We start from the raw sequence: 163,230 nt of genomic DNA, 5'->3' as shown, positions 1-163,230 counted from the left end.
CCAGCAGCCGCACCAGCTCGCCCCGCCGCGGGGCCGGCGTCATGCGCCACTTCACGAACGCCGCATGGGCTTGCCCGATCGCACGCCCCGCTTCCACGCCCGACACCTGAGCCACCTTCGCGATCGCCTCGCCCGTCACCGGGCTCGTCACAACAAGATCGCCACCCGAAAGGCAGCCGCAATCAACGCCAAGCTCAGAAAGAAGTTCGGCCGTCTCTTTTGCTATGGACATCAAATCACCTTCAAAAATCGAACCACGCCCGACGACCCGCAGCCGTCATACCCCGCCCGTAGCGCCGGGATTTTGCCTATGACTTAACGTTTCCGGAACGCTTGCGCCACCCCGCTCGAAAACGCCCACCACAACTTGCCAGCCGCGCCGGCCGCTGTTTAGGCTGCACCCGCAACAGGGGAAGCACCGCATGAAAACTGTCTTTTCGCCGCTGCACGCCGGGCACGCCGGTACGCTCGAACTTGTTGCGGGGGAGCTGGCGCCCGGTTTCGAGAAGCCATCGCGGGCGCAGTTCATCAAGGCGCGCGTGGAAAGCGAAAAGCTTGGCCCTGTCATCTCCCCGCAGGACCACGACCTGTCAGCGGCCAAAAAGGTGCACGCCTGCGATTATATCGATTTCCTGCCGACGGTCTGGCCGCAGTGGGAAGCGGCGGGCCACACCGGCCCGGCGGCGCTGCCCTATGTGTGGCCGACACGCGGCCTGCGTGCGGATGTCAGGCCGCGCGCCATAGAAGCGCTGCTCGGCTTCTACTCGTTCGATGGCGGCGCACCCTTCGTGAAGGGAACATGGAAGGCGATCAAATCCTCCTGCGATGTGGCGTTGACGGCGGCCGGGCTTGTAAGCGCAGGCGAACGCGCCGCCTTCGCGCTCTGCCGCCCTCCGGGCCACCATGCGGGCTCCGCCTTCATGGGCGGCTACTGCTACATCAACAACGCGGCCGTCGCCGCCCAGTGGTTCCGCGACAACGGCGCAGCGCGCGTCAGCATACTCGACATCGACTACCATCATGGCAACGGAACGCAGGAAATCTTCTATTCCCGCGCGGACGTGCAGGTGTTGAATCTGCATGCCGACCCGATGAGCGAATATCCCTTTTTCCTCGGCCACGCCGACGAGCAAGGCGACGGAACCGGGGAAGGCTTCAATCACAATTATCCGATGCCAGCCGGAACGGCCTGGGATGAATGGAGCGCCGCGCTCGACGACGCCTGCGCCAGGGTCGCCGCGTATGGGCCGGATGTTGTCGTCGTCTCTCTTGGGGTCGATACGTTTGAAAAAGACCCAATCAGTCGGTTCAGGTTGAAAAGCAGCGATTATCCGCTCATCGGCGAACGTATCGCCAGGCTTGGTCCGCCTGTGCTTTTCGTCATGGAAGGCGGCTATGCGGTGGAGGAAATCGGCATCAACGCCGTCGGCGTCCTGACCGGTTTCGAGGATCGCTGAGCCGGGTCCGAGTCGCGCACGGACTCCAAATCCGATTTTTGTCAATTCCCGTTTGATGTCGGATTCGAGTGGGGGTAGATTAAACCCGAATCAGTCGATCCTGCGGGGGCGGGCAATCCAGGTGTAAAGCTTCAGCAGCAAGCTCGAAGCCCAGCGCGATGACCGCACTCCCTCACGGTTTCGTCCGGTCGGGCGTTGTCGGCGCCCCGTGTGTTCCCGGCATCCTGCGTTTCCAAAATCTGGCGCGTTCCAGCGTGAATCGATACGTACCCCGCCATGGACATGATGTCTGCGGCGGCCAATGGACTCTGGCCTCAAGACCGCTATGAAGAATTCCGAATTGCGCTCGACAAACGGCATATCGGCTAACCCGCTTACCTCACGCGGCGATATGACCGGCTTTCTCATGAACATGACCGCCAATGTCGGCGCCGACAGCTACATGCTGGTCGCCATCGTGCATGGCGAGGCGCGCAATCAGGCCCGCATCGTCGCCTCCAACTGGCAGTTCGACGCCATAGAACTGATCGGCCGACAGCTCATAGCGACGCTCGCGCAGGGTCCATGGGCCACCTCGCCGGGTATGCGCCCCGCGGCCCTGACCGTGAGCAGCGCGCCCGACACCAACGCGCTCGTCAATGGCGAGGAAGCGCGGCTGCTCCATGTCCTCGGCCATGGCGAAGTCTATTCGCTGGCGCTCAATGTGGGCCGCCAGCGTCTGTTCATTCTTCTCTCTTCCGAGCAGGCGGGAAGCATCGACCTTTCCATGCTGGGCCGCGCCCAGATCGAATGCTGCTACGCGCTCTCGCGCGTTCCCCACCTCATCGCTGACAGCGTCACGAAGGACCCGCTTTCCGACCGCGAGCGCGAATGCCTGTTCTGGGTTTCGGAGGGCAAGACCACCGATGAGGTCGCCGTCATCCTCGGCGTGTCATCCAACACGGTGAACAGCTACATCACCCACGCCATTCAGAAATTCTCGGCCAGCAACAGGGCCATGGCCATCGCAACGGCAATCAGGAGCGGCATCATTTGACCCGGCCAGCCTTGACGGACGTGGATACAGATCAACTGCCGCTCGCCTCCGGGCAGATCTGGCCGCAGAGCGGAAGCCATGGGCTCACCCTGGCGGATGCCGTTCGCCGCTGCCGCTGGATGGCGCTCGACATCAATGCGGAGGCTTTTGCGCTGCTTCTCGCCCCTCCGGCGCAGGAACGCGCCCGTCTCGTGCCATGGCTCGATTCCGACTACCCTGGCGTGGGCTTCTCGAAAGGGATTGCGGACGATACGGAACACGTCGTGCGCCACGTCCGCTCCTCCACCGAACCTCTCTGGTGGTGCAGGGCCAGCGAATGCGCAGCGGACACCGCGCTCGCCTCGCTGTCATGGGCCACCCAGATCTCGCCTCTCGTGGAGGAAACCGCTGGCATCGCGTTCCCGGTTCATGCCGAACGCAACCAGTGCGGGCTGGTGGTTTTCGCAGGCGACCGGATCAATCTTCCGCAGGACATGCTCTACGATATCCACGGACGCTGCTTTTCGCTGTTCGCGGCGGTATCGCGCATCCGTTCCGGCAATCTGGGCCTGAAGCGCGCGATGACCCGGCGCGAACTCGAGTGCCTGAAGCTCACCGCAAACGGCTACACGAGCGAGGACATCGCACGCCTGCTCAAGTTGTCGGTGCATACCACCAACCAATATCTCACCCAGTCCGCTCAGAAACTGAACGCGGTGAGCCGCACGCAAGCCGTGGCCAAGGCGCTTCGCCTCGGCCTTATAGACTAGAACGGTCGGCGCCGATCGTTTCGGCGGGCCGTATCCGTGACCGCTCGATCGCCTCGCAAAGCAGGGCCGTGTTCAGCTGCGGGTCTTCGACCGGCGTCTCGAAAGTGACGTAATTCACCACCAGCGACGCCCGATGCTCTTCGAGCGTAAGCTGAAAGTAGACAGCGACTCCGGCAGGCCTCAATTCGAGGTCAAGCACGATGCGCGGACTGCCGCCCCAGTCGACATGGGCTTCGCCGCCATGGCCAAGCCTGAGGGTGCCGGGCAGGAAATAGAGTTCCGCCGCCGAATCCACGAGATCGGCAAGGCAGGCGAAATGCTCCAGCCGGATGAAGGCGATATAGTCGGCCACGTCGACCAGCCGCAACTCCCCCACCACCTGCTCGATGGCGCGCGCCACGATGCTCTCACGTGCTTCTGCGTGCGGCTGCCTTATCATGTCACCTGCCGGCGCTTGGCCTTGTTGGAGTAGACGATCCGCACCAGTTCGGCGACGGCTTGATAGAATTGCTGCGGGATCACGCTATCCACCGAAACTTGCTTGTACATGGAGCGGGCAAGCGCGACGTCCTCGAATACGGGAACGCCGTTCGCCTCGGCCAGTTCGCGGATCCTGAGCGCCACCAGATCCTGCCCCTTGGCGAGCACGATCGGAGCGGCGTCTTCCTCACGCACATATTTCAGCGCGATGGCGTAGTGGGTCGGGTTGGCGATGACCAGCGTGGCGCGTGGAACGGCCGCCATCATGCGCCGGCGCGCCCTGTCTCGCGCCACGGACCGGATACGCGACTTCACGATCGGATCGCCTTCCGACTGCTTGAGTTCGTCCTTCACTTCCTGCTTGGTCATGCGCAGGTCCTGCTTCCAGTGGAAGCGCTGCCAGATGAAGTCGGCCGCTGCGATCGCTCCCATCACGAAGACGATCACGACGAGAATGTCGATGGCGAAGCCGCGGATTACAGTTCCGAATTCGGCCGGGTTGGTGAGCATTCCGGCCAGCAGGCGGCTGATGCTGTCCGAAAGAGCTATCGCCAGCACCAGCATGGCGAAGCCGACCTTGGCGACCGATTTCAGGAATTCCACAAACCCCTGCACGCCGAACATGCGCTTCCAGCCCTGCACGAGGGAAATGCGCGACGCCTGCGGGCGGATACGCTCGGCGACGAAGCGCGGCATGTTCTGGGCAACGGAAGCGGTTATCCCGGCCGCCACCAGCAACACCAGCAAGGCGGCGATGGCGCGGCCGATCTCGACCATCACGCTGCGATAGAGCGCGATCATGTCCGTTTCGTTGGCCATCGGCCAGACGTCCGGCTTTTCGAGAAACATGGACAGGAAAAGCCCCAGCTCCACCGCCGCATCGCGTGCGTAGAAGAGAGCATAGGCAAGGATGGCGACGAAAGAGGCGAAGATCGCGGTTTCCTTCGAATGTGGCAACTTGCCCTTTTCGATGGTGTCGCGGATTTTCTTCTCGGTGGCTTCCTCTGTTTTCGAGTCCTTGTCGACGGTCTCGGACATGGCTCAGCCAGCTATGCCGCTTCGGAGGCTGCCTGCGCCCCGGGCAGTTCGAAGGCGCCGTCGCGCGAGAGGCGCACCGTAGCCGAGGCGACCGTCTTGCGCGCCTGCATGATGTCGGCAAGCGCAACCCCCTCCGAGCCCAAGGAAAGTTCGGACTCGATCATGCGCCGCGCACGCGCGCCGATGGCGGACAGCACCGCCTCGGTCAATTCTTCCGGCGCGCCGCGCAACGCCCGCGTGATCACATCGGTGGACAGCCCGTCGAACACCAGCACACGCGCCTTCTGCGGCAGGAGATGCATGTCATCGAAGGAGAATACCCGCGCCTTCACGCCGGCCAGGTCAGGCGTGCCGATGGATTCCAGATCCTGGATAACCTCGTCGAGCCGGGCCTTGTCCATCTCGTTGAGGACGCTCGCCAGACGCGCCTGGCCCGATGAGGTGTCCTTCGAGGACGAACCGTCGAGCAGGCGTGTGCGTATCTGGTTTTCCATGATGCGCACCGCGGCCTGCGGCGCGCTGGCCATGGTCACCATACGCTTCATGACCTCCGCCCGCAGCGACTTGTCCAGCGTCAGCAGAACCTGCGCGGCAAGCTGTGAGGAGAGTTTCGAAAGCACAAGCGCTCCGGTCTGCGGATGTTCGCCGGCAAGGAAGGCGCCGATGCGTGTGGCGTCGAGCTTTTCCACCTGCGGCCACACCGGCAGAGGTCCGGGATCCGGCTTCTTCTGCCTGCCTTCCATGATCGCGCTCACCTCTTCCGGCGACAGCGTTTCATTGAGCAGCGTGTCCATCTTGTCCGCGGAATCCAGCAGGCCGGCACCTTCGGTGAACTCGGCCTCGAACTCGGCCACGATCTTTTCCAGGTCGGCCTGCGGAATGGTTCGCAGCATGCGCGCGGCATCGATCAGCGACTTGAGTTCTTCCTGCTTGAAGAATTTCAGCAGGCGTCCCGCCGCCGGCTTGCCCATGGCCACAAGGATCGCGGCCGCCTTTTGCGGCCGGGTCAGCGTCAGCAATGTCGTCATGCGGCTCTCCCCTATCCCCGTAGCGCGCACCCTACCCGATGTCAGGTGCTCTTTGCGGTGATGATCTCGGTCAGGCGAACGGCGAAGCGCGAGGAGTCGGTTTCCAGCACCGTGAGTTCGCCGCGGGCGATGCGCCGGCCATTGACCACCACGTCGATCGGCTCGCCGATCCGGCGGTCAAGGGCCACCGTCGAGCCTTTCTGCAGGGTCATCAGCTCGGACACCGCCATTTCGGTGGCGCCCAGCACGATCTGCACATCGACAGGAATGTCCATGATGACACTGCTGGACGAAGCCGTTGCCGAGCCGTCATCCGGCGGACCCTTTTCCTCCTGCTGGAGCACGCCCCGCAATTCTTCGATGGCCCGGTCGAGCTGCTGGTCCTGATCTTCGCTCAGGGCTTCCGCATTGGCATGGTTCATACTGCTACTCTCCTGTCGCCCGCGCCAGATCAACCCGGCACGAGCCCATCCATGAAATCCTGCGCTTCATCGTGGGGTTGCCTGACGCGCACCGTATAGTGATTGCCCAGCTTGCCCAGCTCGCACACGAACAATGTGCGGTCCCGCACGCCAAGCCGCGCCTGGCTTTGCGCCATGTCGCCCAGTTCGATCACGTCGCCGGCGCGCAGGCCGGCAAGCTGGCCGAGCGACATCTTCGCCAGCGGCACCGTCGCCGTCAGCGAAATCGTCGAACGCTTGACCTCTTCCGAAAAATGCGATTGCCAGCGGGACGTATCCTCCGCGTCTGCGTCCACACTGTTGCGCGCAAGGATCACGCGCTGGGGAATTGTTATCGCGACGGTTCCGCGATCGGCCGCGGTCGACAACGCAAAGACGATGCGAACCGCAGGACCGTCGCGCAACACATGCCGCTTCGCCTCCAGCCCGGCCATGGCCCGCGGCACGGGAAATCTGAGATCGAGCGAACGCCTGCCTGTGCCATTGAGCACATCGGCGAGCTCCTGGAACACCAGAGTAGCCACATCGATTTCAACTGGAGAGAAGTCGCGCTCGATGGTGGAGACCGGCTGATCCGGATCGCCGCCGAACAGCGTGCAGACCATGACGGAGACGGCGGCCGCGTCCATGACGAGCGTCATGGCGTCCGACGAGATGGTCGAGGCCACGATGGCCATGGCGAAGCTGTCGCCGGAACGGGCGCGCGCTTCCGCCACCCGCGCAATTTCCACGGCCTGAAGGTCGACACGCACCGGCGCGCCGATCTCTTCGGCCAGACGCTTCATAACCAGAGGCAGCGCCCGTTCCGCCATGGAGCGGCCCGCGCCGATCACCTGACCGGCGTCGCCGCTGTCGCCCAGCAGGCGCTCCAGGATCAGCGAACGCGTGCCCGCCGGGTTTGCCGGGCTGCTCATGATGCGCGCCCCTTCCCAGCCATCGTCATGCAGCCTTCTTCTCGGCAACGACAGCGTTCATGGTGCTCTGCTCGACAGCATCGATGGAGGGCCTGTCGTAAGAGGAAATGGTCTTGCGGCCGAACTCGATGGCCACCTGCGGCAGCGAACCGTTCATATAGGCCAGAAGCGTCTGCTTCACGATGACGTAGAGACGGCTCTGCTTGTCGCGCACTGTCTTGATCTTCGACGCCACCGGACCGACCACCGCATAGGACAGGAAAATGCCGAGAAAGGTGCCGACGAGCGCCGCGCCGATCAGCCCGCCGAGGATTTCCGGCGACTGGTCGAGTGCGCCCATCGCCTTCACGACGCCCAGCACGGCCGCCACGATGCCCAGCGCCGGCAGGCCGTCGCCCACGGCGACCATCGAATGATAGGCCTTGAGCTTGTCGGAACGGATGGTCTGGATCTCCTCATCCATCAGCGCCTCGATCTCATGGGGGCGGGCGTTGCCGATGATGATGATGCGGCAGTAATCGCAGATGAAACTGGCGAGGTCCTTGTTTCGAAGCACCGTCGGGAAAGCCTGGAAGATCGCCGATTCCTCCGGATTGTCGATATGCGCCTCCACCTCGCTGCGCGACTTGGAACGCAATTCGCGCATCAGGCTGTGGAGCACGCCCAGAGTCTCCAGATATTCGCGCTCCCTGGGAACGGCCTGCCTGATCGCCTCGACGATGGCGCTGCCGGTGTCCTTCACGGTCTTCATCGGATTGGCGACGAGGAAGGCGCCGAGCGCCGCGCCGCCGATGATGACCAGCTCCCACGGCTGCATGAGCACATGCGGGTGACCGCCCATGGCCATGAAGCCGCCGAGAACGCAGCCGAGCGTGATCACAAATCCGATCAGAATGCCCACGTTCCGTCCTTCCGCATCTTACATCAGGCAATTTGAATAGCGCGCGTGCCTTGTGTGAGGCTTGAATCGCACGAATGGCGCGCGCGATCCGATTCAGCTTCGCGCAAGGAACCGCGGCTATTATCGCCCTGCAGCTTCGGCCGGAGGCATGGCGTGTTGAACACTTTCGTCAGTTACAAGCTGATCGCCCGGGACATCCCCAGAGCGATCGACCGCATCGAGCGCCAGCCGGTGGTCGACCGCGAGACGAAATATTACCTCGACAATATCGGCAAGGTCGGCTCGATCGACGAGTTCGTAAAGAACGACCGGCTGTTCAAATACGCCATGAAGGCATTCGGCCTTCAGGACATGAGCTACGCCAAGGCCTTCATGGTCAAGGCGCTCAAGGAAGGCGTGACCGATCCCGACAGCTTCGCCAACAAGCTGACCGACAAGCGCTACGCGGAATTCGTCTCGACCTTCGACTTCGCCAGGCATGGCGATGCGGCGACGATCTACAACAAGGCCCAGCAGGCGACGACCGGCAACTACGCCATCCAGGCCGCCATCGACGAAATCGATCCGGAAATCGTCAAGGCCGAGACCGACTACTATATGAGCCGAATCGCCGGCGTGAAATCGATCGACGATCTCTTCGGCGATGCCCGCCTCTATAACTACGCCATGCGTGCCTATGCGCTCGATCCGGAAACAGAAAGCCCGGAGACGATCCGCAAGGTGCTGGAAGGCGGCGTATCCGACCCGAAAAGCCTCGCCAACACGATGGAGGACAAGCGCTATGCGGCCTTCGCCAGCGCCTTCGACTTCGCCGGGCTTGGCGAGAAAGCGACGACATGGACGCCCACCCATGAAAATGTGGTGGACAAATATCTGCGCCAGACGCTCGAGGAAGACGCCGGCAACAGCAATGAGGGCGTGCGGCTGGCGCTCTATTTCCAGCGCAAGGCCGCCGACATCACCGACTGGTATCAGGTTCTGGCCGACAAGGCGCTGGCCACCGTGGTGCGCACCGCTTTCGGCCTGCCGGAATCTTTCGCCACGGCCGACATCGACAAGCAGGTGAAACTCTTCGAATCGAAAATGAACATCGAGGACTTCGCCAATCCGGCCAGGCTGGAGAAATTCATCACCCGCTTCACCAGCATCTACGAGATCAGCAATCCGACCTCGCCGGCCATGAACGCCGCCAGCATCCTGTTCGCACAGCCGACGACGGCAGGCGTCTCGACGAACCTGCTGATGGCCATGCAGCAACTCAGGTCGAGATAAGGGGCAGCCGCCATGCAGGACAGCCTTTATGTCGCCCTCTCCTCGCAGGTCGCGCTGGAACGCCGGCTGAACACAATCGCCGACAACGTCGCCAACTCGTCGACTGTCGGCTTTCGCGCAACGGGCATAAAATTCGAAGATGTGGTTTCAGGAACCGGATCGCGCGCCGTCTCTTTCGCGTCGTCTGGCTCCACCTATCTGTCGCCCATGAATGGCGGCATGCTTGAAACCGGCAATCCGCTGGATTTCGCCATACAGGGCGACGCCTGGTTCGCGGTCGCCACGCCTGCCGGCACGGTCATGACCCGCGACGGCCGCTTCACGCTGGCCAATTCGGGCGCATTGGTCACGGTCGAGGGGCATCCGGTGCTGGACGCCGGCGGCGCGCCGATCCAGCTCGATCCGAACGACGGCCCGCCGGTCGCCGGCGCGGACGGAAGCCTCACTCAGGACGGACGGCTGGCCGGGGCGCTCGGCCTCTTCGCGTTCGATCCCGGCCTGGATTTTCAGCGCTTCGGCAATTCCGGTCTCCTCAACCGGGATCGACTGGAGCCGCTGGTCGATACGCAGGACGTTGGCGTGTCGCAGGGCTTTGTAGAGCAATCCAACGTCAATCCGATGCTGGAGATGATGCACCTTATCCAGGTGCAGCGCACCTTCGAGAACATGTCGGCCCTGATCCGCGATACCGGCTCTTCCGTCGACGAAGCGATCAAGACGCTGGGTTCGAAATAGCGGGCACGCGTTATGACGGATGAAACCACGCTCGTCAGGCTGTCCGAACAAAGCGCCTCTGCACCGGGCAAACTGACGCTGCTCGAACATGTCTGGCGGCGTTTCGAGGACCCTTCGGCGCTTCTCAAGCACGGCGGGCGGGTCAGCGAAGTATCTTCCACCCATTACAAGGTGAGCGGCCTCAGCGAACTGGCGCGGCTGGGCGATCTGGTCGAACAGCGCAGCCGGCGCGGCGCCGCCCATCCGGGCGGCACATTGGGCGAGGTCGTGCACATCACGCGCGACGGGATCGTCGTTGCTCCCTTCGAGCGCAATTGCGATGCTGGTATCGGCGACGCCGTATTCAGGCGCGGCCCGCTGGCGGTCACGCCGCATCCGTCGTGGCGTGGCCGCGCCATCGACGCGCTGGCCCGGCCGATGGACGCTGGCCCACCGCTGCTGCGCGGCGCGGAAGACGCCGGCAGCGCCGACAAGACGCCCGGGGCGATGGAACGCCAGCGCGTCGGCACCGGGTTCCAGACGGGCGTGCGCGTCATCGACATCTTCACGCCGCTGTGCCTTGGGCAGCGCCTTGGCGTCTTCGCCGGTTCAGGCGTCGGCAAATCGACTCTCCTGGCGATGCTGGCCGGCGCGGACGCCTTCGACACCGTGGTCGTCGCCCTGATCGGCGAACGTGGGCGCGAAGTGCGCGAGTTCCTCGAAGACACGCTGGGCGCAAGGAACATGGCCAAGACCGTGGCGGTCGTCGCCACCAGCGACGAAAGCGCCATGATGCGCCGCCGCGCGCCCGACACCGCGATGCGGGTGGCGGAATATTTTCGCGACCGCGGCGACCGTGTGCTTCTGGTTCTGGATTCCATCACCCGCTTCGCCCATGCGCTGCGTGAGGTCGCCACTGGCACGGGCGAGCCGCCGGTGGCGCGCGGCTATCCCGCCTCCGTTTTCACCGAACTGCCCAAGCTGCTGGAGCGCGCCGGTCCAGGCGCGGAAGGCTCCGGCTCCATCACCGCCATCATTTCCGTGCTGGTCGATGGCGACGACCACAATGATCCGGTGGCCGACTCCGTGCGTGGCATCCTCGACGGCCATGTGGTGCTCGACCGCGCGATCGCCGAACAGGGCCGGCTGCCCTCCGTCGATCCGCTCGCATCGATCTCGCGGCTTGCCGGACGCGCCTGGACGCCGGAACAGCGCACGCTGGTCACGCAACTGAAAGCGATGATCGCGCGCTTTGAGGACACGCGCGACATCCGCCTGCTGGGGGCGTACCAGCCCGGCGCAGATCCCGATCTCGATGTGGCGGTGATGCAGGTGCCGCTGATTTATGAAGCGCTCAGGCAGTCGCCAGCCGACCCCGCATCGATCGACGCCTTCTCCGATCTGGCCAGCCATCTGAGGGGCAGGAATGGCGACCATGCCCACTGAACGCCAGCGCACGGAAGCATTGCTCCAGAACCTGCTTGCCAGGGCGCATGCCGAGGAGGAGGCGGAAGCAGCCCGCACCTCGCTGCTTTCGGGGTTGTTCAGCAAGCCGCGAACTACGCAGCAAGCGCTCGCGCCGCCGCCGGAAAGCTGGCCCGTTCCGCCGGCCGCCCCGTTTCCGAAGATCGAGAAGCCGGACCGGCGCAGCGATTTGGTCGTCGCCGGCCTCGGCGTGGCGCTTGGGCTGATCTGCGCATTGTTCCCCTGGTACATTTTCTTCAACCAGGAGCAATTCGGGGTGCGCGCCATGAGGCTGGGGGGACAAGGGGTCAACTCGGGCCACGTGCTCGCCGACAGCCTGCCGCCCGCACGGACAAGCGAGCTTCCCGAGTTGCCGGGCGAACTCGACCTGTTCAGCACTGGCAACATCGCCAGCGACCCGACCCGCGATCCGCCGGGCTCCGACGAGCAGCCCTTTCCCGGCGCCGCCGTGGAATTCAGGCTGGTCCATGTCGCAAACGGCCGCGCGATGATCGAGGACGATGCCGGTCTGTGGATCGTGCAGAGCGGTTCCAGGCTGCCCGATTCCAGCCGCGTCGCCGCGATCGAGCAGCGAGCCGGGAAATGGGTGCTGGTGACCAGCAAGGAGCAGGTGTTCGAACTCTCCGACTGACGGCGGGCTGGAGCCGAGCGCAAGGCCCGCGCAAGACTGGCCGCCTACCATGGGTAAGGATACCGGAGAACCCCATGGAGCCCGTCAACCTCTTCGATCTCGCCACAAGGCAGTCGCAATGGCTGGGCGTGCGCCAGACAGCCATTGCCGGCAACGTCGCCAACGCCAACACGCCGGGCTATCTGGCGCATGACGTCGAGCCGTTCGAGAAGGTTCTGGAGCGCACGGCGGTTTCGCTCACCGCTACGCAGGAGGGCCATCTCGGCTTCAGCGCCAGCGAGGCCGGCTTCCGGACAAGGGCCCAGGAATTCGACGGCGCGCCCATGCCGTCCAAAAACACTGTCGTCATGGAAACCGAACTGATGAAGGCCGGCGAAGTTCGCCGCGCATTCGAACTGAACACGGCCATCGTCAAGGCTTTCCACGGCATGTTGCTCGCCGTTTCAAAGGGCTGACCGCAATGGATGCTTTGACCACCAGCCTCAAGATCGCCGCATCCGGCCTCGGCGCCCAGTCGGAACGGCTGCGCATCGTCTCGGAAAACCTCGCCAACGCCCAGTCGACCGGCAATTTTCCGGGCGCCGACCCCTATCAGCGCAAGACCGTGTCCTTCGTGTCGGAACTGGATCGCATCTCCGGCGGCTCGCTGGTCGAAGTCGGCGCGATCGACCGCGACCGCAGCGCCTTTCCGCTCGAATTCCAGCCCGGAAACATTGCCGCCGACGAGAACGGCTACGTCAAGCTGCCCAACGTCAACGTGCTGATCGAGATGGCGGACATGACCGAGGCCAACCGGTCCTACGAGGCGAACCTTCAGGTCATTCGTCAGGCGCGCGACCTGATCTCCATGACCATCGATCTGATGAGGACACCATGATGATCGGTCCCGTGGGCGCGCTGCGGCTCACCCCTTCTCTCGGCACGGAAACCGCCAACGCTTCCGCGCCGCAGCAGGCGTCGGCTGCCGGCACATCGTTCGCCGACGCGCTGGCGCAGGCCGCTTCGCGCACGGTTGGAAAGCTGGAAAGCGCCGAAACCCTGTCCATGGAAGCGCTCAAGGGCAATGCCGATACGCGGCAGGTGGTGGATGCGGTGATGAACGCCCAGCAGACGCTTCAGGCCGCCGTGGCCATTCGCGACAAGATCGTCAGCGCCTATCTCGAAGTCAGCCGGATGAGCATCTGAACATGAAAGCACTCGCTATCGCCGCCACCGGCATGAACGCCCAGCAGAACAATCTGGAAGTCATCGCCAACAATATCGCCAACATCAACACGACCGGCTACAAGCGCGCCCGCGCCGAGTTCACCGACCTGCTCTACCAGATGGAGCGGATGCCCGGCGTATCCAACCGCGCCAACGCCTCCATCGTGCCGGAGGGAGCGTCCATCGGCCTTGGCGTCAAGCTCGCCGCCGTGCGTAACGTGCAGATACAGGGCCCGCTGGCCAACACCGACAACGCCTACGACCTGGCGCTGGTCGGCAAGGGCTGGTTCCAGATCGAGGCTGCCGACGGCGGCACGCTCTACACACGCGCCGGCTCCTTCAACACCAATGCCGAGGGGCAGCTTGTCACGGTCAACGGAGCGGCCCTGGTCCCGGCGATCACCGTTCCCGAGGACGCGGTCGAGGTTTTCATCAGCAAAAGCGGCCAGGTCTCCGCCCGCATAGACGGCGAAATGGAGGTTCGCGATCTTGGCCAGCTCCAGATCGCCAATTTCGCCAACGAAGCCGGACTTGTGCCGCTCGGCGACAATCTCTTTCAGGAATCGGCGGCTTCCGGACAGGCCATTATGGGCTTTCCCGGCGACCCCGGCTTCGCGACCATAGAACAGGGTTATCTGGAAAGCTCGAACGTCGATCCGGTGAAGGAGATCACCGAACTGATTTCGGCCCAGCGCGCCTACGAGATGAATTCGAAGGTCATTCAGGCCGCCGACGAGATGGCTTCCACGGTGTCGAGAAACCTCAGGTAGCGTGATGACCGTCGCCTCCCTCATCACAGGAATTCGCAGCGCCGTGCTGGCAATCGCCACGGTGGCGGGCATCTGTGCGCCCGCTCTCGCGCAGGAAGTGGTGCTGATTCCCAATCGCGTCATCTATCCGGGTGAAACCATCACTTCCGGCGCTCTGAGGCAGGTGACCCTGGTTCCCGGAAAGGTCAAGCCGGACGCGGTTGCAACTACGCTGCCCGAGCTGAACGGCAAGGTGGCGCGGCGCACGCTCCTGCCTGGCCGCTATATTCCCGCCGCCGCCGTACGCAGCGCCTGGCTGATCGAGCAGGGCGCATCCGTGCAGGTCTATTTCATTACCGGCGGGCTGACGATCTCGGCCACAGCGGTGACGTTGCAGCCGGGGTCTCCCGGTGACGTGGTCAGGGTGCGCAACGTCGACAGCGGCAAGGTGCTGACCGGAACGGTGATGGACGACGGCAGCGTCAGGGTCGGCACATGAAGCGCGCGCTCGCCCTTGCCCTCGCAGCCATGATGTCGTTGCAGCCGGTGCTGGCCGATGGCCTCGCCGACAAGCAGAAGCGCGCCATCGCGGCCGAAAAGGGCGGCTTCGTCGAGACCGACTACGATCCGGCCGCCACCGCGCGCATGTTCGAGGTCGCACCCGCGCCCAGCAACCTGCCCCCCGGCCAGATCGCCGCCCGCATCAAGGATGTGGCGCAGTTGCAGAGCGCCCGGGACAACCAGCTCGTCGGTTACGGTCTCGTCATCGGCCTTGCCGGCTCCGGCGACAGTCTGCGAAATTCTCCGTTCACCGAGCAGTCGATCCGCGCCATGCTGGAAAATCTCGGCATCGCGACCGAAGGCGGCAGCGCGCGGGCCCGTAATGTGGCCGCCGTCATCGTCACCGCCAACATGCCGCCCTTCGTGCAATCGGGCGCGCGCATCGACGTGACCGTCTCCTCCATGGGCGACGCCACCTCGCTGGCGGGCGGCACGCTGATCATGACTCCCCTGAAAGCGGCGGACGGCGAGATCTATGCAGTCGGTCAGGGGCCGGTGATCGTGTCCGGCTTCAATGCGCAGGGGCAGGCCGAACAGGTGACGCAAGGCGTCCCGACCTCAGGCCGCGTGCCCAACGGAGCCATTATCGAACGGTCGGTCGCCGCGGAATTCGGCGATCAGACAGAACTGACGCTGCAATTGCGCAATCCCGATTTCTCGACGGCGGTGCGCATCGCCGACGCCATCAACGCCTATACGCGCCAGCGTTTCGGGCAGCGCGTGGCGGGCGAGCGCGATGCCCGCACCATCTCGATCCGCAAGCCGAAGAACATATCGGCGGCCCGCTTCTACGCCGAGATCGAGAATCTCGTCATCCAGTCCGACACGCCGGCCCGCGTGGTGATCGATGAGCGCACCGGCACCATCGTCATCGGCAATCAGGTCCGCATTTCGCGCGTCGCCATCAGCCATGGCACGCTGACCGTGCGCATCACCGAAGCGCCGCGCGTCGTGCAGCCGGAGCCCTTTTCCAAGGGCGTGACGGCGGTCGAACCCGATACGGCCATCGGCATCTTCCATCCGGATGCGCGCATAGCGGTTCTGGACGGGCCGGACCTGCAAACGCTGGTTTCGGGCCTCAACCGGCTGGGTGTGAAGCCCGATGGCGTCATCGCCATCCTGCAGGGCATCAAGACCGCCGGCGCCCTGCAAGCCGACCTCGTGGTGCAATGACCATGTCGATCCTCCACAACTCCCACAAACTCCTCGTCGCGGCGGTTTTTGCTGCAAGCGCATTGGGCTCCGTCCATGCCGACGAGATCCGTCAGGTTTTGCCCGGTGCGCCGGAACCAGTCGCGGCGCAGGAACTGACCCGTGAATCCACGCCTGTCTTCGATCCCGAGGCCAGTGAAGTCCAGCGCTTCTGCTCCAACATCGCAGACGCCGCCCGCGACCGCCGTTACGCCTTGCAGGCGCAAGAGCTGAAGCAGTTGCAGGGTGAAGTCGACAAGCGGATCGAGGCGCTGGAAGAGAAGCGCAACGAATACGAAACCTGGCTCAAGCGCCGAGAGCTGTTTCTGGCCCGCGCCGAAGAAAGCGTCGTCTCGATCTATGCCGGCATGAAGCCGGACGCCGCCGCCGAGCGGCTGGCCATGGTCGAGACCGAACTCGCCGCCGCGATCCTCATGCGGCTCGACACCCGCAAGGCCAGCACCATCCTCAATGAAATGAACCAGAAGGCCGCCGCCATCCTGACCAGCGTCATGGCGAGCGCGGCCCGCAGGACGGACCCCTCATGATGCGCACATTCGCACTCGTTCTGGCATGTGCGGCGCTGGCCGGCTGCGCAACGGACCTGCGTGAGGTCAACAAGGAACCGGCTCTCTCGCCGGTCGGCTCCGGCATCGAGGGCGGCAGCGTTTCGGTCTACCAGTATCCGGAAACGCCGGCGAAGCCGGTCAAGCGCTTCTCGCTGTGGGACGACCGCCAGAGCCGGCTGTTCACCGACCCACGGGCGCTGCGTGCCGGAGACATCCTCACCGTCAACATCAAGATCAACGATCGCGCCCGGTTCAAGAACCAGAACGACCGCAGCCGCACCGCAAGCCGCACGCTCGGCTTCGACGCCAATATCGGCTGGGACGGCTCCTCGACAGGCGGCTCGGGCGATGGCAGCCTGAAGTCCAAGACCGAGACCAATGCCGACGGCGCGACGGAACGCTCGGAAACCATCGCGCTCAACGTCGCGGCGGTTGTGACCGAGGTGCTGCCCAACGGCAACCTGATGATCAAGGGTTCGCAGGAAGTGCGCGTCAACGCCGAGCTGCGCGTGCTTCATATCGCCGGCATCGTGCGCCCATCCGATATCGGCGCAAAAAACACCATTTCTTATGAACGCATTGCCGAAGCCCGCATCTCCTATGGCGGACGCGGGCGCATCTCCGAGATCCAGCAGCCGGCCTACGGCCAGCAGATTCTGGATCAGGTCCTGCCGTTCTAGGGGCGGCGAACCATGGCGATGGCGGATACAGCAACACAACCGACGCAAAAAAGGCCGTCGATCATACTCCAGATGGCGATGCTGGCCGGCCTCACCGTGGTCGCGCTCGCCATTGGCTGGGGCGCCGGCGTCTATCTGAAAGGCCAACAGGCCGCAGCACCCAAACCGGCGACGGCAGCCGCCGCGGAGCCGGTCGTGGCAAGCCGCGGCCCCAGGCTGGTCACGCAGGATTTGCCGCCGATCACCACCAATATGGCGGCGCCCACTGAAACCTGGGTGAGGATGGACCTCTCCCTGCTCCTTGAGGCGCCTCTGGCGGCGGAACTTTCAAGCGCCATCCATCAGGACCTGCTGGCTTTCATGCGCACGGTCAAGATGCATCAGGTGGAGGGTCCCAGCGGCTTCCAGCATCTGAAGGCGGACCTGCGCGAAAGGGCGTCGATGCGCAGCAGCGGCAAGGTCAGCGACGTTCTGATCAGGACGCTGGTGTACGAATGAGAGTCGCGGCGAGCGCAGGCGTCATCCTGTTGGCACTGACCGGGGCTGCTGCCGCGCAGCAGATCGACCTCGGCGGCATCGGCCAGATGAGCGGCTCGACGGTCGGGGCCATCATCCAGCTCTTCGGCGTGATCACGGTGCTGTCCGTAGCGCCGGGACTGCTCATCATGGTGACCAGCTTCACCCGCTTCATCATCGCCTTTTCGATCCTGCGCGCCGGCATCGGGCTGCAATCGACGCCTGCCAATCTGATCCTCATCTCGCTGTCGCTGTTCATGACCTTCTATGTCATGGCCCCGACCTTCGACCGCGCCTGGAATGACGGCGTGCAGCCGCTCATGGACAACCGTATCGAGCAGGCCGAAGCCGTGCAGAAGATCGCCGACCCGTTCCGCACCTTCATGCTGGACAATGTCCGCGAGAAGGATTTCGACCTGTTTGCCGATCTGGCCCGCGAACGCGGCCAGACCGTCTCGCGTGAAGAGGTCGACCTGCGCATTCTGGTGCCGGCCTTCATGATTTCAGAGATCCGTCGCGGCTTCGAGATCGGATTCCTGATCGTGCTGCCATTCCTCGTCATCGACCTGATCGTGGCCACAATCACGATGGCCATGGGCATGATGATGCTGCCGCCGACCGTCGTGTCCCTGCCGTTCAAGATCATGTTCTTCGTGCTGATCGACGGCTGGAACCTGCTGGTGGGGTCGCTGGTTCGATCCTTCGCCTGAAACGGGAACAGGCCCGCTTACCATTGGTTAACCATGTTGCTTATGCTTTTGGAAGCAACTGTCCGCCATAGTCCCGGAAATGGCGGTTGATCGCGCTTAGCAGATCATTGGCATGATGCCGTACCGTCATACCGGTCGAGCCGGTATGTCAGTTTTTCCCGAGTAAAAATCAGGGTACGTGTATCCATGGCCAGCATCATGACCAATTCATCCGCTTTGACCGCGCTTCAGAGCCTGAATTCCACCAACAAGGCGCTTGAAACCACCCAGAGCCGCATCTCCACCGGTTATCGCGTCGCCACCGCCTCCGACAACGCCGCCTACTGGTCGATCGCCACCACCATGCGTTCGGACAACAAGGCCAATTCGGTCGTGCAGGATTCGCTTGGCCTCGGCGCCGGCAAGGTGGACACCGCCTACACAGCCATGAACAAGGCCATCGAGGTGGTCGACAAGATCAAGGAAAAGGTCCTGCTGGCCAAGACGGCCGGCACCGAGGACCGCGCCAAGATCCAGGCCGAGATCGAGACCTACCAGGCGCAGCTCACGGACAATATCGGCGGCGCCAACTATGCCGGCTCCAACCTGCTGAGGACGGATTCGACCGGCACGGCGACCGGGATCAGCGTCATCTCCTCCTACAATCGTGATGCCGACGGCGTGGTGACCACGGGCACCATCGACGTGACCTTCGAAACCACGCGCCTGATCGACAGCGGCGCCGTCTCCGGCTCCACCGACCCGGATGACGACGTCGCCGCCACCGGCGTCCTCGACAAGGCTGGCGGGGCGTCCGACAAGAGCATCCTCAACCTGAGCGTCTCCAACCTGACCGGCGTCACGGGCTTCGACGCCGATGACGAGACCACCATCTCGGCCGCCTTCGACAACATGCTGACCGACATCGAAGCCGCGCTCAGCTCGATGGCGACCGGCGCGGCCGAGCTCGGCGCCGCCAAGGCCCGCATCGACATGCAGTCCTCGTTCGTGTCGAGCCTTTCGGACTCGATCGACAAGGGCGTGGGCCAGCTTGTCGACGCCGACATGAACAAGGAATCGACCCGCCTTCAGGCCCTTCAGGTCCAGCAGCAGCTCGGCATCCAGGCGCTTTCGATCGCCAACGGCAACTCGCAGCAGATCCTGTCGCTGTTCCGCTAAAAACCGCCCGGCTTCGGCCGGAGCTGAAAAATTGGAAGGCCGTGCTTCGCATGAAGCGCGGCCTTTCTGTTTTTTCGACCGCCCCACCTCACTCTTTAATCGTCTGTTAACCACGAATTCGTAATTATGGTTAACCGAAGGTTTCGCATGTGGCGGACCGAACGCTAGTTGACCGAGGGGTGGCACCAGTGTCGAGCATCATGACGAATGCATCCGCAATGACGGCTTTGCAAAGCCTGAGCGCGACCAACAAGGCTCTCGAACAGACGCAGGCCAGAATTTCGACCGGCTATCGCGTGGCGGAAGCCAGCGACAATGCGGCGTATTGGTCGATCGCCACCACCATGCGCTCCGACAATCAGGCGAACTCGGTGGTTCAGGACGCGCTCGGCCTCGGGGCCGGCAAGGTCGACACCGCCTACACTGCCATGAACTCGGCTCACGATGTGGTCGACAAGATCAAGCAGAAGGTGCTGCTCGCCAAGGCCAGCGGCACGGAAGAGCGCGCCAAGATCCAGTCCGAAATAAGCACCTATGTCGCCCAGCTTCGCGACAGCATCGGCGGCGCTTCCTATGCCGGCTCGAACCTTCTTCAGACCACCGGCGCCGACGGCAAGGTTTCAATCATCTCCGCCTATAACCGCGATTCGAGCGGCGCGGTCTCCACCACCACCATCGACATCAAGTTCACCAATATCAGGCTGATCGATTCCGCTGTGACCCCGCCGGCGGCGGGAACCGGCATCCTCGACACGGTAACCGGAAACGTTTCGGGCGTCTCGATCCTCAATATCGACCTGAACGATCTTTCGGGCGTGACCGGCGCCGATGATGCGGCCAGGTTCGACAATCTCCTGACCGATATCGAGGCGGCGCTGGGCAAGATGACGAACGCCGCAGCGGAACTCGGAGCGGCCAAGGCGCGCATCGATATGCAGAAGGATTTCGTCTCCAAGCTGATGGATTCCATCGACAAGGGCGTGGGCCAGCTTGTCGACGCAGACATGAACAAGGAATCGACCCGCCTTCAGGCTCTCCAGGTCCAGCAGCAGCTTGGCATCCAGTCGCTTTCGATCGCCAACACCAACTCCCAGAACATCCTGTCGCTGTTCAAGGGCTGATCGGGACCGTTTTTTCCTCCCCTATCCTGAACGGGCTGCCTCACGGCGGCCCGATTTCATTTTCGCACAAGCTTCGGCGGCTAGCCTGTGAACGGGCGAAGATGCGGGAGCCGTATGGCAGTGCCGGAACAAATCCAGACCATCATCGAAAACCTCAAGGGCTTCGGCACAAGGCGGCTTGCCCTGATGGGCGGTATGGCCGCCCTGATCATGGCCACGATCGTCATCGGCTCGATCTATCTGAACCGGCCGGCATACGAGACGCTCTATATCGGACTGGAACGTTCCGACGCCAGCCAGATCGGCGTGGTGCTGGGCGATGCGGGGATGGAATTCGATGTCGGCGCGGACGGCACAAGCGTGTTCGTCGCCGCCGGCAACACCGCCCGCGCCCGCATGCTTCTGGCCGAGAAGGGCCTGCCCAACAGCGCCAATGCCGGTTACGAGCTTTTCGACAATGTCGGTTCGCTCGGCCTCACCTCCTTCATGCAGCAGATCACCCGAGTACGGGCTCTCGAAGGCGAGATTTCCCGAACCATACAATCGCTGGCCGGCGTCAAGGCCGCGCGCGTGCATATCGTAATGTCGGAGCGCGCGAACTTCCGCCGCGATGAACAGCAGCCGTCCGCTTCGGTGGTGATCCGATATGCCGGCGTGGACGGCGCCAGGACCGCACAGTCGATCCGCCACCTTGTCGCCGCCGCCGTTCCCGGTCTCGGCGCGGAAAAGGTCACGGTTCTCGATTCCGCCGGCAATCTGCTTGCGGCAGGAGACGACCCGTCCAACACCAGCGCCGCTCGCTCGCTCGGTGTGGAGCAGACGGTCGAAGCCCAGATCGGGGACAATATCAGGCGGGCCCTGACCCCCTATCTCGGTCCGGACAATTTCCGCGCCAGCGTCAAGGCGAATGTGAACACGGACACCAGACAGATCGAGGAGACGACCTTCGATCCCGCATCGCGCGTCGAGCGTTCGGTGCAAAGCGTGCGCAACAACGAGGCGAGCAGCCAGCGCCAGACCGCAACCCCCACCAGCGTCGAGCAGAATCTGCCGGAGACGCAATCCGTCGCGTCCGACGGTCCGCAGTCCAGCTCCCAGAACGATCGCCGCGAGGAGATCACCAACTACGAGATCAATTCCCGGCGCGTGGCCACCATTTCCAACGGCTATACGGTGGACAGGATGTCAGTGGCGGTGGTGGTCAACCAGCAGCGCCTGCTTTCCATTCTGGGTCAGGACGCAACCCCGCAGGAGATTGCGGATCGTGTCGCCGAAATCCGCAAGGTTGTGGCGTCCGCCACCGGTTTCGATGAAAAGCGCGGCGATGTCATCGATGTCTCCGCCGTGGAATTCATCGATGGGCTGGACGGCGTGGCCCTGCCCCAGCCCGGCGTCATGGACTCTTTCGGCAAATATGCCGGCACGCTCATCAACGCCGCCGCCTTCGTGACTGTCGCCTTCCTTGTCGCCTTCTTCGGTCTGCGCCCGATGGCTGCGGCCCTGACTGCCCAGTCCGCTCCGGCCCTTGCCGCCCCGGGCTTCGAGGACATGCAGCGCTCCCTGCCCACTCCGGAGCTGGCTGCGGAAACCGCCGAAACACCGGCCCTCACGGACGCCAGCCGCACGGCGACGGCGCAGGTTGACGACATAAGTCGCAGGTTGAAGCCGGCTCCACAGGAGCGGCTGGCGCGAATGGTCGACCTCAATGAGGAGCGCACTGCCCAGATTCTACGCAAATGGGCGGCCGCCGAAGCAGCTCCCGCCTCCGCCGAGGCAGCGTGATGTCAGCTGCGGCGCTTTGGGACCTGTTGCCGGATTTTGGCGCCGCCAATGACCACAGCCGGGCTCCGCCGGCTGCCCAACCGGCACAGGAGCAGCCGGCAGAGCCCGATGTCGACGCGCTGATCGCCGCCGCTGTCGCGCGGGCCGAAACTGCGCTTGAGGCGCGTCTTGCCGAAGCCCATCAGGCGCAGTTGGCGGCGGAGCGCGAAGCGGCGGCCTCGGATGCGCAGGCGCTCATGGAAAGTTTCGGTTCGAATATCGGCGCGCTGATATCGGGTCGTCTGGAGCAATTGCAGCAGCAGCTCTGCGAAACAATGGAGGCGGCCGCAGCCCGCACCATCGGCGGGGTTTTGAGCGACACCCTGCGTGAGCGCTCGCTGGCGGCGCTCGCCGACACGATCGCCTCGACACTCGACGAGCCCGACGCCATCCGCATGAAGGTGCAAGGCCCCGCGCATCTGTTTGAAGCGCTTTGCACCGCGCTCGGCGACCACGCCGGACAGCTCGACTTCGTCGAGACACCCGGCTTCGACCTCACCATTTCCGTCAACGAGACGGTGATCGAGACTCGCATGGGCGAATGGTCTGCCGCCTTGTCCGGAATCGTGTCATGAGCAGCGCCGAAACCACCGAGCCCAGACAGGAAATCATCATCGTCCGCCGCAGGTACGATGAGGATGAGGCGCATCACGGCGGCGTGTGGAAGATCGCTTTCGCCGACTTCATGACGGCGATGATGTGTTTCTTCCTCGTCATGTGGCTCATAAACGCCGCCAATGAGGAAACGCGCGCCGCCGTCGCCAGTTACTTCAACCCGATCAAGCTGATCGACCGCAACTCCAGCCGCAAGGGCCTTGAAGATCTGGGCGACGGACCCGCATCTTCCGGGCGGGCGGAAAACGATCCGTTTGAGGCCCTCGCCAAGACCGGAACGGATAGCGAAGGCAATGCCGGCTCCGTCAACGAGCAGAACGAACTCGAAAAAGCCGGCGCTCATACGCTCTCGCCGGACGAGCAGCTTTTCGCCGATCCCTACGCCGTGCTTGCCGAGATAGCAGCCAATTCCGGGCGATTGCAGAATGTCAGCGAAAAGGGGGACGGCGGAGCGCAAAATTCCGGGCCCTCGTCGGGCGCCTCCGGCGGCGAGTTCTATCGCGACCCGTTCGCTCCGGACTTCTGGTCGCAGGAGATGACCGACCCGCTGGCCGAAGCCAGCGCCGAGCGCGCGAAAGCCGGAGAAGAAACCGTCTCCGAAGCCTCGCCGCAGGAGAGGCAGAAGGAAACAGAGCCAAAGGCCGAGGCCGCCGCTCAAGACGGGCGGGTTGAAGTTGCTTCCGCAACCCAAGCTGCCGACACCGGCGAAAAGCAGCATGAGCCCCATCCACAGGAGGTGCGCCCCGAAGCCGCTCCATCTGAAGTCAAGGCCCGACAAACCGCTTCGGAAATCCGGCGGCAGATAGCGCAGGCGTTCGGCGCAGGCGACAAGATCGGCGAAGGCATATCGGTGGAAGCCACGGAACGCGGCGTGGTGCTCACCATCACCGACCAGCTCGATTTCGGCATGTTCGAGATCGGATCGGCGCTGCCGCGCCGGGAACTGGTTCTCGCCATGGAAGAGATCGGCAAGATCCTCGACGGGAACGCGGGCCTGCTTTCCATTCAGGGGCATACGGACGCCCGCCCGTTCCGCAGCGCCACCTATGACAACTGGCGTCTCTCCACCGCCCGCGCCCATGCCGCCTATTACATGCTGGTGCGCGGCGGCATAGAGGAGGCGCGCATCAGGGAAGTCTCCGGTTTCGCCGACCGTGAACCGCGCAACAAGGCCGATCCGATGGCTGCCGTGAACCGCCGCATCGCCATTCTTCTGGAAACGCAGCCATGAGGCGGCGACTGTCGTGCTTGTGGCTGCTCCTGGCGGGTTCGTGTCTGGCCCTTCCGGCTCTGGCCGCCCCATCGAACGAAGGCTTGCAGCCCTATCAGCTCGTACGTTCGCTGCAACTGGTGCAGGACCGCATCGCAGGCGGCGACCACGCCGCCCTGCCCATGCAGGGCAAGCTTCTCGAACTCACCGATGCGCGTCTGAGAAAAGCCGCCACCTCTGATTTCGAAGAACCGCGCAATTTCCGCGCGCTCCTCGTCTACGGCATGAGCGGCGGCAATCCCGCAACCTTGCGCAACGCCGTCCCGCAATTGCAGCTCGATGAGCATGACAAGGCGCTGGCTGCCGGCGTCATCGCCTATCTTGAGGGCGATCCCGGCGGAGCGCTGAAAGCGTTCGAGCGTGTCGAACTGGAAGCGCTTCCCGAAGACATCTTCACCTTCATTGCGCTGGTGAAGGGCTCGCTGCTGGCAAGGGAAGCACCGGATGCGGCGCTTTCGCTTCTCGATCGGGTCCGGCTTCTGGCTCCCGGCACGCTGGTGGAGGAGGCTGCGCTGCGCCGCTCCATCGCCATCACCGTCACAACCTCCGATGCAGACCGCTTCGCGCGCGCCTCCGCTCAATATGTCGCACGCTTCCTGCATTCGCCCTATGCGAGCCAGTTCGCGGATGCGTTCGTCACCGGGGCTGTCGCGCTTGACGGAGCAATCAGCCGCAACACGCTGGTCGATATCGTCTCGACGATGGACAAGGAGCGCGAGCGGGTGATCTGGCTGCGCATCGCCCGCGGTGCCGCCATAGACGGCTTGAGCGACCTTTCAGCATTCGCCGCCGTAAGGGCCAAACTGAACGCCGGAGGAAGCGGAAGCGCCGACGATCCCCGCACGCTCCTTTACTCGGGCCTTTCCAACATAGCCGGCGAGCCGGTGAAGGAACTTGCGGAAAAGCTGGAAAAAATCGATCGCACCAGATTGTCGCCGGGCGACCGCATGCTGCTTGACGCCGCCCGCACAGTCACCAGCAAGGTCGTCGCCCCGCCGGCTGGCATATTCGCGGCGACCCCGACGCAGGAACTAGAAACGCCCGCCGAAGCGATGCCGGTGGAAGTCGTCCGGGCTGTGTCCGTGGGAGACGAGGAGGGATTGCCTCTGGTCGAAGGCATCATGCCTGAACCGGAGGAGATCGAGGTCGCCCCCGCCCGCCAGGTCGCGGCCGAACCGTCTGAGCCCGAAAAGCCCGACCAGACTGACGAGGCTATCGCCAACATGCGCCGCTCAATCGACAGAATCGACCAATTGCTCGGAATCGCCCCGCTATGAGCATCAACAACATCTTGCAGGCATTGACCCGAACATTGCCCGTCTCCGCTGTGGAGCGGCAGGGGGCTCAGAAAGGCGCTGCTGATTTCGGCGACATTCTGGATGAAAACAAAGGCGACGTAGCGACGAATGACAGGATGCCTGCCGACGGCAAACGCGCCGGTCATATTCGCCCGGCCGAACAGCATGGCGGCATGATTGCGCAGATCAGGCTGGATGAAAGGGATATCGAGCGGGTGGAAAGCGAAACGCCATCGCAAGCGCCGGAAGTCGCCATGCCGCCGGCTGCGGAAGAAAGCCCGCCGCTGATGAACTTCCCACACGCCGGTCGGACTTTAACCGAAGAGCAGGAAGACGCCACCTTGCCAGACGGGCGCGACATCCAACCCAACCAGGCGGTTGCGCTCTTCCTGCCATCGACAAAACCTGCCGAACCCGCCCCTTCTGGCCCGGTGACGCCTGATCTCCCCGATACGGGCAGAGCCGAGCGGAGGGCGAATATCTATACCGGCACGGCGCAGCTCACAGATGTCGAGACGTCTTCGGACCCGGGGGCACGGGAAAAAACCGTTTCCCCGGGCGAAACCGCAGAGCGGCCCGTTTCGCAGCCGCGCGGACAGCAAGGCCGGGAAGAGCCGGCGCAGCGGGTTACGGTGGTCGCAACGCAGAGTTTCGCCGCCCCGGTCAACGCCAGCATCAACCCGACCATTGCCGGCGTCGCCGAAGCGCTGGCGGGTGACGAAGGACTGAAACAGGCTGTTGTGGCCACTTCTTCGTACGGCGCAGCCCAGCAACGAACCATGGGCGCGGCTCACAGTCTCAGGATCGAGCTGCATCCTGCGGAACTTGGCATGATCAGTGCGCGCCTCCTGCTCGCCGGCGATCAACTTTCGGTTGAAATAAAACCCGATACGCACGAAGGATGGCAACGCCTTTCCTCCGACAGCGAAACGATCGCCCGCGCCATGCGCGATCTGGGTTTCGAAATTTCCAGAGTCACTATCCTGCCGCCTTCCGGGACGGCGACGCCACCCCCGCGCGCAGATGCCGGGGGCTTCGCCAGCCGTGAAGGCTCCTCTTTCCAGTCAAGTGGATCAGGCCATGAAAGCGGCTCGCAGGGAGAACGACATGCGTCCGGCGACAATGCGCGGGAAAATAGGCAACCCGTTCGCTCATCGTCATCTGCTGCCGCGAACGGTGGTCGCGGCCTTTATATCTAGCCTGTTGGCCAGCGCCGCCGCCGCGTCCACGAACGCCTGCGAACGCGAAATTCTGCGGGCGGCGGAGCGCTACCAGATTCCCGCCGGCATCCTTTACGCGGTTGGGCTGACGGAGACAGGAAGGAAGGGCAGCCTCCAACCCAATGCCTTGAATATAGAAGGAAAAGCTGTCTTTCCGAAAGATCGCGCCGAGGCGCTGGCAGCCTTTCGCGATGCACGGCGGCAGGGTCGCAAGCTGATCGATCTCGGCTGCATGCAGGTGAACTATCACTATCACTCAGAGAACTTCCGCAGCGTGGAGGACATGCTCGATCCGCGCCGCAACGTCGACTATGCCGCGCGCTTTCTGGCGAGCCTCCACGTCCGTCATTCGACATGGTCGATGGCGGTGGCGCGCTACCATGCCGGCCCTGACAACGACCCACCCCAGAAAGCGTATGTATGCCGCGTCATCGCCAACATGGTGGCGGTCGGCTTCGGCAAATGGACGGACAAGGCCCGCGCTTTTTGCCGGCCGTGAGTTGCAGCCCTGCTGGCTGTTACGGCACGAAATCGAAGAAAAATGGTATAAAACCGTCGAAACACGATACAACCTCTGCGTTTATCCACTCCCCAAAATCATGGTCGCAAAAATTGAAGGTTGGTCAGGATTCCGCCTGACCGTTAACCATTTTTTTGGGGTTATCGAAATGATTCGGAGGCGGGCCGATGATCGTGGTCGTGGACGAACGCGAACTCGTAACTGCGGGTTTCAATTCACTTTTCGATCGTGAAGGGGTGGCCTGCACCGGCTTCGCCCCCAGCGAATTCGATGAGTGGGTGTCAAGCGCGGCCGAAGATGACTTGCGCTCGGTCAGCGCTTTCCTGATCGGTGATTGCCGCGACGGCAGCGTCTCGCCCCGGAACATAAGAGGCCGGACCGGGGCTCCGGTGATCGCGCTCAGCGAACAGAATTCGCTGGAAAACACGCTGAAGCTGTTTGAAAGCGGCGTCGATGACGTGGTGCGCAAACCCGTCCATATCCGCGAAATTCTCGCCCGCATCTCCGCAATCCGCCGCCGCGCCGAGACCGAACCCGACTACGCCGAAGTCGGCCGCATGCGCATCTTCATGGACGGCCGCGACCCGGAAATCGACGGCGTTGCGTTGCCGCTGCCGCGCCGCGAGCGCCGCATTCTGGAATTCCTTGCCGCCAATCGCGGCCGGCGTGTCACCAAGACCCAGGTCTTCAACGCGATCTACGGCATCTTCGACGACGAGGTCGAGGAGAACGTGGTGGAAAGCCACATATCCAAGCTGCGCAAGAAACTGCGCGAGCGGCTGGGCCACGATCCGATCGAGTCCAAGCGCTTCCTTGGCTACCGGCTCGTCCTGTGATGGGCTCGGGCAGCCACCCGCTGCCTGACAGCACCAGCTTCGCGCAAGACAGACGGCCTATCCTGTTTCCCACACAATGTGGATTTGAGGAGACGTCTCGATGAGCCTCTACGGAATGATGCGGACCGGAGTTTCCGGTATGGCCGCCCAGTCGAGCAGGCTCGCCACGACGGCGGACAACATCGCCAATTCCGACACCACCGGCTACAAGCGCTCCTCGACCGAATTCTCGTCCATGGTGATGCCGAACACCGGCCGCAACTACACGTCCGGTGGCGTGACGACGACCGTCTTCAATTCGATCAGCCAGCAGGGCATCCACAAATACACCACCTCCGCTCTGGATCTCGCCGTCGACGGCAACGGCTTCTTCGTCGTGCAGGGCGGCGACGGCAAAAACTATCTGACGCGGGCGGGCGCTTTCGTGCCCGACGGTCAGGGCCGGCTGGTCAATGCGGCAGGCTTCCAGCTGATGGCCTACCCCTACGGTTTTACGCCTGCGGCCGGTTCGGCCGACTTCAGCAGCCTCGTGCCGGTCGCCGTTCCGCAAGGCGAGATACCGGCGCAAGCCAGCACCCAGGGCGCTTTCCAGGGCAGCCTGCCGACCGGCTCGACCCCGGTGGCCCCGGCCAACCTGCCGTCAGCGAACGGTGCGACGGCGCAAAGCACGGTGAGTTCCTCGCTCGTCATCTATGACGGACAGGGCATCCAGCGGATACTGGACGTCCATTTCACCAATACCGGCGCGGGCACATGGGAAGTGGCCGTGTTCGATCGCGCGGACGCGGCCCCGGGCGGCGGGTTTCCATATTCCTCTCCCGCACTGGGAAGCGGGAACCTGACTTTCGACCCGGTGACGGGCGCGCTCGACCCCGCTGTCACATCTCTGTCGCTGTCCCTGCCCAGCGGGCAGGCTATCGATCTCGACTTTTCCCAACTGACTGAAACCGGGACACAGCCCGCCGTCGTGCAAAATGCGGACGGCTATGCCGGCAGCGCCATTGAAAAGGTGGAAATCAGCCGGGACGGTGTCGTCTCCGCTATCTACGGCAATGGAACGATAGAAAAGCTTTTCTCGATCCCGCTGGCTGAAGTCCCCAGCCCCGACCGTCTCACCGTTCTTCCGGGCAACGTATTTTCGGCCAGCAGCGATTCGGGGGATGTCACAATCGGCCTCGCCAACCAGAAAACGCGCGGCGCCATCGTTTCCGGCGCTCTGGAAAACTCGAACGTCGACATCGCCGAGGAACTGACCGAAATGATCGCCGCGCAGCGCAGCTACACAGCCAATTCCAAGGTCTTCCAGACAGGTTCGGAACTGATGGACGTCCTCGTCAACCTCAAGAGATAAGGCGGCGTCAGCCGTGAAAACCTAGCATGTCGCTGTCATCCGCACTCAGCATCGCTCAATCGGCGCTTCTTTCGACATCGCGCCAGACCAGCGTTGTCACGCGGAATGTTGCGGATGCGTCCAACCCCGATTATTCGCGCCGCATCGCCCAGGTCGTCAGCACCGCGCCCGGCGCGCGCATGGTCACCATACAGCGTGTCGTAGACCAGCAGCTGTTCCGGCAGAACCTTTCCGCACTGTCCACGTGGAGCGGTCAGGCCACTGTTGCAAGCGGGCTCGACCGGCTGCAACTGGCGGTGAATGGCGTTGACAATGCAGGGTCCGCCTCCACCGCCATCGGCAGGTTGCACAATGCGCTCCAGCTCTACGCAACAACGCCGTCCAACCCGAATGTCGGCGCGACAGTGGTCGATGCCGCCAGGCAGGCCGTGCGCTCCCTGAACAACGGTACGCAGGCGATCCAGTCTTTCCGCGCCGATATCGACAGTCAGGTCGCGACCGCCGCCTCCGATCTCAACCACCTGCTTGCGCAGTTCGAGGACGTCAACAAGGCCATCGTTTCGGGCACGCGAACCGGCGCCGACGTGTCCGACGCCCTCGACAAGCGCGACGCGCTTCTGAAGAAGATTTCCGAATATGTGCCGGTGACCGCCCACATGCGGTCAGACAACGACATGGTGATCACCACCACCGGCGGCATCACCATGTTCGAGACGGTAGCGCGACCGGTAAGCTTTTCCCCGTCGTCCGCCTATTCACCGGGTATGGCCGGCACGGCGCTCTTTATCGACAACGTCGCGTTCTCCGCCGGCGCCGGCGAGGCTTCCGGAAAGATCGCCGGACTGCTGCAACTGCGCGACAACTCCACAACCACCATGCAGGCGCAGCTCGATGAAATCGCCCGCGGTCTCATCGGCGCCTTCGCCGAAAGCGCACCACCACTGCCGGATGCTGCCGGCCTCTTCACATGGTCCGGGGCGCCGAACGTGCCCGCGACATTGGTCAGCGGGCTTGCCGGACAGATTTCCGTCAACGCTGCATTCGATCCCGATCAGGGCGGCGACGTCACCCTGCTGCGTGACGGCGGCGCAAACGGCGTCGATTATGTGGCCAATGCGGCGGGAACGGCATCGTTCGCCGACCGCCTGATTGCGCTCGGCGACAAGCTCGACCAGCCAATGTCGTTCAGCCCGGCAGCCGGCATCACGGCATCTTCCAGCGTCACCGCCTATTCCGCCAGTGCGATCGGCTGGCTGGAAAATGCGCGCCAGCAGGCGACGACGCAGGCCGACACCAGGGAAGCGCTGGCGGCGCGCACCGCCGAGGCCCTGTCCAATGCCACCGGCGTCAACATCGACATGGAAATGTCGCTGATGCTCGATCTGGAGCATACCTATCAGGCATCCGCCCGTCTGCTTGCAACGGTGGACGAAATGCTGAAAACCCTGCTGAACGCGGTCTAGCCATGAAAGCGGTTTCCGTTTCCTCCGCCGCTATTTCCAATGCGATGCGTTATTCGCAAACGCGCCTGCAGGTCGATCTGGTCAAAGCCCAGAAAGAGCTGGATTCCGGCAAGGTGGCCGACACCGGGCTCGCGCTGGGGGCCAGAAGCGCGCAGGCGGTGAACTTCCACCGCGATCTCGACCGGCTGAACGCCATCGTCGATTCCAACGCGCTGGTGGCCGCCCGCCTGAAATCCACGCAGGATTCGCTCAGCCAGATCGTGTCGGCGACGCAATCGCTGGTGAACGCGCTGACGGTCGCCGTCGCCGGCGACGCACCCGACAGCGTGACCGCGAAAAGCGGCAGCACCGCGCTGCAATCGCTGTCCACCATTCTCAACGCCAGCATGAACGGCGAATATCTGTTCGCCGGCGCGAATACCGATGTGCGCCCGCTCGACGACTACCTGTCGCCTTCCTCACCCGCCAAGGCCGCCTTCGACGCAGCCTTCCTTTCGCATTTCGGCTTCACCAAGGATGACCCGGCCGCAGCCGGCATCAGCGCGGCCGATATGGAAACCTTCATGGCCGTTGTCGTCGAGCCGCAATTTATGGGCTCCGGCTGGGAGGCCAACTGGTCGAGCGCAACCGATCAGACCATCGTCAGTCGCATCGCGCTCAACGAAACCACGCAAACCTCGGTCAGCGCCAATAATGAAGGGCTGCGCAAGGTGGCCATGGCGGCCACGCTGGCCTTCGAGGCGTTTTCCGGCAATCTCTCCGAAGAGGCCAGAACAGCGGTTGCACAGCGGGCGCAGGCTCTGGCCGGCGAGGCCGTCGCCGACCTCGGTCAGCTTCAGTCTCAGACCGGCATCATCCAGAACCGCGTTTCAGACGCCAGCACGCGCATCAACACGCAGATCGACCTGTTCGAGCGGCACATACTCGATCTGGAGGGTGTCGATCCCTATGAGGCGGCCAACCGGGTCAACGATCTGATGAGCCATATACAGACTTCCTTTGCGCTGACGGCGCGCATTCAGCAGCTCAGCCTGCTGAACTATCTGTGACCTGACGGGGCGGATTCGCGATGTATCAATTCTCCTACGCCGATATTCAGACAGACTCCGTCGCCGACGCCAGAGACCGCGAGCGTCAGTTGCTGAGCCGGTCCATCGACATGTTGACGGCGGCCTCCGCCGCCGGGCCGGATTCGCGCGACGCGGTGGAAGCGCTGCACTTCACCCTGCGCGTATGGACCGCCTTTCTGGACGACCTCGGTTCCAGCGACAATGTGCTGCCGAAGGAACTGCGCGCCAATCTGATCTCGATCGGGCTTTGGGTGCTGCGTGAGGCGGAAGACATCCGCCAGGGCCGCACCAGCGATTTTCAGGGCATCATCGAGATTTCACAGATCATCAGGGATGGCATCCAATGAAGGGCACGCTCAAGCTTTCCCTGAAGGCGAACGAGAAGATCTACATCAACGGCGCGGTGATCCGGCCCGACCGCAAGGTGACCATCGAACTGATGAACGACGTGCAGTTTCTCCTGGAAAATCATGTCCTCCAGCCGGAAGACGCAAGCACGCCGCTGCGCCAGCTCTATTTCATCCTGCAGGTGATGCTGATGAACCCGCAAGGGGCTCCCGATGCGCGCGACATGTTCCGCAAGTCGCTGCCGCTTATGCTGGCGAGTTTCAGGGATGGGCAGATTCTGGGCGGCCTCAAGCAGGTGGACCGCATGGTCGGCGAAGGCGACGTCTACGGAGCGCTGAAGGCGATCCGCGCCCTGTATCCGATCGAGCAGGCCTCGCTGCAAGACGGCAGCGAACCGGAATTTCGGGAATATGAACCGATCGCGGTGGGAGCGCGCTGATCATGAACGTCGACACCAGCATAGCCATTCCCGCCGGCGCCAATCAGGCGTCCTCCGCCAAATCCAAGGCGATGGTGGACTACAATTCCTTCCTGCGCTTGCTGATTGCGCAGATGAAAAACCAGGACCCCACCCAGCCGATGGATTCCACGCAATATGTGGCCCAGCTTGCGACCTTCTCGCAGGTCGAGCAGTCCATGCAGGCCAACACCAAGCTGGACCAGATACTCCAGGCCTCCAGCCTGGCGCAGGCGACCGGTCTCATCGGCCATCACATCAGCGCGCTCGACGGCAGCATCTCCGGCGTCGTGAAGGAGGTGCGCATATTCTCCGACGGCATGGTCGCTGTTCTGGAAAGCGGCGAGCAGGTGCTTGTCGGCCCCGGCGTCGCGATCACCGCGCCTTCCACAGGCGACGCCGGCCCGGAGAACGCTGGCCCGGAGACCGCCGGCTAGATCATGAACGAGGCCGATGCGCTCGACATCATGCAATATGCGGTGTGGACGGTGCTTGTCGCCTCCGCGCCGGTTGTGCTGGTCGCCATGTTCGTCGGCATCAGCATCGCGCTGGTGCAAGCCCTGACGCAGATTCAGGAAATCACCCTGACCTTCGTTCCCAAGATCGTCGCCATCATGCTGGTGGTGGCGCTGTCCGGCCCGTTCGTGGGCAGCCAGATTTCCGCCTTCGCCACCGTCATTTTCGAACGCGTCGAGCACGGCTTCTAGTCCAGAGCGCCATCCCGCACCGGTCCACGCGCGCCCACCCTTGACACGGCGGCGCGACACGCTCTTGTTAGGAACGGACTTCTCCGAAACGATTTGCGCCCGATATATTTGACCTCGGGCAACCCGGATTGTGAAAAGGCCCGCCTCATGGCGGAGCGAGACGCTTGATCGACGACGAAAACGACACGCAAAAAAGCTCGACCCTCGCCCCTTTCAGGCACGGAATATTCCGCGCGGTATGGACCGCCAGTCTCGCATCCAATTTCGGCGGCCTGATCCAGAGCGTCGGCGCCGCCTGGCTGATGACTTCCATCACAACCTCTTCAGACATGGTGGCGCTCGTTCAGGCCTCGACGGCGCTGCCCATCATGCTCTTCTCGCTGGTCTGCGGCGCTATCGCAGACAGTTTCGACCGGCGCAAGGTGATGCTGGTGGCGCAGAGCTTCATGCTCATCGTGTCCGTGCTGCTCACCATCTTCGCCTACAAGGGCCTCATCACGCCCTGGCTGCTGTTGTCCTTCACCTTCATGATCGGCTGCGGCACGGCGCTCAACAACCCTTCATGGCAGGCCTCGGTGGGCGACATGGTGCCGCGCGAGGATTTGCCGGCGGCGGTGGCGCTGAATTCGATGGGCTTCAACCTCACCCGCAGCGTCGGCCCCGCCATTGGCGGCATCATCGTGGCGGCGGCCGGCGCCGCCGCCGCTTTCGCCGTCAACGCCGCCAGCTACGTCGTGCTGCTCACCGTGCTCGCCCGCTGGAAACCCGACCTGCAGCCCTCCAGGCTGCCCCGCGAGACGCTGGGCGCGGCGATGGGCGCGGGCCTGCGCTACGTGGCCATGTCGCCGAACATCGGCAAAGTTCTTTTGCGGTCGTCCGTCTTCGGCTTCACCAGCGGCGCGATCGTGGCGCTGCTGCCGCTGGTGGCGCGCGATCTGGTCAAGGGCGGTCCGCTCACCTTCGGCATCCTGCTTGGCGCCTTCGGGGTCGGAGCCGTCGGCGGCGCGCTGATCAGCGGCCGGCTGCGCCAGATGCTGTCCAGCGAAGTAATGGTGCGCTACGCCTTCCTCGGCTTCTCGATCTGCGCGCTCACCGCCGCGCTCAGCTCCTATGCATGGCTCACCGCCATGGGCCTGCTCATCGGCGGGGCCTGCTGGGTCCTGGCGCTGTCGCACTTCAACGTCACGGTGCAGATGTCCACCCCGCGCTGGGTCGTGGGCCGCGCGCTCTCCATTTACCAGACCGCCACCTTCGGCGGCATTGCGCTGGGAAGCTGGATCTGGGGCGTGGTGGCCGAGACGCATGGCGTCGACACCGCGTTGATCACGGCGGCCATTTCGATGCTGGCCGGCGGAGCCATTGGTTTCGCCATACCTTTGCCCCAGCTCACCACCATAAACCTCGATCCGCTCAACCGCTGGACCGAACCGCTGCTGTCGCTGGACCTGAAGCCGCGCAGCGGCCCGATCGCCATCATGATCGAATATGTCATCGGGGAAAGGGAACTGCCGGAGTTCATCGAGCTGATGGCCGAGCGTGGCCGTATCCGCCGGCGCGACGGGGCGCGCAACTGGACGCTGGCGCGCGATCTCGAAAATCCCGACATCTGGATCGAGAGCTACCATACGCCGACATGGCTGGAATATGTGCGTCACAATACCCGCGCCACCTATGCCGACGCGGCCATTTCGGAACGCATCCGCGCGCTGCACAGCGGCGCTGAACGCCCGCGCGTGCGGCGCATGATCGAGCGCCAGACCAGCGCCCAGCAGGCCATCGTCACCCCGAAAGGTCCGATCGACCTGCACTGACGCCATCCGCCCCACCTTCGCGCAAGTTTGAGCGGCTAGTTTCGCGAAGAATTCACGCAGGGAACGGCAGCGGCGGACGATGGCGATCAGCGAAAGCATTTCGGCGGACGGCTCCTCCCGCAACGCGCGCGACGTCTTCTTCGCGCTGGGCATCGTCGTCATCCTGGCGGTTCTGTTCCTGCCGATCCCGGCCTTCCTCATCGACATAGGGCTGGCCTTTTCCATTGCGCTGTCGGTACTGATCCTCATGGTCGCGCTGTGGATTCAGCGCCCGCTGGATTTCTCGTCCTTCCCGACCATATTGCTGATCGCGACAATGCTGCGCCTGTCGCTCAACATCGCCACGACGCGCCTCATTCTCTCGCACGGCAACGAAGGCACGCACGCGGCGGGGCACGTCATCTCGGGCTTTTCCAAACTGGTCATGTCGAGCGATTTCGTCATCGGCCTGATCGTGTTCCTGATCCTGATCGTGGTGAACTTCATCGTGATCACCAAGGGCGCGACGCGTATCGCCGAGGTCGGCGCGCGATTCACCCTCGACGCCATTCCCGGCAAGCAGATGTCGATCGACGCCGATCTTTCCGCCGGCACCATCGACGACAAGGCCGCGCAACTGCGCCGCCGGGAACTGGAGGAGGAGTCCTCCTTCTTCGGCTCCATGGACGGCGCCTCGAAATTCGTGCGCGGCGACGCCATCGCCGGCCTCATCATCACCGCCATCAACATCGTCGGCGGCATCGCCATAGGCTATCTGCGCCATGGCATGGGCATGGGCGAAGCGGCCGATGTGTTCATCAAGCTTTCGGTCGGCGACGGTCTGGTCACCCAGATTCCGGCGCTGATCGTCTCGCTCGCCGCCGGCCTGCTGGTCTCCAAGGGCGGCACGCGCGGTTCGGCGGATCAGGCCGTGTTCGGCCAGCTTGGCGCTTATCCCCGCGCGCTCTACGTCGCGGCATCGCTGCTCGCCCTGCTGGGCCTGATGCCCGGCCTGCCGCTGTTCCCCTTCCTGGTGCTGGCCTGCGCCATGGCCGGTCTGGGCTACGTCATCCCGCAGCGACACAAGCGACGGGTGGCTGCCGAGGAAGCCACCCGGCAAAACGAAGCCGCGGTAAAAGCCGACGAAGAGAAGAATTCGGTCAAGTCCTCGCTGGCAACCGCCGAGATCGAGCTTCTGATCGGCAAGCAGCTTTCGACCCGTCTCCTGACTTCCCATCAGGAACTCGCCTTCCGCATGGGCAAGATGCGCAAGAAGTTCGCGCAGCAATATGGTTTCGTGGTGCCCGAAGTGCGCCTCACCGACGATTTCGCGATCCCGCCCAAGAGCTACCAGATCAAGATCCACGGCACCGTCATCGCCGAATACGAGATGCGCGTGGGTGAGATCATGGTGCTGCTGGGCAGCCGCGACCTGCCCGACATACCGGGCGAAGAGGTGAAGGAACCGGCCTTCGGCATGCGCGCCTATTCGGTGCTGGAAACTTTCGCCGAGGACCTCAAGCGCGAGCAGCTCAACTACGCCGACAACATGTCGGTTCTGCTCACCCACCTGTCCGAGGTCATTCGCAACAACCTGCCGCAGCTTCTCTCCTACAAGGACATGAAAGCCCTGCTGGAGCGGCAGGACCCGGAATACCGCAAGCTTGCGGACGAGATCTGCACCACCCACATTTCCTATCCTGGCCTGCAGGCCGTGCTGAAGCTGCTTCTGGCCGAGCGTGTATCGATCCGCAATCTGCATCTCATCATCGAGGCCATCGCCGAGATCGCCCCGCATGTGCGCCGCACCGAGCAGATTGTCGAGCATGTGCGCATCCGCATGGCGCAGCAGATTTGCGGCGACCTTTCCGAAGGTGGCGTTCTCAAGGTGCTGCGGCTCGGCAACCGCTGGGACCTCGCTTTCCACCAGAGCCTCAAGCGCGACGGGAAGGGCGAGATCCGCGAGTTCGACATCGATCCGCGCCAGCTCGAGGAATTCGGGCAGGATGCGACGGGCGCGATCCGCAATCATCTGGAAGCCGGCGAGCGGTTCGTTCTGGTGACCGCGCCGGACGCGCGCCCCTATGTGCGCATGATCATCGAACGCCTGTATCCGACCTTGCCGGTGCTAAGCCATGTCGAGATCGCGCGGGGCGTCGAGATCAGGGTGCTCGGAACCATATCGTGACGGCGCTGGCCGAAGGCGCCATTCTGGCGGCGTTCCTCGCCTTCTGCCGCATCGGCGCCTGCCTGATGATCATGCCGGGCCTGTCCAGCGTGCGCGTGCCGGTTCAGGTGCGCCTGTTCACCGCCGTAGCCGTCACCATGGCGCTGCTCACCTTTCTGTGGGACCGCATCTTTCCCTTCGTCGACGGCGCGCGCCCGGCCGTGATGGTTCCGATGATCGTCTCCGAACTGCTCGTCGGCGGGCTGATCGGCGCGCTGACGCGGCTCTACATGGAGGCGATGCGCTTCATCGGCACGGCGATCGCGATGCTGATGGGGTTCAACAGCATGGGTGGCACCGCGATCGAGGAGGCCGATCCGCAAGGGCCGCTGGCCGCCCTCGTCTCGCTGTCGGCGTTGCTGCTGCTATTCGTGTTCGACTTCCACCTGGAAGTTATCCGGGCGCTGGTCGCTTCTTATTCGATCGCCCCGGTGAATGTGTTCTTCAACCCGCAATCGGCGCTGGTCGACGTGGCCGATACGGTGTCGGAAAGCTTCTTTCTCGTGCTGCGGCTGGGCAGCCCCTTCATCGCCTACGCAATACTGGTCAACCTGACGATCGGCTTCGTGAACAAGCTGACCCCGCAGATACCGATCTATTTCATCTCCCTTCCCTTCATCGTCGCCGGCGGGCTGATCCTGTTCTACTTCGCCTTCTCGACCATGCTTTCCCTGTTCGCCGACGGCTTCCTCGCCACGACGCTGGCGAGGTGAGCCATGACGCCGCGTACCAAACGCCTGCAAAAACTGGTGAAGGTTCAGGATCAGCTCAGGGCGCTGCACGAAATGCGCCACGCCATGCATCTGGCCAACGCAGCCGCGGCAAGGCGCGACGCCGAGGAACTTGTCGCCGGCTTCGACGCGCCGGGTTCGCTGTCGGCGCTTTTTCCGGACGTCTATCATCGCAGGATTGCGGACGCCTTCGCCCGCGCCGATGCCGAGCTTGAAAAAGCCCGCGACGAGTCTTCCCGGCTGGCGACGGCCACGGCGCGCGCCAACATTGTGCAACGCGATTACAGGGACGCCCGTCAGGCGGACGAGCGGCGGTCTTCGGAACGCATGCTGCTCGACCTCATCGAACAGAAGAGCCAAAGCAGGTAACGAACGCCACGTCAGCCTGCGGCAAGCTTTCCGCGGCATGATCAGGGCCAGAGACAACGGTAGAAGGCTCCTGTCTTGGCGATCTCCCCACCCAGCGATATCGTGCTCGATGTGGCCCGTGCGGCCGACCCCGAGGACATCCGCAAGGCGCATGCCGATCTGATGAACAGAATCGGCGGCGGCGAAGCCTCGTTCGAGGTCGCAAGCCCCGCCCCCGCCCGCACAACGAAGCCGGCGGACGGCAGCGAAAGCTTCAAGCGCTTCGAGGCGATGGTGTTGCAGACGTTCATTCAGAACATGCTGCCCAGGGACGCCGAGGGGGTCTACGGAAAGGGTTTCGCCGGCGACATGTGGAAGACACAGATGGCCGAGCGCCTTGCCGACACGGTCGCCGAGCGCGGCGGCATCGGCATCGCCAGGGCGCTGGCGTCGGCGCACCATCTTTCCGGCGCAGGCGAACAACCGGTTGGCCTGGCCACCGCGAACCCGCAGAAGGCGGAGCTGAACGCCCAGCTCAGCATGTCCTCGTCGCTCGTCCACCAGCTTCAGATGCGCGTCATGCGCTCCCTCGGCGACGCCGGGCAGATCCAACCAGAGTCCCGCAGCAAGTAAGGCCGCGTCATGCAAGAATATTCCGAATTCACTCCCGGCCTGCCCGCCCGCCTCTCCTCTTCCGGACCCGCGGCCACTGCGCCCGCCGGGAACCTCGCCACCCTTATCGGCCGTATCGAGGAAGCGATCGAAGCCGAGACGGCCGCCATCCGCACCGATCCCGGCTTTGACATCAAGGCATCGAACGCCCGCAAGAGCCGCTATCTCTATGAGCTGAACCGGGTGATGAAATCCGGTCGCCCGGAAAGTCTGGCCGAGCATGGCGCAGGCTTGCAGCGCCTGCGCCAGAAGCTGGCGCGTAACGAGGCGGCCATCCTGGCGCATCTCAACGCCGTCACCGAGGTCGCCAATCTGTTGAAGGATGCGATCCAGAACGCTGAAGCGGACGGCACTTATTCGGCTGGCGGCTTCGGCTGGGCGCAGCCATGACAGCGGCGTCCCTTTCATCATGATCAAGTTCGTCGTCGCAGCTCTCTGGATCAGCGCCGCAACGGTTGGGGCGGTGTTCTATTCGTTCCAGAATTCCGGCAGGGCCGACGGCGCACAGGCGGCGCCCGCCATGTTCGGCGGGCTCGACTATGTGAAGACGGACCTCATCACCGTGCCCGTGGTGCGCAACGCCACGGTGGAAGGATATTTCATCGCGCGGCTGGTGTTCACGGCCGAACCGGCCAAGCTGAACAGGCTTTCGGCGCCGCCTTCGGCGCTGTTCGCCGACGAGGTCTATTCCTACCTGTATTCCAACCCGCATTTTGATTTTTCCAATCGCACGACCCTCAACCTCGATAGTTTTCGCGTCGGAATACGCGACAGCATCAATCAACGCGTCGGCGACAAGCTCATCCATGAAGTTCTGATCGAGCAGGTGGATTTCCTGACCAAGGACGACATCCGCGACCATGCCAAGCGGCGGCGCAAACCGTCTGCGAAAGAAGAACATGCGCCGGAAACGGATCCGGCGGGGAACTGAAAACAGGTTTCGCCTCACCGAAATCACGTTGACGTAAACGTCAAATACCTCCTATAAAAGCGCTAACCGGTGCGCTGGTCGCACTGCTTGGAGCCTGGCGCTGTCCGGGCGGACGCAACTGCGCAAGGGCGCAAAAAATTCAAGGGAAGAGAGCCATGGGCGTGCAGGACATAGCAAACAAGCTGAAAGCGCAGGTCGAGAGTTCCGGTTTCGACCGCTCGGTCAAGTTCGACACTGGCGACGACGGCGTGATCCTCATCGACGGCGCCAGCATCTCCACCACCGACGGCCCGGCCGACTGCACCATCAAGCTTTCGCTCGACGATCTGGAATCGCTGCTCGCCGGCGAGCTCAACCCGACCATGGCCTTCATGAGCGGCAAGCTGAAGATCGAAGGCGACATGTCGATCGCCATGCAGCTCAGCCAGCTGATCGGCTGACACGCGAAACGCCGGTCCACAAAAAGGAAAAGCCGCCCGATGAGGCGGCTTTTTTGTTCAGGCAGCGTGCACCCGTTCGTTGCGCTGCTTGCGGCCGGACGCGGTGATGATCCCGCATGCACCGTCCAGCGCACCGTTCTTCAGTTCGAGCGCCAGCAGGCGATGGCGCTCATAAGGCCCCGGCATGGCAAGCGCGCCGGTGCGCTCCGCCGAAAAGCCGAAGCGGCCATAGTAGGGCTCGTCGCCCACCAGCAGGATCGCGCCATGGCCAAGATGCTGCGCTTGCGCGATTGCATGGCGCATGAGCGCCGAGCCAATGCCGGCACTCTTCACCGAAGGCTCCACGGCCAGCGGCCCAAGCAGCAGCGCCGGCTGGCCATCGGGACCAAGCGTCACGTTCCACAGGCGCACGGTGCCCAGCAGCATGCCGTCGGCCGAGCGGGCGACCAGCGCCAGCCCTTCCGCCGGAAGGCGGGCGCGCCGCAGCTTCTCGGAAGACTTGCGCCTGCGCCCCGCGCCCATGGCACGGTCGAGCAAAGCCTCCCGCGCCGCCACGTCGGCCGGCAGTTCGTCTTCCACGGTGAATGCAGGCAGGTTCCGGGCGAAACCGGCGGTATCGAAATCAGGGGTGGCGATGGCAAGGTTGTTCATGTCCGCGATCCTTCACAGGCGGAGATTTTCCACGAGCGAACCCATACGCCGGTGAAGCGTTACCGGCGTATGGACGATCTGACGGGTTTATGGCCCGTCAGATCACATAGGATCGGAGAGGTTCGAAGCCGTTGAAGGCGACCGCCGAATAGGTGGTCGTGTAGGCTCCTGTGCCTTCGATCAGCACCTCGTCGCCGATGGTCAGCGACAGGGGCAGCGGATAGGGCTTCTTCTCGTACATGACGTCGGCCGAATCGCAGGTCGGGCCGGCCAGCACGCAAGGCTCCACCGCATCGCCGTCACGCGGCGTGACGATCGGGTAGCGGATGGCCTCGTCCATGGTTTCGGCAAGGCCGCCGAACTTGCCGATGTCGAGATAGACCCAGCGCAAATTGTCGTTGTCGGCCTTCTTCGAGATCAGCACCACCTCGGACTTGATCACGCCAGCATTGCCCACCATGCCGCGGCCCGGCTCGATGATGGTCTCCGGCAGGCGATTGCCGAAATGCCTCGACAGCGCCTCGAAGATCGCCTGTCCATAGGCTTGCGCCGCCGGAACGTCGCTCAGGTATCGGGTCGGGAAACCGCCGCCCATGTTGACGAGCTTCAGCACGATGCCTTCAGCGGCAAGCTTTCCGAACACATCGGCGGCGTCCGCCAGGGCCCGGTCCCAGGCCGACAGATCGGTCTGCTGCGAGCCGACATGGAACGACACGCCATGAGCGTCAAGGCCGAGCGCGGCGGCATGGCGCAGCACGTCGACGGCCATCGCCGGCGCGCAGCCGAACTTGCGCGACAGCGGCCACTCGGCGCCCTCCCCGTCGGTCAGCACCCGGCAGAACACCTTCGAGCCGGGCGCGGCGCGGGCCACCTTCTCCACTTCCTCCACGCAGTCGACCGCATAGAGGTCGATGCCGAGTTCATGGGCGCGGGCGATGTCGCGTTCCTTCTTGATCGTGTTGCCGAAGCTGATGCGGTCAGGCGTGGCGCCGGCATCCAGCGCCATCTCGATCTCGGCGACCGAAGCGGTGTCGAAGGACGAGCCCATCGTGGCCAGCAAACGCAGGATTTCCGGCGCCGGGTTGGCCTTTACGGCATAGAAGATGCGCGATTCGGGAAGCGCCTTTTCGAAGGCGCGGTAATTCTCTTCCACCACGTCGAGATCGACGATGAGGCAAGGCCCGTTCGGACGGCGGGTGGCGAGGAAATCGAGGATACGCTGGGTGGCCATCGGCTTGTCTCCATCGCGGCCTAAAGGCGCGCACAAAGGCTGCGTCAAGCGGGCGCGCAGCCTCGCATTGAACGCGGTGGACAAAGCGGGAAGGGAATCGCAGGGAGCCGGCCGGTGGAGACACCGGAACCCCGAAACGCCTTTCCGCGGCGGTGAACAGAAACCTTGCCGGGCTCCTGCTCGCTTTGTCTGCCTTGGCTTGGATGGGAAGTCCCAACCGCACTGCCGGCAATGAAGGTGTGCCTCTTCAGTAACCCCGATCTATGGACGATCGGCAGACACCAGAAAGGCCCGCACCGTCGTTGCTTCAAGACGTCCTCGATCAGGTGGTTGGCCACTTGATCGACCGGGCTCGTTACTTCCCGGGTACCGTCCCGACTGTCCTCGCCATTCGAGGGGCCGGGGGACGCCCACAGGCACGTGCGACTTTGGGCAAGCGCGATATAGGAACAGTGTCCGTCACAATCAACCAAATTCTTTGCCCGCCTTGAAAAATCGCAGGCATCGAACAATGCTGCCATCATCGTTTCACGATTGGAGACGATGACTGCCCGGGCTCCCCGGTGGAAGGAAGACCAGATGGACACGCTCACGCGCATGCGCGCATTCATAGATGTAGTGGAAGCCGAGGGCTTTTCGGCCGCCGCGCGCAAGATAGGGCGTTCAAAGGCGCTGCTTTCCAAATATGTGCGCGAACTGGAAGACGAACTGGGCGCGCTTCTGCTCAATCGCACCACGCGCCAGTTTTCTCTCACCGAGGCCGGCCACACCTATTACAAGCGCGCCACGGAGATCGTGCGAGAGATCGACAGCCTTGCTGATTCGGTGCGCGAATCATCGGGCGACGTGCGCGGGCGAATCAAGCTCTCCGCTCCGCGAACCTTCGCCGACGCTCCCATAGGTCAGTCGCTGATCGACTTCGCCAGGGAACATCCCGACATCGTGCTTGACATTAATCTCGACGATCGCTTCGTCGATCTGGTCGAGGAGGGATTCGATCTCGCCATCCGCATTTCGCGTCTGGAAAGCTCGTCGCTCATCGCCCGCAAGCTGGCGCCGTTCCGCGTGCGCATCTGCGGCACGCCGGAACTGATCGCAAAGTACGGCACGCCTTCCCGACCGCAGGATCTGGCGAACATACCCTGCATCATCGACACCAATGGTCGTTGGCTGTCCAACTGGCCGTTCAAGGGCGAAGGTGGCGACACCATCAGCGTCTCGGTTTCGGGACCGATCGAGGTGAACAGCCCGATAGCGGCTCGCGCCGCCGCGGTCTCGGGCCTCGGCTTCGCCGTCCTGCCGGACTTCATCGCCGCTCCCGATATCGCCGCCGGTCTGCTGGCGCCGGTGCTGGAGGACAGGACGCTGGATGGCGGCGGCATATTCGCGGTGTACCCGCACCGCCGCTACCTGCCGGCCAAGGTGCGGGTGTTTGTCGACTATCTCGCCAACTGGTTCAGGACACGTGAGGCGTCATGACAGTTCCGCCAACGTTTCGCGCCATTGTCCCATTTTCGCCCGCTTTGTGATAATCCTCGGGCGCACGGCAAGTCAGGGAATACGATCCTTCAAATGCCCTTCAAACACATAGTGCCGAAGGTCGAGGCCGCGCTGGCCGCCTTGCTCACCTGCACCGTTCCGGCGAGCGTGCATCCGCATGTCTTCGCGGAAGCGCGGCTTGACGTGGTGCTCGGCGCCGATCACAGGACGGTACAGGCGCTGCGTCACCTGTGGCGCTTCGATGATCTGTTCTCCTCGACCGTGCTGATGGAATTTGACGCCAACGCCGACCTTAAACTCGACGACGCCGAGTTGCAGGAGGTAGCCAACACCATCCACGCCTCACTGGCGGACTTCAACTATTTCCAGCTCGTCACCCTCGACGGCAAGGACGTGAAGATGAAGCCGCCGCCCGGCATCATGGCCAATTTCGAGAACAACCAGCTCATCATCCTGTTCGAATCCGAACCCGAGACCCCGATCACGCTGGCCGGAGACATCCTTCTCGGTGTTTATGACCCTACCTTCTACACAGCGATCGACTTCACCGATGACGCCAACATGGCGGTGGAAGGCCTGCCCGCCGCCTGCACGCGCACGGTGGTTCGCCCCGACCCCGACACGGCCTTGGCCGAAAACCAGCAGAGCCTGACCGAGGCCTTCTTCAATGACCCGGCAGGCACCGACATGAGCAAGATCTTCGCGACCAAGCTCGAACTCAAATGCCGTGCGTGAGGACCGTCCCTTGAACAAGACTTTCATACGCATGACCTTCGCCCTGCTGGCTGTCGCCTACGTGCTGTCGCACTTCACCGGCCATGCCCATGCCCAAAGCTCGCTCGGCATCGGCGCCAATGACGCGATCGTGCCGTCTACCGGCATGTTTTCCGGGCTGATGATCTGGATCAACCAGCACCAGCAGACTTTCTATCGCTCCCTGTCCACGGCCATGAAGGCCCTGCGCGACGACGGCGGGCAGGTATGGATGCTGGTCGGCCTCTCCTTCGCTTATGGCGTGTTCCACGCCGCCGGCCCCGGACATGGCAAGGCCGTCATCTCTTCCTACATGCTGGCCAATGAGGTGGCGTTGCGTCGCGGCGTCGTGCTGTCCTTCATCTCCGCCTTCCTGCAGGCGGCGACCGCCATCATCGTCATGCTGCTCGCCTATTTCGTACTGCGCGGCACCTCCGTGTCGATGACCAACGCCGCGCACTTCCTCGAAATCGCGAGCTACGTCTTCATCACCGGATTCGGCGCGTGGCTTCTGTGGAAGAAGGCGGGACCTTTGGTGAAGCGGATGATCGGGGCGGCGCCCGCCCACAGCCTTTCGGCGGCGAGCGCCCCGCACGCGCATCATGTTCACGGCGACGGGCACGAGCATCACCATCACGAAGGGCATTGCGACCACGGCCACCACAATCATGACCATGCGCATCATCACGATGAGGGTATGATGTGCTCCAGCTGCGGCCATTCGCATGCCGTCGACCCCAGCCTTCTTTCAACCGAGCGGTTCGACTGGCGCACGGCCTGGTCGGCCATGGCCGCCGTCGGCCTCAGACCATGCTCCGGCGCATTGATCGTTCTGTCCTTCGCCCTGCTGAACGGGCTGTGGGTGGCGGGCATCCTGTCGGTTCTGGCGATGGCGCTGGGCACCGCGATCACCGTCTCGACGCTGGCGGTGCTGGCGGTGACCGCCAAGAACTGGGCTGTTTTGCTGGCCGGTGGCGGCAGGCTCGGCAACCGCATTCACACAGCCATCGAGATCGGCGCCGCCGCCTTCATCTTTCTCGTCGGCGTGACGCTGCTTTCGGCGAGCCTCAGCATGTAGCTGGAGTATTTCCAGCAAAAGCGTGAAATGGTTTTTCGCCCGGAAATGCCTTTAAAACAATGAGATAGAGCGGTTCCGCCAATTCAAGGAAAACCAGAACCGCTCTAGTTCCTGTTGCGGAATCGGGACCGCAGCCAGAAGAACAGGAACGGCGTCACCAGCACCGCTCCAATGACCAGCGCTCCCAGAACCGGCGAGATTTCGCCAACGGCCAGCATGATGGTTGGAACGAAATAGAGAAACGTGCCGAAGACCCCTAGGATCAGGAAGGTGGCAAGCGCCGTCTGTCTGGTTTCGCGGTCCATCATCGTTCCTCGGCCGGGCTACGGCCGCACATGTCGGCCTTGTTCAATGTTGATGCGTCTGCTTTGCCACGTCGCGCCCGGAATGGCCATGGTGTTCGTCATGGTCGCCATCGCCGTCGGCGCAGCGGTCGAATTCCGTTTCGACGGTTGCATGCTGCACGCCATGCTCTGACGCCAGCCGCGTCTTGATGGCGCTGACCGCCGCATGGGCGTCTGCGCCCTTATCCAGGCGCGCATGAAGCGTGGCCATATGGTTCGAGCCGTCGAGCGACCACAGGTGAACGTGGTGGACATCATGCAGACCGGCGACATTCGCCTTGAGGTCCGCCCCGATCGCCTCGCGATCGAGCGTCTGTGGCGTACCTTCCAGGAGCAGATGCGCCGCCTCGCGCATCAGCCGCCACGCCGTCGAAAGGATAATGACCGCGACCAGCACCGACAGGATCGGATCGATCGGGTTCCAGCCGGTGGCGAGGATGACGAGCGCGGCCGCGATGGCCGCTACAGACCCCAGCAGATCGCCAACCACATGCAGGATCGCGCCGCGCATATTGAGGCTTTCGCGGTCGCCGCCGTGCAGGATCAGGAAGCCTGCAATATTCACTACAAGGCCAAGCGTGGCGATGACCAGCATCGGCGCGCCGAGAACCGGCGGCGGCTCCAGGAAGCGCTGCCACGCCTCGTAGACGATCCACAACGCGATGATGAAAATGGCGATGCCGTTGGTGTAGGCCACCAGCGTCTTGACCCGCCCGAAGCCGTAGGACATGCGGCTGGTGGCGGGCCGTTCGGCAAGGTGGAAGGCGTACCAAGCGAGGCTTAGCGCCAGCGTGTCGGTAAGCATGTGGCCGGCGTCGGCAAGCAGCGCCAGGGAGTTGGTGAAGATCCCGCCCAGCGCCTCGGCGATCATGAAGCCGCCTGTCAGGCAGGCGGCCAGCATGACCCGGCGCTTGTCGGTGGAGCCATGGCCATGTGCGCCATGATCGTGCGCAGCTTCGCCAGCCTTGTGCGAATGGGCCATGCTCGTCGCCTTTCAGGCTCAAATGGCGGCGCGGAATTCTTCCAGCCGCCTGATCTGATGTCCATCCGCATCGAAATTGGATGGTTCGAGCCAGGAAATATAGGCGCTTTTCAGCGCTGGCCACTCCTTGTCGAGGATCGCATACCACGCCGTATCGCGGTTTGCGCCCTTAACCACCATATGCTGACGGAAAATGCCCTCGAAACGGAAACCGAAACGTTCCGCCGCGCGTTTTGACGGCTCATTGGCGTTGTTGCATTTCCACTCGTAGCGCCGATAGCCGAGATCGTCGAAGATATAGGACGCGAACAGGAACTGCGCTTCGGTGGCAGCCGGCCTGCGTGAAACCAGCGGCCCCCAATAGATGTTGCCGATCTCGGCCACGCCATTGGCCGCATCGATGCGCATCAGCGTCTGGCGTCCGGCCACCTTGCCGCTGGCCTTGTCGATGACGGCGAAATACAGCGGATCGGGGCTTGCCTCGGCTTTCTCCAGCCATGGCTGGAAGGCGGCACGATCCTGCGGCGGCAATTCCGCCAGCCACGCAAAGCGCGATCCGGCGTCCGGCGGCGAAGACGCCTCGAACAGTTCATCGCCATGACGACCTGCATCCAGCGGCTCCAGCCGTACGCTGCGGCCTTCCAGAACCTTGCGCGCGGGACGGGGTCTCGGCTGCCAGTCGCTCAGGTCATCGGCCATTGGTTACTTCTCCTTCCGGTTTTCCCGCAAAGCTCACAGCAAAGCAGCCAGCCGGCAAGAACCAGCAACGCGTGAGAAGTGCGCCACGCAAGAGAATTTATCCCCGCCCCACGAACGGCATCTTCGTCGCCATCACCGTCATGAACAGCACATTGGCGTCGAGCGGCAGGCCGGCCATGTAGACGACGGCCTCCGCCACCCGTTCGACATCCATCACCGCCTCGACCGCGACGCCGCCATCCGCCTGCGGGATGCCGGCCGCCATGGGCGCGGCCATTTCCGTCATTGCGTTGCCGATATCGATCTGGCCGCAGGCGATGTCGAAGGGCCGCCCGTCCAGAGCCAGCGTTTTTGTCAGCCCGGTAATGGCGTGCTTGGTGGTGGTGTAGGGCACGGAGCCCGGCCGCGGCGCATGGGCCGAAATCGAACCATTGTTGATGATGCGACCGCCGATCGGGCTTTGCCGGCGCATGGCCCCGAAGGCCGCGCGAGCGCACAGGAAAGAGCCGGTGAGGTTGACGCCCACCACTTCGTTCCAGCTCTCGACCGGAATTTCGTCGATGGGAGCCGCCTTGCAGCCCATGCCGGCGTTGTTGAACAAAAGGTCGACGCGCCCGAATGTTTCGGCGGCGACACCGAAGAGATTTTCGACCTGCTCCGGCACGGCCACGTCGCAGGAGACTGCCAGACCTTTCGCCTCCGCGTCCGCCACTTCCAGCACGGCGGCCTCCAGCGGCTCCTTGCGGCGGCCGCAAAACACCGTGTTCCAGCCATTGCGCAGCAAAGCCTGCGCCACGCTCCTGCCGATGCCCGAGCCCGCCCCCGTGACAACTGCCGTTCCCCTGATCGCCATGCCTTTTCCTCCAGATTGGAAGAGAGATTGCAAATGCGGAAGGTCAAGACAAGCATACAAAAGGGGCGGTCATTCGCGACCGCCCCAATTTGCGTAAGGCGCCCGGGAGGAGGAAGGCGCCTCGCCTGTGTAAAATCCTGCGCCTATAAGGTTAACAAGGCCTTAACGGCTCCGGCCTCACCATGGCGACCCCGGAACCGATGCGGGCTGCGGCGCGCCGGACGAGGCGACCGTCGCCTCGACGTGATCGACAAGCTGGTCGGGAAGGCCGAGACGGCCAGCCAGCAGATCGAGATAGCCACGCTCCGCGCGCGTATCGGCATCGATGGCAAGGCGCGAGGCGGTGTAAAGCTCCACCTTCTGCGCCTCGGTTTTTGCAGCGGCCACCAGCGCGTCGAGATCGAGCGGCGACTCCAGTTCCGCCTTGAGGAAGTTTTCGGCTTCGGCGTCCAGTCCCGACAGGCTGAGCTTCTCGCCTATGCGACGCTTCTCCTCATCGTCGATCCTGCCATCGGCCCTGGCGGCGGCGATCATGGCGCGCACCAGGGTCAGCGCGAATTCCGCTTCGCCCTGCGGGGCCTGCGAGGGGTGAAATCCGGTGTCCTCCGGCGGGGGCAGGAGAACCTGCTCCTCGGTCGATGCAGGATCGGCCGGCTGCTTGCCGTTCTGGTAGTTCTGATAGGCCTTGTAGGCGAGCCCGCCGATGGCGGCCAGACCGCCCAGCTTGACCGCCGCGCCACTCACCTTGCGGCCGGGCTGGGTGCCTAGAAGCACGGCCGCGATCGCACCGGCCGCCAGCGGGTTGTCCTTCGCCATCTGCACGGCCTGTCCGGCCTTGTCGCGAACGGTCCCGGTCGTTCCGGGAATTTGCGAACCAAGCAGATCGTCGAGAAGCTTTTTCGGGTCGAACATCGGCACCTCCACCAGAGCAATTGCAGGCATTTTCCTGTCGCGAAGAGGTAGGGCAGCAACCTTGTCATTACAATGACGCCAATTGCCGGCCATGCAAAAAGCCAGACGGTCAGCTACCGATATGCCTCCTGCCCCGCTTCGCCGTCAGTTCGATCTGACGCTGGCGTTCGGCGTAGCGCACCCGGTCCTCGTCGGTGCGGCTGTCATGGCAATAGTCGCAGGAAATGCCGGCGACGAATTTCGAAGAAGCGCGCTCGGCCGGCGTCAGCGGGCGTCTGCAAGCGCGGCACAGTTCCGCTTCGCCCTCCTCCAGCCCGTGCGTGACGGAAACGCGCTCGTCGAAAACGAAACACTCCCCTTCCCACAGGCTTTCCCGGGCCGGCACTTCCTCCAGATATTTCAGAATGCCGCCCTTGAGGTGAAACACTTCGTCAAAGCCGAGCGACTTCACGAAGGCCGTGGCCTTTTCGCAGCGAATGCCGCCGGTGCAGAACATGGCGATCTTGCGATTCTCAAGGTCGCCCTTGTGTTCCTCCACCCATTCCGGAAATTCGCGGAATGTTGCGGTGCGTGGATCGACCGCCCCCTTGAACGTGCCGAGCGCCACTTCATAATCGTTACGCGTATCGATGACAATCGTGTCAGGATCGGAGATCAGTTCGTTCCATTCGTCCGGAGCGACATAGGCGCCGACGCTTTCCAGCGGGTCGACGCCGTCAACCCCCATGGTCACGATCTCGCGCTTGAGGCGCACCTTCATGCGATGGAACGGCATTTCGGCCGCCTGGCTGTATTTGACGTCGAGGCCGGCGAGTTCGGGCTGGGAATCCAGATAATCGACCAGTTCTGAAATCGCCGCCGCGGTTCCGGCGACGGTGCCGTTGACACCCTCCCGCGCCAGGAGCAGCGTGCCCTTGATGCCTCGTCCGCAGCAGAAAGCGGCCAGCGGCGCGCGCAATTCTTCGAACCGCTCCAGCCGGCAGAAACGGTAGAGAGCGGCGACGTGGAAAGACGCTGAGGCGGTGGTCTCGTTCATGATGCCGGGCGTAACGCTTCCCGGCCGTGGATTCAAGATGTCGCCATGCCACAGTCTTCGACACGGAAAAGCCATGTGTTTCCGGCGCTTGAAGATATCCACATGCAATCCCGACGACAGATTTATGCCCGCCCTGAAAAACGCGCCGAAACTTCCCTCACCACAAGGAGTTCCCCGGGAAGGGTCAAGAGGTCGAGCCGATGTTCAGCGATGCAGTCAAAAAAGAAGCCCATGCCGCCGCAACGCTGGCCGGAATCGAGCCCGCCGCCCTGCTCGCCGTCATGGAGGTGGAGAGCGGCGGACGACTCTTTGCCGTCGTGAACGGGCGCAACGAACCGCTCATCCGCTTCGAAGGCCATTACTTCGATCGCCGCCTGACGGGTGCGAAGCAGGCGCGCGCCCGCGAACTTGCACTTGCCTCTCCAATGGCAGGCGCGGTGGCCAATCCGTCCACACAGGCCGGACGCTGGGCGATGCTGGGCCGGGCGACGGAAATCGACGCCAGGGCAGCGTATGAATCGACCTCATGGGGCGTCGGTCAGGTCATGGGCGCGCACTGGTTGTGGCTCGGCTTCGCCAATGTTCAGGCCCTGGTGGCGGAAGCGCGTTCGGGCGCCGCCGGACAGATCGGGCTGATGGTGCGCTACATCGACAAGTCCGGCCTGATCAAACCGCTCAACGCCCGTGACTGGGGGGCCTTCGCGCATGGCTACAACGGGCCCGGCTACGCGAAAAACGCATATGACAGGAAACTGGCCGCCGCCTATGCACGCCACGCTTCCGGGTCGAGGCAGTCTGCCGGCGTCGATCCGCTGCTGCGGCAGGGCTCGAAAGGCGATGCGGTCGCCGACCTTCAGCGCCAGCTCGTCCGGCTGGGCCATTCCTTGCAGATCGACGGACTTTTCGGGCCGGCGACACGGGAGGCCGTGCGCCGTTTCCAGAAGGAAAACGGGCTTGTCGCGGACGGGATCGTCGGTGTCAGAACGCGCGCCGCGCTGGGCGGGACCATTTCAGAATCGCCGGCGCGCTGGTGGGATGTCCTCAAGGCCAGCCTCTCCCGTATTCTCGGCGTCGCCTGAAAGCGCCCTTCATAGACTTGCAATTCCGACCATGTTAAATCGGTTGAAAATTGCACTGCCGAAAGATCGCCAATGTCGAACAAGTCCGAAAAGCTGATGTCCCTGCTGGCCGGTCAGCCAGTGATTCCGGTTCTCCGAATTGCCGACGTCAAACAGGCGGCGCCGCTTGCACGAGCATTGGCGCGCGGCGGCCTGCCGGCGATCGAGATCACATTGCGGACGCCGGACGCTCTTGAAGCGATCAGACGCGTCGCCGGCGAGGTCGAGGAAGCCATCGTCGGTTCCGGCACCATTCTCGATCCCGCACAGTTCGATGCGGCGGCGCAGGCCGGCTCGCGTTTCATCGTCAGCCCCGGCCTTACCAAGGAGCTTCTGAAAGTCTCGTCCGACAGCGATGTCCCATTTCTGCCCGGGGCCATCACCCCGGGCGAGGTGATGGCCGCCAGACAGGCCGGTCTGTCTTTCCTCAAGTTCTTCCCCGCCGAGCAGGCCGGCGGCGCGGCCTTCCTCAAGGCTCTCGCCTCGCCCATCGCCGACGTGAAATTCTGCCCCACCGGCGGCGTCAGCGCCGCCAATGCCTCCGGGTACCTTGGCCTGCCCAATGTGATCTGCGTCGGCGGTTCGTGGGTCGCCCCGGACGATCTCGTCGAGAATGGTGAATGGGACCGGATCGAGGAACTGGCCCGAAAAGCAGCCGGACTGCGCAAACCGGCGTAAAAATGCATGCCGGGATAAAAAAGCGGCAATAAAAAAAGCGCCTGCCATGCAGGCGCTTTTTTTGGGCCGGTTTTCCCGCCGGACCTTATCCGGTTTCGGTCACGAGCCTCAGTTCACCTTGGATTCGAAGCGCGCGACGGAGAGGAAATTCACGGCCGTGCCGGTGAACTGATGAGCCTTGCCCAATTGGTTACGAGCCTGGAAGCCTGTCGTATAGACCTCGGTCGGTGCGGTGCGGACCAGATTGTAGGCGTAGCGCGGCGCGGTGGTCGCGTTCGAAGCCTTGACCACATAGTCACCGGAGTTCAACGCCCAGCGCGCCAGCTTCGGCTCTGCCGAAACGACCACGGCCCTGGGCTCGGATTTGGCGGCTTCGGCAGTCGGACGGGCCGCCTTGCGCGTCGTTTTCACGGATCCGCCAACAGCGCCCGCCGGATCTGACGGCTGCGCGATGGCTGCGGCGCGCGGAGACGCAGGAGCGGCATCGACGCCAGCCGGATCGGCGAAGGCCGAGCGCGGGGTGGGAATCGCCGCGATCTGATATTCCTCCTCGCCTGCTTCCTCGAGCAGGGCCTTGACCTCGTCGCCCGGACGGGCGCTCGGCATTACCGCCAGCGTACCGGCAGCCGAAGCGGCCTCCTCGGACGCCAGCGCCAGAAGCGCCGGCGCATTGTCAGATGCAGGCGCGTGCTGCGGGCGGAAGCTCGGCACCGGAACGCCTGCCGCCGAAGCGTCGTTCGACGCCATCTGGGGAGCCGGCTCGTCACTCGCCTGGGCGAAGGGCACGTTTTCAGGCGTCGGGCGGAGCGCCGCAGTTTGAACCGGGCTGACATCAGCCACGCCGAACGGAACCGTATCCGGCGTCTGCACACCCACATCCGTCTTCGGACGTGGCGCCGCGCCGGGCACGGGAATACTGCGGACCGGAAGCGCCGCGATGATCGTCTCCGGCGTCTCCGGCGGTTCGTCCGCAAGTTGCGGTAGTTGCGCGCGGTTTGCCTGATCCGGCGAAATGACGGCGATGCCCGGCGGATTGCCCTGTGTTCCCGCTGCCGGCTTCTTTGCAGCCGTGGCGACGGGCTTCTTCGGCGCCGGAGCGGCGGCGACCGCTACGCCGTTGTCCTCTTCCTCGTCGGCTCCGCCACCGAAGAGCGCTGCGAGCAGGCCACCGGACTTGCCGGCTCTGCCGGAGCCGGAGGTAGTGGGACCGGCAAGAGCGATCGCAGGCGCTCCTGCGGCGCTACGCGACTTGTAGGCAGCCAGCGCCTGATCGTAGCCGGGCAACGGCTTGCCGTCGCTGGGCACATGCAGCGTCTTGCCGTTCGGGAAAACGCTCGCAAGTTCCTGGCGACTGATGCCGGGCCAGTGACGCACATTGCCGACATCCATGTGGACGAAGGGCGAACCGGAGGTCGGATAGTAGCCAACCCCACCGCCCTGCATCTTGAGGCCGATGTCGCGCAGTTTCTTCAAGGGCACGCCCGGAACGAAAAAGTCCATCGCCTTGCCGAGCATGTGCTGGCTTTTCTGGGCGACACCCTTTGAGCGACCGCGCAGCATGGAGTTGGTCGCAGGCGAGCGGTAGGCGCTGACGACGTGGATATATTCGCGCGAGCCGGTCGCCCGGTATGCTTCCCACACCAGGTCGAGCAGGCGCGGGTCCATCTTGGTGGGCTCGTTGCGCCGCCAGTCCCGCAGGAAGACGTTCAGCTTCTTCAGCCCGGCCTGATCGTAGCGGCCGTTGCGCTTGAAGACGATTTCCGCCTTCTCCTTGGTGTGCAGATTATGGAGCTTGAGCGCTCTCACCTCCGCCTGTGCGGCGGGGGCGGAAATTGTATAGAGACCGAAAGCGCATACCGCCGCCGCCAGCCATCTGGTGATGCTGCCGCAGGGATGCCGACCGTTTCTGTGCCGTTCGCTTCTGTTCAAATCAAAAGGCCTTGCAGGCTGCCGTTTGTCCCCGGATTTGAGCAAACGGATATGGATTAACCACATCCGAATATCAATCCTAATGGTTAATCATCGCTTATTGAAGCCCAAATGCGGTGACAGCGTGGCAGCCTGAAGGCCAAAAAGGCACAAGGCGGGGCATGGTTAATGAGAGGTTTAATTAAATTTAACAGGACCTTATCGAAAATTTCATGAGCCGCCACAATTCGGGGAATCCGCGCCTGCGACGCCACGAACGGCGTCCGGATCGATCCCATATTCCCTGAGCTTTCGGTAAAGCGTCGAGCGGCCGATGCCCAGACGGCGCGCAACCTCGCTCATGCGCCCGTTATAGTGGTCGATGGCGAATCGAATCATTTCAAGTTCCACCGCGGCGAGCGCGCGCACCTCGTCACGCTCATCGAGCATGGACAGAAGGCCAGGCTGCGGTCGCGGCCGGGGGCGCTCTGTCGCTGCAGCCGGCGCGGACTGCGCCCGATCATGAGCTGCCGGGGCGCTCTCGTGGCTATCGAGGTGGATTTTGCCCTCCACCTGCGCCCTGATCTGCGGAAACTCCGCTTCGGACAGCATATCCCCTTCACACAGCACGGCGGCGCGGAAGACCGCGTTCTCAAGCTGACGGATGTTGCCGGGCCAGTCGTAAGCCTGAAGCAGGGCCAGCGCTCCTCCCGATATGCCGCGCGGCGACCGGTTCACCACCACATTCTGCATGAAGTGCCGGACGAGTAGCGGGATGTCTTCGCGCCGGTCCCGCAAGGGCGGCACGAATATCGGGAACACGTTGAGGCGATAGAAGAGATCCTCGCGAAAGCGGCCATCCCTGACCTGCTGGATCAGGTCGCGATGCGTGGCCGAGATCAGCCTGATATCGACCTTCACCGTCTGTCGGCCGCCGACCGGATCGACCTCGCCTTCCTGCACCGCCCGCAGGAGTTTCACCTGCGCATCAAGCGGCAGGTCGCCCACCTCATCGAGAAACAGCGTGCCGCCGTCGGCTTCCACGAACTTGCCGACATGCTTCTCGGTCGCGCCGGTGAAAGCGCCCTTTTCATGGCCGAACAGAATGGATTCGACCAGATTTTCGGGGATAGCCCCGCAATTGACCGTGACGAAAGGCTTTTTGCGTCGATCGCTCCCGCCCTGTATGGCCCGGGCGACCAGCTCCTTGCCGACGCCGGATTCGCCCTCGAGCAGGATCGGGATGCGCGAGGCGGCAGCCTTCTGGCCAAGCCGCACGACCCTTTCCATCGCCGGGCTGTGCGTCAGCAGATCCCTGAACGTCATCAGGCCCCTGCCGCGCCCGGGCGCGTTGCGCGTCCTTCCCTCTGCGGCCTCCACCTTCAGAGCCCCGGCGATCGCCGACTGAAGACGCTCCGGCGAAGCCGGCTTGACCACGAAGTCGAAGGCGCCGTGACGCATGGCCTGCACAACCGTGTCGATGCCACCCTGGGCCGTCTGCACGATGACCGGCACGCGAATGTCGCGCTCGCGCATCGCCTTGAGCACGCCGATGCCGTCAAGACCCGGCATTGCGAGGTCCAGGATGGCGACTGAAATGTCCCCGCGCCCGTCGAGCGCCCTGAGACCGGCTTCTCCGCCGTCGGTGACCACGGCCGTGTGGCCGAATTTCGAGACCGCCGCCTCCAGCAGCCTGCGCTGGACCGGATCGTCATCGACTATGAGCACGGAACCTGACATGAATGCCCGAACTGCCCGCTTGTTTCCCCTATGGATCAACATGGCACAGGGTTCTAAATAAGGTTTCAAAAAAGCCGGTGAACGAATTATTTCACATTTGACCGGCTTTTCGCCCCGCACCGAACAAACCAGACTCGAAAGGTTCCCCATGCCCAGCTTCCCGGACAGACAGTTCGCCACGTCATCCGCCGCGCATGCGAAGGCGGAACTTGGCGACCTGCCGGAGTGGAACCTGTCAGATCTTTACGCCGGGATCGACGCACCGGAGCTGAAGCGCGACCTGGAGAAGGCCGCGGGCGACGCCGTTTCCTTCGAGGCGCGGTGGAAGGGAAATCTGGCCGCCGAGGCCGCGCGCGGCAGCGAAGGCAGGCTCGGCGAGGCCATGCGCGAATACGAGGCGCTGGATGAGCTGGCCGGCCGCATCGGGTCCTACGCGGGGCTTCTCTATACGGGTGACACTTCCGACCCCGCCCGCGCCAAATTCTATGGCGATGTTCAGCAGAAGCTGACCGACGCCGGCTCGCATCTTCTGTTCTTCGGGCTGGAGCTGAACAAGATCGACGATGCGATGATCGAAAAGGCGCTCTCGGAAGATTCCGGCTTCGGCCATTACCGTCCGTGGATCGAAGACCTGCGCAAGGAAAAGCCCTACCAGCTCGAAGATCGCGTCGAGCAGTTGTTCCATGAAAAGTCAGTCACTGGACGTGGCGCTTGGAATCGCCTGTTCGACGAGACCATGACAGGCCTGCGCTTCACCGTCGACGGCGACGAGCAGACGCTGGAACCGACGCTCAATCGCTTGCAGGACGCCGATGGCGAGGTGCGCCGCAAGGCCGCCGAAGCGCTTGCCGCCACTTTCTCGAAGAACATCCGCACCTTCGCCCTCATCACCAACACGCTGGCCAAGGACAAGGAAATCTCCGACCGCTGGCGCGGCTTCAGGGACATCGCCGATTCCCGCCACCTCGCCAACCGCGTGGAGCGCGAGGTCGTGGACGCGCTGGCTGCGGCCGTGTGCGAAGCCTATCCACGCCTGTCGCACCGCTACTACGCCATGAAGGCGCGCTGGCTCGGCATGGAAGCCATGAACTACTGGGACCGCAACGCGCCGCTGCCCGAGACGCCGCAGGCGATCATCGGCTGGAACGAGGCGAAGACCACGGTGCTCGACGCCTATCACGGCTTTTCGCCGCAGATGGCCGACATCGCCCGCCAGTTCTTCGACCGCAACTGGATCGATGCGCCGACCCGCCCCGGCAAGTCGCCCGGCGCTTTCGCTCATCCCACAGTGCCGTCCGTCCATCCCTATGTGCTGCTCAACTATATGGGCAAGCCGCGCGACGTGATGACGCTCGCCCACGAGCTTGGCCATGGCGTGCATCAGGTGCTGGCCGGCGGTCAGGGCGCGCTGATGGCGTCCACGCCGCTGACGCTGGCCGAAACCGCCTCCGTGTTCGGCGAGATGCTGACCTTCCGCTCGCTGCTCGACCGCACCACGGACAGGCGCGAGCGCAAGGCGATGCTCGCCCAGAAGGTCGAGGACATGATCAACACGGTAGTGCGCCAGATCGCCTTCTACGAATTCGAGCGCAAGGTGCATATAGAGCGGCGAAACGGCGAACTGACCCCTGATCAACTCGGCAAGTTCTGGATGGAGGTGCAGACCGAAAGCCTCGGTCCGGCGATCCGGCTGCGCGACGGGTACGAAACGTTCTGGGCCTATATTCCCCACTTCATCCATTCGCCCTTCTACGTCTATGCCTACGCTTTCGGCGACTGCCTGGTGAACTCGCTCTATGCCGTCTACCAGAACGCCGAAAGCGGCTTTCAGGAGAAGTATTTCGACATGCTGCGCGCCGGCGGCACCAGGCATCATTCCGAGCTGTTGAAGCCGTTCGGACTCGACGCCACCGATCCGGGCTTCTGGCAGATCGGGCTCGGCGTCATCTCTTCGCTGATCGACGAGCTGGAAACGCTGGACAAGGCAGCCTGAAACAGGGGCAAGCGTGACGGACGCCCCCTTCATACTCTTCCGCAACGATCCGGCCGGGCATGAAACACTGTTCGAGCAGCCGGCGGAGATCGTTGCACCTTTCCGAGCCAGCGAATTCGAGCACGCATGGGAGCGGCTTCAGGCCGCCCATGAGGCAGGAAAATGGCTGGCCGGCTATGTCTCCTACGAGGCAGGCTATCTGCTGGAACCGAAACTCGCGCCATTGCTGCCCGATGGGCGGCGCGCGCCACTGCTGTGCATCGGCGTCTTCGACGCGCCGCAGGAGCGGAACCTGTCCGCTTCCGGCCGCATAGCGAGCAATGGCCCGATCCACGATGCGCGGGCGAGTTGGTCCTTCGCGGATTACGAAAAGCGATTTTCCCGCCTGCACCGGCATCTGCGCGAAGGCGATTGCTATCAGGGCAACCTGACCTTCCGCGTCGATGCGCAATGGTCCGGCGCGCCGCTGGCCGCCTTCGACGCGCTGACGGAGCGCCAGCCGGTCCGTTACGGAGCGCTGGCGTCGCTCGGACCCGGCCCTGTCGTGCTGTCACGTTCGCCCGAGCTGTTTTTCGAGGTCGATGATGAAGGCTGGATCGAGACCCATCCGATGAAGGGCACCGCCCCGCGCGGAGCGACGCCGGCCGAAGACGATCGGATGAGGGACTTCCTGCGCAACGACGAGAAGAACCAGGCCGAGAACCGGATGATCGTCGACCTGCTGCGCAACGACATTTCCCTGATCTCGGAAGTCGGCTCGCTCGACGTGCCCGAACTGTTCCGCGTCGAAAGCTATCCCACGGTCCACCAGATGGTGAGCCGGGTGCGGGCGAAGCTGCTGCCCGGCCTGTCGCTGCGTCACATCTTCGCCGCCCTGTTTCCGTGCGGCTCGATCACCGGTGCGCCCAAGATCAGGGCGATGGAGATATTGCGCGAGCTGGAGACCGGCCCCCGCGACGTCTATTGCGGGGCCATCGGCTGGGTCGCACCGAGTGGAAACATGCGCTTTTCAGTCGCCATCCGCACCATCTCGCTCTTTTCCAGCGGCGAGGCCATCTACAATGTCGGCGGCGGCGTGGTGTTCGACTCCACGGCGGAGGAGGAATATCGGGAATGCCTGCTGAAAGCCCGCTTCGCGACGGGAACGGTCCCGGCTTCAAGCTGATCGAAACATTGCGCTGGGAGCCGGCGAAAGGCTTCCTTCGGCTGGAGCGGCATCTGGCGCGCCTTGCCGCTTCGGCCCACGCGCTCGGCTTCGCCTGCGCCCCGGACATGGCCGGGCGAGCGCTGGAGCAAGCAGTCACCGGAAAAGAAACGCCGCAGCGTATGCGCCTGCTTCTCGGGTTCGACGGGTCGGTCGAGGCGGCGGCCCAGCCTTTCCAGCCCCTGCCGCAAGGCGCGGTCTGGACCCTGCGGCTGGCGACTGCGCGCCTCTCCTCCGCCGATGGTCTGTTGCGCCACAAGACCACGCGTCGCCACCCCTATGAACACGCCCGCGCCGAATATCCGGCGACGGAGGCGGACGAGGTTTTGCTGTTGAACGAACGCGGTGAGCTTTGCGAAGGCGTCATCACCAGCCTGTTCGCGGATTTCGGCGGCGGCGCTTTCGTCACCCCGCCGCTCGATTGCGGGCTTCTGGCCGGCATATTGCGCGAAGAGCTGATCGATCAGGGGCGCGCCGTGGAAGGTGTCATCACTCCTGAAGCCCTGCGCCGGGCGCGCGCGATCTTCATGGGAAACTCCCTGCGCGGCCTGATTTCCGCGCGTCTCCTGCCGTAACGGCAACACTTGCCGGTGCTTACCATATTGGCAGATTGGCCTAAGCCGACATCGAATTCGGCGGGTTTCACTGGTATGTGACAAAGATCTGTGATTGTTGCGCCAGCCTGCGGCAAGGCTGCCGGCGGCGAACGAACAGGAGCGAGCGAACAATGGCGAATGCGAAGTGGCCGGTTCACGGCGAGATCACGGGCCCCATCGTCATGATCGGCTTCGGCTCGATCGGGCGCGGCACGCTGCCGCTGATCGAGCGCCATTTCCGTTTCGACAAGTCGCGCCTCACCGTGATCGATCCGCGCGACACCAACCGCAAGCTGCTGGACGAAAGCGGCGTAAGCTTCGTTCAGGAGGCGGTGACCCGCGACAACTACAAGGATCTGCTGACGCCATTGCTCACCGCCGGCGAGGGTCAGGGCTTCTGCGTCAACCTGTCGGTCGACACCGGCTCCGTCGACCTGATGCGGCTGTGCCGAGAACTAGGCGTGCTTTATGTGGATACGGTGATCGAGCCCTGGCTCGGCTTCTATTTCGACGACAAGGCCGACAATGCGTCGCGCACCAACTATGCGCTGCGCGAGAAGCTGCTGAAGGAAAAGCGCAAGCGTCCCGGCGGCACCACCGCCGTCTCCACCTGCGGCGCCAATCCCGGCATGGTCTCCTGGCTGGTCAAGCAGGCGCTGGTCAATCTTGCCGGCGACCTCGGCCTGGACATCGGCGAACCGCCCGCACCGGGCGACCGCGAAGGCTGGGCCAGGCTCATGCGCGACGCGGGTGTGAGGGGCATCCACATCGCCGAACGCGACACCCAGCGGGCGAAAAAGCCGAAGCCGCTGGGCGCCTTCTGGAACACCTGGTCGGTCGAAGGCTTCATCGCCGAAGGTCTCCAGCCGGCCGAGCTGGGTTGGGGCACACATGAGAAATGGACGCCCAGGAACGCGCGCAAACACAAGAAGGGCTGTGGCGCGGCCATCTGGCTCGAACAGCCCGGCGGCAACACCCGCGTGCGAAGCTGGTGTCCGACGTCAGGCCCGCAATACGGCTTCCTCGTCACCCACAACGAGGCGATCTCGATCGCCGACTTCTTCACCGTGTCCGGCAAGAAAGGCAAGGTGCAGTACCGCCCGACCTGCAACTATGCCTATCATCCCTGTAACGACGCCGTGCTGTCGATGCACGAGATGTTCGGCGCAGCCGGGCGCGCCCAGGAAGTCCAGCATGTTCTGGAGGAAAACGAACTGGTCGACGGCGTGGACGAGCTCGGCGTTCTGCTCTATGGCCACGACAGGAACGCCTATTGGTACGGCTCGCAGCTTTCGCTGGCCGAGGCGCGCAAGCTGGCCCCCTATCAGAACGCGACCGGGCTTCAGGTCAGTTCCGCCGTGCTTTCCGGCATGGTCTGGGCGCTCGAAAACCCTGAGGCCGGCATCGTCGAGGCCGACGAAATGGATTACCGGCGTTGCCTTGAGGTGCAGTCGCCCTATCTGGGTCCGGTGAACGGCTACTATACGGACTGGACCCCGCTCGAGAACCGCCCCGGCCTGTTTCCGGAAAACATCGACGCCAGCGACCCGTGGCAGTTCCGCAACATATTGGTGCGATAGGTCCGGGCGCACCCTGTCCGCGCAGCTTGCAATCGCACCGAAATCGCGCGATTGAACAAGGGCGGATCGAGGAGAAGCGCAAGATGAACAATCCCCGTAAACTCGTAACGGCAGCCGTGATTCTGGTTGCGGCCGGCGCGCTTGCCGCCTGCACCACCAGCCCGCCGCCCCCGCCCGGCGCAGGCGGCGGCATCGCGCGCAGCGGCGTCGAGGGCTCCTGGGTCGATGCGCAGGGCACCGGCCTTTCGACCTTCAGCGGCGGTGTCTTCCAGACCGTTGCGACGGATACCGGCCAGAAGCTCTCGGATGGCAGCTATCGGATGACCGGCCCCACATCGGTGGAGATTTCCGGCACCTCGCTGATCCGCCAGTCGCCAATCAGCTTCAACTGCCTGATGATCTCCACCAGCCAGCTCAACTGCACCAGCGCCACCGGCCAGAATTTCGTGCTGACGCGCCGGGCCTGAGCCCTCGCAAGGCGGCGCATGCGGCGTATCGTCCGCCGCATGCGGGTGCGGCCACACGCAGCATTGCATCCTTGAAGGGTGACGCTAGTTTCTGCGGCTCGTAGAGAAAGCGAGCGCATGACCAACATCGATCAGATCGAAGCCCGGAACGCCACCCCTTCGGCAGCGCCGGCGAGCCACACCGCCGCCCGCTCCGCCAGGACCGGTGTCTTGCTGCTCAATCTCGGCACGCCGGACGGCACCGATTTCAAGCCGATGTGGCGCTATCTTCGGGAATTCCTGTCTGATCCGCGTATCGTGGAGCTGAACAGGCTGATCTGGTATCCGATCCTCTATGGATTGGTGCTGACGGTTCGTCCGAAGAAATCCGGCGAGAACTATGCCCGCATCTGGAACCGCGAGCGCAATGAATCGCCGCTGCACACCTTCACGCGCTCCCAGAGCGAGAAGCTGGGCGCGGCCCTGCGCGACCTCGCCAGTGTCAGCGTCGACTGGGGTATGCGCTACGGCAACCCCTCCACAGGCTCCGTGGCCCGCAAGCTTGTGGAGCGCGGCTGCGACCGCATCCTGTCCTTCCCCCTCTACCCGCAATATTCGGCCACCACCACCGCGACCGCCAACGATCAGCTCTTCCGCGCCCTGATGAAGATGCGCCGCGCGCCCGCGGTCCGCACCATACCGCCCTATTATGACGAGCCGGTCTATATCGAGGCTCTGGCCACCTCGATCCGCAAGCATCTCGCCACGCTCGATTTCGAGCCGGAAGTCGTGCTCGCGTCCTACCACGGCATTCCGAAGGCCTTCTCGGACAAGGGCGACCCATACCGCCGCCATTGTCTTGAAACCACGCGCCTCGTGCGTGAGAAGCTCGGCTGGAGCGAAGAAAAGCTGATGACTACCTTCCAGTCCCGTTTCGGCGCGCAGGAGTGGCTCCAGCCCTACACCGACGCCACGGTCGAGAAACTGGCCAGGAAAGGCGTCAAGCGCATCGCCGTTCTCAATCCGGGCTTCGTGTCCGACTGCATCGAGACGCTGGACGAGATCGGCCGCGAGGTTTGCGAGGAATTCCTCCATGCCGGCGGCGAGAAGTTCAGCCATATTCCCTGCCTGAACGACAGCCCCGAGGGAATGGCCGTCATCGAAACGCTGGTGCGGCGCGAACTGGCCGGCTGGGCCTGAGACATTCCTCCTGTTGAACAGACCCTGATCGTCAGGCCACCGAAATGGCCTTGAAACGCGTCAAATTCCCTCGTTGCGCTTCAAGCCGTTGTTTCAGGCATGTCGTTACCCCGAAAGCCGTTCCCACTTTCGGGCGACATGCTGTAAGGGTTAAGGTGGCGGATACAGTCGAGGGATACCGGAATGCTCGCAGGGTTTGATATTGTCATAGTGGTGCTGGCCGTCGTTGTGCTGCTGGTGCTGTTCGCAGGCATCAAGACGGTGCCGCAGGGCTCCAACTACACCGTCGAGCGTTTCGGCCGCTATACGCGCACCCTGTCGCCCGGCCTGAACCTGATCGTCCCCTTCGTCGACCGCGTCGGCGCGAGGATGAACATGATGGAGCAGGTGCTCGACGTCCCCACGCAGGAGATCATCACCCGTGACAACGCCATCGTCGCCGTGGACGGCGTGGCCTTCTATCAGGTGCTGAACGCCCCGCAGGCCGCCTATCAGGTGGCCGGGCTCCAAAACGCCATCCTGAACCTGACCATGACCAACATCCGCACGGTCATGGGCTCCATGGACCTCGATGAACTTCTGTCCAACCGCGACACCATCAACGAGCGCCTGCTGCGTGTCGTCGATGAAGCGGCCCATCCATGGGGCATCAAGGTCACCCGCGTCGAGATCAAGGACATCAACCCGCCCGCCAATCTGGTCGAATCCATGGCCCGCCAGATGATGGCCGAGCGCGACAAGCGCGCCCAGATCCTGACCGCCGAAGGTCTCAAGCAATCCCAGATTCTGGAAGCCGAGGGTCGGCGCGAGGCTGCTTTCCGCGACGCCGAGGCGCGCGAACGCGCGGCCGAGGCCGAAGCCCGGGCCACGCAGGTGGTGTCGGAGGCGATATCCAAGGGCGACCTTCAGGCGCTGAACTATTTCGTCGCTCAGAAATACACCGAGGCTCTGGCGAAAATCGGCTCCGCCACCAATTCCAAGGTGGTGCTGATGCCGATGGAAGCTTCCTCGCTGATCGGCACGCTGGGTGGCATCGGCGCAATCACCAGGGAAGTGTTCGGCAATGGCGGCTCAGCGGGCGGTTCGGGCGGCGCACAGCGCCAGTCGGGCGCACGCCCGCCAGCGGTCCGTTCGAGCGACGACTGAGCCCGACGGCAGGTAGCAACCATGATCGCGCGCGTCATTTCCGAACTCGGGCCGTGGAACTGGGTGGTTTTCGGCCTCATCCTGCTCGGTCTCGAAATCTTCGCGCCGGGCGTCTACCTGCTGTGGATCGGCATCGCCGCGCTGATTGTTGGTGCGGTGTCGCTGGCTCTTTGGGAAAGCACTTTCTGGGGCTGGCAGGTTCAGGTGCTCCTGTTTTTGGTGCTGTCTCTCGCCTGCGCCTATTTCGGCAAGAAATTCATCGTTTTACGGCAGGGAAATACTGACCAGCCACTTCTCAATCGACGCAGCGAGCAGATGGTCGGCCGTACCGCGACATTGACCGAACCGATCCGCGACGGGCGCGGCCGCATTCAGCTTGGCGACACGCTGTGGCGGGTGAATGGCCCCGACCTGCCCGCCGGAACGCGCGTGCGCGTCACCGGCGCAGCCGACACGGATCTGGAATTGACGGTCGAAAAGGTCGAATAGCGGCGGTCAATACCTGGCGAACACGCTCTGGCGTTCGGCCCCGAACAGCAGCACTTCATAGGAGTCTGCCGCTCCACCTGTTTCCATTCCCGGCGACCCCATCGGCATTCCGGGCACGGCGAGACCGGTTGCGGATGGCCGCTCTTCCAGCAGGCGACGAACCTCCCGGGCTGGCACATGGCCTTCGATGACATAGCCATCCACCATCGCGGTGTGGCACGATTGCAGATCTGCGGGAACGCCAAGCCGGGATTTCAATGGCGCGAGATCGTCCACCAGGCGGTCCCGGACAGTGAAACCCTCAGCCCGCATATGCTCGATCCAGGCTCCGCAACATCCGCAACTGGGCGACCGCGCCACATCCACGGCGGGTTGTGCCGCAACCGCATGCCTTGCGAACAGCGCGGACGCCAGACCTGCCACGGTCAGGCCCAGCATGGTGCGGCGGTTCGGTGTACTCATCGCGATTTCCTTCCAGCAATCCCGGCCATTGCCGGTACGGCGCAAATTGCCACCTTCCAGCGCTGGAAGGTCAAGGCCTTTCGAAAAAAAGCCCGAAGGAAAGCTGATCAGGCGGCGCCGACGCGCAGCAGGTCGTGGAAATGGACGATGCCCACCGGCCGCCCCTCGTCCGCCACCACCAGCGCGCTGATGGAATGCTGGTTGAGCAGCGCAACCGCCGCACCCGCGAACATGTCGGGATCGATGGTCTTGGGCGCGCGTGTCATCACGTCGTCCACCACCGTTTCGGCAAGGTTGCGATGCAGGTTGCGGGCAAGGTCGCCATCCGTGATGATGCCGACCAGCTTGCCGGAATCGTCCACCACACACACGCAACCGACGCGCTTCTGGGCGAGCGTCGCCACCGCTTCCGGCATCTTGGTGCCGGGGGGCACAACCGGGATCTGATCGCCAACGCGCATGATCTCCGCTACCCGCAGCAGATTTGCGCCAAGCTGCCCGCCGGGATGGAATGTACGGAAATGCTCGGGCGTGAAGCCTCGCGCCTCCAGAAGCGCGATGGCCAGCGCATCTCCGGTGACGAGTTGCAGCAGCGTGGAGGTCGTGGGGGCGAGCCCGTGCGGGCAGGCTTCCGTCACCGGCGGCAAAAGCAGAACCACATCGGATGCGCGCGCCAGTGCGGAATTTTCGCGGGAGGTAACGGCGATCATCGGGATCGAGAAGCGGCGCGAATAGGCGATGATGCCCTTTAGCTCGGCCGTCTCGCCCGACCACGAAAGCGCAATGATGGCGTCGTCGGGGGCGATCATGCCGAGGTCGCCGTGATTGGCTTCCGAAGGATGGACGAAGAAGGCCGGTGTGCCGGTCGAGGCAAGGGTCGCGGCGATCTTGGAGCCGATATGGCCGCTCTTGCCGACCCCGGTGACGATCACACGGCCCTTGATGGCCGAAATGGCGTCGACCGCCTTGCGGAACGGGGTCGCGAGCCCATTCTGCAAGGCCTCGACAAGGGCGTTCAGCCCTTCCTGTCCGGTGGCGAGGGTTCGCAGCGCCGATTCGACGACTGCATGCTGGTGGTCGGAGGTCTTTGGCATGGTCATGGGCGTGCGATTAGCGCGTCAGGCGTCTCCTGTCCAATAATTTGCGCCCCTTCACCCATCACAATGCCCGTTTCAACCCTCCATTAACCATCGCGATTTACGGTTCGGTAAGCATGGCGCGCCCGCGCCTTTGAGGTCGTGATGCCGCGTTTCAACTCGATATCGGGGACAGTTCGGCGCGTGGGGAAACTACGCACGCTCCTGCTCGCGGCCAGCATATTCGTGCCGGTGGTTCCGGTTCAGGCCCAGGAAATGCAACTGCGCGGCAATATGGACGAGCCGCTGACGCCCGATATTCGCTTGCAGCACGACACACCGGTGGCAATACGGCCGACGCAGCCTGCACGAACTTCTTCCGATGCAGGGTTGCCTCAGGACACCGGCGCTGCGCGGGGCACCGACCCTCTGGTCGACACCCCGCTGGACGAGGCGCCGGCGAGGCCGCCGCCACAGCCTCGTCGCAGACCCGCAACGCTGGAGGAGCCCGCCGGGGACGCGGCTCCCAATCCACGCACCACCGCGATCACGGCCGAGGAACCGGCGCGGCAGAACCTGCGCGAAGAACATACCGGAGCGATAGAGCAGATACGCCGCCCGCAAGAGGACGACCCTTTCGCCGCGCCCGGCGTGCCGCTCGGCACGTTCGTGCTGCGACCATCGCTCGAACAGGGCCTGACCGCCACCTCCAACGCCGATGGAAGCGCTACGGGCGAATCCGCCCTGCTGTCGGAAACCACGCTGCGCCTCGATGCGGTCTCGAACTGGAGCCGGCATTCGGCCGACGTCACCGGCTACACGACCTGGCGCAGGTCACTCTCCGGCCAGCATGTGAAGGATGTGCGCGGCCGAATCGAAGGAACGCTGAACCTCGATCTGGAACGCGAATGGAGAGCAACGGCGAGGTTCGGCTATGAAGCGTCGCCCGAATCGGCGTCTTCCCCCATCGCCATTCCCGGCATCGCCTCGCAGCCGACGCGCCACCAGATCGATGGCAGCCTGGGAGTCGAAAAGGCGCTGGGCAAGCTGCGCCTGGGGCTGACCGGCGAGGCGCAGCGCAGCATCTACGAAGACGCAAAACTGTCCACCGGCAGCACCCTTTCCCAAAAGCACCGCAATTCCACGCTCTACACTGCGCGGCTGCGCACCGGTTACGAGATTTCCCCGGCCCTGACGCCGTTCGTGGAGATCGAGGGCGGCAGGCGCATCCATGACGAGCGGCTCGATCCAAGCGGATATCGGCGCTCATCCGACCAGTTGGGAGCGAGAGGCGGCGTACAATTCGACCTCGGCGAGAAATTCGGCGGCGAGTTGGCCGCAGGCTGGCTGCGCGAGAGCTATGACGACGACCGCCTCGAAGCATTGTCCGCCGCCACCATAGACGGCACAGTCAGGTGGTCGCCCCAGCGCGGCACCGATCTGCGCTTGCGTGGGTCGACCACATTCGAGGGTGCGACCGCGCCGGGCGAAAGCGGTTCGGTGCTTTACGGGCTGCGCCTGACCGGCGAGCGCCAGATTCGCGCCAACCTGACCGCCAACGCGCTGCTCGGCTTCGACTGGCGCGACTATAGCGGCTCGGATGAACGCGACCTCATCTACACGGCCGAAGCCGGGCTCACCTGGTGGATGAACCGCTATACGGGGCTCACCCTGCGCGCGCGCCATGAAACGCTGGACGGCAACCGCGCCGGACGCGACGCAAAGACCAACAGCATCTTCCTCGGCATTACCGCAAGGCGCTGACGCAAGCCTGTCCGCCAGACGAAACGGGCCGCTTTCGCCGCCCGCTTGCTACAGGCATCCATGGCTGCCGGTCACAGGGGCTTGATCTCATCCAGCAAAGAACGGATGGAGCCGGCCATCGATGCGCTCAGGTCGCTGCGCCACAGCGCGAACGCCACATTGGCTTCCACAAAGCCTTCCGGCGAACCGCAGTCATAAGTCCGCCCTTCGTAGCGGTAACCGTAGAACGGCTGGTCCTTCGCAAGCCGCAGCATGGCGTCGGTAAGCTGGATTTCATTGCCGGCCCCCCTCTCCTGCCCTTCGAGAATGCCGAAAATCTCCGGCTGCAGGATATAGCGGCCGTTGATGTAGAGATTGGAAGCCGCCGTGCCCGGCGCGGGCTTCTCGACCATCCCGGTGATGCGAAAGCCGGTATGCGCCGGCTCGCCACGCCCCACGATACCGTATTTGTGAGCCTCGGCCGGGTCGCATTCCTGCACGGCCACGATGTTGGAGCCGGTGTTTTCGTAAAGCTCGACCATGGAGGCCAGGCAGCTCTTGCGCGATTGCATGATCATGTCCGGCAAAAGCAGCGCAAAAGGCTCGTCTCCCACCAGTTCGCGCGCGCACCACACGGCGTGCCCGAGTCCCAGAGGAACCTGCTGGCGCGTGAAACTGGTCTGGCCCGGCGCCGGCTGAAGCTGTTGCAGACGCTCGAGTATTTCGTTCTTTCCGCGCTGCTCGAGCGTGTCGTAGAGCTCGAACTGGATATCGAAATGGTCCTCGATCACCGCCTTGTTGCGACCGGTGACGAAGATGAAATGCTCGATTCCGGCTTCCCGGGCTTCATCGACCACATATTGAATGACAGGCCGGTCGACCACCGTCAGCATTTCCTTCGGAATGGCTTTGGTGGCCGGAAGGAAGCGCGTGCCCAAGCCCGCAACCGGGAAGACTGCCTTTCTTACTTTCTTCATAATCTAAGCGTCTCACTCTCTTAAATGCCTGCCGCCAAACGGCCGGACAATCACATGCCGACATTGAGGAATACTGAATGGCTAAATTCGGGCGGCCCTAGCGTAAACCGGCGATCCACATTTTCGTTCCCGCCGAGGCCTATGGTAAACTAAATCCTAACCCAATTCCGGCAATGGATTGGCTTTCCGGCATATCTCAGGAGAACCAGATGTCCGATCGCAAAGCTCGCCCCTTCCTGCGCGCCCTGACCGCGGCTAGCCTGTCATTCGCCTTGCTGCTGCCGACAGGATCAGCTTTTGCCGATGCCGGCTTCCGCAAGTGGGTGTCCGATTTCCGCAATACCGCCGTTCAGAATGGCGTTTCCGGCGCTGTCTACGACCGCGCTTTCCGGGGCGTCACCGATATCGATCCTGTCGTTCTCGAAAAGGCCCGATACCAGCCCGAGTTCGTGGCGCCGGCATGGGACTATTTCGACAACCGCGTCCATGACGAGTCGGTCGCCACGGGCCGCGAGATGGCGCGCAAGTGGAAACCCTGGCTCGACCGCATCGAAAAGCGTTTCGGCGTAGATCGCCACGTGCTGCTGGCCATCTGGTCCATGGAATCCAACTATGGCGAAATCCTCAAGCGCGACGACGTGATGCGCTCTGTCGTGCGCTCGCTGGCCACACTCGGCTACGCCGATCAGCGCCGCGCCAAATTTGCGCGAAACCAGCTCATTGCCGCGCTGAAGATCCTGCAAACCGGCGATATCGACGAAAGCCATCTCACCGGCTCCTGGGCCGGCGCAATGGGCCATACCCAGTTCATTCCCACCAGCTATCAGGCCTATGCCATCGACATGGACGGCAATGGCAAGCGCGATATCTGGAGTTCGGTGCCGGATGCGCTGGCCACCGCGGCCAACCTTCTGGCGAAGAATGGCTGGCAGAGCGGCCGGACCTGGGGCTACGAGGTGGTGCTGCCGCCGGGCCGAAAATTCCCGAGCGGTTCGATGTCGCTCGACAAGTGGGCGTCGATCGGCGTCAAGCGCGCTAACGGAAAATCCTTCCCCAACGGATCGCAGCAGGCCGAACTGAAGGTGCTGGACGGTCGTCAGGGCCCGGCCTTCTTGATGATCAAGAATTTCTCGGTCATCAAGCGCTACAACAATGCCGACAAATATGCGCTGGCCGTGGGACTGCTCGCCGACGAGATCGCCGGCTATGGCGGACTGGTGCAGGACTGGAACCGCCCCTTCACCAAGCTCAGCTTTGTCCAGCGACAGGAGTTGCAGCAGCGCCTGTCGCAGTACGGCTACTATACCGGCAAGTTCGATGGTAAGATCGGCTCAGGCTCAAGGGCGGCGATCCTCGCCTTCCAGGCGCAGGCCGGCATGCAGCAGGACGGCCATCCAAGCATGGAAGTGCTGTCGCGGCTGCGCAAGAAATAGCAAACCGGTTCCGCCGGGCGCCTGTGCGCGACCGGCGCGCTCCCAGGAACGGATCGCGAGGAGAGGTCGGCTTGGCTCTGCCACTGTCGCAACGGATCGGAAGGACGATGAAGCCCGCCCTGGCGGGCCTTGTCGTGCTGGTCCTTGGCGCAGGCGCGGCCATGCAGACCTCACCGGCATTTGCGCAGGATCTGCAATTGCGGCCATGGCTGCGCAACCTGTTCTCGCCACGCCGCGCCGAACGCGTTGAGCCACCGGCAAACGTTCCGCAAAGACAGCAGCCGAAAGCCGGCGCGCCGCGCGCGAAAGCGGCGGTGCGCAGCAAGCCGGCCGAACCGGCTTCACCGCCGGCGGCTGTCGTTGAGAAGGAAGCAGACGCACGCGTGGTGCTGGTGGTCGGCGACTTCATGGCGAGCGGCCTTGCCGATGGGTTGACGACTGTTTTCGCCGAAAACCCTGCGGTGCGCGTGGTGGACCGCTCGAACGGGTCGTCCGGTTTCGTCCGTGACGACTACTATAACTGGCCGGGCCAGATAGGCCCCATACTTGAAGCGGAAAAGCCGGCCGTCGTCCTGATCATGATGGGCTCCAACGACCGCCAGCAGATGAAGGTCGAGGATGCCCGCGAAGCGCCGCGAACGGAAGGCTGGACGCAGGAATACAAGAAGCGCACCGTGAACTTCGGCAAGCACTTCTCGGACGCGAAGCTGCCATTCCTGTGGGTCGGCATGCCATCCTTCCGGCCCGGCAGCATGACCTCCGACATGCTCGCCCTGAACGAACTCTATCGCGAAGCGGCCGAAAGTTCGGGGGGCGAGTTCGTTGACATCTGGGAAGGCTTCGTCGACGAGAACGGCGCTTTCATCTCCAGAGGCCCCGACGTTAACGGCCAGCCGGTCACACTGCGCGCCGAGGACGGCATCAACATGACGCGCGCCGGCAAGCGCAAGGTGGCGTTCTACACTGAAAAGCCGCTGTTGAAGCTGCTCGGCCTTGCATCGCCCAATGCAACGACGGCTGCCCCCGCTCCGCTCGTCCCCGCGCCGGGCTCAACCGATGCACCTCTGACGCCGGACACAATCGACCGTACGCCGCCCATGCTGCTCGGCGATCCGGCGCTGGATGGCGGCGTCGAATTGCTTGGCGCTTCCCTGCCTCCCGCAGGGAAGGCTGCAAGGAAGATCGAGGAGAAGGGCGAGCCCACCGGAGCCTCCCCCGGCCGGGCCGACGATTTCACCTGGCCGCCGCAGCGCAAGGCCGCCGAGGCTTTGCAGAACGACACGACGGGATCGGTAGCGCGGGAAAACTGACCGCCCTATCCCGGAGCGGGCTGGCCGTGTTCATCGCGGAAGCAGCGACGCTCCCATCAGCGCCTCGTCAATGGCGCGAGCGGCCTGTCTGCCCTCGCGGATCGCCCACACGACCAGCGACTGCCCGCGCCGCGCATCGCCGGCCGCGAACAGGCGCTCAACACTGGTGCGGTAGTCCCGGTCGTTGGCCGCGACATTAGTGGAGCGGCGGTTGTCGATCATCGTCTTCATGCGCCCGCTCAATTCCGACAGGACGCCTTGGCTGAACGGACCGGCGAAGCCGATGGCGATGAAGGCAAGGTCGGCGCGAATGACAAATTCCTTGCCGACGATCGGCTTGCGCTTTTCATCAACCTCGCAGCACTTCACACCGATGAGCTTGCCGTCTTCACCCATGAATTCCAGCGTCGCCACCTGGAATTCACGCTTTGCCCCCTCCGCCTGGGAAGACGAGGTGCGCATCTTGGTCGCCCAATAGGGCCACACCGCCATCTTGTCCTCTTTCTCGGGCGGCTGCGGGCGGATGTCGAGCTGGGTGACCCTTACGGCCCCTTGGCGGAAGGCGGTGCCGACACAGTCGGAAGCGGTGTCGCCGCCGCCCACCACCACGACATGCTGGCCATTGGCGAGGATGGGTTCCGCCGGCCACGCGACCGACTGGATGTCTTCGCCGCCGACGCGCCGGTTCTGCTGCACCAGATAGGGCATGGCGTCATGCACACCATCGAGACCGGCGCCGGGAATACCGGCGGCGCGCGGCGTTTCGGATCCGCCACAGTAAAGCACCGCGTCATAGTCGCAAAGCAGGCTGTCCATGCTCCTGTCGACGCCGACATTGACGCCGCAGAAGAAGGTCACGCCCTCGCCCTGCATCTGCTCGATGCGCCGGTCGATGAAATGTTTCTCGATCTTGAAGTCGGGAATCCCGTAGCGCATCAGGCCGCCGGGCCGGCTCTCGCGCTCATAGAGGTGAACCTCATGGCCGGCGCGGCCGAGCTGTTGCGCGGCCGCCATGCCGGCAGGCCCCGAGCCGATGATGGCCACGCGCTTGCCGGTCTTCATCAGCGGCGGGTAGGGACGGATGAAGCCGATCTCATAGGCCTTGTCGGCCAGCGCCTGCTCCACCGTCTTGATGGCGACCGGAATGTCCTCAAGGTTCAGCGTGCAGGCTTCCTCGCAGGGCGCAGGGCAGATGCGGCCGGTAAACTCGGGAAAATTGTTGGTGGAATGCAGGTTGCGGATCGCCGTTTCCCACTCGCCATTATAGACGAGGTCGTTCCAATCCGGGATCTGGTTGTGCACCGGGCAGCCGGTCGGTCCGTGGCAATAGGGAATGCCGCAATCCATGCAGCGGGCCGCCTGCTTTTCCACCTCGCTGTCCGACAGCGGCAGCGTGAACTCGCGAAAATGACGAATGCGATCGGAGGCCGGCTGGTACTTGTGGACCTGCCGGTCGATCTCCAGAAAACCTGTTACCTTGCCCATTATGGTTCCTTGACCTTTGCGTGCGGCACGCAGGCGCATGGCGCGCGGGCCGTTCGTACGGGTGCTGACGGTTCCGGGCGCTCAGGCGCGCCACGGCGATTGGGGAGCCGCAGGATGCGGCCCCGCAGCTAGCGCGCAAGCGCTCCCGGTTTGAGGTCTGGCGGGACGCCGTAGAGGAAGAGCGGCGTGCCCATCCTATTCCGCCGCCACATTCATGCGGGCGCGCTCCATCTCCTGCAGGGCGCGCCGGTATTCGACCGGCATCACCTTGCGGAATTTCGGCCGGTAATTCGCCCAGTCGTCGAGTATGGCGCGCCCGCGCTGCGAACCCGTGTAGTGAACATGGTTGAGGATGAGCTGGTAGAGCCGCTCCTCGTCATGGCTGGTCATGTCGCCGGACACGTCGACCCGACCCTTGTGGGCGATGTCGCCGCCGTGATGGTGCAGCTTTTCAAGGATGTCGTCCTCTTCCGGCACCGGCTCCAGTTCGACCATGGCCATGTTGCAGCGCCGGGCGAAATCGCCTTCCTCGTCGAGGACATAGGCGACGCCGCCGGACATGCCGGCCGCGAAGTTGCGACCGGTGCGACCGATCACCACCACCACGCCGCCGGTCATATATTCGCAGCCATGGTCGCCCACGCCTTCGACGACGGCGATCGCTCCGGAGTTGCGCACCGCGAAGCGCTCGCCGGCGACGCCGGCGAAATAGGCTTCGCCCTCGATCGCGCCATAAAGCACCGTGTTGCCGGCGATGATGGAGTCCGCCGCCACGATCCTGGTGTCCTGCGGCGGGCGGATGACGATGCGCCCGCCTGACAGACCCTTGCCGACATAGTCGTTGCCGTCACCAATCAGAGTAAACGACACGCCCCGCGCCAGGAAAGCCGCGAAGGACTGTCCGGCCGTGCCGGTCAGCGTGACGGAGATGGTGTCCGGTCGCAGGCCCTTGTGGCCGAAGCGGCGCACCACCTCCCCCGACAGCATCGCGCCGGCGGAGCGGTCGACATTGCGGATCGGAACCTCGATGCTCACGGCCTGCTGCGCCTCCAGCGCCGGCGTCGCCTGCTCGATCAGCTTGCGGTCGAGCACATCGTCGATCGGGTGGTTCTGGCGCTCGGTCCAGTGTGTCTGGTCGGCCGGAGCATCAGGCTTGTGGAACAGGCGCGAGAAATCGAGCCCCCTCGCTTTCCAATGATCGATGAGCGCGCGCTTTTCAAGAAGATCGGTGTTGCCGATGATCTGGTCGAGATGGGTGAAGCCCATTTCCGCCAGCAATTCGCGCACCTCTTCCGCGACATAGAAGAAGTAGTTGATGATATGTTCGGGCGCGCCCTTGAAGCGCTTGCGCAGAACAGGGTCCTGCGTCGCCACGCCTACCGGGCAGGTGTTGAGATGGCACTTGCGCATCATGATGCAGCCGGCCGCGATGAGCGGCGCGGTGGCGAAGCCGAACTCGTCGGCCCCCAGCAGCGCGCCAATAATGACGTCCCGGCCGGTGCGCAATCCGCCATCGACCTGCAACGCCACCCGGCTGCGCAACCCGTTCAGCACCAGCGTCTGGTGCGTTTCGGCCAGGCCCAGCTCCCACGGGCTGCCGGCATGCTTGAGCGAGGTGAGCGGCGAGGCGCCCGTGCCGCCGTCATAGCCGGAAACGGTGATGTGATCGGCGCGCGCCTTGGCGACACCGGCCGCAACCGTGCCGACGCCCACCTCCGACACCAGCTTGACCGACACATCGGCGCGCGGATTGACGTTCTTCAGGTCGTAGATGAGCTGCGCCAGATCCTCGATCGAATAGATGTCATGGTGCGGCGGTGGCGAGATGAGGCCGACGCCCGGCGTCGAATGCCGCGTCTTGGCGATGGTGGCGTCGACCTTGTGGCCGGGAAGCTGGCCGCCCTCGCCGGGCTTCGCCCCTTGCGCGACCTTGATCTGCATCATGTCCGAATTGACCAGATATTCCGTCGTCACTCCGAAGCGGCCAGACGCGACCTGCTTGATGGCCGAACGCTCGGGATTGGCCCCGCCGCCCGGCAGCGGCAGGTAGCGGTCCGGTTCCTCGCCGCCCTCGCCGGTGTTCGACTTGCCGCCGATGCGGTTCATTGCGATCGCCAGCGTCGTATGCGCCTCGCGGCTGATCGAGCCGAAGGACATCGCGCCGGTGGAGAAGCGCCTGACGATCTCCGAGGCCGGCATCACGTCGTCCAGCCGCGCCTTCCTGCGGCCGACCTCCTCCGCGGTCCTGATCCTGAACAGGCCGCGGATGGAGTGGGCGCTGGAGGACGCGTCGTTCACCTGCTCGGAGAAGGTCTTGAAGGTTTCCCAGGAGCCTTGCCGCACGGCATGCTGGAGGTTCGCCACCGCATCCGGCGTCCAGGCATGAGCCTCGCCGCGCATGCGGAAATTATAGTCTCCGCCAACTTCCAGCGCACGGCGCAGCACCGGATCGTCACCGAAGGCCGATTCATGGCGGGAGACGGTTTCGGTCGCGATCTGCTCAAGTCCCACACCCTCGATCAGCGTGGCGGTGCCGGTGAAATATTTGTCGACGAATTCGGACTTGAGCCCGATGGCGTCGAAAATCTGCGCGCCGCAATAGGACTGGTAGGTCGAGATGCCCATCTTGGACATGACCTTGAGAATGCCCTTGCCAATCGACTTGATGTAGCGCGTCACCAGTTCCTGCGCGTCCACTTCCGGCGGAAACTGGCCCCTGGCGTGCATGTCGACCAGCGTGTCGAAAGCCAGATACGGGTTGATCGCTTCCGCGCCATAGCCGGCGAGGCAGCAGAAATGATGGACCTCGCGCGGCTCGCCCGATTCCACCACCAGCCCGACGGAAGTGCGCAGCCCCTTGCGGATCAGGTGATGATGCACGGCCGCCGTGGCCAGCAGGGTCGGAATGTCGATGCGATCCGGCCCGATCTGGCGGTCGGACAGGATGATGATGTTGTAGCCGCCGGCCACCGCCGCCTCGGCGCGCTCGCACAGCCGCTCGATAGCCGCCGGCATGCCTTCGGCTCCTTCCGTCACCGAATAGGTGATGTCGATGGTCTTGGTGTCGAAGCGCTCCTCGGTGTGGCCGATGGAGCGGATCTTTTCGAGGTCCGCATTGGTGAGAATGGGCTGGCGCACCTCCAGCCGCTTTCGGCGCGAGGAACCGACAAGATCGAAGATGTTCGGCCTCGGCCCGATGAAGGAGACCAGGCTCATCACCAGTTCCTCGCGGATCGGATCGATCGGCGGGTTGGTGACCTGCGCGAAATTCTGCTTGAAATAGGTATAGAGCAGCTTCGGCTTGTCCGACATGGCCGTGATCGGCGTATCGGTGCCCATCGAGCCCACGGCCTCCTGCCCCGTGGTCGCCATCGGGGACATCAGAAGCTTGAGATCTTCCTGAGTGTAGCCGAATGCCTGCTGGCGGTCGAGCAGCGACACGTCCTTGCGCAGCGCGCGCGGCTCGACCGGATTGAGGTCTTCCAGGATGAGCTGCGTGTTCGCCAGCCACTTGCCATAGGGATGCCTTGTGGCGATCTCGGTCTTGATTTCCTCGTCGGAGACGATCCGTCCCTTGTCGAGGTCGATCAGCAGCATGCGCCCTGGCTGCAAACGCCATTTGGTGACGACATGCTCTTCCGCCACCGGCAGCACGCCGGCTTCGGATGCAAGGATCACCCGGTCATCGTCGGTGACGAGATAGCGCGCCGGGCGCAGGCCGTTGCGGTCCAGCGTCGCGCCAATCTGGCGGCCGTCGGTGAACACCACCGCGGCCGGTCCGTCCCACGGCTCCATGAGGGCGGCATGATACTCGTAGAATGCCTTGCGTTCCTCGCTCATCAGCTTGTTGCCGGCCCAGGCTTCCGGGATCAGCATCATCATGGCGTGGGCCAGGCTGTAGCCGCCCTGGAACAGGAATTCGAGCGCGTTGTCGAAGCAGGCCGTGTCGGACTGACCTTCATAGGAAATCGGCCACAGCTTCGAGATGTCGTTGCCGAACAGTTCGCTGTCGACCGACGCCTGACGGGCCGCCATCCAGTTGTTGTTGCCGCGCACCGTGTTGATCTCGCCATTGTGCGCGACCATGCGGTAGGGATGCGCCAGCTTCCACGACGGGAAGGTGTTGGTCGAAAAGCGCTGATGGACGAGGATCAGCGCGGATTCGAAACGCGGATCGAGAAGGTCCCTGTAGTAAGCCCCCACCTGACTGGCGAGGAACATGCCCTTGTAGACGATGGTGCGGGCCGACAGCGACACGCAATAGGAGCCGATGTCGCGATTGTCGTTCTCGGCGTAGATGCGCCCCGATATGACCTTGCGCAGGATGAACAGCCGGCGCTCGAACGCGTCGTCATCTCCGGCGTCGGACGGACGGTCGAAGAAGACCTGCCGGTGGAACGGTTCTGCGGCGACGATGCCCGCCGCGCTCGACAGCGACGAATTGTCGACCGGAACGTCGCGGAAACCGAGGATGGTGAACCCTTCGGATTGCGCCGATTCAACGATCACATCGTTCACATGGGCGCGCAGGGCCTCATCCTTCGGCATGAACCAGTGGCCGACGCCATAGGAACCGGGCGGCGGCAGGTCGACACCCTGCGCCGCCATCTCCTCGCGAAAGAAGCGATCCGGGATCTGCACCAGCACGCCCGCGCCGTCCCCGACCAGCGGGTCAGAGCCCACCGCGCCGCGATGCGTCAGATTCTCCAGCACGAACAGGCCGTCCTTGACGATCTGATGCGACTTCACGCCCTTCATGTTCGCGATGAAGCCGACGCCGCAGGCGTCATGCTCGTTGCGCGGGTCGTAGAGGCCCTGCGCGGAGGGCGGGATGCCCCGGTTAGCGATGCGTTTGATGGTGGCCGCCCCCGTCTGTGCGGCCGGCCTGAAATCCGTCGTCACAGATGGCGTCACATGCGTCATCGCTATCGTCCTCCATTTTCGCGCCGGAGAGGCGTCTGTTTGCCTGGGGAGCATCCGGCTCCCGGTTGGGTATGTTTAACCGCTGGCGAGAACTCTTCATGCCCCGCCGGTAAGCGGGGAAAAGCCGCTTGCGCCACCAGTCGGATCGAAGAGCGTACCATACTCCGATCCGGACCGCCTTGCGCGGATAAATAAGACAGCATTACTGTCCTAAATTTCTATGGCAGAAATCAAAAAAACGCACAAGACCGATTCATGAAAAAAATCCACTCTTTTGGATAGAAAGTTGCGGAAGCCTGTCGGAAACGGAAACTTTCGGTCGATCCTTGCGCGCTTGCAGGCGCATTGAACAGCGACAGGCCCCGGTCCGCCTTTCAGCGCCTTGCAAGAAGCCGCCGAAAAGGCTCAATTGCGCGCGGGGAAAACACCAGCAACGGAGCCGCAAATGTTCTTCGCTTCCGACAACTGGGCCGGCGCGCACCCCGCCATCGCCTCCCGTCTGTCGGGTTCCGCAGGCGGCTTCAGCACGGCCTATGGCGACAGCGATCTCGACAAGGCGGTCTATGAAAAATTCGGTGAAATCTTCGAACGCAAAGTTGCGGTATTTTTCGTAGCGACAGGGACGGCGGCAAACGCGCTCTCGCTGGCTCTCTACGGCAAACCCGGCGGCATGGCGTTCTGTCATTGCGAATCGCATGTCATAGAAGACGAATGCGGGGCAATGGAATATCTTTCCGGAGGCGGACGCCTGCGCGGCGTTGACGGCGCGTTCGGCCGCATCGATCCGGTCGCGCTGCAACGGGCGCTCGGCGGCTTTTTTCCTGAATCCGTGCATTCCGGACGTCCCGCCGCCGTATCGATCACCCAGGCGACAGAGATCGGCGCGATTTATTCGCTGGAAGATATCGAGGCGATTTCCGTCATCGCCGGGAGCCGCTCCCTGCCGCTGCATATGGATGGCGCACGCTTCGCCAACGCGCTGGTCGCCCTGGGATGCACCCCGGCCGAAATGACGTGGAAACGCGGCGTCGATATCGTGTCCTTCGGCGGCACCAAGAATGGCTGCTGGTGCGCCGAGGCGATCGTGCTGTTCGATCTCGATCTGGCGCGCGAACTGGCTTTCCTGCGCAAGCGCGCCGGGCAGCTCTTTTCCAAATCGCGTTTCGTCGCCGCGCAGTTCGACGCCTATTTCAGGGACGGGCTGTGGCTTGAAAATGCACGGCATTCGAACGCCATGGCCGCTCACCTCGCAGACGTAGTCGAAGCGGCCCCGTCTCTGCACCTTGCATGGAGGCCGCAGGCCAACGAGGTCTTCGCCGTGATCGGCGACGATCAGGCCGAAAGTTTGCAGGCGGCCGGAGCGGCTTTCCACCACTGGCCGCTGCCGGCCGGCTTCGCCGGGCCACTGGGCGAGAACGAGAAACTCTACCGTTTCGTCACCAGCTTCGCCACCACACGGGACCAAATCGGGCGCTTCGCCAGTCTGCTCGGCTGAACCGGCCCATGAAAAAGCGGCGCGGGTCGCCCCGCGCCGCTTTCCTCTCGGGAGGATGAGAGGAAGATCAGTTGACGGTCTTGGCCTCGATCTGCCTGGCCTTGTCGCCGCTCACCGGGGTGATCGCGATCTTGCGCGGCTTCAGCTCCTCGGGGATGTTGCGCTTCAGGTCGATGTGCAGCAGACCGTTCCTGAGGGCCGCGCCGACGACATCGACATGGTCGGCAAGCTGGAAGCGGCGCTCGAAGGCGCGCGAGGCGATGCCGCGATAAAGCAGCTCCGAGCCGTCGCTTTCCGTCTCAGCGCTGCGATCACCCTTGACGGTCAGCACATTGCGGTGCGCCTCGATGGAAATTTCGTCTTCGGCGAAGCCGGCCACCGCCATGGAAATGCGATAGGCATCCTCACCGGTCTTTTCGATATTATAGGGCGGATAGGACTGACCGCCTTCGGGCTGACCGAGCGTGTCCAGCATGGTGAACAGGCGGTCGAAGCCTACGGTCGAACGATAGAGGGGGGAAAAATCGACGTGACGCATGGTGTGTTCTCCTGTCGAGCAACAAGGTTTGCGTTGTGACTCTCCAAAAGCCCCTGAAGGGCGCTTCCTGAGCCAGCGGCCCCGACATCGGCGACCGCAAGGTACATTTGGGAGCCTCCCAAAACAGTTTCAAGACCCTCGGCGAACATGCAGGTGAACGCCCGATGAACGTCGCGCTCAAAGCCCGTTCAGGTGGCGGTCTCTATTTCTTCACATGCAACGGAACGGCGCGGACGCCAGACCGGAGCCGATGCGGGTGCAACGTCCCTTCCACCCGCATTGTCAGTGGCCGGAAGCCGTCTGAGGCGGCTTCCGGCTCCCTTCCCGGCAACCGATCCTGATTTCCTTTGCAATATGCGCCGACGCTACCTATCACCGTGGTGTGACCCGCAGCACAGCCCGGCGGCCGGATGACAGAGCATTTTTTCCAGACCAGCGACAATCCGCTTCCCGACAACGCCGCCGCCGGCTTCTTTCAGGCCCGCGACGGGAAACGGCTTCGCTACGCCCGTTTCGCGCCGGTCGGACGTCCTGAAAAAGGCACCGTGATCCTGCTGCAAGGCCGCAACGAGTGCATCGAGAAATATTTCGAGACAATACGGGACCTGTCCGCCCGGGGTCTCGGCACGGCGACTTTCGACCTGCGCGGCCAGGGCGCTTCCGACCGGCTGATCCGCGATCCGCAGCGCGGCTATGTGAAAAGCTTCCGCGACTACACCGACGATCTGGAAATATTCTTCAGGGAGATCGTGCTGCCCGATTGCCGCGGCCCCTACTATATCCTCGCCCATTCCACAGGCGCGCTCATCGCGCTGCTGGCCTCGCCCACGCTCGTCAACCGCGTGCAGCGCATGGTGCTGCTCACACCCTTCCTCGGCATCCCCGACCAACGCTATTCGATGAAGGCGATCCGGCGCATAACCATGGCGCTCATGCTTGTGGGGCTGGGCCGCATGTACGTGAAAAGCGGCCGCCAGAAGGCTGCCGCACCATTCGATATGAACGACCTGACTTCAGATCCCGTGCGTTTCCGGCGCAACACATCCGTCTATGACGCGCACCCGCAACTGGCGCTCAAAGGCCCCACCGTGCGCTGGCTGCGGGAGGCGGGCAAGGCGGTTCGGAAAATCAGCGATCCGCAATTCATGGCGCGCATGCGCATTCCAACGCTGATTGTCGCCGCCGGCGCGGACAGGATCGTCTCCACCCGCGCCATCGCGCATTTCACCCGGCATCTGCGGCTGTCGTCGCTGCTCACCATCGATGGCGCCCGTCACGAGATCCTGCAGGAAGCCGACTTCTACCGCGAGCAGTTCCTGGCCGCGTTCGACGCCTTCGTGCCCGGCCACGAGGAAGACGTCTTCACCGCCGCCTGACCCCATTATCCCCGCAATGCAGCCATCGCGGCTTCGTGCAGTTGCGGCGTGGCCGCCGCCAGTATGTCGCCGCCGCTCTCGGCAGGTCCGCCATCGAATGTGGTGACGACGCCGCCCGCCTGTTCGATGATCGGGATGAGCGCCACGATATCATAGGGCTTCAGCCCGGGGTCCATGACGATGTCGACCGAGCCGGCCGCCAGCATTGCGAAGGCGTAGCAATCGGTGCCGTAGCGCGCCAGCCGCACCTTGCTTTCGAAGCTGTCGTAGCGTTTCCGCATGTCCCCCTTGAACAGGGCCGGCGTCGTGGTGAACGAGATCGCGTCGGCGAGGTTCACGGTCTTGCGGGTCGCCAGTTGGCGGGGACCGCCCGGTCCCTCATAGTGCGAACCCGAGCCGTCGGCGTAGAACAGCTCGCCGGTGAAGGGCTGGGACATCATGCCCGCCACCGCTTCGCCATCAACGGTCAGCCCCACCAGCGTGCCCCATACCGGCAGGCCGGAAATGAAGGCGCGGGTGCCGTCGATCGGATCGATCACCCAGACATGGCGGCTGGAAAGATTTTCGCTGCCATGCTCCTCGCCCAGAACGCCATGGTCCGGGAACTCCTCATTGATCAGGCGGCGGATCGCAAGTTCAGCCTGCTGGTCAGCCTCCGTCACAGGGTCGAAGCCACCCGCCTCCTTGTTGTCGACAACGCCCTGGGTGCGGAACCGCGGAAGGGTCTCGGCTGCGGCGACCCTGGCGACCCGCCGCAGAAAATCGGGTGAAATGTGCAACTCTGTCTCCTGGTCGATGAGGCGGGCGCGATCTCTGCCCGCCAAAGTCCTGTCCCCGAAACTTCTCATAGCAAAGCAGGCGTCAAAGTCACGGGCGCAGATGGCGGCCTACTCGGCCGCCAGCGGCGGCGCGCGGAAATGATGATCGCTCAGGGCCATGAGGTCGGCGCAAAACCGCGTCATATCCTCGACCAGCGCGTCGAACCCGGCTGTCTTTTCCAGCGTGTGCTCATTCATGTAGAGGCCGCGGTTGATCTCGATCTGCAAGGCGTGAACCTTGCGCGCCGGCCGCCCGTAGTGCTCGGTGATGAAGCCGCCCGCATAGGGTTTGTTATGGGCGACGGTGTAGCCCATGGCGCAAAGCAGGTCGATCGCCGTGGCGGTGAGCGCCGCCGCCGCCGAAGTTCCGAAGCGGTCGCCGATGATGAAATCGGGCCGCATCCCGCTGTCGCTCACCCGAACCCCGGCCGGCATGGAATGACAGTCGACCAGCACCGCGAAGCCGAATTCGGCGCGGGTTTGCGACAGCAGCCGCCTCAGCGTTTCATGATAGGGCTTGTAGACATTCTCGATCCGCGTCACCGCCTCCGCCAGCGGCAATCGGCCGGAGTAGATGTCGAAGCCCTCGCCCACCAGCTTCGGCACCGTGCCCAGCCCCCCGGCCACCCTTGCCGAGCGGATGTTGCAATAAGGCGGCACCGGCTCCACGAACATGCGCGGATCGAGTTCCCATGGCTCGCGGTTGGCGTCCAGATAGGCGCGCGGGAAATTGGCCGCCAGCAGCGGCGCGCCAAGCAGGACGCAGCCGCCGAACAACTCGTCCACATAGCAGTCCTCGGAGCGGCGCACGTCGCGCTCGTCCAGCCGGCTCATGGTGAGGAAGCGTTCGGGGTAATAGCGCCCGCTGTGCGGCGAACTGAACACGAACGGCACGCGCTGTTCGGCGGCTGACCGCACTTCGAAGGCGGGGACAACCGAAAAATCCTCGGCCGCTGTCGTCAATTTCGATGACCCTTTGGAGACTGCGATTTCATTCGCATGAAACTGCCATCCACGGGGGAACGAGTCCAGCGCTTCGCGACGGACTCCGAAGCAACGCTCCCGGCTGTCTTCACTTGATCTTTACCGGCGCGGACTCATATACAGCTCGAATAACGGGCTTGGCATGAGCCGGCCGAGTTGGTGATTCGGACGGGATACTATGGCACATATTCTGCTGGCGGAAGATGATGACGATATGCGCCGCTTCCTGGTCAAGGCGCTGGAGCGCGCCGGCCATCAGGTCAGCGACTTCGACAATGGCGCAAGCGCCTATGAGCGTCTGCGCGAGGAGCCCTTCTCGCTTCTGCTGACCGACATCGTCATGCCGGAGATGGACGGCATCGAGTTGGCGCGCCGCGCCACCGAGATCGATCCCGACCTCAAGGTGATGTTCATCACCGGCTTTGCGGCGGTGGCTCTCAATCCCGATTCCAAGGCTCCACGCGACGCAAAGGTGCTGTCGAAGCCGTTCCATCTGCGCGACCTCGTCAACGAAGTGGAAAAGATGCTGCAGGCCGCATAGGCGATCAAAATTTCCGCACCACACTATTGACGGGCCGAAACAAAAATGATGTAAGCCCGCCATTGGATGGGCGTATAGCTCAGCGGGAGAGCACTTCGTTGACATCGAAGGGGTCCCAAGTTCGATCCTTGGTACGCCCACCATCCGACCTCAAAAGCTCAGAGAGCAAAACACCCCGCTCTCCCTTGACGGCAAATCCGCAAAAAATCTGATAAATCATATATTTATGCATCCCGACCTATGTCGCGGGTTTGGCGGCGTCCTTTGCCCTGTGCGCTTATCCAATCCGATGGCGGGTTGTTTCCATCTGCCGACAGTGACGCCGTTGTCGGCCAGGGGCGCCGGAACTCCTGGCCCCTATATTGCATCCCACCGGGTGATACAGCACAGGGCGTCGGCCTCGCCACGCCGCTGGCCGCCCTCGTCAAGGCGTCCACGATCGACGCGGGCATCGCAGCTTTTGCGAAGGGCGGCGCTCGCATCATGCTCAGCGCCGGTGAAAAACCGGGATCTTCGGTGCTTCGACGCCAAGGCGATGTTGTAATTGGTGGAAAAATCACGCAACTGGGTTCTCGCTTGGTGGCTGGCGTGGTTCAGAAACTGTCCGACCAGTTTTTCCGGAACCGCGCGCAACGGTTCCCGACGGCCGCAAATGAAGCATCAGCCTGTTCAAGGGGGAGACAAACTTGAAGATCGGTGCACTAAGAGAAACCTTTGATGGCGAGAGTCGGGTGGCGCTGACCCCGGACTCGGCGCTGCATCTGCAGAAGCTCGGCCACGAATGTATGGTCGAAGCGGGCGCCGGCGAGAGGGCCGGCTTCACCGATCAGGCTTACATCGACGCCGGCGTCGTGGTTCTGGCCGACGCCCAGGCTGTGACCGGCGCATCCGACGTGCTCGTCAAGGTGCGCGGCCCGGAAGCCGCCGAACTTGAACGGATGCAGGAAGGGCAAACGCTCATCTCGTTTTTCTGGCCGGGCCAGAATCCCGAACTGCTGGAGCAGGCCCGGCGCAAGGGCGTCACCGTCATCGCCATGGACATGGTTCCGCGCATCAGCCGTGCGCAGAAGATGGATGCGCTGTCTTCCATGGCCAATCTGGCCGGCTACCGCGCCGTCATCGAAGCCGCCAACAATTTCGGCCGCTTCTTCACCGGGCAGGTGACGGCGGCCGGCAAGATACCTCCCGCAAGGGTGCTGGTGGTGGGGGCTGGCGTGGCCGGTCTGGCCGCCATCGGGGCCAGCATCAGCCTGGGCGCCATCACCTATGCCTTCGACGTACGTCCTGAAGTGGCCGAACAGATCGAGAGCATGGGCGCGGAATTCGTATTCCTCGATTTCGAGCCGACGCAGGATGGCGCCGCCACCGGCGGCTACGCCGCTCCCTCCTCACCGGAGTTCCACGCCAAGCAGCTCGCCAAATTCCGTGAACTGGCGCCGCAGGTGGATATCGTGATCACCACGGCCCTCATCCCCGGCCGTCCCGCGCCCAAGCTGTGGACTGAAGACATGGTTCGCGCCATGAAGCGCGGGTCAGTGGTTGTGGATCTGGCCGCCGAGCGAGGCGGCAATTGCGACCTGACGGTTCCGGACGAGCGCATCGTCACCGACAATGGCGTAACCATAATCGGCTATACCGACTTCCCCAGCCGGATGGCCGCACAGGCTTCCAGCCTCTACGCCAACAATATCCGCCATATGTTGAGCGACCTGACGCCGAAAAAGGATGGCGTCATCGCCCATGACATGGAGGACGACGTCATTCGCGGCTCCACCGTGGCGCGAGCCGGCGAGATCACATGGCCGCCACCGCCACCCAAAGTGAAGGCCATTGCAGCCGCCAAGCCGAAGGACAAGCCGAAAGAACTGACCCCGGAAGAAAGGCGCGCCCATGAAGCGGCCGCCTTCAAGACCCAGACCCGCAATCAGGTGGCGCTGCTGGCCGTGGGCGGCGTGCTGCTCCTGCTGGCGGGATATTTCGCCCCGGCCAGTTTCATGTCGCATTTCATCGTCTTCGTGCTGGCCTGTTTCGTCGGTTTCCAGGTGATCTGGAACGTCAGCCACAGCCTGCATACCCCGCTTATGGCGATCACCAACGCCATTTCCTCAATCATCATCCTGGGCGCGCTGCTGCAGATCGGCTCGGGCAACTGGCTGGTCGTCGTGCTCGCCGCGCTCTCCGTGCTGATGGCCGGGGTGAATATTTTCGGCGGTTTCCTCGTCACGCGGCGAATGCTCGCCATGTTCCAGAAGTCGTAAGGGAGGGGACCATGGAAATCGGTTTCACCACCGCAGCCTATATTGTCGCGGCAGTCCTGTTCATCCTCTCTCTCGGCGGCCTTTCCGGGCAGGAAAGCGCCAAGCGCGCCGTCTGGTACGGCATCGTCGGCATGGCGCTGGCCATCGGAGCCACGCTGGTCGGACCCGGTTCGGGCCTGTGGCAACTGTCGCTGGCGGTGCTCCTGGCCGGTGGCGCGGCGGGCTGGGTCGTGGCGCAGCGGGTGCAGATGACCGAGATGCCGCAACTCGTCGCCGCCATGCATTCGCTGGTGGGTCTGGCGGCCGTATTCATCGGCTTCAACACCCATATCGAAATGGTGGGCATCGCGGCGATGGCCGCCGACGCGCGCGCCGCCCTCACCGGCTTTGCCGCCGCAGTGGCCCACAAGACCCCGGTCGAGATCTCCATCCTGCGGGTCGAGACCTTCCTCGGCGTGTTCATCGGCGCGGTGACCTTTACCGGTTCGGTCATCGCATTTGGCAAGCTGGCGGGCAAAGTGGACGGCAAGGCGAGAAAGCTGCCCGGCGGCCACATGCTGAACGCCGCAGCCGCGCTTATCTCGCTGGTGCTGCTGATCGTCTACCTGAACACGGCCAGCACGCCGGCGCTCGCGGTGATGACGCTGGCGGCCCTGTTCATCGGCTACCACCTGATCATGGGTATTGGCGGCGCCGACATGCCTGTCGTGGTTTCGATGCTGAACAGCTATTCGGGCTGGGCGGCGGCGGCGATCGGCTTTTCGCTGTCGAACGACCTCCTGATCGTCACCGGCGCATTGGTGGGCTCTTCAGGTGCGATCCTCTCCTACATCATGTGCAAGGCGATGAACCGTTCCTTCGTTTCCGTCATTCTCGGCGGGTTCGGAACGACGACCGGGCCGGCCATGGAAATCGAGGGCGAACAGATTGCGATCGACGTTGATAGCGTGGCCGCGACGCTGAACGACGCCGACAGCGTCATCATCGTTCCCGGATATGGAATGGCTGTGGCGCAGGCCCAGCAATCCGTTTCCGAGTTGACCCGTAAACTGCGGGCGAACGGCAAGCAGGTGCGTTTTGCTATTCACCCGGTTGCGGGACGTCTGCCCGGGCACATGAACGTGCTGCTGGCCGAGGCAAAAGTGCCTTATGACATCGTGCTGGAAATGGACGAGATCAACGAGGACTTTGCTCAAACCGACGTGGCGATCGTCATTGGATCGAACGACATCGTCAATCCGGCTGCACAGGAAGACCCCAACAGTCCGATTGCGGGAATGCCGGTGCTTGAAGTGTGGAAGGCCAAGCAGGTCTTCGTCTCCAAGCGCGGCCAGGGAACAGGCTATTCAGGCATCGAGAACCCGCTCTTCTACAAGGAAAACACCCGCATGTTCTATGGCGACGCCAAGAAAAGCCTCGACCAGCTTCTCCCGCTGGTCGGCTGAAAACGGCTCCTGCTAAAACGCCCCCGGCAAAGGCTGCCTTTGCCGGGGCAAGCGGGCAGGCATTGGAACCGTAGCGTGCGCCACGCAGCATGAACGCTGGCCGGGAATTTTTTACCGCACCCCCTGCCTGCACATGGCCGCCTGCATCTTCCAACAATAGAAAATCTGCGCCGGCAGTCCGGCTTGCTTGCACTCGGGAATGTCGGTCAGTTGGCCGTTGAACCAGCCGTCATGGGCTGGACATGCCGCGTGCATTTTCGAGCGCCTCCGGCGTGTCGACGTCGATGGTGGCGCCAGGGCCGATATCGACGTCGATGACGCCGACATTTGCCGATTCGATCAGATGGCGCGCGCCTGTGTCGCCGTGTAGTTTCCCGACCGCGGCAAACAGGGAACGCGGCAGGATCACCGGATTGCCGCGCTTTCCGTTGCACACGGCTCGCACGATGGAAGCGCCGCCGCTAGCGCGAAACACGTCAATCAGGCGGTCGATATCTCCGCTGGTGATGCCGGGCATGTCGCCAAGCATGATCAGTGCGCCGTCGGCGGAGGCAGGCGCGGCTGCGATCCCCGCCTTGAGCGAGGTCGACAGGCCGTTCGCGAAGTCGGGATTGTGGACCAGCACCAGCTCGAGCCCTTGCAGCGCCTCCTCGACCAATACAGATTGGTGGCCGGTGACAAGAGTGACGCCAGCCGCTTTGGAGGCGAGAACGCGCAAGGCGGCGCGACGGATCAGCCGCTCGCCATCGAACAGGGCCAGCAATTTGTTGGAGCCGCGCATACGGCTGGACTGGCCGGCGGCCAACACCACCGCCTGCACCTGCGGGTGCGGCGGGACCGGCATGGGTTCACGCGGCTGCGGCCGCGACGGGATTTCCATCAGCAGGCCCCCTACCCCCATCGCCGCAACGTCGCCGGACGTGACTTCAAGTCCGGCGCAGATACGGTCCAGTATCCAGTCGAAGCCGTTAAGGCGTGGACTGCGGGCGCAGCCCGGCGCACCGAGCACCGGCTTGCCCGCACGCTCGCCCAGCACGAACAAGTTGCCGGGATCGACCGGCATGCCGGAGCGCAGCACCGTGCCGCCCGAAGCGCGGATCGCGGCGGGGATGACGTCATCCTCCGGATCGCTCATGGCGGAGGCCCCGAACACCAGCACAATGTCGCTACGGTCAGCCAGGGAGCCGATGGCCTCCGCGACGGCGCGCGCCTCGTGCGGGATGCGGACTTCTTCCGAAACACTGCTGCCGGAGCGCAGCAATCGATCTTCGGTAACCCGAACGGTCTTGTCCAGCACGCTGCTCTTCACGCCCGGCAACACGGTCTGGATCACGCCGACCCGGTGAGGCCGGAACGCGTGCACGGCGAAAGCCATGCGACTTGTGGTCAACCGTATGATGGCGTCCAGAGCTTCGGAACGCATGGCGAAGGGAATGATCTTGACGGTGGCGACCATCTGGCCGGTGCTGACCTGAACATGGGAGGCCAGCGTTGCAATAGTAGCGTCGGGATCGACTGCGTTGATCGCATCGATGAGCGCCTTGTCCACGGTGAACAAGCCATCGTGGCGGGCGAAGATGTTGACCCGGCCGGTGGCTGCAGGCTTGGCGACGGCGCCGTCGAAGCCAAGCGCCGCTGCTATACGCGTCGCGGCCTCGTTCTCCTCGACATCCCCGGCTTCCATGACGGCCACGATGACTTCGGCGACGCCGCCGGCACGGAACGCCTCGACGTCTTCGGCGGTCAAAACATGCGCCTTGCGAAAGCGCTTGCCGCCCACCGCAATCGAATACGCCAGCACCGCGCCTTCAGCCTGCGCAAGTGGAACGGGGCCGAACCTCACGCCGCATGTTCCTTTGCAACGACACCACGGGTGCGGAAAGCGCGTATCACTTCGGCCAGCACCGCAACGGCGATTTCGGACGGCCCCTCGGCTGCGATGTCGATGCCGATAGGCGCATGAATTCGCGCAATCTGCTCACTGCTCAAACCTGCCGCCTGTAACCGTTCGACCCGCCTTGCGTGAGTCTTGCGGCTGCCCAGCGCACCTACATAGAAACAGCCGGCCCCAAGCGCCGCCTGCAGCGGCATGTCGTCGATCTTGGGATCATGAGTGAGCGCAGCGAGAGCCGTGTGGTCGTCCAGCGGCGTCTGCGCCAGCACCTCCTGCGGCCAGCGCGCATGCAAGGTGACGCCCGGAAAGCGCTCCGGCGTGGCGAAGGCCGTACGGGGATCGATGATCTCCACCGCGTAACCTGCCGTGCGGGCCAGTGACGCCAGCGCCTGGCTGATATGCACCGCGCCGATGACCACCAGACGTGGCGGCGGCACATGGGCGTTGAGAAACAGCGTGCGGCCTTCGACCACCACGCTGCGCGACCGGCCAGTGCAGAAGGCTTCCCTCACGGCGTCGCCGAGCGCACCGGCCACCTCGTCTCCCTGACGCAGCAGGCGGCTTGCGCCATCGCCGAAATCGGTGACGACCACTGCGGCCCGCCGGGCCAGACGCTCTTGGTTCAATGCTTGCAAGACATCAAGCTTCCCCGGGGCTCCGGAATCCCGATCCAGTTTTTCGACATAGATCCGGATGCGCCCTCCGCACGACAGCCCCACCTGCCAGGCGGCTTCGTCCGCGACGTCGAATTCGAGCGTTCCAGCCTTCCCGCCGTCAATCACCTCAAGCGCTTCGGCCACGACCGCACCCTCCACGCAGCCGCCCGACACCGAACCCTGAAAGTTCCCTTCGGCGTCGACGACCAGATGGCTGCCAGCCGCACGCGGAGCCGAACCCCAGGTTTCAACCACAGTGGCGAGCGCCACGCCGCGGCCCTGAGCTACCCAACGCTCGCCAACGGCAAGCGGATCGTTGTGGAGTTCGCCAAGCGTCAACATTTGCCTAATATCACTCACCTCGCTCGGTTCTTCAATTATTTTATTTTCTAATATATTGATAAAATTATGTTTTTCAGGCACGTACAACTTCATCCAGGCAGATGAACCTACATCGCGTCACTTCATAGCTCAACCGCCACGATTGGAATATCGTTGGCTCGATGATGAGCCCCGGGCAATAGTTGAACACCGCATCTAAGCGGTTCAACTCCGTTTCCAGGCAACCCGACCCCAACGGTATCGTGATCTGCGGAACAGGCCATGCAACTTGTCAGGGACGGCGAAAGAGGCGAACGTGCAGCGCAGCATGGCTAGCAAAACGCCCAACATCGCAATCCGCAAGCAGCGCACCAGGGTCTTCTCCATATCGAGCGCATTGCTCGTCTGGACATGCGTTTTCGCCGCACCCGCCTTTTCACAGGCCGGGATGCGCGAACGGCTGGAGCACATTCTCGACGACGCCGGAAATCTTGAGCCGCTGCGCACGGTTCTCATCGCATATGACGGGGAGACCGTGGCCGAGCGCGGATATCGCGGTCACTCGGTGACTGCGCCCTCCAACATCAAATCCGCTTCCAAGGTCATTGTCTCCGCCATGATCGGCATCGCCATCGACAAGGGCTTGATCAAGAGCGTGGACCAGCCAATCGCCGGGTTGCTTGGGCGGTATCTTCCAGACAGTCCGGACTCCCGCCTGCGCGAGATCACCATCGGCCATCTCCTGTCGATGCAGGCCGGGCTGGAACGAACCTCGGGCGCGAATTACGGGCGGTGGGTGGCGAGCCGCGACTGGGTTCGTTTCGTCCTGACCCAGCCATTTGTGGCCGAGCCGGGCGGGGAAATGCTCTATTCGACGGGCTCGACGCATCTCCTGTCCGCGATCCTTACGCAGACCAGCGGAAAATCGACCTTGGCGCTGGCGCGGGAGTGGTTTTCCGGTCTCGAAGGGTTCTCGATCGCCTCATGGGACCGCGATCCGCAGGGTATCCATTTCGGCGGCAACCAGATGGCGATGAGCCCGCGTTCGCTTCTGGCGTTCGGCGAGATGTATCGGCGTGGAGGCGTCGCCGGCAATGGCGCTCGCGTGGTCCCGGAAGGCTGGATCGGGGAATCCTGGCGCGTGCGCACCCATTCGCGCTTCACGCAGGACGGCTACGGCTATGGCTGGTTCCAGCGCAACGTCGCCGGCGAAGATGTCTCCTATGCTTGGGGGTATGGAGGGCAGATGCTCTACATCGTCCCCGCCGCCAGTCTGACCGTGGTGATGACCTCGGACGACGCCGCCCCGTCCGGCAGCACCGGGCACAGGGAGGACCTCCACGGCCTGCTGGGCCGGATCATCGATGCGGCAAAGACCTCGCCGGCCTCACCGCTCTGACCGCTTTCAACTCAGCCGCAGCGCCACCACCCCCGCCACGATGCACAGGGCCGAGGCCGCACGCCAGCCGGTCATCTTCTCGCCGAGGGCGAAAACCGAGATCGCCATGGCGAAAAGGATGGAAGTTTCGCGCAGCGAGGCCACCGAGGCGATCGGCGCCTTGGTCATGGCCCACATGGCGATCGCATAGGCGGCGCCGCTTAGAAAACCGGTGAGCAGGCCAATGCGCCATTCCAGCGCCAGCGTCCGCACCAGACGCCGCCCCCGGTAAACGAGTGCGACCGAGGTCGCGACGACGCCGTCGCACACGAACAGCCATGCCGCATAACTCAGCGCCGTCGTGGCTTCCCGCGCGCCCATGCCGTCGGCCAGCGTGTAGCCGGCGATGAACAGCGACGTCGTCAACGCATAACCGACAGCCGCCGTATTGAGAGCCGCGAACCGGCCGCCGCCGCGCAGCGACATCAGGAAAGTGCCTGCCGAGAGCATCAGGATGCCCGCGAGGGCGAACGGCCCCGGCACTTCCTGAATGAGGATGATGCCGCCGATCGTGGTTATCAGCGGTGCGGCGCCCCGCGCCAGCGGATAGGTCTGCGCCAGATCGCCCACCTCATAGGCGCGGATCAGAAACAGCCGGTAGCCGATATGCATGCACAACGACACGCCGATCCATATCCATGCGCCTCCGCCCGGAAAATCCACGAAGGGCAGCACGGGAAGCGCCACGACCGCCATGCCGAGCGAGGTGAGCGAGATCGAGGCGAAACGGTCGAGCCTGACCTTGATCAGGGCGTTCCACGAAGCATGCATCAGTGCCGCGGCCAGAACCGCGCTGAAAACGGCAAGGCTCATATGATATCACCTGCTGTGCCGCCGGATTGCAAAGCCGGCTTATGTTCTTTCCCGCAATTAAAGGGTGGCGACAGCCCTTGCAATGCGCACGAACCACGCGTTCCTTTGGTCCAACGATCGGGCGAGGCGCTTGATCCGCAGGCCGTTGCCATGTAGCCCAACTCATGAGGCCGAAGCGGAAGGGTGGTTTCATGGCGCAACAACCTCATGGCGACGAAGGTCCGGGGCCGGTTCTGGAGGTCGTCAAGCTCGCGCGCCGGCTTGGGCCCGGTTTTGCGCTCGGTCCGATCGATCTGGCCATCGAGCCGAAGCAGATCGTCTGCCTCGTCGGCCACTCGGGTTGCGGGAAGTCCACGCTGCTTCGCCTGATCGCCGGCATCGAGCAGCCAGACAGCGGAACCGTACATCTGGATGGCAGGGAACTGGCGGGTTCCGGCGTATTCGTCGAGCCCGAGACGCGCAATATCGGCTTTGTCTTTCAGGACTACGCCCTGTTTCCGCATCTCACCATCGGGCAGAACATCATGTTCGGCCTGCGCAAGTGGCCGGGCGAGGAAGCACGCGCCCGCGTGGCCATGCTTCTGGAACTGACGGCGCTCTCGGCCATGGCGGACCGCTATCCGCACATGCTTTCGGGCGGAGAGCAGCAGCGGGCGGCGCTGGCGCGAGCGCTGGCCCCACAGCCTTCGGTGGTGCTGATGGACGAGCCCTTCTCCAATCTCGACCGTGACCTGCGCGAGCGGGTGCGCCACGACACCATCGCCCTGCTGCGCCGCACCGGCACCACCGCGATTATCGTCACCCACGATCCGGAGGAGGCGCTGTCCACGGGCGACCGGGTCGTTCTGATGAGGTCGGGGCGCATCGTCCAGAGCGGCGCCGGTCGCGATCTGCATGACCGGCCGGCCGACCGCTATGCGGCGGAATTTTTCAGTGTCTTCAACCGGATTCCCGGCACCTATCGCAATGGTCAGTTGCACACCGCGCTCGGTGTCTTTCCATGCAGGCTCGATCTTGCCGAAGACAGCCCGGCGCTGGCCTTCATCCGCCCTCAGGCTGTATGTCCCTGCCTGGCCGAGAACGCGCTCTCGGGCTCGGTGCGCTCGCGCAGTTTCCGGGGCGAGATCGAGCAGCTGGAACTTAACGTCGAAGGGCTCGAAACGCCTCTCACCATGCGCACCACACAGCGCTTGCACATACACGACGGCAGGCTGCGCTTCCGCATCGATCCGGACACGGTTCTGGCCTTCGCCGCCTCCTGACCATCAGGGCGATAAACTTTCTGTGATCAGCTGAAAACTGGCCCAAGAAAACTTGACTAACTGGATCATAAATGGTGCAGGGCTCGTGTAACCCCAACACAGGAGGAGAGGTTCCATGCGCAGCGCACATTTCGGGACGACGCTTCTAGCCGCCGCTTCATTCCTTGCCGTTGCCAATGCGGCCTCGGCAGCGGAGGTGAGCATATACACCACCCGCGAACCCGGCCTCATCCAGCCCCTGCTGGATTCCTTCAGCACCTCCACCGGCATCAAGGTCAACACCGTCTTCCTCAAGGACGGCCTCGCCGAGCGCGTGGCTTCCGAAGGTGAAAGCTCGCCCGCCGACATTCTCATGGCGGTCGACGCCGGCAATCTTGTCGATCTGGTCGACAAGGGCGTGACCCAGCCGGTTGATTCCGCCGCCCTCAAGGAGGCGATCCCGGCACAGCTTCGCGACGCAGACGGCCACTGGTTCGGCCTGTCGATGCGCGCCCGCGTGGTCTACGCCGCCGCCGACCTTGATCTGGATGCGATCACCTATGAGGACCTGTCCGACCCGAAATGGAAGGGCAAGGTCTGCATCCGCTCCGGCCAGCATCCCTACAACACCGCCCTCACCGCCGACTACATCGCCCATTACGGCGCAGAGGAAACCGAGAAATGGCTGAGCGGCCTGAAGGACAACCTCGCCCGCAAGCCGGCCGGCGGCGATCGCGAAGGCGCCAAGGACATTCTGGGCGGCGTCTGCGACATCGCCGTCGCCAATTCCTACTATGTGGGCCTGATGCGCTCGGGCAAGGGCGGCGACGAGCAGAAGCAGTGGGCCGACGCCATCAAGGTCCTCCTGCCGACCTTCAAGGATGACGGCACCCATGTGAACATCTCCGGCGCCGCCGTCGCCAAGCATGCTCCGAACAAGGAAGAGGCAATCAAGCTGCTGGAATATCTGGTTTCGGATGAGGCGCAGAAGATCTACGCCGAAGCGAATTACGAATATCCGGTCAAGACGGGCGTCGCCGCAGATCCGCTGATCGCCGAACTCGGCGATCTGAAGATCGACTCCAAACCGCTCACCGAGATCGTCGCCAACCGCAAGGCGGCCAGCGAGCTGGTCGACAAGGTCGGCTTCGACAACTGACATGGGGAAAAGGGCATCCGCCACGGATGCCCTTTTGGTTTCGTGACCATGGCGGCAACCGGTTCAGGACAGGGTATGCGGCGGCGTTCCGGCGCCGCATGGCTCGTTGCGGCCGGCGTCACGGCCTTCGCCGTGGCGCTGCCGTTTCTTGCCCTCGCTTACGAGGCGATGCAGGGGTCCGACGGGCTTTGGGCGCATCTGTTCTCCACCATTCTGCCCGTGGCCCTGCGCGACACGCTGATCCTGCTCACCGGCGTCGGCTTGCTGGTCGCCGTTCTTGGCACGGGAACGGCATGGCTGGTCACGGCCTATGATTTTCCCGGACGGCGCACGCTGGAATGGGCGCTGCTGCTGCCGCTGGCCGTGCCCACCTATATCGTCGCCTATACCTATCTCGACATACTGCACCCGATCGGCGTCGTTCAGGACACGCTTCGCACCATTCTCGGCTATTCCAGCCCGCGCGAGTTCCGCCTGCCAGACATCCGCTCAATGACGGGCTGCATCCTGCTGCTCGCCTTCGTGCTCTATCCTTACGTCTACATCGCCACGCGGGCCATGTTCCTGACGCAGCCGGCCAGCCTCATCGAGGCGGCCCGCACGCTGGGCGTCTCGCGGCGGGCCGTGTTCTGGCGTATCGCCCTGCCGCTGGCCCGCCCGGCCGTCGCCGTGGGCATGAGCCTTGCGCTGATGGAGACGCTGAACGACATCGGCGCCGCCGAATTTCTCGGCGTGCGCACGCTGACCGTCTCGATCTACACGACATGGATCACCCGCTCGGACCTGCCGGGCGCATCGCAGATTGCGCTGTCGCTGCTGGTCGTCGTGGTGGCCGTGGTGGCGCTGGAGCAATATGCGCGCCGACGCCAGCGCTTCGCGGCCGGCGCGCAGCGCGGCGGCAAAAGCTTCGAGCGCCAGCGCGTATCCACCTCAATCGGCCTGGCTTTGCTGGCGCTCGGCCTGATCCCGGTGCTGATCGGCTTTGTGGGGCCAGCGCTCTATCTGGCGACCGAAGCATGGGCCCGCATCGGTTATGCCGGCGTGCCGCCACGCTTCCTTTCGACCGTATCGGCCACAATCCTGCTTTCGGCGGCGGCCACCGTACTGACGCTGGCTCTGGGCGCGGCGGCGGCCTACGCGGCGCGCATTCGTCCAGGCGGCCTTTCCGCCACCGCGTTCCGGCTTTCCACCATCGGCTACGCCGCACCCGGCACCGTCATCGCCATCGGGCTTGTTATCGTGCTCGGCGCGTTCGACCGCACGGCCAACACGCTGGCGAATTCATGGTTCGGCGTCTCCACCGGCCTTATCTTCCTCGGCTCCGGCGCAGCGCTGGTTTACGCCTATACGGCGCGCTTCCTCGCCATTTCGGCAGGCGGCATGGCTGCCGGCCTCAGCCGCATTCCCCAGTCTCTGGACGAGGTTTCGCGCACGCTCGGCGAAACCGCCTCGGGCACCCTGCGGCGCGTGCATCTGCCCCTGTCGAAGACGGCGCTTGCCGCCTCGGCGCTGCTGGTGTTCGTCGATTGCGTGAAGGAATTGCCCGCCACCCTGCTCCTGCGTCCGCTCAATGTCGAGACGCTGGCCACCCATCTTTACGGCGAAGCCGCGCGCGGCACCTATGAGGAGGCGTCGATTTCGGCCCTCGCCATCGTGCTGATCGCCCTATTGCCGGTGGTGCTCCTGTCGCGTGTGGGTTCGGAGCGCAATCTGCGGCAAGGCGATGTCGCGCCCCTGCCCCAGTCGCTGCCCTCAGTTCAGCAGCATCACGTCGCCTGACGAGAAGCTGATCTCGACATGATCGCCGATTTGCGGCGGCGGTGTCGCCGGGTTGTTGAACGTATCCAGAGAAACCGTGCTGTCGCCCGCCCTCACCCGAACGCGGATCACCGATCCGAGGAACTGCACGTCCGCGATTTCGCCGCCAAGCACCGCATCGTCACCGGGGCGGCGGCCGAGCGCGATCGCTTCGGGACGCAGGGCCAGCGATACGGCGTCGCCCGATTTTACCCCTGCCGGCTCTTCGCGCAGCACGATCTCGCCATTGCCGACCTGCACCTTGCCGGCATTGCCGAGCTTGCCTTCCAGGACGTTCAGCGTGCCGACGAAACCGGCGACGAAGCGCGTCGCCGGCCGGTTGTAGATTTCGAAGGCGGTGCCGACCTGCTCGGCCATCCCGCCATACATGACCACGATGCGATCGGAGATCGACAGCGCCTCCTCCTGATCGTGGGTGACGAAGATGGTGGTGATGCCGAGCTTCTTCTGGATGGAGCGGATTTCCTCGCGCAACGACACCCGCACCTTGGCGTCCAGAGCCGACAGCGGTTCATCGAGCAGCAGCACCTTGGGCCGTGGCGCGAGCGCGCGCGCCAGCGCGATGCGCTGCTGCTGGCCGCCCGAGAGCTGATAGGGATAGCGGGCGCCGAACTCGCCCGCGGGAAGCTTGATGATGTCGAGCATCTCGGCCACGCGGCTGTCGATCTCGGCTTTCGCCACGCCGGCCACTTTCAGGCCGAAACCGATATTCTGCGCCACGGTGAGGTTGGGAAACAGCGCATAGGCCTGGAACACCATGCCGATATTGCGCTGGTTGGGTTTCAGCCCCGTGACATCCTTTCCGCCAATGAGGATGCGCCCGCCGCTCGGTTCCTCGAAGCCGGCCACCATGCGCAGCACCGTGGTCTTGCCGCAGCCGGAGGGGCCGAGGAAGGAGACGAACTCGCCGGCTTCGACGTCGAGATTGAAATCCTGCACGACGGTGGTTGCACCGAAGGATTTGCGGACGTGCTGGATCGACAGGAAGGGCTCTTGCATTGGCTGCGCGATCTCCGTTCTCAGTGCTGTACGCCCGGCGCCTTGGGCGCGAATTTCGAGACGAACTGGATCAGGGCCATGCAGCCCCAGGTAATAGCGAAGGCGATGACCGCAAGCGCGGCCGGCTCATAGGCGCGATTTGCGCCGAGAAGCTGCATGTACGGGCCGAAGGACGGCCGGTTGAGCAGCGCCGCCATGACGAATTCGCCGATGACGATGGCGAAGGTGATGAAAGCGCCCGAAAGCACCGCCACCGCCACATTGGGCAGGATGACGCGGGCGAGGATCGTCACCCAGCCCGCCCCAAGGCTCTGGGCGGCCTCGGTCAGGGTCGCCACGTCGATGGCGCGCAGGCCCGTATCGATGGCGCGGTACATATAGGGCAGCGACAGGATCACATAGCCGAACATCAAAAGCAGGTTGGTGCCCATGGCGGAGCCGGTGAGCGGCAGCCATGACGATGTGTTGTACAGCCGGATATAGCCGAACACGATCACGATCGGCGGAATGATGAGCGGCAGGAGCGTGATGAATTCCAGCACCGGCCGCCAGCGCGGCAGCTTCAGCCGCACCCAGTAGGCGGTCGGCACCACGAGCAGCACGCCAAAGGCGATGGTGGCGAGCGCCATCAGCACCGAATAGGTGAAGGTTTGCTGGAAACGCGGGTCGGCCAGCACCGTCCAGTAGGCGTCGAGCGTATAGGCGCTGCGGCGCATTTTGAGCGAGAATTCGGCGGTGCTGACCAGCGGCAGCACGAAATAGAGCGCGCCGACGCCGAAGAACAGCCAGGACCAGAAGCGGTTGATCTTCATTTCATCCACCTCTCGCTGCGGGCGCGAAGCCAGATATAGATGAAGTTCGCGATGCCGGTGATCACGATCATGCCGAAGGCGAGCGCGTAGCCAAGATGCGGATCCTGCAGCACGTCGCCGCGAATCTGCGCGAAAAGCAGGATCGGCACGATGGACAGCGAACTGCCGGTCAGCGCGTAAGCCGTGGCGACCGCGCCGAAGGCGTTGGCGAACAACAGCGCAAAGGTCCCGAGCAGGCTCGGCCACAGGATCGGCAGCGCCACCATGCGCCAGTACTGGAAGGGCGAGGCGCCGAGGATGGAGGCGGCCTCGCGCCATTCGCGCCGCATCCCGTCCAGCGCTGGCGTCATGATCAGGATAGTGAGCGGTATCTGGAAGAACAGATAGGTCAGCGTCAGCCCGCCGAAGGACAGGATGTTGAAACCCATCGCATAGATGTTGATGCCGAACCAGTCGCGCAGGATGAGCGTGACGAGGCCCAGCCGGCCGAAGGTTGCGAGAAAGGCGAAGGCCAGCGGAATGCCGGCGAAGTTGGAAGCGACGCCGGAGAAGGTGAGCAGCGGCGAGCGCAGCCAGCCGGGCAGGCCGCCCAGCACCATCGCCCAGGCCATGAGGAAACCCACGAGGCAGCCGAGCAACGCGGAGGCCACGCTGATGCGGATCGAGATCCAGTAGGCCGCCATGATCGAGGGCTGGAACAGGTTGACGATGTTGTCGAGGGTGAAATCGCCCGCTGCATTGCGGAACGAACCGACAATGATCTGCATCGTCGGCAGGACGAGGAAAAGCAGCGCAAACAGCAGAAAGGGCGCCACGCCCAGCCAGGCGAACGACATGCGCGGGCGCACGGTTTCAGCAGCCGGCGCGGCGATCGATTGGCTCATGCGCGATTACCCCTCCTGCCGGAAAGCCTCCGGTGCGGCGCATGAAGCGCCGCACCGTAGTCGGTTCCGCCTACTGGACGTTGGCACCGACGACGCTGTCCCAGCCACCGGTGACGGCGTTCTTGTTGGCGTCCTGTTCCTCGAGCGTCGGGAACACGGCCCTGGTGTAGGCCTCGGCCGGCGGCAGCTTGTCGAGGACGTCCTGCGGCACCTTGCCTTCGGAGACGAGCTGGTTGAAGCGCGCCGGGTGGCAATAGCCTTTCAGGAAGCCAAGCTGACCTTCGTCGGAGTAGATGTATTCGAGCCAGAGCTTGGCCGCGTTCGGATGCGGTGCGTAGGCGCTGATCGCCTGCGCATAGACGCCGGCCAGAACACCGCTCTTCGGCACCACGACCTCGACCGGCGGATTACCGTCGAGCGTGTCGCGGTCGGCAAGGGCGTTGTAGTCCCAGCGCACGATGATCGGCGTGGTGCCCTGGGCCAGCGACGAGGCCTTGCCGATGACCGGGACGAAGTTGCCCTTCTCGTTGAGCTGCTTGAAGAAGTCGAGGCCCGCTTCCGAAGCCTTGGAGGCGTTGCCACCCGCAGCCGACAGACCGGCGGCGTAGACCGACAGGATGGCCTGGTTCGCGGCGCGCGGATCACCCGCCAGCGCGACGGAGTTCGCGTATTCGGGCTTCAGCAGGTCGGACCAGTCCTGCGGGACGTCCTTGACGATGTCGGTGTTCACCTCGAAGGCGAGAACACCGTAATAGCCGCCATACCAGTGGCCATCGGCGTCCTTCACCTCGATGCCGTCGAAGGTCGACACCTTGTAGGGCAGAAGCAGGCCTTCGCTGGTCGAGGACGGGCCGAAAGCGAGGCCGACATCGATCACGTCGGGCGCCTGCGGGCCGGTATTGCCCTTGTTGGCGCGTATCGCCTCGATCTCGTCGGCCGAGCCCGCATCGGGATTCAGCTCGTTGATGGTGATTTCCGGATACTTGGCCTTGAAACCGGCCAGAATGCCTTCCCAGCCGCACCAGTCATGCGGCAGGGCGATGGTGGTCAGCATGCCTTCCTTCTTGGCGGCCTCGACGATTTCATCCAGTGACTGAGCGGACGAAATGGCCGACGTGACCATCAGAGCGGCTGCCGTTACGGACAGTACCTTCCCCGCAAACTTGAACATCTCGTTATCTCCATTGAGCTGACGCCTTGTGACGCCTGCGACGCGGTAGCGAGTTCACGTGACGTTTGGATGAAAGCCAGACGAACCCCTCCCGCCACAAAACGAAAGGCTAAACCACTTTTGCCGACCCTGACAATCGGCCGATATATTTTCCGGCTAAATAAACCCTCCCTCGTTCCCCTCTGGCGGTTTCGGTTCGGTCCGGGCGGCTTGGGCCGCTTCTCAGACGGTTCCGGCGATGGCGCTCTCAAGCAGTTGGAGCGCGCCTTCCCTAGTGAGCTTGAGCGGATTGCCGCCGGCCGTCGGATCGACGATGGCCATGTCGGCGATCAGCCCCTTGCGTCCGGCATCCATGTCGAGGCCGCTGATCAGGCCGGGCAGCGTGTGCGGCACCTTCAGCTCCTCGCGCAGCTTCAGGATGGCGGCCGCAAAGCCATCGAAACCGCCCTCGACGCCGCAATAGGCTGCAAGTCGCTCGATCCGCTCCTCGATCACCTCGCGATTGAAGGCGAGCACATAGGGCATAAACACCGCATTGGTCATGCCATGATGGGTGTCGTAGAGCGCCCCGATCGGATGCGACAGCGAATGGATGGCGCCGAGTCCCTTCTGGAAGGCGGTGGCGCCCATGGCCGCCGCGCTCATCATGTTGGCGCGTGCGATCAGGTCCGAACCGTCATGGAAGGCCCTGGGCAGGTTCTCCAGGACAAGACGAACGCCTTCCACCGCGATCCCGTCGGCCATCGGATGATAACCCGGCGCGCAATAGGCTTCGAGGCAGTGAGCCAGCGCATCCATGCCGGTGCCCGCGGTGATGAAGGGCGGCATGCCTGCGGTCAGCTCCGGGTCGGCGATGACGATGGCCGGCATCATCTTCGGATGGAAGATGACTTTCTTGGTGTGCGAGGCTTCATGGGTGATGACGCCGGCGCGGCCGACTTCCGAACCGGTGCCGGCCGTTGTCGGCACGGCCACGATCGGCACGATTTTGTCTGCATCGGCGCGGGTCCACCAGTCGCCGATGTCCTCGAAATCCCAGACGGGACGGCTTTGGCCCGACTGAAAGGCGATCAGCTTGCCGAGATCCAGCGCCGAGCCGCCGCCGAAGGCGATGACGCCATCATGGCCACCCTTGTTGAACACCTCGATGCCGGCGGTGAGATTGGACTCGACCGGGTTCGGCTTGACGTCGGAGAACACGCCGTAAGGCGTCTTGGCCGCGTCGAGAATAGCGAGCGTCGAGGCGACGACGGGAAGCTTCGCCAGCCCCGGATCGGTGACGAAGAGCGGGTTCTTGATGCCGGAAGCGGCGAGCGCGCCGGGCAGTTCACTTATGCGCCCCGCGCCGAAGAGCACGGTGGTCGGGTAATTCCATTTGGAGACGGGATTGGTCATGTCTGTTCTTCTTGAATGTCAGATTTCTTCGCGCAGGTGATAGCTTTTCGGCCGGGTCAGGTTGTCATAGCCGATGGCCGACAGCCCTGCGCCCTTGCCGGTGTCCTTGACCCCCGTCCACACCAGCGCCGGGTCGAGATAGTCGCAGCGATTCATGAAGACGGTGCCGGTTTCGACACGGTCGCCGATGGCGACGGCATGTTCGGTGTCGGTGGTCCAGATCGAGGCGGTCAGACCGTACGGGCTGTCGTTCATCAGCGCGACGGCTTCCTCGTCGTTGCGCACCTTCATGATGCCGACGATCGGCCCGAAGCTCTCCTCGCGCATGACGCTCATCTGATGGTCGACATTGGTGAGAACTTCCGGCGCGATATAGGGCGAGCCGGCGACATCATTGTCGACCTTCATGCCGACATGCGCAACGGCTCCCTTGCGCAGCGCCTCCGCCTTCTGCTCGCGGATCAGGTCGGCGAAACGCGCCTGCGCCATCGGCCCCATGGTGGTCGCCTGCTCCAGCGGATTGCCCACGACATAGTTCTTCGTTTCGGCGATGAAGCCTTCGACGAATTCGTCATAAACCTTCTCGTGCACGTAAACGCGCTCGATGCCGCAGCAGCACTGGCCCGAATTGAAGAACGCGCCGTCGACCAGACTGGCGACGGCATGGTCGATCTTCGCATCCGGCAGCACATAGGCCGGGTCCTTGCCGCCGAGTTCGAGACCCAGCGTCATGAACGTGCCCGCCGCCGCCTTTTCGATGGCGCGCCCGCCACCGACCGAGCCGGTGAAATTGACATGGTCGATCTTGCCCGATGCGAGCAGCTTCTCGGTCTGGCTGTGGTTCAGCACCAGGTTCTGGAACACGCCCTTCGGCAGGCCAGCCATCTCGAAGGCCTTCGCGAAGCGCTCGCCGACCAGCAGCGTCTGCGCGGCGTGCTTCAGGATCACGGTGGAGCCGGCCATCAGCGCCGGCACAACGGTGTTGACGGCGGTGAGGTAAGGATAGTTCCACGGCGCGATGACCATCACCACCCCAAGCGGCTCCTTCTTCACGTAGCGACGGAAGCCGTCTTTCGGGTTGGAGGCCGGCACCGGCTTCAGCGCCTGCTCGGCGATCTCCACCATGTAGGAGACGCGTTCGCGCACACCGCCGAACTCGCCGCCGAAGCGCACCGGGCGGCCCATCTGCCAGGCGATCTCCGGCACGATCTCGTCGCTCATGGAGACGAGCGCTTCCAGCATGGCCAGCATGTACTTGCCGCGCTCGGCGATCGGGATCTGCGCCCAGCCGACCTGCGCCGCGCGGGCGCGTTCCACAGCGGCGCTGACCCCCTGATCGGTCGCAATCGGCCGCTCGGCGTAGATCGAGCCGTCTATGGGTGATTTGAGCTTGACCGTTTCGGTCATGATAGTTCGTCCTTCGTCCATTGGGGCGGATGGGAAGGCCGCCCGTTACTCATATTCTTTCCGGTCAGTAGCGCTCGAAGCCGCGATGCAGCTCCCAGTCGGTGATGCGGCGGTCGTATTCCAGCTGCTCCCACCGCGCCGTATGCACATAGTGATCGATGGCGTCGTCGCCGAAGGCTTTCCGCAGCATTTTCGATTTTGTCATGGTTTCGGTGGCGTCGCGCAGCGTCTTCGGGATTTCCGGCAGGCGCGACGCCTGATAGGCGTCGCCGACGAAAGGTTTCTGCAGCTCCAGCTTCTCGTCGATGCCGGCAAGGCCGGAGGCGATCAGCGCCGCGAAGGCGAGATAAGGATTGAGGTCCGCGCCGCCGATGCGGCATTCCATGCGGATGGCCTTGGTGCCCTCGCCGCACAGGCGAAAGCCGGCGGTGCGATTGTCTTCCGACCACATGATCTTGGTGGGCGCGAAGGTGCCCGCCTGAAAGCGCTTGTAGGAATTGATGTAGGGCGCAAGGAAATACGTGTATTCCTTGGCGTATCTGATTTGCCCCGCGCACCACTGGCGGCCGAGCTCGGAAAGCGTCCACGGCGCATCCTTGTCGAAGAACAGCGGTTTCTTGCCGTCGGCGCTCCACAGCGAATTATGGACGTGGCTGGAATTGCCGGCCAGATCGTAATTGTACTTGGCCATGAAGGTGACGGCCTTGCCTTCCTGATCGGCGATCTCCTTGGCGCCGTTCTTCAGGAACACATGCTGGTCGGCCATCTCCAGCGCCTCGGCATAGCGCACATTGATCTCTTCCTGTCCCGGACCCCATTCGCCCTTGGAGCATTCCACCAGAATGCCCGCCGCATGCATCTCGTTGCGCAGGCGGCGCATATAGCCTTCTTCCTTGGTAGTGATGCCGATGAGGTAGTCGCCAATATAGGGCGACGCGCTCCTGAGGTCCCGCCAGCCCTTTTCGCGCGCCGTGTCATAGGTTTCCGAAAGCAGGAAAAATTCCAGTTCCGACGCGAAATAGGCAAGATAGCCGCGGTCTTCGAGCCGCTTGAGCTGCTTGCGCAGGATGCCGCGCGGCGAATGCGGCAGGTCTTCGCGGCTATGGTGGTCCTGCGAATCGCACAGCACCAGCGCCGTCTTTTCCAGCCATGGAACGGGCCGGATGGTGGACAGGTCCGGCTTCATGACGAAATCGCCATAGCCGCGCGACCAGCTCGCCGCCTTATAGCCCGGCACCGGCTCCATATCGATGTCGTCGGCCATCAGATAGTTGCAGCCATGAGTCTCCTCATAGGCGGACTCGACGAAGAATTGCGCGTGGAAGCGCTTGCCGATCAGACGGCCCTGCATGTCGATCGCCGCGACAAGCACGGTGTCGATCTCGCCTGCGGCGACTGCGCCCTTCAGTTGATCGAAAGAGAGTTTTCCGGCCATTCTTTTCTCCGCCGCGCCCGCGGCTGCATGTGTTCTAATTCAGCTTGATATTCTGGAGGGCCCGGCCGCCGGAGCGGCCGGGTGAAAGCAGGCGTCAGCCGTAACGGTAGGGCGCGCCGGCCTTGCGCATCGTGTCCTGATATTTCTTCAGGATCTCCACGACCTTGGCGTTGCGCTCGCTCTTGGCCGCGATCTCGTCCCAGAACTCCATCGCCATGTCCTCGACCTTCTTCCACTCATCTTCGGGAATGGTGGTGAGTTCAAGCTTGCCGCCGGTGGTGCGGTAGTGCGCCTCGCCCCACCAGTACCAATGCTGGCGGTAGTAATGCGAGGAATCCATCGCCAGCTGGAACAGCGTCTTGAGATGATCCGGCACCTCGTTCCACTTGTCCGTGTTGGCGAAGAACGAACCCGACCATGCGCCCGAGATGTTGTTGGTCAGATAGTACTTGGTGACGTCGGCCCAGCCCACCGTGTAGGTTTCGGTCGCGCCGCACCAGGCGATGCCGTCGATCTCGCCCGTCTGGAGCGCCACTTCGATGTCTTCCCATGGCAGCGTCACCGGCACCACGCCGAGGCGCGAGATGAACTGGCCGCCGGTCGGGAAGGTGTAGACACGCAGGCCCTTGAGGTCGGCCACCGAGCGGATCGGCTTGGTGGTGGCGAAGTTGCACGGGTCCCAGGCGCCGGCGCTCAGCCAGGTCACGCCGGGAATTTCGCCATAGGCCTCTTCCCAGATTTCCTTCAGCCCATACCAGTTCCACAGCACCGGCACATCGAGGCTGTAGCGCGAGGCGAAGGGGAAATATGCGCCGAACACGGCCACGTCGACCGGCGAGGCCATGGAATCGTCGTCGCTCTGGGCGGCGTCGAGCGTGCCGGCCTGCACGGCGCGGAACAACTCGCCCTGCGGCACGAGCTGGTCCGCCGTGTACATCTCGATCACCATCTCGCCATTCGCAGCCTTGTTGAAGGCGTCGATGGCGGGCTTGCAGACATGCTCGGCCAGCGCCGGGCCGGCATAGGTCTGCAGACGCCACTTGATCGGCGCCTGCGCCTTCACATAGGGCGTGGCCAGAGCGGTCGCTCCCACCGCACCGGCGCCGGTCAGAACGGATTTGCGCAGGAAATCGCGCTTGCTGATGATCTTCTTGCTGTCGGTCATAACGTGCTCCCTCTGTTATCTCGAACCGTCAACGCTCGCCCATACGGGCGCACTCACACGCACGGGCTTCGGCCTGAAAGCCTCCGCCGCCGCGTATTCCGGATGCAGGCGCTCCCCCCGCTCATCTCAGCGCTTCCCCATATAGACTTCAGGAAGCCACATCGCGATGTCCGGGAACACCATGATGATGATCATCGTCAGCACCATCATGAAGAAGAACGGAATAATCGACTTGTAGATGTCAACGATGGTGATTTCCGGCGGCGCCATGGCGCGCATCAGGAACAGGTTGTAGCCGAAGGGCGGCACGATATAGGCGATCTGACAGGTGATCGTGTAGAGAATGCCGAACCAGATCAGATCGAAGCCGAGCGCCTTGACCAGCGGGATGTAGAGCGGCGCGACGATGACCAGCATGGCGGTGTCGTCGAGGAACATGCCAAGGATGATGAAGGAAAACAGCATCATCGACAACACGCCCCACGGACTCAGCTCCCAGGTGTGAAGCAGAAGGTTTTCGATCGCCTTGATGGCGCCCAGACCGTCATAGACGGCGCTGAAGCACAGCGCGCCGAGGATGATCCACAGGAACATCGCCGATACGCCCAGCGTGTTGCGCGTGGTCTCTTCCATTACGCTTTTCGTCAGCCGACCGGTGAACAACGCTGCAAGAAGCGCCAGCAGCGCGCCCACCATCGAGGTCTCGACCAGACTGGTGGTGCCGGTCAGGAACAGGCCCATGATGGCGGCGAACAGGCCGAACGGCAGCAAGCCCTCGCGCAGCAGGACCAGCTTCTCGCGCATGGTGATCTGTGCCAGTTCTTCCGGCTCCAGCGCCGGGCCCATTTCCGGCTGCAAACGGCAGCGGATGTAGATGTAGGCGGTGAAGATGATCGCCATGAGAATGAACGGCCCGATGCCGGCGAGCCACAGTTGCAGCACCGGCTGGCGCGCGATCATCGCATAGAGAATGAGCACCACCGACGGCGGGCCCATGATGCCCAGCGACGATCCGCCCTGGATGACGCCGGTGATCATGGTCTTGTCATAGCCGCGCCGCAGCAGTTCCGGCAGCGCCACGGTCGCGCCGATGGCCATGCCGGCGACCGAAAGGCCGTTGACCATGGAGATGATGACCATCAGGCCCATCGTTCCTATGGCGAGGCCGCCGCGCACCGATCCGAACCACACATGGAACATGCGGTAGAGATTGTTGGCGATGCCGGACTCCGAAAGCATGTAGCCCATGAAGACGAAGAACGGCACGGTGATCAGCGGATACCAGTTGAGCACCTGGAAGGCGGCGTTGAAGGGCATTTCCGCCGCGCCATTGCCCCACAGCCACAGCGCCGCTCCCGCGCCGACCGCGCCAATGACGCCGAACACGCGCTGCCCCGTCGCCATGAGCAGCAGCATGGAGGCGAACATGAAGATAGTGATCAGTTCCGAACTCATGCCAGCGACTTCCCGCGTGCTTCAGCCACGTTCTTGAAGAAGGTGGAGATGGATTGCAGCAGCATCAGGAAGATGCCGAAGGTCATGATCGCCTTGATCGGCCACAACGGCGGCGCCCATGCGGTGTAGTTTTTCTGGGCGTAGGTGATGGAATACTCGGTCGAGGAAACACCCGCCCGGAACAGTACGGCCAGATAGAAGATGACGAAGAGGATGGTGAAGGCGTCGGTGAGGGCGCGCCGGCGCGGCGACATCATGCTGTAGAACAGGTCCATGCGCACATGCGCGCCGATCTGCAGGGAGTACGCGCCGCCGAGCAGATAGTAGGCCGACAGCATGAACTGCGACATCTCCATCACCCAGTTGACCGGGTAGCCGAAGAAGACCCGCATCACCGTCGAGTAGAGCAGGACCGCGCCCATCGGAAAGATCAGATACATGGCGAAGCGGCCAACCCAGTAGCCCGTCGCATCGACGTAGCGCACATAGAGCCTGATCGGTTCAGGCATTGACTCCTCCCTTGTCCACCAAATTCCCGCCCTCGATATGAATCTTGCCCAGCAGCGAACCCAGCAGTTCGGCCCATTTGCGTTGGCCGGCCGCATCGGCGATCTCATCGTTGCGGATTTCGATCATGGCGCAGGCCAGTCCGCGCGAGCGGGCATGCCGCTCCAGTGTGAAATAAACCAGATCGGCCGGCGAATAGGGCTGGTTGGCGCCCACCTTGATGCCGGCGACACCGTTCAGCGCCCGCAACAACGGCGCAGAGATGCGTTCGTCCTCATCATGGATGATCCCTATGTGCCAGGGACGCTGCTTGCCGAAATAGACGGGCGTATAGGAATGCACGGATACGAGCCGCGTCTCGCGCCCCGCCGCCAGCCGCTCATCGATCGTGGCGGCGATAACGTCGTGGAACGGCCGCCAGGCGAGATCGATACGCGCCTGCCTTTGCTCCGCCGTCAGTCCGGCGTTGCCGGGAACGGCCATGGTTTCGCTGACTTCCGGGATCAGATTGTGCGCATCGAGCGGCCGGTTGCAGTCGATCGCCAGCCGCGACACGCAGGATTCGATCAGCGTCGCATCAAGCGCCTTCGCCAGCATCGCCGCGACCGGCAGCGCGCCGGGGTCCCAGGCGATGTGGCGCTGGAAGTCTTCCTCAGACAGGCCGAGCATCCCGATTTCGGCCGGCATGTAGTTGGAGGCATGGTCGCAAGTGAACACATAAGGGCTTGCCCCTTGCGGATTCGTGACCCGTACAGCCTGCTCGAATGAAGGCTCGTTCCCCATAGCGCTCCGTTCCCCAGGCGATGTACCATATATTACTTATTGTTTTTCATTTCGCCTTGACGGATGATTTCATACACATTGTCCGGATTTGTCAAATCCGATTTGGCACGATCTGGACCAATGCCTTTGGACTGGGGACAACATGGAATCCAATGTCGCCGAGCTGATAGCCGAACGTCTCGACACCATGCCGGCGGGCGAACGCCGGGCTGCGCAGACGCTGGTCGCCAACTACCCGCTGATCGGGTTGAAGACGGTCGCCGACTTCTCGCAGCAGGCCGGTGTCTCATCGCCCACCATCCTGCGGTTCGTGGCCCGCCTTGGCTTCCACAACTACGCGGAGTTTCAGGCTGCCCTGCAGGACGAGCTGGCGGCCCAGCTCCAGTCGCCCGCCTCCCGCACATACGCGGCCAGTAGCCGTGGCAAGGGGGCGATCTCGCCCTTGCTGGAGGCGACGCTCGACAATCTGCGCGAGACCTTCCGCCATATTTCCGACCGCCAGCTGGAGGACATCGCCGCCTGTCTGGCGGAGCGCCGTGGGCATATGTTCCTGATCGGGGGGCGCTTCACCGATCCGCTCGCCCGCTATACGGCCGCGCATCTGGCCATCATCCGCCCCAACGTCTTCCATCTGGCGGGTCAGGAAAGCATGTGGCGCGACCGGCTCATCGACATGGACAAGCATGACGTGATCCTGATCTTCGACATCAGGCGCTACCAGGACAGCCTGCTGCGCTTCGCCGAGAAGGCGCATCAGCGCGGCGTCGCCATCGTGCTGATCACCGATCAATGGCTCTCGCCGATCGCCCGGTTTGCAAAGCATGTCGTCGCCGGTCGCACCGCAATGCCCTCGGCGTGGGACTCCTCGGTCGCGCTGTTCACCATCGCGGAATCGCTGATCGACGCGGTCACCAGACGGCTGGAAACGGAAGGGGCCAGGCGCATCCGCGAGATGGAAGGGCTGCGCTGAGGCAGGCTGTATGGCCCCTTCCCAGCAACCTTACGCAGATTTAATGTGCTTTGACGCCGGAGAATTGTCATAAAGGCTGAGTACCGGGCATTTCATGCGTTTCGTGGTACCCTGCGTCGAGGCTCCGAGGCTGGAGCAGGACGCGCAGCTTGGCAGACGACCGGAGTGCTGATGACAGCCTGGAAGCAGATTCTGTTCGCGATAGCGATTCTCGCCGTGGCTGCGGTTGCGGGCTACATGTTCGTGCCGGGGTCGGCCGCCACGCTGGCGCGCCTCGGCATCGGCCCGGTCGAAAATCCTGCGGCCGCAACCGGCTCGATCGGCGGTCAGGAAGAGCCTGGCGGCCGGGTCGCGTCCGTCGTTACGGCCCCTGTCTCGACGGCGACGATAAACGACCGCCTCAACGCCATCGGCACAGGCCGCGCCAGGGCGACGGTTTCGGTCATGCCCTACGGATCGGGCCGCCTTACCGAATTGCTGGTCCAGTCCGGCGCCCGGATCGAAACCGGAGAAATCATCGGCAGGCTGGACTCGGCCACCGAGGAAATCGCCGTTGACCGCGCCCGCGCCGCCCGCGACGACGTCCTCGCCAGGGTCGAGCGTATTCGCCTGCTCCGCACCTCCAACGCCGCGACGCAAGTGCAACTGACCGACGCCGAGCTTGCCCTGCGCAATGCGGAGCTGACCGTGCATGACGCCGAAGTCGCGCTCGACCGTCGCTCGGTCACCTCCCCCATTTCCGGCATTGTCGGCATCCTGCCCATCGAAGCCGGCAACTACGTCACCAGCCAGACCTCGATCGCCACCGTCGACGACCGGTCGTCCATTCTGGTGGATTTTCATGTGCCGGAACGCTTCGCGTCGATGATCGAGATCGGCGCTCCGCTCACGGCCGTCCCGCTCGCCAATCCGAATCGCGAATATACCGGCGCCGTGAGCGCCATCGACAACCGCATCGATGAAAAGAGCCGGACGCTTTGGGTGCAGGCGACCATCGCCAACCCTTCCGATTCCCTGCGCGCGGGCATGTCCTTCCAGATCGCCATGCAGTTTCCCGGCGAATCCTATCCGGCCGTCAGCCCCCTCGCCGTGCAATGGGGTTCGGACGGCGCGTTCATCTGGGCGGTGGAGAACGGCAAGGCCAGGCGCGTTCCGGTGCGCATCGTCCAGCGCAACACCGAAAACGTGCTGATCGACGCGCCGATCGTGGCCGGCAGCATCGTTGTTACCGAGGGCGTGCAGAGCGTGCGGGAAGGCGGCGGCGTGCGTATCGCCGGCGATCCGGCCCGGAGCGTGGGCGCAGACGGCTGACCCACCCGGTTTTCGGATTGTTCCGATGCTTAATCAAAGTGTTAGAGCGCTTTCGCAATTCGGGGAAAGCGGAAATATTCTAACCGCTGAGAAAGACGAGACGCGCCATGAATGACGAGATCAAGAGCGGTCAGAGCGGCCTGACGGCGCTGTTCATCCGCCGTCCGGTTCTGGCCTTCGTGCTCAACACGCTGATCGCCGTGGCTGGCATAGCCGCCTTCTATGGCGTCGAGGTGCGCGAACTGCCGGACGTCGACCGCGCGGTTATTTCCGTCAACACCAATTTTACGGGTGCGGCCGCCGAAACGGTGGACCGCGAGATGACCGACATCATCGAAGGCGCGGTGGCCCGCGTCTCCGGCGTGAAGTCGATCTCTTCGCGCTCGTCATATGGCTCCAGCCGCGTCACCATTGAATTCAACGACGGCGTCGACCTGAACGTCGCCGCATCCGACATACGCGACGCCGTCGCGCGCGTCGCCAACCAGTTGCCCGACGAGGCGGACGCGCCGCGCATCGTGAAGGCCGACGCCAATGCCGAAGCGGTCATGCGTCTGGCGGTCACTTCGGACAGCATGTCGGTCGAGGACATGACCGTCATCGTCGAGGATCAAATCGAGGATGCGCTGGCCGCCGTTCCGGGCGTCGCCGACGTGCAGGTCTATGGCGACCGGGAAAAGATCTTCCGCATCGACGTCAATCAGGCGCGGCTCGCCAGCCTCGGCTATACGGTGGCGGATTTGCGCAGCGCGCTGGCGTCCGTCGCCTTCGACAAACCGGCCGGCTCCATCACCACCAGCGACCAGAACCTGATCGTTCGCACCACCGCCGAGGTCAGCACCCCGGAAGCCTTCGAGCAGCTTTACATCGACGGCAGCACCCGTATCGGGGACGTCGCGACCGTCACCCTCGGCCCCGACATCGGGCAGAGCATGCTGCGCTCCGACGGCAAGTCCGGCATCGGCATCGGCATCGTGCGCGCAGCCGAATCCAACACGCTCGACATCTCCGAAGGCGTCAAGGCTGCGGTGCAGGCGATCCAGCAGAACCTGCCGGAAGGCATGACCATCAAGATAACCTCGGACGATGCGGTGTTCGTCAACGGCGCGGTCCATGAGGTCGAGATCGCGCTGGTGCTTGCCGTATCGATCGTTCTGATCGTCATTTACGCCTTCCTGCTCGACTGGCGCGCCACGCTGATTCCGGGCCTCTCCATGCCGGTCGCCATGATCGGCACCATCGCCGCCATCTACCTGGCCGGATTCTCCATCAACATCCTCACGCTTCTGGCGCTGGTGCTCGCCACTGGCCTCGTCGTCGACGACGCCATCGTGGTGCTGGAAAACATCGTGCGCCGCCGCAATCAGGGTCTGGGGCCTCGCGCCGCCGCCGTTCTCGGCACTCAGGAAGTGTTCTTCGCCGTCGTCGCCACCACCGCCACGCTGGTCGCGGTCTTCGTGCCGATTTCCTTCATGCCGGGCCAGACCGGCGGCCTGTTTCGCGAATTCGGCTTCGTGCTGGCCATCGCAGTGCTGCTGTCGGGTGTGGTGGCGCTGACGCTGTGTCCGATGCTGGCCTCGCGCATGCTCACTTCCGCTTCGCTCCACCACGAGGGCGGAACCGGCATCGGCAGCCGTATCGGCGCGAAACTCGGCGCGCTCTACAAGCGCGGCCTCAATGCCTGCCTCAACGCACCCTGGCTGGTGGTGCTGGTGGCCGTCCTGTTTGCCGGGCTGGCCGTCATTCTCTTCGGCACCATCCGGCAGGAGCTCACCCCCACGGAAGACCGCTCGATGGTTCTGCTGCGTGTCAGCGCCCCGCAAGGCGTCAGCCTCGACTATACGGCGGCGCAGATGCGCACCATCGAGAATCTGATGGAGCCGATGCGCCGGTCCGGCGAGATCGAAAGCACCTTCCAGTTCGCCGGCAACAACGGAAACTACAACAGCGGCTTCATGGTGATCACCCTGGCTCCCTGGGAAAAGCGCGCCCGCACCCAGCAGCAGATCTGGTCGGAGATCAACTCCTACACCCGCCAGATGCCGGCCGTGCGCGTGTTCCCCGTGCAGCCGAACAGCCTCGGCATCCGTGGCGCAGGCAACGGCCTGCAATTCGCCCTTGTCGGCAATGACCGCTCGAAGCTTGGCGAGGCGGCCGACCGCATCGTCGCCGCCATGGAGCAGGACCCGCGCTTCGAGCAGCCGCGCCTTTCGATCGACCCCTCGCAGCCGCAGCTTTCCGTCGCCATCGACCGCGAACGCGCCTCCGATCTGGGCATCGACATCACAGGGCTCGCCAATACGCTGCAGGCCATGCTCGACGGCAACGACATCGGCGACGTGTATGTCGGCGACCGTGCGTTCGGCGTGAAGCTGGTGTCGACCACCAATCCGATCAACGATCCGACCGATCTTGAAAACATCTTCCTCAAGACCGGCGACGGCCGCTTCGTGCCCATGTCCACCATAGCCACGCTAACGGAAAAATCGGTGCCGCCGACCCTGACACGCGAACAGCGGCAGGCTTCCGTGGCGATCACCGCCGATCTGCGGGCCGACTTCGCACTGGGCGACGCCTATACGGAAGCGCAACGCATCGCCGCCGATCTCATGCCTGCGGGCGCGCGGCTGCTGCCGCTCGCCGAAGCCGCCACGCTGGGCGAGACCAACACCGGCATGCTCACCGTATTCGGCTTCGCGCTGATCATCATCCTTCTGGTGCTGGCGGCGCAGTTCGAAAGCTTCGTGTCGGCCATCATCATCATGGCGACCGTGCCGCTGGGGCTCGCCTGCGCCATTTTCGCGCTGATCCTGACCGGCACCAGCCTCAACGCCTACAGCCAGATCGGCCTCGTGCTTCTAGTGGGCGTGATGGCCAAGAACGGCATTCTCATCGTGGAGTTCGCCAACCAGCTCCGCGACCGTGGCCTGGACGTGCGGCAGGCCATCGAGGAAGCGGCCAATGTGCGCCTGCGCCCGGTGGTGATGACCATGATCTGCACGGTGCTCGGCGGCCTGCCTCTGGTGCTGGCCAGCGGCGCCGGGGCCGAGGCGCGCATTGCTCTCGGCTGGGTCATTGTCGGCGGCCTCGGTCTGGCCACCGTCTCCACCCTCTTCCTCACGCCGGTCGCCTACCTGCTGCTTGGCCGCTTCGTCACGCCGAAGGTGGAAGAGCAGACCAGGCTTCGCCGCGAATTGGAGGAAGCCGCCTATACCAATGTGGAGCCGGCCGAATAAGCGAGCCTCCCGCGCGGAAGGCCATTGCCCGGGTGACAGGGCGGGCGTCGCCCTGTATTGCTCCTGCCCGAACCATCACGGCATCCGGGCATCAGGAGAAGCGGCCACCATGAAACCGATCAGCCTCGACCAGCTTCTGGCCAGCGTCGGAAAGGAGGTTGGCGTCTCGCCCTGGCGCACAGTGACGCAGACGATGATCGACCAGTTCGCCGACGCCACCGATGACCATCAGTTCATCCATTGCGATCCGGAGCGCGCGGCTCGGGAGACCCCCTTCGGTGGAACCATCGCCCACGGCTTCCTGCTGCTCTCCCTGCTCTCGGCCATGACCTTCGAGACGCTGCCGCCGCTGGAAAAGGGCAAGATGGGCGTCAATCACGGCTTCGACGAAATCCGCTTCATGGCCCCCGTCAGGACGGGCTCGCAGATTCGCGCCCGGTTCGTTCTCGCCGACGTCAAGGCCCGGCCTTCCGGCTGGGTGCAGGTCACGCACGACGTCACGGTCGAGATCGAGGGATCGAAGAAGCCGGCCTTCACCGCGCGCTGGCTGACGCTGACCTTCGTCGAGCCCCAGGCCTGACGCTGCGGCACGGCTTGCCCCCACTCATATCAGGGATATATTCAGACCCGTGGAGGACGCTCGCAAACCAAAGACCGTATCGCCCACCGTGCAGGAACGGCGCGAACGGCACCGGGAAACGCTCCGATCCGACCTGATCGAGGCGGCGCGGCGGCTTGTGCAGGAAGAGGGTTATGACGGGCTGACCATCCGCAAGCTGGCCAAACAGGTCGGCTATGCGCCGATGTCGGTCTATTCTTATTTCGCCGACAAGCAGGACATACTGCTGGCGCTGGCGCAGGATCGCTTCGAGATTCTGGCCCGGCGCATCGAGGACAATGCGTCCGACGATCCGATCGAGGCGCTGCGGGCGGTGATGACCGAATATGCGGCTTTCGGCCTCGGCAATCCGAACGAATACCGCATCGTCTTCATGACCGAAAAGACCAGGCCGCCTGAAGGCGTGACCTTCGAGGAACTGGACGCCAACAACCCCGCCATGCTGGCGCTTCTCAGCCGTGTCGAGGCCTGCATCGCGGCCGGCAAGCTGAAGGGCGACCCCTTCGCCATCGCGACCATGCTGTGGAGCATTGGCCACGGCGCCATTTCGCTGCTGATCACATTCCCCTTCCACGACTTCGGCGACCCCGACGCTTATGTAAAGCGCATGTGCGATTTCGCCCTCGGGGCGCTGGAAGGGCAGGATGTACAACCGCTCAGCGACAATCCCGGCATTTCGTGCCGGCTGACTCGGGCATAGAACGGCTCCGGTAAGAGCACCCTACGGTTTACGCCCGGACTGTTCGCAACCCTGGATAAATTGTTTTCGCGATTCCGAGAAAAATACCCGATCCGTGTGATCCGGCAAATCGCCGGCATGGGCGCTTCACGGCCAACCGTCGAATGCCCGGCAGGGACGTGCTCATTTAATGATTCCCCATGGGCTGCGGACAACAGGGCGGAGATCGCCGTTCCTCTTCCGCACAAATTTCGTACACGTACGGAAATTATCTTGAATCCCGCTCCATTGTTATGTACATGTACGAAATATAATACACATACAATGATCGGAGAAGGATATGAAGACCGCCATAGTTGCGCTTTCCGCCCTGCTCGTCTTGTCTGGCGTCGGCATGGCCGCATCCGGCCCGGCACAGGCTCCTGCCGCAAGCTGCGTCGCAGTCGATCGGACGACGGGCAAGAAGGTGAAGGTCGACTGCGCCAGCACGGGGTCGATCAGCAAGGCCGCCAATGAAGGCAGGACCTCCGGCCCTCGCCTCGGCATCGATGTGAACCCGTTCGTGCCCGGTCTGTGAGTTTGCACGATAAAGGCAAAGGGCGGCATCCAACCGGATAGCCGCCCTTTGTTGTAATATGAACCGTTATGCCCGTATGCGCGGGTCAGCGTCCCGGTTTGCGCCCGGCCACCTTTTTGGCCTGTCCGGGCTTTTTGGGTCCGCCGGGTATGGCCGAGGAGGTCACCGAAACCGGGTCGCTGGCGGGGAAGCTATCCTCCAGCCCCTCTTCCAGTTCCTCCGTCTCGTCATGAGTGAGCCGTTCCTGCTCAAGAGACTTGACGGCCGATGTCTTGCTGCGCGTCTTGCTTGCCGTTTTCACGTTGCTCGCCATTCCAGTTTCTCCCCGACACGCCCCGAGTAAGGGGCCTGGATAAAAACTCGGCTCCCCCCGTTCGGTTCCCTCACACGGCGTCGCGCGCGCCGTGTTCCAGCAGGCTGTAGACGTAGTCGGAGAAGGAACGCCAGCACTCGACCCTGAATTCCTGCTCGCTTAGCCGGTAGAGCAGAATTTCCGACTTGCCGAGCACCGTGCGCGAGCACGCGCCCACGGCAAACGCCTGCAATGACAGGTCCTGCGGGCAACCGGCTGCGATTGCCGCCTCCGCAGACGGCCCGCTCACTGCGAAGGCGACATTGCGGTGCGAAACATCGACCGCCGAATGAAGGCCTTTCGCCCTAGCGCAATCAGACAGCGCATCGCCGCCCTGCTCGTCGAGCACGAACCATTCGTCCGGCCCGAGCCACAAAACGGTGCGCCCACCCTTGGTGGCGGACGTATTCGGTTTTTGCGGCAGCGTCACTCCAAGCGCCCGCGACAGCGATCCGAGAGCTTCCTGCGGCGCCCGCAGCGACACACGGCCCGCCGGCGGCAGGACGGCCACCTTGACGCCGCTGGCCGAAACCTCCTGCCCCGCCAGCGCCGGGCGGCGCTCCACCGTGGCGGCGGTCTGAACGGTCCTTGCTGTCGTAGCCTTAGCCATTGAGGCGCTCCCCCTTCTCATCGAAGAACACCATGCCGGTGACCTCCACCTCTATGGTGCGGTCGGGCATTGGAACGTAGAGCGTTTCGCCCATGCGCCCACGCCCGCCCTCGACCAGCGCCAGCGCAATCGAACGGCCGCAATTTTCCGACCAGTAGCTGGAAGAGACATGGCCGATCATTTTCATCGGCACCGGCTGCTTCGGATCGGCGACGATCTGCGCCCCCTCCTCCAGCACCACATCGGGATCGCGGGTCTTAAGGCCGACAAGCTGCCTGCGCCCCTCGGCCGCCAGATCGGGCCGCTTCAGCCCGCGTATGCCGACGAAATCGGTCTTTTTCTTCCCCACGGCCCAGTCGAGACCGGCATCGTTGGGCGTCACCGTTCCGTCCGTGTCCTGCCCCACGATGATGTAGCCCTTTTCGGCGCGCAGCACATGCATGGTTTCGGTGCCGTAAGCGCAGGCGTCGTGCTTGCGCCCTTCGGCCCACAGCGCCTCCCATACCGCCTCGCCGTAATCGGCCGGCACGTTGACCTCGAAACCGCGCTCGCCGGAGAAGGACATACGGAACAGCCTCGTCGGCACGCCGCAGATCCTGCCCTCGCGCACAGACATATGCGGCATGGCTTCGTCGGAAAGGTCGATGCCCTCGACCAGCGGCGCGATGATGTCGCGGCTTTTCGGCCCCTGCACGGCGATCACCGCCCATTGCTCGGAAATCGAGGTGAGCCACACCTTCAGATGCGGGAACTCGGTCTGAAGATAATCTTCCATATGGTTCATGACGCGCGCCGCGCCGCCGGTGGTCGTCGTCACATGAAAGCGGTCCGCGGCCAGACGCCCGACCACGCCGTCATCATAGATGAAACCGTCCTCGCGCAGCATGACGCCGTAGCGGCAGCGGCCCGGTTCCAGCTTTTGCCACGGGTTGGTGTACATCAGTTCCATGAAGGCGGCCGCATCGGGTCCCACCACCTCGATCTTGCCGAGGGTGGAGGCGTCGAACAGGCCGGCGCTCTTCCTCACCGTCACGCATTCGCGGTTCACGGCGGCATGCATGTCCTCGCCCGCGCGCGGGAAATACCAGGCGCGCTTCCACTGGCCGACATCCTCGAACACCGCGCCTTGCCGTTCGGCCCAGCCATGCATGGCGGTGCGGCGCGTCGGGTCGAACAGTTTTCCGCGCGCATGACCGACGATCGCGCCGAAGGTCACCGGGGTGTAGGGGGCGCGGAACGTCGTCAGGCCGACCTCCGGGATCGTTTTGCCGAGTTCCTCGGCTGCGATGGCCAGACCGTGCATGTTGGAGGTCTTGCCCTGGTCGGTCGCCATGCCGTTGGTGGTGAAGCGTTTGACGTGCTCGATGGAGTGCATGCCTTCGTGCACCGCCTGACGAATGTCCTTGGCCGTCACGTCGTTCTGGAAATCGACGAAGGCCTTCACCGTGGTCCCGGCTTCCGCGCCGGGGCCCGCACCCAGCATGCCGCGCGACCAGTTCTCGCTGGCCTCCACCTTGGGCTTTGCTGCCTTTGCCGCCTTGCCGCCGGCTTCCTTCGCCGCCTTCGCGCCCGCCGCATAGGCTTCGTCGATGGTGGCGGCCAGACCGTCCGTGCCGTTGCAGGCGCCGACCGAGATGCAGTCCTGCGCATAGGCGCCGGGCAGGAAGCGCTTCACCTCGTCGTTGAAAGCCACCTTGCCGCGCGATTGCGAGAACAGATGCACCGAAGGCGTCCAGCCGGCCGACATCAGAACTGCATCGACCGCTATGGTGCGCTCCCCGCCGCCACCGGCGCGCGGACGCACGGTCATGGAACTGACGCGCAGCCGCCCGCCGACCCGGACCACGCCGCGTCCACCGTGGATCTCGATGCCGAGCGTGCGGGCTTCGTCAACCATCGGTCCGGATGGATTGTCGCGCAGGTCAACGATGGCCGCGATGTTGATCCCCGCCTTCTTCAGGTCGATGGCCGCCGCATAGGCGCTGTCGTTGGCGGTATAGACGCCGACATTCCTGCCCACGGCGACGCCGTAGTGATTGAGATAGGTGCGCGCCGCCGAAGCCAGCATGACGCCGGGCCGGTCGTTGTCGGGAAACACCATATGACGTTCGATGGAACCGGTGGCGAGCACGACGCGCTTTGCCCGCACCTGCCAAAGCCGCTCACGCGGCAACGAGCCGGGACTGGACAGATGATCGCTCACCCGCTCGGCGAGACCGACGAAATTCTGAAGATAGTAGCCAAAGGCGGTGGTGCGGGTCAGCACCCGCACATTTTCCATGGCGGCCAGCTTCGCCATCGCCGCCTGCGCCCAGTCCCAGCCATTCCGGCCGTCGATGACCGCGCCGGATTCGAAACGCAGCGAGCCTCCGAGTTCGGCCTGTTCGTCGCAGATGATGACGCGCAGGCCGGTTTCAGCCGCGGCGAGCGCTGCGGCGATGCCCGCCGCGCCGCCGCCCAGAACCAGAACCTCGCAATGGGCGAAGCATGCGGCGTAGCGATCCGGGTCGGGCTGGTCCGGCGCTACGCCAAGACCGGCGGCGGAGCGGATGAACGGCTCGTAAAGCGATTTCCACGCCGCCTTCGGCCACATGAAGGTCTTGTAGTAGAAACCGGCGGAGAACAGCGGCGAGGCAAGATCGTTGACCGCGCCGACGTCGAAGCCCAGCGACGGCCAGCGGTTCTGCGACACGGCGGTCAGCCCGTCATAGAGCTCCTGCACCGTGGCGCGCACATTGGGCGTCTTGCGCGAGGCGTCGCGATGGATTCCAACCAGCGCATTGGGCTCTTCCGCACCCGCCGAGAGGATGCCGCGCGGCCGGTGATATTTGAACGAGCGGCCAACCAGATGCACGCCGTTTGCAAGCAACGCCGAGGCCAGCGTGTCGCCGGCGACGCCGCTATAATCCTTGCCGTCGAAGGTGAAACGCGTGGTTCTTGCCTGCGCGAGGCGGCCCTTGCCGGGAAGGCGGAAGGATTCGGCCATGGTCAATGCGTCCCCTCAGACAAATGGCGGCACGTTGTGAAAGGCATTCCCCTCACCTGGCCGTTTCCGGCAGCTTCTTCGGCTTCGGCTCACCTGCCTTGTAGGTCATGATGAAGCGGTCGTTCACCGAATCGCGCACCGCATTGAAGAAGCGGGCGCAGCCGTGCACATGCCGCCAGCGCTCATAAACCGTGCCGCGCGTATTGGCGCGGATAAAGAAGTAATCCTCGAACGTCTCGTCGCTGATCGAGGCGATATCGGCTGGGCGCGCAACATGCGCCTCGCCCGCATGCCGGAACTCGATCTCGGGGCGTTCTTCCTCGCAATAGGGGCAGCGGATCAAAAGCATCTGTATTGTCCCTCAGTGCGCGACGGCGGCGGCCGCCGCCTCATCGATCAGCCGTCCGGTGCGGAAACGCTCCAGCGTGAACGGCGCGTTGATCGGATGCGGTTCGTCACGGGCGATGGTGTGGGCGAAGACATGCGCCGAACCGGGCGTCGCCTTGAAGCCGCCGGTACCCCAGCCGCAGTTCACATAAAGCCCCTGCACCGGCGTTTTGGCGAGGATCGGGGAACGGTCGGGCGTGACATCGACGACGCCGCCCCAGGAGCGCAGCATCTTCATGCGCGTGAACATCGGGAACATCTCGCAGATGGCGTCGAGCGTGTGCTCCAGATTGTGCAGCGCTCCGGCTTGCGAATAGGAATAATACTGATCCGTGCCGGCCCCGATCACCAGTTCGCCCTTGTCCGACTGCGAGATGTAGGCATGCACCGTGTTGGACATGACCACGCAGGGCACCACCGGCTTGACCGGTTCCGACACCAGCGCCTGCAACGGATAGCTTTCAAGCGGCATGCGCACATCGGCCATATTCATAACGACGGACGTGTTGCCGGCCGCAACCGCGCCGATCTTCTTCGCACCGATGAAGCCGCGCGAGGTTTCGACCCCTGTCACCGCGCCGTTCGGACCGCGCCTGATGCCGGTGACCTCGCAGTTCTGTATGATGTGGACGCCCCGCGCCGCTGCGCCGCGCGCATAGCCCCACGCCACCGCATCATGGCGCGCGGTGCCGCCGCGTCGCTGGAGCGACGCCCCGACCACCGGGTAACGCGCATCGCGTGAAATGTTGAGCGGCGGGCAGTATTCCTTCGCCTGCTCCGGCGTCAGCCACTCATTGTCGACGCCGTTCAGGCGGTTGGCGTGGACATGGCGCTTCAGGGACTGAACGTCGTGCACATTATGCGCCAGCATCATCACGCCGCGCGCCGAATACATAACGTTGTAGTTGAGATCCTGCGACAGCCCGTCCCACAGCTTCAACGCATGGTCGTAGATGCCGGCCGATTCGTCATAGAGATAGTTGGAACGGATGATAGTGGTGTTGCGGCCTGTATTGCCGCCGCCGAGCCACCCTTTTTCCAGCACCGCCACATTGGTTATGCCGTGCTCCCTGGCCAGATAGTAGGCCGTTCCAAGCCCGTGCCCGCCAGCGCCGATGATAACGACATCATATTCCGCCTTCGGCTCCGGAGACGTCCATTGCGCCTCCCAGCCCCTGTGTCCGCGCATGGCTTCCCGCGCGATGGCGAATACCGAGTATTTCTTCAAGTTCCCACGCCTCGCGATTGAGCGGCGACATCCCTGACGCTGACGCCTTTTCCTTATCACTAGCCAAACCACCCCGCCACCCATGCGCTGTTTGCGACGGGGTCTGCCGCTATAAACGCCGTATCCGGCTGCGGCGAAGCGCCTGTGGGTATCCCGCCCCACGGCTTCGCACCCGTGCGGGGGAGTGTTAAAGCGCCGGTACAAGGAGCTGCGATGAGAGTCGACATTGACATGGGAACGGCGTCCCCCGGGAAGCCGGCCATGATCGATCTTGAGGAACTGCTGGCCACCCGATTGCTCGTGCAGGGCAATTCGGGCTCGGGCAAGTCGCATCTGCTGCGCCGCCTGCTGGAACAGAGCGCGCCCTGGGTGCAGCAATGCGTGATCGACCCGGAAGGCGACTTCGTCACCCTGGCCGACAAGTTCGGTCATGTGGTGGTCGACGCACAGCGCACCGAGGCCGAGCTTACCCGCATCGCCGGCCGCATCCGCCAGCACCGGGTCTCCGCCGTGCTCAATCTGGAAGGGCTGGACGTCGACCAGCAGATGCGCGCGGCCGCCGCCTTCCTTGGCGGCATGTTCGATGCCGAGCGCGAATACTGGTATCCGGTCCTTGTTGTCGTGGACGAGGCGCAGCTCTTCGCGCCGGCCGCCGCCGGCGAGGTATCGGACGAGGCGCGGCGCATCTCGCTCGCGGCGATGACCAACCTGATGTGCCGGGGCCGCAAGCGCGGCCTTGCCGGCGTCATCGCCACGCAGCGGCTGGCCAAGCTCGCCAAGAACGTCGCGGCGGAAGCCTCCAATTTCCTCATGGGCCGCACCTTCCTGGACATCGACATGGCCCGCGCCGCCGATCTTCTGGGCATGGAGCGGCGGCAGGCCGAGATGTTCCGCGACCTCGCACGCGGCTGCTTCGTGGCGCTGGGGCCAGCCATGTCGCGCCGGCCGCTGCCGATCACCATAGGCAGCGTCGAAACCTCGGCCCGCTCGGTCAGCCCCAGGCTGATGCCCCTGCCGGAAAAGCCCGAAGACGTGGCCGATCTCGTCTTCACGCCGGGACCGGAAGAGGCCCGCATGCCGGTGCGCAAACCCGCGCCGCAACCGATCCCCACCGCCGACCTGATGGCGCAGCTCGCCCGCCCGCAGCCCGCGCCGATGCCGCCGCCGGTCGAGCCCATGTTCCCGGAAATCGACGAGGCCGAACGCGAAGCCGGCATCGACACGGTGCTGAAGGAAATCCTCGAGGATCCCGACGCCGGCTTCCGTACCGACGCCGTCCTCTATCAGGATTTCCTTGTGCGCTGCCGCATCCGCCGCGTCGCCGGCGAGCCGCTGCAACTGACCGCCTTCCGCAGGCGGCTGGCGGTCGCGCGCGCCGGGGTGGATCGAAAGACCGCCGACGGCGAGGCGTGGCCTCACGCCCTCCAGCTTTCCGAAAGCCTGCCTGACGATGTTCAGGGCGTGTTCCTGATGGTGGCGCAGGCCGCCGTCACCGGCGCGCCCTGCCCTTCCGACGCCACCCTGGCGCGCGCCTACGGAACCCATTCGGCGCGCCGGGCCAGACGCCTGCTCACCTATTTCGAGGAGCGCGACCTGATCGTGGTGCGCACCGATTTCCATAACAACCGCATTGTGGCCTTTCCCGATCTCGGCTGCGAAACCGCGCCAGGCGACCCCAATGCGCCCGACGAGGCCGCACCTTCGGCCGACGCCGCCGAATAGGCGCGCAAACACCCCCGCAACGCTGCGGCGGGTCGCGATTTCTTGTATGGACAAGGAACTCTCGTTCTGATACTAGCCGCCGCAAATTCGTGGCGCAATCCGTCACGGAGGCTGGTGGTTATGGCCGCTTGCTTGATGGTTTCTAACCCGAGAGACAGGAACGCCCGTGCAGGTACTCGTCCGCGACAACAACGTTGATCAGGCGCTTCGCGCCCTCAAGAAGAAGATGCAGCGCGAGGGCATCTTCCGTGAAATGAAGATGCGCGGTCACTACGAGAAGCCGTCCGAGAAGAAGGCCCGTGAGAAGGCGGAAGCCGTGCGCCGTGCGCGCAAGCTGGCCCGCAAGCGCGCCCAGCGCGAAGGCTTGCTGCCTGGCGCCTCGCGTCCGGCGCCGGCGGCTGCCCGCGCCGCGCGCTGATTGCGGTCTGTTTTTCGCCCTTTTCGAGGGCTATCGAGGTGGCGCGATTCCGGTCGCGGCCACCTTTTGTTTTGGCTGAAGCTTTTTAGCCGGGACAGACTGCCGGCGGCGGGCTAGGTTCGCACAGGCACGACAAAGCGAGGACAAGACTGCAATGGAAGCATTGAGCGAACGGCGCGCCGCCCGTTACGGATTTTCCATGGCCGCCGCACTCCTGAGCGGACTGGTGCTTGCAGCCTGCCAGTCCGGCCCGGCGATGGATCTCGGCAACGTCGATGTCACACAGGCTTCCAGCGAGAACATCTCGTCCCTCACGCAGGTCATCAACGCCAACCCACGCGATCCCGAAGGCTACAATGTTCGCGGTTCGGCCTATGGGCGCGGCGGTCGCTACCAGCAGGCGCTGAAGGATTTCGACACCGCCATCTCGCTCAACCCGAATTTCTATCAGGCCTATGCCAACCGGGCGCTGATCTATCGCTTCACGGGCGATAACAGCAAGGCGCTGGCCGACTATAACCGCGCCCTGCAGATCAATCCGAGCTATGACGCGGCCTATATCGGCCGCGGCAATGTCTACCGGCAGTCCGGCCGCACACAGGAAGCTTTCAAGGATTTCGAGCGCGCCATCCAGCTCGACACCACCGATGCGCGCGCCTACCACAATCGCGGCCTGATCTATCAGGGTCAGAGCCAGCATACCTATGCGATCGAGGACTTCTCCACCGCCATCTCGCTGGCTCCGGACGCTTCCGAGCCATACAATGGCCGCGGCCTTTCCTATCTGGCCATGAACCAGGAAGACAACGCCTTCGCCGACTTCAATATGGCGATCAAGCTGGATTCGAAGAACGCGGAAGCCTGGACCAATCAGGGGCTCATCTATGAGCGGCGCGGCGACAGGGCGAAGGCCGCCAAATCTTATCGGGAAGCCGTGCGCCTGAAGCCAGCCTACCAGCCGGCCAAGGATGGCCTCTCCCGCACGCAATAAGCGGTGCCCTCTCCTCACCTTGCGTAAAGCGCGCGGCGCCCTGCTGGTGCGGTCGCGCCATGATCGCGCCACGGTTCGACGCAACGTATCGCGCTGCCAAGCGTTGATCGGCATGGCGATTCTGCCACCGACCGATCAGAATTCAGGAGTTTTCCCATGATCAAGAAACTTGTCGCCGCCGCCGCCTTCGGCCTCCTGTCGATGACGGCCGCTGCCAACGCCACCGGTCAGTTCGAGCTCGGCGTGCTCGACTGCCAGATCGATGGCGGCACGGGCTATCTCATTACGTCGAACAAGGGGCTCGCCTGCACCTTCAAGCCCTCCGACGGCCGCGCCCCGGAATATTACAGCGGCATTGTCTCCAAGCTCGGCGTTGATCTGGGCAAGACCCATCAGGGCAATCTCGTCTGGGCCGTGCTTGCCGCCACCCGCGACTATGACAGCGGAAAGCTCGCCGGCAACTATTTCGGCGTCAACGCGGAAGCCAGCATCGTGACCGGCGGCGGCGCCAACCTGCTGCTGGGCGGCTTCAAGCGCTCCTATGCGCTCCAGCCGCTGAGCGTGCAGGCGCAGACCGGCCTGAACCTGGCGGTGGCCGTGCAATCGCTCGAACTGGTGCATTCACTGAAGTAGGCCCGGCCCAAAACCGGAAGCAAGCTATAGCATCGGACTGAAAAGTGGAATCCAATTTTCGGAAAGTCCGATGCTCAATCAAAGTGTTAGAGCGTCCTTTATGCGTCCGATTGGACGCATGGCGCTCCAGGGGGCGGAGCGCGACGTTCCGCCCTTTGTTATGTCTGCGTCGCCTGCAACCGCTCGGCGACAAGCGCCGCAAGTCGCGCGGCGACCTCTTCCTTGGTCAGTTCCGGCCATTCTTCTGCACCGGTCTTTGAGACGATGCGGACACGATTGCGGTCGCCGCCCATGACCCCGCCCGGACCGATTCCGCTGTCATGCGACACATCGTTGGCGACGATCAGGTCGGCGCCCTTCCTGTCCAGCTTGGCCTGCGCGTTCTTCAGCACTTCCTGAGTCTCTGCCGCGAAGCCGATGACGAGGAAGGGCCGTTGCGCGTGATGGCCGACGCCGGCGAGGATGTCCGGATTTTCCACCATCTGAAGCGCAGGCGGCCCCTCGCCCGCCACCTTCTTGATTTTCTCGCCGGCGGCGTCGGCGGTGCGCCAGTCGGCCACGGCAGCCACGAAGATGGCCGCGTCGGCCGGCAGCAGGCTTTCAATCGCATCGCGCATCTGGCGCGCGCTCTCCACATGTGTGGTGGAGACGTCCGCCGGATCGGGGATCGTCACCGGCCCGGAGACAAGCTGCACATCGGCGCCCAGCCGGGCGAGGGCCGCCGCGATGGAATGGCCCTGCTTGCCGGATGAACGGTTGGCGATATAGCGCACCGGGTCGATCGGCTCATGCGTCGGGCCGGAGGTGACGATGATGCGCCGGCCGGCGAGCGGCCTGGCCGCCGGCTCCAGCAGCGCCTCGATCGCCGCCACGATCTCCAGCGGCTCGGCCATGCGGCCCTCGCCCGCCTCGCCGCTTTCAGCCATTTCTCCCCGCGTCGGCCCAACGAAGGCCACACCATCCTGCGCCAGCGTCTTGCGGTTGCGGCGCGTGGCGGGATGCGTCCACATCTTCGGGTTCATCGCCGGGGCGATGAGCACGGGCCTGTCTGTCGCCAGCAGCACGGCCGAAGCCAGATCGCCGGCGAGGCCATTGGCGAGCTTCGCCATCAGATCGGCGGTGGCCGGCGCCACCACCACGAGGTCGGCCTCGCGCGCCAGACGGATATGGCCGACATCCTGTTCGTCCTGCCGGTCGAACAGATCGGTGAATACATGGTCGGCGGCCAGCGCGCCCACCGCCAGCGGGGTGATGAACTGCTGCGCGGCCTGTGTCATCACCGGCCGCACCGAAGCGCCCCGCTCGCGCAATCGCCGGATCAGGTCGAGCGTCTTGTAGGCGGCGATACCACCGCCGATGATGAGCAGAATGCGCTTGGCCGAAAGCGTGTTCGACATGCCGTTGATCAACTCCGTAAGCGGCACCCTGGCCGGCCATCCAAATTAGGCAGGACTGCCGACTCGGTCAATTTGCCGTTCAGAACAACTCCCACGCAATATAGAGCAACGTCAGCGCAATCACCCATAGCGCAAGTCGACCCGAGCGTGTGTGGCGGGCCTCGGCCTTGCCGATGGCCTGCGCCGTCTCGGGATCGAAGCGCAGGCCGTGCTCGGCCATATGGTCGAGTTCGCGCGACAGGCGCTCGGTGCGCCGGGCGAATTCGGGCATGTGACGCGCCAGCGCCGATACGGCATGGAGGCCTTCGCGCGCATCGGCCAGCAGGCCGCGCGGCCCCAGATTATCGCGAATCCAGTCGCCGACGACCGGCTCCGCCGACTTCCACATGTTGAAGGCCGGGTCGAGCGTGCGCGCCACACCCTCCACCACGACCATGGTCTTCTGCAGCAGGATCAGTTCGGGCCTCGTCTGCATGTCGAACAGCTCGGTCACCTCGAACAGCAGGGTGAGCAGCTTGGCCATGGAGATGGTTTCGGCCGGCTGGCCATGGATAGGCTCGCCGATCGCACGGATCGCCTGCGCGAAGGCGGCGACATCGTGCTTCGCCGGCACATAGCCGGCCTCGAAATGCACCTCCGCCACGCGCAGATAGTCGCGCGTGATGAAGCCGTAGAGGATTTCGGCGAGAAAGCGGCGCTCCTTCTTGCCGAGCCGGCCGGCGATGCCCAGATCGACGGCGACGATGGTGCCATCGGCTTCCACGAACAGATTGCCCGGATGCATGTCGGCATGGAAGAACCCGTCACGCAGCGTGTGCCGCAGGAACGACTGGATCAGGTTCGCCGCAATCCTCTTGAGGTCATGGCCGGAAGCGGAGAGCGCGGCGATATCGTTCATCTTGACGCCGTCGACCCACTCCATGGTCAGCACGTCGCGGCCGGTGCGCTCCCAGTCCACTGCGGGAACGCGGAAGCCGGGATCTTGGCTTGTGTTCTCGCCAAGCTCGGAAAGCGCCGCCCCCTCCAGGCGCAAATCCATCTCGATGCGGGTGGTCTGGGCGAGCGTCTCGGTCACCTGCACCGGACGCAGTCTGCGGCTGGACGGGATGTAGCGCTCCTGCAGACGCGCGGCGAGGAAATAGCTTTCCAGGTCCTGCAGGAAGCGGCGGCGTACGCCCGGGCGGATGACCTTCACCGCCACCTTGCGCCGGCCTTCCGGGTAATCGACCTCGGCCGGATGCACCTGGGCGATGGAAGCAGCAGCCACCGGCCCCCCGAAATCCTGGTAGAGATCGTCGGTCGTGCGCCCCAGCGACGCAACCACGGCGGCCTGTGCTTCCGCCTTGGGGAACGTCGGCATTTTGTCCTGCAACAGCGCCAGATCGAGCGCGATGTCATTGCCGACGACATCGGGACGCGTGGCGAGGAACTGACCCAGCTTGACATAGGAGGGCCCGAGCCGCGCCACCGCGTGGGCCAGCCGGTCGCTGCGCTCCTGCTTCAGGGCGCGGCGGCGTGTGAACATCGTGGCCACCCGCCAGCCAAATTTCGGCAGCCCCGAAAGCTGGTCGCCCGGCAAGGCCGCGACCACGCCCTCCCGCACCAGAACCCAGCCGGCCCTGACGAGCCGGAAACCTGCGCTCAAACTGCTCATGAGGCCTGTTCCGTCACAGTTTCCAGCCGGAGTGCAGGGCCGCGATGCCGCCTGAATAGTTCCTGAAGCTCACCCGCTCGAAACCGGCGCTGCCGATCATCCGGGCGAAATTGTTCTGGTCGGGGAATTTGCGGATCGATTCCACCAGATAGGCATAAGGCTCGCCGTCGCCTGTCACCATCTGGCCGATTTTCGGAATGGCGTTGAACGACCACGCGTCATAGACGCGGTCGAGCAGAGGCATATCGACATCGGAGAATTCGAGGCACAGGAAACGTCCGCCGGGCTTCAGCACGCGGAAAGCCTCCGAAAGCGCCACATCGATGCGCGGCACGTTGCGGATGCCGAAGGCGATCGTATAGGCGTCGAACGTCGCATCGGCGAAGGGCAGTTCCTCGGCATTGGCCTCGACGAAATCGAGATGCGCCGAAAGTCCCTTCTTTTCCGCGCGCTCGCGCCCGACCTGCAGCATTGAGCCGTTGATGTCCAGCACTGTCGCATGCGCATTGCGCTGGCTCGCCTCGATGATGCGGAATGCGATGTCGCCGGTGCCGCCGGCAACGTCCAGAACCTTCCAGCCCGGCCGTTTCGGCGGATTGAGCCACGCAATCATGGCGTCTTTCCACACGCGGTGCATGCCGGCCGACATCAGATCGTTCATCAGATCGTAGCGGTTGGCGACCTTGTGGAACACCTCGTTGACAAGCGGCTGCTTCTCGCCCGCCCCGACCTGCCTGAAGCCGTAGGAGGTTTCCATGCCGCCATTGGCGGTGGTTCTTTCAACTGACATGCTCACGATCCGCTTTTATGCGGGCGGACCATACAGGAACGGATTTCGCCGCGCCATGGCCTTGGCCCCTCATTTGACCGGTGAATGGTCGCAGGCGCCCTGTGGACTTTGCTCCTGGCAAGCCGCATAGGCCTTTTCTATTTGCTTTCCAGCATTCACTATCGAGTGTGAAACTGAGCAATCCCGGAACAGGCGGGGATCGGTTTCGCGTCCGGAATTGAAAGAACATAACGAGCCGGAGAAGACCATGCAGGGCGTCACCGTCATCGACCATCCGCTGGTGCAGCACAAGCTGACCATCATGCGCGACAAGAACACCTCGACCGCCGGCTTTCGCCGGCTGCTGAAGGAAATCTCGCTGTTGCTGGGATATGAGGTGACGCGCGACCTGCAACTCACCACCACCACCATTGAGACGCCGATCGAGGAAATGGAAGCTCCGGTGCTGGAAGGCAAGAAGCTGGTCTTCGCCTCCGTGCTGCGCGCCGGAAACGGCCTGCTTGAAGGCCTGCTCGATCTCGTGCCGGCCGCGCGCGTCGCCCATATCGGGCTCTACCGCGACCACGACACGCTTGAAGCGATCGAATATTTCTTCAAGGCTCCGGGCGATCTGGGCGACCGGCTGGTGATCGTGGTCGATCCGATGCTGGCGACCGCCAACTCGGCCACCGCCGCAATCGACCGGCTGAAGGCGCGCGGGGCCACCAATATCCGCTTCCTGTGCCTGCTGGCCGCGCCGGAAGGCATCAGGCGCTTCACCGCCGCCCATCCGGACGTGCCGATCTATACGGCCTCCATCGACCGCCAGTTGAACGAGAAGGGCTATATCATGCCCGGCGTGGGCGATGCCGGCGACCGCATGTACGGAACGAAATAGGCGCCCGATGACCAACGACGACAGGCTGGTCGCGCTGGAAATCCGCGCGGCCGAACAAGAAAAGACTATCGAGGAACTGTCCGGCCAGATCGCCGAACAGTGGAAGGTCATCGACCGGCTTCAGAAGAAGCTGGACGCCCTGGCCGAGCGCTTCCTTGCGCTCGAAGAACAGGCCACGCCCGAAATACCGGTAAACAAACCGCCGCACTGGTGAACAGGCTCCGGCGTGGCGCAAGCTGCCAGCCGCCATGCGCCTCATCGTCGTCCGTCAATGACGGCGGCTAACCGGGTCCGGTTCAGGCTGAAACGCCGGCCGGTATCGGGCAGGAGACGCCGGTGCCCTGCAAACCGCAATAGCCGTTGGGATTCTTGGCCAGATATTGCTGGTGCTCGGGTTCGGCAAAATAGAACTCCGGCGCAGGCGCGATTTCTGTGGTGACCTTCCCCCGCCCCGCGGCCAGCAACAAGGCCTCATAGGCGTCACGGGACGCAAGCGCCTGCTCCCGCTGCCCCTCGTCGAAAGTGAAGATCGCCGAGCGGTAGGTGGTGCCGACGTCATTGCCCTGCCGCATGCCCTGCGTCGGATCATGGCTCTCCCAGAACAGCTTCAGCAGATCGCCATAGGAAACCACCTTGGGATCATAGACCACCAGCACCACCTCGGCATGGCCGGTGAGGCCCGTGCAGGTCTCCTTGTAGGTCGGGTTGGGCGTCAGCCCGCCAGCATATCCCACTGCGGTCACCCATACGCCGGGCGTCTGCCAGAAAAGCCGCTCCGCCCCCCAGAAACAGCCCAGACCAAACACGGCCTTTTGCAGCCCATCCGGGTAAGGGCCCTTGAGCGGATTGCCGTTCACGAAATGCTTCTGCGCTGTCGGGATGGGCTGGCCGCGCCCCGGCAATGCATCTTCCGCACGGGGCATCATCGTCTTCCGGTTCAGGAAATCGTTCTGGAACAACATGTCTGTCTTCCTTTCTTGTAGCGCGCGGCCGCTCAACCGGCGACGTAGCGGGCGACGGGGCGTTCGCGCCTGTAGCCGATGGCGTAGAGCAACAGCGCCAGCCCGGCGAACACCACGAACCCCGGCAGCGCCAGAACCCAGTTCACCGCCGTATCCCACACAAGCGGGCTGAGCTTTTCACGCACGAACATCTCCGCCGTACCCAGCGTTTCGGGCGAAACGGCGTTCCAGCTCGTTTTCAGCGGCGTGGTGACCAGTTGGGAGGCAGCCACCGTGCGCGTGGCGTCGAGCACCGCCATGATGACGGCGACGGAAAGAGAAACCATTGCGGCAAGCCGGAACGCGAAACGGAACATCGATGCACCTTTCTGGCACAACAGATATGGCGGACAGGACGCACGCGCAATCCGCGCGGGATCAATATCAGGCGAGTTTGCGGCGCGATTTTATCTGATTAACGCCAAAAACGATGTAGATTCAACAGGCAACAATAGAAATCAACCATTGCTATTCTGCATTTGTTAAGCACAACCGCTGCGCACATTTCGTTTACCATCGCATTTAACGCAACCGAAAGCGGTGCCCGCGATATTGGGGTCACGGTTCAGCAAGAAACCGCCAAGAAAAGTCACAACCTGGGCAACAAGGAACACAGACATGACCAAGCTTTTCGCACGTTTCGTCAAGGACGAGTCCGGCGCCACCGCCATCGAATACGGCCTGATCGCGGCCCTCATCGCAATCGCCATCATCGGCGGCGCCCGCTTCGTCGGCACGTCTGTGAACGACAAGTTCCAGGAAGTTGGCGACGCCATCGCCGGCACGGCCCCGGCTCCGACCGATCCGTAATAGCAGTTACGGCTTCAGCTTATGAAAAGGTCGCCTTCGGGCGGCCTTTTCTGTTTTGATGAGCATGACGCTGGAACAATGGCGCGACGCACCTATATCCGGTACATGATCCCTCACGCGCAATCGATGCTGAAAACCCACGGCCGCAAATCGCTTGCTGCGATTGCGCTCGCGGCAAGTCTGGCCTTCCCCGCCGCGGCCCAACAGCAGCCGCCTGTCCGGGATAACGCGTCTGAGATCATCCAGCTACAAAACCGCATCCAGCGCCAGCAGTTCGACCAGCAGCAGCAGATCTATCGGCAGCTCGATCGCCAACAGGTCACGCAGCCGCCGACGCCACGCCCACAGGTCCCCGCCTTTCGACAGGATTGTCAAATTACCTTGTCAGGCAACACCTATGTGAGGAATTGCCGCTGACCGGCGGGGTTGCCTCAAATAATTAGCCGACTATTCTGTTCGGTGCATATCGAATCGGCGGAATATGGTGAAACAGAAGAAACGGGTTCTGCGCAAGGCGAAGAAAGGCGAGAAGATCCGCCAGGTTGCGGCGATCCCCTTTCGTACAGGCCCGGACGGCGACCTGGAGGTGATGCTCGTCACCTCGCGTGAAACGCAACGCTTCATCCTGCCGAAAGGCTGGCCGATGAAGGGCAAGAGCGGGCGCAAGGCCGCCACCATCGAAGCGCTTGAGGAAGCCGGGGTCGCCGGCAAGACGCTGAAAGCGCCTGCCGGCTCCTATCACTACTGGAAGCGCCTGCCCGCCGCATTCGTGCGGGTTGATGTCACCGTCTATCTGCTTGAGGTGATCGAGCAGTTGAAATCATGGCGGGAGTCAGGAAGACGGCAGCGCGCCTGGCTGCGGCCGGAGCAGGCGGCGATGCTGATCGACGAGCCGGAACTGGCCACTCTTGTGCGCAATCTCACCCTGCCTGCTCTGGAAGCCCGGACCCGAACGGAGACAACCGGGGCAAGCCCCGACTGATTTGCCGTCGCCGGCGACAACCAGCCGCCGGGGGTTCCCCTACAAGGATTGCGGTATGTCCTGCGGGACCAGTTCCACCAGTGGCGCGGGGACGGATGTTGTCTTCTCCGGCGACTTGCAGATGTCTGCGATCACGCAGGCGGGGCAATCGGGCTTGCGCGCCTTGCACACATAGCGGCCATGCAGGATCAGCCAGTGGTGAGCGTGGCGCATATATTCATCCGGGATGATGCGCACCAGTTCCGCCTCGACCTGCTCGGGCGTCTTGCCCGGCGCAAGCCCGATGCGGTTGCCAATCCGCAGAATGTGGGTGTCGACAGCCATGGTGTGCTGGCCGAAGGCCATGTTGAGCACCACATTGGCCGTCTTGCGCCCCACGCCCGGCAGCTTGACCAGTTCGTCGCGATCACCGGGCACCTCGCCACCGTAATCCTGGATCAATGCTTGCGACAGGGCGATCACGTTCTTCGCCTTGTTGCGCCACAGCCCGATGGTGCGGATATGGTCACCGACCTTTTCCTCGCCCAGCGCCAGCATTTTTTGCGGCGTATCGGCTATCGTGAACAGGGCGCGCGTCGCCTTGTTGACGCCGACATCGGTCGCCTGCGCCGACAGAACCACCGCCACCAGCAAGGTGAAGGCGTTGACGTGTTCCAGTTCGCCTTTGGGTTCCGGCCGCTGCACGCAAAAGCGACGGAATATTTCATGCACTTCGGCCGGCGTATAGAGCGAACGCCTGGCGCGTGCAGGCGGGACCGTACGTTTGGACGCTCGCGCCGGCGTCTGGCTGTTGTTTTCGGTCGCGGACCGCTCTTTTGGCTTGGGCTTGCTCATATGCATCCTATAGTATCGCGCCATGAGCGAGACAAATGTCGACTTTGCCGCGGACCAGCCCTTCTTCGAGGCGCTTTTGAAGCCGCACAGATCGCTTGGCCGAACGGGATTCACGATCCTGATCGGCGCATTGCTGTTGGCCTGGGCGGTCACCGGCATCATCTTCCTCAGCCATGGCGCCTGGCCGATCTTCGGCTTCTTTGGGCTGGACGTGGTGGCGCTCTACGTCGCCTTCCGCCTCAATTATCGCGCCGCACGCGCCCGCGAGGAAGTGTCGATGTCGCGGACGGAACTGCACATCCGCAAGGTTTCGCCCTCGGGCAAATCCGAACAACACCGTTTCAATCCGTTCTGGGCGCGCTTCTCCGTCGCCCGTCATACGGAGATCGGCATCACCCGCATGGCGGTTGAATCGCGCGAGAAGATTGTTCCCATCGGCGGTTTTCTCAATCCGGACGACCGGGAAAGCTTCGCCAACGCCTTTTCCCGGGCCCTGGCGACCGCAAAAGCGCGCTGAAAAACACGCCGGCGGCAGGAAACGGGTGGGAAAGGCGCGACAGTGGGACGATATTCGCCGTGAAGAATACAGACTTGCGAGAAAGTCCCATGAACGCCCGCACCTCCATGAAACCCGTTCCGGTCCTTGAAAGGGACATCACCCCCGAAGGCGGCGACTACGAGATTGTGCGCCGGGTGGTCGAAAAGATCAGCCTCGACTATCGCGACCAGCCCTCGCTGGAAGAGCTGGCGGAGGCCGTCGGGGAAACGGCCACCGGCCTGCAAAAACTGTTCACCCGCTGGGCGGGGCTGTCGCCGAAAGCCTTTTTGCAGGCGGTGACGCTGGACCATGCGCGTCGGCTGCTCGATTCCGGCCTGCCGCTTCTGGAGGCTTCGCTGGAGGTCGGCATGTCTGGCCCGGCCCGCCTGCACGATCTGTTCGTCACCCACGAGGCGATGTCGCCGGGCGCTTACAAGAACCGTGGCGAGGGGCTGACCATTCGCTACGGTTATCACATTTCGCCCTTCGGCGTCGCGCTGATCATGGTCACGGACAGGGGGCTCGCCGGCCTCTCGTTCAATGATCCGAGCGCCGAGCAAGCGGCCTTCGCTGACATGTCGAGCCGATGGCCGAACGCGACCTATGTCGAGGACATGGCCGCCACCCTGCCTTATGCGACACGCATTTTCGACCCCTCCCAATGGCGGGCGGACCAACCGTTGCGCGTCGTCATGATCGGCACCGACTTCCAGGTGCGCGTGTGGGAAGCGCTCCTGTCCATTCCAATGGGACAGGCCCGCACCTATTCCACGCTGGCGAGGCAGATCGGGGAGCCCAAGGCGTCGCGCGCCGTCGGCGCCGCCTGTGGGGCCAATCCCGTCTCCTTCGTCGTGCCCTGCCACAGGGCTCTGGCCAAGTCCGGGGCGCTGACTGGCTACCACTGGGGCCTGACGCGCAAGCGCGCCATTCTGGGCTGGGAAGCGGGTCAGGTTTCCCCGCATTGAACCATTCGGCATGCCCAGCCGGGCATATGCCGATGATCGCCGTTTCCTGTGCAGCCGTTGCGGCGCAATCTTGAACTCGGCCCGACGACAGACCATATCTGGTGCAGGAAAGAATGCCGACTGGGTTCTTTCGGAACATGTCGCTCTCAAAGAGGACAGGACAGCATGACCAGAATGACGCCTTTTTCGAGCCCGCTGCTTCTCGGTTTCGACGCCATGGAGAAAACGCTGGAACGCCTGGCGAAGTCGGGCGACGGCTACCCTCCCTACAACATCGAGCGCCTTCGCGGCGCCGACGGTGCGACCGAGAAACTGAGGATCACCCTTGCAGTCGCAGGTTTTGCCGAAAGCGATCTGGAGGTGACGACCGAGGAAAGCCAGCTCATCGTGCGCGGCCGCCAGTCCGATGACTCCGAGCGCGAATTCCTCCACCGCGGCATCGCCGCCCGCCAGTTCCAGCGCTGCTTCGTGCTGGCGGATGGCATGCGTGTGATCGGCGCAGAGCTCAGGAACGGGCTCCTGTCCATCGATCTCGACCGGCCCGAGGCCGAGCGGTTGGTACGGAAAATAAACATATCGGTGAAAGACTGAATCTTTGCCGATGGTGAGGAGCCGGCCCCGACGGGCGGCTCATAGACAGGAGGCCTGGACATGACCAGAACCGTAGAAACCACTGCCGCAAAGCCGGTGATGAGTACCGGCGAACTGGCGCATCTTGGTGAAGGCTCGGTCGCCTATCTGAGGAAGATGTCGAGCGACGACCTGCGCGGCCGCTTCCCCGGCCTTTCCGAGATCGCGCCCGGACTGGAGCTTTGGGCTCTGTTCGCCGCCAATGGCCAGCCCATTCTGCTGGCCGATGAGCGTGACCGCGCTCTGGCGGGCGCCATGGAGAACGACCTGACCACGGTCGCAACCCACTGACATGACAAGAACTGCGCTTTACACGCAAGGGCCGCACGACGGCGGCCCTTGAAGGAAGCGGTCAGCCTTTGGGGGGATGATTTTGGCCGGTGCGGCGTGTCACGCTGCGTGTGAAGCCGGCGTCTCGGATAAAAGCGAGTGGATGGCCTGAGCATCGCGGGTGCCGCGTATCTTCGCCACCGTATCGCTGTCGCGCAGTACGCGCGCGATGCGCGACAGCGCCTTGAGATGATCTGCGCCCGCGCCCTCCGGAGCAAGCAGCAGGAACACCAGATCGACGGGCTGATCGTCGAGAGCCTCGAAATCGACAGGCGTTTCCAGCCGCGCGAACACCCCCGTGATTCCCTTCACCCCGGCCAGTTTGCCGTGCGGGATGGCGATGCCGTTGCCGACGCCGGTGGAACCCAGCTTCTCGCGCTGCAGGATGGTTTCGAAAATGTCGCGCTCCGGAATGCCGGATATAGTGGATGCGCGCTCGGCCAGAAGCTGGAGCACCTGCTTCTTGGAGTTGGCCTTCAACGCCGGCATGATTGCCGGGACGTCGACAAGATCGTTCAGAGCCATTTCTTGAAATTCCTCTGCTTCGCCTGCCGCGGCCGGCCCGAACTGGCGGGCCGCGCCGTTTTCTCAAACCCTTACGCGGTTTTGACCGTCGCGGGATCTATCCAGCCGATGTTTCCATCGGGCCGGCGATAGACGATGTTGAGCTGTTCGGTGCCACCATTGCGGAACACCAGCACAGGACTGCCTGTGGTGTCGAGTTCGATGACGGCGGAAGCCACCGACATGGTTTTCAGCGCCAGCGCTGATTCGGCAACGATGGTCGGTGCGAAATCGGCCGGAATGTCTTCTTCGTCATCCTCGGCCAGAGCCTCCACCACCGCATAGGCGATGCTGACGCCATCGGAGGCGGCGTTGACCGGATAATGCGACTTGAGGCGGCGCTTGTAGCGGCGCAGGCGCTTTTCCAGACGCTCCGCGGCGGCCTCGAAAGCCTGGACCGGATCGTGGGATTCGCCGGCCGCCTGCAAGGAAGCGCCCGAATCCAGGCGAATTACGCAGTCCGAGGTAAAGCGGGACCCCGATTTGATCATCGTGACCTGACCGGAGAATCCACGGTCGAAATATTTCTGAATGATGTCGGTGATCCGATCATTGATGCGCGTACGAAACGCATCGCCGACGTCCATGTGCTTTCCCGCAATACGCAGTGCCATCTGACTAGTGACCTTCCCTGTACAGGCTTCGAACTAACCGGAGTTTATACCCGTAGTCCGTTCGTACAAGCCGCACGGCACCCCATGTGCCGAATTTGCTCGTGAACTTCGCAGTCGATCCTGACAGCCCGCTATTCATGCACCGATGGCCATCCCGGCGCGGACACCGTCCGTCGCCTCATGCGGGCGGGCTTCTAGACACTTCATTCATGCTTGTCAACGAAACGAGAAACCGGGGTGTGCGTCTTCGCGTCAGCCCTTCAGGCCCGCAAGCGCGCGTTTTTCCCGCCTTCTCTGGACGGAAGAGGGAATGTTCATGCCCTCCCGGTATTTGGCGACGGTGCGCCGGGCGATATCGACGCCTTCCTTCTTCAGCATATTCACAATCGTATCATCCGAAAGTATGGAACCCGCCATTTCGGCCTCGATCAGGGTCCGGATACGGTCGCGCACGGCTTCCGAAGAATGGGCTTCACCCGAATCCGAGGAGGCGATTGCGGCGGTGAAGAAATATCGCATCTCGAACACCCCGCGCGGGGTCAGCATGTATTTGTTGGCCGTCGCCCGACTGACGGTCGATTCGTGCATGCCGATGGCCTCGGCCACGGTCTTCAGGTTCAGCGGACGCAGATGACGCACTCCGAGCGCCAGAAACGCATCTTGCTGACGCACGATCTCCGACGCCACCCTGAGGATGGTCCGGGCGCGCTGATCAAGGCTGCGGGCCAGCCAGTTGGCGTTCTGCAGGCATTCGCCGAGGAAGTCCTTTTCCGCCTGATCGCGGGTCCGGCCGGACACCAGCGCAAAATAGGACTGGTCCACGAGAACGCGAGGCAGGGCGTCCGCATTGAGTTCCACGGCCCAGCCGCCGTCGCTCGCCGGGCGCACCTCCACATCGGCCACGATCGCCTCGCTGGTCCCGCCCGAGAACGCCAGCCCCGGCCGCGGATCGAGCCTCCTGATCTCGGCCAGCATATCGAGCAGGTCTTCCTCGTCCACGCCGCACAACCGTTTGAGCTGCTGGAAATCGCGACGCGCCAGAAGATCCAGATGGTCAAGCAGCGCCTGCATGGCCGGGTCCAGCCTGTCGCGGGCGCGCAGCTGGAGGGACAGACACTCGGCAAGATCGCGCGCAAACAATCCCGGCGGGTCGAAGGACTGACAACAGGACAGCACAGCCGAGACGCCGGCCATATCCGCGCCAAGCCGTTCGGCGATCTCATGGAGGTCAATGCGCAGATACCCGGCCTCATCCAGCCCGTCAGCCAGTTCGGCGGCGATCAGCCGCTGCCGCGGATCGATGAAGCCGAAAGCGATCTGCTCGCCGACATGGTCGCGTAGCGTGAGGGGCGATGCGGCAAAATCCTCCAGATCGAATCCGTCCCCCGCGCCTCCCTGACCGCTTCCCGCTCCCAGGGACTTCCATTGCGTGGACAACGCCGGATCGGGGCGCTCCGACCGGCCCGGATCGTCGGGGAAGAGATTTTCCAGCGACGAATCGAAACGGTCCGAAATGGTTTTCGCAGAGAGGTCCGCCTCATTGCCGAACCAATCGTCGCCCGCCTCGCGCAGCAGGTCGTCGTCCCCTGAGCGGGGCGGCTCGGCAGCCTCGTCTGGAAAAGGCTCGGCGCGCTCCAGCAAGGGGTTGCGCTCCACCTCCTCGTCAACGAAGCGCTCGAGTTCGACATTGGTGAATTGCAGGAGACGGATCGACTGCAACAGTTGCGGCGTCATCACCAGCGACTGCGTCTGTCTGAGTTGCAACTTGGCCGAAAGCGCCATCTGGGGCGGTATACCTCCTTCGCGCCTGCCCGGTGGTGCAGGATATTCGCGCAGGAGATAGAAACTGGCCCGGCTTTTGCTTGTCAAGCGGAACCCGGCCAATAAGGCCGCAACCGCCGCCCGGCGAAGACTACAACGTGAAGCCTTCGCCCAGATAGAGCCGCCGCACGTCGGGATTGGCCACCACCTCCTCCGCCCGGCCATGGGTCAGCACCTCGCCGGCGTGAATGATGTAGGCGCGGTCGATAAGGCCCAGCGTCTCACGCACATTGTGGTCGGTGATGAGCACGCCGATGCCACGCTTGGTGAGGTGGCGAACGAGTTGCTGGATGTCAGCCACAGCGATCGGATCGATGCCCGCGAAGGGCTCGTCGAGCAGCATGTAGGCGGGCCTGCTGGCAAGCGCCCGCGCGATTTCGAGACGCCGCCGCTCACCACCCGACAGCGCCATCGAGGGCGAGTGGCGCAAATGACTGATGTGGAATTCCTCGAGCAGTTCGTCGAGATCCTTCTCGCGCTGCTTGCGGCTCTTTTCCACCACCTCGAGCACCGCGCGGATGTTCTGCTCCACGCTCAGCCCGCGAAAGATCGAGGTTTCCTGCGGCAGATAGCCGATTCCCAGCCGCGCACGGCGATACATGGGCATGGAAGTGACGTCATAGCCGTCAATCTCGATGACGCCTTCGTCCACCGGCACCAGCCCGGTGACCATATAGAAGCAGGTGGTCTTGCCCGCGCCGTTCGGACCGAGCAGGCCCACGGCTTCGCCGGCCCGCACGCCGAGCGACACGCCGTTCACGACCTTGCGGCCCTTGTAGCTCTTGGTCAGGCCCCGCGCGATAAGCGTGCCCTTGAGCCCGGCGGTCACCGAACCGTCCCGGGTCCCTGCGGCCGCCGTGCCGGATTTGCGGCCCGACACGCCCGGCCTGGAACCCAACTTGGGGAATGAAAGCATGCGCGATCCTACGGTTTCTTTTGCGAACCCGGCGTGATCGACATCATGACCCGCTTGCCGCAGGCTTCGACCTGGGCAAGGCCCGTCTTCATCTGAACTGTGAGTTTGCAGCCGGTGAGCACATTGTCGCCATCCGACAGCACGACCTTGTCGCCCGACAACACCAGCACCTCGCTCTTCATGTCGAAGGTGCCGCGATCGCCGGTGGCGACCTGTGTGTCGGACTTGATGTAAACCTTGCTGGAAACCTCCAGCCGGTCGATGTTGGCGGTGCCGGTGGTGGCCGAACCCGTGGACGCCTGATCCCCCTGGGCCTGATCCTTGATGTAGTAGACCTTCATCGCCCCGGCCTTCAGCAGGGTCGGCCCCTGCACCACCTGCACATTGCCGGTGAAGATGGCGAGGCTCTCGTTCTCGCGCACTTCCAGCTTGTCGCTTTCGATCTGGATCGGCTGGTCGCCGGCCAGCTTCAGGCCCGGCATGGACCCGGTTGCGCCCGTCTGGGCGAATGCGGAACCCGCCATGACAAGGGACAAGGCCGATGCAAGGACCGCAAGCCTCGCCGAATCACTGCGTCGCATTGGTGTCTCCGCTCTTCTTCTGGGCCGCCCCGGTTGCGGCGGGATCGATGTTCATGCGAACCCGTTTCTCGAATATCATGACCTTGCCATTCTCCTCCACCGCCATCGTATCGGAGGTGATGCGCGAACCGGGCCGGCTGATGTCGACGGGCTGCTCCGTCTTCATATTGCCTTTGTCGATATCGAGGAAGGCCGATTTCAGCTTCGCGACCATTCCGTCGGTGGTGGTGACGGTCACGTCGCTGTCGATGCTGAGGGTGTTGCTGGCGCGGTCATAGGTGCCCTTCGCGGCATCCACCCTGGCCGTCGCATCGTCGCCGATCGGCAGCCGGGCGTTGATCCCCTCCAGTTCGATGACGCCTTCATTGCCGGCATCCTGAATAGCGCGCACCGCCGTCATCGCATAAGGCAAAAGGGCCTTGGTGAAGCCTTCCAGCTTCGGATTGGACATCACCAGCTTGCCATCGGAAAACGCGCTGCTTTCCGTCGAGACCTGAACCGCCTCAGGCGCAACGATATAGGAATACAGCGGGAAGGCGACGGCCATGGCGATCGCCAGGGCCGGAACCACGAACTTCAGCCTGCGCACACGGCGCGAATGCTGCTGGGCGCGCCCGAATGCGGCTTCCCGATTTTCGGCGCCGGCGGCTCCGGGTCTCGGCCGCATGTCTTCCATGCCGATCGGGTCAGTCGTCTGCGCCAAAATCGCTGCTTTCTACAAACAGGCCCACCTCCACCGCCCTGTAATTCGGGATGCGGGGCCTCACAAACAAGTCCAGATAAACCAAAACCGTAAAAATATGACCGGCATAAGGATACATGATGACGCAAATGGCCGGCAAGTGCCGCTGACCCGCCATGATCGCGAAAGCGGTGGTCGCGGCCGCATCCATGCTCTAAATAGGCTCTGCAATTTCCTGTAGGACGAGACCCAGCATGGCACAGAGAGCCGATGACCTGATCGACCGGCGCAGACTGCGGCGAAAGCTGACCTTCTGGCGCGCGCTCGCCGTCATTATCCTCGCCCTCGCCGTTATCTCGCTTGCGGCATGGTTCCGCGATGACGGGCTGGGCGCCACCACCCACATCGCCAAGGTCAGGATCGCGGGCACCATCACCGAAGACGACAAGCTGCTGGAGCGGCTGGAGAAGATCCGCAAATCGCCGAGGGTCGCGGGCGTCATCGTCCAGATCAATTCACCCGGCGGAACCACGACCGGTGGCGAATCGATCTATGAAGCCGTCCGCAAGATCGCGGCCGAAAAGCCGGTCGTTGCCGAGGTCGGCACGCTGGCGGCTTCCGCCGGCTACATGATCGCCAGCGCCACCGACCATATCGTTGCACGCCAGTCCTCCATCGTCGGCTCCATCGGCGTTCTGGTCCAGTATCCGGACATGACCGGCCTGATGGACAAGCTCGGCATCAAGCTGGAAGAGGTGAAATCCTCGCCTCTCAAAGCGTCGCCCTCCCCCTTCAAGCCCACGAACGAGGAAGAGCGCGCCATGGTGCGCCGCCTGATCCTGGACAGCTATGACTGGTTCGTCGACATCGTCGCCGAGCGCCGCTCAATGCCGCGCGAGCAGGCGCTGGCGCTGGCGGACGGCTCCATCTTCACCGGACGGCAAGGCTTGCAGAACAAGCTGGTCGACGCGTTGGGCGGCGAGGAGGAAGCTGTCAAATGGCTGGAGAGCAAGGGCGTGGCGCCCGACCTCAGGGTGATCGAGTGGAAGCCGCCGGAGGGCGCGGGCAGCCTGATCTGGTCGCAGGCTCTGGCCCGGACGGTGGCGCGCGCGCTCGGCCTGCCCGAGCAAAGTGGCGACATGATCAACGAACTTGGCATGGAACGGCTGTTCCTTGACGGGCTGGTGTCGCTCTGGCACCCTTGACAGCCCGCGTTACGGGTGAAAAAAGCAAGTAAAATCATTTGCATAATTTCGACAGCGTGTTTTCTTCAAGGGGACCGACCGCATGATCAAGTCCGAACTCGTGCAAATTATCGCCTCGCGCAACCCGCATCTGTTCCTGCGCGATGTCGAAAACATCGTCAGCGCCGTGTTCGATGAGATCACCGATGCCCTGGCCGAGGGCAACCGCGTCGAGTTGCGCGGCTTCGGCGCTTTTTCGGTCAAGAACCGCCCCGCGCGCACCGGGCGCAATCCACGCACCGGCGAAGCCGTCGACGTGGAGGAAAAATGGGTGCCGTTCTTCAAGACCGGCAAGGAACTGCGCGAGAGGCTGAACAACGAGAAATAGGCCGATGTTCAATCGCTTCGCTCTCGTCATCGTCTTCGTTCCGCTGGCCATCGTTCTGATCGCGCTGGCCGTCGCCAATCGTGGGCCGGTCGCCTTTACCGTCGATCCGTTCAACCCCGGCAATCCGGCGCTGACCTACACGCTGCCCTTCTTCGTTTTCCTGTTTGCCGCACTGGCGCTCGGCATGGTAATCGGCAGCCTCGCGACATGGTTCCGGCAGGGGCGCTACCGCAAGCTGGCCCGCCAGCGCGCCATTGAGGCCGAGAGCCTGAAGCAGGCGGCGGGTCGTCCGGCGGCCTCTGCCGCGAGCGAATCGGTTCTGCCCCCCCCGACGCCCTGATCCGCCAGCGCCTGATCCATCAGCGGTTGCGGTCGAGGAAGTCGGCGATCGCTTCCACCAGAGCGGGGGCAAGCGGCTGCTTCGGATCGCCATAGGAAGCGAGATTGGCCGCCACGTCGCCCGGCGGCGTGGCCTTCAGAACGTGGTTCATGGCGGGAATGATCTTCAATTCAGCAACCGGCAGCGCCTTTGAAAGTGCTTCGGCGTCGATCGGCCGGACCTGAAGGTCGTTGTCGCCCTGCACGATCAGCACCGGCATGTCGAGCCGCCCGATCAGCTCCGCCGGCTTGCGGCTGAAACCGTCGATCAGGAAGTCCTGCACCTTGTCCCCGAACAGGGGACGCAACTCATGCGGAAGTCCGGCCGTATCCACCTTCTCGCCGCGCTCCAGCGCTCCCACGGCGGCAAGGGCCTGCGGCAGGATCGGCCCGTTGAACGGATTGCCCTCCAGTTGCTCCCGCAGGATTTCGCCCAGCGGCCTGCCGGGCGTCGACACCAGCACCAGCCCGCACAGATCGGGCCCGGCGGTCTGAGCCGCGATCAGCGCGACCAGCCCGCCCTCGCTGTGGCCGAGCAGCCATGCACAACCGGCGCCGGTCCTCTCACGCGCCGTATCGAGCCATGCCAGCGCGTCGCCGGCGTAGTCGTCGAAACCGACGGCGTTGGGATCGGCGAACCCGCCCTTGCTGGAAAACATGCCGCGCTTGTCCACACGAAGCGACGGGATGTTCCGTTCGCCCAGCGCCCCGGCAAGCATTTTGAGATAATCTGCCCGGATCCCCATCGGACTGTTGCCATCACGATCCGTAGGACCGGAGCCGGGAATGATGACGACCGCAGGCCGGCCTTCAGCCTGCCGGGGAGAAAGCATGACGCCCTTCAGGAGGCCGCTCCCCACCTGCGCTTCGATCTCTTTTTCGACCATGGTTTGCATATCTGCGTTTGAGGCCATTACACAGGACAGCACGGCAAGTGCCGCCAGAACCCAGATTTTTACGCATGTCGCCATGATCATGCCCTTGCGTAGAAAGCCGCCATGTTGCGGCCCGGCGGTCGCTATGGCAGAAGCGCAGGCACATTTCCACCGGAGCATTCGCTTGAAAGCCACGCGCAACAGAAGCCAGGAGGCAAGGCCGCGTCCCGAACGGGAGCGCGAGGCCCCGCCGCAGCCGAAGCGTCAGCTTGCCCGCCGCGAAGGCGCGCCGCCGGCGGAAAAGCTGCCGCTGATCCTCGAAGTCGCGCCCAACGCCGATTATGCGCTGCTGGACAGCGGCGACGGCCGCAAGCTGGAGCAATACGGTCCCTATCGCATTGTTCGCCCCGAGGGGCAGGCGATCTGGCGTCCCGCCCTGCCGGACAAGGAATGGAGCCACGCCGACGCCATCTTCACCGGCAATACGGATGAGGAAGGCATGGGCCGCTGGCACTTTCCGCGCAATCCGCTCGGTGAAACATGGCCGATGAAGCATGGCGGCGTCGATTATCTCGGCCGCTTCACCTCGTTTCGCCATGTTGGGGTGTTTCCCGAACAGGGCTCTCACTGGGACCACATGGCCGGGCTGATCGAAAATGCCAGACGGCCGGTCAAGGTGCTCAACCTGTTCGGCTATACTGGCCTCGCCTCGCTGGTCGCGGCGCGAGCCGGGGCCGAGGTCACCCATGTCGATGCGTCGAAGAAGGCCATCGGCTGGGCGCGTGAAAATCAGGAAGTCGCGCGGCTGACAGCCAAGCCGATCCGCTGGATCGTCGAGGACGCTATGAAATTCGCCGAGCGCGAAGAGCGGCGGGGCAGCCGCTACGACATCATCCTCTTCGATCCGCCCGCCTATGGGCGCGGGCCGAAGGGCGAGGTCTGGCAACTGTTCGAGCACCTGCCGGCGCTTGCCGATATCTGCCGCTCGATCCTGACGCCGAAGCCGCTGGCGGTGGTGCTCACTGCCTATTCCATCCGCGCCTCCTTCTTCGCCATTCATGCCCTGATGCGCGACACTTTCGCCGGCATGGGCGGCACGGTGGAATCCGGCGAACTGATCATCCGCGAGAAATCGGCCGGCCGCGCGCTTTCCACCTCGCTCTTTTCCAGATGGATCGCCAGATGAGCGAACATGAAAGACGCCGCCCGGTCGGCCGGGTCAAGGAAGTCACCAGCCTTTCCAATCCGCTGGTGAAGGACATCAAGGCGCTGGCGCTGAAGAAATTCCGCGATCAGAACAACGCCTTCATGGCCGAGGGGCTGAAGCTGGTCATCGACGCGCTCGATCTCGGCTGGGAAATCCGCACCCTGATCTTCGCCAAGGCGGGACGCGGAAATCCGGCGGTCGAGAAGGTGGCTGCGCGCACCGTGGCCGCCGGTGGCGACGTGCTGGAAGTCTCGGAAAAAGTTCTGTCCTCGATCACGCGGCGCGACAATCCGCAAATGGTGGTTGGCGTCTTTTCCCAGCGCCTTGTGCCGCTGAAGGACATCCGCCCCGCCAATCGCGATGTCTGGGTGGCGCTCGACCGGGTGCGCGATCCCGGCAATCTCGGCACCGTCATCCGCACGGTCGACGCGGTTGGCGCAAAGGGTGTGATCCTTGTCGGCGACGCCACCGATCCGTTTTCGCTGGAAGCGGTGCGCGCCACCATGGGCTCGATCTTCGCCGTGCCTGTCGCCAGAGCCAGCGCCGAGGCGTTCCTCGCATGGCGCAAGGGGTTTCCCGGCCTTGTGGCCGGCACGCATCTGAAAGGAGCGGTCGATTATCGCTCGGTCGATTTTTCCGGCAAACCCATCCTGCTTGTGATGGGCAACGAGCAGCAAGGCCTGCCCGACGATCTGGCGGCAAGCTGCGACCGGCTGCTGCGCATTCCACAGGCGGGGCGCGCGGATTCGCTCAATCTCGCCGTCGCGACCGGGGTGATGCTGTTCGAAATCCGCCGCGATGCGCTGAAGCTGGAGGCGTCGCCACAGTGACCCCGGCTCCGCAGGAAATCGGCACAGGCAAATCGCTCGTCCCCTACGCCGTGCTCACCGTCGTGGCCATGGCGCTCGACCAATGGATCAAATATCTGGTCGAAACCGGCCTTCCCTTTCAGGAGAAGATCGATCTTTTGCCCTTCCTCGCGCTGTTTCGCACTTACAACACCGGCATCGCCTTCTCTATGTTGTCCTCCTTCGGCGACACGGGCCTCATCGTCATCTCGCTCGTCGTATCGGCCTTCATCGTCTATCTCGCCTTCCGAAGCGCGCCTGGGCAAATCTTCGCCCGCCTCGGCTTTGCGCTGATCCTCGGCGGAGCCATGGGCAATGTGATCGACCGGGCGGTCTACGGCCATGTCGTCGACTATATCCTCTTCCACACGCCGGGCTGGTCCTTCGCGGTGTTCAACCTTGCCGACGTTTTCATCAGCGTGGGAGCCGCGCTGGTCGTACTGGAAGAGTTCATCGGCTGGCGGCGCGAGGCGAAAGCGCCGAAAAATTGAATGAAAAGCGCTGCAATCGATAAAATTGCAGCAGTCCGCCGAAGCCTTCCCTAATGTCTTTCTGCCATTCATTCCGCATGATGGCGGAGCTTGCTGAAAAACAGGCGGACAGAAAGGACGCACGGGGAACGGGCGCGGCCCCCCATCGCGCCCATGTCGCGCCGCCACCGCTTGCACCCGTTCACTTCGCCCAATCCGCGCCGGTTGCCGGACGTCTGCCCTTCGCGACCTATTTCGTGGTTCTTCTGTTTGCCGGTCTTACGCATCTCAGCGGCGCACCGGCCCTCCTCAGCCTTGGCATACTCGCGACCGGCCTCGCCGGCATTTTCCTGCACGAGTTGATCCGCATAAGAGAGCAGCGCGCGCATTCCCGGCTGGTGAGCGATCTTGCCCGCACCCGCTCCGACCTCGAAACGCTTTCCGACCGCATGTGGGAAAAGCAGGAGAGCGAGGAGCGTTTCCATGGCCTGATCGATGCGCTGGGCGATCTCGTCGTCCACCGCGACCGCGACGGCGCCATCGTCTACGCCAACAAGGTGTTCGCCGATCTGGTCGGCATCGACCCCACGGATCTGCACGGCATGACGCTGGGAGATCTCGGCATAGAGGTCGGCGTGGTGCCGGACGCCGCGTTCGCCGACAACGAGTGCCTCAGCTCCACCGATGTCGGTGTCCGTACGCCGATGGGCCAGCGCTGGTTCTCGTGGATCGAACTGTCGGTGCGCGACGGAGACAGCGGCACGGTTTCCCACCGCGCCATCGCGCGCGACATCACCTCCCGCAAGCAAGCCGAAGCCTCGCTCATCTCCGCGCGTGAACGGGCGGAGTTCGCCAACCAGGCCAAGTCCCGTTTCCTGGCCACGGTGAGCCACGAGATCCGCACGCCCATGAACGGCATCATGGGCATGGCCAAACTTCTGTCCGACACCAGCCTGTCGCCCGAGCAACGGACCTATGTGAACGCCGTCTCCACCTCGGCCAGCGCCCTGCTGGCCCTGATCGACGATCTGCTCGACTATTCCAAGATCGAGGCCGGCCGCTTCAATCCGGAACCGCAGCCCATGTCGGTGCGGGAGCTGGCGGACAATGTCGTGGAGCTTCTGGCTGCACGCGCCTATGCGCGCAATATCGGCATCGGCTGCCATGTCGCGCCGGACGTTCCCCGGATGATCACCGCCGATCCGGGACGAATGCGGCAGGTTCTGCTCAATCTGCTCGGCAACGCCATCAAGTTCACCGAGGATGGCGGCGTGGCGCTCGTCATCACGCGTCGCCAGCACGGGAACATCGACCGTATCCGCTTCACCGTAACAGATACCGGACCGGGCATGCACCAAAGCGACCTGGAACGTATTTTCCACGAGTTCGAGCAGGTGGACGGCACTTCGACCCGCAAGCATGGCGGCGCAGGGCTTGGTCTGGCCATTTCCCGCCGCCTTGTCGCGGCCATGGGTGGCACCCTGTCCGTGTCGAGCGCGCCGGGCGAAGGAAGCGAGTTCATTCTCGAACTCCCCGCCACCCGCGCGAGCGCGCCGCTCCACGACCGTCATGATATGCTCGTCGGACGCAAGGTGGTGATCCTCTCGCCCAACACGGTGGAGGCGGAACTCATCGCCGGAACCATCCGCGCGCTCGGCGGCAGTGCGGAGCTGGCCGACACTCCCGCCAGGGCCACGGCGCTGGCGGACGGCTGCGACACGCTGCTGGTGGATGCCGCGCTTGAATGCGGCGACGGCCGGCTGCTCCGGAAGCTGCGCGACAACGGTTTCGCCACCAGCCGGGCCATCACCATGATCGCGCCTAACGATCGTGGCCGGCTCGGGGAATACCATAGCAACGGATATGGAAGTTTCCTCGCCCGCCCGGTGCGTGGCGAAACTCTGCTGAGGGTGCTGCTGGCCCGCGAATCGGTCGCCGTGTCGGAATCCGGCCCGCACGAACACGCCGGCAGCACAGGCCCCGTGGCGGAAAGCCTCCATGTTCTGATCGCCGAAGACAATGAAATCAACGCCATGCTGGCCCGCGCCAGCCTCGTCAAGGCGGGACACCGGGTCGAGGTCGTCCGCACGGGCAAGGAAGCAGTCGACGCTCTCTCTGCTTCCGGAGGCCGTCAACGCTACGACGTGGTGCTGATGGACCTGCACATGCCGGTGATGGACGGCATGGACGCCATCGCCCACATCAGGCGTCATGAAGAAGCGCGTGACCTGCTCCCCGTGCCGATCCTGGTTCTTTCCGCTGACAATCAGGAAACGACGCGCCATTCCGTTCTTGCCCATGGGGCGACCGGCTTCCTGACCAAGCCGCTCGATCCACAGGCCCTGATAGCCGCCGTGCAGGAACAGGTTTCGGCGTGAACGACGCGCCTGCATGAAGCAGGGTTTGTTGCCGATCACGACATATCACGCTACTGTCACAATCCTGTTGCACCACAATCGTATCCCCGCGCCACGAGGGATGGCTCGAAGGAGAATCGCCCGTGCAGACAGCGATGCTACAAGGTCACACCAGCCTCAATGGCGTCGCCGGTCCGGCGGCCGGGTCTGAGGCGCACCCGTTGGCCGGGCCTTTGGGCCGTATCGGCGCTCTCGAAGTCCGGTTGGCCTGCAACGAGGCTGAGATCGAGGCGGCGCAGGAAATCCGCTATCGCATTTTCTACGATGAGCTTGGCGCACGCAGCAGCCTTCACCATATCGGACGCCGCGACGCCGACCGGTTCGATCCGCTTTGCGACCATCTTCTGGTGTTCGATCGCAGCCTCACCGGACCCGACCACCGCCGTATCGTCGGCACCTATCGCCTGCTGCGACAGGAAATGACGGCGGCGGCGGGCGGTTTCTATTCGGAAGACGAGTTCGAACTGCGCGGGCTGGCCGCCCGTCACCCGGAGCGCCGTTTCCTTGAACTTGGCCGCTCCTGCGTCCTGCCTGAATATCGTTCCAGACGCACGATCGAAGCATTGTGGCAGGGTATCTGGGCCTATCTCAACCACTACCGCATCGACGTCATGGTCGGCTGCGCCTCCTTCCCCGGCATCGACCCGTCCGCCCATGCCGAAGCGCTGACCTATCTGGCGCATCATTGCCGCACCGCTTCCGACTGGGATGTGCGCGCCGTTCCCGGCCGCTATCATCCGATGAAGCTGATGCCGATAGACGCCGTGAACCCGAAATCGGCCATCGCCGCCATGCCGCCGCTGGTGAAGGGCTATCTGCGCATCGGCGCACGCATCGGCGACGGCTGCGTCATCGACCGCGACTTTGCGACCGTCGACGTCTTCATCGTCATGCCGGTCAAGGAGATCGCGGCCCGCTATATCACCTACTACGCCGGCGACGGGCAAAGCTACGCGGCCTGAAGTCGTCGCGAGCGATCAGGGAATGTCTTCGGGCCTGCGTCCGGGCCGGCTCTTGTAGGGCGGAATGCGCCAGCCGAAGCGGATCGCCCCACCCCTGACAGCCAGGGCGGCGATGAAGCCTCCAAGCTGACACAAGATTGGCGGCAAGGCGGCCAGGTCGCCGAGCGTATAGACGCCCGCGCCGGCCAGAGCTGCGGTGACATACACTTCCGGCCGAAGCAGCACGGAGGGCTCGCCGGCCAGAATATCGCGCAATATGCCGCCGAAAGTCGCGGTCAGCACGCCCATAATGATGGCGATCACCGGCGAACCGGTCACCATCAACCCCTTGGCCGCGCCCATCACCGCAAAAGCGGCAAGACCGATGGCGTCAAGCCACAGAAGCAGCTTGTAGCGGGATTCGACCCGATGGGCGGTGAAGAAGACCAGAACGGCGATGGCCGCGCAAACCAGCACATAGTCATGGTTCGCGATCCAGAACACCGGCACGTCTAGGATGAGGTCGCGGAAGGTGCCACCGCCAATGCCCGTCACCCCGGCAAGGAACAGGAAGCCGATGATGTCCATCTGCTTGCGCGAGGCGGAAAGCGCGCCCGTGGCGGCGAACACCGCAACGCCGGAATAATCGAGAAAGGTGACGAGGTTCATGGCAGGGCGTTCGCTTCGATGGCAGGACGGCGACCGCGCCACAGTAGCAGCCGCCCTGTCCAGTTAAAGCCCTGAAGGCAAAGTTTCGATGGCCGCCGCGTGAGCGAAGCGCTCAGCCCTCGGCGTCTTCTCCGGCCGGCTTGGCGGCCTGCTTCGGACCATCCTTCGAAACGCCGACCTTGGCCGGGCGCAGAACACGTTCGCCGATCGAATAGCCGGGCTGCACGACCTGCAAAACGGTGCCGGAAACGACCTGCGGATTGGGAATCTCGAACAGCGCCTCATGGAAATTCGGATCGAACTTCTCACCCTCGGGAGCCAGCTTTTTGACCCCATGACGCTCCAGCGCCGCAAGCAGACTGCGCGCGGTAATCTCCACGCCTTCTATCAGCGCCTTGAATCCGGCGTCGCCCGAGGCCTTCGCTTCTTCCGGAATCGCATCCAGCGCCCGCTGGAGGTCGTCGGCCACGGTCAGCATGTCGCGTGCGAAATTGGCGATGGAATAGGCGCGTGCGTCCTGCACGTCGCGGGCGGCGCGGCGACGCATGTTCTCGACCTCGGCGGCGGCGCGCAGGGCCTTGTCCTTCAGATCCTCGTTTTCCTTCATCAGGCGCATGAGCGCTTCATAATCGCCCTCGGCAGCCTCGGGTGCGGGCTCCGCAGCGGCTTGCGCGGCGTCGAGCTCCTCGGGCGTGCGCTCGTCTCTGGCCTGGTCACTCATGGCGTATTCCCATTCTTTTCAAACAGCACAGTTGGGCCCGATATCGAGGTTCGACAATCAAAAATCAAGGGCTCGTCCTCCGCAACGTCACCTGAAGCAAGTTCGATTTAATTCAAACTTTACCTTGTTGGAGTGTTCTGAAGGGAAGCGCCGGACCACATGGGGAACCATAGCCGGTTACAGGGAGTTTCGAGACCGAAAGGATTTTTGAAACGATGACCCGAACAGGCAAAGACCGACCGCAGGAAATGGTCCGCCAGAAATTGGCGACGACCATCCGCCGTCAGGCAGGCAGCCATGCGACACGCGGACTTCTGCGTTCAATGCCGACCTTCAAGGTCGTCAAGGAGATGCCGGAACATCTGGAGAATCTTCTGGACCGGCTGGAATCCTCGGAATTGCAGCCGGGCGACGGCCCCGCGCGCTAAATCTGGCGCAGACTCGGGCGACGCCAGGAATAGCCGCCCGTCGCGGCTGAGGAACGCGCCGAAGGCTGGTAATGCAGCGGCAAGCCGCCAGTCCTGCCCTCCTCAAGACGCCTGACCAGCACCTGATTCGTGACCTCGAATTCGTCGAACCCCACACGCAGCATGTGGGAAAGCTGGTCGTACAGCACATCTCCGACGGCGCGCACAGATCCCGGAAACGCATGCCTCCCACGCAGCAATTCCGCCTTCGAATAGCTACGCCCGTCATTGTAGGCCGGGAATGCGAGGGCCACCAGTGACAGGGTATCGAGCAGATCGACGATTGCACCCAGTTGCTCGCCGGGCTGCAAGAGCACGCCCAGACGCTCCCGGTTCAGCGCTCGCTCCTGCACATCAAGCTCCAGAAAAGCCGCAAGAGGCAGGATGACGCGACTGTTGCCGGCAAGCGCTTCCGCCGTTTCGGCATGAACCCATTCGTCATCGCGGAAACCCTGTGGCATCCACAGACGGGTATCGGACGCCGGCTTTTCTTCACTCATGATGTCTTTCCTGACTAAGGGACTGTTCCAGTCCGCCAAGATGGATTCCGCATTCTGTCTTGGCCTGACCGGCCCAGCGGCCGCTGCGCGCGTCGTGCCCCGGCACGACCGGGCGGGTGCAGGGAAAGCAGCCGATCGAAAGATAACCATAGGCGACCAGCGGATTTTCCCGCAGCCCGTGGTCGCGCATGTAGGCATCCAGATCGGCCGGAGTCCACTGCGCCAGCGGGTTGATGCGCACGCGCGGCCCCACGGCCTCGAACACCGGCAAACCCGCCCGTGTGCCGGCCTGATGGCGCTTGCGGCCGGTGAACCAGGCCCGGAACGGCTCGACGCCCCGCGCCATCGGCTCCACCTTGCGCACGTGGCAACAAGCCTCGACATCGTTCTCATGCAGCCTCCCGCCCGGATCGACGCGTTGCAGCGCCGCCGCATCCGGATGGATCACCCTGATGTCGGTCAGGCCGAAATCGTCCGCCAGCGCATCGCGATAGCGGAGCGTTTCCTCAAAATGCTTGCCGGTATCGAGAAAGACGATCGGCAAATGCCGGTCCACCTGCGCGATGAGATGCAGAAGCACGGCCGAATCCGCGCCGAAAGACGACACCGCCGCCACCGCTCCGGGAAAAAGTTCGGTGACGGCAAGCTCGATGACGCGAAGGGCGGACAATTGCCCGTGACGCGCATCGAGAGCGGCGGCGTCCGGTGTGCCCACCTCAGGCAGCCCTGGCTTCGGCGCCATACAGCGCTTCCTTGAAGGGCGTCGCACCGACACGGCGATAGACGTCGAGGAACCGTTCCGAACGGTCGGCGCGAACCGCGAGATAGGTCTCGACCAGCGTCTCGATCGCATCGACGATTTCGTCCGGTCCGAAACCGCGCCCGATGATATCGCCAACGGTGGTGTTCTCGTCGGCGGAACCGCCCAGCGTGATCTGGTAGAGTTCCGCTCCCTTCTTCTCCACGCCCAATATGCCGATATGCCCGACATGATGATGGCCGCAGGCATTGATGCAGCCTGAAATTTTGAGCTTCAGTTCACCGATCTCGCGCTGGCGCTCCAGCGAGGCGAAACGCGTGGCGATCTGCTGCGCGACGGGGATGGAGCGGGCGTTGGCCAGCGCGCAGTAATCGAGGCCGGGGCATGCGATGATGTCGCTGATCAGACCGGCATTGGCCGTGGCGAGTCCGATATCCACCAGTGCGTCAAAGACAGCCTTGAGATCGGCCCGCGCCACATGGGGCAGCACGAGATTTTGCTCATGCGTCACCCGTATCTCATCGAAAGCGTAGCGTTCGGCAAGATCGGCCACCGCCTCCATCTGCACGTCGGTGACGTCGCCCGGCGCATCGCCGATACCCTTGAGCGAGATGGTGACGGCGGCGTAATCGGCGTTGCGGTGGGTGGCGACGTTCTGGCCGAGCCATTCGGAGAAATCGCGCGAATCCAGCCGCGCAAGCCGTACGACCTCGTCGCCTTCGGGTCGCGCCGGCAGTCCTGGCGGCGCGAAATAGGCTTTGATGGCGGCGACATCGGCTTCCGGCAACTTCAGTTCGCTGTCCTTGAGCGCCTGCCATTCGGCCTCGATCCAGCTTGCCATTTGCTCGGCGCCGGTCTCGTGGACGAGGATCTTGACACGCGCTTTGAACTTGTTGTCACGCCGGCCATGCAGATTGTAGACGCGCAGGATCGCCGTCACATAGGACAGCAGATGTTCCTGAGGCAGGAAATCCCGGATTTTCTTCGCCACCATGGGGGTGCGGCCAAGACCGCCGCCGACATAGACGGCGAAGCCCAGTTCGCCCGCCTCGTTCTTCTTCAGATGCAGGCCGATGTCATGCGTCTTGATGGCCGCACGATCACGCTCCGCGCCCGTCACCGCGATCTTGAACTTGCGCGGCAGGTAGGAAAATTCGGGATGCACCGAAGACCATTGCCGCAGAATTTCTGCATAAGGGCGGGGATCGGCAACCTCGTCCGCCGCTGCTCCCGCAAAATGGTCCGCGGTCACATTGCGGATGCAGTTTCCGCTGGTCTGGATGCTGTGCATCTCCACCCTGGCCAGATCAGCGAGGATCGCCGGCACATCGGACAGGGCCGGCCAGTTGAACTGGATATTCTGGCGCGTGGTGAAATGGCCATAGCCCTTGTCATAGGTCCGCGCGATATGGGCCAGCATGCGCAACTGACGCGGGTGCAGCGTTCCATAGGGAATGGCGATGCGCAACATATAGGCATGAAGCTGGAGATAGACGCCGTTCATGAGCCGAAGCGGCTTGAACTGGTCTTCGGTCAGTTCGCCCGACAGGCGTCGCTCCACCTGGTCGGCGAACTGCGCCACCCTTGCCTGAACAAACTCGTGATCGAATTCATCGTAGCGGTACATCAGTGGTCCTCCGGCTTACGCCGCGTGCTGCGTACGGGCCTGCTTGCCCAGATCGTTGCGTGTGGTGGGGCCGGCGGCGCGGATGCGCTCGCGCAGTCGAAGAGGATGAATGACGCCGTCGACGATCTCCACGTCGATTACGGCGACGTCGACCACGAGATTTTCCGCCAGTCCCCTGGCTGCGGCGGCTTCCAGCGCGGCCTCGGCCGCCTTGTCCTCGGCGATCTCGGCCCCGGCGATGGTCTCGACCCAGCGTCCATGCGCATACCAGACGACCTCGCCGTCGCTCAGGCGGTTTGCGGTCAGTATCTTCATGCTGTAACCCCGTCATTGACCGGACTGAGAACCGGAAGCGCGGCCAGCGCCTGCGACCGTCTGAAATTCGCGCCGGCAACGGCGTCGCCGATAATGGTCATGACCGGACCTCCAAGATCGTGACGACTTTCCAGCGCCGGCAGATCGGCCAGCGTGCCATGGAAACGGCGGCGCTCGGACAGGCTGGCGTTCTCGACCACGGCCACCGCCGTATCCGGCGAAAGGCCGGCCTCGATCAGCCGCCCGGCCACATCGGCGGCGACCGAACGGCCCATATAGACCGCAACCGTCGCACCCGAGATGGCGAGTTTCGCCCAGTCCGGCAGCGCCCCGCCCCTGAGATCGTGGCCGGTGGTGAAAACCATGGATGAGGTGACGCCGCGCAGGGTCAACGGCAGCTCGAAATCGGCGGCTGCGGCGAAAGCGGCGGTGACGCCCGGCACAACCTCGTAGGAAATTCCGGCGTCGCGCAGGGCCGCCATTTCCTCCCCGGCTCGCCCGAACACCAGCGGATCGCCGCTTTTCAGGCGCACCACCCGCTTGCCTTGCCGGCCAAGCCCGACCAGCAACGCATTGATCTCGGACTGGCTTTTGGAGTGACAGCCCTTGCGCTTGCCTACAGCAATGCGCTCGGCGTCGCGGCGGCCCATGGCGACCACGGCGTCGGGCACAAGCGCATCGTGCAAAATAACATCGGCCTCCATCAGAAGGCGCTGCGCCCTGAGCGTGAGAAGATCTTCCGCGCCCGGCCCCGCGCCCACCAGCGCGACATGGCCAATGGCGTGGCCCGGAGCCACAAGCATGGCGGACGCCGCCGCGTGCGCTCCCGAAACATCGCCTCCGGCCACGGCGCGCGCCGGAGCCCCCTCGAAGAATTCACGCCAGAAATGGCGGCGCGGCGCGCCTTTGGCGAGCAGTCGCTCCGCCGCGTCACGGAAGGTGACGGCCAGTGAGGCCAGCGTGCCCAGCGACGGCGACAGCATTCGGTCGATACGCGCGCGAAGCAACTGGGCCAGCACCGGCCCAGCGCCTTCCGTGCCGATGGCGACCGCGACCGGGGCGCGATTGACCAGCGCGGGGGTGAAGAAGTCGCATAGCTCCGGCCGGTCAACCGCATTGACCTTGATGCCGAGCGCACGCGCGTCCTCTACCACGCGGCGGTCGAGCGTCTCGTCACCGCTTGCGGCGAACACCAGCGCCGCTCCCTCAAGCTGCTCCGGCGCGTAAGCGCGCGCGACATGAGCGGCTCCGTTGGCGGCGATCCAACCCAGAAGGTCGGCGGAAGCTTCGGGCGCTATGATTCGCAGCCTTGCCGACGACTGACCGAGCAGCCTCGCCTTGGCCAGCGCCTCCTCGCCCTCTCCCACGATGACGACCGCCTCGCCTTCGAGGCGGACGAAGACCGGAAAAGCGGTCAGCTTGGGAGGAACATGCGGCATGGCGATAAAACCCTGTACAGGCTCGCATTTCTAGCCTGACAGGGGTTCGCCGCGAAGAAACGGGCTCGCGCCCGCCTTTGCGGCAGGCAATGTTTTTTGCCCGACCGCCGCATTTCGAAGAAAATCATTCCAGCGCGGCGAAAACGCCGCACATCACCCGGTTTTCCGGTTCAGACGTGTTGACCGCCGTTGATGTGGATTTCGGAGCCGGTCACATAGGAGGACTGCCCCGAGCACAGGAAGAAGATGATGTCGGCCACTTCCGCCGTGGTGCCGAGCCGCCGCAGAGGAATGGTCTCGACAATCTTGTCCGTGCCCGGCGACAGGATTGCGGTGTCGATCTCGCCCGGCGCGATGGCGTTGACGCGGATGCCATGAGGGCCGAAATCATGCGCCATTTCGCGCGTCAGCGAACCAAGCGCGGCCTTGGAGGTGGCGTAGGCCGTTCCGGCAAAGGGATGCACGCGCGTGCCGGCGATGGAGGTGACGTTCACCACCGAGCCCCGGGCCGCCTCCAGTTCCTTGAACAGGCCCCGCGCCAGCATGATCGGCGCGAAGAAATTCACCTGAAACACATCCCGCCACACATGCATGGGCGTTTCGAGCGAGTTCATGCGCTGGCTGCCGGGCAGCTTGGGTGAAATGCCGGCGTTGTTGACCAGCGCGTTGAGCTGGCCGCCATGCGCTTCCAGCCGTTGACGGATTTCGGCGACCGCAACGCCCACGTCCTCCGGATCGGCCAGATCGACTTTGATGTGGTCTTCCGGGCCCGCCGGCCAGGGGCAGTTCTCGGCGAAGGCCTGCCGGGAACAGGTGATGACGCGCCATCCCTCCATGGAGAAGCGCTTCACTGTCGCATGGCCGATGCCGCGGCTGGCGCCGGTCAGCACTATGGTCTTTCTGCTGTCTGTCTCGGTCATGGCGAAAATCCGGCCCGTTGATCGGTGCCGAGACATCTAGCCCAAGCGCAACGTTCTGGCGAGGGGGCCGGACGGACCGGGCGTCGCAGGCTGGCATCGGCTGGCTCAGCCGCCGGTCAATATGTCCAGGATCGAACCAGGGCCCTTTTTCATGGGACCGCCGACATCGCCCGGCGGGACCGGGCGCTTGATCGAGGCGGTCGAGCCGCCGTCGGAAGGCATGACCGGGCGGCCGCCGCTCTTCGCACCGCCGGCGACCGGCACGGAAGGCCTCGCAACCGCCGCCGGCGGGACAGGGGCCGCAGGTTGCGGAGCGGGGTTTGCCGGCTTGCCGACCGCAACGGGCGGCATGGCGGGCGGCGCGACCTGCGCGGGCGCAATGCTGCCCGGCTGCCAGCCGCCGGGTAGACGCGCCACCGGCACCCCTTCATGCGCCGCCACCATGAATTCGTGCCAAGCCTGCGCGGGAAGCGCGCCGCCGGTCACGTTCTTCATCGGCCTGGCATCGTCATTGCCGAACCAGACGCCGGTGGTGAGATTGGCGGTGTAGCCCACGAACCATGCATCGCGCGAATTTTGGCTGGTGCCGGTCTTGCCGGCTGCCGGCCACGCGAACGCCGCCTTGCGCGCCGTGCCCATCTCCACCGCGCCCATCATCATCGCGTTCATCATGCCGACGATTTCGGGTTTCATCACGCGCGGAGCGGAACCGCCGGTATATTCGTAGAGCACCTTGCCCTTTGCGGTGGCCACCCGGCGCACGAAATGCACCTGCGGGCGATAGCCGCCATTGGCGAAGGGCACATAGGCGGCCGTCAGTTCCAGCGGCGTGACTTCCGATGTGCCGAGCGCAATAGAGACGTTCTTTTGCAGATCCGACTGCACCCCCATGCGGTTGGCGACCTCGATAACGGCCTCCGGCCCGACTTCCATGGCAAGCTGGGCGGCGACTGAATTCAGCGATTTGGCAAGCGCGGTCGCCAGTGTGACCTTGCCATGATATTTGCCGCCATAGTTGACCGGCTTCCATTTGCCGATCTGGATCGGGGCATCGTTGCGCACGCTGTCGGGCGTCCGCCCCGCTTCCAGCGCAGCCGCATAGACGAAAGGCTTGAAGGCCGAGCCCGGCTGGCGGCGCGCCTCGGAGGCGCGGTCGAACTGGCTGGTCGAATAGTCGTAGCCGCCGACCATGGCGCGCACCGCGCCGGAATTGTCGATCGACACCAGCGCGCCCTGGCTGACATCGAGCTTCTTGCCATTTTCGTCGATCAGCCTGCGGATCGAGCGTTCCGCCACTCTTTGCAGATCGAGGTCGATGGTGGTGTCGACGACGATATCGCCCTGCACCTCGCCGATCAGGGCGGGCAATTCCTCCATGATCGTATCGGCGACATAGTTTTCCGAGCCGGTCCAGTAGGACGGCACGCGTGCCGCCGGCGCGCTCATGGCGTGCGCCATCTCGCGCGAACTCACCAGCCCCTCATCCCACATGGCGGCCAGAACGAGCTGCGAGCGCTCTTCCGCCGCCTTGGGGTCACGCGCCGGCGAAAGCCGCGACGGGGCCTTGAGCAGGCCGGCGAGAAGGGCCGCTTCGGGCAGGTTTACGTCGCGCGCGCTCTTGCCGAAATAACGCCGTGAAGCGGCCTCCACACCGTATGCGCCCGAGCCGAAATAGACCCGGTTGAGATACATGGCGAGAATCTCGTCCTTGGTGTGCTTGTGCTCCAGCCAGAACGCGAGCAGAACCTCCTGCACCTTGCGCTCCAGCGTGCGGTCGGGCTTCAGGAACAGGTTCTTGGCGAGCTGCTGGGTAAGCGTCGAGCCGCCCTGGGAGAACCGTCCGTGCATCAGGTTGGTGACCATGGCGCGGCCAAGGCCGATCGGATCGACGCCGAAATGCGAATAGAAGCGGCGGTCCTCGATGGCGATCACCGCTTTCGGGATATAGGCCGACATTTCCGACAGGCGCACGGCTTCGCCGCCGCTCATGCCGCGATTGGCGACGAGACGCCCGTCCACCGAGACGATCTTGATGTTGGGCGCCCGGTCGGGGATCGACCAGGTGGTGGCGGCCGGCATCTTGGCGCCATAATAGACCACCATTCCGGCAGCCGCGATGCCGGCCCAGATCGCCAGCACAAAACACCAGTACACCATCCGCATGAAGACGCCGAACAGGCCCCGCCGCTTGCGCCGCCCGCCGCGCGCCGAGCGCGCCTTCGAAGTCCGCCGGGGGTTTTCCGCCTTGCGGGAACGCGGCTTGCGGCCGGAAGGGACGACGCGGTCTTCCTCACGCAGGGAAAAGCCCGCCACCGATGCGTCCCGCGCCGGCTCGTCGAAACTCGGTTCGATGCGTCTGTTTCTGCGGTTCGCCATGCGCGATGCCGTAACTACCCCCAGCCAATGGCGATGAGGTGAAGGCTAGTTGCGGCGATTTAAGGGCCGGTTAATTTCGGAAAAATTAATGTATAGTGTTTTCAACCGCTTGGCTTTCATCCGTTACCGCCCGTTACCGCTGCCGTTACCGCTCTGTTCACGGTGGCGCAAGCGGGCCTGAGCGAACCTATCAGCGGCATGCATCACAGCACGGTCGTAGACCTTCGCTGTCGTGGCCTTGGAGTTGTGGCCCGCCACCTTCGCGGCGTCGTCGGTGGATGCGTCGCCTTCCCTAGCCTCGGTGATGCCCGATGCCCGAAGGTCACGCGCCCACAGCTTTGCTGGCAGCTTCGCCGTCTTCCGATCCACCGACCAGCGCTGATTGAAAATACTGGCGCGATAGGGCAGCCCCGTTTCTTCGGAGACAATCACCGGTCCCACCCGCTTTTCGACCGGCCAGTGAGCAAGTTCGTCCAAGACCATCGGTGCCATTTTCAGGGAATAGATGATCTCGGCTCCGCTGCCGGTTTCTGTCTTCGAAGGCCGGTAGCGAAGCACCATATCTTCGTCGATGTCTTCCCATCGGAGGCCGAACCATTTCAAGGAGCGGGCGGGGTCAAGGACATCGGAAATCCCGCCCATGTCCATAGGCCACCATTGCCCGATCACATCCCATAGCCGCAAGGTTGTCTCGAAAGTCAACGCATAGGTCAGCGCGGATGATGGTCGGCCGTTCTGGTGTGCTGCCTCGCGAGCAGCCTTTACCTGATCTGCCACGGCAACCGCCGTGCGCGGGCGCGGTGATGGAAGTTTGCGCCTCGCCGCCTGAATCGTCTCCAGAAGGTCGGGACATCCCTTCAGGCGCATCATGACGCCAAAGCTCACAGCGGCTTCCAGCACAGCTCGAACCATGGCGGCAGCGGCCAAATGCTTCCCGTCGCTCGACCAATCCTTGTGCCATCGGCGAATGTCGATACCATCGATACTATCAACACGCCGCACACCGATGTGATGTTCCAGCCGGCCTAAATAATGGTTGTACGGTCGGAGCGAACCGGGCTTCAGACTGTGATACGGGCTTTCTTCGTGGTTCTGGTAAAGATAGAGCAACGATCGAATGGTGCCGTCGAACTCCATCTTTCTCGTTCGGTGCCCGGCTCGAAACAGCAACATGTCGGCCTGAAGCGCATTGCACTTTGCAATGATCAAATCAGGGTCACCCCCGAGATATGCCAGATTGACCGTCTTCGGCTGGTATCCGGCCCGAACGTCCGCCTCGTCGGCCACCCATACGGGCACGCGGCCGCTGACACGCTTCATCCATTTCAGGCCCGTTGCTTTGATCTTTTCCATTCTCCCTCTTGCCCCCTTCCGTCTGGAAGGCCCCTGCCATCGGCCGGCAATTCAAGGTAATTTGCATAAAATAGCTTCACGAGGGCTGTTGGCCTCCCCTCATGGAAAGGATCAATAGGCGGGAAACCGGGCTTAGACGCAAGAGTCGGCAGGCGTTCCCGCAGCCATTTTTCGGCTTTATCCTTACCAACGATGGCTTCGGCGATCTGCTTGTCGCTGGCGAACATCGGCAGATCGTCAAGCCGAACGGGGAGATCGGGGCGCTTCATGTGTCCCTCCCCAGCGATTTCAGCTTAGCTTGCGCCTCCTGCGCCTGATGCTTCCAAATGTCTCGCTCGGCCGCAATCTGGCGAACCTGTCGCTCGGCATATTCGGCCCGCGCTTCCTCGGCGCGAACCTTTTCCTTCTGTTTGGTCAGCGCCGCATTGAGCGCGGCGACTTGCTCCTTGTAGTGCTTGACCTTGTTTTGGCGCTTGATCCTTGCAGCTGCGCTTTTGAGGCTATCGAAGGTCTGCGTCATCGCCCTGCCCTCGCACTGATCCAGATCCACAACAGGCAGATCGACAGCCCGACGAGGGAGCCAAGCAACATCAACTCGGCCGGGCGGAAACCTGCGCGGCGCGGACACTCCGCAGGCAGGAGGATGCCCATCAGGTCAATCAGTAGGTGAATGATCTTGCTGATTGCGATGATGGCGTAGAGACGTAGCAGGAGGGTCATGAGCGCGCCTCCCAGTGCTCAGGGTCTTCAATCGCCATGACGGATAATTCGCGCGACAGATCGCGAGCGGCGTCTACCATGTTTTCGACGACGAAATCACTTGCCCCGCCGCTGGACGAGTCGTGAATCCTGTCAAACAGCACCTCCACCATGGACTGAAGAATGCGGGTTTTGCGGTGGAGCGCATCGAAATAATCGCGAGTAGAACCCTTGCTCATTGTAGGTCCTCCGCCCGATCCGTTTTCTTGATCAGACCACGCGCCATGTCGCGCCCGATCAAGAGAAGGCTGTCCATGTGGAAGTCGAAACCGCGCTTTGCCGGCAGGCCATCCGTCCATCGGTCATAGATCACATCGATCAGGTGGGAGAGATAGACAATGTCGGCGTCGAGGTCGTCGCGGGTGTAGGGTGCGCTCATTCCACACCCCCAGTCTTAGGTGCGAGCTTCACCAGCGCTTCATGAAGGTCGCTGGCGATGTTCTCGGCCAATTCCAGAGTGAAGCCGAGGCTGGCCGTCACACTGTCGCGATACGGGCCTTCTCCAACGTTTTCGAGGGATGCTGCCGCCTGCTGACACACAGTAAGCAGGCTTTGAAGCTGAAGCCCACGATTGAGAATGACAGGCTCACCAGAGCGGTCCACTTCTGAGAAGACATCAGCGCTCATTTCGCACCGCCTTTCACCATATCGCTCTTGCGGATTTCATCCCACTTGGCGTCAAGCATCTGGATAAGCTTGTGCGCGTGGAAAACTGCGAAGTGTCAATGACCGTGGAATCGGGACCCTGCGTTTTCGCGTAAAAGGGCCCCCGGCTTGAGCTGATGAAGGGCACACCGGTTAGCGCCCGATCAGGC

At 63.6% G+C, this 163,230-nt stretch carries 168 protein-coding genes, 1 tRNA gene and 1 pseudogene; 95 read left to right on the top strand and 75 right to left on the bottom strand.

Features of this window, described 5'->3' with window-relative positions:
- Window positions 1-232: aldehyde dehydrogenase family protein (locus ABID44_RS11435; RefSeq protein WP_354151840.1), on the bottom strand; the 232-nt coding region annotated here is incomplete at its 3' end.
- A gap of 190 nt (window positions 233-422) precedes the next feature.
- Between ABID44_RS11435 and ABID44_RS11430 the strand changes: the two genes are divergently transcribed.
- The 3 genes from ABID44_RS11430 (at window position 423) to ABID44_RS11420 (ending at window position 3,242) form a co-directional block, all read left to right on the top strand.
- Window positions 423-1,457 (top strand): histone deacetylase family protein, encoded by a 1,035-nt coding sequence (locus ABID44_RS11430; protein WP_354151839.1) that lies wholly within the window; start codon window positions 423-425, stop codon window positions 1,455-1,457.
- Between the two features lie 391 nt (window positions 1,458-1,848).
- Window positions 1,849-2,493, top strand: coding sequence for a helix-turn-helix transcriptional regulator (locus ABID44_RS11425; RefSeq protein ID WP_354151838.1), 645 nt, complete (start codon window positions 1,849-1,851; stop codon window positions 2,491-2,493).
- The gene (locus ABID44_RS11420; protein WP_354151837.1) at window positions 2,490-3,242 is read left to right on the top strand and encodes a helix-turn-helix transcriptional regulator; all 753 of its coding nucleotides are present in this window, start codon (window positions 2,490-2,492) and stop codon (window positions 3,240-3,242) included. Before ABID44_RS11425 ends, ABID44_RS11420 begins: the two co-directional genes overlap by 4 nt.
- Here the strand turns inward: ABID44_RS11420 and ABID44_RS11415 are convergent.
- From ABID44_RS11415 to motA, 6 genes are read right to left on the bottom strand one after another with little or no spacing between them, the layout of a single operon-like run.
- Entirely contained in the window at window positions 3,232-3,681 is a 450-nt protein-coding gene (locus ABID44_RS11415) for a BspJ family T4SS effector nucleomodulin (protein ID WP_354151836.1), read from the bottom strand. The genes ABID44_RS11420 and ABID44_RS11415 overlap by 11 nt on opposite strands.
- Window positions 3,678-4,760: a flagellar biosynthesis protein FlhB gene (gene flhB, locus ABID44_RS11410; protein ID WP_354151835.1), complete on the bottom strand. Its 1,083-nt coding sequence runs from the start codon at window positions 4,758-4,760 to the stop codon at window positions 3,678-3,680. Before flhB ends, ABID44_RS11415 begins: the two co-directional genes overlap by 4 nt.
- Window positions 4,761-4,771: 11 nt before the next feature.
- Window positions 4,772-5,788, bottom strand: coding sequence for a flagellar motor switch protein FliG (locus ABID44_RS11405; RefSeq protein WP_354151834.1), 1,017 nt, complete (start codon window positions 5,786-5,788; stop codon window positions 4,772-4,774).
- A 41-nt stretch (window positions 5,789-5,829) separates the two neighbouring features.
- Window positions 5,830-6,210: a flagellar motor switch protein FliN gene (fliN, locus tag ABID44_RS11400; protein ID WP_354151833.1), complete on the bottom strand. Its 381-nt coding sequence runs from the start codon at window positions 6,208-6,210 to the stop codon at window positions 5,830-5,832.
- Between the two features lie 29 nt (window positions 6,211-6,239).
- Window positions 6,240-7,163: a FliM/FliN family flagellar motor switch protein gene (locus ABID44_RS11395; protein WP_354151832.1), complete on the bottom strand. Its 924-nt coding sequence runs from the start codon at window positions 7,161-7,163 to the stop codon at window positions 6,240-6,242.
- 25 nt (window positions 7,164-7,188) lie between these two features.
- Window positions 7,189-8,064, bottom strand: coding sequence for a flagellar motor stator protein MotA (motA, locus tag ABID44_RS11390; protein WP_354151831.1), 876 nt, complete (start codon window positions 8,062-8,064; stop codon window positions 7,189-7,191).
- A 153-nt stretch (window positions 8,065-8,217) separates the two neighbouring features.
- On the opposite strand from motA, the gene ABID44_RS11385 reads away from it, so the two are divergent.
- From ABID44_RS11385 to ABID44_RS11200, 38 genes are all read left to right on the top strand, one after another.
- Window positions 8,218-9,336 (top strand): DUF1217 domain-containing protein, encoded by a 1,119-nt coding sequence (locus tag ABID44_RS11385; RefSeq protein WP_354151830.1) that lies wholly within the window; start codon window positions 8,218-8,220, stop codon window positions 9,334-9,336.
- A 12-nt stretch (window positions 9,337-9,348) separates the two neighbouring features.
- Window positions 9,349-10,071, top strand: a complete 723-nt coding sequence (gene flgF / locus ABID44_RS11380; RefSeq protein ID WP_354151829.1) for a flagellar basal-body rod protein FlgF — start codon at window positions 9,349-9,351, stop codon at window positions 10,069-10,071.
- Between the two features lie 12 nt (window positions 10,072-10,083).
- Window positions 10,084-11,496 carry a flagellar protein export ATPase FliI gene (fliI, locus tag ABID44_RS11375; RefSeq protein ID WP_354151828.1) on the top strand — a complete coding sequence of 471 codons (1,413 nt, stop codon included), beginning with the start codon at window positions 10,084-10,086 and terminating at the stop codon, window positions 11,494-11,496.
- Complete coding sequence (locus tag ABID44_RS11370; RefSeq protein ID WP_354151827.1) at window positions 11,486-12,166, top strand: hypothetical protein; 681 nt, start codon at window positions 11,486-11,488, stop codon at window positions 12,164-12,166. The genes fliI and ABID44_RS11370 overlap by 11 nt, the downstream gene beginning before the upstream one ends.
- Window positions 12,167-12,240: 74 nt before the next feature.
- Window positions 12,241-12,621 (top strand): flagellar basal body rod protein FlgB, encoded by a 381-nt coding sequence (gene flgB / locus ABID44_RS11365; RefSeq protein ID WP_354151826.1) that lies wholly within the window; start codon window positions 12,241-12,243, stop codon window positions 12,619-12,621.
- Window positions 12,622-12,626: 5 nt separating this feature from the next.
- Window positions 12,627-13,043 (top strand): flagellar basal body rod protein FlgC, encoded by a 417-nt coding sequence (flgC, locus tag ABID44_RS11360; RefSeq protein WP_354151825.1) that lies wholly within the window; start codon window positions 12,627-12,629, stop codon window positions 13,041-13,043.
- Window positions 13,043-13,351 (top strand): flagellar hook-basal body complex protein FliE, encoded by a 309-nt coding sequence (gene fliE, locus ABID44_RS11355; RefSeq protein WP_494337664.1) that lies wholly within the window; start codon window positions 13,043-13,045, stop codon window positions 13,349-13,351. Before flgC ends, fliE begins: the two co-directional genes overlap by 1 nt.
- A gap of 2 nt (window positions 13,352-13,353) precedes the next feature.
- Window positions 13,354-14,142, top strand: a complete 789-nt coding sequence (flgG, locus tag ABID44_RS11350) for a flagellar basal-body rod protein FlgG (protein WP_354151823.1) — start codon at window positions 13,354-13,356, stop codon at window positions 14,140-14,142.
- 4 nt (window positions 14,143-14,146) lie between these two features.
- On the top strand, window positions 14,147-14,620 hold the full coding sequence (gene flgA / locus ABID44_RS11345) for a flagellar basal body P-ring formation chaperone FlgA (protein WP_354151822.1): 474 nt from the start codon (window positions 14,147-14,149) through the stop codon (window positions 14,618-14,620).
- Window positions 14,617-15,855 carry a flagellar basal body P-ring protein FlgI gene (locus ABID44_RS11340; protein ID WP_354151821.1) on the top strand — a complete coding sequence of 413 codons (1,239 nt, stop codon included), beginning with the start codon at window positions 14,617-14,619 and terminating at the stop codon, window positions 15,853-15,855. The genes flgA and ABID44_RS11340 overlap by 4 nt, the downstream gene beginning before the upstream one ends.
- Window positions 15,852-16,421: a MotE family protein gene (locus tag ABID44_RS11335; protein ID WP_354151820.1), complete on the top strand. Its 570-nt coding sequence runs from the start codon at window positions 15,852-15,854 to the stop codon at window positions 16,419-16,421. Before ABID44_RS11340 ends, ABID44_RS11335 begins: the two co-directional genes overlap by 4 nt.
- A complete protein-coding gene (gene flgH / locus ABID44_RS11330; protein WP_354151819.1) occupies window positions 16,418-17,122 on the top strand; it encodes a flagellar basal body L-ring protein FlgH in 705 nt (234 codons plus the stop codon). Before ABID44_RS11335 ends, flgH begins: the two co-directional genes overlap by 4 nt.
- An 18-nt stretch (window positions 17,123-17,140) precedes the next feature.
- Window positions 17,141-17,620: a flagellar basal body-associated FliL family protein gene (locus ABID44_RS11325; RefSeq protein WP_354151818.1), complete on the top strand. Its 480-nt coding sequence runs from the start codon at window positions 17,141-17,143 to the stop codon at window positions 17,618-17,620.
- Complete coding sequence (gene fliP, locus ABID44_RS11320; protein ID WP_354151817.1) at window positions 17,617-18,348, top strand: flagellar type III secretion system pore protein FliP; 732 nt, start codon at window positions 17,617-17,619, stop codon at window positions 18,346-18,348. Before ABID44_RS11325 ends, fliP begins: the two co-directional genes overlap by 4 nt.
- A 186-nt stretch (window positions 18,349-18,534) precedes the next feature.
- On the top strand, window positions 18,535-19,506 hold the full coding sequence (locus ABID44_RS11315) for a flagellin N-terminal helical domain-containing protein (RefSeq protein ID WP_354151816.1): 972 nt from the start codon (window positions 18,535-18,537) through the stop codon (window positions 19,504-19,506).
- 188 nt (window positions 19,507-19,694) lie between these two features.
- Window positions 19,695-20,627 carry a flagellin N-terminal helical domain-containing protein gene (locus tag ABID44_RS11310; RefSeq protein WP_354151815.1) on the top strand — a complete coding sequence of 311 codons (933 nt, stop codon included), beginning with the start codon at window positions 19,695-19,697 and terminating at the stop codon, window positions 20,625-20,627.
- Between the two features lie 120 nt (window positions 20,628-20,747).
- On the top strand, window positions 20,748-22,409 hold the full coding sequence (gene fliF / locus ABID44_RS11305) for a flagellar basal-body MS-ring/collar protein FliF (protein ID WP_354151814.1): 1,662 nt from the start codon (window positions 20,748-20,750) through the stop codon (window positions 22,407-22,409).
- Window positions 22,409-23,023, top strand: a complete 615-nt coding sequence (locus ABID44_RS11300) for a hypothetical protein (protein ID WP_354151813.1) — start codon at window positions 22,409-22,411, stop codon at window positions 23,021-23,023. Before fliF ends, ABID44_RS11300 begins: the two co-directional genes overlap by 1 nt.
- A complete protein-coding gene (locus ABID44_RS11295; protein ID WP_354151812.1) occupies window positions 23,020-24,294 on the top strand; it encodes a MotB family protein in 1,275 nt (424 codons plus the stop codon). The genes ABID44_RS11300 and ABID44_RS11295 overlap by 4 nt, the downstream gene beginning before the upstream one ends.
- Window positions 24,291-25,610: a MotC family chemotaxis protein gene (locus ABID44_RS11290; protein WP_354151811.1), complete on the top strand. Its 1,320-nt coding sequence runs from the start codon at window positions 24,291-24,293 to the stop codon at window positions 25,608-25,610. The genes ABID44_RS11295 and ABID44_RS11290 overlap by 4 nt, the downstream gene beginning before the upstream one ends.
- A complete protein-coding gene (fliK, locus tag ABID44_RS11285; RefSeq protein WP_354151810.1) occupies window positions 25,607-26,830 on the top strand; it encodes a flagellar hook-length control protein FliK in 1,224 nt (407 codons plus the stop codon). Before ABID44_RS11290 ends, fliK begins: the two co-directional genes overlap by 4 nt.
- A complete protein-coding gene (locus ABID44_RS11280; RefSeq protein WP_378226479.1) occupies window positions 26,754-27,350 on the top strand; it encodes a transglycosylase SLT domain-containing protein in 597 nt (198 codons plus the stop codon). Before fliK ends, ABID44_RS11280 begins: the two co-directional genes overlap by 77 nt.
- A gap of 188 nt (window positions 27,351-27,538) precedes the next feature.
- Entirely contained in the window at window positions 27,539-28,207 is a 669-nt protein-coding gene (locus tag ABID44_RS11275) for a response regulator transcription factor (RefSeq protein WP_354151808.1), read from the top strand.
- 100 nt (window positions 28,208-28,307) lie between these two features.
- Entirely contained in the window at window positions 28,308-29,558 is a 1,251-nt protein-coding gene (locus ABID44_RS11270) for a flagellar hook protein FlgE (RefSeq protein ID WP_354151807.1), read from the top strand.
- Between the two features lie 26 nt (window positions 29,559-29,584).
- Window positions 29,585-31,021 carry a flagellar hook-associated protein FlgK gene (flgK, locus tag ABID44_RS11265; RefSeq protein ID WP_354151806.1) on the top strand — a complete coding sequence of 479 codons (1,437 nt, stop codon included), beginning with the start codon at window positions 29,585-29,587 and terminating at the stop codon, window positions 31,019-31,021.
- A 2-nt stretch (window positions 31,022-31,023) separates the two neighbouring features.
- Window positions 31,024-32,070, top strand: a complete 1,047-nt coding sequence (locus tag ABID44_RS11260; protein WP_354151805.1) for a flagellar hook-associated family protein — start codon at window positions 31,024-31,026, stop codon at window positions 32,068-32,070.
- Between the two features lie 20 nt (window positions 32,071-32,090).
- Window positions 32,091-32,438 carry a flagellar biosynthesis regulator FlaF gene (gene flaF, locus ABID44_RS11255; RefSeq protein WP_354151804.1) on the top strand — a complete coding sequence of 116 codons (348 nt, stop codon included), beginning with the start codon at window positions 32,091-32,093 and terminating at the stop codon, window positions 32,436-32,438.
- Window positions 32,435-32,878: a flagellar biosynthesis repressor FlbT gene (gene flbT, locus ABID44_RS11250; protein WP_354151803.1), complete on the top strand. Its 444-nt coding sequence runs from the start codon at window positions 32,435-32,437 to the stop codon at window positions 32,876-32,878. Before flaF ends, flbT begins: the two co-directional genes overlap by 4 nt.
- Window positions 32,879-32,880: 2 nt before the next feature.
- Window positions 32,881-33,333: a flagellar hook assembly protein FlgD gene (gene flgD, locus ABID44_RS11245; RefSeq protein ID WP_354151802.1), complete on the top strand. Its 453-nt coding sequence runs from the start codon at window positions 32,881-32,883 to the stop codon at window positions 33,331-33,333.
- Between the two features lie 3 nt (window positions 33,334-33,336).
- On the top strand, window positions 33,337-33,603 hold the full coding sequence (gene fliQ / locus ABID44_RS11240; protein WP_354151801.1) for a flagellar biosynthesis protein FliQ: 267 nt from the start codon (window positions 33,337-33,339) through the stop codon (window positions 33,601-33,603).
- Between the two features lie 164 nt (window positions 33,604-33,767).
- Complete coding sequence (locus ABID44_RS11235) at window positions 33,768-35,414, top strand: MFS transporter (RefSeq protein WP_354151800.1); 1,647 nt, start codon at window positions 33,768-33,770, stop codon at window positions 35,412-35,414.
- A 79-nt stretch (window positions 35,415-35,493) separates the two neighbouring features.
- Complete coding sequence (gene flhA, locus ABID44_RS11230) at window positions 35,494-37,581, top strand: flagellar biosynthesis protein FlhA (RefSeq protein ID WP_354151799.1); 2,088 nt, start codon at window positions 35,494-35,496, stop codon at window positions 37,579-37,581.
- The gene (gene fliR / locus ABID44_RS11225; RefSeq protein WP_354151798.1) at window positions 37,578-38,333 is read left to right on the top strand and encodes a flagellar biosynthetic protein FliR; all 756 of its coding nucleotides are present in this window, start codon (window positions 37,578-37,580) and stop codon (window positions 38,331-38,333) included. Before flhA ends, fliR begins: the two co-directional genes overlap by 4 nt.
- Window positions 38,334-38,336: 3 nt before the next feature.
- A complete protein-coding gene (locus ABID44_RS11220; RefSeq protein WP_354151797.1) occupies window positions 38,337-38,720 on the top strand; it encodes a hypothetical protein in 384 nt (127 codons plus the stop codon).
- Window positions 38,721-38,795: 75 nt separating this feature from the next.
- Window positions 38,796-39,332 carry a rod-binding protein gene (locus ABID44_RS11215; protein WP_354151796.1) on the top strand — a complete coding sequence of 179 codons (537 nt, stop codon included), beginning with the start codon at window positions 38,796-38,798 and terminating at the stop codon, window positions 39,330-39,332.
- 9 nt (window positions 39,333-39,341) lie between these two features.
- Entirely contained in the window at window positions 39,342-39,761 is a 420-nt protein-coding gene (locus ABID44_RS11210; RefSeq protein ID WP_354151795.1) for a hypothetical protein, read from the top strand.
- A 19-nt stretch (window positions 39,762-39,780) separates the two neighbouring features.
- Window positions 39,781-40,302 carry a hypothetical protein gene (locus ABID44_RS11205; RefSeq protein WP_354151794.1) on the top strand — a complete coding sequence of 174 codons (522 nt, stop codon included), beginning with the start codon at window positions 39,781-39,783 and terminating at the stop codon, window positions 40,300-40,302.
- A 155-nt stretch (window positions 40,303-40,457) separates the two neighbouring features.
- Complete coding sequence (locus tag ABID44_RS11200) at window positions 40,458-40,742, top strand: SCP2 sterol-binding domain-containing protein (RefSeq protein ID WP_354151793.1); 285 nt, start codon at window positions 40,458-40,460, stop codon at window positions 40,740-40,742.
- Between the two features lie 57 nt (window positions 40,743-40,799).
- Here ABID44_RS11200 and ABID44_RS11195 read toward each other — a convergent pair whose 3' ends face one another.
- On the bottom strand, window positions 40,800-41,393 hold the full coding sequence (locus tag ABID44_RS11195; RefSeq protein WP_354151792.1) for a GNAT family N-acetyltransferase: 594 nt from the start codon (window positions 41,391-41,393) through the stop codon (window positions 40,800-40,802).
- 97 nt (window positions 41,394-41,490) lie between these two features.
- Window positions 41,491-42,624, bottom strand: coding sequence for a type III PLP-dependent enzyme (locus tag ABID44_RS11190; RefSeq protein WP_354151791.1), 1,134 nt, complete (start codon window positions 42,622-42,624; stop codon window positions 41,491-41,493).
- Window positions 42,625-43,203: 579 nt separating this feature from the next.
- Here ABID44_RS11190 and ABID44_RS11185 point away from each other — a divergent pair.
- The 3 genes from ABID44_RS11185 to ABID44_RS11175 all read left to right on the top strand — a co-directional run bounded on the left by ABID44_RS11185 (window position 43,204) and on the right by ABID44_RS11175 (window position 45,955).
- Window positions 43,204-44,103, top strand: coding sequence for a LysR family transcriptional regulator (locus ABID44_RS11185; RefSeq protein WP_354151790.1), 900 nt, complete (start codon window positions 43,204-43,206; stop codon window positions 44,101-44,103).
- A gap of 93 nt (window positions 44,104-44,196) precedes the next feature.
- A complete protein-coding gene (locus ABID44_RS11180) occupies window positions 44,197-44,859 on the top strand; it encodes a DUF1007 family protein (protein ID WP_354151789.1) in 663 nt (220 codons plus the stop codon).
- Between the two features lie 10 nt (window positions 44,860-44,869).
- Window positions 44,870-45,955 (top strand): nickel/cobalt transporter, encoded by a 1,086-nt coding sequence (locus ABID44_RS11175; RefSeq protein ID WP_378226483.1) that lies wholly within the window; start codon window positions 44,870-44,872, stop codon window positions 45,953-45,955.
- 104 nt (window positions 45,956-46,059) lie between these two features.
- On the opposite strand, the gene ABID44_RS11170 is transcribed toward ABID44_RS11175, so the two are convergent.
- From ABID44_RS11170 to trhO, 6 genes are all read right to left on the bottom strand, one after another.
- The gene (locus ABID44_RS11170) at window positions 46,060-46,263 is read right to left on the bottom strand and encodes a hypothetical protein (RefSeq protein WP_354151788.1); all 204 of its coding nucleotides are present in this window, start codon (window positions 46,261-46,263) and stop codon (window positions 46,060-46,062) included.
- A gap of 40 nt (window positions 46,264-46,303) precedes the next feature.
- Window positions 46,304-47,281, bottom strand: coding sequence for a cation diffusion facilitator family transporter (locus ABID44_RS11165; RefSeq protein WP_354151787.1), 978 nt, complete (start codon window positions 47,279-47,281; stop codon window positions 46,304-46,306).
- A gap of 18 nt (window positions 47,282-47,299) precedes the next feature.
- Window positions 47,300-47,980: a GNAT family N-acetyltransferase gene (locus ABID44_RS11160; protein ID WP_354151786.1), complete on the bottom strand. Its 681-nt coding sequence runs from the start codon at window positions 47,978-47,980 to the stop codon at window positions 47,300-47,302.
- A 97-nt stretch (window positions 47,981-48,077) separates the two neighbouring features.
- Window positions 48,078-48,833, bottom strand: a complete 756-nt coding sequence (locus ABID44_RS11155; protein WP_354151785.1) for an SDR family oxidoreductase — start codon at window positions 48,831-48,833, stop codon at window positions 48,078-48,080.
- 177 nt (window positions 48,834-49,010) lie between these two features.
- Window positions 49,011-49,745 (bottom strand): tellurite resistance TerB family protein, encoded by a 735-nt coding sequence (locus ABID44_RS11150; protein ID WP_354151847.1) that lies wholly within the window; start codon window positions 49,743-49,745, stop codon window positions 49,011-49,013.
- A gap of 109 nt (window positions 49,746-49,854) precedes the next feature.
- A complete protein-coding gene (gene trhO / locus ABID44_RS11145) occupies window positions 49,855-50,781 on the bottom strand; it encodes an oxygen-dependent tRNA uridine(34) hydroxylase TrhO (protein ID WP_354151846.1) in 927 nt (308 codons plus the stop codon).
- 200 nt (window positions 50,782-50,981) lie between these two features.
- Here trhO and ABID44_RS11140 point away from each other — a divergent pair, with 200 nt between their 5' ends.
- Window positions 50,982-51,860 (top strand): N-acetylmuramidase domain-containing protein, encoded by an 879-nt coding sequence (locus ABID44_RS11140; protein WP_354151784.1) that lies wholly within the window; start codon window positions 50,982-50,984, stop codon window positions 51,858-51,860.
- A gap of 72 nt (window positions 51,861-51,932) precedes the next feature.
- Entirely contained in the window at window positions 51,933-52,577 is a 645-nt protein-coding gene (locus tag ABID44_RS11135; protein WP_354151783.1) for a 2-dehydro-3-deoxy-phosphogluconate aldolase, read from the top strand.
- Between the two features lie 108 nt (window positions 52,578-52,685).
- Here the strand turns inward: ABID44_RS11135 and ABID44_RS11130 are convergent, their stop codons facing one another.
- On the bottom strand, window positions 52,686-54,506 hold the full coding sequence (locus ABID44_RS11130) for a peptidoglycan L,D-endopeptidase MepK (RefSeq protein ID WP_378226486.1): 1,821 nt from the start codon (window positions 54,504-54,506) through the stop codon (window positions 52,686-52,688).
- A 210-nt stretch (window positions 54,507-54,716) separates the two neighbouring features.
- Window positions 54,717-56,225 carry a sigma-54-dependent transcriptional regulator gene (locus tag ABID44_RS11125; protein WP_354151782.1) on the bottom strand — a complete coding sequence of 503 codons (1,509 nt, stop codon included), beginning with the start codon at window positions 56,223-56,225 and terminating at the stop codon, window positions 54,717-54,719.
- A gap of 148 nt (window positions 56,226-56,373) precedes the next feature.
- On the opposite strand from ABID44_RS11125, the gene ABID44_RS11120 reads away from it, so the two are divergent.
- The 8 genes from ABID44_RS11120 (at window position 56,374) to ABID44_RS11085 (ending at window position 64,879) form a co-directional block, all read left to right on the top strand.
- Window positions 56,374-58,218, top strand: a complete 1,845-nt coding sequence (locus ABID44_RS11120; RefSeq protein WP_354151781.1) for a M3 family oligoendopeptidase — start codon at window positions 56,374-56,376, stop codon at window positions 58,216-58,218.
- A 13-nt stretch (window positions 58,219-58,231) separates the two neighbouring features.
- Window positions 58,232-59,383, top strand: coding sequence for an aminodeoxychorismate synthase component I (locus ABID44_RS11115; protein ID WP_354151780.1), 1,152 nt, complete (start codon window positions 58,232-58,234; stop codon window positions 59,381-59,383).
- Window positions 59,332-59,997, top strand: a complete 666-nt coding sequence (locus ABID44_RS11110; protein WP_354151779.1) for an aminotransferase class IV family protein — start codon at window positions 59,332-59,334, stop codon at window positions 59,995-59,997. The genes ABID44_RS11115 and ABID44_RS11110 overlap by 52 nt, the downstream gene beginning before the upstream one ends.
- A 152-nt stretch (window positions 59,998-60,149) precedes the next feature.
- Window positions 60,150-61,598, top strand: a complete 1,449-nt coding sequence (locus ABID44_RS11105) for a homospermidine synthase (RefSeq protein ID WP_354151778.1) — start codon at window positions 60,150-60,152, stop codon at window positions 61,596-61,598.
- Between the two features lie 83 nt (window positions 61,599-61,681).
- Window positions 61,682-62,065, top strand: a complete 384-nt coding sequence (omp10, locus tag ABID44_RS11100; protein WP_354151777.1) for an outer membrane lipoprotein Omp10 — start codon at window positions 61,682-61,684, stop codon at window positions 62,063-62,065.
- A 117-nt stretch (window positions 62,066-62,182) separates the two neighbouring features.
- Window positions 62,183-63,244 carry a ferrochelatase gene (gene hemH / locus ABID44_RS11095; protein ID WP_354151776.1) on the top strand — a complete coding sequence of 354 codons (1,062 nt, stop codon included), beginning with the start codon at window positions 62,183-62,185 and terminating at the stop codon, window positions 63,242-63,244.
- Window positions 63,245-63,427: 183 nt separating this feature from the next.
- Window positions 63,428-64,390 (top strand): SPFH domain-containing protein, encoded by a 963-nt coding sequence (locus ABID44_RS11090; RefSeq protein WP_354151775.1) that lies wholly within the window; start codon window positions 63,428-63,430, stop codon window positions 64,388-64,390.
- 21 nt (window positions 64,391-64,411) lie between these two features.
- Window positions 64,412-64,879 carry an NfeD family protein gene (locus ABID44_RS11085; RefSeq protein ID WP_354151774.1) on the top strand — a complete coding sequence of 156 codons (468 nt, stop codon included), beginning with the start codon at window positions 64,412-64,414 and terminating at the stop codon, window positions 64,877-64,879.
- Window positions 64,880-64,885: 6 nt separating this feature from the next.
- Here ABID44_RS11085 and ABID44_RS11080 read toward each other — a convergent pair whose 3' ends face one another.
- Window positions 64,886-65,341, bottom strand: a complete 456-nt coding sequence (locus tag ABID44_RS11080) for a DUF411 domain-containing protein (protein WP_354151773.1) — start codon at window positions 65,339-65,341, stop codon at window positions 64,886-64,888.
- A gap of 107 nt (window positions 65,342-65,448) precedes the next feature.
- Entirely contained in the window at window positions 65,449-66,441 is a 993-nt protein-coding gene (locus ABID44_RS11075; RefSeq protein WP_354151772.1) for a KpsF/GutQ family sugar-phosphate isomerase, read from the bottom strand.
- A 180-nt stretch (window positions 66,442-66,621) separates the two neighbouring features.
- Between ABID44_RS11075 and ABID44_RS11070 the strand changes: the two genes are divergently transcribed.
- On the top strand, window positions 66,622-68,181 hold the full coding sequence (locus ABID44_RS11070) for an outer membrane beta-barrel protein (RefSeq protein WP_354151771.1): 1,560 nt from the start codon (window positions 66,622-66,624) through the stop codon (window positions 68,179-68,181).
- A 71-nt stretch (window positions 68,182-68,252) separates the two neighbouring features.
- Here the strand turns inward: ABID44_RS11070 and galU are convergent, their stop codons facing one another.
- Window positions 68,253-69,137: a UTP--glucose-1-phosphate uridylyltransferase GalU gene (gene galU / locus ABID44_RS11065; protein WP_354151770.1), complete on the bottom strand. Its 885-nt coding sequence runs from the start codon at window positions 69,135-69,137 to the stop codon at window positions 68,253-68,255.
- A gap of 209 nt (window positions 69,138-69,346) precedes the next feature.
- Between galU and ABID44_RS11060 the strand changes: the two genes are divergently transcribed.
- Window positions 69,347-70,570, top strand: a complete 1,224-nt coding sequence (locus ABID44_RS11060; RefSeq protein ID WP_354151769.1) for a lytic murein transglycosylase — start codon at window positions 69,347-69,349, stop codon at window positions 70,568-70,570.
- Window positions 70,571-70,677: 107 nt separating this feature from the next.
- Window positions 70,678-71,880 (top strand): SGNH/GDSL hydrolase family protein, encoded by a 1,203-nt coding sequence (locus ABID44_RS11055; protein WP_354151768.1) that lies wholly within the window; start codon window positions 70,678-70,680, stop codon window positions 71,878-71,880.
- 30 nt (window positions 71,881-71,910) lie between these two features.
- Here the strand turns inward: ABID44_RS11055 and ABID44_RS11050 are convergent, their stop codons facing one another.
- Both ABID44_RS11050 and gltB read right to left on the bottom strand, forming a co-directional pair.
- Entirely contained in the window at window positions 71,911-73,365 is a 1,455-nt protein-coding gene (locus ABID44_RS11050) for a glutamate synthase subunit beta (protein ID WP_354151767.1), read from the bottom strand.
- 195 nt (window positions 73,366-73,560) lie between these two features.
- Window positions 73,561-78,288 carry a glutamate synthase large subunit gene (gene gltB, locus ABID44_RS11045; RefSeq protein WP_354151766.1) on the bottom strand — a complete coding sequence of 1,576 codons (4,728 nt, stop codon included), beginning with the start codon at window positions 78,286-78,288 and terminating at the stop codon, window positions 73,561-73,563.
- 445 nt (window positions 78,289-78,733) lie between these two features.
- On the opposite strand from gltB, the gene ABID44_RS11040 reads away from it, so the two are divergent.
- Window positions 78,734-79,783, top strand: a complete 1,050-nt coding sequence (locus ABID44_RS11040) for a threonine aldolase family protein (protein ID WP_354151765.1) — start codon at window positions 78,734-78,736, stop codon at window positions 79,781-79,783.
- 67 nt (window positions 79,784-79,850) lie between these two features.
- Here the strand turns inward: ABID44_RS11040 and ABID44_RS11035 are convergent, their stop codons facing one another.
- Complete coding sequence (locus ABID44_RS11035) at window positions 79,851-80,321, bottom strand: Hsp20 family protein (protein ID WP_354151764.1); 471 nt, start codon at window positions 80,319-80,321, stop codon at window positions 79,851-79,853.
- Between the two features lie 410 nt (window positions 80,322-80,731).
- On the opposite strand from ABID44_RS11035, the gene ABID44_RS11030 reads away from it, so the two are divergent.
- Window positions 80,732-81,697 (top strand): alpha/beta fold hydrolase, encoded by a 966-nt coding sequence (locus ABID44_RS11030; RefSeq protein ID WP_354151763.1) that lies wholly within the window; start codon window positions 80,732-80,734, stop codon window positions 81,695-81,697.
- Window positions 81,698-81,702: 5 nt separating this feature from the next.
- On the opposite strand, the gene hisN is transcribed toward ABID44_RS11030, so the two are convergent.
- Complete coding sequence (gene hisN / locus ABID44_RS11025) at window positions 81,703-82,476, bottom strand: histidinol-phosphatase (RefSeq protein ID WP_354151844.1); 774 nt, start codon at window positions 82,474-82,476, stop codon at window positions 81,703-81,705.
- A 108-nt stretch (window positions 82,477-82,584) separates the two neighbouring features.
- Window positions 82,585-83,478, bottom strand: a complete 894-nt coding sequence (locus ABID44_RS11020) for an N-formylglutamate amidohydrolase (RefSeq protein WP_354151762.1) — start codon at window positions 83,476-83,478, stop codon at window positions 82,585-82,587.
- 199 nt (window positions 83,479-83,677) lie between these two features.
- On the opposite strand from ABID44_RS11020, the gene cpdR reads away from it, so the two are divergent.
- The 4 genes from cpdR to ABID44_RS10995 all read left to right on the top strand — a co-directional run bounded on the left by cpdR (window position 83,678) and on the right by ABID44_RS10995 (window position 87,743).
- Window positions 83,678-84,040 (top strand): cell cycle two-component system response regulator CpdR, encoded by a 363-nt coding sequence (gene cpdR, locus ABID44_RS11015; protein ID WP_354151761.1) that lies wholly within the window; start codon window positions 83,678-83,680, stop codon window positions 84,038-84,040.
- Between the two features lie 68 nt (window positions 84,041-84,108).
- Window positions 84,109-84,183: transfer RNA gene (locus ABID44_RS11010), tRNA-Val, on the top strand.
- A gap of 543 nt (window positions 84,184-84,726) precedes the next feature.
- The gene (locus ABID44_RS11000; protein WP_354151759.1) at window positions 84,727-86,298 is read left to right on the top strand and encodes a Re/Si-specific NAD(P)(+) transhydrogenase subunit alpha; all 1,572 of its coding nucleotides are present in this window, start codon (window positions 84,727-84,729) and stop codon (window positions 86,296-86,298) included.
- Between the two features lie 11 nt (window positions 86,299-86,309).
- Window positions 86,310-87,743, top strand: a complete 1,434-nt coding sequence (locus ABID44_RS10995; protein ID WP_354151758.1) for an NAD(P)(+) transhydrogenase (Re/Si-specific) subunit beta — start codon at window positions 86,310-86,312, stop codon at window positions 87,741-87,743.
- 229 nt (window positions 87,744-87,972) lie between these two features.
- Here the strand turns inward: ABID44_RS10995 and ABID44_RS10990 are convergent, their stop codons facing one another.
- The 3 genes and pseudogenes from ABID44_RS10990 to ABID44_RS10980 form a co-directional block, all read right to left on the bottom strand.
- Window positions 87,973-89,586, bottom strand: coding sequence for an NTP transferase domain-containing protein (locus ABID44_RS10990; RefSeq protein ID WP_354151757.1), 1,614 nt, complete (start codon window positions 89,584-89,586; stop codon window positions 87,973-87,975).
- Window positions 89,583-90,272 (bottom strand): XdhC family protein, encoded by a 690-nt coding sequence (locus ABID44_RS10985; protein ID WP_354151843.1) that lies wholly within the window; start codon window positions 90,270-90,272, stop codon window positions 89,583-89,585. Before ABID44_RS10985 ends, ABID44_RS10990 begins: the two co-directional genes overlap by 4 nt.
- Before the next feature lie 120 nt (window positions 90,273-90,392).
- Window positions 90,393-90,635 (bottom strand): annotated as a pseudogene (locus ABID44_RS10980) (XdhC family protein); the annotation flags it as partial.
- Between the two features lie 307 nt (window positions 90,636-90,942).
- Between ABID44_RS10980 and ABID44_RS10975 the strand changes: the two are divergent.
- On the top strand, window positions 90,943-92,013 hold the full coding sequence (locus ABID44_RS10975; RefSeq protein ID WP_354151756.1) for a serine hydrolase domain-containing protein: 1,071 nt from the start codon (window positions 90,943-90,945) through the stop codon (window positions 92,011-92,013).
- A 6-nt stretch (window positions 92,014-92,019) separates the two neighbouring features.
- Here the strand turns inward: ABID44_RS10975 and ABID44_RS10970 are convergent, their stop codons facing one another.
- The gene (locus ABID44_RS10970) at window positions 92,020-92,865 is read right to left on the bottom strand and encodes an EamA family transporter (protein ID WP_354151755.1); all 846 of its coding nucleotides are present in this window, start codon (window positions 92,863-92,865) and stop codon (window positions 92,020-92,022) included.
- Between the two features lie 191 nt (window positions 92,866-93,056).
- Here ABID44_RS10970 and ABID44_RS10965 point away from each other — a divergent pair, with 191 nt between their 5' ends.
- The 3 genes from ABID44_RS10965 to ABID44_RS10955 all read left to right on the top strand — a co-directional run bounded on the left by ABID44_RS10965 (window position 93,057) and on the right by ABID44_RS10955 (window position 97,044).
- The gene (locus ABID44_RS10965) at window positions 93,057-94,127 is read left to right on the top strand and encodes an ABC transporter ATP-binding protein (protein WP_354151754.1); all 1,071 of its coding nucleotides are present in this window, start codon (window positions 93,057-93,059) and stop codon (window positions 94,125-94,127) included.
- 115 nt (window positions 94,128-94,242) lie between these two features.
- On the top strand, window positions 94,243-95,265 hold the full coding sequence (locus tag ABID44_RS10960) for a Fe(3+) ABC transporter substrate-binding protein (RefSeq protein ID WP_354151753.1): 1,023 nt from the start codon (window positions 94,243-94,245) through the stop codon (window positions 95,263-95,265).
- 168 nt (window positions 95,266-95,433) lie between these two features.
- Window positions 95,434-97,044 carry an ABC transporter permease gene (locus tag ABID44_RS10955; protein WP_378226505.1) on the top strand — a complete coding sequence of 537 codons (1,611 nt, stop codon included), beginning with the start codon at window positions 95,434-95,436 and terminating at the stop codon, window positions 97,042-97,044.
- Here ABID44_RS10955 and ABID44_RS10950 read toward each other — a convergent pair.
- The 11 genes from ABID44_RS10950 to ABID44_RS10900 form a co-directional block, all read right to left on the bottom strand.
- Entirely contained in the window at window positions 97,018-98,082 is a 1,065-nt protein-coding gene (locus ABID44_RS10950; RefSeq protein WP_354151751.1) for an ABC transporter ATP-binding protein, read from the bottom strand. The two genes, ABID44_RS10955 and ABID44_RS10950, sit on opposite strands and share 27 nt — an antisense overlap.
- A gap of 20 nt (window positions 98,083-98,102) precedes the next feature.
- Window positions 98,103-98,894, bottom strand: a complete 792-nt coding sequence (locus ABID44_RS10945) for an ABC transporter permease (protein ID WP_378226494.1) — start codon at window positions 98,892-98,894, stop codon at window positions 98,103-98,105.
- Window positions 98,891-99,778, bottom strand: coding sequence for an ABC transporter permease (locus tag ABID44_RS10940; RefSeq protein ID WP_354151750.1), 888 nt, complete (start codon window positions 99,776-99,778; stop codon window positions 98,891-98,893). The genes ABID44_RS10945 and ABID44_RS10940 overlap by 4 nt, the downstream gene beginning before the upstream one ends.
- 70 nt (window positions 99,779-99,848) lie before the next feature.
- Complete coding sequence (locus tag ABID44_RS10935) at window positions 99,849-100,949, bottom strand: ABC transporter substrate-binding protein (RefSeq protein ID WP_354151749.1); 1,101 nt, start codon at window positions 100,947-100,949, stop codon at window positions 99,849-99,851.
- Between the two features lie 222 nt (window positions 100,950-101,171).
- On the bottom strand, window positions 101,172-102,344 hold the full coding sequence (locus ABID44_RS10930) for an iron-containing alcohol dehydrogenase (protein WP_354151748.1): 1,173 nt from the start codon (window positions 102,342-102,344) through the stop codon (window positions 101,172-101,174).
- 18 nt (window positions 102,345-102,362) lie between these two features.
- A complete protein-coding gene (locus tag ABID44_RS10925) occupies window positions 102,363-103,751 on the bottom strand; it encodes an aldehyde dehydrogenase family protein (protein WP_354151747.1) in 1,389 nt (462 codons plus the stop codon).
- A gap of 64 nt (window positions 103,752-103,815) precedes the next feature.
- Window positions 103,816-105,186, bottom strand: coding sequence for a glutamine synthetase family protein (locus tag ABID44_RS10920; RefSeq protein ID WP_354151746.1), 1,371 nt, complete (start codon window positions 105,184-105,186; stop codon window positions 103,816-103,818).
- Between the two features lie 94 nt (window positions 105,187-105,280).
- A complete protein-coding gene (locus ABID44_RS10915) occupies window positions 105,281-106,351 on the bottom strand; it encodes a TRAP transporter substrate-binding protein (RefSeq protein WP_354151745.1) in 1,071 nt (356 codons plus the stop codon).
- Window positions 106,352-106,477: 126 nt separating this feature from the next.
- Entirely contained in the window at window positions 106,478-107,806 is a 1,329-nt protein-coding gene (locus tag ABID44_RS10910; protein ID WP_354151744.1) for a TRAP transporter large permease, read from the bottom strand.
- Window positions 107,803-108,315 (bottom strand): TRAP transporter small permease subunit, encoded by a 513-nt coding sequence (locus ABID44_RS10905; RefSeq protein ID WP_354151743.1) that lies wholly within the window; start codon window positions 108,313-108,315, stop codon window positions 107,803-107,805. Before ABID44_RS10905 ends, ABID44_RS10910 begins: the two co-directional genes overlap by 4 nt.
- Entirely contained in the window at window positions 108,308-109,096 is a 789-nt protein-coding gene (locus ABID44_RS10900) for an N-formylglutamate amidohydrolase (RefSeq protein WP_354151742.1), read from the bottom strand. Before ABID44_RS10900 ends, ABID44_RS10905 begins: the two co-directional genes overlap by 8 nt.
- A 142-nt stretch (window positions 109,097-109,238) precedes the next feature.
- Here ABID44_RS10900 and ABID44_RS10895 point away from each other — a divergent pair, with 142 nt between their 5' ends.
- The 6 genes from ABID44_RS10895 to ABID44_RS10870 all read left to right on the top strand — a co-directional run bounded on the left by ABID44_RS10895 (window position 109,239) and on the right by ABID44_RS10870 (window position 116,488).
- On the top strand, window positions 109,239-110,066 hold the full coding sequence (locus ABID44_RS10895; protein WP_354151741.1) for a MurR/RpiR family transcriptional regulator: 828 nt from the start codon (window positions 109,239-109,241) through the stop codon (window positions 110,064-110,066).
- Window positions 110,067-110,237: 171 nt separating this feature from the next.
- Window positions 110,238-111,377 carry an efflux RND transporter periplasmic adaptor subunit gene (locus ABID44_RS10890; protein WP_354151740.1) on the top strand — a complete coding sequence of 380 codons (1,140 nt, stop codon included), beginning with the start codon at window positions 110,238-110,240 and terminating at the stop codon, window positions 111,375-111,377.
- 107 nt (window positions 111,378-111,484) lie between these two features.
- Window positions 111,485-114,613 carry an efflux RND transporter permease subunit gene (locus ABID44_RS10885; protein WP_354151739.1) on the top strand — a complete coding sequence of 1,043 codons (3,129 nt, stop codon included), beginning with the start codon at window positions 111,485-111,487 and terminating at the stop codon, window positions 114,611-114,613.
- A gap of 109 nt (window positions 114,614-114,722) precedes the next feature.
- Entirely contained in the window at window positions 114,723-115,193 is a 471-nt protein-coding gene (locus tag ABID44_RS10880; protein WP_354151738.1) for a MaoC family dehydratase, read from the top strand.
- A 49-nt stretch (window positions 115,194-115,242) separates the two neighbouring features.
- Entirely contained in the window at window positions 115,243-115,932 is a 690-nt protein-coding gene (locus ABID44_RS10875; protein ID WP_354151737.1) for a TetR/AcrR family transcriptional regulator, read from the top strand.
- 319 nt (window positions 115,933-116,251) lie between these two features.
- A complete protein-coding gene (locus ABID44_RS10870) occupies window positions 116,252-116,488 on the top strand; it encodes a DUF680 domain-containing protein (protein ID WP_354151736.1) in 237 nt (78 codons plus the stop codon).
- 85 nt (window positions 116,489-116,573) lie between these two features.
- On the opposite strand, the gene ABID44_RS10865 is transcribed toward ABID44_RS10870, so the two are convergent.
- From ABID44_RS10865 to ABID44_RS10845, 5 genes are all read right to left on the bottom strand, one after another.
- Window positions 116,574-116,801, bottom strand: a complete 228-nt coding sequence (locus tag ABID44_RS10865; RefSeq protein WP_354151735.1) for a hypothetical protein — start codon at window positions 116,799-116,801, stop codon at window positions 116,574-116,576.
- Between the two features lie 70 nt (window positions 116,802-116,871).
- Entirely contained in the window at window positions 116,872-117,450 is a 579-nt protein-coding gene (locus ABID44_RS10860; RefSeq protein ID WP_354151734.1) for a sarcosine oxidase subunit gamma, read from the bottom strand.
- Window positions 117,443-120,436 carry a sarcosine oxidase subunit alpha gene (locus ABID44_RS10855; protein WP_354151733.1) on the bottom strand — a complete coding sequence of 998 codons (2,994 nt, stop codon included), beginning with the start codon at window positions 120,434-120,436 and terminating at the stop codon, window positions 117,443-117,445. Before ABID44_RS10855 ends, ABID44_RS10860 begins: the two co-directional genes overlap by 8 nt.
- Window positions 120,437-120,488: 52 nt before the next feature.
- Complete coding sequence (locus tag ABID44_RS10850; RefSeq protein ID WP_354151732.1) at window positions 120,489-120,785, bottom strand: sarcosine oxidase subunit delta; 297 nt, start codon at window positions 120,783-120,785, stop codon at window positions 120,489-120,491.
- 12 nt (window positions 120,786-120,797) lie between these two features.
- Window positions 120,798-122,051 carry a sarcosine oxidase subunit beta family protein gene (locus ABID44_RS10845; RefSeq protein ID WP_354151731.1) on the bottom strand — a complete coding sequence of 418 codons (1,254 nt, stop codon included), beginning with the start codon at window positions 122,049-122,051 and terminating at the stop codon, window positions 120,798-120,800.
- 213 nt (window positions 122,052-122,264) lie between these two features.
- On the opposite strand from ABID44_RS10845, the gene ABID44_RS10840 reads away from it, so the two are divergent.
- The 4 genes from ABID44_RS10840 to ABID44_RS10825 all read left to right on the top strand — a co-directional run bounded on the left by ABID44_RS10840 (window position 122,265) and on the right by ABID44_RS10825 (window position 125,815).
- Window positions 122,265-123,773, top strand: a complete 1,509-nt coding sequence (locus ABID44_RS10840; RefSeq protein ID WP_354151730.1) for a helicase HerA domain-containing protein — start codon at window positions 122,265-122,267, stop codon at window positions 123,771-123,773.
- A 166-nt stretch (window positions 123,774-123,939) separates the two neighbouring features.
- Entirely contained in the window at window positions 123,940-124,191 is a 252-nt protein-coding gene (gene rpsU, locus ABID44_RS10835; protein ID WP_354151729.1) for a 30S ribosomal protein S21, read from the top strand.
- A 154-nt stretch (window positions 124,192-124,345) separates the two neighbouring features.
- Entirely contained in the window at window positions 124,346-125,182 is an 837-nt protein-coding gene (locus ABID44_RS10830) for a tetratricopeptide repeat protein (protein ID WP_354151728.1), read from the top strand.
- A 156-nt stretch (window positions 125,183-125,338) separates the two neighbouring features.
- On the top strand, window positions 125,339-125,815 hold the full coding sequence (locus ABID44_RS10825; protein ID WP_354151727.1) for a DUF992 domain-containing protein: 477 nt from the start codon (window positions 125,339-125,341) through the stop codon (window positions 125,813-125,815).
- Between the two features lie 158 nt (window positions 125,816-125,973).
- On the opposite strand, the gene coaBC is transcribed toward ABID44_RS10825, so the two are convergent.
- The 3 genes from coaBC to ubiE all read right to left on the bottom strand — a co-directional run bounded on the left by coaBC (window position 125,974) and on the right by ubiE (window position 129,656).
- Window positions 125,974-127,212: a bifunctional phosphopantothenoylcysteine decarboxylase/phosphopantothenate--cysteine ligase CoaBC gene (coaBC, locus tag ABID44_RS10820; RefSeq protein WP_354151726.1), complete on the bottom strand. Its 1,239-nt coding sequence runs from the start codon at window positions 127,210-127,212 to the stop codon at window positions 125,974-125,976.
- Window positions 127,213-127,291: 79 nt separating this feature from the next.
- Complete coding sequence (gene ubiB, locus ABID44_RS10815; RefSeq protein ID WP_354151725.1) at window positions 127,292-128,866, bottom strand: 2-polyprenylphenol 6-hydroxylase; 1,575 nt, start codon at window positions 128,864-128,866, stop codon at window positions 127,292-127,294.
- Window positions 128,867-128,879: 13 nt separating this feature from the next.
- Window positions 128,880-129,656 (bottom strand): bifunctional demethylmenaquinone methyltransferase/2-methoxy-6-polyprenyl-1,4-benzoquinol methylase UbiE, encoded by a 777-nt coding sequence (ubiE, locus tag ABID44_RS10810; RefSeq protein ID WP_354151724.1) that lies wholly within the window; start codon window positions 129,654-129,656, stop codon window positions 128,880-128,882.
- Between the two features lie 247 nt (window positions 129,657-129,903).
- Between ubiE and upp the strand changes: the two genes are divergently transcribed.
- Window positions 129,904-130,533 (top strand): uracil phosphoribosyltransferase, encoded by a 630-nt coding sequence (upp, locus tag ABID44_RS10805; RefSeq protein WP_354151723.1) that lies wholly within the window; start codon window positions 129,904-129,906, stop codon window positions 130,531-130,533.
- A gap of 7 nt (window positions 130,534-130,540) precedes the next feature.
- Window positions 130,541-130,747, top strand: coding sequence for a SlyX family protein (locus ABID44_RS10800; RefSeq protein ID WP_354151722.1), 207 nt, complete (start codon window positions 130,541-130,543; stop codon window positions 130,745-130,747).
- Window positions 130,748-130,829: 82 nt separating this feature from the next.
- On the opposite strand, the gene msrA is transcribed toward ABID44_RS10800, so the two are convergent.
- On the bottom strand, window positions 130,830-131,495 hold the full coding sequence (msrA, locus tag ABID44_RS10795) for a peptide-methionine (S)-S-oxide reductase MsrA (protein WP_354151721.1): 666 nt from the start codon (window positions 131,493-131,495) through the stop codon (window positions 130,830-130,832).
- A 32-nt stretch (window positions 131,496-131,527) separates the two neighbouring features.
- Window positions 131,528-131,851, bottom strand: coding sequence for a hypothetical protein (locus ABID44_RS10790; protein ID WP_354151720.1), 324 nt, complete (start codon window positions 131,849-131,851; stop codon window positions 131,528-131,530).
- Window positions 131,852-132,152: 301 nt separating this feature from the next.
- On the opposite strand from ABID44_RS10790, the gene ABID44_RS10785 reads away from it, so the two are divergent.
- The 3 genes from ABID44_RS10785 to ABID44_RS10775 all read left to right on the top strand — a co-directional run bounded on the left by ABID44_RS10785 (window position 132,153) and on the right by ABID44_RS10775 (window position 133,326).
- Window positions 132,153-132,344: a Flp family type IVb pilin gene (locus tag ABID44_RS10785; protein WP_354151719.1), complete on the top strand. Its 192-nt coding sequence runs from the start codon at window positions 132,153-132,155 to the stop codon at window positions 132,342-132,344.
- Between the two features lie 78 nt (window positions 132,345-132,422).
- Window positions 132,423-132,761, top strand: coding sequence for a hypothetical protein (locus ABID44_RS10780; protein ID WP_354151718.1), 339 nt, complete (start codon window positions 132,423-132,425; stop codon window positions 132,759-132,761).
- 64 nt (window positions 132,762-132,825) lie between these two features.
- The gene (locus tag ABID44_RS10775) at window positions 132,826-133,326 is read left to right on the top strand and encodes an NUDIX hydrolase (protein WP_354151717.1); all 501 of its coding nucleotides are present in this window, start codon (window positions 132,826-132,828) and stop codon (window positions 133,324-133,326) included.
- 39 nt (window positions 133,327-133,365) lie between these two features.
- Here the strand turns inward: ABID44_RS10775 and nth are convergent, their stop codons facing one another.
- Window positions 133,366-134,160 (bottom strand): endonuclease III, encoded by a 795-nt coding sequence (nth, locus tag ABID44_RS10770; RefSeq protein WP_354151716.1) that lies wholly within the window; start codon window positions 134,158-134,160, stop codon window positions 133,366-133,368.
- A gap of 22 nt (window positions 134,161-134,182) precedes the next feature.
- On the opposite strand from nth, the gene ABID44_RS10765 reads away from it, so the two are divergent.
- The 4 genes from ABID44_RS10765 to ABID44_RS10750 all read left to right on the top strand — a co-directional run bounded on the left by ABID44_RS10765 (window position 134,183) and on the right by ABID44_RS10750 (window position 136,584).
- The gene (locus ABID44_RS10765) at window positions 134,183-134,677 is read left to right on the top strand and encodes a DUF2244 domain-containing protein (RefSeq protein ID WP_354151715.1); all 495 of its coding nucleotides are present in this window, start codon (window positions 134,183-134,185) and stop codon (window positions 134,675-134,677) included.
- 89 nt (window positions 134,678-134,766) lie between these two features.
- A complete protein-coding gene (locus tag ABID44_RS10760; protein ID WP_354151714.1) occupies window positions 134,767-135,663 on the top strand; it encodes a methylated-DNA--[protein]-cysteine S-methyltransferase in 897 nt (298 codons plus the stop codon).
- A 165-nt stretch (window positions 135,664-135,828) separates the two neighbouring features.
- A complete protein-coding gene (locus tag ABID44_RS10755; RefSeq protein WP_035024643.1) occupies window positions 135,829-136,254 on the top strand; it encodes an Hsp20 family protein in 426 nt (141 codons plus the stop codon).
- 60 nt (window positions 136,255-136,314) lie between these two features.
- Complete coding sequence (locus ABID44_RS10750; protein WP_354151713.1) at window positions 136,315-136,584, top strand: BQ00720 family protein; 270 nt, start codon at window positions 136,315-136,317, stop codon at window positions 136,582-136,584.
- Between the two features lie 99 nt (window positions 136,585-136,683).
- On the opposite strand, the gene ptsN is transcribed toward ABID44_RS10750, so the two are convergent.
- From ptsN to ABID44_RS10715, 7 genes are all read right to left on the bottom strand, one after another.
- The gene (gene ptsN, locus ABID44_RS10745; RefSeq protein WP_354151712.1) at window positions 136,684-137,148 is read right to left on the bottom strand and encodes a PTS IIA-like nitrogen regulatory protein PtsN; all 465 of its coding nucleotides are present in this window, start codon (window positions 137,146-137,148) and stop codon (window positions 136,684-136,686) included.
- 71 nt (window positions 137,149-137,219) lie between these two features.
- Window positions 137,220-137,801, bottom strand: a complete 582-nt coding sequence (gene hpf / locus ABID44_RS10740) for a ribosome hibernation-promoting factor, HPF/YfiA family (protein ID WP_354151711.1) — start codon at window positions 137,799-137,801, stop codon at window positions 137,220-137,222.
- Window positions 137,802-138,053: 252 nt separating this feature from the next.
- Window positions 138,054-139,583, bottom strand: coding sequence for an RNA polymerase factor sigma-54 (gene rpoN / locus ABID44_RS10735; protein WP_354151710.1), 1,530 nt, complete (start codon window positions 139,581-139,583; stop codon window positions 138,054-138,056).
- 130 nt (window positions 139,584-139,713) lie between these two features.
- Window positions 139,714-140,538, bottom strand: coding sequence for an LPS export ABC transporter ATP-binding protein (gene lptB / locus ABID44_RS10730; RefSeq protein ID WP_354151709.1), 825 nt, complete (start codon window positions 140,536-140,538; stop codon window positions 139,714-139,716).
- An 8-nt stretch (window positions 140,539-140,546) separates the two neighbouring features.
- Entirely contained in the window at window positions 140,547-141,119 is a 573-nt protein-coding gene (locus tag ABID44_RS10725) for an LptA/OstA family protein (protein ID WP_354151708.1), read from the bottom strand.
- A complete protein-coding gene (gene lptC, locus ABID44_RS10720; protein WP_354151707.1) occupies window positions 141,106-141,822 on the bottom strand; it encodes an LPS export ABC transporter periplasmic protein LptC in 717 nt (238 codons plus the stop codon). Before lptC ends, ABID44_RS10725 begins: the two co-directional genes overlap by 14 nt.
- Window positions 141,806-142,012: a hypothetical protein gene (locus ABID44_RS10715; protein WP_354151706.1), complete on the bottom strand. Its 207-nt coding sequence runs from the start codon at window positions 142,010-142,012 to the stop codon at window positions 141,806-141,808. Before ABID44_RS10715 ends, lptC begins: the two co-directional genes overlap by 17 nt.
- A gap of 43 nt (window positions 142,013-142,055) precedes the next feature.
- Here ABID44_RS10715 and sppA point away from each other — a divergent pair, with 43 nt between their 5' ends.
- The 3 genes from sppA (at window position 142,056) to ABID44_RS10700 (ending at window position 143,713) form a co-directional block, all read left to right on the top strand.
- On the top strand, window positions 142,056-143,006 hold the full coding sequence (gene sppA / locus ABID44_RS10710) for a signal peptide peptidase SppA (RefSeq protein WP_354151705.1): 951 nt from the start codon (window positions 142,056-142,058) through the stop codon (window positions 143,004-143,006).
- An 82-nt stretch (window positions 143,007-143,088) separates the two neighbouring features.
- Complete coding sequence (locus tag ABID44_RS10705) at window positions 143,089-143,373, top strand: integration host factor subunit beta (protein ID WP_354151704.1); 285 nt, start codon at window positions 143,089-143,091, stop codon at window positions 143,371-143,373.
- Between the two features lie 4 nt (window positions 143,374-143,377).
- Window positions 143,378-143,713 (top strand): DUF1049 domain-containing protein, encoded by a 336-nt coding sequence (locus tag ABID44_RS10700; RefSeq protein WP_354151703.1) that lies wholly within the window; start codon window positions 143,378-143,380, stop codon window positions 143,711-143,713.
- A 19-nt stretch (window positions 143,714-143,732) separates the two neighbouring features.
- Here the strand turns inward: ABID44_RS10700 and ABID44_RS10695 are convergent, their stop codons facing one another.
- Window positions 143,733-144,722: an alpha/beta hydrolase gene (locus ABID44_RS10695; protein ID WP_354151702.1), complete on the bottom strand. Its 990-nt coding sequence runs from the start codon at window positions 144,720-144,722 to the stop codon at window positions 143,733-143,735.
- Window positions 144,723-144,810: 88 nt separating this feature from the next.
- On the opposite strand from ABID44_RS10695, the gene ABID44_RS10690 reads away from it, so the two are divergent.
- The 5 genes from ABID44_RS10690 (at window position 144,811) to olsB (ending at window position 150,530) form a co-directional block, all read left to right on the top strand.
- Window positions 144,811-145,812 (top strand): RsmD family RNA methyltransferase, encoded by a 1,002-nt coding sequence (locus ABID44_RS10690; RefSeq protein ID WP_354151701.1) that lies wholly within the window; start codon window positions 144,811-144,813, stop codon window positions 145,810-145,812.
- Window positions 145,809-146,663, top strand: a complete 855-nt coding sequence (locus tag ABID44_RS10685; RefSeq protein ID WP_354151700.1) for a TrmH family RNA methyltransferase — start codon at window positions 145,809-145,811, stop codon at window positions 146,661-146,663. Before ABID44_RS10690 ends, ABID44_RS10685 begins: the two co-directional genes overlap by 4 nt.
- Window positions 146,660-147,172 (top strand): signal peptidase II, encoded by a 513-nt coding sequence (gene lspA / locus ABID44_RS10680; RefSeq protein ID WP_354151699.1) that lies wholly within the window; start codon window positions 146,660-146,662, stop codon window positions 147,170-147,172. Before ABID44_RS10685 ends, lspA begins: the two co-directional genes overlap by 4 nt.
- A 77-nt stretch (window positions 147,173-147,249) precedes the next feature.
- Window positions 147,250-149,529: an ATP-binding protein gene (locus ABID44_RS10675; protein ID WP_354151841.1), complete on the top strand. Its 2,280-nt coding sequence runs from the start codon at window positions 147,250-147,252 to the stop codon at window positions 149,527-149,529.
- 122 nt (window positions 149,530-149,651) lie between these two features.
- A complete protein-coding gene (olsB, locus tag ABID44_RS10670; RefSeq protein WP_354151698.1) occupies window positions 149,652-150,530 on the top strand; it encodes a l-ornithine N(alpha)-acyltransferase in 879 nt (292 codons plus the stop codon).
- 15 nt (window positions 150,531-150,545) lie between these two features.
- On the opposite strand, the gene ABID44_RS10665 is transcribed toward olsB, so the two are convergent.
- Both ABID44_RS10665 and grpE read right to left on the bottom strand, forming a co-directional pair.
- On the bottom strand, window positions 150,546-151,178 hold the full coding sequence (locus ABID44_RS10665; protein WP_354151697.1) for a trimeric intracellular cation channel family protein: 633 nt from the start codon (window positions 151,176-151,178) through the stop codon (window positions 150,546-150,548).
- A 112-nt stretch (window positions 151,179-151,290) separates the two neighbouring features.
- On the bottom strand, window positions 151,291-151,899 hold the full coding sequence (gene grpE / locus ABID44_RS10660; RefSeq protein ID WP_354151696.1) for a nucleotide exchange factor GrpE: 609 nt from the start codon (window positions 151,897-151,899) through the stop codon (window positions 151,291-151,293).
- A gap of 215 nt (window positions 151,900-152,114) precedes the next feature.
- On the opposite strand from grpE, the gene ABID44_RS10655 reads away from it, so the two are divergent.
- On the top strand, window positions 152,115-152,327 hold the full coding sequence (locus tag ABID44_RS10655; RefSeq protein WP_354151695.1) for a hypothetical protein: 213 nt from the start codon (window positions 152,115-152,117) through the stop codon (window positions 152,325-152,327).
- Here the strand turns inward: ABID44_RS10655 and ABID44_RS10650 are convergent.
- The 14 genes from ABID44_RS10650 to ABID44_RS10585 all read right to left on the bottom strand — a co-directional run bounded on the left by ABID44_RS10650 (window position 152,324) and on the right by ABID44_RS10585 (window position 163,042).
- Window positions 152,324-152,866: a DUF934 domain-containing protein gene (locus tag ABID44_RS10650; protein WP_354151694.1), complete on the bottom strand. Its 543-nt coding sequence runs from the start codon at window positions 152,864-152,866 to the stop codon at window positions 152,324-152,326. The genes ABID44_RS10655 and ABID44_RS10650 overlap by 4 nt on opposite strands.
- Window positions 152,859-153,608: a phosphoadenylyl-sulfate reductase gene (locus ABID44_RS10645; RefSeq protein ID WP_354151693.1), complete on the bottom strand. Its 750-nt coding sequence runs from the start codon at window positions 153,606-153,608 to the stop codon at window positions 152,859-152,861. The genes ABID44_RS10650 and ABID44_RS10645 overlap by 8 nt, the downstream gene beginning before the upstream one ends.
- The gene (locus ABID44_RS10640; RefSeq protein ID WP_354151692.1) at window positions 153,583-155,253 is read right to left on the bottom strand and encodes a nitrite/sulfite reductase; all 1,671 of its coding nucleotides are present in this window, start codon (window positions 155,251-155,253) and stop codon (window positions 153,583-153,585) included. Before ABID44_RS10640 ends, ABID44_RS10645 begins: the two co-directional genes overlap by 26 nt.
- A 15-nt stretch (window positions 155,254-155,268) precedes the next feature.
- Window positions 155,269-155,568: a DUF2849 domain-containing protein gene (locus ABID44_RS10635; RefSeq protein ID WP_354151691.1), complete on the bottom strand. Its 300-nt coding sequence runs from the start codon at window positions 155,566-155,568 to the stop codon at window positions 155,269-155,271.
- A complete protein-coding gene (gene cysG, locus ABID44_RS10630) occupies window positions 155,565-157,007 on the bottom strand; it encodes a siroheme synthase CysG (protein WP_354151690.1) in 1,443 nt (480 codons plus the stop codon). The genes ABID44_RS10635 and cysG overlap by 4 nt, the downstream gene beginning before the upstream one ends.
- 170 nt (window positions 157,008-157,177) lie before the next feature.
- Window positions 157,178-157,927, bottom strand: a complete 750-nt coding sequence (locus ABID44_RS10625; protein WP_354151689.1) for an SDR family NAD(P)-dependent oxidoreductase — start codon at window positions 157,925-157,927, stop codon at window positions 157,178-157,180.
- Between the two features lie 105 nt (window positions 157,928-158,032).
- Window positions 158,033-160,303, bottom strand: coding sequence for a transglycosylase domain-containing protein (locus ABID44_RS10620; protein ID WP_354151688.1), 2,271 nt, complete (start codon window positions 160,301-160,303; stop codon window positions 158,033-158,035).
- 123 nt (window positions 160,304-160,426) lie between these two features.
- Window positions 160,427-161,656 carry a site-specific integrase gene (locus ABID44_RS10615; RefSeq protein ID WP_354151687.1) on the bottom strand — a complete coding sequence of 410 codons (1,230 nt, stop codon included), beginning with the start codon at window positions 161,654-161,656 and terminating at the stop codon, window positions 160,427-160,429.
- The gene (locus ABID44_RS10610; RefSeq protein WP_354151686.1) at window positions 161,629-161,925 is read right to left on the bottom strand and encodes a hypothetical protein; all 297 of its coding nucleotides are present in this window, start codon (window positions 161,923-161,925) and stop codon (window positions 161,629-161,631) included. The genes ABID44_RS10615 and ABID44_RS10610 overlap by 28 nt, the downstream gene beginning before the upstream one ends.
- Window positions 161,922-162,176, bottom strand: coding sequence for a hypothetical protein (locus ABID44_RS10605; protein ID WP_354151685.1), 255 nt, complete (start codon window positions 162,174-162,176; stop codon window positions 161,922-161,924). Before ABID44_RS10605 ends, ABID44_RS10610 begins: the two co-directional genes overlap by 4 nt.
- A complete protein-coding gene (locus ABID44_RS10600; RefSeq protein WP_354151684.1) occupies window positions 162,173-162,376 on the bottom strand; it encodes a hypothetical protein in 204 nt (67 codons plus the stop codon). Before ABID44_RS10600 ends, ABID44_RS10605 begins: the two co-directional genes overlap by 4 nt.
- Window positions 162,373-162,594, bottom strand: coding sequence for a hypothetical protein (locus ABID44_RS10595; RefSeq protein ID WP_354151683.1), 222 nt, complete (start codon window positions 162,592-162,594; stop codon window positions 162,373-162,375). The genes ABID44_RS10600 and ABID44_RS10595 overlap by 4 nt, the downstream gene beginning before the upstream one ends.
- Window positions 162,591-162,794, bottom strand: coding sequence for a hypothetical protein (locus ABID44_RS10590; RefSeq protein WP_354151682.1), 204 nt, complete (start codon window positions 162,792-162,794; stop codon window positions 162,591-162,593). The genes ABID44_RS10595 and ABID44_RS10590 overlap by 4 nt, the downstream gene beginning before the upstream one ends.
- Entirely contained in the window at window positions 162,791-163,042 is a 252-nt protein-coding gene (locus ABID44_RS10585; protein WP_354151681.1) for a hypothetical protein, read from the bottom strand. The genes ABID44_RS10590 and ABID44_RS10585 overlap by 4 nt, the downstream gene beginning before the upstream one ends.
- Between the last annotated feature and the right edge of the window lie 188 nt (window positions 163,043-163,230).

The organism is Aquamicrobium ahrensii, from assembly GCF_040545755.1.
GTDB classification, from domain to species: domain Bacteria; phylum Pseudomonadota; class Alphaproteobacteria; order Rhizobiales; family Rhizobiaceae; genus Mesorhizobium; species Mesorhizobium ahrensii.
Note: the sequence above shows the minus strand (reverse complement) of the source record. Positions and strands in the feature narration are given on the sequence as shown.

Excerpts from the sequence above, each read along its gene's own strand:
- flaF (WP_354151804.1), top strand. The coding sequence starts at position 32,091 with ATGTATCAATTCTCCTACGCCGATATTCAGACAGACTCCGTCGCCGAC.
- fliQ (WP_354151801.1), top strand. The coding sequence starts at position 33,337 with ATGAACGAGGCCGATGCGCTCGACATCATGCAATATGCGGTGTGGACG.
- ABID44_RS10900 (WP_354151742.1), bottom strand. The coding sequence starts at position 109,096 with ATGGGGAACGAGCCTTCATTCGAGCAGGCTGTACGGGTCACGAATCCG.
- ABID44_RS10895 (WP_354151741.1), top strand. The coding sequence starts at position 109,239 with ATGGAATCCAATGTCGCCGAGCTGATAGCCGAACGTCTCGACACCATG.
- ABID44_RS11275 (WP_354151808.1), top strand. The coding sequence starts at position 27,539 with ATGATCGTGGTCGTGGACGAACGCGAACTCGTAACTGCGGGTTTCAAT.
- ABID44_RS11125 (WP_354151782.1), bottom strand. The coding sequence starts at position 56,225 with ATGTCAGGTTCCGTGCTCATAGTCGATGACGATCCGGTCCAGCGCAGG.
- ABID44_RS10705 (WP_354151704.1), top strand. The coding sequence starts at position 143,089 with ATGATCAAGTCCGAACTCGTGCAAATTATCGCCTCGCGCAACCCGCAT.
- ABID44_RS11185 (WP_354151790.1), top strand. The coding sequence starts at position 43,204 with ATGGACACGCTCACGCGCATGCGCGCATTCATAGATGTAGTGGAAGCC.
- upp (WP_354151723.1), top strand. The coding sequence starts at position 129,904 with ATGCAGGGCGTCACCGTCATCGACCATCCGCTGGTGCAGCACAAGCTG.
- ABID44_RS11300 (WP_354151813.1), top strand. The coding sequence starts at position 22,409 with ATGTCAGCTGCGGCGCTTTGGGACCTGTTGCCGGATTTTGGCGCCGCC.
- ABID44_RS11260 (WP_354151805.1), top strand. The coding sequence starts at position 31,024 with ATGAAAGCGGTTTCCGTTTCCTCCGCCGCTATTTCCAATGCGATGCGT.
- ABID44_RS10620 (WP_354151688.1), bottom strand. The coding sequence starts at position 160,303 with ATGGCGAACCGCAGAAACAGACGCATCGAACCGAGTTTCGACGAGCCG.
- fliK (WP_354151810.1), top strand. The coding sequence starts at position 25,607 with ATGAGCATCAACAACATCTTGCAGGCATTGACCCGAACATTGCCCGTC.
- ABID44_RS10610 (WP_354151686.1), bottom strand. The coding sequence starts at position 161,925 with ATGAAGCGCCCCGATCTCCCCGTTCGGCTTGACGATCTGCCGATGTTC.
- ABID44_RS11085 (WP_354151774.1), top strand. The coding sequence starts at position 64,412 with ATGATCGCGCGCGTCATTTCCGAACTCGGGCCGTGGAACTGGGTGGTT.
- ABID44_RS11040 (WP_354151765.1), top strand. The coding sequence starts at position 78,734 with ATGTTCTTCGCTTCCGACAACTGGGCCGGCGCGCACCCCGCCATCGCC.
- ABID44_RS11200 (WP_354151793.1), top strand. The coding sequence starts at position 40,458 with ATGGGCGTGCAGGACATAGCAAACAAGCTGAAAGCGCAGGTCGAGAGT.
- omp10 (WP_354151777.1), top strand. The coding sequence starts at position 61,682 with ATGAACAATCCCCGTAAACTCGTAACGGCAGCCGTGATTCTGGTTGCG.
- ABID44_RS11325 (WP_354151818.1), top strand. The coding sequence starts at position 17,141 with ATGGCGGATACAGCAACACAACCGACGCAAAAAAGGCCGTCGATCATA.
- ABID44_RS11205 (WP_354151794.1), top strand. The coding sequence starts at position 39,781 with ATGATCAAGTTCGTCGTCGCAGCTCTCTGGATCAGCGCCGCAACGGTT.
- ABID44_RS11415 (WP_354151836.1), bottom strand. The coding sequence starts at position 3,681 with ATGATAAGGCAGCCGCACGCAGAAGCACGTGAGAGCATCGTGGCGCGC.
- ABID44_RS10910 (WP_354151744.1), bottom strand. The coding sequence starts at position 107,806 with ATGAGTTCGGAACTGATCACTATCTTCATGTTCGCCTCCATGCTGCTG.
- ABID44_RS11080 (WP_354151773.1), bottom strand. The coding sequence starts at position 65,341 with ATGAGTACACCGAACCGCCGCACCATGCTGGGCCTGACCGTGGCAGGT.
- ABID44_RS11210 (WP_354151795.1), top strand. The coding sequence starts at position 39,342 with ATGCAAGAATATTCCGAATTCACTCCCGGCCTGCCCGCCCGCCTCTCC.
- ABID44_RS10595 (WP_354151683.1), bottom strand. The coding sequence starts at position 162,594 with ATGAGCAAGGGTTCTACTCGCGATTATTTCGATGCGCTCCACCGCAAA.
- flgF (WP_354151829.1), top strand. The coding sequence starts at position 9,349 with ATGCAGGACAGCCTTTATGTCGCCCTCTCCTCGCAGGTCGCGCTGGAA.
- ABID44_RS10695 (WP_354151702.1), bottom strand. The coding sequence starts at position 144,722 with ATGGCGACATGCGTAAAAATCTGGGTTCTGGCGGCACTTGCCGTGCTG.
- ABID44_RS10800 (WP_354151722.1), top strand. The coding sequence starts at position 130,541 with ATGACCAACGACGACAGGCTGGTCGCGCTGGAAATCCGCGCGGCCGAA.
- ABID44_RS10655 (WP_354151695.1), top strand. The coding sequence starts at position 152,115 with ATGACCCGAACAGGCAAAGACCGACCGCAGGAAATGGTCCGCCAGAAA.
- ABID44_RS11340 (WP_354151821.1), top strand. The coding sequence starts at position 14,617 with ATGAAGCGCGCGCTCGCCCTTGCCCTCGCAGCCATGATGTCGTTGCAG.
- ubiE (WP_354151724.1), bottom strand. The coding sequence starts at position 129,656 with ATGTCAGTTGAAAGAACCACCGCCAATGGCGGCATGGAAACCTCCTAC.
- ABID44_RS11155 (WP_354151785.1), bottom strand. The coding sequence starts at position 48,833 with ATGGCGATCAGGGGAACGGCAGTTGTCACGGGGGCGGGCTCGGGCATC.
- ABID44_RS11030 (WP_354151763.1), top strand. The coding sequence starts at position 80,732 with ATGACAGAGCATTTTTTCCAGACCAGCGACAATCCGCTTCCCGACAAC.
- flgD (WP_354151802.1), top strand. The coding sequence starts at position 32,881 with ATGAACGTCGACACCAGCATAGCCATTCCCGCCGGCGCCAATCAGGCG.
- ABID44_RS11315 (WP_354151816.1), top strand. The coding sequence starts at position 18,535 with ATGGCCAGCATCATGACCAATTCATCCGCTTTGACCGCGCTTCAGAGC.
- ABID44_RS11395 (WP_354151832.1), bottom strand. The coding sequence starts at position 7,163 with ATGAGCAGCCCGGCAAACCCGGCGGGCACGCGTTCGCTGATCCTGGAG.
- ubiB (WP_354151725.1), bottom strand. The coding sequence starts at position 128,866 with ATGAGCAGTTTGAGCGCAGGTTTCCGGCTCGTCAGGGCCGGCTGGGTT.
- flgC (WP_354151825.1), top strand. The coding sequence starts at position 12,627 with ATGGATGCTTTGACCACCAGCCTCAAGATCGCCGCATCCGGCCTCGGC.
- ABID44_RS10600 (WP_354151684.1), bottom strand. The coding sequence starts at position 162,376 with ATGACCCTCCTGCTACGTCTCTACGCCATCATCGCAATCAGCAAGATC.
- flgK (WP_354151806.1), top strand. The coding sequence starts at position 29,585 with ATGTCGCTGTCATCCGCACTCAGCATCGCTCAATCGGCGCTTCTTTCG.
- ABID44_RS10605 (WP_354151685.1), bottom strand. The coding sequence starts at position 162,176 with ATGACGCAGACCTTCGATAGCCTCAAAAGCGCAGCTGCAAGGATCAAG.
- ABID44_RS10885 (WP_354151739.1), top strand. The coding sequence starts at position 111,485 with ATGAATGACGAGATCAAGAGCGGTCAGAGCGGCCTGACGGCGCTGTTC.
- ABID44_RS11160 (WP_354151786.1), bottom strand. The coding sequence starts at position 47,980 with ATGGCCGATGACCTGAGCGACTGGCAGCCGAGACCCCGTCCCGCGCGC.
- ABID44_RS10940 (WP_354151750.1), bottom strand. The coding sequence starts at position 99,778 with ATGAGCCAATCGATCGCCGCGCCGGCTGCTGAAACCGTGCGCCCGCGC.
- trhO (WP_354151846.1), bottom strand. The coding sequence starts at position 50,781 with ATGAACGAGACCACCGCCTCAGCGTCTTTCCACGTCGCCGCTCTCTAC.
- ABID44_RS11405 (WP_354151834.1), bottom strand. The coding sequence starts at position 5,788 with ATGACGACATTGCTGACGCTGACCCGGCCGCAAAAGGCGGCCGCGATC.
- ABID44_RS10675 (WP_354151841.1), top strand. The coding sequence starts at position 147,250 with ATGATGGCGGAGCTTGCTGAAAAACAGGCGGACAGAAAGGACGCACGG.
- ABID44_RS10715 (WP_354151706.1), bottom strand. The coding sequence starts at position 142,012 with ATGGATGCGGCCGCGACCACCGCTTTCGCGATCATGGCGGGTCAGCGG.
- ABID44_RS10860 (WP_354151734.1), bottom strand. The coding sequence starts at position 117,450 with ATGGCTAAGGCTACGACAGCAAGGACCGTTCAGACCGCCGCCACGGTG.
- ABID44_RS10750 (WP_354151713.1), top strand. The coding sequence starts at position 136,315 with ATGACCAGAACCGTAGAAACCACTGCCGCAAAGCCGGTGATGAGTACC.
- ABID44_RS10635 (WP_354151691.1), bottom strand. The coding sequence starts at position 155,568 with ATGAAGATACTGACCGCAAACCGCCTGAGCGACGGCGAGGTCGTCTGG.
- ABID44_RS11120 (WP_354151781.1), top strand. The coding sequence starts at position 56,374 with ATGCCCAGCTTCCCGGACAGACAGTTCGCCACGTCATCCGCCGCGCAT.
- gltB (WP_354151766.1), bottom strand. The coding sequence starts at position 78,288 with ATGACGCATGTGACGCCATCTGTGACGACGGATTTCAGGCCGGCCGCA.
- ABID44_RS10925 (WP_354151747.1), bottom strand. The coding sequence starts at position 103,751 with ATGACCGAAACGGTCAAGCTCAAATCACCCATAGACGGCTCGATCTAC.
- ABID44_RS11035 (WP_354151764.1), bottom strand. The coding sequence starts at position 80,321 with ATGCGTCACGTCGATTTTTCCCCCCTCTATCGTTCGACCGTAGGCTTC.
- rpoN (WP_354151710.1), bottom strand. The coding sequence starts at position 139,583 with ATGGCGCTTTCGGCCAAGTTGCAACTCAGACAGACGCAGTCGCTGGTG.
- ABID44_RS10585 (WP_354151681.1), bottom strand. The coding sequence starts at position 163,042 with ATGAGCGCTGATGTCTTCTCAGAAGTGGACCGCTCTGGTGAGCCTGTC.
- ABID44_RS11430 (WP_354151839.1), top strand. The coding sequence starts at position 423 with ATGAAAACTGTCTTTTCGCCGCTGCACGCCGGGCACGCCGGTACGCTC.
- ABID44_RS11425 (WP_354151838.1), top strand. The coding sequence starts at position 1,849 with ATGACCGGCTTTCTCATGAACATGACCGCCAATGTCGGCGCCGACAGC.
- ABID44_RS10920 (WP_354151746.1), bottom strand. The coding sequence starts at position 105,186 with ATGGCCGGAAAACTCTCTTTCGATCAACTGAAGGGCGCAGTCGCCGCA.
- ABID44_RS11170 (WP_354151788.1), bottom strand. The coding sequence starts at position 46,263 with ATGATGGACCGCGAAACCAGACAGACGGCGCTTGCCACCTTCCTGATC.
- ABID44_RS10855 (WP_354151733.1), bottom strand. The coding sequence starts at position 120,436 with ATGGCCGAATCCTTCCGCCTTCCCGGCAAGGGCCGCCTCGCGCAGGCA.
- ABID44_RS11270 (WP_354151807.1), top strand. The coding sequence starts at position 28,308 with ATGAGCCTCTACGGAATGATGCGGACCGGAGTTTCCGGTATGGCCGCC.
- ABID44_RS10865 (WP_354151735.1), bottom strand. The coding sequence starts at position 116,801 with ATGGCGAGCAACGTGAAAACGGCAAGCAAGACGCGCAGCAAGACATCG.
- ABID44_RS10650 (WP_354151694.1), bottom strand. The coding sequence starts at position 152,866 with ATGAGTGAAGAAAAGCCGGCGTCCGATACCCGTCTGTGGATGCCACAG.
- ABID44_RS11140 (WP_354151784.1), top strand. The coding sequence starts at position 50,982 with ATGTTCAGCGATGCAGTCAAAAAAGAAGCCCATGCCGCCGCAACGCTG.
- ABID44_RS10765 (WP_354151715.1), top strand. The coding sequence starts at position 134,183 with ATGAGCGAGACAAATGTCGACTTTGCCGCGGACCAGCCCTTCTTCGAG.
- ABID44_RS10665 (WP_354151697.1), bottom strand. The coding sequence starts at position 151,178 with ATGAACCTCGTCACCTTTCTCGATTATTCCGGCGTTGCGGTGTTCGCC.
- ABID44_RS11280 (WP_378226479.1), top strand. The coding sequence starts at position 26,754 with ATGCGCGGGAAAATAGGCAACCCGTTCGCTCATCGTCATCTGCTGCCG.
- ABID44_RS11165 (WP_354151787.1), bottom strand. The coding sequence starts at position 47,281 with ATGGCCCATTCGCACAAGGCTGGCGAAGCTGCGCACGATCATGGCGCA.
- ABID44_RS10755 (WP_035024643.1), top strand. The coding sequence starts at position 135,829 with ATGACCAGAATGACGCCTTTTTCGAGCCCGCTGCTTCTCGGTTTCGAC.
- cpdR (WP_354151761.1), top strand. The coding sequence starts at position 83,678 with ATGGCACATATTCTGCTGGCGGAAGATGATGACGATATGCGCCGCTTC.
- ABID44_RS10850 (WP_354151732.1), bottom strand. The coding sequence starts at position 120,785 with ATGCTTTTGATCCGCTGCCCCTATTGCGAGGAAGAACGCCCCGAGATC.
- ABID44_RS11135 (WP_354151783.1), top strand. The coding sequence starts at position 51,933 with ATGTCGAACAAGTCCGAAAAGCTGATGTCCCTGCTGGCCGGTCAGCCA.
- ABID44_RS10785 (WP_354151719.1), top strand. The coding sequence starts at position 132,153 with ATGACCAAGCTTTTCGCACGTTTCGTCAAGGACGAGTCCGGCGCCACC.
- ABID44_RS10870 (WP_354151736.1), top strand. The coding sequence starts at position 116,252 with ATGAAGACCGCCATAGTTGCGCTTTCCGCCCTGCTCGTCTTGTCTGGC.
- ABID44_RS10685 (WP_354151700.1), top strand. The coding sequence starts at position 145,809 with ATGAGCGAACATGAAAGACGCCGCCCGGTCGGCCGGGTCAAGGAAGTC.
- ABID44_RS10625 (WP_354151689.1), bottom strand. The coding sequence starts at position 157,927 with ATGACCGAGACAGACAGCAGAAAGACCATAGTGCTGACCGGCGCCAGC.
- ABID44_RS11090 (WP_354151775.1), top strand. The coding sequence starts at position 63,428 with ATGCTCGCAGGGTTTGATATTGTCATAGTGGTGCTGGCCGTCGTTGTG.
- flgA (WP_354151822.1), top strand. The coding sequence starts at position 14,147 with ATGACCGTCGCCTCCCTCATCACAGGAATTCGCAGCGCCGTGCTGGCA.
- coaBC (WP_354151726.1), bottom strand. The coding sequence starts at position 127,212 with ATGTCGAACACGCTTTCGGCCAAGCGCATTCTGCTCATCATCGGCGGT.
- ABID44_RS10590 (WP_354151682.1), bottom strand. The coding sequence starts at position 162,794 with ATGAGCGCACCCTACACCCGCGACGACCTCGACGCCGACATTGTCTAT.
- ptsN (WP_354151712.1), bottom strand. The coding sequence starts at position 137,148 with ATGGCTCTGAACGATCTTGTCGACGTCCCGGCAATCATGCCGGCGTTG.
- ABID44_RS10700 (WP_354151703.1), top strand. The coding sequence starts at position 143,378 with ATGTTCAATCGCTTCGCTCTCGTCATCGTCTTCGTTCCGCTGGCCATC.
- hpf (WP_354151711.1), bottom strand. The coding sequence starts at position 137,801 with ATGGCACTGCGTATTGCGGGAAAGCACATGGACGTCGGCGATGCGTTT.
- ABID44_RS10975 (WP_354151756.1), top strand. The coding sequence starts at position 90,943 with ATGGCTAGCAAAACGCCCAACATCGCAATCCGCAAGCAGCGCACCAGG.
- ABID44_RS11110 (WP_354151779.1), top strand. The coding sequence starts at position 59,332 with ATGCCTGCTGAAAGCCCGCTTCGCGACGGGAACGGTCCCGGCTTCAAG.
- ABID44_RS10945 (WP_378226494.1), bottom strand. The coding sequence starts at position 98,894 with ATGAAGATCAACCGCTTCTGGTCCTGGCTGTTCTTCGGCGTCGGCGCG.
- msrA (WP_354151721.1), bottom strand. The coding sequence starts at position 131,495 with ATGTTGTTCCAGAACGATTTCCTGAACCGGAAGACGATGATGCCCCGT.
- ABID44_RS10780 (WP_354151718.1), top strand. The coding sequence starts at position 132,423 with ATGGCGCGACGCACCTATATCCGGTACATGATCCCTCACGCGCAATCG.
- ABID44_RS11295 (WP_354151812.1), top strand. The coding sequence starts at position 23,020 with ATGAGCAGCGCCGAAACCACCGAGCCCAGACAGGAAATCATCATCGTC.
- flhB (WP_354151835.1), bottom strand. The coding sequence starts at position 4,760 with ATGTCCGAGACCGTCGACAAGGACTCGAAAACAGAGGAAGCCACCGAG.
- cysG (WP_354151690.1), bottom strand. The coding sequence starts at position 157,007 with ATGCCGCATGTTCCTCCCAAGCTGACCGCTTTTCCGGTCTTCGTCCGC.
- ABID44_RS10970 (WP_354151755.1), bottom strand. The coding sequence starts at position 92,865 with ATGAGCCTTGCCGTTTTCAGCGCGGTTCTGGCCGCGGCACTGATGCAT.
- ABID44_RS10840 (WP_354151730.1), top strand. The coding sequence starts at position 122,265 with ATGAGAGTCGACATTGACATGGGAACGGCGTCCCCCGGGAAGCCGGCC.
- ABID44_RS10880 (WP_354151738.1), top strand. The coding sequence starts at position 114,723 with ATGAAACCGATCAGCCTCGACCAGCTTCTGGCCAGCGTCGGAAAGGAG.
- ABID44_RS10965 (WP_354151754.1), top strand. The coding sequence starts at position 93,057 with ATGGCGCAACAACCTCATGGCGACGAAGGTCCGGGGCCGGTTCTGGAG.
- ABID44_RS11180 (WP_354151789.1), top strand. The coding sequence starts at position 44,197 with ATGCCCTTCAAACACATAGTGCCGAAGGTCGAGGCCGCGCTGGCCGCC.
- ABID44_RS10915 (WP_354151745.1), bottom strand. The coding sequence starts at position 106,351 with ATGACCGACAGCAAGAAGATCATCAGCAAGCGCGATTTCCTGCGCAAA.
- fliP (WP_354151817.1), top strand. The coding sequence starts at position 17,617 with ATGAGAGTCGCGGCGAGCGCAGGCGTCATCCTGTTGGCACTGACCGGG.
- ABID44_RS10905 (WP_354151743.1), bottom strand. The coding sequence starts at position 108,315 with ATGCCTGAACCGATCAGGCTCTATGTGCGCTACGTCGATGCGACGGGC.
- sppA (WP_354151705.1), top strand. The coding sequence starts at position 142,056 with ATGGCACAGAGAGCCGATGACCTGATCGACCGGCGCAGACTGCGGCGA.
- ABID44_RS10955 (WP_378226505.1), top strand. The coding sequence starts at position 95,434 with ATGCAGGGGTCCGACGGGCTTTGGGCGCATCTGTTCTCCACCATTCTG.
- ABID44_RS10825 (WP_354151727.1), top strand. The coding sequence starts at position 125,339 with ATGATCAAGAAACTTGTCGCCGCCGCCGCCTTCGGCCTCCTGTCGATG.
- ABID44_RS10790 (WP_354151720.1), bottom strand. The coding sequence starts at position 131,851 with ATGTTCCGTTTCGCGTTCCGGCTTGCCGCAATGGTTTCTCTTTCCGTC.
- ABID44_RS10935 (WP_354151749.1), bottom strand. The coding sequence starts at position 100,949 with ATGTTCAAGTTTGCGGGGAAGGTACTGTCCGTAACGGCAGCCGCTCTG.
- ABID44_RS11190 (WP_354151791.1), bottom strand. The coding sequence starts at position 42,624 with ATGGCCACCCAGCGTATCCTCGATTTCCTCGCCACCCGCCGTCCGAAC.
- ABID44_RS11055 (WP_354151768.1), top strand. The coding sequence starts at position 70,678 with ATGAAGCCCGCCCTGGCGGGCCTTGTCGTGCTGGTCCTTGGCGCAGGC.
- ABID44_RS11220 (WP_354151797.1), top strand. The coding sequence starts at position 38,337 with ATGACGCCGCGTACCAAACGCCTGCAAAAACTGGTGAAGGTTCAGGAT.
- flgG (WP_354151823.1), top strand. The coding sequence starts at position 13,354 with ATGAAAGCACTCGCTATCGCCGCCACCGGCATGAACGCCCAGCAGAAC.
- fliN (WP_354151833.1), bottom strand. The coding sequence starts at position 6,210 with ATGAACCATGCCAATGCGGAAGCCCTGAGCGAAGATCAGGACCAGCAG.
- flgB (WP_354151826.1), top strand. The coding sequence starts at position 12,241 with ATGGAGCCCGTCAACCTCTTCGATCTCGCCACAAGGCAGTCGCAATGG.
- ABID44_RS11370 (WP_354151827.1), top strand. The coding sequence starts at position 11,486 with ATGCCCACTGAACGCCAGCGCACGGAAGCATTGCTCCAGAACCTGCTT.
- ABID44_RS10890 (WP_354151740.1), top strand. The coding sequence starts at position 110,238 with ATGACAGCCTGGAAGCAGATTCTGTTCGCGATAGCGATTCTCGCCGTG.
- ABID44_RS10645 (WP_354151693.1), bottom strand. The coding sequence starts at position 153,608 with ATGGCGCCGAAGCCAGGGCTGCCTGAGGTGGGCACACCGGACGCCGCC.
- ABID44_RS11075 (WP_354151772.1), bottom strand. The coding sequence starts at position 66,441 with ATGACCATGCCAAAGACCTCCGACCACCAGCATGCAGTCGTCGAATCG.
- flhA (WP_354151799.1), top strand. The coding sequence starts at position 35,494 with ATGGCGATCAGCGAAAGCATTTCGGCGGACGGCTCCTCCCGCAACGCG.
- lptB (WP_354151709.1), bottom strand. The coding sequence starts at position 140,538 with ATGCTTTCATTCCCCAAGTTGGGTTCCAGGCCGGGCGTGTCGGGCCGC.
- ABID44_RS11290 (WP_354151811.1), top strand. The coding sequence starts at position 24,291 with ATGAGGCGGCGACTGTCGTGCTTGTGGCTGCTCCTGGCGGGTTCGTGT.
- ABID44_RS10775 (WP_354151717.1), top strand. The coding sequence starts at position 132,826 with ATGGTGAAACAGAAGAAACGGGTTCTGCGCAAGGCGAAGAAAGGCGAG.
- ABID44_RS10960 (WP_354151753.1), top strand. The coding sequence starts at position 94,243 with ATGCGCAGCGCACATTTCGGGACGACGCTTCTAGCCGCCGCTTCATTC.
- ABID44_RS11195 (WP_354151792.1), bottom strand. The coding sequence starts at position 41,393 with ATGAACAACCTTGCCATCGCCACCCCTGATTTCGATACCGCCGGTTTC.
- ABID44_RS11050 (WP_354151767.1), bottom strand. The coding sequence starts at position 73,365 with ATGGGCAAGGTAACAGGTTTTCTGGAGATCGACCGGCAGGTCCACAAG.
- flbT (WP_354151803.1), top strand. The coding sequence starts at position 32,435 with ATGAAGGGCACGCTCAAGCTTTCCCTGAAGGCGAACGAGAAGATCTAC.
- ABID44_RS11060 (WP_354151769.1), top strand. The coding sequence starts at position 69,347 with ATGTCCGATCGCAAAGCTCGCCCCTTCCTGCGCGCCCTGACCGCGGCT.
- ABID44_RS10930 (WP_354151748.1), bottom strand. The coding sequence starts at position 102,344 with ATGACCAATCCCGTCTCCAAATGGAATTACCCGACCACCGTGCTCTTC.
- ABID44_RS10640 (WP_354151692.1), bottom strand. The coding sequence starts at position 155,253 with ATGTACCGCTACGATGAATTCGATCACGAGTTTGTTCAGGCAAGGGTG.
- ABID44_RS10995 (WP_354151758.1), top strand. The coding sequence starts at position 86,310 with ATGGAAATCGGTTTCACCACCGCAGCCTATATTGTCGCGGCAGTCCTG.
- fliI (WP_354151828.1), top strand. The coding sequence starts at position 10,084 with ATGACGGATGAAACCACGCTCGTCAGGCTGTCCGAACAAAGCGCCTCT.
- grpE (WP_354151696.1), bottom strand. The coding sequence starts at position 151,899 with ATGAGTGACCAGGCCAGAGACGAGCGCACGCCCGAGGAGCTCGACGCC.
- ABID44_RS11335 (WP_354151820.1), top strand. The coding sequence starts at position 15,852 with ATGACCATGTCGATCCTCCACAACTCCCACAAACTCCTCGTCGCGGCG.
- hemH (WP_354151776.1), top strand. The coding sequence starts at position 62,183 with ATGACCAACATCGATCAGATCGAAGCCCGGAACGCCACCCCTTCGGCA.
- ABID44_RS10615 (WP_354151687.1), bottom strand. The coding sequence starts at position 161,656 with ATGGAAAAGATCAAAGCAACGGGCCTGAAATGGATGAAGCGTGTCAGC.
- galU (WP_354151770.1), bottom strand. The coding sequence starts at position 69,137 with ATGAAGAAAGTAAGAAAGGCAGTCTTCCCGGTTGCGGGCTTGGGCACG.
- ABID44_RS10760 (WP_354151714.1), top strand. The coding sequence starts at position 134,767 with ATGAACGCCCGCACCTCCATGAAACCCGTTCCGGTCCTTGAAAGGGAC.
- fliE (WP_494337664.1), top strand. The coding sequence starts at position 13,043 with ATGATCGGTCCCGTGGGCGCGCTGCGGCTCACCCCTTCTCTCGGCACG.
- flgH (WP_354151819.1), top strand. The coding sequence starts at position 16,418 with ATGATGCGCACATTCGCACTCGTTCTGGCATGTGCGGCGCTGGCCGGC.
- ABID44_RS10725 (WP_354151708.1), bottom strand. The coding sequence starts at position 141,119 with ATGCGACGCAGTGATTCGGCGAGGCTTGCGGTCCTTGCATCGGCCTTG.
- ABID44_RS10950 (WP_354151751.1), bottom strand. The coding sequence starts at position 98,082 with ATGCAAGAGCCCTTCCTGTCGATCCAGCACGTCCGCAAATCCTTCGGT.
- ABID44_RS11105 (WP_354151778.1), top strand. The coding sequence starts at position 60,150 with ATGGCGAATGCGAAGTGGCCGGTTCACGGCGAGATCACGGGCCCCATC.
- ABID44_RS10830 (WP_354151728.1), top strand. The coding sequence starts at position 124,346 with ATGGAAGCATTGAGCGAACGGCGCGCCGCCCGTTACGGATTTTCCATG.
- nth (WP_354151716.1), bottom strand. The coding sequence starts at position 134,160 with ATGAGCAAGCCCAAGCCAAAAGAGCGGTCCGCGACCGAAAACAACAGC.
- ABID44_RS11150 (WP_354151847.1), bottom strand. The coding sequence starts at position 49,745 with ATGTTCGACCCGAAAAAGCTTCTCGACGATCTGCTTGGTTCGCAAATT.